The 230686-nt window shown below is 45.4% G+C and carries 186 protein-coding genes, 2 pseudogenes and 1 riboswitch (2 of these 189 only partly in view); of the genes and pseudogenes, 101 read left to right on the top strand and 87 right to left on the bottom strand.

The features are described 5' to 3' along the window. From KO531_RS03305 to rluA, 3 genes are all read right to left on the bottom strand, one after another. Positions 1-1879 carry the 5' portion of a S8 family serine peptidase gene (locus tag KO531_RS03305; protein ID WP_219250377.1) on the bottom strand. 1751 nt of this gene lie to the left of the window's left edge, so 1879 of the gene's 3630 nt are visible here — the first part of the coding sequence; it begins with the start codon at positions 1877-1879; its stop codon lies beyond the left edge, outside the window. A gap of 206 nt (positions 1880-2085) precedes the next feature. Beyond that, the gene (gene asnC, locus KO531_RS03300; protein WP_006080290.1) at positions 2086-2547 is read right to left on the bottom strand and encodes a transcriptional regulator AsnC; all 462 of its coding nucleotides are present in this window, start codon (positions 2545-2547) and stop codon (positions 2086-2088) included. Between the two features lie 95 nt (positions 2548-2642). Continuing rightward, positions 2643-3320, bottom strand: a complete 678-nt coding sequence (rluA, locus tag KO531_RS03295) for a bifunctional tRNA pseudouridine(32) synthase/23S rRNA pseudouridine(746) synthase RluA (RefSeq protein WP_219250376.1) — start codon at positions 3318-3320, stop codon at positions 2643-2645. A gap of 203 nt (positions 3321-3523) precedes the next feature. Here rluA and KO531_RS03290 point away from each other — a divergent pair, with 203 nt between their 5' ends. Beyond that, positions 3524-5440, top strand: a complete 1917-nt coding sequence (locus KO531_RS03290) for a U32 family peptidase (protein WP_219250375.1) — start codon at positions 3524-3526, stop codon at positions 5438-5440. Positions 5441-5640: 200 nt separating this feature from the next. Beyond that, a complete protein-coding gene (locus KO531_RS03285; RefSeq protein ID WP_105250128.1) occupies positions 5641-6015 on the top strand; it encodes a PH domain-containing protein in 375 nt (124 codons plus the stop codon). A gap of 179 nt (positions 6016-6194) precedes the next feature. Here KO531_RS03285 and KO531_RS03280 read toward each other — a convergent pair whose 3' ends face one another. Further along, the gene (locus KO531_RS03280) at positions 6195-8594 is read right to left on the bottom strand and encodes a toxin-antitoxin system YwqK family antitoxin (protein WP_219250374.1); all 2400 of its coding nucleotides are present in this window, start codon (positions 8592-8594) and stop codon (positions 6195-6197) included. Between the two features lie 180 nt (positions 8595-8774). Here KO531_RS03280 and KO531_RS03275 point away from each other — a divergent pair. Together KO531_RS03275 and KO531_RS03270 are read left to right on the top strand one after the other, a co-directional pair. After that, positions 8775-8891: pseudogene (locus tag KO531_RS03275) on the top strand (cupin); the annotation flags it as partial. A gap of 219 nt (positions 8892-9110) precedes the next feature. Then, positions 9111-9353, top strand: a complete 243-nt coding sequence (locus tag KO531_RS03270) for a cupin domain-containing protein (protein ID WP_346345239.1) — start codon at positions 9111-9113, stop codon at positions 9351-9353. A gap of 19 nt (positions 9354-9372) precedes the next feature. On the opposite strand, the gene KO531_RS03265 is transcribed toward KO531_RS03270, so the two are convergent. The 4 genes from KO531_RS03265 to KO531_RS03250 all read right to left on the bottom strand — a co-directional run bounded on the left by KO531_RS03265 (position 9373) and on the right by KO531_RS03250 (position 13837). Further along, complete coding sequence (locus KO531_RS03265) at positions 9373-10545, bottom strand: AAA family ATPase (RefSeq protein WP_219250372.1); 1173 nt, start codon at positions 10543-10545, stop codon at positions 9373-9375. Positions 10546-10628: 83 nt separating this feature from the next. After that, positions 10629-11795: a membrane dipeptidase gene (locus KO531_RS03260; RefSeq protein WP_219250371.1), complete on the bottom strand. Its 1167-nt coding sequence runs from the start codon at positions 11793-11795 to the stop codon at positions 10629-10631. Positions 11796-11971: 176 nt separating this feature from the next. Continuing rightward, positions 11972-12418 (bottom strand): SufE family protein, encoded by a 447-nt coding sequence (locus tag KO531_RS03255; RefSeq protein ID WP_219250370.1) that lies wholly within the window; start codon positions 12416-12418, stop codon positions 11972-11974. Positions 12419-12487: 69 nt separating this feature from the next. Then, a complete protein-coding gene (locus KO531_RS03250) occupies positions 12488-13837 on the bottom strand; it encodes a cysteine desulfurase (RefSeq protein WP_219250369.1) in 1350 nt (449 codons plus the stop codon). 347 nt (positions 13838-14184) lie between these two features. On the opposite strand from KO531_RS03250, the gene KO531_RS03245 reads away from it, so the two are divergent. The 5 genes from KO531_RS03245 to KO531_RS03225 all read left to right on the top strand — a co-directional run bounded on the left by KO531_RS03245 (position 14185) and on the right by KO531_RS03225 (position 19398). Further along, entirely contained in the window at positions 14185-15885 is a 1701-nt protein-coding gene (locus KO531_RS03245; protein ID WP_219250368.1) for a methyl-accepting chemotaxis protein, read from the top strand. A 279-nt stretch (positions 15886-16164) separates the two neighbouring features. Beyond that, entirely contained in the window at positions 16165-17004 is an 840-nt protein-coding gene (locus KO531_RS03240; RefSeq protein WP_028761859.1) for a MipA/OmpV family protein, read from the top strand. Between the two features lie 9 nt (positions 17005-17013). Continuing rightward, a complete protein-coding gene (locus KO531_RS03235) occupies positions 17014-17403 on the top strand; it encodes a DUF3019 domain-containing protein (RefSeq protein WP_219250367.1) in 390 nt (129 codons plus the stop codon). Between the two features lies 1 nt (position 17404). Beyond that, on the top strand, positions 17405-18109 hold the full coding sequence (locus KO531_RS03230; protein ID WP_219250366.1) for a response regulator transcription factor: 705 nt from the start codon (positions 17405-17407) through the stop codon (positions 18107-18109). After that, positions 18106-19398: an ATP-binding protein gene (locus KO531_RS03225; RefSeq protein WP_219250365.1), complete on the top strand. Its 1293-nt coding sequence runs from the start codon at positions 18106-18108 to the stop codon at positions 19396-19398. The genes KO531_RS03230 and KO531_RS03225 overlap by 4 nt, the downstream gene beginning before the upstream one ends. Before the next feature lie 261 nt (positions 19399-19659). On the opposite strand, the gene KO531_RS03220 is transcribed toward KO531_RS03225, so the two are convergent. From KO531_RS03220 to KO531_RS03210, 3 genes are all read right to left on the bottom strand, one after another. After that, entirely contained in the window at positions 19660-20118 is a 459-nt protein-coding gene (locus tag KO531_RS03220) for a hypothetical protein (RefSeq protein ID WP_028761861.1), read from the bottom strand. A gap of 21 nt (positions 20119-20139) precedes the next feature. Then, positions 20140-20913 (bottom strand): outer membrane protein OmpV, encoded by a 774-nt coding sequence (ompV, locus tag KO531_RS03215; RefSeq protein ID WP_173246644.1) that lies wholly within the window; start codon positions 20911-20913, stop codon positions 20140-20142. Positions 20914-21267: 354 nt separating this feature from the next. Beyond that, complete coding sequence (locus KO531_RS03210; RefSeq protein ID WP_219250364.1) at positions 21268-22308, bottom strand: NADP(H)-dependent aldo-keto reductase; 1041 nt, start codon at positions 22306-22308, stop codon at positions 21268-21270. Between the two features lie 454 nt (positions 22309-22762). Here KO531_RS03210 and KO531_RS03205 point away from each other — a divergent pair, with 454 nt between their 5' ends. From KO531_RS03205 to nqrF (KO531_RS03180), 6 genes are all read left to right on the top strand, one after another. After that, complete coding sequence (locus tag KO531_RS03205) at positions 22763-24136, top strand: Na(+)-translocating NADH-quinone reductase subunit A (protein WP_219250363.1); 1374 nt, start codon at positions 22763-22765, stop codon at positions 24134-24136. Beyond that, positions 24136-25368, top strand: coding sequence for an NADH:ubiquinone reductase (Na(+)-transporting) subunit B (locus KO531_RS03200; RefSeq protein WP_219250362.1), 1233 nt, complete (start codon positions 24136-24138; stop codon positions 25366-25368). The genes KO531_RS03205 and KO531_RS03200 overlap by 1 nt, the downstream gene beginning before the upstream one ends. Beyond that, positions 25358-26164 carry a Na(+)-translocating NADH-quinone reductase subunit C gene (locus tag KO531_RS03195; protein WP_105250117.1) on the top strand — a complete coding sequence of 269 codons (807 nt, stop codon included), beginning with the start codon at positions 25358-25360 and terminating at the stop codon, positions 26162-26164. The genes KO531_RS03200 and KO531_RS03195 overlap by 11 nt, the downstream gene beginning before the upstream one ends. Then, complete coding sequence (locus tag KO531_RS03190; protein ID WP_028761892.1) at positions 26161-26781, top strand: NADH:ubiquinone reductase (Na(+)-transporting) subunit D; 621 nt, start codon at positions 26161-26163, stop codon at positions 26779-26781. The genes KO531_RS03195 and KO531_RS03190 overlap by 4 nt, the downstream gene beginning before the upstream one ends. Positions 26782-26790: 9 nt before the next feature. After that, the gene (gene nqrE, locus KO531_RS03185) at positions 26791-27399 is read left to right on the top strand and encodes an NADH:ubiquinone reductase (Na(+)-transporting) subunit E (RefSeq protein WP_105250116.1); all 609 of its coding nucleotides are present in this window, start codon (positions 26791-26793) and stop codon (positions 27397-27399) included. 77 nt (positions 27400-27476) lie between these two features. Continuing rightward, positions 27477-28694: an NADH:ubiquinone reductase (Na(+)-transporting) subunit F gene (gene nqrF, locus KO531_RS03180; protein WP_105250115.1), complete on the top strand. Its 1218-nt coding sequence runs from the start codon at positions 27477-27479 to the stop codon at positions 28692-28694. Positions 28695-28790: 96 nt separating this feature from the next. Here nqrF (KO531_RS03180) and KO531_RS03175 read toward each other — a convergent pair whose 3' ends face one another. Continuing rightward, entirely contained in the window at positions 28791-29186 is a 396-nt protein-coding gene (locus tag KO531_RS03175) for a hypothetical protein (RefSeq protein ID WP_107949014.1), read from the bottom strand. 355 nt (positions 29187-29541) lie between these two features. Here KO531_RS03175 and KO531_RS03170 point away from each other — a divergent pair, with 355 nt between their 5' ends. Next, positions 29542-30744: a serine hydrolase domain-containing protein gene (locus KO531_RS03170; RefSeq protein ID WP_219250361.1), complete on the top strand. Its 1203-nt coding sequence runs from the start codon at positions 29542-29544 to the stop codon at positions 30742-30744. A gap of 118 nt (positions 30745-30862) precedes the next feature. On the opposite strand, the gene KO531_RS03165 is transcribed toward KO531_RS03170, so the two are convergent. The 3 genes from KO531_RS03165 to yjjX form a co-directional block, all read right to left on the bottom strand. Beyond that, positions 30863-33325, bottom strand: coding sequence for an ankyrin repeat domain-containing protein (locus KO531_RS03165; RefSeq protein WP_219250360.1), 2463 nt, complete (start codon positions 33323-33325; stop codon positions 30863-30865). 241 nt (positions 33326-33566) lie between these two features. Beyond that, positions 33567-34616 (bottom strand): bifunctional helix-turn-helix transcriptional regulator/GNAT family N-acetyltransferase, encoded by a 1050-nt coding sequence (locus KO531_RS03160; RefSeq protein ID WP_219250359.1) that lies wholly within the window; start codon positions 34614-34616, stop codon positions 33567-33569. A gap of 1 nt (position 34617) precedes the next feature. Continuing rightward, entirely contained in the window at positions 34618-35181 is a 564-nt protein-coding gene (yjjX, locus tag KO531_RS03155; protein WP_219250358.1) for an inosine/xanthosine triphosphatase, read from the bottom strand. Positions 35182-35439: 258 nt separating this feature from the next. Between yjjX and KO531_RS03150 the strand changes: the two genes are divergently transcribed. After that, complete coding sequence (locus KO531_RS03150) at positions 35440-38004, top strand: acylase (protein ID WP_219250357.1); 2565 nt, start codon at positions 35440-35442, stop codon at positions 38002-38004. Between the two features lie 451 nt (positions 38005-38455). Then, positions 38456-39751, top strand: coding sequence for an aromatic amino acid transport family protein (locus KO531_RS03145; protein WP_219250356.1), 1296 nt, complete (start codon positions 38456-38458; stop codon positions 39749-39751). A 127-nt stretch (positions 39752-39878) separates the two neighbouring features. On the opposite strand, the gene KO531_RS03140 is transcribed toward KO531_RS03145, so the two are convergent. Continuing rightward, on the bottom strand, positions 39879-40322 hold the full coding sequence (locus KO531_RS03140; protein WP_219250355.1) for a GNAT family N-acetyltransferase: 444 nt from the start codon (positions 40320-40322) through the stop codon (positions 39879-39881). A 213-nt stretch (positions 40323-40535) separates the two neighbouring features. Between KO531_RS03140 and KO531_RS03135 the strand changes: the two genes are divergently transcribed. Both KO531_RS03135 and KO531_RS03130 read left to right on the top strand, forming a co-directional pair. Beyond that, on the top strand, positions 40536-40832 hold the full coding sequence (locus tag KO531_RS03135) for a hypothetical protein (RefSeq protein WP_168825074.1): 297 nt from the start codon (positions 40536-40538) through the stop codon (positions 40830-40832). 209 nt (positions 40833-41041) lie between these two features. After that, entirely contained in the window at positions 41042-42376 is a 1335-nt protein-coding gene (locus KO531_RS03130) for a dicarboxylate/amino acid:cation symporter (protein ID WP_219250354.1), read from the top strand. Between the two features lie 72 nt (positions 42377-42448). Here the strand turns inward: KO531_RS03130 and KO531_RS03125 are convergent, their stop codons facing one another. After that, positions 42449-42865, bottom strand: a complete 417-nt coding sequence (locus KO531_RS03125) for an META domain-containing protein (protein ID WP_113939802.1) — start codon at positions 42863-42865, stop codon at positions 42449-42451. 71 nt (positions 42866-42936) lie between these two features. Between KO531_RS03125 and KO531_RS03120 the strand changes: the two genes are divergently transcribed. Beyond that, positions 42937-43167: a hypothetical protein gene (locus tag KO531_RS03120; RefSeq protein ID WP_028759411.1), complete on the top strand. Its 231-nt coding sequence runs from the start codon at positions 42937-42939 to the stop codon at positions 43165-43167. Positions 43168-43203: 36 nt separating this feature from the next. Here the strand turns inward: KO531_RS03120 and KO531_RS03115 are convergent, their stop codons facing one another. Continuing rightward, complete coding sequence (locus KO531_RS03115) at positions 43204-44220, bottom strand: GGDEF domain-containing protein (RefSeq protein ID WP_168824842.1); 1017 nt, start codon at positions 44218-44220, stop codon at positions 43204-43206. 168 nt (positions 44221-44388) lie between these two features. Here KO531_RS03115 and KO531_RS03110 point away from each other — a divergent pair, with 168 nt between their 5' ends. Then, positions 44389-44931, top strand: a complete 543-nt coding sequence (locus tag KO531_RS03110; protein WP_168824844.1) for a GNAT family N-acetyltransferase — start codon at positions 44389-44391, stop codon at positions 44929-44931. An 80-nt stretch (positions 44932-45011) separates the two neighbouring features. Next, on the top strand, positions 45012-45362 hold the full coding sequence (locus KO531_RS03105) for a hypothetical protein (RefSeq protein WP_198572835.1): 351 nt from the start codon (positions 45012-45014) through the stop codon (positions 45360-45362). 38 nt (positions 45363-45400) lie between these two features. Here KO531_RS03105 and KO531_RS03100 read toward each other — a convergent pair whose 3' ends face one another. Next, a complete protein-coding gene (locus tag KO531_RS03100) occupies positions 45401-45805 on the bottom strand; it encodes a GNAT family N-acetyltransferase (RefSeq protein WP_198572834.1) in 405 nt (134 codons plus the stop codon). Between the two features lie 158 nt (positions 45806-45963). Here KO531_RS03100 and KO531_RS03095 point away from each other — a divergent pair, with 158 nt between their 5' ends. Further along, positions 45964-48378, top strand: a complete 2415-nt coding sequence (locus tag KO531_RS03095) for a TonB-dependent receptor (RefSeq protein ID WP_198572833.1) — start codon at positions 45964-45966, stop codon at positions 48376-48378. A gap of 123 nt (positions 48379-48501) precedes the next feature. Here KO531_RS03095 and KO531_RS03090 read toward each other — a convergent pair. The 3 genes and pseudogenes from KO531_RS03090 to metK all read right to left on the bottom strand — a co-directional run. Continuing rightward, positions 48502-48827 (bottom strand): annotated as a pseudogene (locus KO531_RS03090) (transposase); the annotation flags it as partial. 77 nt (positions 48828-48904) lie between these two features. Further along, positions 48905-49390 carry a hypothetical protein gene (locus KO531_RS03085; RefSeq protein ID WP_198572832.1) on the bottom strand — a complete coding sequence of 162 codons (486 nt, stop codon included), beginning with the start codon at positions 49388-49390 and terminating at the stop codon, positions 48905-48907. A gap of 142 nt (positions 49391-49532) precedes the next feature. Then, positions 49533-50684 carry a methionine adenosyltransferase gene (gene metK, locus KO531_RS03080; RefSeq protein WP_028761631.1) on the bottom strand — a complete coding sequence of 384 codons (1152 nt, stop codon included), beginning with the start codon at positions 50682-50684 and terminating at the stop codon, positions 49533-49535. A gap of 445 nt (positions 50685-51129) precedes the next feature. Between metK and tkt the strand changes: the two genes are divergently transcribed. The 6 genes from tkt (at position 51130) to nhaD (ending at position 59501) form a co-directional block, all read left to right on the top strand. Beyond that, the gene (gene tkt, locus KO531_RS03075; protein WP_028761630.1) at positions 51130-53124 is read left to right on the top strand and encodes a transketolase; all 1995 of its coding nucleotides are present in this window, start codon (positions 51130-51132) and stop codon (positions 53122-53124) included. Between the two features lie 116 nt (positions 53125-53240). After that, the gene (gene epd / locus KO531_RS03070; protein WP_105250098.1) at positions 53241-54257 is read left to right on the top strand and encodes an erythrose-4-phosphate dehydrogenase; all 1017 of its coding nucleotides are present in this window, start codon (positions 53241-53243) and stop codon (positions 54255-54257) included. Positions 54258-54391: 134 nt separating this feature from the next. After that, entirely contained in the window at positions 54392-55567 is a 1176-nt protein-coding gene (locus KO531_RS03065) for a phosphoglycerate kinase (protein ID WP_198572831.1), read from the top strand. Between the two features lie 221 nt (positions 55568-55788). After that, the gene (fba, locus tag KO531_RS03060) at positions 55789-56856 is read left to right on the top strand and encodes a class II fructose-bisphosphate aldolase (RefSeq protein WP_028761627.1); all 1068 of its coding nucleotides are present in this window, start codon (positions 55789-55791) and stop codon (positions 56854-56856) included. Positions 56857-57061: 205 nt separating this feature from the next. After that, complete coding sequence (locus KO531_RS03055) at positions 57062-57799, top strand: DUF481 domain-containing protein (RefSeq protein ID WP_028761626.1); 738 nt, start codon at positions 57062-57064, stop codon at positions 57797-57799. A gap of 232 nt (positions 57800-58031) precedes the next feature. After that, positions 58032-59501 carry a sodium:proton antiporter NhaD gene (gene nhaD / locus KO531_RS03050; RefSeq protein WP_105250095.1) on the top strand — a complete coding sequence of 490 codons (1470 nt, stop codon included), beginning with the start codon at positions 58032-58034 and terminating at the stop codon, positions 59499-59501. A 193-nt stretch (positions 59502-59694) separates the two neighbouring features. On the opposite strand, the gene KO531_RS03045 is transcribed toward nhaD, so the two are convergent. Both KO531_RS03045 and KO531_RS03040 read right to left on the bottom strand, forming a co-directional pair. Beyond that, on the bottom strand, positions 59695-60213 hold the full coding sequence (locus tag KO531_RS03045) for a hypothetical protein (RefSeq protein WP_173497322.1): 519 nt from the start codon (positions 60211-60213) through the stop codon (positions 59695-59697). A gap of 10 nt (positions 60214-60223) precedes the next feature. Next, a complete protein-coding gene (locus tag KO531_RS03040; RefSeq protein ID WP_168824862.1) occupies positions 60224-61045 on the bottom strand; it encodes a cytochrome C in 822 nt (273 codons plus the stop codon). Positions 61046-61474: 429 nt separating this feature from the next. Between KO531_RS03040 and KO531_RS03035 the strand changes: the two genes are divergently transcribed. The 3 genes from KO531_RS03035 (at position 61475) to KO531_RS03025 (ending at position 64270) form a co-directional block, all read left to right on the top strand. Next, positions 61475-62224 (top strand): helix-turn-helix domain-containing protein, encoded by a 750-nt coding sequence (locus tag KO531_RS03035; RefSeq protein ID WP_105250092.1) that lies wholly within the window; start codon positions 61475-61477, stop codon positions 62222-62224. Further along, positions 62217-62771, top strand: coding sequence for a hypothetical protein (locus KO531_RS03030; protein ID WP_168824864.1), 555 nt, complete (start codon positions 62217-62219; stop codon positions 62769-62771). The genes KO531_RS03035 and KO531_RS03030 overlap by 8 nt, the downstream gene beginning before the upstream one ends. 95 nt (positions 62772-62866) lie before the next feature. After that, positions 62867-64270: a hypothetical protein gene (locus KO531_RS03025; protein ID WP_028761621.1), complete on the top strand. Its 1404-nt coding sequence runs from the start codon at positions 62867-62869 to the stop codon at positions 64268-64270. On the opposite strand, the gene KO531_RS03020 is transcribed toward KO531_RS03025, so the two are convergent. From KO531_RS03020 to KO531_RS02995, 6 genes are all read right to left on the bottom strand, one after another. Further along, on the bottom strand, positions 64251-66488 hold the full coding sequence (locus KO531_RS03020; RefSeq protein WP_219250353.1) for a PAS domain-containing protein: 2238 nt from the start codon (positions 66486-66488) through the stop codon (positions 64251-64253). The two genes, KO531_RS03025 and KO531_RS03020, sit on opposite strands and share 20 nt — an antisense overlap. Positions 66489-66678: 190 nt before the next feature. Next, positions 66679-67386, bottom strand: coding sequence for a TatD family nuclease-associated radical SAM protein (locus tag KO531_RS03015; protein WP_219250352.1), 708 nt, complete (start codon positions 67384-67386; stop codon positions 66679-66681). A 228-nt stretch (positions 67387-67614) separates the two neighbouring features. Beyond that, the gene (locus KO531_RS03010; RefSeq protein WP_219250351.1) at positions 67615-70806 is read right to left on the bottom strand and encodes an efflux RND transporter permease subunit; all 3192 of its coding nucleotides are present in this window, start codon (positions 70804-70806) and stop codon (positions 67615-67617) included. Continuing rightward, positions 70806-72017, bottom strand: a complete 1212-nt coding sequence (locus KO531_RS03005) for an efflux RND transporter periplasmic adaptor subunit (RefSeq protein WP_219250350.1) — start codon at positions 72015-72017, stop codon at positions 70806-70808. Before KO531_RS03005 ends, KO531_RS03010 begins: the two co-directional genes overlap by 1 nt. Before the next feature lie 362 nt (positions 72018-72379). Further along, the gene (gene srmB, locus KO531_RS03000) at positions 72380-73639 is read right to left on the bottom strand and encodes an ATP-dependent RNA helicase SrmB (protein WP_105250089.1); all 1260 of its coding nucleotides are present in this window, start codon (positions 73637-73639) and stop codon (positions 72380-72382) included. 236 nt (positions 73640-73875) lie between these two features. Then, positions 73876-74592: a methyltransferase gene (locus tag KO531_RS02995; RefSeq protein WP_212599766.1), complete on the bottom strand. Its 717-nt coding sequence runs from the start codon at positions 74590-74592 to the stop codon at positions 73876-73878. 528 nt (positions 74593-75120) lie between these two features. On the opposite strand from KO531_RS02995, the gene brnQ reads away from it, so the two are divergent. From brnQ to KO531_RS02965, 6 genes are all read left to right on the top strand, one after another. Continuing rightward, positions 75121-76533 (top strand): branched-chain amino acid transport system II carrier protein, encoded by a 1413-nt coding sequence (brnQ, locus tag KO531_RS02990; protein WP_212599767.1) that lies wholly within the window; start codon positions 75121-75123, stop codon positions 76531-76533. Between the two features lie 120 nt (positions 76534-76653). Beyond that, entirely contained in the window at positions 76654-77556 is a 903-nt protein-coding gene (gene xerD / locus KO531_RS02985; RefSeq protein ID WP_212599768.1) for a site-specific tyrosine recombinase XerD, read from the top strand. 140 nt (positions 77557-77696) lie between these two features. Continuing rightward, complete coding sequence (gene dsbC / locus KO531_RS02980; protein WP_105250085.1) at positions 77697-78422, top strand: bifunctional protein-disulfide isomerase/oxidoreductase DsbC; 726 nt, start codon at positions 77697-77699, stop codon at positions 78420-78422. A 94-nt stretch (positions 78423-78516) separates the two neighbouring features. Beyond that, a complete protein-coding gene (recJ, locus tag KO531_RS02975) occupies positions 78517-80241 on the top strand; it encodes a single-stranded-DNA-specific exonuclease RecJ (protein ID WP_219250349.1) in 1725 nt (574 codons plus the stop codon). Between the two features lie 17 nt (positions 80242-80258). Then, the gene (locus KO531_RS02970) at positions 80259-80588 is read left to right on the top strand and encodes a hypothetical protein (RefSeq protein ID WP_113939820.1); all 330 of its coding nucleotides are present in this window, start codon (positions 80259-80261) and stop codon (positions 80586-80588) included. 33 nt (positions 80589-80621) lie between these two features. Then, on the top strand, positions 80622-81062 hold the full coding sequence (locus KO531_RS02965) for a GNAT family N-acetyltransferase (RefSeq protein ID WP_212599771.1): 441 nt from the start codon (positions 80622-80624) through the stop codon (positions 81060-81062). Positions 81063-81134: 72 nt separating this feature from the next. Here the strand turns inward: KO531_RS02965 and ahpF are convergent, their stop codons facing one another. The 4 genes from ahpF to KO531_RS02945 form a co-directional block, all read right to left on the bottom strand. Beyond that, entirely contained in the window at positions 81135-82706 is a 1572-nt protein-coding gene (ahpF, locus tag KO531_RS02960; protein WP_219250348.1) for an alkyl hydroperoxide reductase subunit F, read from the bottom strand. Between the two features lie 161 nt (positions 82707-82867). Next, complete coding sequence (gene ahpC, locus KO531_RS02955) at positions 82868-83437, bottom strand: alkyl hydroperoxide reductase subunit C (RefSeq protein WP_105250080.1); 570 nt, start codon at positions 83435-83437, stop codon at positions 82868-82870. 371 nt (positions 83438-83808) lie between these two features. Further along, on the bottom strand, positions 83809-85344 hold the full coding sequence (locus tag KO531_RS02950; RefSeq protein ID WP_198573862.1) for a leucyl aminopeptidase: 1536 nt from the start codon (positions 85342-85344) through the stop codon (positions 83809-83811). Positions 85345-85433: 89 nt separating this feature from the next. Beyond that, positions 85434-86177 (bottom strand): spermidine synthase, encoded by a 744-nt coding sequence (locus KO531_RS02945; RefSeq protein WP_168824883.1) that lies wholly within the window; start codon positions 86175-86177, stop codon positions 85434-85436. Between the two features lie 106 nt (positions 86178-86283). Here KO531_RS02945 and KO531_RS02940 point away from each other — a divergent pair, with 106 nt between their 5' ends. After that, positions 86284-86829 carry a mechanosensitive ion channel family protein gene (locus KO531_RS02940; protein ID WP_106651494.1) on the top strand — a complete coding sequence of 182 codons (546 nt, stop codon included), beginning with the start codon at positions 86284-86286 and terminating at the stop codon, positions 86827-86829. A gap of 153 nt (positions 86830-86982) precedes the next feature. Here the strand turns inward: KO531_RS02940 and KO531_RS02935 are convergent, their stop codons facing one another. From KO531_RS02935 to KO531_RS02925, 3 genes are all read right to left on the bottom strand, one after another. After that, entirely contained in the window at positions 86983-87759 is a 777-nt protein-coding gene (locus KO531_RS02935; protein ID WP_219250347.1) for a PepSY domain-containing protein, read from the bottom strand. Then, positions 87756-88421, bottom strand: a complete 666-nt coding sequence (locus KO531_RS02930) for a peptidase (RefSeq protein ID WP_219250438.1) — start codon at positions 88419-88421, stop codon at positions 87756-87758. The genes KO531_RS02935 and KO531_RS02930 overlap by 4 nt, the downstream gene beginning before the upstream one ends. A 133-nt stretch (positions 88422-88554) precedes the next feature. After that, positions 88555-91269 (bottom strand): TonB-dependent receptor, encoded by a 2715-nt coding sequence (locus KO531_RS02925; RefSeq protein ID WP_219250346.1) that lies wholly within the window; start codon positions 91267-91269, stop codon positions 88555-88557. A gap of 242 nt (positions 91270-91511) precedes the next feature. On the opposite strand from KO531_RS02925, the gene KO531_RS02920 reads away from it, so the two are divergent. After that, the gene (locus KO531_RS02920; protein ID WP_219250345.1) at positions 91512-91916 is read left to right on the top strand and encodes a DUF1801 domain-containing protein; all 405 of its coding nucleotides are present in this window, start codon (positions 91512-91514) and stop codon (positions 91914-91916) included. Between the two features lie 174 nt (positions 91917-92090). Here KO531_RS02920 and KO531_RS02915 read toward each other — a convergent pair whose 3' ends face one another. From KO531_RS02915 to fccA, 3 genes are all read right to left on the bottom strand, one after another. Next, positions 92091-92828 carry a dienelactone hydrolase family protein gene (locus tag KO531_RS02915; protein WP_219250344.1) on the bottom strand — a complete coding sequence of 246 codons (738 nt, stop codon included), beginning with the start codon at positions 92826-92828 and terminating at the stop codon, positions 92091-92093. A gap of 68 nt (positions 92829-92896) precedes the next feature. Next, positions 92897-93886 carry a 2-hydroxyacid dehydrogenase gene (locus KO531_RS02910; RefSeq protein ID WP_219250343.1) on the bottom strand — a complete coding sequence of 330 codons (990 nt, stop codon included), beginning with the start codon at positions 93884-93886 and terminating at the stop codon, positions 92897-92899. Positions 93887-94143: 257 nt separating this feature from the next. Then, the gene (fccA, locus tag KO531_RS02905; protein ID WP_219250342.1) at positions 94144-95937 is read right to left on the bottom strand and encodes a fumarate reductase flavoprotein subunit FccA; all 1794 of its coding nucleotides are present in this window, start codon (positions 95935-95937) and stop codon (positions 94144-94146) included. Positions 95938-96435: 498 nt separating this feature from the next. Here fccA and KO531_RS02900 point away from each other — a divergent pair, with 498 nt between their 5' ends. From KO531_RS02900 to KO531_RS02890, 3 genes are read left to right on the top strand one after another with little or no spacing between them, the layout of a single operon-like run. Then, on the top strand, positions 96436-96846 hold the full coding sequence (locus KO531_RS02900; RefSeq protein ID WP_105250071.1) for a hypothetical protein: 411 nt from the start codon (positions 96436-96438) through the stop codon (positions 96844-96846). 5 nt (positions 96847-96851) lie between these two features. Beyond that, a complete protein-coding gene (locus tag KO531_RS02895; RefSeq protein ID WP_219250341.1) occupies positions 96852-97421 on the top strand; it encodes a methyltransferase domain-containing protein in 570 nt (189 codons plus the stop codon). A gap of 30 nt (positions 97422-97451) precedes the next feature. Then, entirely contained in the window at positions 97452-97742 is a 291-nt protein-coding gene (locus KO531_RS02890) for a hypothetical protein (RefSeq protein ID WP_105250069.1), read from the top strand. An 82-nt stretch (positions 97743-97824) separates the two neighbouring features. On the opposite strand, the gene KO531_RS02885 is transcribed toward KO531_RS02890, so the two are convergent. The 3 genes from KO531_RS02885 to KO531_RS02875 form a co-directional block, all read right to left on the bottom strand. After that, positions 97825-98010 (bottom strand): cytoplasmic protein, encoded by a 186-nt coding sequence (locus KO531_RS02885; protein WP_106651481.1) that lies wholly within the window; start codon positions 98008-98010, stop codon positions 97825-97827. Positions 98011-98096: 86 nt separating this feature from the next. Next, entirely contained in the window at positions 98097-99530 is a 1434-nt protein-coding gene (locus KO531_RS02880) for a cytochrome C biosynthesis protein (RefSeq protein WP_219250340.1), read from the bottom strand. A gap of 275 nt (positions 99531-99805) precedes the next feature. Beyond that, positions 99806-100231, bottom strand: coding sequence for an organic hydroperoxide resistance protein (locus tag KO531_RS02875; RefSeq protein WP_131524696.1), 426 nt, complete (start codon positions 100229-100231; stop codon positions 99806-99808). A gap of 139 nt (positions 100232-100370) precedes the next feature. On the opposite strand from KO531_RS02875, the gene ohrR reads away from it, so the two are divergent. The 5 genes from ohrR to KO531_RS02850 all read left to right on the top strand — a co-directional run bounded on the left by ohrR (position 100371) and on the right by KO531_RS02850 (position 106604). Continuing rightward, positions 100371-100868, top strand: coding sequence for a hydroperoxide resistance transcriptional regulator OhrR (gene ohrR / locus KO531_RS02870; protein ID WP_219250339.1), 498 nt, complete (start codon positions 100371-100373; stop codon positions 100866-100868). Positions 100869-101005: 137 nt separating this feature from the next. Beyond that, positions 101006-102181: an FAD-dependent oxidoreductase gene (locus KO531_RS02865; RefSeq protein ID WP_219250338.1), complete on the top strand. Its 1176-nt coding sequence runs from the start codon at positions 101006-101008 to the stop codon at positions 102179-102181. A 109-nt stretch (positions 102182-102290) separates the two neighbouring features. Further along, positions 102291-103463 carry a 23S rRNA (uracil(747)-C(5))-methyltransferase RlmC gene (rlmC, locus tag KO531_RS02860; RefSeq protein WP_219250337.1) on the top strand — a complete coding sequence of 391 codons (1173 nt, stop codon included), beginning with the start codon at positions 102291-102293 and terminating at the stop codon, positions 103461-103463. A gap of 200 nt (positions 103464-103663) precedes the next feature. Then, positions 103664-104812: a chromate efflux transporter gene (gene chrA, locus KO531_RS02855; protein WP_219250336.1), complete on the top strand. Its 1149-nt coding sequence runs from the start codon at positions 103664-103666 to the stop codon at positions 104810-104812. Between the two features lie 127 nt (positions 104813-104939). Beyond that, positions 104940-106604, top strand: coding sequence for a methyl-accepting chemotaxis protein (locus KO531_RS02850; RefSeq protein WP_219250334.1), 1665 nt, complete (start codon positions 104940-104942; stop codon positions 106602-106604). Positions 106605-106724: 120 nt separating this feature from the next. Here KO531_RS02850 and fdhF read toward each other — a convergent pair whose 3' ends face one another. Beyond that, a complete protein-coding gene (gene fdhF, locus KO531_RS02845; RefSeq protein ID WP_219250333.1) occupies positions 106725-110990 on the bottom strand; it encodes a formate dehydrogenase subunit alpha in 4266 nt (1421 codons plus the stop codon). A 548-nt stretch (positions 110991-111538) separates the two neighbouring features. Between fdhF and prfB the strand changes: the two genes are divergently transcribed. The 6 genes from prfB (at position 111539) to KO531_RS02815 (ending at position 121488) form a co-directional block, all read left to right on the top strand. Further along, positions 111539-112637 (top strand): peptide chain release factor 2 gene (gene prfB, locus KO531_RS02840; protein WP_168824900.1). Its coding sequence is split into 2 segments (ribosomal slippage): positions 111539-111613 and positions 111615-112637, totalling 1098 coding nucleotides; the frame shifts between segments, so codons are not numbered across the junction. A gap of 28 nt (positions 112638-112665) precedes the next feature. After that, on the top strand, positions 112666-114168 hold the full coding sequence (lysS, locus tag KO531_RS02835) for a lysine--tRNA ligase (protein WP_006080389.1): 1503 nt from the start codon (positions 112666-112668) through the stop codon (positions 114166-114168). Between the two features lie 706 nt (positions 114169-114874). Further along, on the top strand, positions 114875-116347 hold the full coding sequence (locus KO531_RS02830) for a carbon starvation CstA family protein (RefSeq protein ID WP_105250058.1): 1473 nt from the start codon (positions 114875-114877) through the stop codon (positions 116345-116347). A gap of 311 nt (positions 116348-116658) precedes the next feature. Further along, positions 116659-118824 carry a catalase/peroxidase HPI gene (katG, locus tag KO531_RS02825; protein WP_219250332.1) on the top strand — a complete coding sequence of 722 codons (2166 nt, stop codon included), beginning with the start codon at positions 116659-116661 and terminating at the stop codon, positions 118822-118824. Positions 118825-118994: 170 nt separating this feature from the next. After that, positions 118995-119429 carry a PaaI family thioesterase gene (locus tag KO531_RS02820; protein WP_028761608.1) on the top strand — a complete coding sequence of 145 codons (435 nt, stop codon included), beginning with the start codon at positions 118995-118997 and terminating at the stop codon, positions 119427-119429. 370 nt (positions 119430-119799) lie between these two features. Beyond that, positions 119800-121488, top strand: coding sequence for a glucan biosynthesis protein D (locus KO531_RS02815; protein WP_219250331.1), 1689 nt, complete (start codon positions 119800-119802; stop codon positions 121486-121488). A gap of 83 nt (positions 121489-121571) precedes the next feature. Here the strand turns inward: KO531_RS02815 and KO531_RS02810 are convergent, their stop codons facing one another. After that, on the bottom strand, positions 121572-122303 hold the full coding sequence (locus KO531_RS02810; RefSeq protein WP_219250330.1) for a type 1 glutamine amidotransferase: 732 nt from the start codon (positions 122301-122303) through the stop codon (positions 121572-121574). An 84-nt stretch (positions 122304-122387) separates the two neighbouring features. Here KO531_RS02810 and KO531_RS02805 point away from each other — a divergent pair, with 84 nt between their 5' ends. The 3 genes from KO531_RS02805 to KO531_RS02795 all read left to right on the top strand — a co-directional run bounded on the left by KO531_RS02805 (position 122388) and on the right by KO531_RS02795 (position 125904). Then, positions 122388-123203 carry a helix-turn-helix transcriptional regulator gene (locus KO531_RS02805; protein ID WP_173248684.1) on the top strand — a complete coding sequence of 272 codons (816 nt, stop codon included), beginning with the start codon at positions 122388-122390 and terminating at the stop codon, positions 123201-123203. 248 nt (positions 123204-123451) lie between these two features. After that, positions 123452-124921, top strand: a complete 1470-nt coding sequence (locus tag KO531_RS02800) for an inorganic phosphate transporter (protein ID WP_219250437.1) — start codon at positions 123452-123454, stop codon at positions 124919-124921. Between the two features lie 134 nt (positions 124922-125055). Continuing rightward, on the top strand, positions 125056-125904 hold the full coding sequence (locus tag KO531_RS02795) for an isocitrate lyase/phosphoenolpyruvate mutase family protein (protein WP_219250329.1): 849 nt from the start codon (positions 125056-125058) through the stop codon (positions 125902-125904). Between the two features lie 386 nt (positions 125905-126290). On the opposite strand, the gene KO531_RS02790 is transcribed toward KO531_RS02795, so the two are convergent. Further along, entirely contained in the window at positions 126291-127244 is a 954-nt protein-coding gene (locus tag KO531_RS02790; protein WP_219250328.1) for a DUF72 domain-containing protein, read from the bottom strand. Between the two features lie 291 nt (positions 127245-127535). Here KO531_RS02790 and KO531_RS02785 point away from each other — a divergent pair, with 291 nt between their 5' ends. Beyond that, positions 127536-128963, top strand: coding sequence for a GGDEF domain-containing protein (locus KO531_RS02785; protein WP_168824905.1), 1428 nt, complete (start codon positions 127536-127538; stop codon positions 128961-128963). Positions 128964-129097: 134 nt separating this feature from the next. Here the strand turns inward: KO531_RS02785 and KO531_RS02780 are convergent, their stop codons facing one another. The 7 genes from KO531_RS02780 to KO531_RS02750 all read right to left on the bottom strand — a co-directional run bounded on the left by KO531_RS02780 (position 129098) and on the right by KO531_RS02750 (position 138244). After that, positions 129098-130990, bottom strand: coding sequence for a methyl-accepting chemotaxis protein (locus tag KO531_RS02780; protein ID WP_219250327.1), 1893 nt, complete (start codon positions 130988-130990; stop codon positions 129098-129100). Positions 130991-131493: 503 nt separating this feature from the next. After that, the gene (gene pepN / locus KO531_RS02775) at positions 131494-134127 is read right to left on the bottom strand and encodes an aminopeptidase N (RefSeq protein ID WP_219250326.1); all 2634 of its coding nucleotides are present in this window, start codon (positions 134125-134127) and stop codon (positions 131494-131496) included. 256 nt (positions 134128-134383) lie between these two features. Further along, the gene (gene lpoB, locus KO531_RS02770; protein WP_173246506.1) at positions 134384-134977 is read right to left on the bottom strand and encodes a penicillin-binding protein activator LpoB; all 594 of its coding nucleotides are present in this window, start codon (positions 134975-134977) and stop codon (positions 134384-134386) included. A gap of 69 nt (positions 134978-135046) precedes the next feature. Then, positions 135047-136450, bottom strand: a complete 1404-nt coding sequence (locus KO531_RS02765; RefSeq protein WP_113939848.1) for a hypothetical protein — start codon at positions 136448-136450, stop codon at positions 135047-135049. Then, positions 136450-137007 carry a peptide deformylase gene (gene def / locus KO531_RS02760; RefSeq protein WP_219250325.1) on the bottom strand — a complete coding sequence of 186 codons (558 nt, stop codon included), beginning with the start codon at positions 137005-137007 and terminating at the stop codon, positions 136450-136452. The genes KO531_RS02765 and def overlap by 1 nt, the downstream gene beginning before the upstream one ends. A gap of 64 nt (positions 137008-137071) precedes the next feature. Then, on the bottom strand, positions 137072-137284 hold the full coding sequence (locus KO531_RS02755) for a SlyX family protein (protein ID WP_006080410.1): 213 nt from the start codon (positions 137282-137284) through the stop codon (positions 137072-137074). Positions 137285-137293: 9 nt separating this feature from the next. Then, positions 137294-138244, bottom strand: a complete 951-nt coding sequence (locus KO531_RS02750; protein ID WP_028761597.1) for a hypothetical protein — start codon at positions 138242-138244, stop codon at positions 137294-137296. Positions 138245-138398: 154 nt separating this feature from the next. On the opposite strand from KO531_RS02750, the gene fkpA reads away from it, so the two are divergent. The 6 genes from fkpA (at position 138399) to katB (ending at position 145634) form a co-directional block, all read left to right on the top strand. Continuing rightward, entirely contained in the window at positions 138399-139166 is a 768-nt protein-coding gene (gene fkpA / locus KO531_RS02745) for an FKBP-type peptidyl-prolyl cis-trans isomerase (protein ID WP_105250047.1), read from the top strand. Between the two features lie 619 nt (positions 139167-139785). Then, positions 139786-142398, top strand: a complete 2613-nt coding sequence (gene exeM, locus KO531_RS02740) for an extracellular exonuclease ExeM (protein ID WP_219250324.1) — start codon at positions 139786-139788, stop codon at positions 142396-142398. A gap of 110 nt (positions 142399-142508) precedes the next feature. Beyond that, positions 142509-142964, top strand: a complete 456-nt coding sequence (locus KO531_RS02735; protein WP_173497347.1) for a hypothetical protein — start codon at positions 142509-142511, stop codon at positions 142962-142964. Between the two features lie 105 nt (positions 142965-143069). Further along, positions 143070-143507 carry a PaaI family thioesterase gene (locus KO531_RS02730; protein ID WP_028761594.1) on the top strand — a complete coding sequence of 146 codons (438 nt, stop codon included), beginning with the start codon at positions 143070-143072 and terminating at the stop codon, positions 143505-143507. Between the two features lie 82 nt (positions 143508-143589). Continuing rightward, positions 143590-143832, top strand: coding sequence for a YgjV family protein (locus KO531_RS02725; RefSeq protein ID WP_028761593.1), 243 nt, complete (start codon positions 143590-143592; stop codon positions 143830-143832). A 326-nt stretch (positions 143833-144158) separates the two neighbouring features. Then, entirely contained in the window at positions 144159-145634 is a 1476-nt protein-coding gene (gene katB / locus KO531_RS02720; protein WP_173246491.1) for a catalase KatB, read from the top strand. Positions 145635-145749: 115 nt separating this feature from the next. On the opposite strand, the gene norW is transcribed toward katB, so the two are convergent. Together norW and norV are read right to left on the bottom strand one after the other, a co-directional pair. Next, positions 145750-146916 carry an NADH:flavorubredoxin reductase NorW gene (norW, locus tag KO531_RS02715; RefSeq protein WP_028761591.1) on the bottom strand — a complete coding sequence of 389 codons (1167 nt, stop codon included), beginning with the start codon at positions 146914-146916 and terminating at the stop codon, positions 145750-145752. Next, positions 146909-148438, bottom strand: a complete 1530-nt coding sequence (gene norV, locus KO531_RS02710) for an anaerobic nitric oxide reductase flavorubredoxin (protein WP_219250323.1) — start codon at positions 148436-148438, stop codon at positions 146909-146911. The genes norW and norV overlap by 8 nt, the downstream gene beginning before the upstream one ends. 226 nt (positions 148439-148664) lie before the next feature. Here norV and norR point away from each other — a divergent pair, with 226 nt between their 5' ends. Further along, positions 148665-150272 (top strand): nitric oxide reductase transcriptional regulator NorR, encoded by a 1608-nt coding sequence (gene norR / locus KO531_RS02705; protein WP_251068822.1) that lies wholly within the window; start codon positions 148665-148667, stop codon positions 150270-150272. A 50-nt stretch (positions 150273-150322) separates the two neighbouring features. On the opposite strand, the gene KO531_RS02700 is transcribed toward norR, so the two are convergent. Continuing rightward, the gene (locus KO531_RS02700) at positions 150323-150877 is read right to left on the bottom strand and encodes a TMEM165/GDT1 family protein (protein WP_131524629.1); all 555 of its coding nucleotides are present in this window, start codon (positions 150875-150877) and stop codon (positions 150323-150325) included. 410 nt (positions 150878-151287) lie between these two features. Next, positions 151288-151387: riboswitch (cyclic di-GMP riboswitch) on the top strand. Positions 151388-151510: 123 nt separating this feature from the next. Here KO531_RS02700 and gbpA point away from each other — a divergent pair. From gbpA to KO531_RS02685, 3 genes are all read left to right on the top strand, one after another. Next, positions 151511-152956 carry an N-acetylglucosamine-binding protein GbpA gene (gbpA, locus tag KO531_RS02695; RefSeq protein WP_219250321.1) on the top strand — a complete coding sequence of 482 codons (1446 nt, stop codon included), beginning with the start codon at positions 151511-151513 and terminating at the stop codon, positions 152954-152956. Between the two features lie 564 nt (positions 152957-153520). Next, positions 153521-154696 carry an aromatic amino acid transport family protein gene (locus KO531_RS02690; RefSeq protein ID WP_198573013.1) on the top strand — a complete coding sequence of 392 codons (1176 nt, stop codon included), beginning with the start codon at positions 153521-153523 and terminating at the stop codon, positions 154694-154696. A 268-nt stretch (positions 154697-154964) separates the two neighbouring features. Further along, positions 154965-157121 carry a S46 family peptidase gene (locus tag KO531_RS02685; protein WP_198572959.1) on the top strand — a complete coding sequence of 719 codons (2157 nt, stop codon included), beginning with the start codon at positions 154965-154967 and terminating at the stop codon, positions 157119-157121. 158 nt (positions 157122-157279) lie between these two features. Here KO531_RS02685 and KO531_RS02680 read toward each other — a convergent pair whose 3' ends face one another. From KO531_RS02680 to KO531_RS02665, 4 genes are all read right to left on the bottom strand, one after another. Beyond that, positions 157280-158878 (bottom strand): methyl-accepting chemotaxis protein, encoded by a 1599-nt coding sequence (locus tag KO531_RS02680; protein WP_219250320.1) that lies wholly within the window; start codon positions 158876-158878, stop codon positions 157280-157282. 73 nt (positions 158879-158951) lie between these two features. After that, entirely contained in the window at positions 158952-160058 is a 1107-nt protein-coding gene (locus KO531_RS02675; protein WP_168824937.1) for a carbohydrate porin, read from the bottom strand. A gap of 275 nt (positions 160059-160333) precedes the next feature. After that, positions 160334-161077: a 23S rRNA pseudouridine(2604) synthase RluF gene (locus KO531_RS02670; protein WP_168824939.1), complete on the bottom strand. Its 744-nt coding sequence runs from the start codon at positions 161075-161077 to the stop codon at positions 160334-160336. 889 nt (positions 161078-161966) lie between these two features. Then, on the bottom strand, positions 161967-163298 hold the full coding sequence (locus KO531_RS02665; RefSeq protein ID WP_105250033.1) for a Na+/H+ antiporter NhaC family protein: 1332 nt from the start codon (positions 163296-163298) through the stop codon (positions 161967-161969). Between the two features lie 723 nt (positions 163299-164021). On the opposite strand from KO531_RS02665, the gene KO531_RS02660 reads away from it, so the two are divergent. Further along, positions 164022-164867 carry an FAD:protein FMN transferase gene (locus KO531_RS02660; RefSeq protein ID WP_219250319.1) on the top strand — a complete coding sequence of 282 codons (846 nt, stop codon included), beginning with the start codon at positions 164022-164024 and terminating at the stop codon, positions 164865-164867. Positions 164868-165153: 286 nt separating this feature from the next. Here KO531_RS02660 and KO531_RS02655 read toward each other — a convergent pair whose 3' ends face one another. Beyond that, positions 165154-166785 carry a methyl-accepting chemotaxis protein gene (locus KO531_RS02655; protein WP_219250318.1) on the bottom strand — a complete coding sequence of 544 codons (1632 nt, stop codon included), beginning with the start codon at positions 166783-166785 and terminating at the stop codon, positions 165154-165156. 153 nt (positions 166786-166938) lie between these two features. Beyond that, positions 166939-167829 carry a DMT family transporter gene (locus KO531_RS02650; protein WP_113939865.1) on the bottom strand — a complete coding sequence of 297 codons (891 nt, stop codon included), beginning with the start codon at positions 167827-167829 and terminating at the stop codon, positions 166939-166941. Positions 167830-168041: 212 nt separating this feature from the next. Here KO531_RS02650 and KO531_RS02645 point away from each other — a divergent pair, with 212 nt between their 5' ends. Further along, positions 168042-168818 carry a helix-turn-helix transcriptional regulator gene (locus KO531_RS02645; RefSeq protein ID WP_028759458.1) on the top strand — a complete coding sequence of 259 codons (777 nt, stop codon included), beginning with the start codon at positions 168042-168044 and terminating at the stop codon, positions 168816-168818. A gap of 775 nt (positions 168819-169593) precedes the next feature. On the opposite strand, the gene KO531_RS02640 is transcribed toward KO531_RS02645, so the two are convergent. The 4 genes from KO531_RS02640 to KO531_RS02625 form a co-directional block, all read right to left on the bottom strand. Further along, positions 169594-169998 carry a GreA/GreB family elongation factor gene (locus KO531_RS02640; RefSeq protein WP_219250317.1) on the bottom strand — a complete coding sequence of 135 codons (405 nt, stop codon included), beginning with the start codon at positions 169996-169998 and terminating at the stop codon, positions 169594-169596. Between the two features lie 622 nt (positions 169999-170620). Then, complete coding sequence (locus KO531_RS02635) at positions 170621-170755, bottom strand: DUF2474 domain-containing protein (RefSeq protein ID WP_105250029.1); 135 nt, start codon at positions 170753-170755, stop codon at positions 170621-170623. 101 nt (positions 170756-170856) lie between these two features. Continuing rightward, positions 170857-171864 carry a cytochrome d ubiquinol oxidase subunit II gene (gene cydB / locus KO531_RS02630; protein WP_219250316.1) on the bottom strand — a complete coding sequence of 336 codons (1008 nt, stop codon included), beginning with the start codon at positions 171862-171864 and terminating at the stop codon, positions 170857-170859. Positions 171865-171914: 50 nt separating this feature from the next. After that, positions 171915-173249 carry a cytochrome ubiquinol oxidase subunit I gene (locus KO531_RS02625; RefSeq protein ID WP_219250315.1) on the bottom strand — a complete coding sequence of 445 codons (1335 nt, stop codon included), beginning with the start codon at positions 173247-173249 and terminating at the stop codon, positions 171915-171917. Positions 173250-173407: 158 nt separating this feature from the next. On the opposite strand from KO531_RS02625, the gene KO531_RS02620 reads away from it, so the two are divergent. Both KO531_RS02620 and KO531_RS02615 read left to right on the top strand, forming a co-directional pair. Then, positions 173408-174847 (top strand): PLP-dependent aminotransferase family protein, encoded by a 1440-nt coding sequence (locus KO531_RS02620; protein WP_131523876.1) that lies wholly within the window; start codon positions 173408-173410, stop codon positions 174845-174847. 123 nt (positions 174848-174970) lie between these two features. Then, positions 174971-176269, top strand: a complete 1299-nt coding sequence (locus KO531_RS02615) for an aminotransferase class I/II-fold pyridoxal phosphate-dependent enzyme (RefSeq protein WP_131523875.1) — start codon at positions 174971-174973, stop codon at positions 176267-176269. A 120-nt stretch (positions 176270-176389) separates the two neighbouring features. Here the strand turns inward: KO531_RS02615 and KO531_RS02610 are convergent, their stop codons facing one another. Next, on the bottom strand, positions 176390-179638 hold the full coding sequence (locus KO531_RS02610) for a DUF2339 domain-containing protein (RefSeq protein WP_131523874.1): 3249 nt from the start codon (positions 179636-179638) through the stop codon (positions 176390-176392). Positions 179639-179850: 212 nt separating this feature from the next. Continuing rightward, positions 179851-180987, bottom strand: coding sequence for a methyltransferase (locus KO531_RS02605; protein WP_219250314.1), 1137 nt, complete (start codon positions 180985-180987; stop codon positions 179851-179853). Positions 180988-181070: 83 nt separating this feature from the next. Between KO531_RS02605 and KO531_RS02600 the strand changes: the two genes are divergently transcribed. The 16 genes from KO531_RS02600 (at position 181071) to dinB (ending at position 196566) form a co-directional block, all read left to right on the top strand. Then, positions 181071-181685 carry an alpha-ketoglutarate-dependent dioxygenase AlkB gene (locus tag KO531_RS02600; protein WP_219250313.1) on the top strand — a complete coding sequence of 205 codons (615 nt, stop codon included), beginning with the start codon at positions 181071-181073 and terminating at the stop codon, positions 181683-181685. A gap of 152 nt (positions 181686-181837) precedes the next feature. After that, on the top strand, positions 181838-182158 hold the full coding sequence (locus tag KO531_RS02595) for a BolA/IbaG family iron-sulfur metabolism protein (RefSeq protein ID WP_028761572.1): 321 nt from the start codon (positions 181838-181840) through the stop codon (positions 182156-182158). 253 nt (positions 182159-182411) lie between these two features. Beyond that, a complete protein-coding gene (gene dctP / locus KO531_RS02590) occupies positions 182412-183530 on the top strand; it encodes a TRAP transporter substrate-binding protein DctP (protein ID WP_219250312.1) in 1119 nt (372 codons plus the stop codon). Positions 183531-183697: 167 nt separating this feature from the next. Next, positions 183698-184207: an S-ribosylhomocysteine lyase gene (luxS, locus tag KO531_RS02585; RefSeq protein ID WP_028761570.1), complete on the top strand. Its 510-nt coding sequence runs from the start codon at positions 183698-183700 to the stop codon at positions 184205-184207. 164 nt (positions 184208-184371) lie between these two features. Next, the gene (locus KO531_RS02580; protein WP_219250311.1) at positions 184372-186426 is read left to right on the top strand and encodes a TonB-dependent receptor; all 2055 of its coding nucleotides are present in this window, start codon (positions 184372-184374) and stop codon (positions 186424-186426) included. Between the two features lie 401 nt (positions 186427-186827). After that, entirely contained in the window at positions 186828-188162 is a 1335-nt protein-coding gene (locus KO531_RS02575; protein ID WP_028761568.1) for a Na(+)-translocating NADH-quinone reductase subunit A, read from the top strand. Next, positions 188162-189361 carry an NADH:ubiquinone reductase (Na(+)-transporting) subunit B gene (locus KO531_RS02570; RefSeq protein WP_105250021.1) on the top strand — a complete coding sequence of 400 codons (1200 nt, stop codon included), beginning with the start codon at positions 188162-188164 and terminating at the stop codon, positions 189359-189361. Before KO531_RS02575 ends, KO531_RS02570 begins: the two co-directional genes overlap by 1 nt. Beyond that, entirely contained in the window at positions 189354-190148 is a 795-nt protein-coding gene (locus tag KO531_RS02565; RefSeq protein WP_219250310.1) for a Na(+)-translocating NADH-quinone reductase subunit C, read from the top strand. Before KO531_RS02570 ends, KO531_RS02565 begins: the two co-directional genes overlap by 8 nt. Further along, positions 190148-190780: an NADH:ubiquinone reductase (Na(+)-transporting) subunit D gene (locus tag KO531_RS02560; protein WP_006080467.1), complete on the top strand. Its 633-nt coding sequence runs from the start codon at positions 190148-190150 to the stop codon at positions 190778-190780. The genes KO531_RS02565 and KO531_RS02560 overlap by 1 nt, the downstream gene beginning before the upstream one ends. 5 nt (positions 190781-190785) lie before the next feature. Further along, positions 190786-191394 carry an NADH:ubiquinone reductase (Na(+)-transporting) subunit E gene (gene nqrE, locus KO531_RS02555; RefSeq protein ID WP_006080469.1) on the top strand — a complete coding sequence of 203 codons (609 nt, stop codon included), beginning with the start codon at positions 190786-190788 and terminating at the stop codon, positions 191392-191394. 46 nt (positions 191395-191440) lie between these two features. Then, positions 191441-192697 carry an NADH:ubiquinone reductase (Na(+)-transporting) subunit F gene (gene nqrF / locus KO531_RS02550; RefSeq protein ID WP_028761565.1) on the top strand — a complete coding sequence of 419 codons (1257 nt, stop codon included), beginning with the start codon at positions 191441-191443 and terminating at the stop codon, positions 192695-192697. Positions 192698-192795: 98 nt separating this feature from the next. Further along, the gene (locus KO531_RS02545; protein WP_131523870.1) at positions 192796-193842 is read left to right on the top strand and encodes an FAD:protein FMN transferase; all 1047 of its coding nucleotides are present in this window, start codon (positions 192796-192798) and stop codon (positions 193840-193842) included. A gap of 15 nt (positions 193843-193857) precedes the next feature. Then, positions 193858-194082, top strand: a complete 225-nt coding sequence (nqrM, locus tag KO531_RS02540) for a (Na+)-NQR maturation NqrM (protein WP_105250019.1) — start codon at positions 193858-193860, stop codon at positions 194080-194082. A gap of 253 nt (positions 194083-194335) precedes the next feature. After that, a complete protein-coding gene (gene bfr / locus KO531_RS02535; protein WP_006080475.1) occupies positions 194336-194809 on the top strand; it encodes a bacterioferritin in 474 nt (157 codons plus the stop codon). A 9-nt stretch (positions 194810-194818) separates the two neighbouring features. Beyond that, positions 194819-195286 (top strand): bacterioferritin, encoded by a 468-nt coding sequence (gene bfr / locus KO531_RS02530; RefSeq protein ID WP_011918791.1) that lies wholly within the window; start codon positions 194819-194821, stop codon positions 195284-195286. A gap of 203 nt (positions 195287-195489) precedes the next feature. Beyond that, positions 195490-196566, top strand: a complete 1077-nt coding sequence (gene dinB / locus KO531_RS02525; protein ID WP_198572969.1) for a DNA polymerase IV — start codon at positions 195490-195492, stop codon at positions 196564-196566. A gap of 44 nt (positions 196567-196610) precedes the next feature. Here the strand turns inward: dinB and KO531_RS02520 are convergent, their stop codons facing one another. Next, entirely contained in the window at positions 196611-197510 is a 900-nt protein-coding gene (locus tag KO531_RS02520; protein ID WP_028761561.1) for a LysR family transcriptional regulator, read from the bottom strand. Between the two features lie 92 nt (positions 197511-197602). Here KO531_RS02520 and KO531_RS02515 point away from each other — a divergent pair, with 92 nt between their 5' ends. Continuing rightward, complete coding sequence (locus KO531_RS02515) at positions 197603-198535, top strand: DMT family transporter (protein ID WP_212600395.1); 933 nt, start codon at positions 197603-197605, stop codon at positions 198533-198535. A 152-nt stretch (positions 198536-198687) separates the two neighbouring features. Here the strand turns inward: KO531_RS02515 and KO531_RS02510 are convergent, their stop codons facing one another. The 4 genes from KO531_RS02510 to KO531_RS02495 all read right to left on the bottom strand — a co-directional run bounded on the left by KO531_RS02510 (position 198688) and on the right by KO531_RS02495 (position 202918). Next, the gene (locus KO531_RS02510) at positions 198688-200334 is read right to left on the bottom strand and encodes a methyl-accepting chemotaxis protein (protein ID WP_219250309.1); all 1647 of its coding nucleotides are present in this window, start codon (positions 200332-200334) and stop codon (positions 198688-198690) included. A gap of 95 nt (positions 200335-200429) precedes the next feature. Continuing rightward, complete coding sequence (locus KO531_RS02505; RefSeq protein WP_219250308.1) at positions 200430-200984, bottom strand: cache domain-containing protein; 555 nt, start codon at positions 200982-200984, stop codon at positions 200430-200432. Positions 200985-201229: 245 nt separating this feature from the next. After that, positions 201230-202690 (bottom strand): aminoacyl-histidine dipeptidase, encoded by a 1461-nt coding sequence (locus tag KO531_RS02500; RefSeq protein ID WP_028761557.1) that lies wholly within the window; start codon positions 202688-202690, stop codon positions 201230-201232. 51 nt (positions 202691-202741) lie between these two features. Beyond that, complete coding sequence (locus KO531_RS02495) at positions 202742-202918, bottom strand: hypothetical protein (protein ID WP_219250307.1); 177 nt, start codon at positions 202916-202918, stop codon at positions 202742-202744. On the opposite strand from KO531_RS02495, the gene KO531_RS02490 reads away from it, so the two are divergent. Continuing rightward, positions 202910-204448 carry a leucyl aminopeptidase family protein gene (locus KO531_RS02490; RefSeq protein WP_219250306.1) on the top strand — a complete coding sequence of 513 codons (1539 nt, stop codon included), beginning with the start codon at positions 202910-202912 and terminating at the stop codon, positions 204446-204448. The two genes, KO531_RS02495 and KO531_RS02490, sit on opposite strands and share 9 nt — an antisense overlap. An 813-nt stretch (positions 204449-205261) precedes the next feature. After that, positions 205262-205582: a hypothetical protein gene (locus KO531_RS02485; RefSeq protein WP_105252983.1), complete on the top strand. Its 321-nt coding sequence runs from the start codon at positions 205262-205264 to the stop codon at positions 205580-205582. A gap of 52 nt (positions 205583-205634) precedes the next feature. Here KO531_RS02485 and KO531_RS02480 read toward each other — a convergent pair whose 3' ends face one another. The 7 genes from KO531_RS02480 to KO531_RS02450 form a co-directional block, all read right to left on the bottom strand. After that, positions 205635-205973: a DUF2956 domain-containing protein gene (locus tag KO531_RS02480; protein ID WP_219250305.1), complete on the bottom strand. Its 339-nt coding sequence runs from the start codon at positions 205971-205973 to the stop codon at positions 205635-205637. 114 nt (positions 205974-206087) lie between these two features. Then, complete coding sequence (locus tag KO531_RS02475; protein WP_251068820.1) at positions 206088-206927, bottom strand: heme ABC transporter ATP-binding protein; 840 nt, start codon at positions 206925-206927, stop codon at positions 206088-206090. A gap of 10 nt (positions 206928-206937) precedes the next feature. Next, entirely contained in the window at positions 206938-207954 is a 1017-nt protein-coding gene (locus KO531_RS02470; RefSeq protein WP_219250304.1) for an iron ABC transporter permease, read from the bottom strand. 65 nt (positions 207955-208019) lie between these two features. After that, on the bottom strand, positions 208020-208991 hold the full coding sequence (locus KO531_RS02465) for a hemin ABC transporter substrate-binding protein (protein WP_219250303.1): 972 nt from the start codon (positions 208989-208991) through the stop codon (positions 208020-208022). A gap of 97 nt (positions 208992-209088) precedes the next feature. After that, positions 209089-209526 (bottom strand): biopolymer transporter ExbD, encoded by a 438-nt coding sequence (locus KO531_RS02460; protein WP_131523860.1) that lies wholly within the window; start codon positions 209524-209526, stop codon positions 209089-209091. Beyond that, positions 209523-210278: a MotA/TolQ/ExbB proton channel family protein gene (locus KO531_RS02455; protein ID WP_219250302.1), complete on the bottom strand. Its 756-nt coding sequence runs from the start codon at positions 210276-210278 to the stop codon at positions 209523-209525. The genes KO531_RS02460 and KO531_RS02455 overlap by 4 nt, the downstream gene beginning before the upstream one ends. Before the next feature lie 121 nt (positions 210279-210399). Further along, a complete protein-coding gene (locus KO531_RS02450; protein WP_219250301.1) occupies positions 210400-211272 on the bottom strand; it encodes an energy transducer TonB in 873 nt (290 codons plus the stop codon). A 336-nt stretch (positions 211273-211608) separates the two neighbouring features. Here KO531_RS02450 and KO531_RS02445 point away from each other — a divergent pair, with 336 nt between their 5' ends. The 4 genes from KO531_RS02445 (at position 211609) to KO531_RS02430 (ending at position 217033) form a co-directional block, all read left to right on the top strand. Beyond that, positions 211609-213699: a TonB-dependent hemoglobin/transferrin/lactoferrin family receptor gene (locus KO531_RS02445; protein WP_219250300.1), complete on the top strand. Its 2091-nt coding sequence runs from the start codon at positions 211609-211611 to the stop codon at positions 213697-213699. Between the two features lie 35 nt (positions 213700-213734). Continuing rightward, positions 213735-214316: a heme utilization cystosolic carrier protein HutX gene (hutX, locus tag KO531_RS02440; RefSeq protein ID WP_219250299.1), complete on the top strand. Its 582-nt coding sequence runs from the start codon at positions 213735-213737 to the stop codon at positions 214314-214316. Between the two features lie 36 nt (positions 214317-214352). Further along, positions 214353-214910: a heme utilization protein HutZ gene (gene hutZ, locus KO531_RS02435; protein WP_219250298.1), complete on the top strand. Its 558-nt coding sequence runs from the start codon at positions 214353-214355 to the stop codon at positions 214908-214910. Between the two features lie 218 nt (positions 214911-215128). Then, a complete protein-coding gene (locus tag KO531_RS02430; RefSeq protein WP_219250297.1) occupies positions 215129-217033 on the top strand; it encodes an ABC transporter transmembrane domain-containing protein in 1905 nt (634 codons plus the stop codon). 97 nt (positions 217034-217130) lie between these two features. On the opposite strand, the gene KO531_RS02425 is transcribed toward KO531_RS02430, so the two are convergent. The 3 genes from KO531_RS02425 to KO531_RS02415 form a co-directional block, all read right to left on the bottom strand. After that, positions 217131-218732 carry an AMP-binding protein gene (locus KO531_RS02425; RefSeq protein ID WP_219250296.1) on the bottom strand — a complete coding sequence of 534 codons (1602 nt, stop codon included), beginning with the start codon at positions 218730-218732 and terminating at the stop codon, positions 217131-217133. A 519-nt stretch (positions 218733-219251) separates the two neighbouring features. After that, positions 219252-220724 (bottom strand): cytochrome c oxidase accessory protein CcoG, encoded by a 1473-nt coding sequence (ccoG, locus tag KO531_RS02420; protein WP_181800849.1) that lies wholly within the window; start codon positions 220722-220724, stop codon positions 219252-219254. 172 nt (positions 220725-220896) lie between these two features. After that, entirely contained in the window at positions 220897-222357 is a 1461-nt protein-coding gene (locus KO531_RS02415) for a sigma 54-interacting transcriptional regulator (RefSeq protein WP_105250005.1), read from the bottom strand. Between the two features lie 369 nt (positions 222358-222726). Between KO531_RS02415 and KO531_RS02410 the strand changes: the two genes are divergently transcribed. Beyond that, positions 222727-225303, top strand: a complete 2577-nt coding sequence (locus tag KO531_RS02410; protein ID WP_219250435.1) for a TonB-dependent receptor — start codon at positions 222727-222729, stop codon at positions 225301-225303. Positions 225304-225444: 141 nt separating this feature from the next. Here the strand turns inward: KO531_RS02410 and KO531_RS02405 are convergent, their stop codons facing one another. Beyond that, entirely contained in the window at positions 225445-225996 is a 552-nt protein-coding gene (locus KO531_RS02405) for a thioredoxin family protein (RefSeq protein ID WP_113939891.1), read from the bottom strand. A 277-nt stretch (positions 225997-226273) separates the two neighbouring features. Between KO531_RS02405 and KO531_RS02400 the strand changes: the two genes are divergently transcribed. Further along, positions 226274-226888 (top strand): LysE family translocator, encoded by a 615-nt coding sequence (locus KO531_RS02400; RefSeq protein ID WP_212600381.1) that lies wholly within the window; start codon positions 226274-226276, stop codon positions 226886-226888. 92 nt (positions 226889-226980) lie between these two features. Here KO531_RS02400 and KO531_RS02395 read toward each other — a convergent pair whose 3' ends face one another. After that, positions 226981-227301, bottom strand: a complete 321-nt coding sequence (locus KO531_RS02395) for a DUF3144 domain-containing protein (protein ID WP_105250001.1) — start codon at positions 227299-227301, stop codon at positions 226981-226983. Positions 227302-227375: 74 nt separating this feature from the next. Continuing rightward, positions 227376-227939: a prepilin-type N-terminal cleavage/methylation domain-containing protein gene (locus KO531_RS02390; RefSeq protein WP_198572984.1), complete on the bottom strand. Its 564-nt coding sequence runs from the start codon at positions 227937-227939 to the stop codon at positions 227376-227378. Positions 227940-228126: 187 nt separating this feature from the next. Between KO531_RS02390 and ung the strand changes: the two genes are divergently transcribed. Continuing rightward, positions 228127-228792 (top strand): uracil-DNA glycosylase, encoded by a 666-nt coding sequence (gene ung, locus KO531_RS02385; protein WP_168825006.1) that lies wholly within the window; start codon positions 228127-228129, stop codon positions 228790-228792. Between the two features lie 81 nt (positions 228793-228873). Here the strand turns inward: ung and ispB are convergent, their stop codons facing one another. Continuing rightward, on the bottom strand, positions 228874-229845 hold the full coding sequence (gene ispB, locus KO531_RS02380) for an octaprenyl diphosphate synthase (protein WP_219250434.1): 972 nt from the start codon (positions 229843-229845) through the stop codon (positions 228874-228876). Positions 229846-230117: 272 nt separating this feature from the next. On the opposite strand from ispB, the gene rplU reads away from it, so the two are divergent. Further along, a complete protein-coding gene (gene rplU, locus KO531_RS02375; RefSeq protein WP_006080526.1) occupies positions 230118-230429 on the top strand; it encodes a 50S ribosomal protein L21 in 312 nt (103 codons plus the stop codon). A gap of 14 nt (positions 230430-230443) precedes the next feature. Continuing rightward, positions 230444-230686: the 5' portion of a 50S ribosomal protein L27 gene (rpmA, locus tag KO531_RS02370; RefSeq protein WP_006080527.1), read on the top strand. Its footprint extends 12 nt past the window's final position; only the first 243 of its 255 coding nucleotides appear in the window; the start codon lies at positions 230444-230446; its stop codon lies beyond the right edge, outside the window.

Genomic DNA, 230686 nt, shown 5'->3' with positions numbered 1-230686 from the left:
TTTTATTGAGAGCCAATAAGCCAAATGCTAAAGCGGCTTGTTTAGTCTCTTTATTCCAGGCAGCAACAGGAAGGTTAATGGCTTTTTCTACATTGACCAATCCAGAACCAATATAACTGATTGGTGCCAACTCAGTGTCTGGGTTTATTTCTTTTGGCTCTAGCGTTACGTCTAAGTTTGCCGCGTTCATAATTGTGGCTTTAATTTCAAACGCGTTGCGTTGTGGTAATGCCTCACGAATGATACTAATTGCACCAGCTGTGATTGGACTTGAGAATGAGGTACCGCTTATTGGAGTTAATCCTTCTCCTAAACCTGGGTGAGCAGTTAATATGTCAGTACCAGGAGCGGTAATCTCCGGCTTTAAAGTGCCTGCAATTGAAGGACCACGTGAAGTAAAGGTTGCAATTGCTCCTGCCGTCGTGACTTCAGTAGATGACACGCTGAACGCTACGTTACCTGCCGCGAGCGCCGTTTTAATTGCATCACCATCTTCCTTTGAAATCATCACAGATGGAATTGTTATGCTGTTGTCCTCACCTCCCATAACAATTGGAGCTGTGTTGGCCGCGTTGTTTGCCACTATGACAAATGAAGCACCTTTTAACTGCGCATTTAGAACTTTAACAGCGAAGCCACAAACTCCACGATCAATCAGTACCGTTTTACCAGTTAAGTCTTCAGTGTAAGCAACACAACCATTTTTGTTAGTTGCAGGGTAAATTATGGGGGCAGTTGCATTCGTGAAGCTGTATGTATTTGATTTATTAAACCCTGCACCAATAGCAGTAATTGACTCTCCAACTAGCATTGCATCAATTTTGCCAGCTTTAGTTGTTGGGTGTGTCATAGCGCCTACTGATAAAGCGCTATTAGTGGTACTTGGGCCGCCAACCACGAAAGGTGTTGAGCCATCATTACCTGCAGAGATAACCAAGTTTACCCCAAGTTTTACCATTTCATCAATTAAGACTTGAACTGCGCCACCATCGGTATCACCAAAGTCACCGCCTAATGACATGTTAACAGTGTCAACACGGTCAGTGATATCACCATCATCATTAGGATCCATTGATGCTTCTAATGCATTTAACTGGGCGATACCCGAACAGCCTGAGTTACATACTGAGTACACGAGTAGTTCTACATCAGGCGCCGTGCCAACTACTGAATGACTCACATGGGTTCCGTGGTTCGTTGTGACATCAATTGGATTTGGATCGTTGTTAACGAAGTCCCAACCACCAATTACTTTGCCCTGAGGCCAGTTTGGTGTTTCACTTTTGGCAGCAACAGCTGCTTTATAGTCAGCAACTAAGCCTGAACCACCTAGAGCTTTGTGAGTGTAATCGACGCCAGTGTCAAGTACAGCAACACGCTGACCTTTACCAGAGGCTACACCAGCTTCGATAATAGCTTTTGCTTTGATGTACTCCGCACTTGCTGCAACATCGAGTTTATAGTCGTATATAGGTAAAATGTCGGCAACTTCAGCATTTTTCAGTAAAGCAGCGAGTTTTTTATGATCACCTTGAACGACAATGGAATTAACTAATTTTGAGGTGGTTGCGACAATCTTAATATCAGCATCCATGTTCTGAATAGCATTTTTAACTTTTGATTGTGAACTTTCGATATTGCTCATGACCGATTGTCGATTAAAACCCTTTAATTGGCTTTGTTGAGCAACAGAAGGAGCTTTAAGTTTTATCATCCAGGCAACAGCTTGTTTTTGCTCATTACTTCCATTTTTTGTAACACTGATGCCAGCGTACTGATCTGTCGCTTGGTTAGTCGTGTTGTACTTGGTTGCAGTGTCAGCAATAGCTGCGCTTGAGAGTAGTGCAGCAGAGATAGCGATCGATAGTTTTGTCTTCACAACTTCTTCCTTGTCAATTAATGCCTTCAGCACTTTACTAAATGTGCTTGTAGCTGAATTGTTATAGTTTTTGCTGCGCTCTTTGGCGATAGCAATGAAGTTGTAACACAAATATATCGTATGGTTAACACTTTTACAGTAAAAAAGATGTTAATCACACTTTGAGGTTTGTTATGTTGTTTGCAAGTATTTGCTGTTTTTCCTGTTTAAGGCTTAACCGCTCTGACGATTGGGTTTTGTAGGCTGATCAAGGTTTCCGTTGACTGGATTTCATCGATAGATTGAATGCGATTGATGAGTACGTGCTGTAAACCATCGATGGATTGGCACATTACCTTTACGAAAATACTGTAGTTGCCTGTGGTGTAATAGGCTTCGACGACTTCTTCGAGAGCGTTGAGTTTGGCGATAGCGGCGGGGTAATCGCCAGCGCTTTTAAGGTTGATACCGATAAAACAGCAAACGTCATAGCCTAGGGCTTTAGGGTTTACCGTGATTTGCGCACCTGTAATGATCCCCGCTTGCTTCATTTTTTCTACCCGAACATGGATAGTGCCGGCGCTAACGCTAAAGCGTTTAGCGAGTTCGGCAAAGGGTGTGCGGGCATCCTGCATTAGGGCTTCGAGGATATGATTATCGAGTTGATCGCGCTGAAATGCGGTATCCATAAATAAACTCTCTATAACGTAGTGAATTGTCATAAAGTTACGTTTTTTTATGGGGAATTGCTACCGATTTTGCCCGTATTATTTGATTTTAGTGATCATTGCTCGCCCAAAGGCTCACAAAAAGGCACTTCTGCGCTAAAAGTCATACAGACACCCGAGTATGGATGTTTGATGGTGAGCTCTGCTGCATGTAGTAATAGTCGAGGCGCTAAGGATTTTGCCAGTGAGTCGGCATAAAAACCATCGCCTAAGATCGGATGTCCTAGCGCCATCATATGCACCCGTAATTGGTGTGAGCGGCCTGTGATTGGCATCAGTTTAACCAGCGTTGAGCGTTTGGCGCGGCTCATTACTTGGTAGTGAGTCAAAGACGGTTTGCCAACAAGATGATCGACTTTCTGTTTAGGGCGATTTGGCCAGTCGCAGATCAGTGGATAATCAACGCTGCCAGTGTCATTTTTGACATGGCCTGCGACCCTTGCATAATAGGTCTTGCTGGTTTCTCTATCGTGGAACTGACGTTTTAATTCCCGCTCTGCGCTACGAATAAGGGCGACAACTATCACGCCTGAGGTCGCCATATCGAGGCGATGGACGATTTGGCAATGGGGATGCTCAGCTTTTACTCGAGCATAGACACTGTCGTAATGGGCTGGGTCGCGACCGGGCACAGACAACAATCCTGAAGGTTTGTTGATGACGATAATGTCTTTATCTTGATAAAGAATATCGAGCCAAGGAGTGGTCGGTGGTTGGTAAATAAAATCAGTCATAAATAGTGCCTATTCGTCAATGCGGGGCAAAGATACTCTGCTCGGCTTGAGGGCGCAAGTGTGAGGCCTAAAGATCGGCTGTGCCATTATCCTTGCTGACAAAAGTAAAGCGGATTAGTTGATGATTTGCTGATAGAGCTGTATTTGAGTTTTTGTTATACTCCCGTCCTTTTCGTTAATGATCATTTTGAGCCTTTGAAGCCATGAGCCAGCCAGAGATATACACTCCCGAGAATCTTTCTCATGTCCATAACCGTCTTGAGTTATTGGCACCTGCAAAAAATGCTGACTACGGTATCGAAGCCATACGCCATGGTGCCGATGCGGTATACATAGGTGGTCCTGCATTTGGTGCGCGGGCAACGGCGGGTAACAGTGTTGAAGATATCGCGCGCCTGTGTACTTATGCTCATCAATACCATGCTCAGGTATTCGTCGCCCTCAATACCATTTTGATGGATAACGAACTGGCCGACGCCGAAAAACTCATTTGGCAATTGTACGAAGCGGGTGCCGATGCGCTGATTGTGCAGGACATGGGCGTATTACAGCTCAATTTGCCGCCGATTGCCCTGCATGCCAGTACCCAAATGGATAACCGCAGTCCAGAAAAAGTGGCGTTTTTAGAGCAAGTTGGTTTTTCTCAGGTGGTGCTTGCCCGTGAATTGGGCTTAAGCCAAATCCGTGATGTCGCCGCGCATACTAATATGCAGCTCGAATTCTTTATCCACGGTGCTTTGTGTGTGGCTTACAGTGGCTTATGTAATTTGAGCCATTCCTTTAGTAACCGCAGTGCTAACCGCGGTGAATGCTCGCAAATGTGCCGCCTGCCGGGTAATCTTAAAACCCGTCAAGGGGATGTATTAGCGCAGAATGAACACTTATTGTCTTTAAAAGACAATAACCAAACCGAAAACCTTGAGGCGCTAATCGATGCGGGCATTCGCTCGTTTAAGATTGAAGGTCGCTTAAAGGATTTAAGTTACGTTAAAAACGTCACCGCGCATTATCGCCAAAAGCTGGATGCGATTATGGCGCGTCGCCCTGAGTTTAAGGCTTCATCCCACGGCCGCTGCGAACATAGTTTTACCCCTGATCCTGAAAAGACCTTTAACCGTGGCAGTACAGATTACTTTGTTAACGAACGTAGCCAAGGAATTAAAGATTTTCGCTCGCCCAAATACATAGGCGAAGAAGTCGGTAAAGTGGTCAGCATAGGTAAAGACTTTATCCAAGTGAGCTCTAGCCATGAGTTTAATAACGGCGATGGCTTAGCGTTTTTCCCCGCGAATTTTGCTATGGCAAAACAATCAGATGACAAGCTGCAAGGCCTGCGGGTTAACCGCGCCGAAGGGTTAAAACTGCATATATTGCAGGTGCCAAAGGGTTTAAAAGTCGGCATGATTTTGTACCGTAACCATAACCAAGCCTTCGAAGCCCTGTTATCTAAAGAATCTTCTAAGCGGATTATCGGCGTCGATTTACGGTTGAGCGACACCCAAGATGGACTGGCGCTGAACTTGACGGATATCTATGGCCTTACAGCCACAGTGAATTTAGTGGTCGAGAAGACGCCTGCGACTGATGTCGATAAGACCTTACAAAATACTCGCACTCAGTTGGGTAAGCTCGGCAGTACCGACTTTGTTGCCCGTAGCATCAGTATCGATACGGCCCAAGCTTGGTTCTTGCCTGCGTCTGTGCTCAATGGTCTGCGCCGTGATGGTGTGGCCGCCTTAGAGGCTGCCCGTGTGCAAGGTTATGTGCGTCCACTGCCGTGGAAGCATAATCAAGATGCAGTCTATCCCGTCAAGCATTTGAGTTACTTAGGCAACGTTGCCAACGAAAAGGCCAAGGATTTTTATCAACGCCATGGCGTGATTGAAATCCAAGATACCTATGAGAAAAATGGCGTCACCGAAGATGTGCCATTGATGATCACTAAGCATTGCCTACGCTTTAACTTCAATCTGTGTCCGAAAGAAGTACCAGGCATCAAGGCCGATCCTATGGTGCTTGAAATCGGCAATGATGTGCTCAAGTTGGTATTCGACTGCCCTAAATGCGAAATGATGGTGGTTGGTGAAAACCGTCAAGTGCGAGGCCAGAAGCACCTTTAATATTTGTCATTAGGAGCATTGCCCGAGTGCAATGCTCCTAGCACCTATTCAGCTACATCCACGCACCTACACCAGCCTACCTCTCATTGATGTCGCTCTCACCAGCGTCACTCTCATATTTTCATCAAAGCCCTATATTGCACATGCGGTAATGAGCAGATATCTTATTGAAAATAATATCAATAATAAGGGATGTTAAAATGGGATTGTTAGACGGTTTACTCGGTAATGCTGCTGAGGTTGATTTACAGGAATTAGCCGAGGAATTAAGGCCTATCATGGGCATTCAAGAAGAATTAAAACTCGCCTATAAAGTGATCCGTGATTTGTTTATTTTCACCAATAAACGCCTGATCTTAATTGATAAGCAGGGACTTACAGGTAAGAAGGTTACTTACCATTCAATACCTTATAAATCTATTACCCATTTTGAAGTGGAAACGACAGGGCATTTTGATATGGATGCCGAGCTTAAAATTTGGATCTCAGGTCAGAGTGAACCTTTAGTCAAAGAACTCAAGCGTGGCACGGATGTTGTGGGTATTCAAAAGACTATTGCCACTTTTGCACTTTAGTTTTTTTGGACTTTAGTTTTAGTGCCGTGGCCTAAGTTTTAGTGCTGCGACTTAGATTCATTTAGTGCTATCAAGCTTGGAATTGTTATCGCAAGCAGACGGTTAATGTGAGTAAGGTAAGCCAAGTTTTATCTGGGCTTACCTATCCTCGCTATCGAGTGTGATTCAAATCTGCTTGATTAATTTAACACTATCCTACTTGTGCTAGTGGAGTGCTCTATCGGTTCGCCCGCCATAGTATAGGTTTCGGAAAGCTTGAGTTTGCCTTGCTCATCGTATTGATTGTGGATGCCGACCCAGAATTGCTCCTGTCCCTGAATTTGTAAATTACCTTCTTCGGCAATCTGGCGATTGGGGTGATAGCGTTTCATTGCATAAAGCTTGCTTTCATCATCAAATTTTAAGTGATAAGCCAATATGGGTTCTTTGGTGTGAGCGGCGACATCTACTGCTATTGTTTTATCTTCATGCTGTTTTGTCGTGGTATTGCCATTGGGTGCGTGATACTTCTGACGAGATAAATATGCGTTATTGCTACTATTGCTAGCATGATGTTCGCTGTCATCCGAACGATTATTTGGTCCGTTACTTTGCCCATCAGCATCGTCTTCATCATAGCCATAACTAGGATTTTCTGGGCTATCCCATTCAGGTTCTTCATCTTCCTGAGTAGCTATATTTTCATGAAAATCAAAGTAGTGGCGGCTTTCTATCAGTTGGCCTTGTTCATCTAGCCAGGCTTCGCGGTACACTTGTCCTTGGGGCGTAAAACGTTGCCAATGGCCGATATCGAGGTAACGACCATTAGTAATTTGGATTGTGCCAGTTTCTAAAATTAAACCTTGAGGGGATAAGGATTTAGAGCTAAATAAATCCCCTTGCGTACGGGTGAGTAACCAGCGAATGGCGCCATCTTCATAGTATTCGATGCGAGTATCGGCAATACCTTCTTGATAGTATTCCCTTTGATTATTATCAAGATTATAGCCGCAGCGGGTATTCGAGTGACTCTGGTAGGATTCGAGGATCCCTTTGTTATTATAAAAGCTGGACTCTTTGAGGTAGCCTTGGCCATCACGAACTTCATATTCAGAAATTGTACGTATCGTGCCATCTTCATAAAACCAGCGAGCAGTGCCATCACGGTTGCCCCGTGTGTGCGGTAAGTACATCTGAATTTGCTGGTTTTCGTGGTATTCAATAAAAGGGGCTACCGAGAGGTTATTTTTATATTGGCCTTCGGCCGAAAGCACGCCACTTTTATAATAGCTTCTAAATAGACCTTCCCTGAGTCCCTTTTCAAGATAGATCTCAAGGGCGAGTTGACCATTGTCATGATACCAAAGGGCCATGCCTTGTTCTTTACCATCCTCAAAATAGATTTTTTCTTCAATTTGACCATTGGGATACCATTTTACATGTTCGCCATGTAATTGGCCTTCGGTATTGAAGGGTTCACGCCATGCAGGCTTACCTGAGTCGTAAAATTCTTCAATGACTTTGCCCGTCACATCGTTAAACACTTTTTGTTTAATCGCTCCATTGGGATGATACCAAACGGCTTCATATTCATAGCCTTGGTTGTAATATCTTTCAGCTTCTAGTGAACCATCAGGGTAATATTGTTTTTCAATTCCGTGGATAACATCTTGCACTAAGGGCCGGATCAGCTGTATTTGTCCAGATTCATAGTAGCGAGTTAACGTATTGATATAATAGCCATTGCTATCTTGTTCGGCGGTTTCTTTAAGCTGACCATTGCCATAAAAGTATTGAATAAATTGACCTTGGGGATGGCGATCTTCTATTTGATTGATCTTGCCCTCATGGTCGTACCACGTTTGTGTTCCAAGTTGCTGATCATTAATAAAGTTGCCTTCAAATAACAGGGTACCTAGGGCATTGAATTGGCGGGTCACACCATTACGTTCGCCAAAATAGTTTGAATCGACGGCTTGGGTAAGCCCTGGGCTTTGGGTGATGATTCTAAGTATACCCGCACCATCTTCAGTATTGAGTTGGTGAAAAGTGCGGTGCAGTTGGTCTGTTAGGCTGGCGTAATCTTGAATATCGCCTTGCACTATATTGTCTGCATCTAGGGTAAAGTGGCTTATCAATAATGTATCGAGATTGTTAAGTTCAACTTGCCACAACGCCTTTATTTGGCTGTTCTTTTTTGGGGTGATACTGCACACTTTTACCTTGTCGAGCCAAAAGTGCTGCTCGGGGAAAGGGAATTGATTGCTGATTTCGAGGCGGTCGAATTCGGTATGGTGGAAGTCGCAGCATTCATTGGCGTTTTCCCAGCCTAAGAGTTCTATGACTTGGGGCGTATCGTAGTGATAGAGAGTTAAGCCGTGGTCGGCATTTTCTTCGCAAGAAGTCGCGTCTGCCTTTGTCGCATGAATTTTTAAGCTGAAATGACGCTGGAATAGCGGCGCAGCGACTGACGGCTCCTGCGTTAAATCTTGTTCTTGGCAGAGTGTTTGTGATTCAGTTTGAAGATGAATGTCTTTTGGAACGCGGCTAGTTTGGTTTGAGGGAAATAACTTGGCTTTGAGTGCGCGAAACAACGACATTGGGGGAAATCTCCATATCCATATGTAAAACGATAAGCTTATCTGAGGGATACTCATGGCAATTGAGTATTTCTGTGCGCATATCATAGCGGTTTATGGATTCGTTTCTCAATGCTTGATTGCTCCAAATACCGTTTAATCAGAGTGGCACATTAATAAAAGCAGAGGAATAAAGACAAAATGCTTGATAACTTTTTTACAAAATTACCCACAGATTTATCGGCCGAAGTGTTTGAAAAACTGGCGGGCAATAACACTGTGACCATTGAGCGCATCGTTTCCAATGGGCAATATACCCAAGCTACCTGAAGATACGAGTTTCAGAGCGCTTAGGGTGCTTCAATTCAAGGCGCATCAATGACAGAATGTCGGCCACCTTCTGAATTGATGCAACACGGAAGTGGAGTGCCCTAAGCGCTCCGTCCCGGCGGGTTTTAACGCACTCTATGCCGTGTTGGCTATTTTTAACTTAGTCCACTAGGTCTGCAAATAGCCGCCTTGCCTAAAGTGCGTTAAATTCCCGCTGAATCCTGCATCTTCAGGTGGTTTGGGTATCTACCCGAAGCTCAATGGTACGATCAAACTCAACATGAATGGGTGATGCTGCTCAAAGGCGAGGCGACGCTTGAATTTGAACAAGGTGAACCCGTTAGGCTAACCCCTGGAGATTACTTAACGATTCCGCCCCATCAAAAACATCGAGTCGCTTCGACTTCTATAAGTTCAGAAACCCTATGGCTCGCGGTATTTTACGATTGATTAGGGTTAAGGCTACAGGTTAACGATTCTGCCATAGCCAACTGGGCGTATTGAGTAAGTCTTGGCCTTGGATCTGCGTTTGGCCTAAGGTTTTGTCTAAGGCTAAGGTATTGCAGTGTTCAAATTGACTTAAGGCATTAATAAGCCGATTAGCATGGGAAACCACCCACAACTGGCACTCTTCCGACACCTTAGCGATTAAGCGTGCAAGCGCAGGTAATAAGTCGGGATGTAGGCTAGTTTCTGGCTCGTTTAGCACCATAAGCTCTGGCGGCCTTGGGGTGAGTAGGGCGGCAATTAATAGCAAATAACGCAAGGTGCCATCCGACAATTCACTGGCATTGAGTGGCCTTAATAAGCCATTTTGATGAAATGCGAGTACTAAAATACCGCCTGCTTGGGGTTCAATGCGAACTTTAGCACCGGGAAACGCATCGCTCACCGCATGATCAAAAGCCGCTTTATCACCTATCTCAAAAATGGTTTGAATTGCTGATGCAAGGTCGCGCCCATCGTGGTGCAATACTGGCGTGGCTGTACCTAATTGTGGACGACGGGCTGGCGCTTCTGCATCGGTTCTGAAGTGATCGTAAAAACGCCATGCGCGGATACTATCGCGAAGCTTTAGCACTTCAGGGCTGCGCTCTGGATCGGCAAGTTCGGTAAAAATACTGTCGCCGGTTTGCAGGTGTGCGCCTAAGGTTATCCAGCCTTGTCCGTCAGCAGTGCGACTCTTCACCATAGGACCACGGCGCTCAACTAATACCGTTGAGGGTCGATACTTAGGGCCGTTCCAAATGGCTTCACGCTTGATTTGTGGATCTAAGCCAAACAGCGTGGTGGCGTCGGGTTTGGGTAAACCGAGTTCAATAAGATAGCTAAAATCTTCGCCAGCAAATCCAAGCTTTAGGCGTTTTGGCGCTTGCCTGACGGTGGCTTCAATGGCGGTGTCGCCCGCTAGCATACTTTGGGTGGGGTTTTCTGGTCCCGCCCAAAAGCTGGAGTCGAGTCCGCCTTCTTGGGCTAAAGCATTGACAACGCCGCCTTGCGCCGTTTGTGCGAGTAAACGTAGTGCCTTGTATAGATTCGATTTACCACTGCCATTCGCCCCAGTGATCAAATTGAGTTGTCCTAGGGGTAAGACGATTTCACGCAGAGAGCGATAATTGAAAATAGCGAGTGTGGTCAGCATAGAATATCCAAGACTGAAACAAGCTGATAAGCCAGTAAATTTATCGACAAAGTAAATTAAACATGACGATAAAACAATGGCATTTACAGTAGCACTTTGTTGAGTACTCTTTGCCAGTTACCCCCCATAAAACGGTCGCGGTCAGTAGATTTAAAGCGCGCCTTGGCTAAGGCATCGTCGATACGGCTCATGCGATCGATATGATTCAGCTCGGGGATTACTACATGCCTTGGCTCTGCATCAAAACCTAGCACGCCTTTCGCCCTCAGGCTGTACCACCATTCTTGATATTCTTTAATGCCTTTGGCGTTGTCATTGCCGAGTGCCAGTAGGTTTTCTTGGCCTCGGAGCGGGAAGTCATTAGCGATTGCCACGCAGTCCACTCCACCAACACGCATAACGTATTCCAGTTGTCGAATATAATCATCAATCGTGGGCACGGCATTATTGGTAAGCCAGAAACTCATCATAAATACGCCGAATACGCCGCCGCTATCGCCGATGGCGCGGATCACTTCATCGGGGGAACAACGGGCATGGTTTACTATGCCGCGCGCCGCGCCGTGGCTTTGCACTATGGGTGATTTAGTAATTTTTGCGACATCTAAAGCGGTTTGAGCGCTGGAGTGACTCACATCGATCAAGATATTGGCGTGATTGAGTTTGGCGATAAGTTCGTGCCCGTGGGCCGTGAGTGGTTTATTGAGTCCGCCACTGGCATCATTATCTAAGGCGCCGCCGGCAAAGGTATTGCCGTAATGGTGGGTGAGTTGCAATACGCGTAGCCCTTGTTGATGAAACTCATCTACCCGCGCCCACTGGTTAGCTTCGCTGTCTTCTTCGACACAATCTGCGCCTTGTATTTGAAAGTATACCGCAGTGCGCTGGCTGTCGCGGGCACGTTGAATATCTCGCCCCCTCAGACCTTGCAGTAAAATATCGGGATGATCACTTACCCGTTTAGCGGCCTGCTTAATGCTTTCCATGCAAGCTTTATAAGTGCGTTTGTAGTTTTGAGTGCCATCGACTTGTTCTATGGCCTCAATAGCCGAAATATCGCAAAGATAGGCATCGAGTTTAGCGGCGGTTACATCACTTAAGTCATCGGGTAGGAAGGATAAACCATCGACATATATCCGCCTTTGTGCGGCGGCAAAGCTAGGTAAACTGGCGAGTGGACTTAACAGAGTTGCTGCGCCAAGACCTTTAAGGAGTGTACGACGGTAGTGATTGACTGCCTTGATGGGCATGCTCGGTTCCTATCAATAACGCAAATGTAACTTCTTTATACCTTTTTAGGGCGTAGAAGTCTTTGATTAAATCCCTTTTTTGGCCTTTGCCCCTGAGCTAGAGTTGTGATTATTTGTTGTTGCCGAGTGGTTTCAATTATCGCTTGTCATAGTAAATGAAAACCCTCGGGTTATGATTATCGAGTGGCTTCAACCATTGCTTTTGCCAGTGAGTTAAGGCCGTTAGTGCGCGATGGGCTGAGCTGACCTTCTAGGCCCAATTGTTTGAAGTAAGCTGTAGGATCAAATGCTTGGATTTCAGTGCGGCTTTTGCCATGGCAGGCACCAAGCAATAATCCGATCAATCCCTTAACGATGCGGGCATCGCTGTCGGCTAAATAATAGTGTTTGCCAGCCTGTTCTAGATGGTAAAGCCACGCATCACTCTCGCAGCCTTTTACTTGAGCGGCCTCGATGCGAAGCTCAGGGCTTAAGCTTGGTAAGTCTTTCCCTAACAACATAATTTGGCGATATCTTTCCTGCCAGTTAGGGGCATTGGTAAAACGCGCCAGTAAGGTTTCGGCATCTTGCACTAAATAGTGAAAATCGGCCTCATTTGGCATAGGCATGATTGAATCTGTCATAGGGCTAAATCCTGTCTAACTTATTTTGAGCATCGTATGAGTTGGGTAGAGCAGTGGCTAAATGCTGGATTACAGCAGCAAGTCTTTTACCGAGGCTAACGCGGCAATAAAGCGGTCGATATCGTCTTTATTGGTGTAGATACCGATAGAGGCACGGCAACAGCCCTTAAGATTCAGGCTCTGCATTAATGGCATGGCACAATGATGGCCACAGCGAACGGCAACCCCTTGTTGGTCCAGCAAAATTCCTACATCTTGGTGATGTTCACCGGCAAGATTAAACGCGACTACGCCGATATTGTCATCAAAGGCGCCGTATAAATGCACTTCACCGAGTGCGCGCAATTGGCTTTGTAAATAGTTAACTAGTTCAGCTTCATAAGCTTGAACCTGCGGCATGAGCTCGGTTTGTAAAAATGTAATGGCCGCGCCCAAACCTATGACTTCAGCAATCGGCGGTGTGCCCGCTTCTAAGCGATTCGGCAGGTTGCCAAATTCTGTCGCCTCAAAACTCACGCGTTTAATCATCTCGCCGCCAGTTAATAGTGGCGCGAGATTATCTAACGCGTCGAAACGGCCGTAAAGCACGCCAACACCAGTGGGACCATACATTTTATGCCCCGAGAAGACGTAAAAATCACAATCGATTTCAGTCACATCCAGCGTTAAATGCGCCACTGCCTGCGCACCATCAACTAAGGTGATAGCACCTTGTTTTTTCGCTAACTGCACTAGCTGAGCCACGGGATTGACTGTACCTAGGGCGTTGGAAACATGGCACAGGGCGACGATTTTAGGCTTTAACTCGAGCAAGGTTTTATAGGCGTTGATATCTAAGCGGCAATCCTGACAGAGCGGGATTGGTTTAATGATTGCCCCTGTGCGTTTCGCCAGTTCCTGCCAAGGCACTATATTGGCGTGGTGAGCGGCGGCGTCGATTAATATCACATCGCCAGCGCTTAATTGGGTAGTCAGCCCAAAGGCGACTAAGTTGATTGATTCTGTGGTGCCGTGGGTAAAAATGATTTCTTCGCGGCGTTTTGCCTTCAAAAATTGTTGCAACTGATCGCGCACGTTTTCATAGCTTAAGGTCGAACGCGCTGATAACTGATGTGCAGCACGGTGTACATTCGCATTGTCATTAGCGTAAAACTGCGCCATCGCATCTAACACCATTTGCGGCTTCTGGCTGGTGGCTGCTGTGTCGAGATAACATAGGGGATAACCATCAAGCATTTGATTTAACGCTGGGAATTGCGACCGGATCTGAGCATTTAGCTGATATGCCTCTGATGAGCAAAGTGTCACTGTGGTATCAGGCATAGCACTCGCCGAGGCATGGGATGTTTCAATGTCTGCCATTGTATTCGTCGCTGTGTTAGTCACAGTATTTGGCGTAGGCGATGCAGGTTGAGTCATGGGTGAGGCTAAGGGCAATGAAAAAGGCCAAGGGATCTTCTGTGATTTGCCATGTGAATGCAAGTTTTAGCGGTTTGTTGAGGCGTTGGTATCGGACAGTGTTATTGAACGCCTAATTTCACCAAGGTCTGTTCAAACTGTTGCCTAATAGATGATTTTGCACGCCTTAAACGGTTTTTGACTCTAACGTATCATTGAGCTTAGCTATGATGCGATTTTTCTAATGTTTAAGTTTCTCTTTTAAATTCAGCTAATACTTTACGCTTAATTCATCCACCTAAAGTTAAAACTCCGACTATCCTAAATTGGACGTCCTTCGTTATGAGTGTTTGCTGGAGAGTAGTTTTATGGTGAAGTTTTTAAAAGACTTACGGATTAAACATAAGATGATCGCCCTCGTTGGGGTGATGTTAGTGCTGATCTTGATTTTGTCTGGATTTAGTCTGTTGAAGATGCAGCGTGTATCGGAGGAAATTCATGGCATTGCAGAAGAGAATATTCCATTAGTCAGGCTATCGACTGACATCACCATTAAGCAGCTTGAAAGCTCTGTCATTCTAGAAAAAGCGTTTCGTGCCGCGGACATTGAAACCGCATCGAGCCAGCAAATTTTAGTGGCTTTTATTGCGGATGTTATCAAGCACAATGAAGACATTAGCAAGGAGTTACTCTCGACTCAGTCTATGCTCAATGAGGCATTAAAAGAGGCTGTAAATCCGCAATTACATGAAAAAACTCAGCAGTTAAATCAAGAGATTGGCACTATTATTCAACGTTTTGGTAATTATGAAGCCCTGCTTGCCACTGTGATTACTGGAATACAGCAAAAAGAAGAACCTGCAGCCTTGGCTAAGCGGGTTGAATCTTTAGAGATTGCGCAAAACGAGTTTAATACTGAGCTGAGGCAATTCGTTGAGCGTTTAGAGCAAATGACCCAAACTGCGGTTTCTGTAACAGAGGAAGAAGAACTCAGGGCGATTTATGGCTTAACGATTATTTCGATAGTGTCTTTAGTCATAGGATTATTGATTGGTATTGCTTGCAGTCAATACATGGTCAAATCTATCAATCGGTTACGTAATTCTGCCGCCATGATGGAAAAGGGCAACTTTAACCAAGAGTTACGTGTCGATTCCAAGGATGAATTAGGTGAACTTACCGTCAGTATGAATCAAATGGCGTGGACCTTAAGTAAAACTGTTGGCCAAGTGATTGCTCGAAGTGAAGAAATTGCCTCTATGGTGACTGAGCTTAATGCGGTGGCCGAGAATAATCGTGAGGCTATGTTGAGGCAGCAGGATAACACTGACCAAGTCGCCGCCTCTATGACCCAAATGGCAGCAACGATCACTGAAGTGGCGAGTAGTGCAGAAACCGCTTCTTATTCAGCGGGACAAGCCGAGCATAAAGTGAAAGAAAGTTGTGAGGTTGTCGATGCGAGCGAAAAAATCTCGAAGCAGTTGGTTGCCAGCGCCCAGTATTCGAATCAACTTATTCAACAGGTTCAGGCGAGTACCGGAAAAATCCTCAACTTTGTTTCTGTGGTCGATGCGATAGCTGGGCAGACGAACTTATTAGCTTTGAATGCATCGATTGAAGCGGCGCGGGCGGGAGATCAAGGTCGTGGGTTTGCTGTGGTCGCCGAAGAAGTGCGGGCATTGGCAACGCGCAGTCAAACGGCCACGCAGGAGATCAGCGATCTTATCCAAACACTCGTGAAAGATGCTAAGTCTTCAGTTGAATCCTTCGCCAATAACGATAAGCAAATCAGTGAATCGTCACTGCTCGTTAATCAAGCCAAGCAGCACCTATTTGAGATTTTAGATGCCTTAACTGAACTGACTCAGGCTAATACTCAAGTCGCGACCGCTAGTGAGGAGCAAGCCGTGACCGCCGAAGATATTAGTGAGCGCATTAATGCGATTCGTGATTCGGGTGAGTTGGTTCTCTGCAGCGCTAACGAAACCGCGAAAGCCAGTGAGTCACTGTCTAAGCAGGCTAATTCATTGAGGGAAACGATGCAGCAGTTTAAGGTGCGAGTTGTTTAAATGTATTAGCCCATAATTCAGTGTGCTAACGACGACAGCGGTTAACTTAACTGCGCCACTTCATCTTAGCTTGAGCCTCATTTGTGCCTTAACTCAATGTGAGGTGAGTATATCCTCAAACAATTTGAAGATGCAGGATTCAAGTTGTTTGGGATATAGGTCTATCTTGTTATCCGACACACAATTGCCGTAAAAATGATACTGGTTGTGCAGTGACTTGCAACAAACTGTTGTAATATGTAGCGCTAAATAACGACTAAAAATGTGAATTAAATGGGCATGCGTATTCTTTGGCTTCTTGTGTTAACGCTGAGCATTCTTCCTAGAACCGCTGCAGCATCAGATATTGCGAGCAGTGTTACTGGAGGAACTAATCGCCTTGCTGACGGCGGTGATTTTGAGCTGGGCATGAGTGTTTACGGGATTAATCAAGTCGATGTTCGGCAAACGGATTCTGGTTCTGCACAGTTGTCGCTGTTAGTCAGTGGCATGTACCAGTACAAAGGGCTGTTTGTTGAGATGATCCATCAATCTCAAGATGGCATTAATCTGGGATTTAATCTTTGGAGCTCAGAGGATTGGTCATTAGAACTGCTATTGGCTAACTTGCAAGGTTCATGGTCCCGTCCTGATGTGGATCCCAGTACGCTGGATGAAGCTGGCCGCAATGCTTATCTACTATCGGAAGATTCTCTCTATGTTGGTGCAGGTTTTCGTGCCACACGTTATTGGGGCGATAACTATGTTTTTCAGTATAGGTTAGTATCTGATTATTATGATGATCAAGGTATTCAAAGTTCTGCCAGATTGGGTAAGTCCTGGCAGGTTCGTAATTGGAATTTTCACGTATTGGGGAGCGTAGGTTACTCATCTGCCACCTTGAATCGCTATCTTTTTGGGATCAGTAAGGAAGAAGCCACTGAACGCTTTCCTGAGTATCGGCCGGATAGCTCTTTCAGTTACGGCATGGAGCTAGGGGTTGCCTATCCGCTGAGTGAAAATTTTGTCTTTCGGGCCATGTATCGCTTCAATGTGTTATCCCAAGAAGTGACCGACAGTCCCTTCAATCAAGCGAGTTATACATCGTATTTTAATGCTTCTCTTAGCTATGTGTTTTAGGAGGAGGGCATGAACCGATTTTATCAATTGTTAGCGGTAGTGATGCTGAGCGCGCCTTTTTGGGCTTGGAGTCAGGATGATGCCGTTATTTTTACCGCAACCCCAGAACGCTGCATTGCACTGCATAAAGGGCAAACTTGCTATCAGGAAGTATTGTTTCGATGGCAGACACCCGCGAGCGGCGAGTACTGCCTCATACTGACTGACCGCCAGCACCAGTTAACCTGCTGGACTGGCAAAGCTATGCAAGAATATCAATATAGTTTTGAAGGGGATAAAACGGCGACTTTTAGTCTTATCCGTAATGATGATGTACAACCGCTCGCGCAAGTTAAAGTGGTCGTGACATGGGTTTATAAGGCCCCTAAACAGAGTCAGTCCGGTTGGAGGTTATTCTAATATGTCAGTTGCAAAGCATATCTTAGTCGTAGAGGACGATACCTCACTGGCAGAGTGGATCAGTGATTATTTACTGGATCACGGTTACGGAGTCACAGTGGCTAGCCAAGGTGATTTTGCCTTAGAGATGATAGCCGATGAGATGCCTGACTTAGTGCTACTCGACGTGATGATGCCCGTTAAGAATGGCTTCGATGTGTGTAAGGAGGCCAGGGCATTTTATACTGGGCCCATTTTATTTATGACGGCTTGCGTTGAGGACGGCGATGAAATCCGCGGGTTAGATGCCGGTGCTGATGATTACCTCACTAAGCCGATTCGACCACAGGTGCTGTTAGCGCGGATAAAAGCTCTGTTACGCCGAGTGAGTGATGAGGAGCAAAAGCAGCAATTAGTGTTTGATTCTTTAGTGTTAAATGCGACGGCAAAATCAGTCACTATTGATAAACAGCCGCTGGATTTGAATGCCAATGAGTTTGATGTCTTGTGGCTGCTGGCATTGAAGGCGGGCACGATAGTGAGTCGCAATGAATTGGTGGCCCAACTGCGGGGCATTGAATACGATGGCCTAGACCGCTCGGTGGATATTCGCATATCGCGCTTACGCAAGAAGTTGCAGGAAGCGTTGAGTCAGCCCTATAAAGTAAAAACCATTCGTGGCAAGGGATATTTGTTTTGCAGCGATGAGGCCGAGCAAGCTTTATGAAGAAGTTAATGACTTCTCTGGTGCTGGTCGTGCTGGTGGCCATTGCCAGCCTAGGCTGGTCGATAAGTGAGTTTGCAACACTTATTGATCCTGATAATGAAACGCCTAGCCCAGCAACTCACCTCGCGGCATTAAAACTGCTGGGCGGCTCACTGGCGCAAACGTTAGATAACGATCCCGCCCCAAATAATGCGTTTATAGACAACTGGAATCAGCGAAATGCAGATCAATTGTCTTTGGTGAATGAAGCGGATTTTGTCTTACCCTCAGCCCTAAAGACAGAGTTTTATTCAGGGGAATCATTATTGCTGGAGTCCGATGACGGCATCTCTTTGCACTATTTATTGCCTAAAACGGGTCAGGTGCTGAATATCAATACCCAGATAGTGACGCCAGCCGATGTGAGTTTTAACGCGAATAAGCTGTATACCATGCTTTTTTATGGCGGTGTGGTGGTGATTTTGTTGGTGTGGGTGTCTCCTTTAATCCGCCAACTGGTTAATCTCAGTAAGGTGACTCAAGCATTTGGTATGGGAGAATTACAGCAGCGAATTGTGGTCAGTAAAGCGTCCTACATAGGCACAATAGAAAGCGAATTCAACCGTATGGCAGATCGCATCCAGCAATTAATCGATGACAATAAATTGCTTAGTCGGGCAGTTTCCCATGATTTAAAAACTCCGATTGCGCGGCTGCGATTTGGTATTGCGGCGTTAGAAGAAACCCAAAGCGAACAACTTAGGGTGAAGTATTTTCAGCGATTGAACCGCGATCTGGATACTATGGAAGAGTTGGTCATGACACTGCTCAGCTATGCCCGCCTCGATGAGGCGAATATCCAGCCCGATTGGCAGTCGATTGAGCTCAATGCTTGGTTACTCGAAAAGTATCAAGGTCAAGTGTACCCCGATTTTTCAGTTGAACTGGTTCCCTATCCCACAGCGCTCAAGATCAAGACAGATCCCAAGTACTTATCAATGCAGGTGAATAATTTGCTCAATAATGCGCTGCGTTTTGGTAAGGCAAAGATTCGGCTGACGTTGGCATCGGAAGATGGGATTGCGTGGTTACACGTTGACGATGATGGCCCTGGCATAGATGAACAGGAATCTACTCAAGTGATTAAACCTTTTGTGCGTGGTCAGCACAGCCGGGGAAATTCCGGTCATGGCATGGGTCTGGCGATTGTCGATAGAATTGGTTGTTGGATGGGGTCCCCATTACGTATTGGCCGTGCTCCTGACTTAGGTGGGGCTCGCATGTCACTAAAATTCAAGGCTGAAGTTTAAAGTTGGGGTTTAATACGATTGGTATAATGCGAGGTTTGAGCCGTTTTTGTCTGTTTCTTTAACATGAGCTGAAGCGAGCAATGCGGCTAGGCCTACGTAATCTAATCTGCTGAGTTGATTTAGAGATAGAGGCAGAATGACTCAACTCACTATACGAATGAGTGCCTAACGAATTGGTGCTGAACAGGGGGGGGTTATAAATAAAACGCACCAGCCTTGATACCTAACGAGAATCTAGACTGGTGCATTTTTGATGAGCAATTAACTTTTCACATTGACATTGTTAAGTATGTAATCTGTTTCATAGATGCGGGAACTCGCATTTTCTGGCTTGCTATGTAAACCTGTGACTTCGACCATGACAGAGGTTTCTTGATTCATCGTCGAACTCCCCCACAAGATATCCTTACTCGCGCTCGCTCCTACTCCAAACTGGCCAATTGCATCACGATCGGTTTGTTCGTGAGTAAAAGTGAAGTAGTTATAACCCGCTTGTTTGCATAACTCTGCTGACTTACGCATGACGTACTTTCGGGCCAATGCGCGGTCAGTGTTGGTATTGCCAACAAAGCTTATCTGCCAGCTATCGGGTGCAATCTGTGCGGTTTCAAATCCTTTACCGAAAGACCAAAATTGCTTTTCGGTATCGTAGGAAGTGGCACAAGCTGAAAGCATCAGAGCTAATCCAGCACATAAAAACGTTTTTCTGATAAGTGTCATGGTCTTGTCTCGTCAGGTTGTTTAGAAGCTATAGTTCACGCCAAGGGTAGTAACCCACTGGTTGTTACTGTCTATTAGCGGAGAGTCAGCCATGTTGGCACCTATGTGCGAGTAACCAGTGGCTTGAGTAATATCTAAATGCTTAGTGACTGGAATAACCAAAGCGTAGCCTAGCTTATAGGCAAAGGTGCCGTCGGCTTGATAGGCAGGACGCTGCGCCGTAGCTTCAGATGGTGTCACACCTGTGTAGTAGTTTGCGAAGTCTTTACTGAAGTAGTGCACACCCGCATAAGGCACCAGATCACCGAAGCCTACATTTATTGGATGGTAATAGGTGATATCAGCCTGAAAACCATCATAAATATTGGTGACATCGTGTTGGAATTTGGTTGATAGCGTGCCATTTCCTAAATGAATGTCGGCGTTTAAACCCAGATCACCACTGAATTTGCGATCCTTCATGCCCGTTAAAATATCCGCATCATCGGCATCAAAGCCGGGATTGGCAACGGCAAAGATACTGAAATTAACGGCACTATCGTTCGTGCCTAAAAAGCGGTAGTTGATGCCGGACAGATCGGCGTTGAAGTCTTCACCGTGGTAGCCGCCATTGAGATAGGCACCTGTCTGGTGATCTTGACCCTTATAAAATTGACTACCAGTAGCAACACCTGCGCCAGCAAAGAACTGATCTTGATGACTATAGATATTACCGTTACGAATGTAGGTATTGCTTTCAGCAAGAGCGTGGCTTGACATCAAAACACTTGTGATTACAAAGCAAAGTTTTTTCATTTTTTTATCCTTAAGACATCTGTCTAGTGACTGTGATGCCACTATATTTCACTTCTTAAAAGGACTCTGTATCCGAATGTAACCTAGACCATGTATTGCAGCCTTCTCGCATAGCCTGGCGCTGGTGAGCTCGTGGAGCTGAAGACGATGACCTTTTGCTAAGCCGGAGGGATAAGATAAAGAAGACTAAGTAATAGGTAGCTTTTGATTGAATGGAGGAGAGAGCGCATTGATGAGGTGATATAAAGGTAAAAAGTTATGCCTCTAAAGCTATTTGAAATCAATAGCATCAGGGGGATTTGACCCGATGCTATTGGTCAGTCATTCAAACAACTCGCCGACTAAGCCTAGGGGCTAAGGGCAAGGTAATCTAAATTGATCGGACAGTTGGTTTAATCGTACTAATAGCTCTGGCGATAAGGTGACTTTTAAACTGTCGATGTTTTCTTTCAGTTGATATAAGTCGGTGGCACCTATGATATTGGAGCCGACAAACTTACGTGAGTTAACAAAAGCTAACGCCATTTGTGAGGGCGTGAGTTTGAACTCGCGGGCCAAATCGACATAGGCTTTTGTAGCCTCCAGAGCCATTTGCGAACCTGTATAGCGGGCGAAACGCTTAAACAAGGTCAGGCGCGCGCCTTCAGGCCATTGGTCGTTGCAATATTTTCCCGTCAAGGCGCCAAAGGCCAGTGGCGAATAGGCCAGTAATGGCAAGTTTTCGCGGTGACTGATTTCGCTCATGCCGACTTCGAAACTGCGATTAAGCAAGTTATAGGGGTTTTGCACACTCACAATACGCGGCAAACCATGTTTTTCGGCGAGTTGCAGGTATTTCATCAAGCCCCAAGGCGTTTCGTTCGACACACCGATATAGCGCACTTTACCTTGGCGGATCACTTCGGCGAGCGCTTCTAGGGTTTCAAGTATCGGTGTTTGATGTTCATGTTCTTGTTGATCGTAAAACAGTTCACCAAAGAAATTGGTATTACGGTCAGGCCAATGGATTTGATAAAGGTCGATAGTGTCTATTTGGAGGTGTGCTAAAGACGCATCGACCGCTTGGTGGATGTTGTTCCAGTCCAGCGCCATATTTTTGCGAATGTAATCACTTTTACCCCTCGGTGCGGCAATTTTAGTGGCGATCACTAAGTCGTCTCGGTTACCGCGGGCCTTAATATATTGCCCTAGGATACGCTCGGTTTCCCCTTGGGTCTCCGGCTTAGGTGGTACGGGATACATTTCCGCCGTATCGATAAAGTTGATGCCATTGCCTATGGCGTAGTCCAGCTGTGCAAACGCTTCGGCTTGGGTATTTTGTTCGCCCCAAGTCATAGTGCCCAAACAAATTTTACTGACCTCAAGATTAGAATGCGGTATGCGTCTGTATTCCATCTATTTCTCCTACGGAAACTCTCTTAGTTTGAGGCTACCAAGCTTTTGCTGTAAAGCAAAGGTTAAACCATAGGTTGAAATGTTAGTGCGCTAAAAATAGCCAGCAATTTTAGCCATCCTGTCCCATTTTGAGGCATGCCATTGGTTGAAGTTTGTTCGCTGAGTTGCTCTTTTAACGGTTTTAGCGCTTTACTGCTCTGAAATGGAGATTTTTGCTTATTTTTGTAAACCTTAGGTACTACTAAATCAGTAATGACGTATTTATGAATAAATTGTTATAAAACTACATTTGCAGATTACAGTAAGTAAGGATGTGAATCTGTGTCACAAAATTGCGTAAATTTACGTATCTAACTTACGAATTTGCAGCGGAATGTGACGCCAATATCGGAATCTGCGTTAACAAATCTCTACCCTAAATTTATCTAAAAATTTTTCATGGTTGATATTTGTGATGGCAGATTTTTCAAACCAAATTGTAACGATCAAAAAAGGCCTCGACTTGCCGATTGTTGGTGAGCCGCGACAGGTCATTGAACTCGGTGCTAAGCCATCCCAAGTGGCTGTTCTGGGAGAAGAGTTCGTTGGGCTTAAGCCGACGATGTTGGTCGAAGAGGGTGATTTTGTTCAAAAGGGCCAAGCCCTATTTGAAGACAAAAAAACGCCTGGAGTCTTGTTCACTGCACCCGCTAGTGGCCAAGTCGTAGCGATTAACCGCGGCGAGCGTCGAATTCTACAATCAGTCGTCATTCGTTGTGATGACGGTGAAAACCGCGATGGGCAGATTTCCTTCGATATCCATCAAGACATCGCCGCTTTAGCAAGGTCAACCGTTCAGGCGCAATTAGTGAAAAGCGGTCTATGGACTGCCCTGCGTACTCGGCCTTTCTCGCGCGTGCCTGCGCTCGATAGCATGCCAGCAGGTATTTTCGTCACCGCTATCGATACTAATCCACTGGCCGCAGATCCCCGTTTGATTATCGCCGAGCAAACCGAGGCTTTTAAAGCTGGCTTGCTGGTGTTGAGCCGCTTAACCGAAGGCAAGGTTTACCTGTGCCAGGATAAGGGCGAAGCGATTGTTAAAGAAGCATTACCACAACTTGAGGTGCGCCGCTTTGATGGTGTTCATCCTGCGGGTTTAGTGGGCACTCATATTCACTTTACTTTGCCAGTGAGTTTAGAACGTCAGGTATGGCATATCGGTTATCAAGATGTGATTGCCTACGGCAAGTTATTCCAAACCGGTGAGTTGTATACCGACCGCATCGTCGCCTTAGGTGGCCCGAGCGTGCTGAACCCGCGTTTACTGCGCACTCAATTGGGCGCTGAGTTAAGTGCCTTAGTGAGTGATGAAATCAAACCTGGCCATAACCGCGTGGTATCGGGATCTGTGTTATCTGGCCATACCGCGGCGGGCGTACATGACTTTTTAGGCCGATTTCACAACCAAGTGTCAGTGTTGAGCGAAGATTCGCAGCACCATGTTCTCCCTTGGGTGCGTGGTGGTTCTGATAAATTCTCCATCACTCGTGCCGTAACATCACGTCTGTTTGGTGCGACTAAATTGTTCGAGTTTACGACTCATCAGGGCGGTTCTGCTCGCGCCATGATGGCTTTTGGTCAGTTAGATCGCGTGATGCCACTGGATATTTTACCCACCTTACTCGTTCGAGATTTAGTGGTGCGTGATACCGATGAGGCGCAGGCCTTAGGTGCATTGGAGTTAGATGAAGAAGATCTGGCGCTGTGTACCTTCGTATGTCCCGGCAAATATGACTTTGGTAAAGAATTACGTGCCTGTCTAGATGTTATTGAGAGGGAAGGTTAATGACCAAACAAGTGAAAAAACCTGATTTACAGGACGCCTCTGATTTACAACAAGAGTACTACGCAACGGGTAAGTCGATGAAGGGCTTTTTGCGCTCACTCGTCATTGCCAATGGTCGTAGCACTAAGGGCCAAGTGCATGTGCGTGACGCGATTGACGTGAAACGTACCATGACGCTAGTCGGTTTGTGTTTACTGCCCACCATTTTATTCGGTCTATATAACATTGGCCTACAGGCACAGCTTGCGCTCGCGGGCGGATTATCGACGCCAGATATTTGGAAGTTAGAAATCTTTAATACCCTGTTTGGCAGCCTTAGCCAAGACACTGGGATATTAGGTTTATTCCTCTATGGTCTTAGTTTTTATCTGCCGATTTACCTGACAGCACTGCTCACCAGTTTGTTCTGGGAAGTGGTGTTTGCGCGGGTTCGTGGTCAAGAGTTGCACGAAGGCTTCTTCGTGACGGCCCTGCTGTTTACCTTAATCTTGCCAGTATCGACACCGTTGTGGCTGGTGGCCATGGGGATTTCCTTTGGTGTGGTTGTGGCTAAAGAGCTGTTTGGCGGCATGGGATATAACTTCCTTAACCCTGCGCTGGCGGGCTTGGCTTTTATCTACTTCGCCTATCCATCTGAAGTTTCAACCATTAAACAGCTCGTTGCCGTTGATGGTTTCTCTGGTGCAACGGCGCTGGCACAAACCGCAGCGGGCAAGTTGAGTTTTGCTGATTACTCTTGGTTTAGCGCCTTTAGCGATCCTAACTGGTGGAACAACTTTTTTGGCTTTACCGTGGGCGCGATTGGCGAAACCAGTACCTTAGCAATTTTGATCGGCGGTTCATTATTGCTGATCAGCCGCTTAGCGGATTGGCGCATTGTGCTCGGTGTATTGCTGGGCATGATAGCGACAGCAACGCTGTGTAATTACATCGGTTCTAGCAGCAATCAAATGATGGCAATGCCGTGGACTTGGCATCTTGTCACTGGCGGTTTTGCGCTGGCGATGATGTTTATGGCCACCGATCCTGTAACCACTTCGTACACTCGCCAAGGCAAGTTTGCCTACGGTGCTTTGATTGGTTTTATGACTGTGCTTATCCGTGTAGCTAACCCCAAAATGCCTGAGGGCGTGATGTTAGCCATTCTGTTCGCCAACCTTTGGGCGCCGCTGTTCGATTATCTGGTGGCCCGCGCCAACATCAAACGGAGATTAAAACGTCATGGTATTTAAGAAAGATACTGTGGTGGGGACCATGATCTTCACCATCACGCTCTGCCTCCTGTGCTCTTTTATGATCACAGGCACTGCAGGCATATTGAAAGAACGTAAAGTCGCCAAAAAACGTGACGAAGTGCAGCGCTATGTGTTGATGGCCGCCGATGTGAACTTAGGTCAGGGCAATGAGTTTAGAGAGATTTTCGCTAAATCCGTTAAGCCATTATTGATCAACTTAGACACAGGTAAGGTGGACTCAGACGCTAACGTCCTCGATTTCGATGAGCGTATGGCGGCAATAAATCCTGAGACTTCAAGTGCGCCGAAAAAAGATATAGCCAAGATTAAAACCCGTGCGAACGATGCCCGCGTGTTTAAAGTGCTTGATGCCAACGGCAAGTTAGACAGCGTAGTTGTGCCTTTCTATGGCAAAGGTCTGTGGTCGATGATCTACGGTTATGTGGCGGTTGAACCCGATTTCAACACCATTAAAGGGCTAGTCGTGTACGAACACGGTGAAACCCCTGGTATCGGCGATTTTTTAACTGATCCTAAGTGGGTGTCACTATGGAAGGGTAAGCAATTGTTTGATGAAAAAGGCAAGTTTTCGATACGTCTTGTGAAAGGCGGCGCTAAAGAAGGCGATATTCATGGTGTCGATGCGGTGAGTGGCGCGACCATGACGGGCCGCGGCGTGCAGCGCGCAATGGAGTTTTGGTTTGGCGTTGAGGGCTTTCAAACCTTCTTCAATCAGCTGAAAGCGACGGCCACGCAGGGTGAATTGCAAGGTGAGTTGGGAGAGGCAAAATGAGCAACACTTTATCCATGCGTGACATGTTAACGGGGCCAGTGTTTGCCAATAACCCCGTCGCGATGCAAGTGCTGGGCGTATGTTCGGCACTGGCGGTCAGTAACTCAATGCAAACCGCTGTGGTGATGACACTGGCAGTGACCTTTGTGTTGGTGTTTTCTAACCTGATTATCTCTGCCATCCGTAACTTTATCCCGACCAGTGTGCGGATTATCGCGCAGATGACGGTTATCGCCTCCTTGGTGATTATCGTCGACATGGTTCTGCAGGATGTAGCCTATGAGTTATCTAAGCAACTTTCTGTATTCGTTGGGTTAATTATCACTAACTGTATCATCATGGGCCGTGCAGAAGCTTTCGCCATGAAGTATCCACCGCATTTAGCGGTCGTCGATGCGCTCGGTAATGCGACAGGCTATGGTTTGATTTTGATCAGTGTCGCCTTTGTACGCGAGCTGTTAGGGACGGGTAATTTATTCGGTCACCCTGTGTTCACCACCATCGAAAATGGTGGCTGGTACTTGCCAAATGAGATGTTCAAGTTACCACCGAGCGCCTTCTTCCTGATTGGTGTGTTGATCTGGACTATCAATGTGATCCAGCGGAAACGGGGTTAAGGAGCAGATATGGAACACTATATAAATCTATTTTTGCAGGCCACTTTTATCGACAACATGGCGCTGTCGTTCTTCTTGGGCATGTGTACTTTCTTGGCCGTGTCTAAAAAGGTGTCAACTGCCTTTGGTCTAGGTGTTGCCGTGATTGTGGTGATGACCTTAGCCGTGCCGTTAAACCAGCTGATTTACGTCAAAGTGCTCGCACCTGGCGCACTGTCTTGGGCGGGATTACCCGGTATCGATTTAAGTTACCTGCAACTGATCACTTTCATTGGTGTGATTGCGGCGTTAGTGCAAATCCTTGAAATGTTTTTGGATAAGTACATTCCTAGCCTGTATGACTCCCTTGGGATCTTTTTACCTTTGCTCACAGTGAACTGCGCGATTTTTGCCGGGGTGATCTTTATGGCGAACCGTGATTACAACTTCGGTGAGTCAGTGGTGTTTGCGATGGGCTCGGGTCTTGGTTGGGCGGTGGCGATTGTACTGCTGGCGGGACTGCGCGAAAGAATGAAATTCAACGCGATTCCTGAAGGCTTACAAGGTATTGGTATCACCTTTATTACTACAGGCTTGATGGCGCTGGGCTTTATGTCTTTCTCAGGGATCTCGCTGTAACGCTACAGTAGGCGAGCCAAGAATTGAGAAAGTGAAACCAGATTCTTTTTAGAAAAGAGCTAGAAAAGGGTAATACGATGGAAATGGCAATTGGCATAGGCATGTTCACGCTAGTGGTCTGTCTATTGGTGATAGTGATTCTAATCGCCAAAAAGAAATTAGTGGCTACGGGTGAAGTGACGATCAGCATCAACGAAGATGCCGAAAAAAGCATTCAAGTTGCCGCGGGTGATAAGTTACTCGGCGCTTTGGCGAGTCAGAGTATTTTTATTCCGTCTGCCTGTGGTGGCGGTGGAACCTGTGGTCAGTGCCGAGTGAAAATTAAATCGGGCGGCGGTGACATTCTGCCGACTGAAATGGGCCATATCACTAAGAAAGAGGCTAAAGAAGGTTGTCGTCTCGCCTGCCAAGTCTCAGTGAAAACCGATATGGAACTTGAGCTCGACGAAGAAATCTTTGGGGTGAAGAAGTGGCAATGTCAGGTGATCTCTAATGATAACAAGGCGACTTTTATCAAGGAGTTATTGCTTGAGTTACCCGAAGGTGAAGATGTTCGCTTTAAAGCGGGGGGTTATATTCAAATTGAAGCGCCAGCCCATGTGGTGAAATACGCTGACTTTGATATTCCTGAAAAATACCGTGGCGATTGGGACAAATACGGTCTGTTTGACATTGTCTCTACCGTTAATGAAGAAGTGTTGCGCGCTTACTCTATGGCCAACTATCCCGATGAAAAGGGTCGCATTATGCTGAACGTGCGGATTGCGACGCCGCCATCGGCCAATGTGCCAGCGGGCAAGATGTCATCTTACATCTTCAACTTGAAAGCGGGCGATACAGTGACGATTTCTGGGCCATTCGGAGAGTTCTTTGTGAAGGAAACCGATGCGGAAATGGTGTTCATCGGCGGCGGTGCGGGCATGGCACCTATGCGTTCACACATTTTCGATCAGCTTAAGAGTAAGAAAACCACACGTAAAATGAGCTTCTGGTACGGCGCCCGTTCAACCCGTGAAGTGTTTTACCAAGCGGATTTTGATGCCCTAGCGGCCGAGAATGACAACTTCGTTTGGCATGTGGCGTTATCTGAGCCATTGCCCGAGGATAATTGGACTGGCTACACTGGCTTTATTCATAATGTGATTTATGAGAATTATCTTAAAAATCATAAGGCACCAGAAGACTGCGAGTACTACATGTGTGGTCCTCCAATCATGAACTCTTCAGTGATTAAGATGCTTGAAAGCCTAGGCGTTGAGCCAGAAAACATCCTACTCGATGACTTTGGTGATTAGCCGTTAAACTTAAGCTAGAGCTTAATCAGAGCTTCAATTAGCGGTTAAAGCTTGAAACTAAAAACTCGCGTTAAGGCAACTTAACGCGAGTTTTGTTTATTGCTTGTTAGCGTTTTTAAGTTCAAAGCCTCTAACAATGACATATGCAATAAGGGCAAATATGAATACGATAAGGTACATCCATGCGATACTTTGCAAAGTTTCAATAATTGTTCGATATATCTCAATAGTCCAACGTTCTAGAGTTAGCTGTAGAATTTCAACATCTTTATGTCGAGCGGTAATGTAGCGTTCTAAATCATAAATTCTAACTCCACCAGAAATACCCACAACGTATGTGGCAAAAATAATATATTTTTGCCAAGCGGCACTGATTGAATCTTGAATTATTCGAGAAAATATTTCTCCTAGTGGTCTTTTGAAAATCGAAACAACCAGAAATGAAACGGTTATAGATAGTGCAAATGTAATAAGCAGTAATGTAAAGAACATGCTCTCTCCTTAGAACAGATAATCAAATCGACAATTTTACCAGTCATTTAAAATCAACAACATAATCTGCTTTCGGCTTACGTTCAAGTGAATAGTGATTGAGATCGCTTTAAGGATAGGTGCCGAGTGGGTGTCAATATTTGTGAATGACTTTGCATTTAAAAACAATCAAACGAAGTTTGAAAAGCATAAAGTCGCCTCCTAGTTATCAGTCTGTACTGGTCAACTCCATTCACTTTTAAAGGCTCAGTCCAGACTGTCATTCCAAATTTCAAACACAGCAACACTAAAAAAACTTGTGATATGCTTGCCGCTTTCAAATCTGGCCATTGGCCAATTACGTTAAGGATAACCCATGCGTTTGAGTGTTATCAGTACCCTGTTGACTGGTTTTTTATTATTCCTAAGTGCCAATAGTTTTGGTCTGTTATTAGAAACAGGTGCTGAACAAGAGCAAATTGGGCAAGGCAGTAACTCGATTGCCGTTGAAAGCCAAACCGCATCTTCAGTATCGAGGGTGGCGGAGATTAAGACCTTAACCCAAACCGCGATAAAGGATTCGCCGCAGCCATATAGTGGCAGTGTTATCCTGCTTGAGCAGGGCAAGCCGCAGCTTGAACTGCAAAAGGGCGAAGGTATTAGTCAAGATTCGCGCTTTGTGATGGCATCGCTCTCTAAACAAATCACCGCAACCTTGATATTGCAGGCACTCGATGCGGGGAAACTCGACTTAAACCTATCGCTTAATCATTATCTTTTTGGTGATGCAGAAGGGAATAATAAGGCGCTAAAAGGCACTGTGGCGGGTACAAATTCAAGTGCAAACGCTTTAAATCCCAGTCGTTATGACGCGCGGATTACGCTGCACCAACTGCTGACTCATACATCGGGTGTCGATAAACTGGGTAAGGCTAATCGATTCGAGCCGGGTAGCCAATTTGAATACTCCAACTTCGGTTATTCACTTTTAGGGCAAGTGCTTGAGAAGGTCAATCACCAATCCTTTGCCGAGCAAGTGGCGCAGTTTGCAACGCGATACCAGCTTAATGGCTTGAGCGCTGAGCTTGGCAGTATTGAGGCGATTCACGCCAAAGTGCCTTCACTCGCCGTAGGTTTACAGGAAAGCGAGGTGATTGCCCCTGCTGACTTAGTGCTTGATGAAGCTTTGTTACCTGCCGGGGGATTGATTGCTTCAGTGCCAGCTTATGCCGCCTTTCAGCATCTATTACACTCTGGCAAGTTGATGAGTGCAAAGAGTTATCAACGGATGACAACGGCGTATACCGAGATCCAATTCTTATGGCCGAATATGCGCTATGGCTATGGGGTGAGGATCAATAAGGACGATGGTCTCGTCGAATACAGTCATACGGGCTATTTATCTGGCTATATGTCGATGACACTTCATTATCCTGAATTTAATTTGGATCTGGTGATGCTGGAAAATCTATCGCTAAATCTTAATGATCGCGCTCGAGTATTTGAACTGCATAATCAGATACGTCAAATCATTCGTAGCCAGTTACTGCTTGTTAAAACGTCTAATGTTAAGCCTTAAGTCTCTCCATTATGTTGGCTAATAGGCGGCTAAGTCAGATGGTGTGAGTCTCGAAAGCATAAAGCCCCAAAGTTAGGGCTTTATGCTTGGTACTCGTTGGCAGTTAAGGTGCTAATCGTTACCAAAAGCGCTTTCTAAGTGCGGTCTCGATATCAATCTCAACCCTAAAGTACTGCAAAATCGTCCAAACTGAATCGACTAAGGCTTCGGTAAGCGCTGGATAATCATCCTCGATAATTTCGTTAATTTCTTCGACGGTTTCATCGATATATTCCTGAACACCTTCCTCAAATTCGGCCTTTGTCGCTTGATTGCGGAAAAAGCTAAAGTTGTCGAGCTTTTCTATCAATTGATCAATAAGGACTCTCACCGAATTGAGTTGTTCAACTGTGATCGTCGGATCGGTGGCGATCAGTTTAAAAAAGCTCTGCACTTTGGTTTTGAGATCGAATAGCGTTGGGATTTGATCTCGATTTGCCGCCGCATTACTCACCTCTAATTTGGTTTGCTTGACGGGCGCAGGTGTCACATTCACCTCAGATGCTTGCGGATTGGCCGTCATAGGATCGGCATTGCTCGAAGCTGTTGCTGGTATTGCGCGATTGTGGGCTATGGTTGTGGGGGCTGGCGGTATCTCGCGCCCCAGTGTTTGTAGCAGGCGGCGCTGGAAATAGCTTTGCGGCAGGGCTTTGCTGAGTGCTTGCTCAAGCTGAGTTTCACTGTAGGAGGCTATCTGCAGCAGCGCTTCGAAGATCTCTTTATATTCTTGCTCAATAGCCGCTATTAGCGGGCTATTGCCTAAGCTATTGGTCACGGTTAAGTCGGCGCCATATTGCTGCAAAAGTCTTAAGATCCGCACAGCTGTTGATTCAAAGCGGGGGAACTCGATTGAACTGCCACCTATCACAGCGCAAAGGGCAGGAGTGGTGTCTTCGGCATTGATGGCATTGGGGTTGGCGCCATGTTCGAGCAGCGCTTCTACGCAGGACTGTGCGCCGTAGTAACTGGCGCACATTAATGGCGTAAATTGCTCATCTACTGAGAATTCTTCTAACTTTGCTCCATGGCGCAGTAAGAGTTCTACGGTTTTTCGCCGCATAGGGCCGGTAATTTCATCCCACCAGTAGGTCGAAATCGCCTTGTGTAGAATGGGTGAGTTATCGTGACCGCAATGGGTAAAAATATCCCCGCCTTGGTGAATGAGCCATTCAAGTAGTTGGCTTCGACAGGAGATAGCCGCCGCAGACACATAGTTAGTGTTGTAGATATTGGTGAGGCTTAAATCCAGCCCCTTGGTGAGCAGATATTCCATCACTTGGATAAGTGTTGCTTGATCTTCTTTCCCTGAACCACGCTGGCAGATAGTGAGTAAGGTTGGTTCATCCACCGCCCCAAATTTTTTATTGATATCCATACCATATTGCAGGAACAGATCGAAAAACTCGGGCAGAAAGGTTTTCTTTTCGACCATTGGATAAACCAGTAGTCGTAAATTCGACCAGACTAACATCTCATAGGGTTTACCCGTATTCACAAATTCGGCATTTGGATTAGCGCCATATTTGAGCAACAGTTCAAGGGCTTGGTAGATGTAGCTCCGTTTATTCGGATCGGTAAATTGGGCATTATTAATATATTGGTTGAGCAAGGGTGAATGGTCGGCATCAGGCGGTGTCATCCTATAGATGCGATTGATATCGACGGTGGCCTTAATCAGTTTTTCGATAATCCTAAGGTCAAATTCTGAGGTCAATGCCGCATAGACCAAACTTTTGGCGTGAGAATCGGCTTTGAGCTGCGGATAATGGTCTAACAGGTATTCAGTGTAGTCTTGCGCTTTAGCGTAAACGCATAGTTCGAGTAAATTAGCATCATCCCAGAAGCTGCTATCGTTGGCCATAATATAGCGTGACTTTTTAAATGCAGGGAAGCGTTTAACTAAGGGAGAAAATGTTTCTACTCCCCAAAATTCGCTCGAAGAAATAATGTTTTCAATTAGGCTTAATTTGCCAATGTCTAATGGGATATCTTTATTAATGATATGCAGGAACAGATCTTTATTGCGTTCATCATATAATATTTCTAGTGGGTGATTTAATTCACCATTAGTCCAAAAGCTCACCGGTTTATTGATATCTAAGTTAGCTGCAAGTAGAAGGTCGATCATGTCTCTACGTTGATGGTCTTGATAGATATATTGCGGATTAGGATGAAATAGATAGTTGAGCCAGCAATTACTATATTGATTTTGAAAGTAAAGATTGGCACTAGAGTCTAGGTATAGGGTAACGAGTTCTGAGTTGTTATATTCAATAGCCGAATGCAAGGCACTGAAACCATTACATTCAATTTTAGCGCCTTTGCTGAGCAAGTATTTTATAAGCACTAAATCGGACTGAGGACTGCAAGATAGTGGAACTAATATATTGCAGGGCGAAACATTGAGATCAATAAAGTTGAGATCTCCACTATCGGCAAGAAATTGATCAACTTTCTTTATTTTAGCCGAGGTCGAAAGCGTGTTATCTAGGCATATTTCCCGAAGTGTGAGTTTCTTATCACTAAAAATCCAACTGAGCATAATGTTCCCTATTTAATGCCGTTAACAAAATGGTATCAAACGCCTTTCAATTTATTAAAAATTGAGTGAGGTAAAATTGCCATATATTAATGCATTTAAGTTAAGAAAAACTATGCCCTAAGACTGATAATTAAAATGATCCTGTTTGAATAACATTTTGTGATACAAATTGATAATGCCAAACAAGTTGCATGATGACATGTTTGGCATTGTTACTTTGATTGGAATTCTGCTTCATATCCTATTGATTAAGATCTAGCAGCATCGGCATTTCGCAGGCGTCGTGGCCTGTGTTCCCTAGGGGAGCCGACAGATGTACAAAGCCTAATTTCTCATAGAGTTTTACGGCTTCATTTAGTACAGCGGTGGTTTCTAAATAGCAGCTTTGATAACCCGTTTCGCGGGCGAAATCGAGTGCCATTAACGCTACGCGTTTTGCGAGTCCTTTGCCGCGGATTTCTGGCATAAAGTACATTTTTTGCAGTTCGCAGACGCCATCATTGTTAGCTAAAGGCGCAATACCGGCGCCGCCTAGAATGCGGCCCTCTAATTCAATAATCCAATAGTTGGCGCCCGCTTGGGAGTAGATCTGGCTTAGGCAATCTAAGGTCGGGTCCGCCACGCTATAGCCTTTATCCGCGGTTAAGCCGTATTCGGCCGAAACATCGCGGATGACTTTGGCAATTGCGGCATCATCTTGGGCTGTGGCTTGGCGAATGTGACAACTACTTTGCTGCTTGGCGTTATGTACGGCTTGGTTATATAACACGAGGGCCTCTTCGATTTGTGAAGTTTGCAATGGAGTCAGTTGGGCTAAGATCCCTTGGAATAATTGATTCTGCTGAGTATCCAATTTAACGAGTAATTTCTTACCCGCAGGTGTCAGTTGCACAACTAAGCAGCGACTGTCCCGTGGGTGCACCTGACTCTGGGCAAGATGTTTATCGATCAAATGCTTGATAGCGCGGCTCGCATTGGACTTATCTATGCTGAGTTTGCTTGCAAGCTCTTTGATGGTCAGGGGCTGCTTGCCTATCTCAAACAGGGCATGGGCTTGCACGGGCGAAAGGGGTAAATCCCCAAAGGCGGCGTTGAGCATACCTAAATTTCTCACCAGATAGCGAGACAAATGCCTGAGTTGGGCGGATGAGCCTGACTCAGTCGTTTGCTTAGTTTGAGTCACAGGCTTCGCGGGATCTTGAGCCAATGGTGCGTCTGTTTGAGCCATAGTCGAATAGGTTTGGTTGCATGTCACAACTAAGTTAGCGGGCTTTAATTCCTCTTGCAACATATTACCAACAATCTACTGTGTAAATATCAGGATTCAATAATGGCGCCATGGCGAGAATAATCGCCTGGGTGTAATTACTTTCACGGGTCGCATGGCCGTGTGTCAGTAAACCTATAGCACCGCCTTTTTGCTTAATATTGATTGTATTGAACAATCTATCCATGACATCCCCGAGTTCTTCCCCCGCTTCTAATGCCCGATAAACTTGCATTGGTAAAGGTAAAATCGCACTGCGGCCAATGGCAAGCTGGTCTTTATGGCCAATCGCGATATAGGCGAATGTGGCAGGACCAAAGTCAAAACAATCGACACCGCCTTCCATCGCAAAATAGTAGTCGGCTTTAGTCTCTTGCGGGTCCTGCTGTTGACAATAGCGCACCCGATTGATCGCCCCTTGGCGAGTGTCGAGATCTGTCATTGGCTGCGCCGCAACACCAGAAGGGGCATCCATACTGCTGGCTTCTATGATGCTCTCAGGGAACAGCTGTGCCATGGCGTTAGTTGCCGCGTTGATTTTTACTGGGTTTTTAGAACCCACTTTTATCTTAATAATGTTTTGTTGCATATAAGTTATTTATTTTGGATTTTAATGTGGACGCTCGTTTGAATCATTGCTTAAATGGTCTGAGGTGTCTAAGTGTTTGGGTTTTCTATTCTGCCACAGTCGTCGGCGAAGCTCAGTAAAAAAGCCAACAGTAGGGGAGGCAATAGCCAGCCTTAGGGACTAGGAAGCGACATGCAACTATTGCTCCTTCAGTAATTTGGGCTGGAATAGGCAGTAAGGCTATGTCATTGAAGGAACCAAAACCAAGAGATAATAATAATGAAATTCAACAAACTCGTGATTGCTATGGGAATGGCCTGCGGTTTAATACTGACCGGCTGTAATGATAGCGAAGATAGCACTACGCCTACCGAACCTGAAACTCAACTGCAAACTTTTGCCCCCAATGGTTTACTCAAAGCCAGTATTCGCCGTACTACCTATGGCGTGCCGCATATCCAAGCCGACAACTTAGAAAGTTTAGGTTTTGGTAGCGGTTATGCGCAGGCACAGGACAACTTATGTGTATTAGCCGATGGTTTTATCAAGGCGAACTCACAGCGTTCTATGTACTTTGGTCCCCATGCGTCGATTGACTTCACTACGGGTCAACCTACGGCGGAAGATAACGGTAACCTTATCTCAGATTTTGCCTATAAAGCGTTAAAGATCAGAGCGCAAGCCGAAGAAAAATGGCCGAAATTTAGTGAAAACTCTCGGGCACTTATCCAAGGTTTTGCCTCTGGTTATAACCAATATCTTGCTGATGTCGAAGCGGGAACACAAACGGCAGAACCTTTCTGTGGCGGTCAGCCTTGGGTGAAACCCATAGTGCCAGAAGATGTGGTGACTTATTTGTTTTCTATCGCCTTATTACCGGGCGCAGCTAACTTTCTCGATCTGATTTTTTACGCTAACCCAGGAGATGCACAGGAATACATGCCGCGTATCGTTGGGCCCGCGCCTAGCCAAGACCAAACTGCGTTTGTGGCCGATATGCAGTCTAAGTTGATTGCCCGCGCGGCTCGTATCACGACACCAGAAACCAATCCCCGCGATTTAGGTTCAAATGGTTGGGGTTTAGGCAAGGATAAAACCGAAAATGGTAAGGGCATGGTGCTAGGTAATCCGCATTTCCCGCATACGGGTAACCTGCGTTTTTGGCAATCCCATATTACGATCCCAGGGCATTTAGATATGATGGGCGGCTCGTTAGTGGGTATGCCTGGACCGATTAATATTGGTTTCAATAAAGATCTCGCTTGGACTCATACCTTCTCTACCGCTGAGCATTTTGTGATGTTTAACCTTGAGTTAGTCTCGGGTGATCGGATGCAGTATTTGTTTGATGGTAAACCTATGCCGATCACCAAAGAGACGGTATCGGTTCTAGTGAATGCAGGTCCTGCGGGCATGCTGGTCGCCGAGAAAGATATTTATACTACGGCCAAAGGCCCTATGGTCGAAGCTCCTCCCGCTTTAGCGCCTTTTGGTTGGGATGATGGCAGTGCCTTTATGATCCAAGATGCCAATATGGGGACTATGGACCCTGTTGACCATTGGTTAGCCATGAACATGGCGACGAACAAAGAAGAGTTCCAACAGGCATTTAAGGACTACGATGGTGTCATCTTTAATAACACTATGTACGCCGATAAAGAGGGCAATGCTTTCTATATCGACGACTCAACTGTGCCAGGATTATCCGAATCTGCAGTCGTGTTGTTAAAAACCTCACCGGATATTAAAGCGGCTAAGGCAAAAGCCGGATTTACGATTTTACCCGGTAACACTTCGTTGTTTAGCTTCGATGGTCCTACGCCCTATGAACGTGCGCCCAAGCTTGAGCGCAGCGACTTTGTGCAAAACTCCAATGACTCCTTTTGGTCGACTAACTTGAATGAACCACTGACTTACTTCTCGCCTATGTACGGCGCAGAGGCTGGACAGCTATCACTGCGGACACGGATGGGTTTGAGTTTAATGCAGGACGCCGCGGGGGCTGATGGCAAGTTCAGCTTGGAAGAACTCGAAGCGGCTGTGCTGTCGAATCGCAGTTATCTCGCCGAGTTAGTGCTGCCTGACTTGATTGCCCAGTGTGATGCCCAAGGCAGTACACCTGTGGTGGTGTCGGCGAGTTTATCTAAGGATGTCTCTTCGGCTTGTGCGGCATTAAAGGCGTGGAACGGTAAGCAAGATAACGACAGTAAAGGTGGTGCTTTACTACGTGAATTTGCCCATCTATTCAGCCAAACAACTATGTTGACCCAAGGATTCGATCCCACAAATGCGGCAACGACACCTAAAACCTTGACTACGGATGGTAGTGCCTTAAAGGCCTTGGCGCACAGTGCGCTTAACCTTGAGGCCGCAGGCTTTGCCATAGATGCGCCATTGGGGGATGTGCAATTTGTGGAGAAATCGCTGCCAGATGGAACGCCAAGCGGGTCGCGTTTACCTTGGCCGGGTAGTCATAATGCTGAAGGTGGATTCAACGTGTTTTCAACCAGTTTGTCGGGTGATGACACTTTGATCCCGCAGCACAAATACGCTGCTGTGATGGATGTGGTCACTGGCAAGGCGATGAGTTCTGGCTTAACGGCGAAAGGATACCAAGTGCGTTACGGGTCGAGTTGGATGATGGCGGTGAACTTTACCGATGAGGGGCCTGTGGCGCGGGGGATTTTAACTTACTCTGAGTCGAGTAATATCTTAACGCCTGCGTTTGCTGATCAAAGTATCTTGTACTCGAGTGCTAAAAGCTTCCGTCCTTTGTTGTTCAAAGAGGCTGACATAGCACCTGCTGTAGTGTCGACGACTGAGCTGACACTACAAAAACCATAAGTCAGATTTTGCGCTTTAATCGTTAGCGGCTCACTTCGGAGTTGAATCTGGATGAGCCGTTTTTTATGCGTGTTTGCGACTGATAGCGATTTGTAAAAATTTAACATTAACGACTGTGATCTCGATCTACCTTAGGTGTGAGTATGCGGCGGCTAGTCTCGTTTTGTTGGTTTTTGTGACATATGCCCGGTTAGCTGTTTTTCTCGGCGCTTATGCAATGTCACTGGATTTCGCTTGAGGTGAATACCTTGTGTTTTTAAGTGGCTTTTTATGTATATGTTTTGATGCTGTATTGAAAACTTATTACATTAAATCAGCGATCTAGATCTCAATATCAGTTTATTATGAAATTCCCTTACATAAAGCCGTGTCAGATCAACTTTTATGGGCTTTTTTTGGTTATCCTTAGCGCGAATTTATTATGCTAGTCACACCGTAAGGTAACTTTTATATGCAAAAAGATGCGACCAGTGTTCTTGGAACACCTCAAAGCACACAGAATCTAGATTCAACGAAACACTTACCTTGGACTCGCCAAGACACGACTTGGATGTTGAGTTTGTTCGGCACTGCCGTTGGCGCTGGAATTTTATTTTTACCTATCAATGCGGGCATGGGCGGCTTTTGGCCTCTTGTGTTAATGGCAGTGATCATCGGTCCTATGACCTATCTTGCCCACCGTGGTTTATCTCGTTTTGTTTGTTCATCAAGCATTCCAGGTAGCGACATTACTCAAGTAGTTGAAGAGCATTTTGGTGTTGGCGCGGGTAAAGCCATTACCGTACTGTATTTCTTTGCTATCTACCCGATTGTATTAATTTACGGTGTGGGTATTACCAACACGGTTGATAGCTTTATCGTCAATCAGTTAGGCATGGCATCGCCACCACGCTTCATTCTATCGGGTGTATTGATCCTCGGTATGATGGCTGTAATGGTCGCAGGTGAGAAATTCATGCTCAAAGTGACACAATTGCTGGTGTATCCGCTGGTGGGTATTTTGGCCTTTATGTCTATCTACCTGATCCCTGAATGGAAAATGGATGCTTTACTCGTCGTACCAGAAGCGGGTGCATTTTTAGGCACAGTTTGGTTAACGATTCCAGTTTTAGTGTTTGCCTTTAACCATTCTCCAGCGATTTCACAGTTTTCTGTGTCATTGAAACGTGACCATGGCGCGAATGCTTCTCGCAAAGCTGATGTTATTTTACGTAATACTTCCATGATGTTAGTGGGCTTTGTGATGTTGTTTGTGTTCTCTTGTGTGTTGTCATTATCGCCAGCCCAATTGGCAGAAGCGAAAGCGCAGAACCTACCGATTCTGTCTTACCTAGCCAACGTGCATTCAAGTGGTTTTGTGAGCTACTTTGGTCCGTTAATCGCCTTTATCGCGATTGTGTCCTCTTTCTTCGGCCATTACATGGGCGCAACAGAAGGCATGAAAGGCGTAATCGTTAAGCAGTTACGCTCAAGCGGCAAATCAGTCACGGATGCTAAGATCAACAAGTTCATCCTAGGCTTTATGTTTGTCACTATCTGGGCTGTGGCTGTGATCAACCCAAGTATCTTAGGCATGATTGAAGCATTAGGCGGCCCAATTATCGCGGCTATCCTGTACTTGATGCCTATGTATGCCGTGTATAAAGTGCCAGCGTTAAAAGCGTATCGTGGCCGTATCAGCAATATCTTCGTGATCATTGCAGGTTTACTGGCGATGACGGCGATTCTGTTTGGTTTCTTCCGTTAAGTTTTACGAGTGCAGTGAAGCTTAACGAGGAGTTAGCGTTAGGCTTTTAATCTGAATCGTGACTCGTAAAAAAAGGATCGTGCCATTGGCCCGATCCTTTTTTATTGCGAATAAGCAATTGAGGGACTTATTTTTCTTCGTACATTAAGTAGTAACTCTGCTTCATCCCTAATGCTTGATAGGTCTGCTGGGCGGCGAGGTTTTCTTGCTCTACATATAAACGGAAGCTGGCAGCGCCACCATTGGCTTCGGCCAGTTGTTTGACTTCACTGTAGAGCTTGCCATAAATGCCTTGGCGACGATTTTGCGGGCGAATATACACACTCTGGATCCAGTAATAATCCTTGGCGCGCCAATCGCTCCATTCAAATGTCACCATGAGTGAGCCGACGAGCTCACCTGCGATTTCAGCGACCAGGTAAAACCCTTTTTGCGGGCTCTCAAGTAGCGTGCCCACACCTCGAGTCAGTGTCGCTTCATCTAAGGCTAGGCCTTCTGTTTCTTGTGCCATGGCCTGATTAAACTGCACTAAAGCGATTAGGTCTTGAGCCTTAGCTTTACGAATCAACATACTACAACTCCTAGGCGGTTATTTGGCAATACCGCTCTTGTTTAGTAAACAACATTTTGTGATTCACTTTATCATGGAACGACAAGGGATAACGAGTTTGGCAGTGGCAGGTTAGGCACTGATATTATTTATTACTGTGGATATTTGTACGACTAAAGTCTTATCTGCTAGGCTTATCTTTAGTGTCCTTTCGCTGAACTAAGTGAGTTAATGATGGGATTTATTAAGTCTACTCGCCGCTATAAACTTAAGATTTTACCTGTCTATGATATTGCTGCTGATGAACAGATAAATCATCTTCTGCATTTTATTTTAACGCTGTTGAGCTTCGGTTTATGGGGTTTAGTTTGGTGGTGGTTGGTCTTAAAAGCTAACGGTAAGTCCGACTTTATTTTCAGTGGTTTTGATGAAGATTATTGGAGTTATTTGATTGAGCGTGAGCAACCGCCTGCGTCGCTTTATCGTCAGCAAATAGCACCAAAAAAAATCACAGAATATTTTGATGCTTAAGCAGGAAAACTAACATCTCAGCGGCCAATTTAACAAAGTTGGTTTGGTTAATATTACTGATTTTAAGGCGGTTTAGCTCAACGTGACCCAGATCATCCCTCGATTAAAACCCCTCTGCTAGACTCGGCGATTGCCCCATTTAGACTGAGAAACTAGCGCGCTAGTTTTGGTCTTTGCCCCATCATAGTTTCGAATTCAAGGTTATCAATATGACAAAACAAAAGTCGTCAGCATTAGGCCGTGTTTGGTCTCGCTGGATGTCAGTGCCGCTGTGGCTGCAAATTGTTATCGGTATGGTGCTAGGTATTTTAGTAGGCATCATCTTCGGCGAGCAAGCGACTCACTTAAAACCGATAGGCACCTTGTTTGTTAATTCCATTAAGATGCTGATTGTGCCATTGGTATTTTGCTCACTGATTGTGGGCGTTACTTCGATGCAAGATACGAACAAGATGGGGCGTATTGGTTTTAAATCTTTTGCGTTTTATCTCTTTACCACGGCTATCGCGATCACTATCGGTTTGATTGTCGGTTATGTTCTTCAACCCGGTGCAGGTTTAGGTTTGTCATTGGCAGATGGCACGGCTGAAACTGCCAAAGAAATACCTTCTTTAGTCGATACTTTGATCGACATAGTACCGACGAATCCTATTGCGGCTTTAGCAAGCGGGCAAATTTTGCAAGTTATAGTATTTGCGATTGTTTTAGGTATCGCCTTAGTGCTGATTGGCGAGCATGGAAAACCTGCAATTAAAGTGTTCGAAAGTTTAGCTGAGGCCATGTATAAAATGGCCGACATGGTGATGAAGCTCGCACCCTACGGTGTATTTGGTCTAATGGCTTGGGTAGCGGGGGAGTATGGGATTGATATGCTCTGGCCACTGATCAAAGTCATTATTGCTGTGTACCTTGGCTGTATTATTCATGTGATTGGATTCTATAGTTTGTTACTGCGCGGATTTGCGAAGTTAAGCCCGCTGCAGTTTTTTAAAGGGATTAGCAATGCCATGTTAGTGGCGTTTACCACGTCGAGCTCTGCGGGCACGCTTCCTGTGAGTATGAAGTGTGCGAGTGAAAATTTGGGAGTTCATAAGAAGATCTCTAGCTTCGTGTTACCGCTAGGCACCACAATCAATATGGATGGCACAGCGTTATACCAAGGTGTCACAGTGCTGTTTGTGGCACAAGCGTTTGGTATCGACCTGACTGTCGTCGATTATCTCACCATTATTTTAACGGCGACGTTGGCCTCTATTGGTACTGCGGGAGTGCCCGGTGCGGGTTTAGTGATGTTGACTTTAGTACTTACAACCGTAGGGCTTCCCTTAGAAGGGGTGGCATTGATTGCGGGAATTGACCGTATTTTAGATATGGTGCGTACTGTGGTAAACGTCTCCGGTGACTTAGTGGCGACGACTGTTATTGCAAAGTCTGAAGATGAGCTGGATATGGCGCATTATAATGCCGACATAGATCAAAGCGCCGTAATAGCCGAACAGAATATCGCCCTCGAAATTGCAGCGGCTAAGAGTGTCAAAGCATAGGGACCTTTTATTGCTGGTTCGTTAACTAAAAAACCGCCATTGGCGGTTTTTTTATGCTGACAAGTTTTATGGTTACTTCATTTGGCTTAACACTAACACTGGCTTGTCGTCGCTGTTAAGTAAGGTAAGTCGGCCTTGCACTAATTTTGCTTTGGTAACTAATGGCATAGCTTGCATCACTTTGTGCTCTTGCTGCATTAGGGCATCCACACAGGCTTTCATTGTGCTACCGGCAGGAGATAGCTTAAGCTCTTCGCCTTGCTGAGTATATTGACCGAAAAAGTTATTGCAGCTGTTGTTGCCATGTAATTTACCTTCGGCCTCAAAGGTGATTTGCGCTGGGCTGTAATCGATAGTCGGTTGGCCTTGGACCATTTCAATGTGCCAGCGGCCTTCTAATGGAATGGTATCATTTGGGGCTATATCGGCACTTTGGCAGGCGGTGATGCCTAAGAGTAATGCACCTAAGATGAATGTTTGTTTTAACATCGTTGCGGTTCCTTTTTCCATGATTATGGCCATAGTGTGACAAGTTTTTCGTAAGATCTAAAGGGGTTTATATGACAGGCTCATTTAAAAGTACTCTGAATTTGTTGAAGTTTTTACATTGGTTAGGTGTATTGATGCTAGTTTGTGGACTTGGGTTTTATATGTTGACGCAATGGAGTCTAGAGATAAGCGGCATGTTATTGATCTCAAGTCTGATTGGTTTAGGGTTGGTCTTAATGTCGCCCTATCCTGTGGTGCTGTTTATACAATGGGCGAAGCGCCAAGATGAGCATTCCAAGTAATTTTGTACTGCCTAATTAAGCTTAAATTTCATTAAATCAAAGCTCTGCCGAATCTGCGGCGGGATTATCGTATAAGCTTGAGTCAATGGCGGGTTCTACTGGCGTGTCTGCGGCTTGTGGTACAGGTGGGCGCATTGAATCAAGTTTACCCCGTGCTAGTTCCATCATAGGTGCAAGTTTGGCGCTGGATTCTGGGGTAAAAAAACTGTAACTCACATCGAGTTTTAGCTGATGGTTTTGTTGTTCTAGCTGTTTTTCCACCCGCTTCATAATATGTAGAACATCCCGTTCACCATCCACAAAAGCAAGTACCACAAATTGAGTGCTGTTGTAATGGGCGGCAACGTCAGCGGTTCTTATCGTATCTTGGATTAACTTGCCTAACAGTCTGTGGTGATTATTTTCGAGTGGTATTGGTGTGTTATCCGTGCTCAGTAATTCAAAGAAGATGATACCTGCATGGGCGCCAAAGCGGCGGCCTAAATTGAGCTGTCTTGGCGCCATCATCAAGAAGCCGTAATGGTTGAGCATGCCCGTTTCTTGATCGCGCATCGAAAGGGATTCAATTCTATGGTTCTGACACAGAAGGGATAATTCCTGTTGCAGTAAAATCTGAAATGGTTCGAGCATAGCGGCATTGACCAGTGGCTCTGTTATATGCGGGTTGAGTACACACAGGGCACCAAATTGGCTACCATCCGGCCAAGCGATAGGGCGCGAGAGAATGTGCTGAATGCCATCAAAATCCCTTGGTAAATCCTCTAACATAAAGCTGCCGAGGTTTTGATATAAACCATCAGGTTGGCTGTTTTGTATCTGTTTGAAGAGTTCGAGTGCTGGTGGATATAAAGTGCCTGCGGTAAATTGCGGTGTTTCAGTGATTGAACTGACAATGATCTCAAACCCTGCACTGATTTTTTGGAATATGAAAACCGTGTTGGCGTTGTAATAGCTTTTGATGAGCTCACATTGGTGCATCCAGCGTGTCAGATTCACTTGTTGATTATCGGTATCAAGTAAACTCAAGTTGGGATTAATGGTTTCTGGCAACATACAAACGCCTAACTATGGCTAAATATCCATTAAGTTTGGGAAATAAAAGGATATTTAGCAAATCAAAGCCCTAAATATTGCCTTGTTCTTGCTGTGCCTATTAACCCAACCGAGTATACTGGCGGGCTGAAATTGGGCCCAAAGCCGAAATAATGCTGTGAGAACACTGTGAAAATTAGACTAGCCTTACCTCAAGATGTTGATTTATTAGCGATGCTAGAGAAAAAACATCTTAATGATGAATTAGCTTCCGCCAGTATGGGGTTACAAGGGCAAGCTTTTTCCCACAGTGAATTGAGCGAATTAGTGCAGCACCATTGGGTCGTGGTGGCGCAGGTTGAGCAGCAGATCGTCGGTTACGTGATTGCAGGCCGTTGGGGATTTTTCGAACATTGGCCCATTTACCGCACTTTGTTGAATCGTTTGGGGCAACTCGATTGGGATGGACCTAAATTAACTAAGGTCAATTCTTGCCAATACGGGCCGATATGGGTGCAGCAAGCCTACCGTGGGCAAGGGATTTTCGAGGCATTAGTCCGTGAAATTCGTCGCCAAGTTGCTCCGCATTTTAGCTATATGTTGACCTTTATTGCTGAAGATAATGAACGTTCCTTTGCCGCTCACTCGGGTAAAGCGCACATGCAGGTTGTGGATTTTTTCACCGTTTCTGCAAGGGATTATTATTTAATGGCGGCAAAGACCCAAGCTTAGTTGTTCGATGATAGAAATTAAGGATTCAATCTCTACTGTGTAAATAACCCGAGTTCAGGTTAAATAACGGAGATAAATACATGAATGTACAATTTGTTGAGTCATTATTAGCGACTTATGCCAAGGTCAATTTATCGGCTTGGGACAGCTTGAGGTTAGTCTTATCTGAATGCGCTCACTATGAGTATGAGGCGAGGGGATTTGAAGTCGAGTTTTTATCTGACTTAGGTGCATTGCAACATTATTGGGTACAAGTGGGAGATATTTGGCTCGATTGTGGCCGAATCAATGCCTATTCGGCGACGATAACGCAACTGAGCGATGCGCAAGTCAGCCGCGCGAATACAAAAAAGGCGTTGGAGTGCGCCATTTTATCCCAAGAGCAGATCGGTCTACTCTGCATGCAAAATGCCCATTTCGATCATTGCTGAGTGTGTTAATTCAGTCCGTTTCTCAATCGCTTTTTTGATCAATACTTCTTCATCAGAAAGATGCGCTGAGGGTCAGTGGTGACAGTGCCTATGATCTCAAACCCTTGTTTTTCATAAAACACAGGTGCTTGAATCGATAAGGTATCCACTTGAGCTACCAAGCAACCCCGCTGTTTCGCCTCAGCTTCGGCAAGTGCCATCAGTTTATGCCCAAGCCCAGTGCCTCTGGTTTGGTCATCAACCCAGACAACATTGATTAAGAAGTTTTTATAGATAGTCCGGCCACTCACACCACCAATCAACTTGCCAGCTTCATCACGTGCAATGACAGTCAAAGGTACTGATTTCTCGGGTCCTAAGAGCCCAGCATTATATTGCCGAACGCCGTCTACCAGCGCATCCACAATCGCGGTATTTTCTTCACTAATAACTTCAAAGTTCATGTCAAAAACTCTTTCTTGAATGTGATTACTTTATAAACGTAAATGTTATTTCTGTTGCATTCAACTTTTGATTGATCTCACTAATGTTAATCATTATCATTCGCGAAATCATTTATGGGTTACATTTGTAAACTAAGTTTACTAAACAGGAGAGGTTTATGTTATTTCGTCAAACTTGCTTGGCAGTTGCCATTACCGCTGTATTTGCGGGTAATTTTGTCCAAGCCGAAGAGGCTCCCGACAGAAAAATGGAAGTTATGGTTGTTACTGCCTCTGGATATGAACAGAAATTGGTTGATGCACCTGCCAGTATTTCTGTTATCACCCAAGAAGATTTGATGATAAAACCTTATACCACTCTCCTAGATGCAGTGCGTGACTTGGAAGGGGTTGATATTGGTGAAACCCGTGATAAAACAGGGCAAGGTACCATCAGTCTACGCGGTATGGGATCTGACTATACCTTAATCCTTGTCGATGGTAAGCGTCAGAATAACCATGGTGATATTTATCCAAACAGTTTTGGTGGCAATCAATTTGGTCATGTACCACCACTTGATGCTATTGATCGAATTGAAGTTATTCGTGGGCCAGCATCAACGTTATACGGTGCAGATGCTCTAGGTGGTGTGGTGAACATCATCACTAAAAAAGTGGGCGACGAATGGTCTGGCTCTATCACTCACAGCCGAACTCATCAAACCAATGATGCCTATGGCGAAGATATCACTACCGATTTCAGCGTGATGGGTCCCCTCATTAAAGGCGTTCTTGGGTTATCTATTCATGGCAGTATTTATGATCGAATGGGGTCTACACCAGAGTATGCACCAGTAGATTATCCCAATGGAGAAGTACGCACTCGTTCACTCGGTTTTGGTGGTGGCGGTAAAACCGTCGATAACGAAAATCATATGTTAGGTGGGAGTTTAAGTTGGACACTAAATGAACATCACAAAATTTGGTTTGATTTAGATTCCTCATCTCAAGATTATGATAATACGCCACTGATCAATGATAACGGTGAACGAGAGTATCCGCTTGGTACTGTTGATAATATCGATAGTCTCTGGATTGCCAGTAACTTCTGCAAAGGCGGCGTAGGTTCCCGTGAGGCTGCTTGTCTAGCCAGTGGTGGTGAATGGGCAAGACGCTCAAATCCACGAGCGGGTTACAGCGAGACTCAAAAATTTACCCGTGATGCTTGGGCGTTAACCCATGAAGGTGCTTGGGATTTTGGTACAAGCTTTGTGTCACTATCCTATGTCGACACACAAAATAATGGCCGCACACTGCCATTTACCACTGCTGAGCGAGTATTACTACTGCAGATGATTGATGGTAAAGGGGATTACACCGGCATGACTGAAGCCGAACGTAAAGCGATTGCTGAATCCACTTTCTTGCCTAGACCTAAACGCGAAATGGCAAGTAATCAATATACGCTTGATATGAAACTCGATATTCCATTTGAAGCTGCTGGAAATCATGTCGCAGTGACGGGCGCACAGGTGATTCGTGGTGAGTTGAAAGACGGTGTATTTGGTATGGAAGAAGGTACGCCGGGTGCAGTACAAGAACATAATATGTGGTCTGTTTTTGCTGAAGATACATGGAGCATGACTTCTGATTTATCTGTTACTGCGGGTTTACGTCATGATGATCATGAAATATTTGGCAACCAACTCAGCCCACGTCTATACGGTGTTTACACCATTAATAATGAGTGGACAGTAAAAGGTGGGGTGAGCACAGGTTTTAAAACACCTAAAACCACACAATTGTATGATGGTGTCGTTGGCTTTGGTGGCCAAGGAACCTCACCGCAATTTGGTAACCCAGATCTCGAAGCTGAAACCAGTGTGTCCAGCGAAGTCGCCCTGTATTGGTCTCATCCCGATGGCCATAATTTTAACGCCACTATCTTTAAAAATGACTTTGACGATAAGATTGCTTCACAACCCTGTGGTAAAGGTACGAGCATAGAATGTTCCGATGCGGGTGAATATGCTGATTTAGGTTATGCAGTCAGTAGCAAAACAGTCAACATAGATAAAGTTACTATTCAAGGTGCTGAGCTCGCGGGACGTTGGGAAATTCTAGATGCCTTAACGTTAAATGCTAATTATACCTACACAGATAGCGAGCAGAAAAGCGGTGCAGAGCAAGGCCGTCCACTCGGCAACAGTGCCAAGCATATGGCAAACGCGACATTAAAATGGGAGTTGACCGACTCATTTAACGTATTCTTGACCTCAGAATACCGTGCTAAACGTTATCGCTCTTGGGATATCATTAATGATGCTGCACTCTACTATAAGGGTTATAACGTGTTCCATCTTGGTGGTTCTTATCAGGCGAGTGAGTTTGTCACCTTCAACATGCGAGTAAATAACTTGTTTGATAAAGATTTTACTTCATACGATATTGTCTTCACCGAATGTAGTGACACTAGCACAACTTGTGTCTCTGACGATAATGGCCAAAACGGATACACAGCATCTTACGTTGATGATTTCAATAACAAAGATAAGGCCCGTAACTTCTGGGTTGGTATGAATGTACGTTTCTAAACTAATACTCTGTGCATTAGTTATTATTTGATATTCATGGGCGATAGATAAAAATGAGAGTTACCCGTTTGATAAAAGTATCCACTACCAATTAAACAATAGGGTAACTCTCATTACTCATTACTCATTACTCAGTGCACCTGCACTGTGCTGGTGAGTCCGCACTATCGAGCCATCAATAAAGACCCATTCCGTGTCGGCCATTTTCGCTAAAGCTTTGAATAAATAGGCCTGAATGTCTTTTTAGACCATAAATAAAACCGTCTAAAGACCGTACTCCAATGGCTCAACTCTTTTGGTAAATCTTGCCAAGGGATACCTGTTAGAAGGTGGTAAAGAATGCCTTCGAATGTTTGTCTATGTTCAGGTTTATCATAAACACGGCCTGTGCTTTTCATTAAATTAAATAGTGTTTCCCAGCGTGCATTGGGTAGCATCAGTATTGGCATGCTGCCTAAAAATCATCCTCGAAAGCTCAATAGACCCTAGATGAAGTCAGAAAAATTAAAGGTGCTAGCGTATAAGGCTACAGAATGAGCCATTGTCCGTTTGGATAAGTACCAATATAACCAAAGGGTATTCTTCCACAGAGATACCAAGATAGGCGTTCATTCGTAAAGGCTGAAAGTTTAACGTCAGCTAGGAGCAGTGTTGCGAGCGTATTAGCGTCATCGGATGTCAGCGCGCATATTTCTGCAACGGGAATAATTTTCCAAGTGGAGAGGTAAGCTGACTTAGAAATTTCATCGACTTCGCTGTCAGAAATCCAAGCATGTACATCATTTACTACTGCCTTTGTTTTTAACGAATTTGCCAAGTCATGATCAGTTACACACAGGCTTTCATATTGGATTTCGTAAGGTGTTTCAAAAAAGGCTTCAGGATCGGATTCAAGAAAAGCGGCGATCTCCTCTAATGTACCGTATGTCTTTGCTGTTTCCTCTGGCAGACCTACGTTGGCTGCCCATGCACAAGATTGAAGTTGCTGTAATAAGATGGCGTTATCGGTCATGGGGTCTGTGCACTCTAATGGTCTGTGTATATGCTGCTTTTATTTTGCCATATTTGTAATCTAACTAAATGTCAGACATAAAAAAACCGCTGGGTAGCGGTTTTTCATGGGTCTTAAGTGTAAAAATTGAAATGAATTAAGACTATAGACCCGCGTCAGCGCGCAATATTTCGGCTTTATCAGTCGCTTCCCATGGGAATTCGCTGCGACCAAAGTGGCCATAAGCGGCGGTCGCTTGATAAATTGGACGTGCTAAATCTAGCATGGCCGTTAAACCGTATGGGCGCAGTTCAAAGTGTTGACGTACTAACTTGATCAGCACTTCTTCAGACACCTTACCTGTACCGAAGGTCTCGATGCTGATAGAGGTAGGCTCTGCCACACCAATAGCGTAAGACACTTGGATTTCACAGCGATCAGCAAGACCTGCTGCAACTATGTTTTTTGCTACATAACGGGCAGCATATGCCGCGCTACGATCCACTTTTGATGGATCTTTACCAGAGAATGCGCCACCACCATGACGGGCCATGCCGCCGTAAGTGTCAACGATGATCTTACGACCCGTTAAGCCACAATCACCTACTGGACCACCGATAACAAAACGGCCAGTTGGGTTGATAAAGAACTTAGTATCTTTGTTTAACCATTGAGCTGGTAATACTGGCTTGATGATGGTTTCCATCACACCTTCAATTAAGTCGGCTTGTGAAACGTCATCTCTGTGTTGAGTCGATAACACAACTGCATCGATACCGACAATTTTGCCATCATCATAGGCAAAAGTGACTTGGCTTTTCGCATCTGGGCGTAACCAAGGTAGCGTGCCATTTTTACGGACTTCAGACTGACGTTTCACTAATGCGTGGGCATAGGTGATAGGTGCAGGCATCAGAATGTCGGTTTCGTTGTTGGCATAGCCAAACATTAACCCTTGATCGCCAGCACCTTGCTCTGCAGGGTCTGCGCGGTCTACACCTTGATTAATGTCGGGTGATTGCTTACCAATGGCGTTTAATACTGCGCACGAGTCTGCATCAAACCCCATATCTGAATGGGTATAACCAATTTCACGCACCGTTTTACGGGTGATTTCTTCAATATCAACCCAGGCAGAGGTAGTGACTTCACCACCTACTAATACCATGCCGGTTTTGACATAAGTTTCACACGCTACGCGTGCTTTTGGATCTTGAGCCAGAATTGCATCTAGCACAGCATCAGAAATCTGATCTGCAATCTTATCGGGATGACCTTCTGAGACCGACTCAGAAGTAAACAAGTGCTTTGCCATAGTAGGAAAATCTCGTCGTTAGCATTCAAACGTGTAGAAGCATCTACATCTAGACGGCTATTTTAGTTTAAATCCGATTGCCGATCACCCCCGATAATAAAAAATCCTCTCAGATTGTGACCTGAAAACGACTACGCTCAGTCATAAATAGGTTATTTTTCTTATATTTCATAGTATTAAGTTTGCTATGTTTTTGAGAAATTTATTTCTCCATTACAAGTGATCCTTGCTATGTCCTCTCAAGTAAACGCCAGCAAAGTGACAGGGTTGTTTCTGCGACTTATATACTCAAGCTACCTGAATCCTGCATCTTCAGGTTGTTTGGGTACATATTCGGCCATCTTTTGCTGAGTGAATGGCAATTTTAGTTTGCGTCACACTGGCATGTAGGGGAAAATATGCATCCAAATTGCCCGCTAGACCCCACAAACAAGCAGGAGAGAGCATGTCTTCCCGTAAAGTACTCGCAAACGCAATCCGTGCGTTAAGTATGGATGCAGTTCAAAAAGCAAATTCAGGCCATCCCGGCGCCCCAATGGGTATGGCAGATATTGCTGAAGTGCTGTGGAATGATTTCCTTAAGCACAACCCGAACAATCCGAAATGGGTAGATAGAGATCGTTTTATCCTCTCTAACGGTCACGGTTCAATGCTGATCTACTCTTTACTTCACCTGACTGGTTATGAATTACCAATTGAAGAGCTAAAACAGTTCCGTCAATTGCATTCTAAAACACCGGGTCACCCAGAATACGGTTACACCCCAGGTGTTGAAACCACAACGGGTCCACTCGGTGCGGGCATCAGCAACGCTGTCGGTATGGCGATTGCTGAGAAAACCTTAGCGGCACAGTTTAACCGTGATGGTCACGATATCGTTGATCACTATACTTACTGCTTCCTCGGCGATGGCTGTTTGATGGAAGGTATTTCCCACGAAGCCTGTTCATTAGCCGGTACTTTAGGTTTAGGTAAACTGGTCGCATTTTGGGATGACAACGGTATTTCTATCGATGGCCATGTTGAAGGCTGGTTCACCGATGATACGCCAAAGCGTTTTGAAGCTTACGGCTGGCATGTGATTGCCGGTGTTGATGGTCACGATAGCGCGGCAATCCGTGCTGCTATCGAAGCGGCGAAAGCGGTGACTGATAAACCAACCATGATTTGCTGCAAAACCATTATCGGTTTTGGTTCACCTAACAAATCAGGCAGCCACGATTGCCACGGCGCACCACTAGGCGATGCGGAAATCGCAGCAGCCCGTGAATTCCTTGGCTGGCCACATGCACCATTTGAAATCCCTGCTGACGTTTATGCGGGTTGGGATGCCAAAGAAGCCGGTGCTGCCCGTGAAGCAGCGTGGAACGAGAAGTTTGCAGCTTATCGCGCAGCTCACCCAGAACTGGCTGCTGAATATGAGCGTCGCGTTCTGAAAGGTGAATTACCGGCTGATTTCGAAGAAAAAGCGCAGGCATTCGTGCAAGCATCACAGGACAAAGCCGAAGGTATTGCGAGCCGTAAAGCCTCACAAAATGCCATCGGTGCATTTGGCGCTATGTTGCCTGAACTGTTAGGCGGCTCTGCTGACTTAGCGGGTTCTAACTTGACACTGTGGTCAGGTTCTAAAGGTATTCAAGACGATCCAGCTGGTAACTACATTTACTACGGCGTGCGTGAATTCGGCATGAGCGGCATTATGAACGGTGCTTCGCTGCATGGTGGTTTCATCAACTACGGCGCAACTTTCATGATGTTCATGGAATATGCTCGTAACGCAGTGCGTATGTCGGCGCTGATGGGTATTCAAAACATCTTCGTTTATACCCATGACTCTATCGGTCAAGGTGAAGATGGCCCAACGCATCAACCAGTTGAGCAATTAGCTAACCTGCGTATGACGCCAAATATGGCCGTATGGCGTCCATGTGATGCGGCAGAAACGGCAGTTTCTTGGAAAGCTGCGATTGAGCGCCGTAATGCACCTACGTCACTGATCTTCAGCCGTCAAAACCTGAAAGCTCAAGCGCGTACCGCTGAGCAATTAGCTAATGTGGCTAAAGGTGCTTATGTACTGCAAGACTGTGCGGGTACACCAGAACTGATCCTGATCGCAACTGGTAGCGAAGTACAATTGGCAATGGATGCAGCCGCTGCACTGACTGAGCAAGGTAAACACGTTCGCGTAGTTTCTATGCCATCGACGACTGAGTTCGATAAGCAAGATGCTGCTTATAAAGAATCTGTATTACCACGTGCTGTGACTAAACGTGTGGCTATTGAAGCGGCGCATACCGATTTCTGGTACAAGTACGTCGGGTTTGAAGGCACAGTTGTTGGCATGACCACTTTTGGTGAGTCAGCGCCGGGTAACGTGCTATTGAATCACTTCGGTTTCACCGTTGAAAATGTGCTGAATGCTGCAAAATCATTGGGCTAATCGCTCAAGGGATTAGATTCAATACAAAAGGTTAAACTTTTTAAGTGTTAATCTGTATAATGCGGCCTGCAATCGTTTGCAGGCCGTTTTTGTATTAAGAGGAAATTGAGACCTCAATGATCCGAGTCGCTATCAATGGTTATGGCCGTATCGGCCGCTCTATTCTCCGAGCTTTATATGAGTCTGGAAAACGGCAGCAAATGCAGATTGTCGCGATTAATGAATTAGCTAAACCTGAAGCCATTATTCATCTGACCCAGTACGACACAACCCACGGTCGGTTTGCGCATAAAGTGAAGCTCGTCGATGATCACATGCTGATTGGCGACGATGCGATAAAAATTCTCCACGAGCCCGATCCGGCAAAACTCCCTTGGCACGAGATGGACATAGATATTGTCTATGAAGCCACAGGCGTATTAGTCGATCGTCAAAGCTGCGAAGCCCATATTCACGCCGGCGCTAAACAAGTGCTGATAAGTCATCCATCCTCAGCCGATGTCGATGGCACGATTGTCTATGGTGTAAACCACGATTTACTCCGCGCCGAACACACAGTCGTTTCCAACGCTTCTTGCACCACTAACTGTATCGTGCCTGTGATCGATGTGCTCGATCGCCACTTTGGCGTTAAAAGCGGTGCCATTACCACTATCCATTCGGCGATGAACGATCAGCAAGTGATTGATGCTTACCATGATGATTTGCGTCGAACCCGCGCTGCTGGTCAATCGATTATTCCTGTCGACACTAAGCTTGCCCGCGGTATTGAGCGGATCTTGCCGCACATGAAAAATAAGTTTGAAGCGATTTCGGTGCGCGTGCCCACCATCAACGTGACCGCCATCGATTTGTCCGTGACCTTAGAAAAAACCGTCGATATTGCCACAGTCAATCAGGTGCTTGAATCAGCCGCCAATGGGCGATTTAACGGCATCTTAGGCTATACTGATGAGCCCTTAGTCTCATGTGATTTCAACCATGATCCGCGCTCCAGTATTGTTGACGGTACCCAGACCCGCGTGAGCGCCGGTCAGTTGGTTAAGTTACTCCTGTGGTGCGATAACGAGTGGGGTTTTGCCAATCGTATGTTAGATACGAGTTTGGCGATGATCGCGGCCAAGCGAGGCTGATAAAAGTAGATTATTCACTTGTGGGTCACTGAATTTATGCCAATTCGACGGGATGTCGAGCGCCGAGCGGCAGTCAATTCATACCGGCTATGTGTGAAACAGTTTGTTTTTTGATTATAAAAGGAAGCGTTACCATGGCAATTATCAATATGTCAGATCTGGATCTACAAGGTAAGCGCGTGCTTATCCGCGAAGATCTCAATGTCCCTGTCAGCAATGGCGTCGTCACCAGTGATGCACGTCTGCGCGCCTCTCTACCAACTATCGAGTTGGCCCTTGAAAAAGGTGCGGCTGTGATGGTGATGTCGCATTTAGGTCGTCCGAGCGAAGGCGAATACAATGCTGAATATTCTATGCAACCTGTGGTCGATTATTTGGCAAAGGCCCTGTCTTGTCCTGTGCGTCTAGCGACCGACTATTTAGATGGCGTTGACGTTGCCGTGGGTGAAGTGGTTGTGTTCGAAAACGTGCGTTTCAACGTGGGTGAAGGTAAGAACAACGAAGCCTTATCGAAAAAAATGGCGGCGCTGTGTGATGTCTATGTGATGGACGCCTTCGGTACTGCACATCGTGCCCAAGCATCGACTCATGGCGTGGGCATGTTTGCCCCAATCGCTTGTGCCGGTCCATTACTGGCACAAGAATTAGATGCCTTAGGCAAGGCATTAGATAATCCTGCGCGTCCTATGGTGGCGATTGTCGGTGGCTCTAAAGTGTCGACTAAGCTGACCGTGCTAGAAAGTCTTTCAGGCATAGTCGATCAGTTAGTGGTTGGCGGCGGTATTGCCAATACTTTCATTGCGGCGGCGGGCTACAATGTCGGTAAATCGCTGTATGAAGCGGATTTGATCGACGAAGCTAAGCGTTTAGTGGCTAATGCTAAGAGCCGTGGCGCCGATATTCCTGTGCCGACCGATGTGGTCGTTGCGGGCGAGTTTAGCCCAACAGCAGCGGCAACTTTAAAATCGGTTAGCGAAGTCGCTGATGGCGAAATGATTTTCGATATTGGTCCAGATAGCGCTGAAGCACTGGCTAAAATCATCGAATCTGCTGGCACTATCGTGTGGAACGGCCCTGTGGGCGTGTTCGAATTCGACCAATTCGGTGAAGGTACTAAGCGTATCGCCCAAGCGATTGCTGATTCAAAAGCGTTCTCTATCGCAGGCGGTGGTGACACTTTGGCTGCGGTTGATAAGTACGGTATTGCCGATAAAGTGTCTTACATTTCGACTGGCGGCGGTGCTTTCCTCGAGTTCCTCGAAGGTAAAGAATTACCGGCTGTGGCTATGTTAGAAAAGCGCGGCGCTTAATATTAAGTTTTAAAAAACGCGGCGCATAAGACGCCGCGATAAGCTCTGATAACATCAAAGCTTTGATAAAAGTAAAAAATTATAAAAAAACCGCCCGTATTCATCTAAGGTACTTAATTTAAGTTGTTTATTTAAGGTACAGAGTTGAATGCGGGTATAAAAATCCATCCAAACGATAGCGACCTCGGTGATAGATATCACCCTATTATTGGAGTTAAAAAATGGCGTTAATTTCCCTACGACAACTACTTGATCACGCAGCAGAACATGGATACGGTGTGCCTGCGTTTAACGTTAACAACTTAGAGCAGATGCGTGCCATCATGCAGGCCGCTGAAGCAACAGACAGCCCTGTGATAGTGCAAGCTTCTGCTGGCGCGCGTAAATACGCTCGCCCACAGTTCTTAAAATATTTGATGGCAGCGGCTCTTGAGCAGTACCCAGATATTCCAGTGTGTATTCACCAAGACCACGGTACCGATCCTGATATTTGTCAGCGTTCTATCCAATTAGGCATGTCATCCGTCATGATGGACGGCTCTTTGATGGCTGACGGCAAAACGCCTGCATCGTACGAGTACAACGTTGATGTTACCCGTCGTACAGTGGCATTTGCCCATGCGTGTGGTGTGTCAGTTGAAGGTGAAATCGGCTGTTTAGGCAGCTTAGAAACTGGCCAAGCTGGCGAAGAAGATGGTGTTGGTGCATCAGGTATTTTAAGTCACGATCAAATGCTGACTAGCCCTGAAGAAGCGGCGCGTTTCGTTGCCGATACTCATGTTGATGCACTCGCGATTGCTATCGGTACTAGCCATGGTGCATATAAGTTCAGTCGTAAACCGACGGGCGATGTACTGCGTATCGACCGCATCAAAGAAATTCATGCGCGTATTCCTAACACTCACTTAGTGATGCACGGTTCATCTTCTGTGCCACAAGAGTGGCTAAAGATCATCAACCAATATGGTGGTCAGATCCCAGAAACCTACGGTGTGCCATTAGAAGAAATCGTAGAAGGTATCAAACACGGTGTACGTAAAGTCAACATTGATACCGACTTACGTTTAGCATCAACGGGTGCTGTTCGTAAATTCTTAGCTGAACACCCAAGTGAATTTGATCCACGTAAATTCCTGAAAGCATCAATGGAAGCCATGGCCGATATCTGTACGGTTCGCTATGAAGCTTTCGGCTGTGCAGGTCAAGCATCTAAGATTAAGCCATTGTCTTTACAAGCAATGTATAAAGCGTATCAGTCTGGCGCGTTAGATCCTAAGATCAATATGTAAGCGTTATCGCTGAGATAAAAACCCGCTAAAGCGGGTTTTTTTATACTTAAAATAGCTGCAATTTTCATTTTTTAATCGTAAATGTTAATATCGCGCAGATTTTTAGGGGAAAATACTAACCCTTATTAATATGTGCTTATTCAGCATCGCTGGGACGAACAGATATTTATAGGGATTGGATTTAACGGAACAGGAACGGATAAACATGAAGAAAGTACTGACCGCAGCACTATTAATGACTGCACCTTTTATGGCGACAGCTGGGGCCGATTTTGTAAAAGGCGATGAGACATTCGCAGGTGAAGCTGAGCTTGGTGCAACCTTAACCACAGGTAACACTGAAACCTCATCATTCAAAGGACGTTTAAATCTTAAGCATGAGCTTGGCGATTGGGAGAATCAGTACTTACTCGAAGGTTTATATAAAGAGGATACAGGTTCTGTTACCGCTAAACGCTATTTAGCGGGCGCACAAGGTAACTACAAGATGACAGATCGTAGCTACTTGTTTGCTAATGGTAATTATGAAGTTGATCCGTTCACAGGTTATGATTACACGCTATCTGGCGCAGCGGGTTATGGTTATAGATTCTATGATACTAGTAAGACCTTTTTAGATGTCGAAGTCGGTCCAGGTTATATCTATCAGCGTCTTGATACAGAACAAGCACTTATCGAAGGCCATGACACCAATGACAGCGTCGTTGCTCACGGTGTGATCAACTTTGAAACCGAAATCACTGATACCTCTAAATTCCAACAACGTTTCGTTGCCGATTACGGTGATAAGCTCGATGCCCGTTCTGAAACTTCGTTAACGGCGAATATTATCGGCGCATTAGCAATGAAGTTTGCCATTATTGTGCGCTACAACAGCGAGCCGTTGGATAATAAGAAAAGTACAGATACAGAAACCAATATGACCTTGTTATATTCTTTCTAATGCTGTGACACTGATTTAGAAACTAAAAAGCACCTTTGAGGTGCTTTTTTATTGGCTCTTTTTAGACTAAGTTAAATGTTTCTTTATTAGTTATCGCTGTAGTTATACAAAAATTAATGTTTTAAACGCCTTTGGTTATAGGGTAATGCATAGAAAGTTGCGTTTTATCAACATTTACTATGCCGAAGCTATGGTAATTTTCGACTAATTTCCTACGTAGAGACGAACTTTAATGAAATTACAGCGGTTGTTTAAAGGCAGTGGAATGGCGTTCTGGAGTCTATTCTGCGTTGCAATATTGAGCGGATTCTCACCTGCAGCATGGGCTATGACAGAAGGGATAGAACGGCTTAATTTAACCGCCTCGAGTGTGGGTTATGTTGCCGTCTTTGTGTTTGTACTTGCATACATAATGGTGATGGCTGAGGAATCGTTACATTTACGCAAGTCGAAACCTGTGCTGGTCGCGGCAGGGATTATCTGGGGCATGATAGGTTTTGTGTATGTACAAAATGGTATGTCTGAAGTGTCGGAAGCGGCATTCAAACATAACTTGCTTGAATATGCAGAGCTTTTACTCTTCTTACTCGTGGCAATGACTTATATCAATGCTATGGAAGAGCGAAATTTGTTTGATGCCATTCGTGGTTGGCTTGTTGGCCGTGGGTTTAGTCTAAGAACCGTATTTTGGTTGACGGGGTTTATGGCGTTCTTTATCTCACCCGTGGCAGATAATTTAACGACTGCACTATTGATGTGTGCCGTGGTGATGAAAGTGGGGGCAGGGCAACGCAAGTTTATCACCCTAGCCTGTATCAACATTGTTGTTGCGGCTAATGCGGGTGGCGCGTTTAGCCCGTTTGGTGATATCACGACCTTAATGGTGTGGCAAAAAGGATTAGTGCACTTTAGCGATTTCTTCCATCTGTTTATTCCTGCTTTAGTGAACTTTGCATTACCCGCTGCCATTATGAGTGTGTTTATTCCACATTTCGTGCCAGAGCCAGAAAAAGAGCATGTTTATACTAAGCCGGGTGCTAAGCGAATTGTTGCGTTGTTTTTACTCACAATCGCTACGGCAGTGTGTGCTCATTCCTTCTTAGGTATGCCGCCTGTATTGGGTATGATGACGGGATTAGGTTTCTTACAATTCTTTGGTTTTTATCTGCGTAAAACCTTCAATCGTTCCGTTGCCCGCGAACGTGCAAAGGCTGAATTGCGTCAGGACGAGCAGCGTCTGCAGCAACTTGGTAGTGTGGTGCCATTTGATGTATTCAGTCGGATCTCCCGCGCTGAATGGGATACCCTGTTGTTCTTTTATGGCGTAGTGCTATGTGTGGGTGGCCTTGGCTTTATGGGGTACTTGAGCTTAGTATCTGAGGCTTTGTATTCCAATTGGGATACGACCTATGCCAACGTGGCTATCGGTCTGTTGTCTTCGGTTGTTGATAATATTCCGGTGATGTTTGCTGTGTTGACGATGAACCCTGAGATGGCCTTAGGCCAATGGTTACTGGTAACGTTAACCGCAGGAGTTGGGGGCAGTTTATTGTCAATTGGCAGTGCTGCAGGGGTCGCGTTAATGGGACAAGCTAGGGGGATTTACACCTTTGGTGCCCATTTGCGTTGGACACCTGTCATTGCGCTGGGTTATATCGCGAGCATTTTAGTACATATGTGGCTCAATGCTGCGATGTTCTAAATAAAAGTACTGCTCATTCACCTTTTGGACTGTATTGACGTTTGTGAGTCGTTTTGTAGCGGATAATATCGCGAATTATTTAGCGAACAACATTGATCTAACAAAATTCAATCGCATAACGTCTAGATATCAATGAATAAAATAGAGGCATCCGATGGATGCCTCTATTTGTTTGGATATGTCATTGGAAGGATTATTGCGGTAGCACTTGAATTAAATCCAGCTCGTTATTGGCTTTTGCGCCGTAGATCTGAATCGCGACTTTAATTTGTGCCACTGAACCACTTGGATCCTGCTGAGCCCAATCTAAGCCTGCTATCTCAAATTGGTATTGACCGCTTGTGACTTCGGTTAATTTACCGCTGCATTCTCCAAGACTTTGGCAACGATAATTTTGGGTAACATGCCAGTGTTTCCATGCCTTCGGATTCGAGGATTCCTTGGCTTTGTCGGGGAACCCAAAATAGTAAATATCATAGGTTTTCGCTGCAGTGATCGCTTCTTGTTGCGCATTCGTCAGTGAAAATTGAATTGTCCCTGTACTCGAGTCAAATTGCTCAAGCTTGAGATTTATTTGCGTTGCTTCATCAATGTTTACTGCATTTTCGACGGGAGGTGGCTGCGGCGTTTCAGGCTCAGTGTTATTGCTGTCACTGCCACATCCTACGAGCATTAATGTCGCGAGGGTCAATGTGAGTAATGGGTATTTCATCACAGTCTCCTTAATTGAAATGCCCTGTATGGCAAGTGGTGCATTCCATGTCTGTTTTTACACTTGCCGCTGAGCCTAATGTGCTAGTACTACCGTGACAAGTTTGGCAATCTTGTGCATCTGGTGTTGGCTTACTACCAACAAGGGCGCCGATATTCTCCCCTTGATAGGCACGATTCAATACATCGACTAAGTAATAAGCCATAGACGCGGATAAGCGGTAACAGCGTTCACCTTTTTTCGCGAATGGTAAGCCAGAAGCCTTTGACCAGTTACTGATAGATGAGTGACATAACACGCTCTTAGCTTTTGATGAACTGCCCACAAGAGCCGTTTTTTCTGCTGTCGAGCCAATACCAGTAACAAATTCAGGTGAAGATAAAGGGAGCGTTGTATTTTCGTAGTAGCGGAAGGTATTAGCTATCACGGCGTTATTGTGACCATTAATGTCATCTAAAATATTCACTAACATGCCTATCGCATTAAGATTACCGCAGAGCGTGCCTTGACCCGTTACCCCTGCAAAACCATAGGCGGCTAATGCCGTTGGGATTGTTTTGAACTTGTCTGCATCGGCACTATTAGATTGGGCTAGCATAGTCACAACGGCATGAAAAACTTGGTGCATACAACCACCACCCGTTTCATAGGCTAGTTTTGCTGTTGCCATTGCATCAAGTGGAACGTATTTAAGTTTCTCTCCTATCGCTAATTGATATTGACCATCGGCATTCGTTGCCGCGAGAACCGATGTTCCCATGAGTGTTGCACCTGCCGCAGCGGTGCTAATACCAATAATACGGGTTAATGCTTGACGTCTATTTATGCTCATTATGTATTTCCTCTATGTAGGATTACTTCTATTTATCAAATGCTAAAGATAAATTGATGGCGTAAATTCTAAGCATGCTTGAGATAAATATTGTGATTTACGCCGGAGGATATTTGCCTTTTACATGAGCGGTAAATAGCGTCACTACAATAGAATTAACCGACTTAAATTCTGTATTTTAATTAACTAAACAGATTGCAAGGTGCTCATCGTCCCGATATTTATTATATTTATGTAAATTTATGCCGAATTTCCCATGTGCTAAATGGCATTTATTCCTGTGAGTTAACGCATGTTTTTGCCTAATAGCGCTGAACTTGGGGGGCGTCTCACGAAAATTAACTATTTGCTGACTTGGGTTAGCAAGATCACATTAATCATTAGTTAGTTTGCATAGACTTAACTTTGTGTTTTTATGGAGTTGAGTGGATGTTGATGCAATTGGGAGACTGCAGGTTTGATCGGGAACGAGGCATACTGATTGAGTTGTCTCGCGATGAATCTTGGCATCTTCCTCGAGCCGAGTTACAAGTACTTAATTTGCTTGTTGAGCATCAAGGTAAGTTGGTTTCTAAGCACATGCTGAAGACGGGTGATGGAAAACATCCGCCGCTAACTGATACCTCTGTGGCCCGTGCTGTCTTTATGCTTCGCAGCTTTCTTGGACCTCAATATGAGGGCTTGATTGAAACCGTGAAAGGCCAAGGTTATTTACTCCAGCCATCTAATGGGACTGAGTTTAGAGGTGTTAATTACCTCAGATTGCACACAGTGCCTTTGTGGAGTGCCTTAGTGTTATTCGGGTTTATGTTAGCGTTTTCGGTGTTTTATTTGAATCATACGGATCACAGTAAGCCAACCCAAGCACTTATGACCTCAATATTGCCTTTGGCTTCTGGCCAGCAAGTACGATTACACTTATTTGCTGATTCCAATACTAATAACACTTTACTCTTCGAATTAGGTGAGCGCTTAAGTGCAGGATTAATCGCCTGCGGTCAAAGTGATTGGGCTGATGTCTATGCTTCTTTGTCCCATGATAAACAAGTGCTTAATATTACTTTTCGAGGCGAAAAACTCGGTCAGTCAGTGATCCGTAATATTAAAATCAGTGATTTCACTCGACCGAAAACCTTCATCGATGCTGCTTGGCTGCAGGAGGTTAATATCTGTGGCTAAATGGCTAAAGTGGACGATTAATATTGTTATCTTGTCGGCATTGATTATGGCCTGCGGTGTGATATACAAACAGTCGGCTACCAATCAGACGATGATTTTAAATTGCAGCTCTGAATTATTCGACCGCCATTCTAGTGCCAATCCTAGCAGCAGCTCGAGTGTTAGCAGTGACGGTAAATTTTACCTACTCGTGGATGTTTTGATTGCCGCTGACAATACGCAGATCAATTATCGTTACTTTAATATTGACGGTACGAGTGCGGGCAATATTTTAATGCAAGGCAAAGTCGACAGTATTGAGGCCAATAGCATGACCTATAAAGTTACCGTTAAAACGAAAACGGAATCTGAAATTGAAAAGCAAAAAAATTGGCCAGAACATATGAAATATCTATCCTATATCAGCAGCTTACATTTTAATGACTCAGAAATGCACAATCTCAGTATCGAGGTGTTAGATATGGATGACACCAAAGATTATGCCGTGGTCCTTTTTCAGCCTAGCAATACCATTTGTGGATGCAGAATCGTAAATAGTCGAATTTAATCAGTGAATTTGAGTTTATTTCAGTTAAGATTAGTGCTCATTGATTTGTGATTACTGTGGTGAATCTCCTGTGAGGGATTCATGAAAAGGGTGTTGTGTCTAAGATACGTGTAAAGCAAGAAGAATCCCTGTCGATTAAGTTCAGCCATCAGATGGAAAAGGGCGATAATCGGCAGCTCGATCTCTATTTCTTTTTACCTAAGGAAATGGGCATAGGCTCGCGCACGCTCAATGAAGAAGAGTACTACTACAGCTCAATAGTTGGACGTCGCTCATACTATTCAGAAGGCTTGCACTTACCTCTGGTGCAGGGGCGTTTTGCCAGTTTAAATCGCCGTACTGTTGAAGAATTCAGATTGTACCTAAATCTCTTCGCCTATCAGTTTGCGGTTGCGGTTGAAAACGATGTTAAAGAACTCAATCAAATCACAGATGTAACCCATTTTTATTTTGCCCTCGACGAATTACGCGAACAAATTGCCCAGTTGCTGAAAAAGTTTCGTCGTAACGAACCAGGTGATCCTAAATGGAAATCTTACTTTGAAAATGCTGATAACTACTTGTCTTGGTTTTGTGAGCAGCAGTTACTCAAAGTGCTCGCTTATGCCACTCGTACCAGTGATTTCAACGATATTTTAGAGCGGGTACTCACGCTATGTCGTAATGAATGTGCCTATCGTGATGAGCATAAGTACAACTCTGCGCAAACTAAGCAAGATCCTAACCGTATCTCTAACAAGATGTTGTTGTTGCGCCGTTTAATCCAACAAGGTGTGGTACTCAAAGAAGAGTTAAAGCCTTTAGGAATTGGCCTTAAAAAGTTTACGACAGGACTGGCGACCGCATTAGTGATGTTGGTCGTGTCTGCGTTGATAATTCAAGCGCAGGGCGCCTTTAGTGGTTTTACTATTGCACTAGTGCTGACTTTGGCTGTGATCTATGGTTTCAGGGAAATCTTTAAGGACGATGTGCGTAACGCCATGTGGCGATTTATTCAGCGTGGCAGACCACGCTGGAGCCGCATTTTACGGGATACTACGAGTCAGGCGGTTATCGCTAAGCAGTTGGTATGGCTTGAGTTTATGCGTCAGCAAGATCTACCCGAAAAAGTCAGTGACATTCTAAAGCACAGACATAGTCAAAATAAGGTCGATGCGGAAATTCTGCACTATAAAATCGCCACTAAGGTGAATCAGAGTGAATTCCAAGCGGGATATTCGACTATTCAAGAGCAAGTGAGCTTTAGCTTAGTGCCTTTCGCCCGTTATTTAGAACGGGGTAAAGCGAAGATTTATAAGGAAGTTGAAGGCAAAATTAGTTATGAATCGGTTGAGCGGCGCTATCAAGTCAATCTGATTTTAGTGTTGCGTGATGGGCGCGAAGCCCCGCAGTATATCCGCTATAAAATCACCATGAACCGCTCGGCAATCATAGAAATTACCCAGAGTCAGTTGCCTGACTCCGTTAATGCACCCGAATCTACGATTGATGACGAGTAAAGGCCTGACCGATATTCTGATCGTTATTTTGCTTCGCCCGTTTTAGGGCGATTTCGGCATTATTCAGATATTGCTCTAATGTCTGGCCTTCTTGATAACCCGCAATACCAATACTAATACCTTCCCCTAAGCCATTACCATTGAGCTTTTCCATCATATTGAGGGCAAAGTTGTGCGCATGGGTGGCGTCTGTGTCAGGTAACATCACAATGAGCTTCCCTAGCTGCCAATGCAGAATTTGATAATTAGCTGGAATTTCAAGCAATAATTGCACTTCTATTTCTTGCTGACGATTTGCCAGTTGGTCGATATCACTCATGTGGCTTAGCATGCCCTCTGGATTGATATCCATTAACAGTAAGCTTGAGCTGAGACGGCTTGGTGGCGGCAGAGAGTTAAAGTAACGTTCTAAATCTGCCAAATTTAGCAGAATAGTACTGCGATGGGGCACAAGGTTACGCTTCTCTGTGCCTCGACCACGCTCGGCGGCTTGCTCTAAAGTGCAGACGATATAATCAATCTCACCATCGGCGGCCACATGGCCCTTCAAGGTGGCTTGCAAACAATTGGAATGCGCCTGTTTAGGTGAGCATAGAATTTGTCCTTGCCACTGACCTTGCATGGCAATTTGGGCGCTGATCCTCTGCCATTGATTGCCCAAATCATTCGCGAGTAATGACGCTAAATCTTGATTTAAATCGCCATTGAGTTGCATTAGCGCATCGAATACTGGATTGATTTTAATCAGTTTACCGTTAGCATCTGTGAGGGCTGTCGCGACTGTGTTATCGCATAAAAGCTCACTGAGAAAAGCATTTTGTTTGCTGCTGATTAACTCACTGATGTCCTCAAGGGTGATTAATAGATGTGGTGAGCCTCGGCTCGCCCTTGGTGCTTGGCGGATATGAACCCGCAGCGTGGGGCCCTCGATACTGTCTAGACTGATTTCACCAGACCATTGACCTGTTTTATGTACCTGCTCCATTAACTCCGTGTAGGTTTTATCATCGAGGCATAAGGTACGCTGTAGGCTTCGGTCTGTCAGTTCATCTAATGGGACTAAGGTCGCTTGTGCCGCTTTAGTATTGGCACTGATGACTCTGGCATTTTCGTTTACCATCATAAAACCGATGTCACTATTAAATAAGCCATTAGCAACATCAATACTGTATTGGCGTGAACGCTGTTGTAAGCGATACATGTGGCTGAGTAGTACAACCCAAGCGGCTAAAACCGTTAATATTAACGATGCCACAATGACAATGTTTTGCCATTGTGAGAAACGAGCAGCTATGTCTGAGTTGCGCACATAGGAGAGTAAAAAATATTCTCTGTGGGTCTCAGGTTGGGCTGTGAGTTCGATTTTAAGGTAAACATAAGTGGCTTCTTCACCGTGGAATTGTCCAAAGTTGCTCATGGACATATCGCGCCACAGGGCCGGATAGCTCTGTCTTAAACTTGCTCCTAAGGTCTCTGGCATATTGCTTAGAGGGGCGAGATCGCTCGCGCCCGCATAGAGTAATCCTTGAGTATCAAGCACTAACATAGGGGACTTATTGCTTGAAAAGGCTGGTTTTATGGCCTCCAGCATTTTTACCATAGAGTTGTACGTCACCAGATAACCGATAGAACTCTGATCGGGCTTCTCGAGCCACGCCATTTGATACATATAAGGTTCAAGCATGCCGTCTATCGGAACAAATTCCAGTGGCGAGGTATAGACCTCCTTGCCACCCATGCTCCGACTCGCTCCAAGTAAGGTCGGTGGTAAGGCATCTTTATTGAAATTAGGGGGAGTTGAGAATTTATAGTTACCTTGGGGATCGTACAGTGCAATGCCGAGTAACTCAGGAATATGTTTTACTAGATCTTGCCAGTTTTCCTGCAATTTAAGTTGTTGCTTGGCGGTAGGATTGCTTAAGTATTGTTTTAGCAGTTCCCCATTAGCGAAAATTTGGGTTCGAAATTGCTGAAAAGACACTTTATCTGCGATCAATGAGCCTATGGTTTGCAGTTCACTGTATCTTTGCGTTGCCCACTCTTCTTGCAGGCGTCTTTCACCTAACGTAATGATTAAGTGAGTTAAAATAATCATGCCAATCACCAGCATAGAAAGCTGGCTTGCAATAGCGAGTAAGCGTTGATGCGACCAATAGATCCCTTGGGTTAAAGAGAGCAGTGGCGCAGCGGGATACGTGCTTGGGTTATTCTTCAGCATGAACCGATTATGAGTGGGTGAACTGTTAATTTCGCTATGTTAACACGAAAGAATTGTTACGACAGTGCCAAGTTACTCAGCAAGATTCCTTGAGTAAAAGTTAAGACGATTCACACATGTACCACTCAGGTAATCGACAGTGTTATCTGCTTGGGTATTTCAGTCGATTTTGGTTGTATTAGAATGCCGTTTAGCCTAAGGCGCCTAATATGCGATGCTTGAATTCGCAGCCGTAGGACTCAACTTGTTCACGACAGATGTCGATATCAACACCCGCTAATCCTTCGATGGCTGAAACTTGTACCGTTTCAATATAGTGTGGCGCTAATGCGATGAAAGCATGTACGGCGACATAAGAACCGGCGAGTTTGGGGCGACAATGTTCCATATAGGCGGCTTCATTATCCGCATTAAGGGAAATGGATAAACTATCAACGCAGTTGGCCAGTTCCGGCAAAATATTGCGCCTATGGACTAAATTACCTAAACCATCGGTATTAATACGTACTCGTCCGCCTCTTTGCTTAATTTCTTTCGCCACCGCCAGCAAGGTTGGAAGATTTAAGGTCGGTTCGCCATAGCCACAAAACACATATTCTTCGAAGTCTTTAACATCGCCAAGCAGTGGAATAATTTCTTCGGGCTTAGGTTGGTGACACAGTGCCAGTTGATATTCGTGGATCTGTTTACTGCCATTATGTTTTGGACAAAACGCGCAGCGCAGGGTGCAGCGACCCGTAATATTAAGGTAGCGACTGCGACGAATATCATAGACAAGCGTTTCAGTCGCACAGGTTTCATTTGTGCAAACTTCATCTGTTATGTGACCGTTCGCTAGGGTTTCTGTGGTGACAACTTGTGGTTTATCAATATTTTGCTTGTGCAGATGCTCAGACATAATGATGGGTTTCATTTTAACGATAGCTGACGACTTAAACACAGTGTAGCGAAAGCCTGATGCGATAACTGTCAACTAGATCGCAACTTGAAAGCTCAAGCCACTCGCGGCAGATTCAAAATGACATAGATGATTAAGAGGTTATTGACTCGCACAGAGGATTAAAAAGAGAGCCTAAGCTCTCTTTTTAAGGTTCAAGATATTGATTAACTGCTTCTAGTTAACTTCCTATAGATAGTCTTTTTTATAGTCAGTGGGGACTGGCGGCTCTAAATGCTCAGGTGTAAAGTCCACTTCATGGTCTTTTTTAGGCTGCCACCACCAATGGAAGAAGCGGCTGCTAGTGCGCTTAACGTCGTCGAGTATGATGTACAGCAAGGGCACTAAAATTAGCGTCACAAGGGTCGAGAACAGGATGCCGAAGGCGAGGGATGTCGCCATAGGGATCACTATTTGCGCCTGCAAACTACGCTCGAGAATAATAGGTACTAAGCCGACGAAGGTGGTGAGTGACGTCAGGATGATCGCCCTAAAACGATAACAGCCTGAATCGACCGCCGCCTGCCTGACCGATTGCCCTTGCTCCCGCGCACGGTTCACAAAGTCCACCAAAATCAAGGAGTCGTTCACCACCACACCTGCTAATGCCACTATGCCGCAGAGACTTAACACGCTCATCGCGAGTCCCTGAATTAAGTGACCAAACAGAGCGCCGATAATCCCGAAGGGGATCACAGACATGATGATTAACGGCTGACTGTAGGATTTAAGTGGCACGGCCATCAAAGCATAAATGGTGAACAGCGCAAAGAAGAAGCCTTGCATCAAACCGACCATGGCATTCTGTTCATCCAAACTGCCACCGTCCAGTGCAGTTTGGATTTTAGGGTACTTGGCCTGCAATTGTGGCAGGTAATCTTTTTGGATTTCTTGTACTACTTTTGAAGGTTCAACGATGTTTTTGTTGGCATTTGCCGTGATGGTAATCGCTCGCTTGCCGTCAACACGGGTAATTGAGGCGTAGGATTCACCTTTTTCAATTTGTGCCACGGTCGAGAAGGGAACCGAAGTGCCTGTTGGCGTGCGGATCAGCATATTTTCAAGATAACCTACAGTACGACGTTGTTCTAATGGGTAGCGCACCATCACCTTGATTTCTTCTTTATTACGCAAAATCCGTTGGGCTTCGTAACCGTAGAAACCATAACGTACTTGGCGGGCTAAATCGGAAAGCGTGAGGCCAAGGGCTTCTGCTTCTGGGCGTATCTTGAGGCGAATTTCATGGCTGCCCGATGAAAAGTTGTCGGCAATATCGTACACGCCTTCATAGCTGGCGAGTTTTTGCTTTAACTCTTTAGAGGCTGCGGACAGCTCATCGAGGTCACTCGAGGTCAATCTGAAGGAAATATCGCCGCCGGCATCGTTGGTGCTCGCGTTAAAGCTGAGTTTTTTGACCGACAAAAGCTCGGGCAATTGTTCACGCCATGCGGCAGCAATCGTCACTCCATCGACTTCACGGTCTTCACCTTTCGTCAGTTCGGCAAAAATGAAGGCAGAGGTACGGGAGCTCATATTGATAAAGCTGTGCTTCACCACTTGATAACCGTTATCTTTCTCCATTTTTTCGTTCATCTTGTACAGGGCTTCTTCTATGCTCTGTACCACTTTTAAGGTGTTACCTTCGGAGCTGCCTTCATCCATTTCAAGCTCAACTTGAATAAAGTCTGAGGGAATGTCTGGGAAAAATACCCAGCGCACTTTGCCACTGGCGACTAAGGCAATCGACAGAATCAATACACCGATAAAGGCCGCGACCACGTTGTATCTGTGTTTGATACAGCGCTCGAGGAAGTTGCGATAGCTGTGGTGAATAAAGTATTGCACTCTGTCGTTAAAATTGGCTTTTAGGTGGCCAAAGAATCCCTTTGGTGCGCCAGGTTTTTTAAACTTCATGTGCGCTAAATGCGCTGGCAGAATGAACTTAGACTCTACCAGTGAGAAGGCTAAACAGAGGATGACCACCATACCGATGGATTTCCAGATAATCCCCATAGGGCCAGAAACCATTAACATGGGAATAAATGCCGCAATTGTAGTTAAGACCCCGAAGGTCGCGGGCATCGCCACTTTTTGCGCGCCGCGGATCACGTTCTCAACCGAGTGACCGTGGCGTTCGACCTCTGTGTAGGCACTCTCGCCGATGACAATAGCATCATCCACCACTATTCCGAGCACCAAGATAAAAGCGAATAGGGTCAACATGTTGATCGTCATGGAGAAAGGTTCGAGCGGCATGACCAACATAGTGCCGAGGAAACACACGGGTATCCCCATCATGACCCAAAATGCTAACTTCAGATCGAGGAACATGGCTAAGATGATAAACACCAACAAGGCACCGTAAAACATGTTCGACATCATCATGTCTAAGCGGCCCTGGAGATAGTGGGTCATATCACCCCAAGTATCGAGTTGAGCGTTAGCTGGCAGTGTGGCGCGGCGCTGTTCTACGTACTGTTTAACTTGGTCTGCAATGTCTAAGGCGTTTTGATCATCAATGCTGGTAACTTCAATAATCGCAGCGGGTTTGCCGTTAAAGCGGGTATATTCCAAACGTTCTTCGAAATCATCTTTGATGGTAGCTACTTGTGGCAGCATCACACGGCTACCGTCTGCGCGAGTTGTGACGACTATATTGGCAAAGTCATCGCCCGTGTAGGCTTGGCCTTTGGTGCGCAATAGAATATCGCCATCTTGAGCACGAATAGAGCCACCTGGTAAGTCTAAGGAGGAGTTTTGCACTGCTAATGCAACTTGTGAGAAGGTCAAGCCGTACTCTCGTAACTTATTCTCAGAAACTTCAATACCGATTTCATAATCGCGCACCCCTGTGACTTTCGCACGGGTTACCGCGGGGAGTTGGGTTAAATCGTCACGAACCGACTTAGCTAATTCTTTCATATCGTGGAGTGTCATATCGCCATAAACAGACACCCAAATGACGTTATTCTCTGGTTTGATTTGAGAGATATTCGGTTTTTCGATGTTCACTGGGAAGGTTGAAATTGCATCTAACCGCAGTTTGGCTTCATCGAGAATAGTCTGCACTTCATAACCGTCTTCAACTTCAACGGTAATCGAGCCAACGCCTTCGCTAGCCACAGAAGTCACTTTCTTGATGCCGTTGATATCTTGGATGGCTTCTTCAATCTTGATATTGATGCCTTCTTCGATTTCCTGTGGCGCCGCACCTGGATAGGCGACGGAAATATTTAATAAATTGAGTTCGAAAGAAGGAAAAACCTCTTTATTAATCAAAATACTGCTGAACAGGCCGCCGATGAGCAAAACACACATTAATAAGTTCGCGGCCACACTGTTGCGGGCGAACCAAGCTAAGATCCCTTTTTGAGTGTCCATTATTTGACTCCAGCGGCCGCAAGACTCGATTCAGGAGTCTTTTCTTTTGGTGTCTCAGTGGGCAATGCCGCTTCACCTAAGATTTTAACCATTTGCCCATTTGCCATACTGTTGAAGTGGGTCGTAGCGACGCGTTCGCCCGTTTTTAGACTGTCTTTGATGAACACATTCTCTAAATCACTACGAACCACATTTACTTGGCGCATTTCAATGATATTTTTGTCGTTGACTAGGGCGACTTGGTCGTTACGAACCACATGGCGGGGCAATTTGACTATGCCATCGACAGTGCGGCCCTTGATGACTGCATTGACGAAGCTGCCGTATTTAAGCGGTAAGCTACCTGGCTCTTTATTCGCGCGCAGATAGGGATCTTTGATTTCTGCGACTAAATACACCATGCGATTTTCGGCATCGATAACACCTTCACTGCGGATAATATTGCCTTCCCAAGTATTTTCTTTGCCCGCCAAAGAGGCGCTAAGCGTGACTTGGGTATCGGGATTATCGACGGACTCTAGATAGGCTAAATCATCATTAGAAATGGGTAAGCGGATTTCGGCAACGCGAGTGTCGTAGAGCTCACCTAGATTAGTGCCTAAGCTAACGTATTGACCTAAATCGACATTTCTAACTTTGATTATGCCATCAAAGGGCGCGCGAATAACCGTGCGCTCAAGGTTACGTTGGGCTCGCGCCAGTGCTGCCTGCGCATATTTTACGTTAGCTTGTTCTTTTTTGAGTTGCGGGATACGTAGACCTAACTCAGGGGGCAAGCCCTTGTCGTAGCCTTTGAATTCGATTTTAGCGACTTCACCACGGGCTATTTCTTCGTTCAGTGCGGCGGTGGCTTGGGCCAGCGTCGCTTCGGCTTGCATTAAGTCAGCCTCGTAATCTGAGGGCTCGATTTGTGCTAATTGGTCGCCTTTCTTGACTATGCCACCTGCAACAAAATGAGGGGAGATAGTGAGCATTCTGCCTTGAACTTCGGTCACGAGTTGGGTTTTATACTTTGGGGTAACCACGCCGTAGGAAGGTAAGTTTAGCGATACTGTTTGCTGAGTCACTTGCGTGACATCAACGATAGGAATGGGCATCTCTTCAGGTTTTTGTTCTGGCGCCTCCTTCGTTTGCATTAATAAGGCTGCGCCAAAGACAAACAGCAGCAGAATAAGAAAAGGAGACAGTCTCCTCAGTAGGGTCTTCATCATATAATGGTTAAATCCATGCTAATCGCGTAATGGGGTTAAAGTAGCAGAGTCGGCCACGCCAATAAATTTATTTTTGTAAATTAAATGTTTCTAAAAGTGATGCCGTGACAGATATGCGCATCGTGCATCGATATTTGGGCGAAAATTAGAGCAGAAAGGTGATGAAAGGTTCAGTTAGGTGATTGGAATATATTGAAATAAGAATGAATACGCATTGGGGTTAACCGCTCTAAATCCGCCGCATTTCATTCTATATAATTAAGCGTAACATGATATTTTTAGTAAAATCACCCACGTAAGTTATATTTTGGTAATAAAAAAGCCGCATATAGCGGCTTTAGTTTGGTGAATTTAAGCGGGTGTTACTTTTTCTTACGGGCGATTTTACTCGCTTTCTTTGCCGCTTCTTTCTTGCTCGTTTTCTTCGCAGCTTCTTTCGCTTTCACTTTGGCTTTTTTCTTACCCGGTGTGCGCGCTTCTTTATTCTTTGGACGCAGCTCTTCGATCACGCGGCGTTTCAACGGTTGCTCGATATAACGCTCGATTTTACCGACGATACGCATGTCGTGGGCTTCGGCAAGCGAAATCGCGGTACCTTTTGCGCCAGCGCGGCCAGTACGGCCAATGCGGTGGATATAAGTGTCAGCAGAACGTGGCATATCGAAGTTGATCACATGAGTGATATCGTCGATATCGATACCGCGTGCAGCCACATCGGTCGCTAACAAGACATTGACTTCACCTTTAGTAAAGCGACTCAAGGCTTGGAAGCGTTTCTTCTGTTCCATATCACCACGCATAAAGGCGCAGGGAATACCGACTTTAAGTAACTGGCCTTCTAGGCTAGAAACGATGTCGCGGGTTTTCACAAATACGATAGTCCGTTTGACATCTTCTTGGCGTAGCAAATGGCACAACAGCGCAAATTTATGCTCTTTATCATCGGCTAAGTGAATCCATTGGTGGATCTTGGCTTTTTCACTGCGAGGGGCTTCAACATCGATTTCAATCGGGTCGTTTAACACTTCACGGGCAAAACGTTGTACACCGCCGCCTTCTAAGGTGGCAGAGAACAGCATGTTCTGTTTGCGGCCTTGGGCCTCAATAGCAATGGCTTGCACCACAGAAGAGAAGCCCATGTCTAACATGCGATCGGCTTCGTCGATAATTAAGATATCGACTTCTTGGGCGTTGAAATTGCCTTTGTCTAAATATTCCATTAGGCGGCCTGGGGTCGCGACCAGAATATCGACGTTGCCTGCTAAGGCCTCTTCCTGTGGTCCATAAGGAACACCACCAGTAACGATAGCAATATCTAAACCTTGGCCCGTGGCTAGGTGACTCGCATAACGGTGGATTTGGCTGGCTAACTCACGGGTTGGCGTGAGGATTAGCACCCTTGCTTGACCAGCAAAACGACGGGGAAAGTCGATCAAATGCTGTAGCGATGGCAGTAAAAAGCTTGCTGTTTTACCTGTTCCTGTCGGGGCGCGCGCAAGAATATCTCTTTGCTCTAGGGCGTAAGGAATCGTTTCTTGCTGAATCGTAGTGGGTGAATGATGCCCCATGGCATTAAGCGACTCTAATAAGCTAGGGTCAAGCTGGAAATCTTCAAATTGCATGCGCAGCGTCTCGACGGATAATAGCGAAGCATTATAAAGGTTATGGCGGTTAACTTAAATAACTTATCTAGATCTCCTGTGTTTATCTTCTGTGTCAGTAAAGTTTTATGGTAATCGACATAAGTTAATTACTTTTAGGTCAATGTATTAGCATTTAATTTGTGGGAAATTGGACCTTTCGTTAAATTTGCCAAACTTAGCTAGCTTTACTTAAGGTGTCAGGATTGGACTCAATATCAGTATTTAAGGTAAAAATCTCGGATCAATTGCACCATGGTTTGTGTGTATTGGCCTGAACTTTCACGAATAGCGATATCACTGAGCTTTGGAGCCATTTGTGGATGAGTCTTGTGGGCGAGCACGCAGAGTACTCGATTAGCGCTTTTCCCTACAATGCTGATAAGGTTGGTTATTTCAATCAAATTGAGCTGAGAGTGCGTTAGTATTTCGTCGAAACGCGCCATACTCTGCATTGGTAATATGAGGCTTGCTTTTCCTTGTGGTGCTAGGCACACATGAATGGCATCGAGTAGTGCGGTAAAGCTTAAGCTATCTGTGTGGCGGGCCATAGCGCGCTGGGATTGTATCGCTTGCGTGCCTTGCTCAAAATAGGGGGGATTACAAATTATGTGATCAAAATACTCTTGATACTCAGTTTGTTGGCAAAAGTCTTGGATGCTGCAATTAACTAAGGTCAGTCGATTAGCCCAAGGACTATTGTGGAAGTTATGTTGGCAAGCATGGGCGGCATTGGTGTCTAATTCGACACTGGTGATATGTGCTTGACTGCGCTGAGCTGCCATTAAACTGAGTAAGCCGCTGCCTGCGCCTATATCTAAGATTGATTTCGCGGTGGTCAGTTGTGCCCATGCCCCAAGGACGACGCTGTCTGTGCCTACGGCCATGCCGCAATTCATGTCATCGATATGAAATTGTTTAAAAGTGAATGCCATGGGGAGTTAATTTTGCCGTTCTAAAGTGATTTAGGCCCAATATTGGGCGCGCAATATTCTAATTCTAGCCCTCGTTTTTAGCTAATGTTTTTAAACAGTCGCATCTGTCCTAGCTGTATGAATTTGTGTCGCCAAATCATTTACTATTTTACGTGGTAATACTAATTTCACTTAATTAACGCTTTAATTTATTGCCTTAGAAACCTTTTATTAGCAGTTAATTAGCATTATTTAGCTTTTTTTGCCTGAACGGACTTGTTGTCTTGTATTGATGCTTTAAGTCTGGTATTAGTTTCGCCCCCATTTTTAATCACTTTTAAGATTAACGGATAGGTAAACGAGTTTGTTGGTGAATTAGTCGTCAGTTAGGCTACATAAACGTTCGCCATCGTTTATAAACTCGGCAGATATCGAACATATTTACCACGGAATTGTGTAAACATAGATTTGCACTCCGGATGGGCTTTGTTTTAGCTATGGCTAATCGACACATAATCACTTAAGTTTGTAAAAAAACAATAAGACAAGATGGGGCTTCCAGTGCAAGACAATCAGATGAGTATCGGAGATACATTAGGCTTAGGTTTTATGACCTTTGCGTTCTTTTTAGGTGCGGGAAACCTAATTTTTCCACCATTCGCGGGTATGTTAGCGGGCGAAAATATGCCCCTCGCCATGTTGGGTTTTTTGATTACCGCCGTAGGTTTACCTTTAGTTGGACTGATTGCTGTCGCTAAGGCTCAAGGTAAGGTTATGGCTATGCTGCCAGTATTTGCAGCAACGACATTGGCCGTCGCGATTTACATTATTATCGGCCCTGCTTTTGCTGCGCCGCGTACGGGATTAGTGGCTTACGAGATTGGCGCTAAGCCATTTATCGATGACACTACGGCAACGTTTTTGCTGGGCAGTTTGGAATTAAACCTGACGCAACTGCTATACACATTAGGTTTCTTCGCTGTCACTATGTTGCTGGCGCTTTTCCCTGGTAAGTTGCTCGATAGCGTAGGTAAAGTATTAACGCCTATTTTATTGATTTTGTTGGTCGGATTAGCCGTTTCAGTGCTGTTTTTACCTGCATCCGAAGTGGGCCAAGCAGTGGGGGATTACCAACAGCATCCGCTGACCAAAGGTATTTTGGAAGGCTATAACACTATGGATACGTTAGCATCCTTGATGTTTGGTATGTTGATTATTGATATCCTGCGTAAAAAGGGCATTGACCAACCCAGTGATCAAACTAAGTATCTAATCCGTGCAGCCTTTATTGCCGCCGCTGGTTTAACTTTTGTGTATGTGTCCTTGTTCTTTTTAGGTGCAACCGCTGGCGATATCGCTATCGGCACTAAAAATGGTGGCGAAATATTAACAAATTACGTGACCCGCGAGTTTGGTGAACTAGGCTCAGTCTTGTTGTCATCAGTCGTGACTTTAGCTTGTTTGACCACTGCGGTTGGGCTAGTGAGTGCGTGTTCTGAGTTCTTTAATGAGCTGATGCCTAAACTGTCTTACCGTTTCCTCGTGGTCTTTTTAAGCTTGATATGCGCTGTGATTGCGAACGTGGGCCTAAGTCAGTTGATTGCTATTAGTATTCCCGTATTAATGACGATTTATCCTGTGGCTATTGCTCTTGTGGTTGTGACTTTCCTGACCGCTTATTTTGCGAATCCACAGTTTGCACATCGTGCAGTACTGAGCGTGGCACTGTTTTTCGGCATCTTCGATGGTCTTAAAGTGGCAGCGAAAAGTTTGACTGACGCTGATGGTCAAGCCATTAATGGCTTAGCACAGGTTTTTATCCATATAGTGAATGTTATGTCTCCAGTGTTATCTAAGCTGCCACTCTATGAAGAAGGTATGGCTTGGTTATTGCCGACCATTGCGACGATTGCACTGTGTTTAGTATTCGGTCGTGGCCGTGGTCAAACGGCTGCAGCCTAGGCTTTGCATTCGAGTTCTCGTCTTTATGCTTAACTCAGTTAAGCTTATGCAGGCTTAGACATATTTAAATTAATATCAACGGCGTATCATTTGATTACGCCGTTTTTTTATGGAGTATTTGTGCCTAAAACCTATATGCCAGATCCACTTATCGATGCTTTTCTTGATGATCTTTGGTCAAGCAAGGGACTGAGTGATAACACGCTATCGGCCTATCGTACCGATCTACGCCATTTTGATCGTTATCAAGGTCAGCAAGGAGTGACGTTACTTGCGGTTTCTCAGGCCGATGTTAGGGCATATCTGGCCTTTAGAGTTGAGCAGAATTTTGCGCGTACCAGTAGCGCTCGACTGCTCAGCAGTTTACGGCGTTTTTATACTTATTTGGTGCAGATCAAGCAGATTTCAGCCGATCCTATGGCCTTAGTCGAGTCGCCTAAGTTAACGCGTCATTTGCCGGATTCTCTGAGTGAGTCGCAGGTTGACCGTTTACTGTCTGAGCCCAATGTGGATGATGCCGTCGAATGCCGTGACAAGGCAATGCTAGAGCTTTTGTATGCAACTGGCCTCAGGGTGAGTGAACTTGTCGGCTTGACCATGGAGCAAATGAGTTTGCGCCAAGGCTTAGTACGTATTGTGGGCAAGGGTGGCAAAGAGCGTCTTGTGCCGCTGGGGGAATTGGCTATTACCGAAGTGGAGGGCTACATGAAATTTGCTCGCCAAGAGTTGCTCGGTAATAAACAATCCGATGTGGTATTTCCGTCGAAACGCGGGCAGATGATGACGCGGCAAACTTTTTGGCATCGGATTAAACTTTATGCTCTGCGTGCGGGGATTGAAACTGCATTATCACCGCACACTTTACGCCATGCTTTTGCCACTCATTTGCTCAATCACGGTGCCGATCTGCGGGTTGTCCAACTGTTATTAGGTCACAGCGACTTATCGACGACACAGATTTATACCCATGTAGCACGGGCAAGATTGCAGGAATTGCATCAACAGCATCATCCTAGAGGCTAAAAAAGGATTTAGTTACAGCATAAATTTGCTTTCCGCGCGGCTTGTCTGTAACTTTTTGCCCCTATACAGGGTCTATTGAATATCTCGAGTTAGAACGGCCCCAATATCTCGTTGTAGTGACACAATTTATAGGATGTCCCATGAAGTTGACCCCAGCATTATCCTTAGTTTTTGCCCTCCTAGTTGCACCACTTGCCAGCGCTGCCACTGCGACGTCTCCCGATACCGCTGCGATTAAGCAAAAACTCGGTGAGATGTTAGATGTTGAAGTCATTTCTATGCAGGACTCACCAATTGAAGGCTTGTATCAAGCCATGACCAACCGCGGCGTGCTCTATATTAGCCGTGATGGTTCAAAACTATTCCACGGTAGTGTGTATGATATCGATAAGGGCATGAAAAACTTAACCGAAGCCGCATTAGCGGGTCCGCGTTTAGAAATGATGAAGCCGCTTGAAGAGAATATGCTTGTCTATAAAGCGAAAAACGAAAAACATGTGGTCACTGTATTTACCGATGTTAGCTGTGGTTATTGCCGTAAACTGCATAGCCAAATGTCTGACTACAATAAACTTGGTATTACAGTGCGTTACTTAGCTTTCCCGCGCGCGGGTGTGCCGTCAGCTAATGCCGACGAGATGCAAGCTATCTGGTGTGCTAAAGATCCATTAAAAGCCATGACTGATGCTAAAGCGGGCAGCAAAGTTGCTGCGGCAACATGTGACGCTAAAATTGCCGAGCAATATGCTTTAGGCACAACCTTTGGTGTCAATGGTACGCCTGCAATCGTATTAGAAGATGGCAATATGATCCCTGGTTATCAACCGCCTGAAGACTTATTACGCACCTTAGAGGCACGTCAGTAACAGCCTAAAATGTAAAATTTTTCCCACGAAAGGTGAGCTTAAGGCTCACCTTTTTGTTATCTTATTGCCACGATTTCATGAGAGTTTGAGTCCCTTGATCCATAAGATAGTCCGTCGCCCAACCGTTGATGATAGCCATTTACCCGCTCATCTTTCGCCGCTATTGAAACAGCTTTACGCTCGTCGTGGTGCGCTAACCCACGAATGCGAGCTTGTCCTTAAGGGTCTATTAAGACCTGAAACTATGAAAGGGTTGCCCGAAGCCGCGGTGCTTATCGCCGATGCCATGCAGGCGAATAAGTCGATTCTGATCGTGGGTGACTTTGACGCCGACGGCGCCACATCGACCAGTGTGTGTATGTTGGCGCTGCGGATGATGGGCGCGGTGAAAGTGGATTATTTGATCCCCAATCGCTTCGATTACGGCTACGGCTTAAGCCCTGAAATTGTTGCAGTTGCGGCCTCCAAACAGGCTGAGCTACTCATCACAGTTGATAATGGCATTTCATCAATTGACGGTGTTGCGGCGGCCAAAGCCTTTGGTATGCAAGTGGTGATTACCGACCATCATTTACCCGGCCATGAGTTACCCGCTGCCGATGCGATAGTGAACCCTAACCAACCGGGCTGTCCATTTGCCAGTAAATCGATAGCGGGTGTCGGCGTGGCCTTTTATTTGATGACCGCATTAAGGGCTGAATTACGGACGCGAAACTGGTATCAAACCCATGGTATTTCTGAGCCTAATTTAGGCACATTACTCGATATCGTTGCCCTTGGCACCGTTGCCGATGTGGTGTCACTCGATGCCAATAATCGTATTTTGGTTGAAGCAGGCTTGCAGCGCGTGCGAGCCGGGCGTTGCCGTGTGGGGATTACTGCGTTGCTTGAAGTGGCGAAGCGAAATCCGGCGCGCATTGTCGCATCTGACTTTGGTTTTGCCGTGGGCCCTAGACTGAATGCCGCAGGGCGACTAGATGAAATGGCACTTGGGGTTGAAACCTTACTCTGCGAAGACATGATGTATGCACGGCGCATGGCGGCAGAGCTTGACGGATTGAATCAAGAACGTCGTGAGCTGGAAGTCGGCATGCAGCAGGAAGCCTTAAAAAGCCTAGAGCACTTAAAGCTTAACGAAGCCGAGTTACCTTGGGGGATTGCTTTATTTCAAGAGGATTGGCATCAAGGCGTGATCGGGATTTTGGCCTCGCGCATTAAAGACAAATACCATAGACCCGTGATTGCCTTTGCCGATGCGGGCAATGGTGAAATTAAAGGTTCTGCGCGTTCGATCAAAGGCTTGCATATGCGCGACTTATTGGAGTTAGTGAACACTCGCCATCCGGGACTGATTATCAAATTTGGTGGTCATGCAATGGCGGCGGGTTTATCGCTCAAAGCGGGCAGTTTTGCGACATTTGCTAAAGCCTATGATGATGCGGTGCGTGAGCAGCTTAAACCTGAGTTGTTAACGGGCGAGCTTTGGTCCGATGGCGAACTCACTCCCGCAGAGTTGAATCTTGAAATGGCTCAGTTACTGCGTAATGCGGGGCCTTGGGGACAAGCTTTCGAAGAGCCGTTATTCGATGGTTACTTTACGATAGTGCAACAACGTCTTGTCGGTGAGCGCCACCTTAAGCTCGTACTCGAAACCCAATGCGGCACTGTGATGCTCGATGCCATTGCCTTTAATGTGGATTTGCACACTTGGCCAGATGCGACGATTAATCATGCTCGTGTTGTGTATAAACTCGATGTGAATGAGTATCGCGGCAATTTTTCGCTGCAACTTATGGTTGAGCAAATCGAAGCTATGTAAGATGACAAGGAGTGAAGTTGAAGTCATTATCCGATAAAAAAATCCGCCAGTTACTTAAGCGTTTTGCTTGGATATATGTTGTCTGCTTAAGCATACCGTTTATCTCAACCTTACTCACCACTAAGGCTCAGGGGCAAATGCTACTTATGGGGATTTGGCCCGCAGCCTCCTTGTTTTACTTTCTCGCTTACCGTTATTTAGCTAAATCCTTTAAGTATGAAATCAATCGCCACTTAGCCTTTAGTTATCATGGCGGTGGCACTTTAGCGGGGGCTTTGTATTCGTTAGCTAAAGTGGTGTTATTAGCGATGGCATTTATGATATTTATGAGTGCCAATAACACCTGAACTGACGTTAACGGAAAATTTCGGAGAAAGGAAATGCAGCAGGAAACAGGATACAGAGTCAGTACAGATCAGGCTGAAATGAACCTTGAGGTTATCCATGGCTTTATTAGTAATAGTTATTGGGCGCAGGGCATGCCAAAGGCGCTGCTACAAAAAGCGTTAGCCAATAGCCTGTGTTTTGGGGTATTTGATAAGGACAATCAACAAGTGGCTTTTGGCCGCTTAATCACAGATAAAGCCACTTTTGCCTATCTTGCCGATGTGTTTGTACTTGAGTCGCACCGCGGCTTAGGTTTAAGCAAGTTGATGATAACAGCGATTCTTGAACATCCTGAATTACAAGGTTTAAGACGGATAATGTTAGCCACCCGCGATGCCCATGGACTCTACGCGCAGTTTGGATTTAAAGCGGTCGACACCCCTGAAATGCTAATGCAAATTAGGCCTGCTAAGCCTTATCAATGGCTTAGTTAACATCAAAAAAATAGCCAGCAAATGCTGGCTATTTTTTTGCGTTAGCTTTGATGTCTGTTGACGAGTTAAGCCTTAAGCGGCTTTGGTCGCGGCGGTTTCTTCATCGCTGTGGCGAATTAAGTAATCAAATGCGCCCAGTGATGCGGTCGCGCCGCTGCCCATGGCAATGATAATTTGCTTGAAAGGTGAGTTAGTGACATCACCTGCGGCAAAAATACCTGGGACTGAGGTTTGTCCGCGCTCATCGACTATGATCTCGCCCCTTGGGGTTAAATCGATAGTGCCCTTTAACCATTCCGCATTCGGTACTAGCCCAATCTGCACGAAGATACCTGCAAGTGCGACATGGTGACTCTCGCCAGTGGCTCTGTCTGTGTAGTTCAGGCCATTAACCCGAGTACCATCGCCAGTCACTTCAGTGGTCATGGCTTGGGTAATGATTTTAATGTTACCCATAGAAGCCGCTTTACGTTGCAGTACATCGTCAGCGCGCAGGGTTTTATCAAATTCCAGCACAGTCACATGTTCTACTATGTTGGCAAGATCGATAGCCGCTTCGATACCTGAGTTACCGCCGCCGATCACCGCCACACGCTTGCCCTTAAATAACGGGCCATCACAATGTGGGCAGTATGCGACGCCTTTGCCGCGGTATTCTTTCTCGCCCGGGACGTTCATCTCACGCCAGCGGGCACCTGTGGCTAACAATACGGTACGGCTACGTAATTTAGCGCCGCTTGCCAGTTCAAGCTCGAACAAGCCATCTGTTGATAACGACACTGCCTTTTGGTTGTCCATGATGTCGACTTCGTAGTCTCGTACATGGGCTTCAAGGTTTGCCACTAGTTTTGGACCTTCGGTCGCTTTGACCGAAATAAAGTTCTCGATACCGATGGTTTCAGCCACTTGTCCGCCAAACTTGTCGGCAACAATACCGGTGCGAAGTCCTTTACGTGCTGCATAAATAGCGGCCGCTGCGCCGGCTGGGCCGCCGCCAACGACTAAGACTTCGAATGGCGCTTTTTCATTAATTTCATCGGCCTTACGGCTTGCTGCATTGGTATCCAGTTTATTGAGGATCTCGCCAATGCTGATACGGCCTGCTGCAAACACTTCGCCATTTAAGTAGACAGAAGGCACCGCCATAATGTTTTTGCTGGTTACTTCTTCTTGGAACAGGGCACCGTCGATCATCACGTTGGTGATATTCGGGTTAATGGCCGCCATCATGTTCAGTGCCTGTACTACGTCTGGGCAGTTTTGGCACGTCAGTGAGACGTAAGTTTCAAAGGCATATTTGCCTGGCAGATTGCGGATCTGCTCAATAATGTCATCGCTGAGTTTGATTGGGTGTCCACCCGTGTGCAGTAATGCCAGCACGAGTGAGGTAAATTCGTGACCCATAGGCAGACCAGCAAAGCTGATTTGCGTATTAAGCTCTGGGTTAATCACTGTCATTGCCGGGGTGCGTTCGCCCTGAACTTCTTTCAGGCTCACCAGAGAAGATAGGCTGACAATGTCTTGCGCTAAGCTTTTTAATTCTTGAGACTTTCTACTCTCATCTGCAGACACGACAAGTTCAACTGGTCTCTTGAGGTTTTGCAGGTAGGTTTGCAGTTGATTTTTTAAATTCGCATCTAACATTTGATGACTCCAAAATAGCTTAAAAGGGAGAAAAGGGGGCCAGTCTAGGCCCTTGCAGGGGCGGGCTTAATCCTTTGCTGCGTGGCGCTACAACTGTGTTGGCTGTAACGCCAATCAGCTTGGGATGCTAGACTGGCGGGGTTGACGCTTTGCAGGCTAAATTAGATTTTGCCAACGAGGTCTAAAGACGGTGCTAATGTTTCGTCACCTGGTTGCCATTTAGCTGGGCAAACTTCGCCATCGTGAGTAGCAACATATTGAGCAGCTTGAATTTTACGAACTAGCTCTTGAGCGCTACGGCCGATGCCTAAATCGTGAACTTCGCTGACCTTGATTTGGCCTTCTGGGTTAATCACAAAAGTACCACGCAGTGCTAAACCGTCTTCTTCAATCATCACGCCGAAGTTACGGCTGATAGTGCCTGTTGGGTCAGCCAGCATTGGGAAGTTGATCTTCTTGATGGTGTCTGACGTGTCATGCCATGCTTTGTGAGTGAAGTGAGTGTCAGTTGATACTGAGTAAACTTCAACACCCATTCCTTGCAGTTTTTCGTAGTGATCAGCCATGTCGCCTAATTCAGTTGGGCAAACAAAGGTAAAATCTGCTGGGTAGAAGAAGACAACAGACCATTTACCTAACAGGTCTTGTTCAGTTACAGGAACGAACTCACCATTGTGGAATGCAGTGGCTTTGAATGGTTTGATTGTGCTGTTGATAATTGATTGAGTCATTTTATGCTTCCATTTAGTTGATGATGGCTTAAGTTCATAACGAGGACATTTGCTTGCGTCCTGTCGATGTGAAGCATATTACCGACTCGATTAAAATTAAGATAACGGATAAAAACTATTATCCTAATCGGTTTAGTCGAATGTTGATGCGATTAGGTCGGACTCAATCGGTTTTTCTGCGACGGCTGCGGGTTTGGCGTGATTGGGTGTAGTCTGGGTTTAGTCGGCTGGTTTTTGTTGATTGAGATAAGATAAATTTCGAGCATAAAAAAGGGATATCAATGATATCCCTTAAAGTGTAAATACAATTAAAACAAGATACTGAGGTTCTAGGTTCTAGGTTCTAGGTTCTAGGTTCTAGGTTCTAGGTTCTAGTTCTGTGCTTTGGGTTGAGTTAACCAAGTGCTGAGTAAGCGCACGCCGTAACCTGTTGCACCCGCAGGCACAACGGCGGTATCGGTGGCGGTTAAGGCATTGCCCGCGATATCGATATGTGCCCAAGGCTGTTCGCCCGCAAAGCGTTTTAAGAACATGGCCGCAGAGGAAGCGCCTGCGCTGCCTTCTTTACCTGTGTTTGTGAGATCCGCGATAGTGGATTTAAGCTCATCCGCATAGGCTTGATCTAACGGTAAGCGCCAGACCTTTTCGCCAACCTGTTGACCTGCATAAGTTAGCTGCTGCACTAAAGGCTCAGAATCGGTAAACAAGCCTGCGTAAACATTGCCTAACGCACTCACTTTTGAGCCAGTCAGTGTCGCAACATCGATAATCACAGATGGCTTATAATTTTCTCTGGCATACCAGAGGCCATCGGCCAGCACTAGGCGACCTTCGGCGTCGGTGTTGAGCACTTCAACGGTGAGACCTTGGGCGGTTTTAATCACATCACCTGGGATCATTGCATGACCTGATACCATGTTCTCCGCCATTGGCATAATTGCTACTACGTTGACTGGCGCTTTTTGAATCGCCATGGCTTTAATAGTGCCAAGCACAGTGGCTGCACCCGCCATATCTGACTTCATCCGCGCGATTGAAGTACCTGTCGCCTTAATATTGTAACCACCCGAGTCGAAGGTGATGCCTTTACCGACCAGTGCGATTGGCGCGTCTTTGCTACCAGGCCAATGGGCGACCACTAACTTAGGTGGGCGCTCGCTGCCTTTACCTACAGCAGCTAAGGCGCCCAGTTGTAGACGTTCGATATCTTTGGCTTCTAATACCGTGACTTTAACGCCGAGGGATTTAAGTTTTCTGGCTTCGTTAGCAAAGCTGTCGGGATACATAATGTCTGCAGGTGCGTTTGTCAGATCGCGCGCTAAAAACACACCCGCTTCAACCGCTTGCAGATTTTTATGGTGTTTTTGGTTGCGACTTAAATCATCGACAGCGATTTGGTAATTCTTCTCGGCTCGGGGGCTCGCTTTGAACTGAGTATAACGATAACTGCGTAGTTCAATTCCGTGGGCAAGCTCAGAGGCAAATAGCGGCGCGGCAGTTAAGCCTTGGGTGAGTACACGCACTGTGGCTTGGGGAACCGTATCGAGTTTGGCCGCAACATTGCCACCGATGGTATTAATGTCGCCGGGCGTTAAGTTTTTTGCATCGCCAATGCCGACCAGTAAGACCCGTTTAGCATCAATTTCGCTGGGTACCAAAATCTCGAGGATTTCCCCCCGTTTGCCGGAAAAAATATTATCCGCCGTTGCTAGGTTTAATTGGTCTTGGGTCGACTGAGGTAAAAAGTCGATCCCATAGGTAGTGGAGTCAGCACTTTGGAATAGCACTAATGTATCTGAATTCAGTGAGCTACGAGTGTCAAAACTAAAACTTTCGGCGTTAGCATTGAGAGAGTTAAGGCACGCCAGAGCCATAACGCTTAACATCAATTTATTATTATTTTTCATGGTGACAGCTCATATCATGGAAGTGTGAGAAGAATATCAAAGCTCAGCCTTAGGGTTAACTAATTTACGCTATTTTGCTGATATTAGTATTAAATCCAAGGCCCAAAGCGTGTCAATGATCGATCAAGGGCAAAACCCAATTGTTGCGATAAAGATTGAGCACTACTTTTAAGGGCCGACGTGCCTAAAAGCTGCGGCGATTGGCTCGCAAAAATCACCCAATTACCGCCGCCTGTGAGGCAAGCGTTCACATGGGCAAAGTGTTGTTGTAAGTCGGCTAACAACTCGCGATTTTGGCTATGCTCTTTCCAGCAGTTCAGCACTAAATACCCGTTGGGTTTGATGAGGTTAGTGCACTGCTCAAGGAATATTGGCGAAAGCTGCCCTGTTTCAACGCCTTTGGCTGTGTAAATATCGGCAAAAATTACATCCACTTTTTTATGATCGCCAGCAGCTAAAAAAGCAATAGCATCATCATTGATAAGATTGAGCTTTTTACCTATCGGCAGCTGAAAATAGCGCTTAGCTAACTCAATCACCGCGGGGCGTAATTCCACCGCTGTTAACTTTATTGCCGCGTCGAAATTGCGCAGTGAGTGAATAATCGAGCCACCGCCTAAACCTAAAACAATAGCGCTCTTAGGCTTACAAAACAGTAAAACCAACAACATGGCTTGCACATAAGTGTGCTGGGGAATATAGGGCGCCGCCTTGAGGATCTTACTCTGCTCATCGTTATCCCCAAAGGACAAGATCCGTGAGTCGTCGTAATCGATTACACGAATCGGGCCTAGTGCGTCTTGGGTTTCATGTAAGAGGGTCGAATCGGCCATATTGGATTAATTACTCGGTTTAGCTGTTTGGCTTGTTTGCACGGGCTATAACTGCTCGCGCAAAAAAGTTAGAATTCAGACAGTTTTAGTTAATTGAGCCGCTATTATGACAAATCAAATCCTGCTTGCCTGTATTTATCTTGCAGTGTTTATCTTTTTACAGCGCGCCTTAACCCATTGGGTTAGAAAACTCGCGCAAATGAAGCAAGTTAGTGTTGCACGGACCAGTTTAGTGACCCGTTTTATTTCCTATGTGATGTTTTTTATTACTCTGTCCTTGATGGCGGTCTCGCTCGGACTGGGCTATCAGGATGTGTCGCTATTTGTGTCATCCGCCTTTGCAGTAATGGGCGTAGCATTGGTTGCTCAATGGTCGATATTGAGTAATTTAACCGCTGGCGTGCTGATCTTTTTCGTGTTTCCTTACCGTATCGGCGAGCGCATTCGAGTGGTTGATAAGGATGAAGATATTAGCGGAGTGATCATCGAAATCGCTTTATTCCATGTGCTTATTCACCGCGACAATGGCGATACCATTACTTATCCCAATAACCTCATGCTGCAAAAGGCAGTGTTAAAGCTCGCCGATCAGACTCCCTTAGCCGAACGTCAGGCCTTACTCGAAGGCAAAAAGAAGTTTGATCCTGAGTAGTTTGGATTGTTGCGCAGCGCTACATTGATTATCAAACTGTGCTGTGCTGAGCGTTCGTGGGCGTGTCTGAGTCGTTTGGCAGGCTTATAGGGTCTATTAACCAATCGCGGCGCACGATGAGATGAATGAAATAGCTCTTGCCGTTCTAGCCATTCAACTCAGACTTAACCGATAGCGCTTGAGTACCAGATTCTCAACAACCCAATACAGGCCTGATAGGGATAACAACAAGGTCAGTATGCCAAACAGCCAGCTAAAGGGATTGTTGAAGCTGCCTTGATTGAGGTAATCCATAAAGTGCAATTTAAACATCAAGTCGGCGATGTCTGTGTGGTCATTTTTATGGCCAACTAATTCACCATTAACCGCATTGATGTAAATCCGCGTCGACAGGTCATCATCCATATCTATTTGCCAAAGTGAATTGCACTGGGTTGGCCACTCGCTAATGGGGGCTGATATTTGCTTAACTTGGGTAATTTTCCCAGGCCCGGTATAACTTTCAAGCGCCAGTTGTTGCACGCTTTGTTTATTAATGAGTAAGGTATTTCCCGTATAGGCATCAATCAAGGTTTGCTGTTGGCACTGGTGTGCATAGCGCTGCACCTTAGCATCGAGTACATAAACAGGCTTACCCGCGAGTGCTATTAATGTCAGGCTTTCTACCTGAGTATGTTTAGCCAGTAAGGGAGCGATATCCACGAGCTTTTGTGGATCAAACTCTTGCCTTTGCGGCTCAGGACTATGGCTAAGTTGGTACTCCATTCCCTTGAGTTCATCATGGGGCGTTAAATTGAAATAGACCCCAGTAACAAGCCAAAGTAGCAGTTGAATGCTAACTATGGCACCGAGCCAATAGTGGGCTATTTTGACCCAGCGTTTGAAGTGTTTACTTTGAGGCTTAGGCTTAAGTTTAAGATTCGGCATCATCTCAGATACCTCCTTCTTCGCTGCCACAGTAAGACGAAGCCAGCTAACACAGCCACAATGGAGACTAGAGCCGTGCTCAGCAGTAGAAGATTGTCGATGGCTTCACCCTCGTCGTAATCCATAATGTGCCATTTCCAAAAGAGATCGAACAAACGCCAATAGTCATGTCTGCGCGTGACTAACTCTCCCGTTGTTGCTGATAGGTAAAGGCTTGTGGCTGCACTATCGTTAAAATCCATTCTCCAAACTGGTAGGTATTGCGGCGCTAGTTCAGCTGGGGCGATATCGGTGAGCAGAGTTGCACTAACAAGCTTAGCCTCTGAGGGTAAAGACCCGTTATGCTGATAGTTTGAAGCTATCATTCGGGCTTGTTTCTCCGTTATCGAAGGCAATAATTCACCCGAATCTGCGTCCACTAGAATGGACTTATCGTTCAGTTTAATCCGGTAATAGAGAGTATCAGTGATTGAGGTTAACGCGATTGCTTGAGCCTTAGGGAAACGCGCATAAACCGCTGCGATTGAGTAATGGATCTGGCTGGGATCAATATGCTGGGTGTCTTGCACTTTAATATGATCGCCACGGATAAACCCAAGATCCATTAAGACGAAATAGCTGCCGGTGACTGACCAGATCCCAATCGGCAGTACCAGCAATAGCATCAACCATCGGTGCAGAAAGTGCGCCGATGAGACTCGTTTTAGTGTGTTAACCCGCTTCAAGTTGATGACTCACCTTTTATTTAATTAATTTAGCCTGCTTGCTTAAGGGGATTGCCCCCTTAAGCCCAAAGCATTACAGAGCCCATTTCATTCCGACATAGTAACGACGTCCCATTAGGTCGTACGTCATAGTGTTAGTATTACCATCGGTAAAGCTTTGATGATATGGCGCTGGTTTATCGAACAGGTTATCGATACCTGCCGTTAAGGCTATATTGTTGTCCATTTGATAATGAACCTGTGCGTTATGGTAAGTGACCGCATCAACGGAGTCACCTATATCTCCGGCATTGGCATATTGATCATCCGCCGCGCCGATATATTGAATGTTGTAGCTAAAGCGCCAATTGTTATTCGTGATATCAAAATAGAGGTTTGAGCGCCATTTGGTGTAGCTACCATCATAACCAATGGTGCCAGCTCGTGATTCAACGGGGGCGCCAGCGTAGGTTTGTAGATCGTATTGATCTAAATAGCTCAGCTCCCAAGTCGTATTCGTCACAACGCTGCCCATCTCTTTCTGGTAAAACATCGCCATATCAACACCTGAAACCACTTCGTTGGCGGCGTTGCCCAGTTGTGTCTGTAAGTAGGTGATGTTGCCTGTCATCGCGTCTCGCACAAAGTGCTCGTCGCTACAGAAAGGATGCGTCATCCCTTTACTGTCGTAACAGGCGGCTAATTTGCTCGAACCATTGACTGAGTTAATGGCGTTATTAATCTCTATTTTGTAGTAATCGAGCGTGATATTGAGCCCTTCAATAAATCCCAGATCCCAAACAATACCGGCAGTAAAGGTATTGGCCTCTTCTGGTTCTAGCTCGGCATTGCCGCCACGGTCGGTTAAAATTGTGCCTTCTTGCTTATAATTCGTTGGCACGTTTGATGCCATACAATTAGCGTATCGATTCGATCTAGGGTCGAGCTTAGCCCACTCGCTACAAGGATCCGTGGTATTCATGGAACCTTGATCTATGCCGCCAAACAACTCAGGAATATTCGGTACTCTGAATGCCGTGGATTGTGTGGCTCGCAGCGTCACTGTGTCATTGACGACCCACAGTAGCCCCATTTTATAATTGGTATCGCCACCGAAGGTATCAAAATAGGAATATCGCAACGCCGCAGTTAATTCGACCGACTTGGCAAAGGGCAGGCCGCTTAAAATAGGTAATAAGGTTTCAAGATAGATTTCGTCAGCAGTGTAACTACCATCAATCGGTTCTTGCTGGGCAGTGTTTGCTTCACCACTGATTTTAAGTGGGTCAGGATCATTCCATCCTTTCTCGTTTCTGTGCTCTAGTCCTGCGGCAAAACTCATCATGCCCGCGGGTAACTGCCATAGATCGCCTGTGATATTCGTTGTGAGGCTAAACTGCTCATTACCGCCGCTATCACGCATGTTAAACAGAAAATAGTCCAGCATTGCAGGTGTGAGTGAGCCAGCTCCCCAAAAGTTTGCGCAAGGTACATTGGGATCAATATTACAATTGCTATAGTCTGTCGCGTCGGCAAGACGAACCTTATTAATGACATTGGTCACTTCATAGGAACCACGATTACTGCCGAAGTTAACGGCAGCATCCCATTGCCAACCGTTGTCTAAATCCCCTTTAAAACCTGTCACTAAGCGCCAAGTATCCGCTTGAATATTAAATTGTCGGGGAGCTTCTGCCAGTCTGCGACTCTGGAGAAGGAAGTCTGCATCGGTCGGATTTGATTCATGCCAAGCAGGGATCACGATACCTGACACCGATTGCGGAGTAGCGGGTAATTGTGAGCTACGGTGAGTGTACATAGCTTCAGCAAACACTTGGCTGCTTGCCGTTAAGTCATATTCGCCGTAGACAAAAAGATTGACTCGCTCGTTAGGTTGAACCGCATTAAAGTACTGATAAGTATTGTCTTTATGGCTAATTGTGTAAGGGGCGCTTCCTGTTGGTAAAAGCATTAACGGATCGCCGATTGGATTGCCATTGGTATCAATGAAATGGCCTCTGCCTCCCGGCAGCGCCGAGCTACCGCCACACACTAGCTCACCATTAACTTCCTCAAGCGGACAAGGTGCGCGACTCAGCATATCGATGGCTTGGGTTTTATCGTAACTCATCGCCATATATCCACTGCCACGCTCACCGATATGACCGAGGGCAAGGTCGAGCTTGTACTGTTCACCATCGTTTTGCTCGGTTATGCCTGTTCGCGCTTGAAACTCAACCCCTTCGATTTGTTGCCGAGTGATGATATTGACCACGCCAGCAACCGCGTCGGCACCATAAATGGCGGATGCACCATCTTTTAATACCTCGATTCGTTCAACCACGCTAATGGGAATAGTATTAAGATCAACGGAGGAGTTTGCCCCAGTGCCACTGTTCACCATACGTCGACCATTGAGCAGTACGAGTGTGCGATTTACCCCTAATCCACGCAGATTAACTTGGGTTGAACCATAGCCACCTTCAGTCCAATAGGCATTCGTTTGATTACCCGCAAACCCCGCAGAGGCTGTCATTCTTTGCAGCAATACTTCAACTGAAGTGGCACCGGTTTTCTCGATATCTTGCGCGGTAAAGACGGTCATAGGCGCAGTGGATGCCATCTCTTCCCTTTGAATTCGGCTCCCTGTAATGGCAATCCTTTCGATAGCCGTGGGAGTCGATACTTGAGCTTTAATTGCAGATGCTGGCAACATTGCTTCAGTTTCGGCTTCGGCTGCTATCCCTGAAAACGTGGCCATGCTGGCTAGGGATATCGCCATTGAAGTCATTACTGCGGAGCGGGTCATAATAAGCCTATGAAAGGTTTGTTTAAATAATGGTATGTTTTATATAGGATTAAGTGGGTATCTCAATAAAAACTCAACGACCTGCGACACTGTGTCACACCCCTAATGCGCTGTTTATAATAAAGTGCTGATATAATCACCGTTCACTAAGGGTTTGGAAGTTCAACCATGTGGGCCCGCAGCGTGGTTTTTTGTTTTACATATATGATGATTCGGCATGGTGTAAATGGGAGGATAAGAGCATGCAAGCGCAAGTGCAGAACAAGTTTGAACGCTATCCTGAGCATATAACGCCCTTGCTATTACGGATCCGAACCTTGGTTTTTGCGATTGCCGAAGCGCAGGATTTAGGTGCGGTGGAAGAGAGCTTAAAATGGGGCGAGCCGAGTTATTCAGTTAAAAATGGCAGCACAGTAAGATTTGACTGGAAGCCTAAATATCCCGAACAATATTGCCTATTCTTTAATTGTAAAACTCAGCTGGTTGATACATTTCGAGAGCTGCATTCCGATGTGCTGCAGTTTGAAGGGAATCGAGCCATAGTGTTGAATATCTATGATCCTCTGCCAGAATTCGCAATTTCCCAATGTATTGAATTATCGTTGAAATACAAAAGTATCAAACATCTAACTTTACTAGGTGCTTAGTTTCATTAAATAAAAAGGTGATGAATCACTAAAACTTTAACGCGAGTTAAGGTTTTAGTCTGTTTCATTAAGCGTGAATTTTGCTAGTTAAGTGTGTTTTGGACAACCTGCAGTACTATTTGAACTATGCAATAAAGGCTTCTAACTTGTGGCGGTAGGATTCTTCAAAGATAATTATCGTAGCACCCTGTGAAAAAATGCCGTCGCTTGTAAGTACATTTGCAGCGCTAAAGCCGGATCATATCTATCGCCTTCATCACGCATAAAGGCGTGTTGGGCGTTGACTTCAAGCCAAGTGAAGTTACGGTTCAGCGCCATTAATTGCTGGTGAATTAGTACTCGGCCTTCCGCGGATACGTGGGGATCTTGCTTGCCGAACACTAACACTAATTCCCCTTGAATATCACCGCTGCGGCTCAATGAGTCATTGCCGTAAGCGCAGGGTAGGGTGTTGGAATGAATGTCGGTAGGATAGAGGCAAAATGCACCTAAAATAGCGGGGTTGAGTGCGGCGCGGTAGGCTAAGTGGCCGCCGATACACACGCCCATAGAGCCAACTTTGCCATTGCAGTAAGTTTGTTGAGTGGCAAAATCGATCAGTGCGTGGGTATCGCTATCGTGGTGTTCTAGGGGTTTGGCAAATTTATCGGCGTTACCTTTATCTTTACCTGATTCATCATAGGCCAGCACAGTGCCTAAAGGATTCAGTTCATGGAACACTTCGGGTACTAACACCACAAAACCGTGGCCAGCAAGAATAGTGGCGGTGCGGGCGATGGGCGCAGTTTGCTGAAATATCTCGGAATAAAAGATGATACTTGGGAATATTCCCTGTGCTTCTGGGCGATAGATATAGGTGCGCATTAGCCCTGAAGGCGTGGAGATATCCTGAATTTCCTGAGTCACTAACATATTTATATTCCTCTATGAGGCTTCAAACGTTGAAGCCTCACTTTAGCAGTCAGGATTTTATCTGTCAGTTAAAACAATTCGTTACCTGAGAGTTCACCGGCACATAGTGCTTTTATATTGCTCAAGGTCGTTTTGGCAATGGCGCCTAGGGCTTCTTCGGTGAGGAAGGCTTGGTGACCCGTGAAAATCACGTTATGGCAGGCTGATAAACGACGGAATACATCGTCTTGAATAATTTCATTCGATTTGTCTTCGAAGAACAGGCCCTTTTCGTTTTCATATACATCGAGCCCAAGCGAGCCGATTTGCCCCAGTTTTAATGCTTCCATTGCGTCGAAAGCATTGAGTAAACCACCGCGACTGGTGTTGATCACCATGACACCGGGTTTCATCTTGGCGAAGCTGGCTTGGTTTAGTAAGTGACGGTTATCCGCGGTCAACGGGCAATGCAAGCTGATGATATCGCTGTTGGCATAAATAGAGTCGAGATCTTGATATTCAACATTCAGCGCGATGACAGCCGGATTGATAAAGGGATCGAAGGCAATGACTTTACAGCCAAAACCGAGCAATACCTTGATGGTTGCTACGCCGATTTTACCTGTACCAATCACGCCGACGGTTTTGCCGAACATGTTAAAGCCGACTAAGCCTTCGAGGGAGAAGTTGGCATCGCGGGTGCGTTGGTAAGCTTTGTGGATTTTTCGATTCAGTGTCAACATCAGTGCGACTGTATGTTCGGCCACGGATTCAGGAGAATAAGCTGGTACGTTAACGACTTGCATGCCTAAGCGTTTAGCGGCAACTAAATCGACGTTGTTAAATCCAGCGCAGCGCATGGCGATAATTCTTGTGCCACCCTTAGCGAGTTCGACCAGAACTTCTTCACAGAGTGAATCGTTGACGAAGGCGCAGACAATTTCAAAACCTTCGGCAAGCTTCACTGTTTGCATGCAGAGGCGATAATCGAAGTACTCAATTTGTGCACCAAACGCAGCATTTGTGCGGTTAAAGTGCTGCATGTCGTAATGTTTCGCGCTAAAAAATCCAATTCTCATTTCAGTCACCTAACGGGTTTGCTGATGTAATTATCTGGCAAAGAGTGTAAGTGAGTTAGGGCTTTTTGTCCTTAGCCTTAGAAAATTCCCCTTTAAAAGAGTGAGCTTTATCATCAATTGGGAATAAAAAAGCGAGCCCCTGACGGCTCGCTTATTGATTGACTGCTTTTACTTGAAGTGTTCAAGCTAGAGCTCTCATATTGAAAGTCGTACTATATGAGCTGAGGGCTAGTCCTTTAACCCTCCGTTATTGCATTTTACTTTTTGTCTTTAGCGTATTTAGCTGCAGATGCACCCGCGATACGGCCATAAGTAACGATATCGGAGATAGCATTACCACCTAAGCGGTTAGCACCGTGAACGCCACCTGTGACTTCACCTGCTGCATATAAACCATCAATAGGTTTGCCTGTTTTTTCACTCTTCACTTCGGCTTTAGTATCGATCACAACACCACCCATAGTGTGGTGAACTGCTGGCGCGATTTCGAGAGCGTAGAAAGGTGCAACAACTAATTCACGTGGTAAATCAGGACGTTCAAATTGAGCATCTTTACCTGATTTAACAAAGCCATTATAAGCTTTCACTGTTTTAGCGAGTTCGGCCGCTGGAATATCTAACTGTTTAGCCAGATCTTCAATTGTTTTGCCTTCTTTAACAATGTTCAGGTGCACATAGCCTTCGATAGCTTTTAAGCTCTTACGGATAGAGTCATCGAATACCAAATAAGCACTTTCGCCTTTTTGTTGCAGAATCGCGGCAGACGCTTTGTCACGGGTGGTGATTTCGTTCATAAAGCGGTTACCTTCACGGTTAACCACGATCGCACCGTTACCACGTACCGCTTCGGTGATCATTACACCACCAGCAGGTGAGTAAGTTGGGTGAGCTTGAATAAACTCTAAGTCGCGAGTTGCCGCGCCAGCTTGTAATGCCACGTCTAAGCCATCACCTGTAGCACCTGGGTGGTTAGTCGCTTTAAAGCCTTTTAACTTAGGATCGTACTTAGCTACACGATCGTTATTTTTCGCAAAACCACCCGCTGCGATAACGACAGCGTCAGCTTTGACAACGTAATAACCTGTGTATTCACCCTTCACTAATACGCCGGTAATTTTACCGCTCGCATCTTCAAGAATACGTACTACACGGCTGTTTAAGCGGATGTCAGTACCACGTTTCACTGCATTGTCCCATAGAACTTGTGCTACGTGTGCACCCACGCCAGCGCCGCCTGTTGGACGGTGACTACGGTTAACACTTGCACCACCCATACGACCTACGTCAGTCATATCGGCACCCATAGAGGTTAACCAATCGATAGAGTCTGATGAGTTGTTGGCTAAGGTTTTGACCAGTTCAGGATCGTTAATATTGCGACCACCTTTCATGGTGTCGTCGATCATGATTTGTTTCTTGTCTGCGATACCTAGTTTAGCCTGTGGCTTAGTTTCTGCGGCGTTCATACCGCCAGCAGCAAGTTTAGTGTTTCCGCCTGGGATAGGTTCTTTTTCAAGCAGGATAACTTTAGCGCCTGCATCACGGGCTGAAACGGCTGCAGCAAGACCTGCACCACCTGAACCTATGATCACGACATCAGTGGTTTCTTTTGCGCCAGCGGCAATGGCTTTATCTTGAGCAGCTTTGTCTGCATCAACAGGCACAAACTTACGTTCCCACTTGCCACCGTAAGGCATATCGAAGCCGAAGCTGTGACAAGCATCGCAATAGGTGACTGATTTTTCATGACCTTTATGGCAGCTAGTACAAGCAATTTCGCCAATTAGGTGAGATTTATGGGGTGATACTTTATCTTTAGGTGCAGCGGCGGCCAGTTCTTTTAAATCACCGTGGCAGCTAACACACTGAGCATTTTCATGGGTAAGGTTGTCGTTGGTGACACCACCTTTGTCTGATACGTGGCAGCTGTCGCAGCTACCCATTTCACCGTGAAAATCGGCTAGCACTTCTGGTGCTGCATTGGCAGTACCTGCCATAGCGCCAGAGATCAGCATGGCTAGTGCTGTTTTTTGAATCTTTCTTGTGAACATGATAGTTCCTCCGCCGTACATTCATCTACTTAATAAGGGTTATTCATCGTGGCGTGATATTTATTTTTTACGCAGCTCACGCACTGTTAGAGCATTCTCCATTTGCAAATTTAGCACTATCTAAAGAGGTATATGTGTGTTCAGATCACATAACCTTTGTTACAGCGAAAATAACATATTTAAAATGTGCAATCGGATGGGAAATATTAATGAAGTTGAGACTAATCACTGCTTCAATACGGTATAACATGCGTGAGTTAACATATTGAATGGATTGATTTTAACTTTATAAAATAAAAATGGCATAAATTATGGCTTTGGTGGTGTATTTTATCTATTTGTATTTTATAGATATTATAATTTAATCTTGTATATTGAGGAGATGGCTTATTTATTTTTATATATTCTATAAATAATGTTATTTCAAAAGCCTTTATTGTATAAAATTATATTATCATTTTAATTAAATGTTACGCAATTGATTCTTAAGGGGTTGTAATGCACAAACAAGGCATATCAGAAAAACGTTTTTGGTTTCAACGTTTGAGTAAAACCAGTTTAAGGGCATTACATATTTTAGGGATCGTGGGTGTCGGTGGTGGCATTTTATTAGATGTAAATAAAGTGCAATGGTTGAGTTATTGGTATCTCGCGATGACGACGGGCAGCATATTAATGTTGTGGGAAATCGCACGGGATTGGCGCTGGCTGATCCAGCTTAAGGGAGTGTTAACTTTAGTAAAAATAGGCTTGCTTGGCCTGTTTGTGCCGCTGGCTCATTACAAACCTGAGCTGTTAATCGTGATACTTTTTTTGTCAGTTATCGTGTCCCATGGTCCTGCAGGGCTCAGGCATTATTCTATTGTGCATCGTCGGCAAATTGACTCGAAAAAAGAAATTAAGGGCTAATTGATATGTCTGTAACCCATACGTCAACTTTAACGCCTGCTGCGTTAATCACAGAGTTCGCTTGGCCTAATCCATTTGTGTCTAACTTAGCCTTGAGTTGTTTTGATGGACTTAAGGTGCTCGATCTCGCTTGCGGTTCTGGGCGTAATGGTTTGTGGTTTTTAGCGCGAGGGGCTGAAGTGACTTTTATCGATCGAGATTTGTCAGCCATGTCACACATTGATCAGGCTAATGCTTACAAATTACAAAGGGATTTAGAAGCTGAGGTAGGACCATTATTGCCGGTTGAAGAGTACGATATTGTCTTAGTATTTAATTATCTGTATCGCCCATTACTGCCACAAATTGCTAAGACGGTTAAGAGCACAGGCCTTATTGTCTATGAAACCTTTACAGCGCAACAGGCGCAGATAGGTCGGCCACGCAACCCAGATTTCTTACTTACTGAAAATGAACTCAAATCAGTGTTTGCTAACTGGCAATCTTTACATTACTTTGAAGGTCGATTATGTGATCCGCAGTCCACTCAAAGCAGTTATAAAGCCCAGTTGATTGCGCGAAAACCTACAACGTAAATTTATTGATTGAGACTCAGAGGTCGTAGGATGTTTCCCTATCCAGAGCAATATCGCATTGCAACGCCGCCGTTGACGACCGCCTTTATGGTGGCGTGGGCTTTATTCAGTCACAGCTTATTTTCCGATGCAAATCCTGTCGCACTCTATCCGTTGTTAGCGCTATTTCCTTTGGTGATTGGATTACACTTATATTTGATTTTGTTAGCAAAAGGAATGGGGCGACTCGATCAGTGTTTCTATGCCTTAGTGCATATCCCACTGGCGTTTGTGGTGTGGACATTCACTATTATGCACGTGAATGGTAACGCTTTTTCTTAAATTCGTCTGACGTTTTAGAGAAAATAACAAAAAAAGCGCCCTGATAATCAGAGCGCTTTTTTTGATTTTGTATTGCTAACAATTAGGCCGTAGTGTTGATGTTGTGGCCTGCATTGCCTACGGGTTTTGGCGCCGCAGCTGCAATTAAATCTACCGCGATTTGACCTTCGGCTTTTTGCTGCTCTTTTGCTAACTGAGCAACCTTAACGCCAATTGCACCATTTTCTAGATTCGGTGCGATAGCTTGGGTATTCAGTGAAATTGACATAACTAACCTCGATTGTAAGCTGGATCCCTTTATCGGCAAACCCACGGTTAACTTTAGTCGTTACACATGAATTTGCCAATTTGCAATTATTTTGCCTTGGCCGTGAGCAGTTTGCGGCCGATAACAATTATTGCTGTAACGCCTAGTGAGCCTAAGATCAATCCGAGTGCCAGGCTCACATTTTGCAGTGCTGTTGGGTCAATAACCAGTGCGATACCCATGCCTAACATCATCACGCCTGACATAAGTTTCAGGGTTTGGCCTTCTTTTTCGGTCAACTTACGTTTGCCTAAGGTCGCACTGAAAACGATAACAATAATAGCCAGCGGGATCACATATACAATATTGTATAAAACCAAATACATATAGCGTTCAATGTCTGGCAGATTGTGCATAGATAGCACACTGGTGTAGATCATTGGGAAGCCTGCGGTGCAAAGTAATTCATAGGCGTTGGCAAGGATCGCTAATACGGTAGAACCTATGAGTAACGCGCCTAAGTTACTGGAATTGGATAGTTTCCCCATGCGTTTTATCAGACTCGTACGATTTTCTGCCGACATTGATAGTGTCACTTCTCCCTTAGTAAAGAAGTAATCTTTGATATTGATGGCTCCTGCGATCAAAGCTAAACAACCCGCCGCTAAAATGATCATACCGCCATCACTGCCTGCCCCCAGCAGTTGGAAGATGTTTAGCCATGCCGTCATAAACAGGAAATATATAAAGCCGGAGAAGAATACGAAAATCCCGCCGACGAGTAACATGCGGCTGCGACTCTTGGCATTAACCATTATCGACAGTAAAAATAGCAACACAAAGAAGGCGCAAGGGTTAAAAGCATCGACACCTGCGAGCACTAAGGTGAGTAACGGCAGAGACATAGTCTCGGGTGTCACTACTCCCACTAAAGGTAATTCAACGGGTTGAACTTCTGGCTCTGCAACGGGCTCGCTTAAGCTGGTGGCATCACAGGTGCCTTCGCCAGTATCTGTGCCACAAGTGCCAAAGAGCGGAGCATCTGTTTGAGCGCTTGTGGTTGTGCTGGTGGTTCCTTTGGTGGGGAGGTCAGCGTCGCTCAGTTTACCGCCAAGGGATAAATAACAATTCTTCAGTCGATTGACTAAAAACTCACCCGTTACCGCTTCACTTGAATATCCCACAATGGCCTTTTCACAACTTGCCATATAGGGTACTGAGCGTGCTTCAGTACTGGTTTTGGAGGCGATATTTTGCCAAATATCCTGCACGCCGGGATCTGACACCCTATGGGATTCGAGTTCTATCCAAGGGTATTTTTGCGGTAATGAATCAATGAACGGATGGGCCTCTGCACAGTGCGGACAGGTTTTTGACCAAAAGAAATACAGCTTAATTTTGAGTTCACCCTGAGCATTCACATAATGCCACGTTCGATCCGCTGAGCTTGAGGGTGTTGTCTCGGCCCAGCTTGGGATAGAAAAGGCAAAGAGGAATAATAGCGAGCAAAAGAGAGATAATTTCGGTAGATATTTTGTCATAGCGCCTCCCACAGAGAGTGGGTTTAAGTATCGTCAAACGGTTCGATTATCTCTTACTCTACTTAAATCAATCATTTTGATTAAATTAGATATTAAGAAGTGTTAGTTAACTCGCGAATAATAATTTTTTGGGAACTGAAACCAGTTTATCTCCCTGTGAAATGGTGTGATGCACACTCACTTTCAGCTTGAGTCGTTATTGGCTAATAAAGAATAAAGCACCCGAGGGTGCTCTATTTCTGACGTTATCAACAGGTGTCGATGATGGGTTATGGTTAGCCTAGCGTTACGCCATTTACGCTAAGTTTCACGTCGATATTATTGCGCGTGGCGTTCGAGTACGGACAAACTTGATGTGCATGACGCACTAGGGCTTCTGCGGCTTCTTGCGGTAAATCTAAGCTGACTTCTAAGGCAACCGCTAATGCAAAACCACCGGCGTCATTGGCACCAATCCCAACAACCGCACTGACAGGTGCTTCGGTAATATCCACTTTGCCGATTTTAGCGACGTGCAAAACGGCGTTTGAGAAACAGGCGGCATAACCTGCGGCAAACAGTTGTTCAGGATTCGTGGCGAGACCGCTACCGCCCATGGCTTTTGGATAGGCTAAAGCGACATCCAGTAAACCATCATCAGTGCTGACTTGACCTTGACGACCCGCTTTTGCTGTGGCACGTGTTTCATAAAGTGTTTTCATAGTATTAGACCTTCTGAGGTTAAGGATTAAGTAAATCGATTTAAATTGTGCACAATTCAATTGTGATAAACTATAATTCGATCTTTGGTGTGAATGCAAGTATATTGTGCGCAATATATTTAATTTGTCGGATCTTCCTATGGCAACAACTCAACCCAACACCCGTGTTAATCCTGTCGATATGGCAGAAAATACCAGCACAGAGAATGCCTTATGTCTTGAGAATCAAGTGTGCTTCTCACTTTATAGTGCTGCAAATGCTATGGTGCGTGCCTATCGGCCTTTGTTGGACAAATTAGATCTAACCTATCCGCAGTACTTAGTCATGCTAGTGCTATGGGAAGAGCAGGGGATTAGTGTCAAAACCTTAGGCGATAAACTTTTCCTCGATTCAGGCACGTTAACGCCATTGCTGAAGCGGCTAGAATCTAAAGGATTAGTGACTCGCGGGCGTAGCGAGCAGGATGAACGCGTGAGAGTGCTGGCCTTAACGCCAGCGGGGCTTGCCCTCAAAACACAGGCAAGTGAAATTCCCCATTTGATGCGTTGCAAAGTCGGCGGCGAGGCGAGCGAACTAAAAGCCTTAAAGACTATGTGCGATCAAGCACTTAAGCAATTACATGCCAGTATTGATTAAACTCTTATCGTCGAGATTTGATCTAAGATTAACTTATTGACATATTAACGCTTATTAGCGGTTCGACTGAGTGCAATGGGTTGTATGCTTGAAGCTCAGCGGGTCAGTCGTCTATTGAAGGTTAGCGAGAGTAAGTTATGGCCTGTTTCGATGTAGCCATTATTGGCGGTGGGATCAGCGGTGTCGGCATTGCCCAATATGCGGCAGCAGCGGGCTATTCCACCTTGCTGATTGAAAAGGGCGAAATTGGCGGCCAAACCTCAGCGAATTCCAGCAAGCTTATCCACGGTGGTTTACGCTATTTAGAAACCGGACAAATTAATTTAGTCCGTAAGTCATTGCTTGAAAGGCGACATTTACTCAATCTTGCGCCATCACTTGTTAAAGCTGTGCCCTTTTATATTCCCGTGTACGACAACAGTCAGCGCAGTCCTTGGACCATTCGCGCAGGACTGAGTATGTATGCACTGCTGAGTGAATTTGATCCTTTAGGCCAATTTGTGTCGGTACCTGCTGTGCATTGGCATCGTTTCAAGGGATTAAAACTCTCTGGATTAAAAGCCGTATTTCAGTACTGGGATGCGCAGACCGACGATAAATTGCTCACTCAAGCGGTGGCGCGCAGCGCGCAGGCACTGGGCGCGGAAGTCTATGCCGAGGCTGAATTTCTTGAGTTGGAACACAAGCGCGAGACCTGTGAGCTGAGTTTTAGCCACAGGTGCGAGGCCCATAGTGCCGAGGCGCGTCTAGTTATCAATGCCGCTGGTCCTTGGGTGAATGAGGTGTTGAGTAAAGTGTTGCCCCCACTTGCGGGTGTTGAACTCGATTGGGTGCAAGGCGCCCATGTGTTACTGGATATTCCTGCGCCCGATGGCATCTTGTACTTAGAGTCATGCTTCGATAAACGAGTAATATTTGTGATGCCTTGGTATGGTCAAACCTTAATCGGCACCACAGAAACTGAATTAACTTCTTTAGATAGGCCGCCTGAGGCGACCGAATCTGAAATTAATTATCTGCTGGGGATCTACAAACATTATTTCCCACTAACGCCGGATATTGATGAGCTCAAGGCGCTAATAACCAAAACTTTCTGTGGTATTCGGGTCTTGCCTAAGCAAAATAGCCAAGCCTTTGAGCGACCGCGAGATACCTTAATGCAAACATCGATTTCCCATCCGCGAATACTCAGTTTATATGGCGGTAAGTTAACGACGTTTCGCAGTACCTCGGCCGAAGTGCTTGAATGGATTGAAAAGGCCATAGGTAAGCGGCAGTCTATTGCTGATGTTGATAAACTCACCCTATCTTGAGTGCGCCGTGAATTATGCACTTGATGCTGATTTGAATATGCTTCAAGGTGATTTTTACCTGTAAAACCGCTACAGTGTGGCGCTTTTTTACTGATATCTAGGATCTGCCGTGAATGCTGCTATTGTAAATACCGCCAAGCAATGTGGTTATTTTAACCAAGGTCAGTGCCTTTCTTGCCGGCATATACAACAGCCTATGGTGCAGCAAGTGGCGGCTAAGACTCAAATTTTACAGCAACTACTCGCGCCTTTTATCCCAGCTAATTTGCCCGATATTTTTCAGCCGCCGGTAATTGGCGAGGACAGCGGCTTTCGTAATAAAGCTAAAATGGTGGCCTTAGGCGCCGCCCATGCGCCTGTGTTGGGGATTGTGAGCCCAAGTGGCGAGGCGGTAGATCTTTGCGACTGCCTTTTATATCCATCTGATATGCAAGATTTATTACATCGCTTAGCACGCTTTGTGCAGCAGGCTGGACTTCCTCCTTATCGGGTAGATAGAGCCAAGGGTGAACTTAAATTTATTCTGCTGACCCGCAGCCAAGTGCGTGGTGAATATCTACTGCGGTTTGTACTGCGGTCCACCAATAGTATCGAACGTATCGAACGTGAATTACCTGCATTATTAGCTGAATATCCGCAAATAAAAGTGGTGTCAGTCAATATCCAACCGGTTCATATGGCAATACTTGAGGGGGATGAAGAGATTTTCTTAACTGAGAATACTAGGCTTGAAGAACGTTTTAATCATGTGCCTTTGTTCATTCGGCCTAAAAGCTTTTTCCAAACTAATCCACACGTTGCGGCTCAGTTATATCAAACGGCCCGTGAATGGGTTGCCGAGTTTTCACCTCATTCGTTATGGGATCTCTTCTGTGGTGTAGGCGGTTTCGGACTGCACTGCGCATCCAATGACATTACACTCACAGGGATTGAAATTGAAGCTGAAGCGATTGCCTGCGCGCAAATGTCAGCGCAGATGATGGGGCTCGAAAACGTGCAATTTATGGCGCTCGATTCCACCGACTTTGCTAAGGGTAAAAGCGCTGCCGATAAGCCGGATTTGATCATAGTTAATCCGCCGAGGCGCGGTATTGGCGAGGCGCTATGTCAGTCTTTAAGCGAGTTTGCCCCTAAGGCGATTCTCTATTCAAGCTGTAATCCCAAAACCTTAGCGAAAGATCTCGAACATATTCAAGGTTATCACTTAACCAAAGTGCAGCTATTTGATTTATTCCCCCACACGGATCACTTCGAAGTACTAGTCATGTTGGTGAAGGATTAATTTTTTAGCTCATCAATTTATCACTAAGCATTTGTGTTCACTCGCTTTACGACTCTTGAAGTCCGCTCAAACAATCATAAGGACTCTACCATGTAGAGTCTTTGCAATACTTTTATCTGCGCTGCTCGCGTGAAACTTCATCAAAGTGTCTTTTTAGTGGCATAATCTTCAGCACTTTATGCATTGATGGGCGGCGATTTATGCTACAGATTTTCCTACGCTTTTTTACCTTGGGCTTGATGAGTTTTGGCGGGCCTGCGGCGCACATTGGTTATTTTCGCCAGACCTTCGTAAATGAACTCGGTTGGCTCGATGATAAGCGTTACGCCAGTCTGGTTGCCTTAAGCCAATTTATGCCGGGGCCAGGGTCGAGCCAAGTGGGCTTTGCCATTGGTTATCAAAGAGGCGGGCTTGTTGGCGCGCTTGCTGCTTTTGCCGGTTTTACACTACCTTCCTTTATTTTGATGTACTTACTGGCGGTAACAACGTCGGCATGGCTCGCCAATCATTATGTTCAAGGGATGATTTATGGGCTTAAATTAATGGCCGTCGTTGTGGTTGCCGATGCCGTTCTCGCCATGTTTAAACAGTTCTGCCAACGCAAATCCGCACGTCTATTAATGTTAGTCAGTGCCGCGGCAATTTTGATTGCGCCATTTATGTGGACGCAAATCCTGCTGTTACTCGGCGCTGCGACTATCGGTATATATAAATTGAGTGCGATCCAAGATGACACAGTACCGCTTGCACCTATCAAATTGAATTATAAATATTTACTGCTCTTTTTCGTGTTGCTCATCGGCAGTTTTTTTATCGTGGATTTAGGATCTGAAGCTTGGATCTTCGGTGAGTTTTATCGTGTAGGGAGCTTAGTATTTGGTGGTGGTCATGTTGTACTACCTCTGCTAGAAACTGCGGTGGGTGATACCATAGGTGGCGATCGTTTTCTGACAGGTTATGCCTTTGCCCAAGCAGTGCCAGGACCTATGTTTACCTTTGCGACCTTTTTAGGCGCTGAAGTGATGTTAGATAATCCCTTCATGGGGGCTTGCATGGCAACCGCAGCCATTTTCTTACCTGGTTTTTTACTCATGCTGGTGGGGTTGAAGAGTTGGCATGCGATTGCCGCAAGACCAAAAATTGCTGGCGCGATAGCGGGCGTCAATGCCTGTGTTGTTGGCTTACTTGCCGCAGCACTTTATCAACCCGTGTTTTCTCAGGCGGTATTTTCAGGTAAAGATATGGCCTTGGTATTGCTCGGTTTTGGTGCATTAAAGTTATTTAAACCACCTATGCTACAACTGGTATTAGGCTTTAGTGTATGTGGTGTGCTGCTTAATATGCTTTGAACTGAGTCGTTATTAATCGAATGTTTATTGAGCAAGATTAAGATTTTGTTACTTTAAGCGCATAGAAATACAACAATCTTAGCTATACTCCGAAGATACAAGTTGTAATCCTTTGGAGCATTCAAGTATGTCTAAGTTGAGTTTGCGCAATAAATTATTATTGCTATCGCTGTTTCCTTTGATCCTCGCATTATTGGTGTTGATGTCGGTTTCTTATTATGTCGAGAAAAATGCGCTTGCCGATGAGGTGGTTACCTTTAGATCTAAGCTCGTCGGTGAACGTAAACAACAAATTAAAGAAGCTACCGAAATTGCCGCTGGTATAGTGAATTACCAATTATCGTTAAAAGAACAAGGGAATGTGAATCAAGCGCTAAGAGACATACGTTTTGGCAGTGCGGGTTATTTCTTCATGTATGACTCTCAAGGGAAAAATATTTTCCATGCCCTAATACCGAGTTTAGAAGGGCAAAATAAAATGGATATGACAGATCCTCGCGGCACTAAAATTATCGTCGGTCTGCTCGATGCCGCTAAACGTGGCGATGGTAGTTTTTCCTATTACTATCAAAAACCTAATACTAATGAACAGATTGAAAAAATCAGTTACGCCATGATGATCCCAGGTACTGACTGGATGTTAGGTACTGGGGCATATATCGATGATATTGAAGCTGTTGTTGAAGATTATCGTGAGACAGTGACTGAGCAAATGGCAGAAAAATCCTTCGCGATTTTGCTGATAGCGCTTTTCCTTACGGGTATTACTGGCTTTATCATTATGATTGCCGCCCACCGTATGGTCGTGCCAATCAAGAATATGGCCGATAACTTAAATGATATTGCTAAGGGCGAAGGGGATTTAACCAAACGACTCACCGTAAAAGGTGAAGACGAAATTGCCCAACTTGGGCGCTCCTTTAACCTCTTTGTCGATAAACTTCAGCATATTATCGGCGATGTCGCGACCGCGACGGCTAAAGTAAAAACGGCAGCCAATGCGATTCATGATCAAACTAAAGTCATGTCGAGCCAGTTGGTGAGTCATAACAATGAAACCGATCAGGTGGTGACTGCAATCACTGAGATGTCCTCCACTGCGAACGAAGTGGCTAAGAATACCACTCAAGTAGCCGAAGCGACTCACGCTGCTACTGGTGATGTGGCGAATGCCCAGCGCTGTGTTGATGCTTCGCTTGAGGAGATTGCGTCTTTAATGTCGCAAATCAACAATGCGGCAGGCAGTATAAAATCACTCAGCGAGCAATCACAGAAGATCAACAGCGTGCTTTCTGTCATTGGCGGTATTGCCGAGCAAACTAATCTATTGGCATTGAACGCCGCCATCGAAGCGGCCCGTGCTGGTGAACAGGGTCGTGGATTTGCTGTGGTCGCCGACGAGGTGCGTAATTTAGCCAGTCGAACTCAAGCCAGCACGTTAGAAATCAACGAGATGTTATCGGCACTGCATAAGCTAGTGACCCAAGCCGTGAAAGCCATGGAAGAGAGTCAGCAAAGCTGTGTACGTTCGGTGGATTCTTCTCGCACGATTTCCGATAGTTTAGGTTCAGTCACTTCAGCGGTAACGGCGATTAATGATATGAGTACCCAAATTGCGGCCGCGGCGACAGAGCAAAGCTCAGTAACCGAAGAAATTAACCGTAACGTGTATGCCATCCAAGAGATTGTAAACGAGCTGCTTCATTCCAGCGAAGATGCCGCTAGGATCAGTATGACAGTCTCGGAAGAAGGCATTAACTTGGGCAAGTTAGTGGGCCAGTTTAAGATTTAATTGCAGCAATCTTGATTAAAAACGGGAGACTTAAAGTCTCCCGTTTTTATTTGGCTTATTTACCTTTTTGAAGAGCACTTAATCCATCTACTTTAGTCAATCCAGCCTAGTCAGTTCATTCTAATCAATTTTCTCGGCAACCCGCTCAACCCTTACCGAGCAGACCTTATATTCTGGGATAAAAGCGACAGGATCGAGTGCATTGATGGTGAGTTTATTCGCCGCAGCTTCCACAAAGTGGAAGGGCAGGAATAGTACGCCAGCTTGGGCTCTTTTCGTCACAAAGGCGTCGATTTCAATTTCGCCGCGACGGGTAGTAAGTTTGATTTTATCGCCATTGCCTATGCCGAGTTGCTCGGCGTCATAGACTGAAATCATTACCTTAGGCGAGCCGAGTAAGTCGAGTCCAGCCGTTTTACGGGTTAAGGTGCCTGTGTGGAACTGTTCCAGTAAACGTCCGGTCGACAGAGTGAGCGGGTACTCACTGCAGGGCATTTCTGCGGGTAAGCGATAACTCACTGGCGTAAACTTACCTAAGCCGCGGGTGAATTGACCTTGGTGCATGATGGGCGTTCCCGGATGGGTTTCATCTGGGCAAGGCCATTGAATACCTTGGGGAATTTTACCGTCAACTCCAGTGCTTAATCGTTGCCAAGTAATGCCGCGATATTGTGGTGTCAGCTCATTGATTTCCTGCCAAATCGCTTCTTCATTAGGGTAATCCCAAGCGGCACCCATCGCATTGGCAATGGCTTGGACAATTTGCCAATCGGGCAGGGCTTCACCTGGCGGTAGCAGGGCTTGTTCGAGTCGCTGCACTCGTCGTTCAGTATTAGTGAAATGACCGCGTTTTTCGACAAAGGCTGCGGCGGGCAGAACCACATCGGCAAGCTCGGCGGTTTCGGTGAGGAAGATGTCCTGCACCACTAAAAAGTCGATTGCATTAAGCGCCCTAAGCACATGGGCTTGATCTGGGTCGCTTAATACGGGGTTTTCGCCCATCACATACAACGCCTTGATTTTCCCTTTGGAAATATCATGCATCATATGGGTGGCGGTTACGCCAATTTCTCCCGATAACGGCGTTTGCCAATGTGCCTCGAAACGCATTCTGGCGTGAATGTCGGTGACTTTTTGATAACCACTGAAGAAGTTAGGCAGTGCGCCCATGTCACAGGCACCTTGCACATTACTTTGTCCCCGCAGTGGATTAATCCCCGCTCCTTCAACCCCAATATTGCCGCACAGAAGTTGTAGATTAGATATGGCGGTAACATTGTCGTGTCCCGTCGTGTGCTGGGTAATGCCCATGGCATAGTAGACTGCGGTTTTGTCGGCAGTGCCTATGGTTTGGGCGATGCGGGCGATATCTTCGGCTTTAACACCTGTTATCAAGGCTGCGTTTTCTAGGCTGTAATCTACTTTTTTGAGTTCAGCATAGAGAGCATCCACGCCTTCGGTGCGCGCGGCAATGTAGCTTTTATCCTGCCAGTCGTTGCGGATAATTTCCGCCATAATCGCATTGAGTAGCATGACGTCAGTGCCGGGTCTGTGGGCGACATAAAGCTGTGCACTGTCGGCAATGGCGACACGTTTAGGATCGGCCACCATTAATCTTGCGCCATGCAAAGCCACGGCTTGCTTAATTTTCGAGGCGATGATCGGGTGAGCACTGCTGGTGTCTGAGCCTATGATAAAAATCACATCCGATGCTTGAATGCTCGGAATGTCATTGGTCATGGCGCCACTGCCGATACTTTGCTGTAGCCCAGTGACTGTAGATGAATGACACAGACGGGCACAATGGTCGATGTTATTGGTGCCGAGTATGCTTCTGACAAATTTTTGTAGGAGGAAGTTTTCTTCATTGGTGGCTTTTGCCGAGGCCAAGCTTGCCAGTGTATTGCTGCCATGTTGCTGTTTTATTTGCTGTAAATGTTTGGCCACATAGGCGATGGCTTCAGGCCAACTACTTGGCGTGAGCTGGCCATTTTTACGAATGAGTGGCGTGGTGAGGCGTTTTTCACTGTGAATAAAATCGAAACCAAATCGTCCTTTGACGCAGAGCATGCCTTGGTTTACTAGCGAGTCTGGATTGCCCTCGATATGACGGATCTGATTCGTGCTGGTATCGATTTTAAGGTCAAGCCGACAGCCTACGCCGCAATAGGTACAAATCGTTGAGGCGGTTTTGAGTGGCGTTTCATCGCCTTGGCGTTTATCCCGCGCATCGACGAGTGCACCCGTTGGGCAAACCTGCACACAGTTGCCGCATTGCACACATTTGCTGTCGGCCATGCTAGCGCTAAAGCCGACTCTCAGTGCTCGGCGCGTGGCGGTTTCACTTATGTCTTGCGGCAGCGCTTGATAGGAATCATGGGCAAATTGAATCGCACAATGGCCACTCTGCAACTGGCACACATCGACGCACTTACCGCAGCTAATACAACGATTTGCATCAAATTGAATGAACGGACTCGATTTATCGACCGAAAACTTACGCACGCTTTGAGTGCTGAGTGACTTAGGTTCGACATGGTAGTCGGTCGCATAGTCCCTTAATTTACAATCCGTATTGGCTTGGCAGGCGCATTCGAGGCAGCGCGCAGCTTCTTGCATGGCGGCATCGGGAGCAAAGCCTAGCTCGACTTCGCCGTAATTGAGTAAACGTTGCACCGCGTTCAATTCGGGCATGGTTAAACGGGCTTTACGTGCGACAGAGGGGTAGAGCTCGGTAGTTGGCAAGCCTTGTTTTATTGTGTTACCGACAGCTTTTGATGAATTAAATTCAGTGGCATGCAGCTCACAGCTTAGGCCTTGTTTGAGCAATTTATCTATGGCAATTGCGGCTTTATGGCCATCGCCTATCGCGGCGACTGCGGTAGCAGGGCCGCGGCGTGCATCCCCCACCACAAAGAGTTTTTCAACCCCGGACGACATGGTGTGCTCGCAGCCAATAAAGGTATTCCAGCGGCTGAGAGCGAGTTCACCATTGCTTAAGTGGCTCGCGGGATCTTGCATAAAACTCATGTCGGGAGTTTGTGATACTGCGGCTATCACAGTATCGAAATCTTGGGTAAAGATTTCACCGGTATCAACGGGAGCGCGTCTGCCAGAGGCATCGGCTTCGCCGAGTGCCATCTTAGCGAAGGTGACTGAATGGACTCTACCTTGCGCATCGCTATGGTTTTCAAGCGGATTGGTTAAAAAATGAAACTTCACCCCTTCGACTTCGGCCTCATGTACCTCGTAAGCTTCGGCGGGCATTTCTGCGCGGGTGCGACGGTAAATTAGGGTGACATCGCAACCTTCACGCACTGCTGTGCGGGCGCAATCAATAGCGGTATTGCCACCACCAATGACGGCGACTTTCTTACCTAAAACAAGAGTCTTTTCGAGACAATGATCTTTTAAGTAATCGACACCTAAGTAGCAACCCGCGAGTGTGCTGCCGGGATAATCCATAGGCACAGCTTTTTGGGCGCCAATGGCGAGACAGACGGCATCAAAATCTTCAACTAATTGATTTAAATGTATCTCGTGACCGAGACGTGTTTCTGTGTGTATGGTTAACCCGTTATGGCACAAGAGTTCGATTTCTTTATCGAGTATCGCCTTAGGTAAACGATACTCAGGAATACCATAACGTAGCCAACCACCCGCCTGTGGCATAGATTCGAATACCTCTACGCTATGGCCTTGGTTTGATAAGTAATATCCGGCACTTAACCCAGCTGGACCCGCACCGATAATGGCAACTTTTTTGCCTGTGTCGGTTTGGCGTGGCGGCACATAACTCATGCCCCCATTTTCACCATCAGCTAAATCGAGATCGGCGGCGTGACGTTTTAATTGACGTATGGCAATGGGCTCATCGACGAGTCCGCGGCGACATTGTGCTTCACAAAAAGCAGGGCAGACACGGCCAATGGAGAGTGGCAGTGGCAAAGTTTGTTTAATGACTTTAACGGCTTCAGTATGGTTGCCTTGGGCGATGTGATACAGGTAACTCTGCACATCCACGCCCGCAGGGCATGCTTGTTGGCAGGGGGCTTCGCAATCGGCAAAATGATCGCTCAAGATTTCAGTCAGCGCTTGTTTGCGTTTTTGACTTAAGAATTCAGACTGAGTTATGACTCGCATGCCGACGGTGGCGGACGTTTCACAGGCGCGTACGCAGCGCAAACTCGCGTCGGAATTCTCAATTTGGACGACACACAAATTGCATGCTTGCTTGTCTGCATGTTCGTGAATGCCTAATTGCTGCGAGGCTGCGCTGGGATCACATAAGCTGGGTATTGCTATGCCAGCAGCATGCGCCACTTGCAGTAGGTTATCGGTCGGATTAACCGACAACACTTGGTCATCAATTCGAAGTTCTATCATCCCATGGCCTTTTTATATGTAGGGTGCTTAGCTGCTATAGCGCGGGGCTGCAGGCTTAGGTTGTTTCGAGTATACCTAGACAGCTTTAGAAGACGCTTATGGGCGAGTGAAGTTTGCTGCAAAATTGCAGCTTGAATCACAAACCAGCCCAGACTGTGCGCTGGTGAATGTTTGTTCTAATTTAGTCGTGATGGGGTTGGCGTTATCAGGCCTTTTTATTTGTGTTTCCTTTGATATTATGGGGATTTTTTAGGCAGGAGAGCGCTTGTGTGTCAGCCATTGGCCTCGCGCATAGCACTATCTTGGCTAATTCTTGGCTAAATTTAAGTAAGATCACAGTCTTAACTCATTGCTTTTTGTTAGTCTCGGCGTTAGTGCTGTGGTCTTTTAGCTTGGAAAATAATCCTTGTTATCCCATTTAATGAACAGTGCACCCCTAGGTTTACCAGTCTGGTTAGGTTAAAATGCGCGGTTGCAAATACTGTTAATCACCGCCCCTTTTAGTGGAAGATCAATTAAAGCGGCCAAATAAAGAAAGTTGAAAACTCATGTTTGAAGTTAATCCAGTAAAATTCAAAATTAAGGAGCTTGCCGAGCGCACGGAGCTTCTTAGGGGGTATCTTTGACTACGATGCCAAAAATGAGCGTCTAGAAGAAGTTACCCGTGAGCTTGAAAGTTCAGAAGTGTGGAACGACCCAGAGCGCGCCCAAGCCTTAGGCAAAGAGCGCGCCAGCCTAGAAGCTGTGGTCAAAACCATAGACGATATGGACTCAGGTCTTGAAGATGTTGAAGGCTTACTCGAGTTGGCTATTGAAGAGGAAGACGAAGACACGTTCAACGAAACCAGTAAAGAGCTGGATTATCTCGAAAGCCGCCTTGCCGATCTCGAATTCCGCCGTATGTTCTCCGGCCCGCAAGATGCGTCAAACTGTTATTTAGACATTCAGTCTGGCAGTGGTGGTACCGAAGCCCAAGATTGGGCCAACATGGTGCTGCGTATGTACCTACGTTGGGGCGAAGCCCATGGCTTTAGCCCTGAGTTGATGGAAGTAACCGATGGTGACGTGGCCGGTATTAAAGGCGCGACCATTAAGTTTACTGGCGAATATGCGTTCGGTTGGTTACGCACTGAGACTGGCGTGCACCGTTTAGTACGTAAGTCGCCATTCGATTCATCGGGTCGTCGTCATACGTCATTCTGCTCTGTGTTCGTTTATCCAGAAATCGATGACGATATCACGATTGATATCAACCCATCGGATCTACGTATTGACACTTATCGCGCATCGGGCGCGGGTGGTCAGCACGTTAACAAAACGGAATCGGCGATTCGTATTACCCACTTACCGACGAATACTGTCGTGCAGTGCCAGAACGACCGTTCACAGCATAAAAATAAAGATGCTGCGATGAAGCAGCTGAAAGCAAAACTGTTTGAGTTAGAAATGCTCAAGCAAAATGCCGACAAACAGGCCGCAGAAGACGCTAAGTCTGATATCGGCTGGGGCAGTCAAATTCGCTCTTATGTATTAGACGATGCCCGCATTAAAGACTTACGCACAGGCGTTGAAACCCGCAATACTCAAGCGGTACTCGATGGCGATCTGGATAAGTTTATCGAAGCCAGTTTGAAATCTGGGCTGTAATTAATTCAAGGTATAGACGAGAAATAAGATGACTGAACAAGTAATTGATGAGAACAAACTGATCGCCGAGCGCCGTGCCAAGCTAGAAAGCATCCGCCCAAACTGTAGTGCTAATGCGCATCCAAATACCTTCCGTCGCACCCATAAAGCGGCTGAACTGCAAGCACAGTATGGTCAAAACACTAAAGAAGAACTCGAAGCCTTAGGTTTTAAGACCAGCATTGCTGGCCGCATCATGGCAAAACGTGGTCCTTTCTTAGTGATCCAAGACGTGTCTGGCCGTATTCAAGCTTACGCTGAAAAAAGCGTACAAGCTGATTTGAAAGAGCGTTTTCAAGGTCTGGATATCGGTGACATCATAGGTGTAACCGGTCAGCTGCATTTGTCTGGCAAAGGCGACTTATACGTCAACATGGAACAGTACGAGTTACTGACCAAGGCGCTGCGTCCATTGCCTGCGGATTATTATGGTCTAGCCGATCAAGAAATGCGCTACCGTCAACGTTACGTGGATCTGATCGTTAACGAAGATTCGCGCAATGCCTTTATCATGCGTTCTAAAGTGGTTTCTGCAATCCGTAACTTCATGATCAAAAAAGAGTTCATGGAAGTTGAAACCCCTATGATGCACGTGATCCCAGGTGGTGCTTCGGCCCGTCCTTTCATCACTCATCACAACGCCTTAGACATGCCAATGTACCTGCGTATCGCGCCAGAATTATATCTGAAGCGTCTAGTGGTAGGTGGTTTTGAGCGTGTGTTCGAAATCAACCGTAACTTCCGTAACGAAGGTCTGTCGCCACGTCATAACCCAGAATTCACTATGATGGAATTCTATATGGCTTATGCAGACTACAAAGATCTGATGGACCTTACCGAAGAAATGCTCAGCTCGATTGCTATCGAACTGCTTGGCAGTGCGCAAATGCCCTACGGTGAGCACACAGTCGATTTCGGTGGCCCATACGCACGTTTAAGCATGTTAGAAGCGATTCAGAAGTACAATCCTGATAACGCCACTATCCAAGCTATGACCTATGAGCAAGTGAAAGATGTTGAATTCATGCGCGATTTAGCGAAAAGCTTAGGCATGAAGATTGAGAAGTTCTGGACCTGTGGTCAGCTGCTTGAAGAAATCTTCGGTGAAACTGCTGAATGGCAATTGATGCAACCAACGTTCATCACTGGCTACCCAGCGGACATTTCACCATTGGCACGTCGTAATGATGACAACCATTTCATCACTGACCGTTTCGAATTCTTCATCGGTGGCCGCGAAGTGGCTAACGGCTTTAGCGAGCTGAACGATGCTGAAGATCAAGACAACCGCTTTAAAGCACAGGTTGACGCGAAAGATGCAGGTGACGATGAAGCTATGTTCTACGATGCAGACTATATCACTGCACTGGAACACGGTTTGCCACCAACGGCAGGTCAAGGTATTGGTATCGACCGTTTAGTGATGTTGTTCACTAACACTCATACTATCCGTGACGTGATCCTGTTCCCTGCTATGCGCCCACAGGCGTAATGCAGTCGAACAAGGTATTTCGTTGGTACATTTCGTTGGTACATTTTGTTGTATTAGTTTAGCCACTCGACTTTTAGTAAGTCGCAATAGCTTAAGTTTACAGTGATTGATTTAGGTATGACCTGAGCATCGCTACGATGAAATACCCCCTAAAAAACCAGCCATTTGGCTGGTTTTTTGTTTTCTAAAATAGCTAAAAATAATGAGTGATAAAGTCGAACTGTTAGTAACCTAAAAATGGGCTAGATGAGCATCATTAAGTGGCACGTTAGCTTTAGGTTGTGGCTATCGATCGTAGTGTAGATTGCGGGTTTAGCTTGTGAGTGTAGATAGTGTTTTTAACTTGGGGTTGTATATTGGGATGTCACGAAACACTCGTCTATGCTGCTAGCATCTCGCCGCCAGTCACATGCGATATTGTCTGTGTTCATTTCATTTTCGATAGCGATGGTTTGCAGGAATACCTAGGGCGAGGAGTTCAAGAAGAGGCAATTGAGAAACATCAAAATAGTTGGTTGTATTACTGAGTGCATAAATACTTCATAGGGATTATTTTTAAACGCGTTTGTTCATCTATACCCACTCGTACGGCTGTTTCAGATAATCAACCCGACATTAGTCTAATAGTGTGTTGCTTGACCTCAGTCACTAACTCAATGAAACTCTCCATTAAATCACCTCCTACTAAAGTATGGATAATTAAATAATGTTAATTTTCTTTATTTGTATCGCACTCTTAGTGCTTGCATACAAGTTCTATAGTCCCTTTGTTGAGCGGCAAGCGGGTATAGATCCTAAAGCGATTACACCACAGGCGAGATTCGAAGATGGCGTCGATTACGTTCCGGTTCATCCGGCTAAAGCGTTTTTGATCCAGTTCCTCAATGTCGCTGGTGTGGGGCCGATATTTGGCCCGATCCTCGGTGCACTTTACGGCCCAATAGCCTTAGTGTGGATTGTACTGGGGAATATTATTGGCGGCGCAGTACATGATTATTTTTCTGGCGTGCTCAGCATAAAAGAAGACGGTAAGAGTCTGCCAGAGATTGCGGGCCACTACTTTAATATTTACTTTAAAGGCGTGATGTTGCTGTTTACGGCTATGCTGCTGTTTTTTGTGGGCGTGGTCTTCATCATGAGCCCCGCAGGTTTACTGAGTAATCTCGATTATTTTAAAGACACCATCTTTGGCAATAATACCTTCTGGGTGTTAGTGATTTTAGTCTATTACTTTTTAGCGACTATGCTGCCGATTGATAAAATCATCACTAAATTATATCCCGCATTTGGTTTGTTGATGATAGTCATGACAGTTTCTATCGCCGTTGCTCTAATGATCAATGCGCCGCAGTTACCTGAAATGGGGGATGTGTTTGCCTATTTCGACCACAGCCATTACAACAATGAGTTACTCGAACCAAACCCTGATGGACTACCTGTTTGGCCACTGTTATTTGTGACTATTACCTGTGGTGCGATTAGCGGTTTCCATTCAACTCAAGCGCCTATCATGGCTCGTTGCTTGACGAATGAGAAGTATGTTCGCCCTGTGTATTATGGCGCTATGGTTGCTGAAGGTATCGTTGCTTGTGTATGGGCAACGGCGGGTATTGCAGCTTTCCCTGGCGGTTATGTTGAGCTTAAGAGTTTGCTCGACCAAGGTGGCCCAGGTTTAGTGGTTAATCAAGTGGCTACTACGTATTTAGGTGTTGCGGGCGGTATTATGGCGATTGTGGCCGTAGCTATCTTCCCTATCACCTCTGGTGATACCGCGTTCCGTTCGCTTCGACTGACGATTATCGACGCCTTCCATATTCCGCAAAGTATGCGTAATCGTTTATTGGTTGCTGTGCCTATTCTGACCATTGCGTACTTTATGACGAAGATCGATTTCTCTTTGATTTGGCGTTACTTTGCTTTCTCAAATATGCTGCTATCAACCAGTGTATTGTGGTTAGCGACTAAGTATTTGTTCGATCGTGGGACCTTCCATTGGATTGTTAGCTTACCAGCAATTGGCGGCACCAGCGTTACTGTGTCTTATATTATGACTGCGGGTATTGGCCTAGGTTTACCGCAACCTTTGAGCCAGCCAGTGGGTATCGCTGTCGGGGTTATCTGTTTAGTTGCTCTGATCATTGCGCACAATAGACGCAAACCTGTGGCAGAAGTTAAATAGTCAGTTATCCCATAGTTTTACCCAATAAAAAACAAGGGCTGCATTTTGCAGCCCTTGTTTTTTATGATTAGTATCATTCTACTATCCTTTAATGGCTTATTTTAGAAAGGGTAATTTTTGCTGAATATTTTTTAATGAGCGGATTCATCGCGTTTCATCTAGAGGTAAGGTAAGGTCGTTAGACTGGTTTTTATTTCTCTATTGAAACGATTAGTCTGTGGTAGAGAGCGTTAAGCAGTACAAACTTGCGGCAAAAGTCATTTAGATTTTATTTACTTGAATATTTTTTGCGAACAGAAGGAGAGCACGTTATGTCTGAGAACAAATGTCCTATGCACCATTCTGCTGGTGGCACCTCGAATCGAGATTGGTGGCCTAAACAGCTCCGGCTCGATATTCTGCACCAACACTCTTCCTTATCTAATCCTTTGGGTGATGACTTCAATTATGCTGAAGCCTTTAAATCCCTCAATTTAGCTGCTGTAAAGCAAGATCTCCTCGCATTAATGACGGATTCACAGGACTGGTGGCCTGCAGATTTTGGCCACTATGGGCCGCTATTTATTCGTATGGCATGGCACAGTGCCGGCACCTATCGTACCGGTGATGGACGTGGCGGAGCGGGGAGCGGTAATCAACGTTTTGCACCGTTAAACAGCTGGCCAGATAACGTAAACCTCGATAAAGCACGCCGGCTCCTTTGGCCGATTAAACAAAAATATGGCAATAAAATCTCTTGGGCCGATTTGATGATCCTCACGGGTAATGTCGCGCTGGAATCTATGGGATTCAAAACCTTAGGTTTCGCTGGTGGGCGAGTCGATATTTGGGAACCCGAAGCTGATATTTACTGGGGTGCGGAAAATAAATGGTTAGACGATAAGCGTTACTCGGGAGAGCGAGACCTTGAAGATCCCCTCGCCGCAGTCCAAATGGGGTTGATTTATGTTAACCCTGAGGGACCCAATGGCGACCCTGATCCTTTCGCTGCCGCCGTAGATATCCGCGAAACCTTTGCCCGCATGGCGATGAATGATGAAGAAACCGTAGCCTTGATTGCTGGGGGTCATACTTTTGGTAAAACCCATGGTGCAGGTGACGCAGCATTAGTCGGACCTGAGCCAGAAGCCGCAGGTATTGAGCAGCAAGGCCTAGGCTGGCAGAGTCGCTATAAAAGCGGTAAAGGTGGCGATACTATTTCCAGTGGCCTCGAAGTGACTTGGACCTCAACACCAACCCAATGGAGTAACAATTTTTTTGAAAATCTATTCGGATATGAATGGGAACTGACTAAGAGCCCTGCGGGTGCCCATCAGTGGATACCTAAAAATGGCGCGGGTAAAGGGGTGATCCCCGATGCGCATGATGCTTCAAAACGTCATGTGCCAACCATGTTGACCACCGACCTTGCACTGATCTTCGACCCTGATTACGAGAAAATATCACGTCGATTCTTTGAAAATCCTGATGAGTTTGCCGATGTATTTGCAAAAGCCTGGTACAAGCTGACACACAGAGATATGGGGCCATGCACACGCTATTTGGGTCCTGAAGTGCCTGCAGAAACGTTTCTTTGGCAAGACCCAATTCCAGCGGTTGATCATCCTCTGGTTAATGAGCAGGATGTTACTGATCTTAAACTGAAGATTATCGGTTCTGGATTAACGATTTCAGAAGTCGTTGCCACTGCTTGGGCCTCGGCGTCGACCTATCGCGGTTCTGATATGCGCGGTGGTGCGAACGGTGCGCGAATTCGACTCGCGCCGCAAAAAGATTGGCCAGTGAATCAGCCTGAGCAACTCGCTAAGGTGCTCAAAGTGCTTGAGAGTATTCAGTCTGAGTTCAATCAAGGAGGTAAGACAATCTCCCTTGCTGACTTGATTGTGCTGGCAGGCTGTGTCGGTATTGATCAAGCGGCTAGAAATGCGGGGGTTGAAGTGACGATTCCATTTACGCCAGGTCGTATGGATGCCACGCAAGCACAAACTGATGTGGAATCTTTTGCGGTACTTGAACCTGTCGCAGATGGCTTTAGAAATTATCATCCCACTCCGTTTTCTGTTTCGGCGGAGGAGTTATTGGTCGATAGGGCACAATTGCTGACCTTAACTGCGCCGGAAATGACAGTGCTTATTGGCGGTCTGCGGGTGTTAGATACGAACTCTGATCAGTCAAAAACGGGTGTCTTGACTGCGCGTCCTGAGTTTTTGACCAATGACTTTTTTGTTAACTTGCTCGATATGGGGACGACGTGGAAACCCACTTCTAAAGCGGAGGATATGTTTGTGGGTGTTGATCGCGTCAGTGGTCAGCAAAAGTGGACTGCAAGTCGTGTTGATTTGATCTTTGGCTCTAATTCGCAGCTGCGTGCACTCGCAGAAGTGTACGCGAGCAGTGATGCACAGCTGCGATTTGTCGATGATTTTATCGACGCTTGGACTAAGGTGATGAACTTAGACAGGTTTGATCTGCGCTGAGCTTTTATTTATTAGTCTTTTTAGTGGTATATGGACCCAATTTAGACGCCGCTGGAGTTAATGCAGACTGAGCGTTTAAGTGGATTTTCAGTTAAATGATCGCCTAATCCAAAGTGGTTAAGCGGTCATTTTTATTCATGTGCTTTGACGCTCATCAATTTAGGTGGAATATGAATATTCAGCAAATGTCGGGTTTAGCCATTTTACAGGCAATGGCAAGGGGTGAATTACCTGCACCTTCTATCTCTCTCACTATGCCAATGTCGCTGGTTCAAGCCGACGAAGGAACGGTGACATTCCATGCGACTGCCGATGATAAGCACCTCAACCCATTGGGCGGTGTTCATGGTGGTTTTGCCGCGACTGTACTGGATTCGGTTACTGGTTGCGCCGTGCATACATTGCTTGAAGCGGGTGTCGGTTACGGCACTATCGATTTGAATATTAAAATGATTCGACCTGTGCCTAAACATCAAGTGTTAGTGGCTGAGGGCAAGGTGATCAATTTATCTAAGTCTTTAGGCATTTCGGAAGGTACGCTAAAAACGCAGGATGGAAAACTGCTCGCCACCGCTACGGCGACTTGTATGATTTTAAGGCCATAAACCGATTTTGCGGGCTAGCGATATTATCTCTTCGAGTTAACACGCTGAGCAGATAATTAACCTATGCCGAAGGTGCACTTTATCTTCGGGTATTAAGTCAACGGCCTTCTTGCTGGCAGTGAGGTTTTTATGGGCGTAAATTCAGTTAATAACGGAATTTTTTAATCATATTTTCATAAATAGGCCTCAAGATTGAAAATAGCTAGCATGCCATATTCCATTCGACAGAAAGTATGCTAGATTCTGGCGAATTGTTGCTGATCGCTGTATTGTTACCTCTGTCATCAACAGTTCTCCACAGGGCCATCGCTGCAATTGAGTCAGATTTGCAGGGAAGTGTCAGGAAGTTACACCAATTCAGAGTCTGCTTATGCAACCCAATTTATTTCCCGAACAAAGAAACGTTTATCAAGAATCGAGGGTGACACTACCCTCGATTGAAGCCCAATCTTCCTCTCGTCGCGGCCGTTTGCAGCGTATGGTTGGCGGCATATTGTTAACCTGTAGCGTATTGCTGAGTCTTTCAGCATGTGCGGCAGGTAAGCAGGCGTCACCACAAGAAGGTGAAGAGTTTAGTTACGCTTGGCTTAAGGGTTATGCCCGTACTATGGCGGCACAACCCTATGAGAGTCATAAAGGCGAATTACCTAAAAGCCTTCAGGGCATGAGTTGGGATGATTACCAACAATTCCACTTCAAGAAGAAAGCCGCACTATGGCGTGATCAAGATTCGGAGTTTCGTGCCGAACTGTTCCATCTTGGGCTGTTTTTCGATACCCCTATTCATATTTATGAGCTAAATGAGGGGAAGGCTAAGTTAATCGAATATTCACCTTCAATGTTCGATTACGGCAAGTCAAAGGTCAAAGGTAGTCAGTTGCCTAAGGATCTTGGTTTTGCTGGTTTCCGTATGCAATTTAATACCGATTGGCAGCGTGACATTGTTGCCTTCCTTGGCGCTAGTTATTTCCGCGCCGTGGGTCAAGAAATGCAGTATGGTTTGTCGGCTCGTGGCTTAGCGGTTGATACTGCACTGCCAAAACCCGAAGAGTTTCCAATGTTCACCAATTTCTGGTTAGAAAAACCTAAACCAGGATCGAATATCACCACTGTGTATGCCTTGTTAGATTCTCCGAGTGTCACGGGGGCTTATCGTTTTGATATCGAACCGGGTGAACGTTTAAAAATGAAGGTGGATGTGGCTGTTTATCCACGTAAAGCGATTGAACGTTTAGGCGTTGCGCCACTGACCAGTATGTTTATGGTGGGTGAGAACGATCGCCGTACCGGTTATGACTGGCGTCCAGAAATCCATGATACCGATGGTTTAGCCATGCACACGGGGAATGGTGAATGGATTTGGCGTCCGCTAGGTAACCCTGAAAACCTGCGATTCAATGCCTATAGCGATGAAAATCCAAAAGGTTTTGGCTTACTGCAACGTGATCGTAACTTCGATCATTATCAGGACGACGGCGTGTTTTATGATAAACGCCCAAGCCTATGGATTGAACCAACCAGCAGTTGGGGTAAAGGTTCAGTGCAGTTGGTTGAAATTCCAACACTGGATGAAACCTTTGATAACATAGTGGCTTTCTGGAATCCTGCTGAGCCGATTGTTCCTGGTCAAGAGCTGCTATACAGCTACAACATGTACTGGGGTGGCATTCCACCGGTTCAATCACCCCGTGCTCGGGTTGTCGATACCTTCACCGGGATTGGCGGCGTAGTTGGCCAGAAACGCAAATACTACAGTAAGCGTTTTGTGGTGGATTTCGCGGGCGGAACTTTACCTATGATAGGTAAAGACACTCAAGTTAAAGCCGTGATCACAGCATCTGAAGGTAAAGTGGAAATTGAATCAGCCCGTCCTTTAGCCTCGATTAATGGTTACCGCGCTATGTTTGACGTAGTGCCCCCAGGAGACGGTACTGAGCCGATTAACCTGAGAGTCTATTTGGAGGTCGATGGTCAGCCATTGTCTGAGACTTGGATGTATCAGTGGAATCCGCCTGCAAAGGATGATCGTGAATTGCACAATGCAGGTCATCTGCAATAAGCGATTTGTGAGTCATTAATCTAAAACGCCAGCTAACTTAGCTGGCGTTTTTGTTTTGGCTTAGCCCGCAGAATCCTGCAGCTTCAGGTTGTTTGGGTATATACGGCTTGATAGGTTAGGACTAGATTATCTAAAAAATGCCCCAGCAACTGATTCATTCGAGTCGTTGGTTGTCCAAGAATGAACTCAGGGCTTTGAATATATGGTATTTTCGGTGTGCTAGAAAAAGCATTTTCTTGAGCAATTAATGGCGCTAATTGGCTACTGATAAATTCAAGATGGCATTGAAATCCAAAAACTAAATGTGTGTAACGTACAATTTGCCGCGGGCAAGCTTCACTTGTGGCGAGCACTTCGCAATCGGGAGTGAGGCCTGGCATATCGTTATGCCAGTGGCCAACCACTTCAGTTGTCGAAAATGTCGTAAGGTTAACATCACTTTTTCCTGCCGCAGTCAGTTCAATGGGGAAGTAACCAATCTCGGTATGCGGGCTCTTTTGATAACGGGCACCTAATGCCTCTCCGATTAACTGTGCCCCAAGACAAACCCCCACAACGGCTTTATTTTTTTGGATAGCTTGTCTGATAAACCTTTGTTCTGCTTGGCTATCAAAATATGGACAATCGTTTTGGCATGTCGCGGGAGATTGAGGGCCACCGAGGATAATTAATAGATCAAAACCATCACTATTGTCGGGTAAAGCTTCATCTAGATAGATTCTGCTAAAGTTCATACTGTAGTTTTTGCTTGCAGCCCAATCGCTAAAATAGCCTGGACTTTCATAGCTTTCATGGATAATGCAATGAATGCGCATCGAGTTTTCCTGTGTCTTTTATGGGATAACGCTATGCTACAATCCTTTTTATTTGGCTGAATAACGTTATATGGACAAGTAATGATGCTAAGTCGCCAACTCGATTCGATTAACGCCATTATTGAGCAAGCGCCTAATATGCCTTCTTTTGTCAAAACGATTGAGATGCAGAAGGGTTATGTGGATGTTTTACACCAGCACTGTTGGCATCAGCTTATTTTTCCGCTTCAAGGCCTGTTACAGACAGAGGCAAATGAGGCACTTTTTTTGGTCCCCCATACCACAGCGCTTTTTGTGCCTGCAGGTGTCATGCATGAGTCTGTTGCGATTACAGATACCTGCTTTATTGGTGTCTATTTGAATCCTATGTATGGTCGAGATTATGGTGCCATGGTTAAGCCCGTCGCTATGAGTGCTTTTATAAGGGAGTTAGTGTTAACGCTCCGAAAACAATGTGCTTTTAATACCCCAACGAATGTTGATCCAATGGTTCAGGCGCCAATACTGCGTTTGCTTGAGGTGTTATATGATCAAATTAATAGTGCGGAAGGACAGACTTTCAAGTTACTGATACCGCAAGATAGGCGCCTAAAATTGATTTTTGAGCATTTAACCCAAACGCCAGCTTTAGATTTCTCTTTAGTGAAATGGGGTGAGATGGTTGGGGCATCGGAACGAACATTGTCGAGGCTATTTGTGAGGGAGTTTGGTTCTTCATTCGTATTATGGCGTCAACATTTACGGCTGATCTATTCGCTGTCGTTATTGGCCACTGACCTATCAATACAAAATGTGGCCCACCAAATTGGTTATCAAAATGATTCATCCTATATCAAAGCCTTCAAGGAGCGTTTTGGGATGACGCCACAGCGATTTCGGTTAGGCGATCATGGGATATAACCCTGTTACGGCGTATGGTTATGAACACTATTTTTAGTTGGCTTATTTAATATTGAATCAATATATTGCACCTTTTCGCGGCACAAATATTCATTTGGCCGAATAAAATCAAGCCAGTGTTAATTGCAAGCATGCTACTGAGTTATTGGGGGCTAATTCACTTTTTGACAATCTAAACAATTTTTCACTGTAAAAGACCCCAAACTTGGGCGTAATCTGTGGGCGTTCTCGCCATGGGTAAGTATTTTATGTTTGAAATGTTCACAACGTTAGGCTTTGCGTGGTCGGTGGGTTTAGTCCTTGCCGTACTTTTTGTACTGGCATACGAATTTATTAATGGCTTCCACGACACGGCAAATGCGGTGGCGACGGTGATCTATACCAAGGCAATGCCGGCAAATTTGGCGGTCGTTACCTCCGCACTATTTAATTTTGCGGGTGTGCTGTTAGGGGGGTTAGGGGTGGCCTATGCGATAGTGCATTTATTACCCGTAGACTCCTTGCTCGGTATGGACTCAATCCAAGGCTTGTTGATGGTGTTTTCCCTGCTATTTTCGGCAATTATCTGGAACTTAGGTACTTGGTATTTTGGTATTCCGGCATCGAGTTCCCATACCTTGATTGGTTCGATAATGGGCGTGGGTGGCGCGTTCGCTTGGATAAATCATCAGCCTATCCTACAGGGCATTAATGTCTCTAAAGCAACGCAGATCATGCTGTCCTTGATTATTTCGCCGACCTTAGGGTTTGTGATGGCAGGGATTTTTTTGCTCATCATGAAATACGTTTGGCAGAAACATAAAATTCACCGTACCCCAGATGAGCAGATGCAGATTAATGGTAAAAAACACCCTCCATTTTGGGCAAGGGCGAGTTTAATTATCTCTGCTATGGGGGTGAGTTTCGCCCATGGTTCTAACGATGGACAGAAGGGGATAGGTTTAGTGATGCTAGTGCTGATTTGTATGGCACCGGCTTATTTTGCCTTGGACATGGGCAGTCAACCCTATGATTTAGAAAGAACTCAAGATGCTAATCGTCGCATTATGGCGATTTATGACCGTAACCAAGCCGTTATCGCGGATGTTATCGACTTTAAAGCCTTAGTCAACGTTCCCGAATATATGCTGGCCCATTGCTCATCTGCCAATGTATTACCGGCGATGTCGTTGCTTGACCGTCGCTTAGCAAAAGTCTCAACTTACAAAGATATGGATGTAGAAGAGCGACGCGAGGTGCGACGTTTATTGTTGTGCATCGATGATACTGCTCGCCAAGTGGCTAAATTGGATCTTCCTGCTAAGGATTTGAGTTCATTGGCTAAATGGCGAAAAGATCTCACTAGAACTACTGAGTATGCGCCCATTTGGGTGATTATTGCCATTGCTACTGCGCTGGGTTGCGGCACGTTGGTGGGGTGGCGGCGGATTGTATATACCGTGGGGGAAAAAATTGGTTCATCGTGTATGACTTACAGCCAAGGTATTGCTGCGCAGGTCACCGCTGCCGTCTCTATTGGGATTGCCAGTATGACAGGGATGCCGGTATCGACGACTCATATTTTGTCTTCCGCTGTTGCGGGTACTATGGTGGCTAATCGTTCAGGGCTTCAGATCCAAACCATTAAGCAAATCATGCTCGCTTGGCTGCTGACACTACCTATTACTATGTTGCTCTCCGCGAGTGTGTTTATCCTCGCCAATGCACTTTGGGGTTAGCCAAGAATACTCAAGTTGAATGCTCACATAGCCAAGCCTTGAGGGCTTGGCTTTTCGGTTCAGTGCCGTTTCCCGCGATAATTACCTAAGCCATCTTGTTAGAGTTGAGCCTTCAACACCAACAAGGACATAAGATGGCTGAGCAATCTAGAATATTTTTCAAAGCACTACATCAACAATCAGAGCCGCTGATATTAACTAACGCTTGGGATGCCGCCAGTGCGGCCATCATCCAAGCATCGGGCGCCCGTGCGATTGCGACCAGTAGCGCGGCATTGGCTTGGTCGCTCGGTTATCCCGATGGCCAAGCGTTACCTAAAGTGGCTTTATTGGACGTAGTGAACAATATCCTACGGCTGAGCCGAGTGCCCGTGACGATAGATATTGAATCTGGTTATAGCCAAGATCCCTATGAGGTTGCTGCTTTTGTTGCGCAGCTCGCTGAGCTTGGCGTAGCAGGAATTAATATTGAGGATGGCAGTGCAAGTGTTGCTGAGATGGTGGCAAAAATTAAAGCTATTCGCGCCCATCCTCGTTGCCAAGGATTATTTATTAATGCGCGAACTGATGTGTATTTACTGGGTTTAGCCAGTGGTGAGGCCGCTGTTGTTATGACTATCGATAGGTTAACTCAATATCAGGCTGCGGGTGCGGATGGCGGTTTTATCCCTGGCGCGAATCAGGTCGAGACCGCTAAGCGCTTGTTTGCCGCTGTGGATATGCCACTGAATTTTATGCTATTGAATGAGCAGATGGATATCGGCGAGTTATTTGCCGCAGGTGTGCAGCGTTTTTCTACTGGCCCAGCTTCATTTTTACAGGCCTATAGCACTTTGCTTAATCCAATTTTGTTAAATTCAATTAAGGCAAAACCGTTTCAGCGAGAGTCAAATGATGCGGTTATTGCCGTTGATAAGGATTCAATACCTAAAGCCATTTCCCTTGGTTTTGAGCAAATGAATAACTTATTTATCCCGAGTTAAAGCTGTTTTTCATCTATACCCAAGCTACCTGAATATACGAGTTTCAGAGCGCCCAGGGTGCTTCAATTCAAGGCGCATTAATGACAGAATGTCGGCCACCTTTTGAATTGATGCAACACGGAAGTGGAGTGCCCTGGGCGCTCCGTCCCGGCGGGTTTTAACGCACTTTATGCTGCGTTGGTTATTTTTAACTTAGCCCGCTAGGCCTGCAAATAACCGCAATCGCCATGGATGGCGTGAATGCCATTTATGCAGGAGCAATAAATGGCCTTGCCTAAAGTGCGTTAAATTCCCGCTGAATCCTGCATCTTCAGGTTGTTTGGGTATATACCCACGGCGAGTTTGCCGTGGGTTTCTTCTTACGTCCATTTTACTTAGCGACCTTTTTACCAAGAAAGTCCCATCTGCGTGCTTGTCTCCTCAGGTTTCTTATCAAGTAGTCTTAGCTCGGTGAGGTGAATGTGCGCTGCAATTTGGCTGCGCAATTTTTGATAGAGACGGATGGCTAGTTCAGGCGCGGCTTCATTGTCGGGAGTATGGATAAACAGATAGGGTTCTCGACCTTCTGCGAGCCACTGCGGGAGTTGGGTGAGCCAATTATCAAAAAAGGTATCGTTATCCTTAGGTAAAACAGCAACGCCTTGCTGTGCGAGTTGTGCGATGGCATCGTCTGGTTGGCCGATAAAGCGCACCACTGGATTATTGGCGGTGGCAATTGCATGCACTGGCACTCGAGGTTTTTTCTTGTGAGCGTCGATAATCGCGACATTGCAGGGCGGCAGTGCAAACAAGGGCCTGCTGTCCATGATGATGCGATTCACTTTTTTATCGATGAGTAATCGATTAAGCGCACGCTCGGCATCTCCCTTAGCAAAAAACGCAGCATGCCTGACTTCGACGCCATAGGTTAACCCTTGGGGGATTTGATCTAGAAATTGCGCTAACGCAGGCAAGCTTTCTGGGCCGAAATGGGCGGGCAGTTGAATTTTCCAGATCCCTGTTTTATCGATTAATGGTGCCATTATCTGGAAAAAATCTTTCAATTCTTGGCCGCAGTGTTGCAATAATTTTTGGTGAGTGATGGTTTGCGGTAGTTTGAAGGTAAAACGAAAGCTATCGGGCGTGGCACTGTGCCAATTCATTACCGTTTGCTGTGCAGGCGTTGCGTAGAAGCTGGTGTTCCCTTCGACAGTATTGAATATTGTCGCGTAACGGGCGAGTCGCTCTGCTTGTTTAGTTCCGTGACCATGCACACTTTCTTGCCAATTAGAGTGCGACCACATGGCAAGCCCAAGGCGAAAATGGTTGGGTTGATGTAACGGAGAGCACAATCGGTCCAAAAATAAATTCCTTTAATGCGATTTGCGCGTACCAAAGCAGCGCCCTGATGTTGACCAACATTTTAGGGCATTGTGCCGATATCTGTCGTCCATAGTCAAATAGTGCCACCGATGGCCTTAAGTATTGTGTTTGATTTTGTTTGAATTTAACTCTGTAAAAGTCGGACTTAACTTAGCCAACTCTGGAATGACATTGAAAATTAACCTACTCTAATAGTGCGTTATTATTATTTTTATGCTTATGATCAAACTTAGGACTTAGCCAAAGACGGACGTTTATTGGAGAATTACGTGAATAATGATGGCTACACTTCCTTAAGCAATTTTATCGACCTTCTCTTGGATGCTATTTGTGTCGTCGATAAAGCGGGGAGGTTTGAATTTGTCAGTGCAGGGGCAGAACGTATTTTTGGCTATACCCCAGAAGAAATGATGGGTATGCAGATGCTAGATCTTGTCATTCCAGAGGATAGGGAACGCACTCTCGCAACGGCCAATGAAATTATGGCAGGTCGCTTTAAAGTCGATTTTGAAAACCGTTATGTGCGTAAAGATGGTGTTATTGTCGATATTCTTTGGTCTGCACGTTGGTCCGATGCTTATCAACAGCGTGTCGCAGTCGCTAGAGATATTTCTAAGAGCAAAAATGCCGAACGTAGACAAGCAGCCTTATATGAGATTTCAGAGGCTGTGCATGTCGCTGAGGACTTGCTAGCCCTATATCGTCGAATTCATGAAATTATTGCTAAATTATTGCCTGCAGTAAACTTTGCTATTGCATTGTACGATCAAGATTTAAATGAATTAAGTTTTCCTTATAAAGCCGCTACTGGCAAGGATTCACTTATCGATATTGCAAGTTTCAGTGTGTTCACTGACCAAGTGATCCGCAGTGCTGAGTCTTTACTCCTGTGTCCCGTGACCTTAACTGATTATCCCCAAGCGATTCGTGAAGATTTGGGTAATGGCAGTTTAAGTTGGCTGGGTGTGCCGCTGAAGCTACAGAAAGGTGTTATCGGCGCTTTGATTATGCATAGCTTGCCCACTTCGGCTTCATATACACACCAAGACCGTGAGTTATTGGAGTTTGTTTCTACGCAAATAGCTTTTGCGATTGAGCGTCGACAAATGCTCGCGCGATTAGAGCATATTGCACTTTATGATCAGTTAACCTTGTTACCCAATCGTGAGCTTTTTTACGATAGATTTCAAAAGGCGCTATCTCGAGCCCATAGGGAATCAAGTTATTTCTCTTTGCTTTATTTAGACTTAGATAAATTTAAGTGGGTTAACGATACTTTTGGTCATAGCGTGGGCGATTTATTACTGCAAGTGACTGCACAGCGAATAGTCAGTTGTGTGAGGGGCTCAGATACCGTTGCGCGTTTTGGGGGGGATGAGTTTGTCATCTTACTTGAACGAGTCGATTCAGCACATAATACCCTGCTGGCCGCGCAAAAAATATTGCAAGTATTCGAGCAACCCTTCGAGCTTGCCGAACAGCAGATCCATATTCTGCCGAGTATCGGTATTGCTCTGTATCCAGAGCACGGTGAAGATGAGAAACAGCTTATTTCCTGTGCCGATACTGCTATGTATAAAGCTAAAAAGAATGGCGGAAATCGAATTGAAATGGGTTACCAAGGATTAAGAAACTTACATGCTGAGCTTCGGCCTGAGGCCAATATTCCTGAAAATAAAGCGATGAAGATCATTTAAGCTTGCTTTAGGTAAGCCATTGTAAGTCTTTGAAGAAATAATATGTAAAGAAATGCCCGCAAATGTCACTGACACTTGCGGGCATTATTGTATGGAACTGTTGATGTAATCTTTATATAAAATAAGGCTTTTGATTACAGTTTGAAGCGATTAACTTCCTGCTGCAATGATGCGGCTAAATGGGCGAGCTCTTGAGCTTGGACCATAGACGTTTGTGCCTCAATCGAGAGATTCTCTGACACTTCACGAATCGACTCTGTATTGCGGTTGATTTCGCTGGTGACTGAGGTTTGCTCCTCGGCTGCTGTGGCAATTTGGCTCGCCATATCTGAAATATCATTAATGGCTTTGCTGATTTGCAACAGACTTTCGCTGGCTGAATTAGCATCGGCCACACTGGTTTCTGCCATTTCATGACTTTGAGTCATAGACTTAACGGCTTTGCCTGCGGTTTGTTGTAGGGTTTCGATCATCGCTTGAATTTCTTGTGTCGATGAATGCGTACGTTGTGACAGTACACGCACCTCATCAGCAACTACAGCGAAGCCACGACCTTGTTCTCCTGCACGTGCCGCCTCAATGGCTGCATTGAGTGCAAGTAAGTTGGTTTGCTCTGCGATGCCACTAATGGTCAACAAAATGCTGTTGATCTTTTGTGAGTGCTCGTTCAGTTCACCGATAATTCGCCCTGCAGTTTCGACTTCACTGGCTAAATTACGGATAGATTGCTGGCTTTGCATTACCTGTTTATGGCCATGGTTTGAAAGTCCGACCGCATTTTGAGCGGTCTGCGCTGTATGCTCAGCATTACTGGCAATTTCCTCGGTGGCGCTGGCCATTTCGGTCACCGCAGTGGCAACCATAGTCACTTCATCTTGCTGTACTTCAATGCGCTGACTGTTATCCGTTGCCGACGCACTACTTCCTTTGGCTTGATATTCCAATTGACCGGCAATCTTGTGCATGCGGGAAATCATACCGTGTAGACGTTCTACAAAGCGGTTAAAACCCGAAGCTAACATACCAATTTCATCGTGACTGTTGGCAGTATGAATGCGCACAGTGAGATCGCCATCGCCCTCGGCAATATCATTGAGTGCTTGGGCAACGCGTTCGAGATCTTTAAATTGGATTTTAAAGATGGCGATTAAAATCAAACCAAACAGCACCAATAGTGCAACACCTACGGCAGACATCCACCAAGCAAGATCGGTTGCCTGTGACATGATTTCTTGCTTATCCATCACGAAAATCAGTGCCCAGTCAGTTGATGGAATTGCCGAAACGTAAACTAATTTAGTGGCACCATCGAGGTTTCGCTCTTCCATCGTATTGGCATTAGTGCGCTGTGATAACCAGTTATTACTAAAATTACTATCGATTTTAGTGAGTTGTTGAGTATTTAGCTGGCTATTGGGATGACTAATAATGAGCCCTGCATTATCGACCATCAGAGTGTAACCTTTGCCAGGTACTTGGAGGCGCTGCACTGCATCTGTTAACTGATCTATGGTTAAGTTTGCAGCCGCTACGCCTATGAGCTGGCCTGAGCTCATCACAGGTTCTGCTATAGTTACGACTTGTTTTTTCAATGTGGCGCTGACGTAGGGCGCCGTCATGATCATTTTACCCGCCGTTTTAGCATCCATATACCAAGGGCGAACGCGGGGATCATAATTTGCGGTATTCAGCGACGGATCTTGACGATACATGTTGCCTTGCTCGTCACCATAGTAGGTGAGGGCAAAGTCAACCGCAGTATGCGCTTGCAACAAATGAGGGGTAACGTTGGTACTAGGATCGGCTTCAATGGTTTGCTTTAGGCTCGTAATGGCCATTTTTCTGTCTTGGATCCACTGACCTATGCCGGATGAAAAGGTATTCGCCAGTTGGTCAATTTCATGTTGGGTGTTTTCTAACGCATTATTTCTAATGAAATAACTAGAGATACTCACGAGTACAGCAATAGTGATCAGTACAGCGGAAAGACTGCTAAACAGCAGCCGCGTTTTGAGTGTCGATCGCATAATCTATATCCTTTATATTCCGTTAGCTCTCTAACGTTGTTTTAGTATAGCGGCAGTACGTGGCAAAACATTAAATCATTGAAGAATTATAGTAATAAATTTAGAAGTGACGCCCATAATTTATGAATTTAATAATTACATGATTTTTATATCAATAACGATTGCGTCAGCGGTTGTTTATTTGATGAACGGATGGAACTTAGCAGACTAAACTGAAGAGATGAATAATATTTTACAGGTGATAAATAACATTAGTTATCGTCAGTAAGCCGTTAAAATACATAAGCTCAAGCTAACAATTTAATTAAATATGTCTCTGGTTGTGAGTGTGATTAATTCATTATTCAGAATGCTGGCTTGTTTATATCAAAGGTTAGTGAGCTTAATTTCGCGCAGGTAGCATCTTGTGTGCTGGTTCAAGTTTAAGACTCATCTGTAACAGAACATAAAAAAGGGACTCCTAGGAGCCCCTTGTTAATTTTAAAATGACCTAAATATTAGTATTAGTGAGTCATTTTATTTTTGATCAGCACACAACGCTGTTCTATTTGACGGGTTTCCAGTAGATTACGGCGGGTAAGGTTAGATAGCCCAGTTTGGCGATCAAGTACTTTGTCCAATGCCGCTATGCTAGTGTAATTACAATCGGTTGGGATGAGGAAATGGCTATAATTACGCATAAATACTGGCCCTTTTTTGTCCATATCCATTAAGCTCGTCAGACGCTCTTCCGCTGTAGCTGCGCTTAATAGTTTTTGCTCAGCAGGATAAAGATTTTGCATAATAATCCGCTGTTTGGAGAAAGGCAGGCTGTCTAGATGGACTTTACTTAACCAACGACGTTTTGCGGCCGCTTCAGGGCGGATCACTTGTGCCGCAAGTGCCGCTTTTTCACCAGAGTCTGAATTATCCTTGGCAGCTTCTTTGGTTAAGCGCTGCAGCGCGTTAGGAAAATCATAGCGATTAAGCTGGGTGATGATTGCCCATCGTAAATCTTGATCTAAGGTTAATCCCTTGATTTTTGTTTCACCGTCAATGAGTTGTGCTAAATGACGCAGTGAATCTCTATCGCTTGCTAAACTGACATAGGCATTGAACCAGATCCGTTGGAAGTCATTATCGCCTTTATTTTCCATTGCTTTTCTCAGACTCATTTGGCTTAAGCCTTTAATTGCATTTTCAGCGTAGTTTTGCTGAATAGGGGCGATCTGAGCGAGATATTCCTTCGAGCGCAACATGCTATCGATGATCTGACCAACAATTGTGTAGTCCGTCTCAGCAGGCGCGTTAACAAACACTGTACTTAGGTATTGATCTAAGCTCAATTTACCTTCGCGGACGCTGTCCCATAGACTTTGCCACAGCATAGATCGCAGTAGTGGATCGGAAATATTACTCAGTTGTTGTTTTGCGGTATTAAATGACTTGTCATCAAGCTCGACTTTCACAAAGCCCCAATCATCAAAGTTTGGATAGACTAGGTCTGGGCAGCGCTCACCAATCAGTTGTTTAACTTCAGTACGCTCGCCTTTGTAAGTCACTGGCACTGTAATGTCATTTCGCAGATCAAAGCGACCTTGGGTAAATAGAGCCACTTGGACTTTTTGTTCACGTAATGTGGGTAGCTCTGCGCTTGCAGGGAGCTGTCGTAGGCTAAATTCGCTGATTCGGTTGCCCTCACAACGATATTCCGCCTTGATGGTGTTAACGCCCGCGCTGTAGAGCCATTCTTGAGTCCATGCACTTAAATCGCGGCCAGCGGCTTTCCCTAGGCTATTGATAAAATCGTCTAACTCAGCGTTTTGATAACTGTATTGTTTTAAATAGTTACTGACGCCACGACGAAACACCATGTCGCCGAGTAAATGGCGTAATTGTTTCAGCGTTGATGCACCTTTTTGGTAAGTGATAGCATCGATATTGTCGAAGGCGTTCTGGGTTGTTGCTACGGGTACTTCAATGGGGTGCGTGGTGACTAAGCTGTCCTGCTCATAGGCTTTTTGCTTGCCTTTAGCGTAGAAGGTACGCCAAGCATTAGTGAACTCTGTGGCTTCTTGAGTCGCAAGTGTGCCCATAAATGAAGCAAAACTTTCATTTAACCACAAGCCGTTCCACCATTTCATGGTGACGAGATCGCCAAACCACTGGTGCGCCATTTCGTGCATGATCACGCCCGCAAGATTTTGCTTCTGATCTGCTGTCATCGCCGCTTTATGAAGGAAGATATCTTCGGAAAAGGTTACTGCGCCTGCGTTTTCCATCGCGCCATAAAGGAAGTCTGGCACTAGAATTTGATCGTATTTCTTAAAGGGATAAGGAATACCAAAGTAATTATCGAAAAAAGTTAACCCTTGTTTTGTATAGGTAAACCAATCTTGCTCCGTGACTTGATTAGCAACGGATTGACGGGCGAACAGGCGCATAGGATAGCGGCCTGAGTTGTCTTGCCACATGTGATAAGGGCCCGCGTGCATTGAAAAGTTATATGGGCTTAGCTTAGGGGTTTGTGGGAAAGTCCAACGATTGTAAGCACCCGCTGGGGTGATTTGGCTTTCACGCATCGAGCTAATGACTTGCCAGTCTTTGGGCGCTGTTACCGTAATTTGATAGTTAGCCTTGAGATCCGGTTGGTCGAATACTGCGAACATCTGCTGAGCAGCAGCGGGTTCAAAATGAGAGTAGAGGTAGACCTTGCCATCGATTGGATCTTTAAAACGGTGTAAACCTTCACCATTGGTGCTGTGGGCACGGCTAAATTGCACTTCAATGGTATTTTCACCTGAGGTGAGCAAACGCGTATTTAAGCTGATGTAAGCGCCATTGTAATTGGGGTATACGGCGGTACCGTTGATGATAAAGCGTTTTATCTGCGCCTTGTTTAAATCTAAGCTCAGTTGTTTTGGCACTTCACTTAATTGAAATGTCACTTTGGAGGTGGCTGAAAACTCGGCGTCCCCTGTGAGCTGAAAATCCAAGTCATAGTGAATATCGGAGATGACCTGCGAGCGAAGCGCAGCCTGATATTGGCTAATATAAGCGCTAGCATCACGTGGACCCGTATTGAGTGTACTTTGGGTTGCACACGACATTAATGTGCCGCAGGTAAGGGCAACGAGACTGGCTTTAAACAAGTTCACAACTTAAATCCTTCAACGATTTGTTTTGTTTTCTGCTTGGATGTTTGCATTCAATATCGTGTGTGTAGGTTTGCCTTTGTGGCAAATTATCCCTCGCGCCAGCGCCAATTTTGAGCATCATCATCGCAGTGTATTTTGGCCGAGTACACTACCTTATTTACCTTGGATTACCAATGTTAAAAATGTAAAAAAAAGCCAGCGTTAACGCTGGCTTCTTGAGATTACTGTTTGGCAGAATTAAGTGCCAATAGGACAATTACATGCCTAAGAAAGACTTAGACTTCATCTTACGGATTTCTTTTTCATCAGACCATTCGATAAGGCCTGTTTCTAAATCCATTAAACGCATTGTCATCTTATAGTAGACGTCTTTAGTGCTACCGTCTTGCTTCACTATGCTAGATAAATTGCCATATAACATGTATTGAGCGCCAATTTGACGACCAAACTTGATGGCGGTTGATGGGTCAACCATGCCAGTGTTGTTTTGGTAATCCAGTTGTTTACGGACTGAATCTACTTTAGTCATGTCGATAAAACGGAACTTGCCTGAGCGCAATAATTTGTTACTGATAGAGTCAGTGACAGACTCAGTGTCGATATGTTCTGAGGTTTTGTTTTTGATGCTATCAACAAATAAAATCGGGCGGTCATTGGCTGTTATTGCCACGATAGGAGGGAAAGTCATCATGCTATCCACCATCTTGGCTGCAATAGCTTGTAGATCCGTCGAGCCAAAGTTCTCATTGACGGTTTCAACTTCTGTGGCATCGCCATATTCGACTTTAGATTGACATGCAGCTAGACCCATAACGGCAGCCAGTACAAAAATCAGTTTAAATTGTTTCATAGTCAGTTCCATTTTGTGATTGTATAAACTTAATGACACACGTCTTATTCAAATACCACAACCGCTAGGCTAAATGATTATTGAATAAATTCGGGTGTAATTACCAGTATCAATTGCCCAGACTAAGGTGGTTTTGCCTGCTGCAACATCAATTTTAGCCGGTGGCGCTTTGTCTAACTGCAAAGTGTATTCACCTGCACTCAAATAACGCCGCCCGATCTGTGCTTGTTTAGGGAGCGTCAGCCAACTACGACGATCCGCTTGTTCTGTTACTACGTTAAAAATCTGCATCGCTATACTGCCAATATCGGCAGCATTGTTCCCTGGTTTACCACTCTTCTCAATCTGATAGGCCATCTCAGATTTAGCATAGACCCTAGCGACTTGGCGAACTAGCGTCGCGGGCAGATCTTCCTTGAGTGCTGTGATGGCTAAGGCATCGATATTGGCAATAGGTTCAGTTTTCAGCACTGTACCTAAACCTTGCACTTGCGTCTCTGGCACAAAAGTATTGTTTGGCATGTAGGTAGCGAGTGACACTGTCTGCCAGTTACCATGGATAGTAAAAGGTACAGTGAGAGCTTGTTTTGCAGGCACAAAGCCGCGCTCGACCATCAAAATTACTTGGCCATCTTTGGGATTGGGCAACTTAGCATCGCCCCAACGGCGCTTAAACTCATCATATTGTGGCATGCCGAGTTGCTTGGCGAGGCGGACCAGATCTTGCTGTAAATAGGTGTTATCTGGAGTGATTTGTGCTGCTTTACGATAATCGATATAGGCATCGTTCGGCTCACCCAGCACTTCGTGCAGTACACCAGTCGTGTAATAACTGTAAGCGTTTAAGAAAGAACTGGTGACTGTGCCCGCGGCTTGTCCTAGTTTATTAACCTCGGCATCTATGGTGCCGTTTGCCATGGCTTGAACTGACTTTTGTGATTTTTGATAGCGTTCTTGCTCGCTGCTCTGTAGTTCGTTACTGCGACGAACTTCGACTAAAGCCCCCTGATAGTCGCCACTAAACAAATAGTTAAGAGCTTGGTATTGGTGCAGCATAATGCGTTCATACCCAGGGCCTCGGTATGGAATCGCATTGTCGTTTAACACTAAGCTGCTGGCTGTTGCGCCAATGTCACTAACGCTGACTTTGGCCTTATCATCAAAGGCGGTATAAGCATCTACTGCTTGCTGATAATATTTTTTACTGGCAGCGAAATCGCCGGCGACTTGAGCAATTCGTCCCGCTTCTTGGGCATAGAGTAAGCCGTCATTGCCATTGATATTACTGGCAAGTTTGTCGATATCGGCCATGGGAGTCGCACTATTAAGCTCTTGTTTGAGTGGTTCGATCTGCGCAGGATAATTAATGAAAATACTGTTATAAGCGCAGCCCGATAAGTTTAAAACCAATCCCATTGCCAAGGTTGGTGCAATAAATGCGCGAGAAAAAGGTGTAACGAAGGACAGTTTCATTATTGCGCTTCACCTTTTTTGATGGATTGGGCTGAAATCGCCTGAGTCTGTTCTGGCATAAGTGAACGCTCGAGTAATGTGATCCCTTGAAGGTGATCAAATTCATGTTGAAAAATCCGTGCAATAAAGCCCGTTAATTCGGTTTGTTGCCACTCGCCTTGTAAATTTTGATAGCGTACTTCAATGGCTTGATGTCTTTGTATCGTAAATCTTTGCCCCGGTACAGATAAGCAGCCTTCTTCTCCGCTGACCAACTCGCTTGATGCATTAATGATTTGCGGACTAACCACGACCACAGGCGCCATATTAGGCGCGTCGGGATAACGCTCATTAGGGCGAGAAGCCATAATAAATAAGGCTAAAGGGCTGTGAACTTGGGGGGCTGCGATACCAACGCCATTGGCAGCGTCCATGCTGGCAGACATTTGCTCGGCAAGATGCACGAGCTCGGCATCGAAATGGTGCACTGTGATTGCAGTCTGCCTTAGAATGGGTTCACCCACTAACGCTATGGGTAATAGAGTTGGGGTTTCTTTTGGCATTAAATGTTTAAACATCGCATTCCCTGGATATTTTGCAGTAACTGTTTTTTAATCAAAGTTAACATCTAAAGCGTCAGTGTTAATAATGTGGTGGTGGCGTTTCTTCAGCCTGAGTCGCCATATTACTCGGTTCCATATCCTGCAACTTACCAATTAACATGTGAATTTGGTGTTGCTGGTGAGCCACCAGTCGATTCAATTTGATGACTTCTTGGTTTAATTCTTCGACTGTGAGCTCTTGAAAAGCCAATTTGGTTTCTAGATCTTCAATCTGTGCTTGTACGCCTTGCATGGCTAACCTCTATTTCTGCCAAGTTTCAACTAAGCCTTGGCTACTGATACTAACGACTTTATTGGTATCTCGAATTGCCACAGAGTATACAACGGCTCCTCGATTTTGGCTGTTTTTAGTGAGTGCAACCTGCCATTTTTCAATTTGTTTACCCGAGTCACGTTGCCAGAGTATAACCTCCCGCGCTGGCGTACCTGTTAATATCTGGCTGTCTTGTTTGATAAACCTCACCGCTGAAAAGTTCATTTGACGACGGGTAATATCCAGCTTGTTTAATAGCTTACCGCTTGTGTTATCCCAGATTTTTGCTTCATCTGTGCTGCCATTGGTAAAACTTAAACTACCACTGTCGTTGAGTGCCACTTTGGTTATACGGCTGCCGAGTGTCCACGTATGAAGCGGTTGGCCAGTTTGTGCCTGCCAGAGAATCGCCTGCATATCATTTGACCCCGTTAATGCTAATCGGCCATCAGCAGAGAGGGCAACACTATTGACGCGCTCTTTATGTCCAAGAAATTTGATTAAGGCAGATTTTTCGGCATTAAGCGACATGACTGAACCATCATTTAAACCAATAAGTAGTGCGCCATTATCGGCTACCGCGACACTTTCACCGGATGAAGGTAAGGACCACCAGCCCAAAGGCTTACCGTCGGCTATTTTCCACATAGCAACTGAATCTCGGCTTAACGATGCTGCAAATATCCCGTTGGGAGAAATCGCTGTACCTGTGACGCCAGTATTAATATCGCCATGTATCCATTGGTATTTGAGGGTGTGGGTACTGAGATCCCAGCATTGAACTCCACTACTTTGAGTGGCAACTAAGGCGAATTGCCCATTACTTGATAGGCTCGCGCTATAGCTGGGCTCTGTTGTGAGAACACTGATATCTTCTGCTTTGGGGTGGCAAGCGATTAGAAAAACTGTGCAAATTACCAGCAGTAGATTTTTCTTCATGAACTTGCTCCCTAAGTTGTTGTCTTTAGACTTGATCAAGTGACATTAATCACTGTTAACCCATAAAGAATCTAGTTGGTATAACCGAGATAACTAGTATAAAGTTGTCACGCTTAGGTTATTGTAACCGCTTGAGGATGCTGAGGAAGCTTTAATGAAATCGATTTATAAATTATCGTTAGTTGCATTGGCTATTATTGGCCTATCTGCTTGTAATCAAGAAGAAAAAGCAGCTACGAGTACAAATGTTGAATTAACGACTGAAGCTCAAAAAGAAGCTTACAGTGTAGGCGCTTCAATCGGTCGTTATATGTCTGGCCATATCAAAGAGCAAGAAGAATTAGGCCTGCCAGTTGATCGCACTTTGATCGTCACTGGTTTCACTAATGGTCTGAATGACCAATTAAGTTTAACCGAAGAAGAAATGCAAACCATTCTTCAAGGTCTAGATAAAAAGTTAAACGATAAACGTCAGGAACAAGCAACAGCGATTTCTGCGAAAAATATCGAAGATGGTAAAAAATTCCTTGAAGAAAACAAGGTTAAGCCTGGTGTAGTGACAACTGAGTCTGGCTTACAATATGAAGTATTAACTCCAGGCACGGGTGAAAAGCCTGCCGCAGAAGACACTGTAGAAGTGGATTATGTCGGTACTTTACTTGATGGTACTGAGTTTGATAGTTCTTATAAACGCGGCGAAGCGGCTAAGTTCCCTTTGAATCGCGTTATTCCAGGTTGGACTGAAGGCGTGCAATTAATGCCTGTTGGCGCTAAGTACAAGTTTGTGATCCCATCGGAATTAGCCTATGGCGTACGTGATACTGGTACTATTCCACCAAACTCTACGTTGATTTTCGAAGTTGAGTTGAAATCAATCGAGAAAGCTTCTGCGGCGCCAGTAGCTGAACCTGCTAAAAAGTAATTGATTAGCTGCGATGTGTAATACGCCGCAATTGAAAATACCGCTCCTAAATGAGCGGTATTTTTTTGTCTGTAAAATTCACATTATTGTTTTAATATTTAGCTCACTATCTTACAGCCGTTGGTTCTCAGACTGGCTCTATGTTTCATTTTTATACCCATCATCAACATTAATCTGCTGCAATAACCAAGGGTATAAATCATCCATTCTAGCAGTTTGACTGTTATGTTTATTTCAAAATAATGAATGCTAAATTAAGTTTTAATTATATCCATTACCTTTTAAGGACCAGTGTTCCTTATATTTTTATTGGGTATTGCATACCGAATAATATCATCAAAATATCACATTAAAATATTGATTATTATTTAAGCATGGCACTAAGTGCTTTGAGCTTATGTGTATTGCTCTTACTGTTTGTTTTTACATGGCTAATACTTTTGATTTACCATCCTGTTCTGTTAGGTGAACAGTGAGGTGTCTATAATTAGTTACTCATCAATGTGTTACATTGGCAATGTGCGATCTTGCCCTCTTTTTTTACGCATTCAACTCTGAAATAATCCGCTCGCACGTTAATAGAAGTTAGCGGCAATATTATAATAATGGGGTTGATGATATGGATAATGTTAATAAATTAACGGCTATTTCTTTAGCTGTTGCAGCGGCTTTGCCTATGATGGCAAGCGCAGATGTGATGATCACCGAATATGTTGAAGGTAGCTCAAATAATAAAGCGATTGAACTGTATAACAGCGGCGATACGGCAATTGATCTCGCGGGTTATAAACTGGTTCGTTATAAAGATGGTGCTACTGTTGCGTCGGATATGGTGGCTTTAGGTGGTCAAACTATTGCGGCAAAATCGACAAAAGTTATTTTAAATACTAGCGGTACTATTACTGTTGCTCAAGGAGTTGATAGTTACTCTGGTAGTTTAAGTTTTAATGGCGGTGATGCGGTTGCCTTAATGAAAGATGATGCCGTCATCGATATTATTGGTGATGTGCCGACGCCAACGGGTTGGGGATTAGACGTTACCTTAAAACGTAAATTAGATGCGTTAGTGGCGAATACTGTATTTAATGCCGCCCAGTGGGAACAATTACCTAAAGATACCTTCTCTGGTTTAGGTTCACTAGAAACGCCTGCTGAGCCAGAAGTGCCGCTCTTTAGCTGTACTGGCGCTAAAATTGTGCCTATTTATCAAGTACAAGGTGCGGGCGAGTCGAGCCCATTTGTACCAGCAGGGGCATTCGAATCTGAAGCCGAAGTGACTGTGCGTGGCGTAGTGACTTCCCGTGGTGAAAGCTTGTTTAAAGGTTTTTACTTACAAGAAGTTAAGGGTGATAACTCACCGTATACCTCTGATGGTGTATTTGTATTCTTAGGTGAAGCTGCACCTGAAGCGATTCAACCAGGGGTTGAAGTGTGTGTGCAGGGTAAAGTGAAAGAATACTTTGGCCTAACTCAAATCGATATTAAAGCCGATAAGAAATTTGATGTTGGTGCTAAGGGTGAAGTCCCTGTTGCCGCACCTTTCTATGTGGCCGATGGCGAAACCTTAGCGCAAGCATTAGAGCGCTATGAAGGCATGAATGTGGCCTTAGATGCGGGCAGCGATCTTAAAATCAGCCGCACCTTCAGCTTCGACTATGCGGGTAGTCGCAATAACATGCTAGTGTCATATCAAGCACCTTTGATGAAGCCTACACAGCTGTATCCAGCGCTTTCTGCTGAAGCAACGGCATTAGTTAAATCTAACCGCGAAAACCAACTCTTTATCGAATCCGATTACAAGCCTGCCAATGGTGTTATTCCATACTTCCCTGATTTCAATGTGGAAACGGGTTACATCCGTGTTGGCGATCAACTGACTAACCTGCAAGGTGTGATTGGTTACAGCTACGGCGCTTATCGTTTAGTGGCGACTAATACTATTACAGCGGGTGATTTTATCCGTGGTGACGATAGAACCGAAGCCCCAAGTGTTGCAACTAAGGGAGATCTGCGCGTGGCTAGCTTTAACGTGCTGAACTTCTTTAACGATGTTGATGGTGGCGATACCAATCCATCAGGCAGTAACCGTGGCGCCCTAACGCTGGAAGAAATGGTGCTACAACGTACTAAAATCGTTAGCGCTATTACCGCCATGAACGCCGATATCGTCGGTTTGATGGAAATTGCTAACAACGGTTTTGGTGAGAAGAGTGCGATTAAGGATTTAGTCGATGCACTAAATGACAAGCAGACGCCTGAAAACGCCTATAGCTTTGTTGAAATCACCGATGCTGATAAGTATGACGGCAAGTACTTTGGCACAGATGCGATTACTGTCGGCATGTTATACCGTGGTGGTAAAGTGGCTTTAGCGGGGGCAGCACAAGTTATCGGTACTCCAGAACAGCACGCCAGTGCTGGCAGCGTGACTCGCACAAAAGATGGCAAAACTGAGACTAACCCTGGCAATGATGCTTATCAACGTCACAGCTTAGCGCAAACCTTTAAAATCCATGATGAGTCTCTGACCGTAGTCGTTAACCATTTGAAATCTAAAGGCTCAGGCTGTTTAGAAGATTGGGCTAACTTCGAAGAGTCAGTTGATCCTGCCGATCAACAGGGCAAGTGTAATGCTTTCCGCGTATCTGCAGCCAAAGTCTTGGGTGAAACGCTAAAAGACGTGAAAGGCGACTTACTGATCATCGGTGATATGAATGCCTATGGTATGGAGGATCCTATCCGTGTACTAACCGACTTCGATGCGAGCAAGTCAGAGCGTGACATCCTGACCGCTTCGTGGACGACGCTCGACGGCAAAGTGTTTGAGCGCCAAGGCAGCAAGATTGAAAAAGGTTATGGCTTTATCAACTTGAACACGAAAGCCCACGGTGCAAGCACTTTCTCTTATAGCTATAACGGCGAGTTAGGTAACTTAGATCATGCTTTAGCCAATGCTAGCTTAGCCAAACGTTTAGTGGATATTGAAGATTGGCATATCAACTCAGTGGAATCTAGCTTGTTTGAATACGGTAAGAAGTTCTCTGGTGATCTGGCTAAATCTGAAAATGCTTTTTCTGCATCGGATCATGATCCTGTGATTGTTGCTTTAAGTTATCCTGCGCCAGTAGTGCCGCCAAAACCTGAGCCAAAGCCTAAAGATGATGGCGGTGCTTTAGGTTATTTAGGTTTAGCACTGATGTCCTTGTTTGGTTTGCAGCGTCGTCGCCGTTAACCTGTATATGGGGTTAACTCACAAGTGCAATTTGTGAGCTAGACTGAAACAAAGGGATGGTTAACCATCCCTTTTTTATCTCTTTTTTTCAGTTTTTATTAGGAGTGAGTATGGATACCACCTCAAATCCGCTGAAAACCATGAATATCAAGGCGCCACTGTGGTTTTACTTTGTCGCAACGCTCAGTTTGTTGTGGAATATCATGGGGCTGATGGCTTTTGTTATGCAAATGACTATGACGCCAGATGCACTGGCACAGATGAGCCCAGATCAAATTACACTCTATGAAACAACGCCAATTTGGGTTGATGCTGTGTTTGGCTTTGCCGTAGTTTCAGGGGTTCTAGGATGTCTATTATTGTTATTCAGAAAATTAATTGCTTATAAAGTGTTGGTCGCCTCGCTTATCGCTATTTTGTTGCAAATGACCTATGTATTTTGCATTCAGCAAGCGGCTGTGGTGCTAGGAGCCGACGCGTTAATTATGCCAAGTGTAGTCGTGGTGTGGGGATTATTTCTTGTCTGGTTTAGTCAGCTAAGTACCACTAAATCTTGGTTAGTTTGAGCCTTATTTTTGCCGATATAGATGTGACCAGCTGAGAGTAAACTAGTTGAACTTCATCCACTTCACAGTAAACTGCTGATTGGTTTTATTGACTAGGAAGTTGCAATGAGTATTTGGTTTAGAGCTGTAACGTTAGAGGATTGCGCGCGTTTAGACGCCGGTATGGGTGGCAAAGGCACCTTGATGCAGACTTTAGGAATTGAGATCAGTGAGATTGGCGACGATTACATGAAGGCCACTATGCCAGCCAGTCCGGCGGTGCATAACCCTTTGGGCATAGTGCATGGTGGCGCGAATGTCGCGCTTGCTGAAACCGTTGCTAGCTATGCGGCAAATTTCGCGGTGGATTTTGAGCAGTACTATTGTGTCGGTCAAGAAATTAACGCTAACCACTTACGGGCTTCCCGTAATGGGGTATTAACCGCCACGGCTAAGCCTATCCACTTAGGGAAGCGCAGCTCTGTATGGGAGATTTTAATCCACAACAGTGCGGGTGAACTGACTTGTATTTCACGGATGACGGCGGCTGTCGTTAAACGCTAAATGCAATGAGCCAGCTTATTACCTGTGGTGTGATTGGCGTATCAATCGTTTGATTTAAATAATATATAGATAAGGATTGGATATGGATAACGCTACAATTTGGGAATGGGTTGGTTATTTAGCTTCAGTGGTCGTTGCAATATCACTGATGATGTCAAACATTAAGAAACTGCGCTGGTGGAATCTCATTGGTGCGGCTTTATTTGTGGCCTACGGTGTGGCAATTGGGGCTTATCCTGTTGCCTTAGTTAACTTTTTTATCGTGCTGATTGACACTTATTACTTGGTTAAGCTTTATCGTGAAGCCGACTTATCCAGCAGTTAATGGCAGTGTATCAGCTTAACTCCGCTTTCTCGCACCGCACTTCGCTCCATTGTCCTGAGCAGCTATTTGGTTTTTCAACAGCATCTTAAGTGATGTGAGCGGACCATTGGCTGTGAGTCCGTGTAATTCATTAACTGTCTTGCCAAATCCATTCTTAATCTTTTTTTTAGATTATGAAAATCTAGTTTAATCGCTTTATTCTAAAGTGGTAATTCTCTATTCTTGCTCCATCGACAACACGTCGCAGCCAAGGAGATAAACCATGGCCACCATTTACGATTTAATTGAAACCTGGTTAACCAGCAATCAAGACTAAGGAGCAGGGCATGAGTCAACAACATCAAACAAGTCAGTACTTAACGAGCCAAAACGGTGCCCCAGTGGCCGATGATCAAAACTCACTGTCGGCGGGTGAACGTGGTCCTTTGCTATTACAAGATTGGCATTTAATTGAAAAGTTAGCCCATTTCAACCGTGAGCGTATTCCTGAACGTATCGTGCATGCCAAAGGTACAGGGGTTTACGGCACATTTACGCTGACTAAAGATTTAAGCGATTACACCATTGCTGACCATTTCAATGGTGTTGGTAAGCAAACCGAAACCTTTATTCGTTTCTCAACCGTAGGTGGAGAAATGGGTTCTGCCGACGCAGAGCGCGATCCACGTGGCTTTGGTTTACGTTTTTATACTGCCCGTGGTAATCACGATATCGTGGGTAACAATACGCCGACCTTTTTCTTGCGAGATGGGATTAAGTTTCCAGACTTTATTCATACGCAAAAGCGTAATCCTAAGACAAACTTAAAAGATCCGCAGGCTATGTGGGACTTTTGGTCATTGAATCCTGAAGCTATGCATCAAGTAACCATTTTGATGTCGGATCGTGGTATTCCGGCGAACTACCGTCAAATGCATGGTTATGGTTCACACACTTTCTCGCTGTGGAATGCCAAGGGCGAGCGTTTCTGGGTGAAGTTCCACTTTAAATCGCAGCAAGGCGTGGTCAACTTAACTAATGAACAGGCTGATAAATTAAAAGGGATTGATCCCGATTCATCACAGCGCGATATGGTGGTTGCTATTACTGATGGAAACTTCCCGCGTTGGACGGTTAATGTGCAGATTATGCCTGAGGCAGATGCCAATACTTACCATATCAATCCATTTGATTTAACTAAGGTTTGGCCGCATAGCGACTATCCATTACTTGAGATTGGTGTATTAGAACTGAATCGTCTGCCACAAAACTACTTTGCTGAAGTTGAGCAAGTGGCATTGGCACCTAGTAATTTGGTCCCAGGCGTCGGGGCTTCACCAGACAAGATGTTACAAGCGCGTTTATTTGCCTACGCCGATGCGCAGCGTTACCGCATTGGTGCTAACTACAACCAATTGCCAGTGAATTGCCCGCATGCCGCTAAGGCAAATCACCATCAACGTGCAGGTGCGATGGCGGGTACACAATGTCCTTATCATGGCAGTCAAACTGGTGGCGACGCTTCGGCAAACTATGGCCCGAACAGCACTGCTGATGCCTTGGTTGAGCCAGTAAACTTTAGCGAACCACCATTGCGTTTAGAAGGTGAAGCGGCGCGTTACAGTCGTTATAACCAAGACGATTATACCCAAGCGGGTAATTTGTATCGCATCTTCTCTGAAGCTGAGAAAGCGCGCCTAGTGGCAACAATTTCGGGTTCATTAAGTCAAGCGAGTTTAGATGTGCAGCAACGTATGGTGGCGCATTTTACTCAAGCCGATGCGGATTACGGACAACGTATTAAACTGGCATTAGGTCTTTAAACTATTGCTGTTGCGAATGTTTGAATAATAGTAGAAACGATAAAACTGAGTAGAAAGCCTCTACTCAGTTTTTATTATCAGCGACAATAATATTAACATTCTCGTTAATGTGCTCTTAGGCCGCGATGAGTGCCGCGTTAGGGCTATTTAGCTGCTTTAACAATCCAAATGCTTGCTGCATTTTATCCTCGGTTACGATAAATCCTATAAATGTTTCATCCACGTCGAATGCTTTAATACTGCTTCCTTGAGCATCAATATCGACTTGCCAGCGATGGACGCCATTCACTGTTATACCGCTGAGTTGCATAGGTAACAGTGGCGTTTTCACTTTAATGAGCATGGCGGGAAAATTCACTGCTGTCGGTTGGTTCAGTAATGTGTTCGCCAGCGCATTGGCGCTCAGTAACGCAGGTTGCAAATAGGCCCTATTTTGGCCGTTGATTTGGGCGCAATCACCTAGCGCATAAATATGGGCATCGTTGGTTTGTAAGTATTCGTTAACGACGATACCTTTATTGACCTCTAGCCCCGCATGCTGGGCAAGTTGGCTGTTAGGGAGAAGTCCCGCTGCACAGATAACCGCATCACAAATAAACCGCTGGTCATTATCTAGGCACACAGAGATACTGCCATCTTGGTGTTGCAGTTGGCTGACTCGGGTTTGCAATTGCACTGTGACGTTATGCTGCGTTAGTACAGCGGTCAGTTTGTGGCTTAACATTTCGGGTAGCATATTCGGCATTAAGCTCGCTTGTGGATCGACCAAAAATACTTGCTTACCTGCAGTTGCTAAGTCCATTGCCAGTTCAACTCCGACCAAACCAGCACCGATAACCAGTACTCTCCTCGCACCATGGATGTCTGCTTCGCAGGCCTGATACTCCATTAAGCTGTTAACTGTATGGATGATATCGACGCCATCCCCCTCTATAGGTGGAATAAAGGGCCGTGCACCTGTGGCAAGCACTAATTTTTTGTACGCAATTTCGCGTCCTTGATGGCAACATACTACCTGACGAACTTTATCTATTTTTATGACTTCACAGTGATTTATCACATCAATTTGTTGCTCATGTGCAAATTCAGTCGCGGTCAATTTTATGAGGTCTGACGCCATTTTTTTAAGGCTAAACACATGGCTTAAATCTGGTTTATGGTATTCGTCACCAGAGTCGGCTGTGATAACTGTAATCGGTTGTTCGCGGTTTAAACGTCGCAGTGTTTTGACTAGCTGATATGCCGCGAATCCACTGCCGATAATGACGATTGGCTTAGGCATTAGTCACCTCATTTTTTATGACAGCGAAAACGCTTTTACCTAGGCCACATTCGGGACAGAGGAAGTCTTCGGCCACTTGAGTCCAAGGTGTGCCAGCAATGATATCTTGATTAGGTTCTCCTTTTTCAGGGTCGTAAACCCATTGGCAAACGGTGCAAATCATTGATTGTGTATCATTTAATTCGCACGCTTTTGTTGCAATCGGTGCAGTCATAGGGACGTTATTAGTAGCAGTATTTTCAGCTGTTTGACTGGCTGTGGTGGCTTGGCTAGGTTTTGACATGACTTGATTAATGATAGAGCGACTATTCGCGCTATCGAGGGGCCGCAATGCCCATTCTCGCGCGATTCTCTGGCCGTGCTGACGGCATTCTTGCATCGCATCTCGATCGGGACGCCATTTGACTTTTAATCCCACTGAGGTTTCAAAACCAGCATCCATCAAACGAGTGTGAATTCTATCGACTGCGCCGCCATTCCAGCCATAACTACCAAAAGCTGCCGCCTTTTTATTGCGAAAACGCAGGCCCGTGATTTCTTCAAGCATGGCAGCAATTTTAGGCATCATCACATTATTCATGGTGGATGAGCCGACTAAAATACCTTTTGACCTAAATGCCTGTGCAAGGATTTCGTTTTTATCATGACGTGAGACGTTATACACTTTTACCGCTACATTGGGGTCAACATCATGGATACCTTGAGCAATACCGTCGGCCATCATGCGAGTATTATTGGACATAGAGTCGTAGAAAATAGTGATACGGTCTTCTTGATAAGCGTCGGCCCAAGCTAAATATTGGTGAATAATTTGGGCTGGATTATCACGCCACACAATGCCGTGTGAAGTTGCGATCATATCTACAGGTAAATTAAAGCTTAATACTTCGTGAATTTTAGCCGTCACTAGGCTGCTAAAGGGCGTTAAAATGTTTGAGTAGTACCGTAGGCATTGCTCCATTAATTCATTTTGATCAACCTCATCATTGAATAAATGTTCGTCGCAATAGTGTTGGCCAAAGGCATCGTTACTGAATAAAACCGCATCTTCGGAGAGGTATGTCATCATGCTATCTGGCCAATGCAACATAGGTGCTTCGATAAATATCAGTTGCTTACCATTGCCTATCGCTAAACTATCCCCTGTCTTTACGGTAATGAAATTCCATTCTGGGTGGTGGTGATGTCCTACAATGGAGTCAACCGCATTTTCACTGCAGTAAATTGGAGTGTTAGGAATTTTGGCCATTAATGCAGTCAGGGCGCCTGAGTGGTCTTCCTCTGCATGGTTCATCACAATATAGTCTATGTCGGTTAAATTAATTTCAGCTTCAAGATTTTGTAAGAATTGCTGGCTAAACCGATGATCAACTGTATCAATTAACACGGTTTTTTCTTCACGGATAAGGTAGCTATTGTAGCTTGTGCCTTTAGTTATCTTGTACTCAGTACCATGAAAATCTTGCACTTCCCAATCGCGTTGGCCCACCCAGTGGATATTGTTTTTTACATGAATAGTCATAAATACACCTGTGATAATTAATAATGAATGCGCTACGTAAATCTTGCTTATTTAGTTAAATCTCTTATTGCACTCACTATGCCAACATTCTAATGCATTGATTTTTATTGGTATTAACGTGTTTCAACATTTAAAATTACTTGATGGTGTCATAATGACAATTTGATATTGGTCAAATTGACATTACACTGTTGTCAATATGACTTTATTTGACTGTGGATGTGCTATGAGTGCCCATGCTGATTTAACTCAGTTAGCCTTAGATTTAACTGTCGGCGTGTCGACGCAAGACAGATTTGAGCGTTTGTTGGCAGTGGTCAGGCGGCGTGTCAATTGTGATGCTGCGGCATTATTGGCATTTCGGGAGCAGCAATTTGTCCCCTTGGCGATAGATGGGCTCTTTGCCGAAGTGTTAGGGCGGCGCTTTCAAATTAGTGAACATCCGAGATTAGAGGCTATCGCCCGTGCTGGCGATGTGGTTCGTTTCCCAGCCGACAGTGAACTTCCCGATCCGTATGATGGTTTAATTCCACATCATAGTGCGAACTTACATGTACATGCTTGCATTGGTTTACCACTAATCGCGAACGATCGCTTAATTGGGGCGCTCACCATTGATGGTTTCAACCCTCATCAGTTTGATGGTTTTAGTGACAGCGAGTTGCGTGTGATCAGCGCACTGGCCGCAGCCAGTCTTAATACTGCGTTATTGATGCAACAGCTAGAATCCCAAGTTGTTGAAGTTTCCAATGGCACTGAGGTGCTCAATCGTCCTGCTAGTCAGCAGGAGATCATAGGGCAATCCACACAGATCCAATCGCTAAAGCAGCAGATAAGTGCCGTGGCAGGCACTGACTTATCGGTATTAATTACTGGCGAAACTGGCGTGGGTAAGGAGTTAGTGGCCGCGGCGATACATAATCAATCGACCAGAGCCGATAAATCACTTATCTATTTGAACTGCGCTGCATTGCCGGAGTCCGTCGCCGAAAGCGAGTTATTTGGACATGTAAAAGGGGCATTTACGGGGGCAATCAGTCATAGGCAAGGCAAGTTTGAACTCGCTGACAAGGGGACCTTGTTTTTAGATGAAATCGGGGAGCTTCCCTTGGGGCTGCAAGCTAAGTTATTGAGGGTTTTACAATACGGTGAATTACAGCGAGTGGGCAGTGATAAGAGCCTAAAAGTTAATACTCGGATTATTGCCGCCACTAATCGAATTTTGCACCAAGAGGCAACGGAAGGGCGCTTTCGTTTCGATCTTTACCATAGGTTGAGCGTATTTCCTATCCACGTAGCACCATTAAGAGAGCGTGGGCAAGATATTGTTATGCTGACAGGTTTTTTTCTTGAACGTTGTAAAGCGAAGTTAGGACTCACCCATATCAATATCACACCCGCAGCGCAGCAGTTATTAGAGCAATACACATGGCCGGGTAATGTGCGTGAGCTAGAGCATGCGATACACAGGGCTGCGGTGTTGGCGAAAGCCGAGCTAAAAACGGCTTATATCAGCTTAAGTGATAAACATTTTCAGCTCGATTCTTTGATGAATCAAGCACACAGAACAGTCGACGAAGATAGACCATCAGATGCCGCAACGCCAGCCAGTGAATTAGCATTTAGGTCTGAGTCGGCCTGTCGTGAGGGACAATCGCAAGATAATTCCAGTGTTATGCTGGGGCTTAAGGCTGCGACTGAGAGATATCAGCGTCAACTTATTCGTCAAGTTTTAGCCGCGAATCAACAAAATTGGGCTGCGTGTGCAAGAATATTGCAAATCGATACAGGTAATTTGCACCGACTTGCAAAACGGTTAGGTTTAAAAGAATAAAATATTGCGTGAAGAGATTTTATTCTGCAGCAAAACCCCAGCCTCGATTCTTAGAAGAACAGTGTTGCTACGCCTAAGAGTGCGAACAATACGGCGCAGCCACGGTGTATCCACAACATAGGTAATTTTTCGGCGCTGAAGTGGCCTGCGATTACTACGGGTACGTTAGCAAGCAGCATGCCTAAGGTTGTGCCTGCAACCACCATAGTTAATGAATCGTATTTTGCGGCTAATACCACAGTTGCGATTTGTGTTTTATCCCCCATTTCGGCGATAAAAAACAGGATAAAGGTGGCGAGAAAGGGGCCCATTTTATAGAAACGGCTCTCTTCTGCATCGACTTTATCGGGGATTAACACCCAAAGAGCGATTGCAAAGAAGGACGCAGCCACTAAATAACGTGCCAGATCTGGGCTTACCCAGTTAATCGCCCATTGGCCAATCCAAGCTGCGGCAAAATGGTTAAATAATGTCGACAGCAAAATACCTAGAATAATGGCGGTTTTATTTTTAAATCTTGCTGCGAGGATTAGTGCAAGTAATTGAGTTTTATCACCAATTTCGGCGATAGCAACCGTAAAGGTTGAGGCAAGTAGGGCTTCCAAGTGTGATCCTTTAGGGGTGGTTATGACATAAGCACAATAAACCGTCCACCCCTAGGTGCGGTCATTGTGCTCAGGTCTTGCTGGGCAAATCTATGATTTGCTGTGAACACCATGGCATGTTGCCAAGTATGTTGATGTTCACCCTAGATGACGATGGCTCGAAATCCAGTTAGCTACTCCCCCGAAGCGAGGTGGGCATTATACCTAGGTAAGATTTAGTTTCAAGCACGAGTTTATAACAGTAGGTGCTGATAAATCTTTGACAGGTGTCAGAAAAATACCGATTCACATTCTGTAACTCAATGAATATAAATGAATTATTTTTTGACAACGTTGTCTTTTGTTGCTAATTTAGCCAAGTCATTTCTACTTAGTTACATACTGTTAACTCGTAGTGACTCAATGATAACGACTGTATTTGGCAAACTAATTGAAAAGTTAGGACGCAAAGCTTCCGGTCTAAGGTTGTAAATGGATTTTTTAGTGAACTAAGATAGCGGAGTTGCCGCAGAATTCGATTTCTGTGAAAGATAAACGACTGCTGTTTAATGCTGTTGTTTGCCCAAATACCACTTTTATATCTAAGCCTATCATTATGTTTAGGATGATAGGCAATCAATGGAGTGCATTAAAGTGGCAAATTCTACTGTTTTTTCCCCTATTTCTAAATTGAGTTTATTGGCCGCGGCAGTAATGGCGACGAATGCGTTTGTGAGTATCTCTGCGCAGGCGCACGGTTATGTTGTGGCACCTGAATCGCGTTCATATGCCTGTAAAACAGGTAAAAATGCCAATTGTGGCGCGGTGCAATGGGAGCCGCAAAGTGTTGAGGGGCCATCGGGTTTTCCTGAATCAGGTCCTGCTGATGGCAAGCTGGCGAGTGCTGGCAATGGTGCTTTTTCACCTTTGGATGAACAAAGTCCGAGCCGTTGGGCAAAGACGGATATTAAAGCGGGCTGGAATAAGTTCAGTTGGCAGTTCACAGCAAATCATGTCACCCGTAATTGGCGTTACTATTTAACTCGCCAAGATTGGAACCCAAACCAAGCTTTGAGCCGAGCGAGCTTTGACTTAGCACCCTTTTGCGTCGTTGATGGTGGTATGGAACAGCCGCCTAAGTTAGTGACCCATGACTGCTACGTGCCAGAAGGTCGCAGTGGTTATCAAGTGATCTTGGCCGTGTGGGAAGTGGGAGATACGACGAATAGTTTCTACAATGCTATCGATGTGAACTTGGGCTCGGGTCCTATTGTGCCGAGTGAATGGCAAGATGTGGGGGATATCAATCCGTCACTCGATCTAAAAGCAGGCGATAAAGTGATGACCCGGGTGTTTGACGCCAATGGTGAGCAAGCGGCTAAGCAAACAGTCATTACCATTAGCGATGCGACTCAAGGTGATAAACAAAATTGGCCTTTCCTATTAGCGAGCGCGATTAATGCCCAGCAGTCCCAGTTAAAAGCGGGACAAAAAAATGCATCGGGTGTGATTGAGCCTGTGTATGGCAAAAACGACATTTTTACAGCGAAAAACTCAGGTATTGAGCGTGTCGAAGTGGGATTTGATTTAGCTCCTGCTCCGGGCAACAGCTTAGAGGTCACTTCACTTGCCGACGATTATCAAATTATCGACGGTGCGGCGCAGGTTCGTTTTGACGTCACCAGCAACGCTGAAATGTTAGTGTCAGCGTATTTGTTTAACCACGATGGCACGGCAGCCGGTTTTGTCAGTCAAACCGTTAACAATACCAGCGCGAGCTTAGTGTTAGACGTGGTTGCACCTAAAGCTGGGCATTATCACTTACAGGTTAAAGCTGAGCCTAAACAAGGTGATGTTATTCAGCAGAATTTTGATCTCTTCTTAAAGGATCAAGCACCAACGCCGGAAGCGGATTTTGTCTTCCCTGAAGGGGTGAAAGGTTACGTTGCAGGCACCACAGTGTTACAGCCTAAAAATGGCAAAGTGTATCAATGTAAGCCATTCCCTTATAGCGGCTATTGTGTGCAGTGGTCGGCTTCTGCCACAGGATTTGAGCCAGGTGTTGGCGCTTCTTGGGCTATGGCGTGGACTGAGCTGTAAATTAACATTCTGAGTTAATTAATTCTCAACATGATGTGGTTGGGCTTAAACATATTTGCTGTGTTTAAGCCCATATTTTGCACGCTCTCGATGGTGAAAGATGTGCTTTACCTCGGTTTAAGCTCAATGCTGCATCCCATATATTTTCAACAAAGGTAGCGGTTTTGTTTGCTTGTTTATTTTCGTTTATCACAGCGCTATTAAGTTGTTACCGTATCGTTTGCTACCCTTTTTTGTTCACAACTGGCTTGCCCACTGGGTTTGGCTCTGTTAATGTCCCAAACTATCTATTTAATCGATGCTTATATCGGTACATTAATTTGGGCTATCACAATTGAAAGTCATGCCATTTTTTAATAATCGATTTAGTTAGCCTCAATGGCTACTGGGTTGAAACATTCAAAAGCTATTGGGGCCAATTGATCTGCTAGGTCGAGATCTGATTGGATGCTTTAAGTGATGTGTCGCTTATTTCGATTTAAGACGCAAGGCTTTATCGGTTCAAATCTTACTCAAATAAAATAATAATTAATTATTGAACAGGACTATTGTGTGAATTCAAAAATGTTAGGCTCGATCGCCATCGTTGCCGGGACGGCCATTGGCGCAGGTATGTTAGCGTTACCTTTAGCCACAGCGGCTTTAGGTATTATCCCTGCTTTAGTGTTACTCGTCGTTATTTGGGGCGTGTCCGCCTATACCTCATTACTTATGCTCGAAATTAACTTACGCACTGGCGTGGGGGATAACGTGCATGCTATTACGGGTAAGTTACTGGGTAAAAAAGGTCAAATAATTCAAGGTGCTTCTTTCCTGAGTTTATTATTTGCCTTGACCGCTGCTTATCTCACCGGCGGCTCTTCGTTATTAGTGCTTAAAGCGAAGAACATGTTCGATATCGTGCTCGATAATCAAGTCGCAGTGTTGTTATTTACACTGGTGCTCGGTGGCTTTGCGGCGCTAGGTGTTGCTTGGGTCGATAAAGTTTCACGTTTCCTATTTTCGTTAATGATTCTATTGCTCGTGGTGGTGGTATTATTTTTATTGCCCGAAGTCAGTATTGCTAGCATGGCAACTGGCGCGATTGCCGAGTCGATGGCCAGCAATTGGATGGCGGCAATTCCCGTGGTGTTTACTTCGTTTGGTTTCCACGTCTGTATCGCCACTTTAGTGCGTTATCTCGATGGCGATGCGGTATCACTGCGTAAGGTGTTGTTAATCGGCTCGACTATCCCACTCGCTTGTTATGTGCTTTGGTTATTGGTGACTTTGGGCACAGTCGGCGGATATGAGGTGAATAGTTTTGAAGGTTCACTACCTTCACTCGTCACGGCATTACAGGATATTGCTCATACGCCTTGGATCAGCAAATGTATTTCATTATTCGCTGACTTAGCCTTAGTGACCTCATTCCTCGGTGTGACCTTAAGTTTATATGACTTTATCGCCGAATTAACTCGTGCCAAAGAAACGTTTGCCGGCCGTATTCAAACTTGGTTACTGACCTTTATTCCGCCTGTCTTGTGTGCCTTGTATTTGCCCGAAGGCTTTGTGGCGGTACTGGGATTTGCGGCCGTACCATTGGTCGTGATGATTATCTTCTTGCCCATTGTTATGGCACTGCGTCAACGTCAGTCGCAGCTTGGGGGTTATCAAGTGTCTGGCGGATCTGTTGCGTTAGTCATTGCAGGTTTGTTAGGTGCCGTGATTGTGGGTGCTCAGCTATTTGTTGGGATCTAATTCATTGCGATAGGTGAGGCCTTTTAGCGAAAGCGTCCGGGTAACTTTGATTAAATGTATTTGCTTTGTAAGCGAGTTTTTCAGAGTCTGTTATAGAGAGTGTCGCATGTGATAAAGTCAGGCCCCGGCCTGACTTTTTGCTTTTTAGGTTTTAAAGCGAGTGATGCTGGTTTTTAGCACAGTTATTTAAAATTAAAACAACGCTATTAAAACGAGAAAATGGCCCAGCTTGCGCGTGGCTTCATTCACATAAAACGGACTTAACACAATGAAAAAATGGTTACTCACAGTTGCCGTGGCCGCTAGTTTTGGCGCACAGGCTGACGAAGGTATGTGGCAGCCCCATCAACTGCCTGCAATGGCTGATGAGCTAAAAGCAAAAGGCCTTGAAATTGATGCAAAATCGATTTCTAAACTCACCGAATTCCCGATGAATGCCGTGATAAGCCTTGGCGGTTGCACTGCATCATTTGTATCGCCAAAGGGCCTAGTCGTGACTAACCATCACTGTGCCTATGGGGCGATTCAATACAACTCCACTCCTGAGAAAAATCTGCTGCAGGATGGTTTTTTAGCTAAGACCTTCGCCGATGAATTACCTGCGACCCCAGGCTCACGTGTCTATGTGACTGAAGATGTCACTAATGTCACTGAGCGAGTTAAAAACGGGCTTGAAGGTAAAGTGGGTAGCGCCTTCTATCAAGGCGTTGAAAGCCAAGAGAAAGCCTTAGTTGCTGAATGTGAAAAAGAAGATGGTTACCGTTGCCAAGTGTATAGCTTTCACGGTGGTCTCGAATATTATCTGGTTAAACAACTGGAAATCCGTGATGTGCGTTTAGTCTATAACCCAGCCGCGAGCGTGGGTAAATACGGCGGCGACGTAGACAACTGGATGTGGCCACGTCACACAGGCGATTTTTCTTTCTACCGTGCTTATGTATCTAAAGCGGGTAAACCCGCAGAATTTAGTGCTGACAACGTGCCTTATGAGCCAAAAAGTTTCTTAAAAGTATCGGCTAAAGGCGTGAGTGAGGGGGATTTTGTGATGGTGGCAGGCTACCCAGGTCGCACCAACAGATATCGCACAGCCACTGAAGTTCAAAATGAGTTTGAGTGGGCTTATCCCGAAGGCAAAATGCTGCGTGAACGCTTTATAGAGATCATTAAAGAAACCGCGCCAGAGGGCAGCGACGAGCGTATTAAGTACGAGAGTCAAATCGCAGGTCTGGCAAATTACGCGAAAAACTTCACTTCTATGATCGAGTTTTACGGCAAATCAACCATGTTGGCCGACCGTAAAGCCCTCGAAGCTAAGCTGGCGGCGTGGATAGCCAAAGACAGCAGTCGTGAAGCGAAATACGGTAAAACCTTAGCGGAATTAGATGCCTTGATTGCCAAAGGCAAGACGCATCAAGAGCGTGACATGATCTTAAGCTACATAGGCAGCACGACTATGTTGCCGACGGCGCGCAGCTTATATCGCCTCGCGAACGAGAAACAACTGCCAGATATGCAGCGTGAACCGGGCTTCCAAGATCGTGATATGACACGTCTAAAAGCCAGCATGGAGCGTATTGACCGTCGTTATGCGCCAAGCGTTGATAAAGCGGTATTGCTCGACATGCTAAAACGCTACGCCGCACTGCCAGAAGACCAGCGCCTACCCGCATTGGATAAAGCCTTTGGTATCGATAAAAAGTTTAGTGAAGCTAAGCTTTCGAAAACCTTAGATAAAATGTACGCCAAAACTGAGTTAGGTAAGAAAGATGTTCGTCTGGCGTGGATGGATAAATCCGTTGCCGATTTTAAAGCCTCTAAAGATCCTTTCATTCAATTCGCTGTCGCTATGTATGACACAGATATGGCTGAAGAAAAGAAAGAAAAAGAACTAGCGGGTGAACTAATGAAGGTGCGTCCGCAATATATGGATGCCATTATTGCTTACAACCTAGAGCAAGGTAAGCCAGTGTATGCCGATGCTAACTCAAGCTTACGTGTCACGGTTGGTCATGTGAAAGGCTACTCGCCAAAAGACGGTTTAGTGGCTGTGCCATTCACTCGCCTTGAAGGCATAGTGCAAAAGGACACAGGTGTTGACCCATTCGATGCACCAAAGAAAGAGTTAGAGCTGATTAAGCAGAAGCAATATGGTGATTTCTATATGAAATCAATAGATTCTGTACCAGTAAACTTTTTATCAACTTTAGATACTACTGGCGGAAATTCTGGCTCACCGACCTTAAACGGCCGCGCTGAACTCGTCGGCCTATTGTTCGACGGTGTGTATGAAAGCATTATCGGCGGTTGGGCATTTGATAACGAGATTAACCGTTCTATTCATGTCGACAGCCGTTATATGCTGTGGGTAATGAAGTATTTAGATCATGCCGACAATTTATTAGCTGAGATGGAAATCGTTAAGTAATCCATTGCCGCATCTTGAATACTGTGGCTTAGGACGATTTAGATGAGCTGCATTTAAGCGTGTTTTTGTTCGATTAGCACGCAGGAATTACAAGACAATAAAATAGCGATAGACTCATAATGTTTATCGCTATTTTTTATTCCTAGAGCGCAGTAACTTTAGGTTCTAAATTGCTTTAGTAACCCCTCAATAATCTCCACTTGTTCTTCCAGATGTTGCTGTGATGTTTGTGCTAACTCTCCCGCTTGCTGATTTATTTTGGCTTGTTTTAGAATATTTGAAATGCTGTAAGTTATATGTGCCATCTCTTGTTTTTCATCTTCTGAAGCGCGGGCAATATCTCCATTCATGATTTTTATTTGATCAACAACGCGGATGATATCTGCAAACGCATCAGAAGTTTCTCCGATCCGTTCTTTTATCATTAACGCTTGCTTCTGTGCACTATTCATTACATCTACAGCTTTAGCTGAACCGGAAGATAAATTCGTGATGATGATTTCAATGGATTTGGTGGATTCCTGTGTCCTCGATGCAAGGTTGCGAACTTCGTCCGCGACTACGGCAAAACCGCGCCCAGTTTCTCCTGCACGCGCGGCTTCAATAGCTGCATTGAGTGCTAGCAAGTTGGTTTGCTCTGCGATACTTCGAATAACATCTAACATGGCGCTGATATTTTGACTGTCGGCAACCAAACTTGAAATGACTTGTGAGGCTTTATCTACCTCACTGGCAACGAGAGCGACTCCTTGTTGAGCCAAAACGACAATCTGATTACCTGTATAAGTGCTTGAGACTGCTTGTTCAGAGGCTTTATTTGCACCCTCAGCGGAGTCACCTACTTGATTGAGGGAGTGAGAAATTTTTTCTACTGCATCTGCAACTTGAGTTATTTCTTGTAACTGTGCGCCAGCAACCTGTGAACTTGTGGTAATGGACTGGCTTATTTGCGTGCTAGCGGTGATGAGAGAGTGATTACTGAGTTGGACTTTACTAATCAAGGCTTGTAATTTTTGTATAAACCCATTAAATGCGTCAGCTAAGCGTCCAACTTCAGTTTCTGCATTGGCATTGGGTAATCGCACTGTTAAATCGCCAGACCCTATGCTTAAATCAGCCAACTTATCCGTTACTACCGCTATCGGGGTCAATATTAATTTGATCGCCATGAAATACACAAATACAGCGACAAGCACTGAGGCGATAAAACCTAATATTAACTTTGTGTTTGCACTGGTAACAATGGAATCAATTTGGCTAGATTCCCCCTCTACCTTACTATCAGCAGCTTCCTCTAAACTGGTTATAAATGCTAACAGTTCACTTATTTGTTGATTAAATTGTTTAATATCATTTTCTGGTACATCTCCGCTTTGCAAGGCTGAAAATATGACTTCGCGGATATGATTAAAACTCTCTAAACGATGGTTTAATGAGTTAACTTGCTGAGGCTCTATCAAGTTTTGTGATTTCATTCGCCCTAAGGCTTCTTCTGCGGCTTCAATGGCGGCATCCATTTCAGTTCGAGCTGCGGCTGGATCAATTTGTTTTTGTTGTAAACGGTTAATAACAATAATTTGTTTTTCAAGCTCTATCTGCCCCTCCATGGCACCATCGGCCGTATTCCAAGCCGGACCTGTGATGTAGGTTAGCATGTTTGACATTTGTACTGTCGCTGAGTAACCCACATAGGTATTAATACCGATAGATATTAAAAATGCCACTAAACCCGCGATAATTGATTGTTTAATATTCATATGCTGTCCCTAAAATCCTTAATAGATCCACAAACTTTAATTTTACAGCGTCATCTACGATTAATTTATTAGCTCAAAATTCAATATAAGCTCGCACTCCAAATGCTAATGCGTTATCTAGCACTGATGACATACTTGGATTATCAATACCGTACAAACTGGCTTGCATACTCACTGAAGATGTGACTGGACATAAATAACTCAGCTCTAAAATATTCTCATTGAAGAGTAAATCAGTATTTACGCGTAAGAATGGCGAACTATTTTGAGTAGAAGCATAGGCTAAACCAATGGTATCTTCTTCAAACCAAATATTATTTAGAGTGAACCCGATACCTAGATAGGATGCTAATTGATTTTTACTGGCATCAGCTCGTCCATATTGGAAAAAAGCGGTCAATCTATCGTTAATATTCTTTTCGCCAATTAAATAAAAACCGCTATTTGAATCACTGATATTCTCGTCAACGGGATTTTCTATTTCTGCAGAATGGTGCCATGCACCGATGGCAAATTTATAGGAATGTTCATTTTTTATTCCCCATTCAATGGCATTGAATAAACCATCAGATTGTTTAAATTTAATGTGAGTACCATGCGGATGCTCAGGATCGCCGGGAATGCCATCGTATGTCGCAAGTAAGAGATATTGATGTTCACCAACAAGTGTTAGTTGAACTCCTACCGCGGTTGTCGCAAAAATGGAAGGGCCTACTTGAGCGACTTCTGGACCAATACCAAAAGATGACGTTGTGAATAGTCCCGCAGATTCAAGTGTGTAAAAGGTTGAGTTGTAATCATGCAGGCCTGCCAATAAATTTACCGCGCCATTTGCAAAACTATGCTCATACCACAATTCATAGAGTTTAAGATGATTATCGGTTTGAATATTCGAAATGGTTTGTAAGTCGCCAGTCAAATCAGAGGGCGCCTTTCCATAATTACCTAAGACATAAATAAAGATGTTGCCATTATTCGACCAATTGGCAGCTTGCGTATCGATCGCTAAGGTTAAATCCAAATTTGCGAGATTGCGTGTTCCCTCTGCGATCCCTCCTTTAAGATTGGTGACAGACTCCAGTGTAAGGGCATTCGACCAGGTATACGGGGAGTTTTCTTCCGCCATCGCATTCACAATCGTCAACTGCAACATTATGGTAAAAAAGCACTTTTTCAGCATAAGGCAAATCCATTCGCTTCATATGAATTAAAAGTATAGGTAGGATTGTAAAATATGCAGAGAAATGAGACGGATGTGATTCTAGCAATGAAAGAGTTGTCTACCTCTTATCGCCAAATACGTCTTATCACCAAAATAGTGCGACACTTGGTAATGCTCCCTCTTTTTAAGAACAGTAAGGCACATCGTACGAAGTGGCTACAGTGATACTAAAGACTGATGTGAAAAGAGCGCAAGACTTCTCTGAGTGCCGCTAGGGTGAGGCATACAACCGCCTATATTATTGCCAGCGCGGCTTTTAGCGTTGCAATTTCATCTAGTGTGAGTGGTCGCATTTCTCCCTCTGCTAATGCTGCTTCAGTACAAGAGTCTTCCGCCTCTATCGCTAACCTTAGCGTCATTAGCTCGACGCGTTGTAAGTCGATAACCTTATAGCGTAAGGCGCTGGCCATACGCCGAATTTGCCTATTTAAGCCTTGCGTCAGCACGATTTCAAAGCTGTCCGAACTGAGGCGGCGAACTTGGCAGGGCAGGGTTTGCACATCTTTATAATTCACTCCATTGGCCATTTGCTCAACAAAATCATCTGCGAATGGCCTATCGAGACGCACATGGTAGGTTTTGCTGTGGGCAAAACTGGGGTGCATCAGTTTATGAGTCAGCTCACCATCGTTAGTTAACAGCAACAGGCCGCGGGAGTCTTTATCGAGTCTGCCGACGGGGTAGAGTCTTGGCGCTTTGGGAAGTAGGTGTATAAGGCTCGTTTCATCCTGCTCAAGCAGACGGCAATCTGTGCCCACAGCTTTGTTAAATACCCAATAGGCGAGTGTTTCGGCTTTAGTGATAGGTTTGCCATCAAACTCAATACGGTCGAGGCAGTTTAATGACTCGTCTAAACAGATGGGATCTGTGTGGCGGGCGATACCGCCATTGAGTGTGATGCGCCCAGCCTCAATCAAACGGCAGGCTTCACGGCGTGAGCCTATGCCACACTGGGCGAGGTATTTTGCTAAGCGCATGGATTACCCTAAAGTATTTGGCGTTCTTGGGCGCGATGATACAGTATTTTTGATAGGCGCTGCATTGCAAAGGCTAGGCTTAAACACCAAATAATACTCAAGTTAGTTTGGAGCCACATATTGGCTGAAACAGTACAAAAGTGTGTTTGGGGCACACAGGGAGGGAAATCCAATATTGTCCAATCTAATTGCAGGGTTAAACTCACTGCACTACAAAAGCTGATCAGGCTCAAATAGAACAGTGGCTTTGGGCAAATAAACCGAGGCACTATCCCCGCTATAATCACAAGGCTGTGTAAGATGAGGGTGCTTAATAGATAACTCGTTGAAACTATTCTGTGTATGCTCAAAAAATTAATGGGGAATATTCCCATCAAAATCACAGAGACTCCTACCCAAGCACCTGTAAGTGCTATGCATTGGCTGAACGTATCCAGTTTTAGTAAGTAGAGCCCGGTCATTGAAATGAGTATGCAGAGCCCTGCAGCCAATAAGCTTAAATTAAACACATAAGCGAGGGGTGAGTTGATATAGTTACCTAAAAAATCAGCTCGTATTTGTAAGACTTGAACTCCAACGTTTTGATATTCAGCATAAATAGCAATTAAAACTCCAGAAGCGCTAATAAAGGCTGCGCCTACAATCAACCATGTAATAAGACGATGTAGATCGTAATAACTTGGTTCTTGGTGATAAAGAGGATTCATGGGGGACTAAAAATATACTGACGGGATATGACCACATTGAATGCGGTAACTTGCCTGAATTGTTTAATGAAGGCAAGCGAGTTGATGCTTTTTCGTCAAAAGAGGGCTTTAAAATGACAAGGAGCGCATAGTGCGTTCCTTGTCATAAACGTTAGATTTTACTCATGCGATTCAAATATCATTTAGTGTCGTTTGCGGAAAATTACAATCGCAACAGCCACTACGGCTAAAATCATACAGTACCAAGCGTGTGATACCGCTGCTAATGGCGTGATGCTAAAGGTCGAAGCAATCAAGAGTGCCTGTGCACCATACGGGATTAAACCTTGGATAATACAGGCGAAAATATCGAGTATGCTGGCGGCACGTTTTGGACTCACGCCATGCTTCTCTGCTAAGTCTTTTGCAATATCACCCGTCACCACGATAGAAACCGTGTTGTTAGCCACACAAGAGTTAGTCACTGCTACTATACCTGCCATACCTAGCTCAGCAGCACGGCATGAAGCTTCACCTTGCGCCTTGGAGAAACGAGTGATCAGCTTTTCAATCTGTTTACTCACAAAGGCAAGACCACCTTGCTGCTGCATGAGTGCGGCTAAACCACCCACTAGCATAGACAGAATGAAAATCTCCTGCATATTGCTAAAGCCAGCATAAATATCTTTACCGAATTGGATCACGCCGTAATCCATAGTAAACAGGCCGGTTGCGCCCGCTAATAAGATACCTAAGGTCAAGACCACAAATACGTTCAGACCCGCCACGGCTAAGATCAAAATGGTCAGATAAGGAATGACCTTAATAAGATCGATATTCTGCGTTGCTAATTCTGCTTGGCCTTGTCCGGCAAATACAAAGGCGATTAAGGTTAGCAGTGATGCGGGGATAGCGAAAATCAAATTTTCACGAAATTTATCTTTCATATCACAGCCTTGGGTGCGCGTAGCTGCAATTGTGGTATCGGAAATAATCGACAAGTTGTCACCAAATAGGGCGCCAGACATCACGGCTCCCGCCATCAGTGCATAGTCGATTTGCGCTTGGTCGGCTACGCCTAGGGCGATGGGAGCGACAGCCGCGATTGTCCCCATAGAGGTTCCCATGGCCGTTGCGATAAAAGCGGCAATCACGAAGAAACCAGGTAGTAACAGGTTCGATGGTATTAACGATAAACCAAGAGCAACAGTAGCATCGACGCCGCCAGTGGCTTTAGCGACTGCAGCGAAGGCGCCTGCAAGTAAGTAAATTAAACACATAGCAATAATATTGCTGTGACCAATACCGCCAATAAAGGTATCAATCGATTGATTTAATTTCTGTTTTGATAAAATCAACGCCAGAATGATTGCAGGTAAAATAGCGATAACGCTGGGTAATTGATAGAAGGCAAAGTCGACACCTTGGCTTTGGAAATACACACCCGCGCCAATGAAAAGACCAAGGAAAACAAATAATGGCAACAGGGCAATAAAAGATGCCGGGCTGTGCTGTGCTGCTGTTGGATTGCTCAAATGTTATCTCTCTTTCGCTTAGGGTTTTTCCGCAGGATCCTTGGCAGTCAAACTCGCTTAAATTCAGTGTTGCCTCGGCATCGTATCCTAGCAACTTGAGGCAAAGCATATTTGATCCCTGATAACCTGTCAATTTAGACGTCTAGATGTTTTTACTTCCGTTGTGATCACTAGGTTATTAATAGGTTGTATAAGATGAAAATTAGTCTTTATTTTAATTACTAATCAATAATTTACCTGTTTTCATTTAGATTGAGTTAGAGGGTTTATATCTGATTTAGCGTGTATTTCAACTGAATGGAATAGCGTAAAATTTAAGCGGATGACTGGTGTGATGGAGTAAGCCGGCTATTTATTGCTCCATTTAGTTTGAGTTGTTGGTGGGTAAGACAGCATAAATAGCGTAAATGATGAGTGGCATTAATCAATAGGGCTCATTTGGGGACGTATTGACTTAGTTCGCTTGTGCAGCGTTGTGATAGCAATGATAAGTCAAATAACTTTAATAAAACCTTAATAAGCAATCTATTGTTTTTAAATATAAAACAGTTTCAAGCATCTAAAATCCCCATAAAAACTAATGGCAACAATTTGTATTGAAGTAGAGACTTTAATAGAATCCGCACAAATTATGTTAATTACTCTTAGTGCTTTGTTTAAATTTAACTGGATGAAGCGTTTATTGCTGATCCCTCAGATCTTCCTACTACAGTGGGTATTATCATGATACGTCGCGCTAAGCCATTACTCGGAACGCTGGTGGAAATCGCTGCCGAGTCACTGCCAAATCAAAGCGGTGAGGTACTACTTAAAGATAAAGCATTGGAAGCGGCTATTAGCGCGGCTTTTTCGCGTGTGACCCATATTGGGCGGTTGCTGAGCTTCCATCAACAGGACAGCGAGTTAAATCAGTTAAATCGGCAGCCGGGAATTTGGGTAACGTTAAGCCAAGATAGTTTACGAGTGCTCAAGTTGGCTAAGGGGCTGGGTAAGGCGAGCAACAACTTATTCAATTGTACCGTTGGCGGCGAAATGATGTCTCGCGGCGCTTTGCCTGCTTACCTTGGTATGCCATTGTTATTGCAAGGTGACTGGCAAGATATTGAAATAAAAGGTAATCAAGCGCGATTAGCTAGACCGCTAATTTTAACCTTAGATGGTATAGCTAAAGGTTATGCGGTTGATATGGCGGTGAGTGAGCTGCGTCGCGCTGGCGTGAGCGGAGGTTGGGTCAATGCGGGTGGCGATTTAAAAGTTTTTGGCAGTGCATCTTTAAATGTAGTGTGCCGCGGTCCATTAGGATCGAGCCAAAAGCTCTGCATTAGCAATATGGCGCTCGCCAGCTCACGGGTCTCACAAACCTTAAGTCATGATTATCCTGCACTATTACTGCCAACTGGCAATGTTGCCGATACGAACGTCGATGCTGAAAGCGAGCGTATTGTTAGTGTGAGAGCCTCTTTTGCTTGGCGCGCCGATGCGTTAACGAAAGTCGCAGGCTATCTTAATCCCGACTTGGCCGCTGAAAAAATTGCTCACTTGGGTGGTCAATTAGTCAGTTTTGATTGATGTATCTTTTGGTTGTTTTACAGCTTTTGCAGATGATTGAATTAGAAATTCAATCATTACTGTGAGTTAACATTAAACAGTTAGTACTGTTATTCGCACTTTAACGGGTGAATCGATACAACTTGGGTTCAGTATCGTTACCGTTATTTGCAACTTGCATACGGTTGTTGGCTTTTATTGTCTTCAAGCTTTTCTTGGTATTATTTCCATTAAAAAGAGTGCCCATATTGGGCACTCTTTTCGTTTCAATAGCTAATCGCTCACCATGTGTCGTTAGTCATTTATCTTAAGCGACTTTAAATCGCGAAACTTCTTTTTGTAGGTTGCTGCAAATGGCTTTAGTGTTGACGACTATTTGCTGCGTTTCTTGGATCACTAAGTTGCAGTATCTTGTTTTATCGGATAATTCGGTCAAGTTACGATTAATTTCTTCGGTCACATGGGTTTGCTCTTCGGTCGCAGTCGCCGTTTGAGTGGACATCTCACTGACCTTAGAGGTGGAGTTTAGAATTTCATCTAGTGCATCTTGGGTTTGGCTGGCGAGGGTCACGGTTGATGTGGTCAAGCTAGCTCCCGATTCAATGCTTTTAACCGCATCATTTACTCCGCGTTGTAACTCTTCAATCATGCGCTGAATATCTTGGGTTGAGGTTTCGGTACGACTCGCCAGTGTACGCACTTCGTCGGCGACCACGGCAAAGCCGCGGCCCTGTTCGCCAGCGCGCGCCGCTTCAATGGCCGCGTTAAGTGCAAGGAGATTAGTTTGCTCAGCGATTGAGCGGATCACATCAAGCACTGAGGCAATATTGGCAGAATTGACTGAAAGTTTTTCAATAACAGTCACGGCATTTTTAACTGATTCAGACAGTTGCTGAATATGATTAACGGACTGGGCGAGGATATTCTTACCCTCTACTGTTTGGTCATTCACCTTAGTGATTTCGGTGGCTGTATGAAGAGCGTTACTGGCGACTTCTCTTACGGCTGCACTCATTTCATTCACTGCTGTGACAATGGTATCGACAAACTGCTCTTGTTCATGGCTGATGTTGATTGTGGTGGCTGACTTAGTTGCAAGGCTTTCAACGGTTTGGCTCACATCTTTAGTTTGACCAATAATCGAGATGACCATTTGCTGTAGCTGCTCTACAAATAAGTTAAATGCATGGGCGAGCTCGCCGATTTCATCCTGACGTGTGATAGGGATCCTTTGGGTTAAGTTACCGTCACCATCGACAATGTCATTGATCCTGCTAGTGATATCTTCAATTGCATTGACTATGATTTTAGGGCCGAAGTAAGCAATCAACAGCGCCACAATGGCGACTAAGCTTGCTATCGTTAATGATATTTGGGTTTGGGTGGTTGCCTGTTCCGTTGCTTGTAAATCTAGCTCTTTTACTCTGTTATCGGCGGCTTCGCCCGCGGCATTGTAGATATCTCTTAATGCCTTAAATTCTTGCTTGGATTTGGTTTCGTGGAGTTGTTTCGCGCGTTCAAAATCATTACTTTTAACGGCATTAATGACCTCTGATGAGGCTTGATACCAGAGCGAAAACTGCGCCTCAAAGCCATTGGTTGATTGCAGTACTTGCAGGTGATCTGTAAGGATTTTTTTAAATTCTCCCATTCTGTCACGGGCTTGATCGACATTCTCTTGCCAGTTATCAATCTCACTTTTGCGATTATCGGCAGATAATTCTTCCCTGAGTAACACTTCTTCACTTAGCTGCGCTTGATAAAGGTCGCGATCTGCATTGAGAATTGCCGAAATTGCGGGATTAAATAACTGACTAAATTCCTGCATCTGTTTCACAGTAGCACGGCTTTGCATAGCATCGGTGACTGCCATGACAATGAGGGCTGTCGCCATAATGGCAAACATCAGTGAAAACTTAACGCGAATACTGTTAAACATAGGACGATCTCCATTAATAACTTAATAAATAGCTTAGCCGTTATTTATAGAATTGCCTTTGCATGCAGCAGATTGCGATGGGATTTTGTACGCATTGAAATAAGTGAAACCGCCTTGGTCACTGTTACCAAGGCGTTGACGCATTACTTTGGATTATTCAGGACAAGCTAGGGTAGGGATGACTTTAGGCTTAGGTTTTATCTGCACTAGCATGACGCCAATAATGACCATAGAACCGCCAATATAATGATAAATGGCCAAGGTTTCATCTAGGATGATGGCCGCCAGTATCGCCGCAATAATAGGCATTAAATTAAAGAATACGCTGGTGCGATCGGCGCCGAGTTTGCTTATGCCATTGATCCAAGCCCACGGCGCTAAAAGTGAGGCAGCGATAGCAGCGTAAAGTATCAGTGGTGCTGATTGGGCACTGATCGCTATGCTGGGACTCGTAAACAGCAGTGGCGTTAGCATGAATACGGCTATGAGTCCTTGAATATAAACCGATTCCCAAGTCGGTAGTGGCAGTTGCCAGCGTTTCAGTAATACGCCATAGAGCGCATACACAAAGGCGCTAAAGAGCAACAGTAAATCACCTTGGGTCACGCCGATGGCAAGGTTCATCATATCGCCGTGACTGAGCATAAAAATCAATCCAAATAGCGAGATTAAGGTGCCACCAAAGGCTAACGGTGATAATTTTTGCTTGAGTAATGGCACGGCTAAAAACAGACTGATCATAGGCACGAGAGAGGTGATTAATGCCATATTTGTTGCCGTGGTGGTTGCCGCCGCAAAATAGGCCAGACTTTGGTTAAGCACCATACCTAACAAAGCCAAAGTAGCAAACTTAGGTAACAAAGGTAGTATCACTTGGCGTTTTTGCCAGACGCGACTTGCGACAAAGGGGGTTAACAATAACATAGCGAAAAACCAACGGTAAAACGCTATGGCTTCAGGATCGATAATCCCAAATGAGAGCTTGTTGACTATCGAATTGCCTGCCCAAATTAATACGGCCAACAGGGGAAACAAATACAGCATGGTCTTGCCTTTAGGTACTGGCTAAAGTGACTGGCCATAGCTTATGACTTATCACTTAAGCATCCAGATAATAGATTAGTGGCTATTATCCATGGTCGGTTATGATATAAATATCGCTTATCAGACAAGGTCAGTTCCTCTACGGACAAGCGTAATCTGGGTTAGCGATTTTGTTTGAGTTTTTGGACCACCATAGCTTTGAGGGCATCAAAATGCGCACGGTTTACCATCCGCTCACGGCAGAGCAAGAGCCTGCTGCAGATATCTTCTTCAACTATGAAGCTTTCCTACCAAATACGGTAACGCCAAAACATCAACATGTTTGGGGGCAACTGCAGTTAATCAGCGGTGGAATTATGGAGTTACATGCTGCAGGGCAACGGTTTTTATCGCCGTCACAATATGCGATTTGGGTTCCTGCGGGGATAGAACATGAAAGTTACACTCGGCGCAGTATTCATTATTGCTCGATGAATATAGTTGCCGAGCGAGCTGCGGCTTTTCCCATAGAGACTTGTCTTTTAGCCGTAACATCCATTGCCCAATCGATCGTTAACGATCTGCGAGAACGGCAAGTCACTGTGGCAGAAACTGCGGCGGATAAGCGACTGGTTGAGGTTTTGCTCGATCAGCTGACCTTGGGTAAAGCTCTACCGCAATTTTTGCCCACCGTTTCAGATAAACTGTTACAGCCGTTGTTGCTGGCACTTGAAGCCGACCCTGCGAGTTCGAAAACCTTTAAATCTTGGGCCAGTGAATTACATACCACAGAGCGTACCTTAGCTCGTCGCTGCCAAGAGGTTCTGGGGATGAGTTTTACTGAGCTAAGACAAAGGCATAAGTTTATCTATTCCTTACAACTATTACGTCAGGGACTTGCGATCAAAGAAGTGGCATTGACGCTCGGCTATAACCAAACTTCGCCTTATATCGTGATGTTTAAAAAATATGCTCAGTGCTCACCTGAGCAGTATCGCCGCCGATTGTGATTGAGTGGCTGATGGAGCAAGGCTTAATAAAGGCGAGATAATGAGATCCTATGCGAAAGTCGCGCTAGATGATGCACTAAAAATATTGGGGGAAAACTGTGAAATAAGATAGGGTGCTAAAGTATTAACACCCTATTTTCGGCCTATTTAAAGAGAGGATTTAAGGTTTTTTACAGAGTTAGATAAGTTAGTCGGAAGCCTTTTGGCGGTTCCGTTTATCTTGACGCTTCTCTTTTAAGGTTTTCATTGGCGGTTTTTTGTTTTTTTCTTTACTCATAGATATAAACTCCAAAGTGAAGGTTACTATCCGAACCCGCGCCGCAAATCGGTTTCGATAGTTGGGCTCAATTTTTTATTTCAAGCTTTAATTGAGACGGTTTATTTATAAAGAGTATAAAAATAAATTTAACGATTGAGGCGCCGTGCTAAACCTCTTAACCCCTTTGCTGTTTTACTCTAAAGCGCTGCCATGACTTATACGTAAATAGTTGCAAAGAGTCGTTAATTGCAGTGTTAAACTTATCTAAAGTGTCTCTTTAATAAATATCGCGGCCAGTTAATGACTTCAAAATAACATTCCCTCTTATTATATTATGTTGAAAATGCCGCTATAAGCCGCCGCTAATAGCGAGTTCAAAGCATGTTGCCACTGAATTGAACATGCTTTATTTTAAAATGCTTACAATCTAATAATCATATCTTTAAAATTTATGAAATTTTATCAAGTAGCAATACTCAATAGCCATTTACAAAAAGTATGCCCAAATGATTTTTTCTATACAGACTTTTTAGGTTGTTTTTTCGTTAAACTGACATCTTTAATCATAAACAGAACTGGTTTGCCTAAAATGCTCACCTCTGCCAGTTCGCCCTTTGATAACCCAAGTAAGCTGACACCTAAATCTGATATGACAGAGAAACGTCTTGCACTGGGTTTATGCCTTGGTGGATACACGAGTTCAATTTGGTACTCTTGCTGATCCTGCAGATTAACTAAGTGAATTTCCCGTCCCACAGTCACTTTATCACTCGTCGTATCATGCTTTAGCTGCTCAAGCTTACTAATCACGCCTGCCAAAGCCGTTGGGCGTAGAGAGGCATTAAAACTGTTTTGTAAATAATAGGTTTCAGTTTTTAGAATAAAATTATGGAAAAGACCACTAAAAAAAGAATATGCCATTGCCGCCTCTGAAATAACAAATTTAAAATATAAGCATAGAAATTAAAATGAGTATTACTCTGTGCTTATTTCACAAGAAGTTATAATTCTGCCGAGCGCGAGTGACGCTCGGCTTAGACTGGGAATTTGAGCGAGAGGCGGATTGAGCTTACTGAACTAGATGTGTTAGCTAACACATGGGAAAATAGTGATGAAAATGCAGTGCTAAACATAGTGTTACATCTCCAGTCAAAAGTTGATATTCGATTGATTATTTATTTTTGTATATCGATTTAGTATATCGGCCTTGCTGTTAACTAAATCTCGCCATTAACTAAATAAGTAATTGCTTGGCTGATACCATAGGTCAAGTAAAAATATAAAGCAAGCCTAACTAAGCTAATCTTGCTGAATATACTGATAACAGTAAAGCTGGATTTAACATAGTTTTAACTTTGCTACATTGGGGCTAGTCTTCGTCAATTTAATGCTAGCACTCGTAAAGTAAACTGAGCACTTGTTAATTTGGCGGAACTGAAAGCCAAATTAATTCAACCATTGAATGTTCTAGTGCATTGTCGCTAGATGCTATGGGCACTAACTGAATTAAGCCTTAATATAAGCTTCTAAAGTCAATATTTACTTAGGTTGTTAAGCCCGCACCTTTTAAAAGTATTTTGATACACATAGAGACGAGGAACAGACAGCTTACGCTTGTACACCAAATCAGCACTAACCAGCCGAGTCGATAGGCGAGGGATTTCGTTTGGGTCGTCATGTTGATCTCCTGCATATGTAAAGTCATCTAAGGTGAATCAGCGACCTAAGCCAAGTTGGCTTCAGTCGCGTTTTGGGAAGCCTCTTTTACCTGAGTCATGGCTAGTGATAGCCTGCATCCTTGGTTACTTTGCCGCGGAACACGTAGTAGCTCCAAAAGGTATAAACCAAAATCAGCGGGATGATCATCAGGGCGCCGACGAGCATAAAGCTTAGACTGCTGTCGGGGGCTGCTGCCTGCCAAAGGCTGATGTTGGGTGGAATAATGTGCGGCCAGATGCTGATCCCTAAGCCACTAAATCCTAAGAAAATCAGCCCTAGAGTGAGTAGAAATGGCTGATAGTTATCATCACGATTTAGGGATTTTATCAAGGCCCAACTGCAGGCTAATACCAGTATTGGCACTGGGGCGAAGTAGAATAAATTCGGTAAACTAAACCAGCGCAGGGCAATATTGGGTTGCACAAAAGGCGTCCATAAACTGACTAAACCTATGGTCATAAGCAGGCATAAGGTCAGTGCTCTACCGAGTTGTTGCATGGCCGTTTTAAGCTCGCCTTGGCATTTTTTCACCAGCCAAGTCGCGCCGAGCAGAGCATAGGCCAGCATAAGGCCAAATCCACAGAAAAGTGAGAAGGGCGTTAACCAATCGAAACTACCGCCGCTAAATTGTTGGTTACTCACCGAAATGCCGGAGATAAACGCCCCCAGCACTACGCCCTGTGAAAAGGTGGCCGTGATAGAACCGAACATAAACGCTTTATCCCAGAATGGTTTAGCTTCTGCACCCGACTTAAATCTAAACTCAAATGCCACGCCGCGAAAAATCAATGCCAGCAGCATGATGAGCAGCGGTATGGTTAGTGCTTCGAGCACTATGGCATAGGCGAGGGGAAAGGCACCGAGCAGACTAGCGCCGCCGAGCACTAACCAAGTTTCGTTACCATCCCAAACGGGGGCGACGGTATTAACCATAATATCCCTGTCGTCTTCGTCGTGAATAAAGGGAAACAGTATGCCGATGCCGAGATCAAAGCCATCCATCACGATATACATCAAGGTGGCAAAAATGATGATCCCGAACCAAATCAAGGGTAGATCGAATTCCATGGTGAGCCCTTAAATATGCTTAAGATTGAATAAGTAAAACTAGATTAAAATTAATGGCTTGTTGCTGCGCTATCTGGCCCTTTGCGGATGAGTCGCATCATATAGCGATAACCAATGCCAAAGATGCCGCAGTAACTGACGATGAAAATCCCTAGGCTGATACTCAGGTGGGTAACGCTGTGGGAAGACACCGCATCCTGAGTGCGCATCAATCCTTGGATCACCCAAGGTTGACGGCCAAGCTCGGTGGTAAACCAACCCGCTAGTGTCGCGAGCAATCCGGCGGGGCCGAGCACCAATACAAATCGCAGAAAGTGTTTGTTGCTGTAGAGGCTGCTTTTGCACCTGAGATAAGCACTCCACAGTCCAGCAAAAATCATCAATAAGCCTAAGCCAACCATGAGCCTAAAACTCCAGAACACTAAAAACACATTGGGTCTGTCCTCGGCGGGATACTCAGTCAAGGCTGGCACTTGTTTGCTTAAATCATGCTGTAAGATCAGGCTCGCGAGCCCTGGGATTTCGAGACTGAAGTGGTTTTTCTCTGCGTCCATATCGGGAATCGCAAACAAGATAAGCGGTGTGGGTTTGTCACCCTCATTACGCCAATGACCTTCCATCGCCGCGACTTTTACAGGTTGATATTCAAGGGTATTTAAGCCGTGAAAATCACCAATTACAGCTTGCAGCGGCGCGACAATTAACGCCATCCACATCGCCATAGACAACATCTTACGGATCGCGGGTGTATCGTTACCTTTGAGTAAATGCCAAGCCGCCGATGCACCCACAAAGAAAGCCGATGAAATAAAGGCCGCCACTGTCATATGGGCTAAACGATAGGGAAATGAAGGGTTAAACACTATCTGAAACCAATCCACAGGAATGACGCGATTGTTCACAATTTCAAAACCTTGGGGCGTCTGCATCCAGCTGTTTGAAGCTAAGATCCAGAAAGTTGAGATAATAGTGCCCGTGGCGACCATACAAGTGGCGAAGAAATGCAGGTTTTTGCCTACCTTCTGCTGACCAAATAGCATGACCCCCAGAAAACCCGCTTCGAGGAAGAAGGCGGTGAGGACTTCATAGGTGAGTAGCGGCCCAGTTACGCTGCCCGCGAAGGCGGAAAAAGCACTCCAATGGGTACCAAATTGATAGGCCATCACTATGCCTGAGACCACGCCCATGCCAAAGTTTATGGCAAAAATCTTCGACCAAAATTGATAGAGTTGTTGGTAAACCTCATTCGCTGTTTTCAGCCATAAGCCTTCTAATACTGCTAGATAGGTGGCGAGGCCGATAGTGATGGCAGGGAAAATAATGTGAAAAGAGATGGTAAAAGCAAATTGGATCCTAGCGAGTACTGTGGCATCAAAATCAAACATAATTTCCTCGAGCGATAGGCATTTCTCGTTACAAAGGCATTGTTCTAGTCGCGTTCATTGAGCCCTATATAGGCTCGACGGCGAACGCTTGTGTGCTATTAGACCATGGGATATGCTGGCTATAACAGACACAGAATATCTTGACTTGGCTATAACAGATGACGAAGTACGAGCAGTTAGCGCAGGAATTAAAGACACGAATAGCCCAAGGTGTTTGGCAGGCGGGGGACAAGTTGCCGTCGCTGCGTCAAACTGTGGCCGATTCAGGCTTGAGTCTGATGACAGTGCTCAATGCCTATCAGCTATTGGAAAGCCAAGGCGTGATCTCGGCGCAGGCTAAGTCTGGCTATTTAGTGGCGCCAAAGCCGGAATTAATCGCGCGGCAGGGAGAAGCCTTTCGTTATCCCGAGCGACAAAAGCCGATTTATCTTTCCGATAGCGTGGATATTAATGAGTTTGTATTCAATGTGCTGCAGGCTTCAAAGCAGGCGGACATAGTGCCCTTTGGCTCAGGATTTCCCGATCCTAGTTTATTCCCGCAACAAGCACTGGCGCGATCTTTGGTTAAGGTGACTCGGCACATGTCACCTTCTTTTGCCGCCGATAATTTACCGCCAGGAAATTCGGGATTGCGTAAGGCTATCTCCCAACGTTATGCCAAATTGGGCATGAGCATTTCGCCCGACGAAATCATCATTACCTCGGGTGCCATGGAGGCGCTCAATTTAAGTTTAGCGACCCTGACTCAAGCGGGGGATTGGGTTGTCATTGAATCACCGACCTTTTATGGCGCGATGCAAGCCATTGAACGACTTAAACTCAGGGCGATTGCGGTCGCGACCGACCCACAACAGGGGATTGATCTCGAGGCGCTGGCCGAAGTGTTAAAAACCTATCCAGTGAAAGCCTGCTGGTTGATGAGCCAACATCAAAATCCCTTAGGTTGCAGCTTATCGGATGCTAAAAAACAGGCGCTTTATCAGTTACTAAACGAGCATAAGGTCAGTCTGATTGAGGATGATGTTTATCAAGAACTCTATGTCGACTCCAGCGCGCCAAGGCCAGTAAAAGCCTTCGATACCGAAGGACGGGTGTTGCACTGTGGCTCATTTTCTAAGTCTTTGATTGCTGGTTATCGTGTCGGCTGGGTGGCGGCGGGATGCCATGCACCGCAGTTACAACGCTTACAAGTCATGTCGACGTTATCGACCAGTGCGCCGATGCAGCTCGCCATCGCCGATTTTATTCAGTCGGCGCAATATGAACGGCATTTGAAACAGTTACGTAAAAAGTTAGCCAGCCGTAAATTGGCCATGTATCAATTATTGTGCGCGCATCTGCCCGAATCTGTGGGGGTCAACTTCGCGCAGGGCGGCTATTTTCTCTGGTTAGCGCTGCCATCACACATGGACGCTACACAAATTTATTATCAGGCGATTGAGCGTGGGATCAGTATTGCACCCGGAAATCTCTTTAGTAATCAGGTCGAATTCCGCCATTTTATGCGTTTGAATGCCTCATACGAGTGCTCGCCAGAGATAGTCTCAGCCGTCGTGGTGCTGGCCGAACTTATCCGCAACAATTTGCGCCGAAGTTAAAGGCTGTGGTCAAAAAGTTTTAGACTTCTAGATGTCTATCTGTTAGCTTGTTGAACATGCACAAATCTTGTGCAATTCTCAATGTCGATTGAATACTGGGCTGCTACGGATAAGGAAGGGAAAATGAAATTAGAGTCACTGGCATTACACCATGGTTATGAGTCAGAAGCGACCACGAAGGCGGCCGCAGTACCTATCTATCAAACGACCTCTTATACCTTCGATGATACCCAGCATGGTGCTGATTTATTTGACTTAAAAGTCGCTGGCAATATTTATACTCGGATAATGAATCCTACCACTAGCGTGCTAGAGCAACGTCTGGCGGCCATTGAAGGCGGCATAGGTGCGCTGGCCGTAGCATCGGGTATGGCGGCGATTACCTATGCGATTCAAGCCCTGACTCAAGTTGGTGATAACATCGTCAGCACCAGTCAGCTCTATGGCGGCACTTACAATCTGTTTGCCCATACATTGCCGCGCCAAGGCGTTGAAGTGCGTATGGCGGCTTTCGATGATTTTGAAGGCCTCGATGAGCTGATCGATGACAAAACTAAGGCCTTATTCTGCGAATCGATTGGTAATCCAGCGGGCAATATTGTCGATTTACAACGTTTAGCCGAGATTGCCCATAAGCATGGCGTGCCTTTAATTGTCGATAATACGGTCGCGACTCCAGTGTTATGTCGCCCCTTTGAGCATGGCGCCGATATCGTTATTCATTCTTTAACTAAATACATTGGTGGCCATGGCACGACGATTGGCGGCGTGATTATCGATTCTGGCAAGTTCGATTGGGTGGCGAATAAGGAAAGATTTGCCTTACTTAATCAAGCCGATCCTTCCTACCACGGCGTGGTTTACACCGAAGCCTTTGGTCCTGCGGCATTTATTGGTCGTTGCCGTGTGGTACCGCTGCGTAATACCGGCGCTGCACTGTCACCGCACAGTGCATTTTTACTGTTGCAAGGCCTTGAAACCTTAAGCCTTCGAATGGAGCGCCATTGCTCGAATGCCTTGGCATTAGCGGAATATCTGGTGCTGCATCCGGCGGTCAGTTGGGTGAACTACGGCGCCTTGCCGAGCAGCCCTTATCAGGATAATTGCCACAAGATCACTGGCGGAAAAGCTTCTGGGATCATCAGCTTTGGGATTAAAGCGGCCACAGCTGAAGAGGGTAAGCTTGCTGGCGGACGTTTTATCGATGCACTGCAGATGATCCTGCGTTTAGTGAACATTGGGGATGCGAAATCCTTGGCCTGCCACCCTGCGAGCACTACGCACAGACAGCTCGATGCCGATGAACTGGCAAGGGCGGGCGTGTCTGAGGATCTTATCCGTATCTCGGTTGGGATTGAGCATATCGACGACATCATTAACGATGTGGCGCAGGCGCTCGATAAGGCACTGGCGAGCAAATAGCTCGTATCGAATAGTCCATATTAAATAGCCGATACCTCATCGCTTTATTAAATTGTTAACAGTAAAAAGCCGCCATCGATTCAATTTGATGGCGGCTTTTTTAGTGCTTTAAAAACGATGTTAATCTTGCTGTAGTCGATTTCTCGCCTTTTGATAGAAGTAAGAAACGGTCAGCAAAATGACCCCTATCAGCATAAAGGCAATCACCTTTTGCACTAGCTCGAAGGACGCCATATCCAGTAATAGCACCTTGAGCGTCGATAAGGTAAATAGCCCAGCAGCGAGGCGGATCATATCGGCATTTTGTGGTTTTAAGCTGATAAACATCAACACACTGCCATGGATAACCAATAAAATCGCGCTGAGCGGTGCGGCAATCATGTTATCGAAGCTATAACTCCACATGAAGTAACTTAAGGCGAGTAACAGATGCCAACCCCACTTAAGTCCTTGTAAAGGTAAGATGCGTCTATGCAAGCGTATTGCTGCACCGTGCTGCAAGATAAGCCTTGCTAGGAGTGCCAGTGATAAAAACTCGATTAACACAAACGAGGCATTATCACGATTAAGCCCGAGTGTTAGCTCAAAATGCAACATGATGGGCAACAGGGCTAAGCCTAAAGTGAGGCCATAGGCGAGATGGTAGCTTTCCTTTATTGCGGCTTGGATTTCGGCTGCGAGGGGGAATTTTGCGCTATATGAGGATTGGCCTACAGATCTCTGACTTACACCTCTCAGGCTTAAACCTCTTTGGATCAGCAAGGCAAAATAACCACTTAAGGCTAATGCTGTCATGGCTATTCCTACTAGCTCAGAATGATTAAAACCATAAACGATCACGGCCAATACCAGTGCAAAGTAATAAGGGCTCAATTGCCATTGTAGTTGCAGCAAGGGGCGCCAATGCTCGGGTAACTGGCGGTAGCGGAGCAGGGTGAAGCCCATAAACAGGGCGCCAACGGCCAGCGCCGCGAGTCCTTGCCAAGCGTGAATAAGGCATAGCGAGGCTGTCATCAGAACCGCTAGCCAAGTGAGGATTTTGGCCTCTATGTTCAAACTCTTATGTTTAACAAAGTAGGCTAAACCTAGGCTCATAAAGGTGCTCAGCCAGAGTGCGATAGCGGTATATTCCCAATGGTTGCGGATGATTTTGGGCAGCAGAATAAGCGGCAGCAGCAAATAGCAGAAGATTTGCATCGTATAAGCGGCTTTGGCAAATAAGGCATCTTTATAGTGGCGACGATACCAATAATGGGCCAAGAGTAAGGCGGTAAATAACTCAAACCGTGCCAGTTTTGCTATAAGCGGTTGGGCACTAAAGCTAAAACTGCCTGTGAGCGTTACGCCTTCAACAACCTTAAACAGCAGCGGCAATAGTAAGAGCCAAGCAGCAAACTCGCTGATAACGAGTCTGTCCTTTGCGCTCAAATACAGCAGTAATAGGCTGACCAGTGGCAAGATGGCGAGGTAGTAATCGCTGCTCAAAAGGTAAGCCGCGAGGATAATTGTCCCCACATAAAAACCGCTTAATAGCTCTTTTAACACTCTGTTTAGCTGACTTTCTAGGGTCGAAAGTAACGTATGATGGAGTGTTAATAGCCGAATCACTAAGACTAAGGCGGCGCAACTTAAAGCCAGTGCCAACAGTGGAAAGCCAAAAGCTGACAAGGGAGAAATTGGCGCCCCATCGATAAAGCTTGATGCTAAAAGGCTCATGCCCGTCAGTACACTAGACGCATTGAGCCCTAATCCCATCAGCAGCAATACATAGGCTTCGGCGCGAACGGAAATCAGTTCTTCTTTGGTGCCAATCCACAAGAGTAATAAGGCTTCGAGCAGTAATACTAATCCAAGGAAATCGTTGCTGAGTAAATACAGTGCGGCAAATCCCGCAAAACTGCCTGCAAAGACTAACAATAAGCCACTACGGGCTTTTTCTAGGTTGCCTGTGCGCTTCCAATAGAGAGTCAGTTTCCAATAGAGAGCTGCGCAAATCAGTGCGTTGGCCGCAAAGATTTCCCCTGCGAACTCAGTAAATTGCGTCAACTCTAATAACACAAAGGCGAGCAATACTATCGGTAGGGCGAGTATGCGATGGCTCAGTGCATTATGTTTTTCATCATGATGGGTAAACTGCTTGGTAAATAGTAGGCTGGTGATGCCGTAGAGATAAAAGAACGCATTAATACTGATAAGCGCGAGCAGACTGACGCCGCCAACGTCGCTGAGTGGCAATTCAATGAAATGGCTAAAAGCTTCGATGCAGCCTATGTGCAACAGGGCGCTGATTTCCAGTAGCAGCGGCCACTTAAGTTTGCGACTCTGGGCAAGGGCGCCCGCACCAATAAGCACTAAATAAGGCAGATACAATAGCGGCGCATAGCTTTGGGATAACAGCATCATAGGCGCGGTCGAGCCACCGACTAAGGCGATCACGGCGATCACTTTGGCATCTAAGCGCATCGACAGGCCATAACCCGCCAAAGTGATCAATAACAGTAAGATAAAACTCGCGCTATTGGGAATTAACTCAAAATACGGCCCAATAAAGTACGCGCAGAGATAATTAAGTATGAGTCCGAGTCCGACAATACCTGAGCCAAAATCCGCCATGCCGGCGCGTTTTTGGCGAATAAAAATCCCGCCGGCTATGATAGCGTTCGCGCTGGCAAACCCGAGTAGCGCTTTGCCAAGTTCTGAAAACCAATGGTTGATTGAATATTGCAGTAAATAACCAAAGCCTAAGGTCAGGGTGATGATCCCTGCGACAGTCATTAAAAAGACAGGTCCTAATCCCTTAGCCTGATAATGATGGTAGAAAGATTTGACTTGCTCGTTGACTGCCGCAAAGGGTGCCATGACGGCCGCGAGTCCTTGGGATAACAACTCATCAAATTGACTCGCTGCTTGCACGCTTGCCTGCAATTTGACTTCATCACTCAGCTGTTGATTTTGCGCTTGAGAAAGGTGTTCGGTTTTAGTGGCTTGTTCCGTCGGGGTATTTTTCGTTTTTCTTTGCCAAGGGTCTTCTTGCCAAGATTCTGCTGGTATAGGGCCTTGCTGCCATGGGTTGGGTTCTGCTGGGGCTGGTTCTACGGAAGCTGGCTCAAGTGTTGGTGTTTGTGCCGCATAGGTTAATGTAGGCGCGTTATCGGCGGCGGTGAGCACAGATGCAATCGATGAAGCACTCGCTGCCATATTCAGAGTGGTTTCAGCGGCGTCTTCAGCCGCAATTTGCTGACTTAAGGTCTCGAGCTTAGTGGAGAATTCTGCTAATTGACGACCGAGCGAAGATTGCTGCGATAAATGCAGCGATTGTAACTGTGCCAGCTCAGCTTTTAGTTGGGCAACGTCATCCTTTAACGGCATATCTCATTCCTAAGTGTTTAAGTGCTTAACTCATAAACCTTTGTCGGCAAGAAGTGTACTTGTATGTGTATTTTTCGGCTAGTTGTTGTTGATTTTTAGGAAATCTCCGACTGCTGCTTTTCCAACATGTCATTGCTCAGCATAAAAAGAGCCCTGTATAAAAAAGAGCCAAACATTGCTGGCTCTCATTTAACGTGTCAATTTCGATGAGGTTATTTTTTCTGTGCCTGCAGGATCACAAATTTACCGTTGGAGGCGACTGTGGTGCAGTTCTTAAATAAGCGCTGTAATTTTACATGGTAAGCCAGATGACGGTTACCGACGATATGTAAGATCCCCCCCTCTTTCAAGCGACGGCGAGCATCTAAAAACATCTGCCAGGCGATATGATCGGTAATGGCTTCACCTTGATGAAACGGCGGATTACACAGCACCAGATCCGGTTGAACATCATCGGGCAGATGCGTCATGCAATCGTCCCAATAGAAGTGGCCTTTGTCTGCGGATAATTGATTGCGTGCCCAGTTTGCCTTGGCTGATGCGACTGCCATTTCAGAATCGTCGATAAAGTGAATGTCAGCCTCTGGGAATAACTGGGCGGTGCGTAACCCCAGCACGCCATTGCCACAGCCGAGATCAACAATCGACTTAAAATCCCCTTTGGGCAGATTCTCTAGCATGATGCGTGCGCCAATATCGAGTTTGTTGGCGGCAAACACATTACTTAAATTGCTGATCTCAAGTTGATATTCGGGTACGGCCCAAGTCACTTCTTTGGCTAATGGTCTTGGTTTGCCATCACTGACACAGGTGATCACTCGCGTGTTTTTCCACGCTAAACTGGCGCTTGCGAGGCCTAAATGCTTAGCAAAGATGTCGAGTAAGGCGCCATTAATCGATTTGGATTTGGCGGCCACTAATACACGAGTGCCTGCAGGTAACACTTGCGACAAGCGCGTTAGCTGGTGGGCAAAGTAGCTTAAGTTCTTAGGCAACTTCATCAATACTAATGCTAAGTTTTCCGGCAAGGTATCGCGGCTGGTAAACCATTGCAGATTATCCATTGGCAACTGATTGCGGCCATGGTTTTGTTCTGTGCCTAAAAAGCTGGTTCTGGCATCGGTTTCAACAAATAGCGGCCAACTTGGATGTAATTTAGATAAACCGCAGCTTAAGGCGCCGAAATTGTCGTTGATAATGGCGGTTGGCACGGCGGCTTGCTCTGACTCAATAAGGCTTTTGAGTAAGTGTTCATCGGCGGCATCCCAAGCTTGAAGATTAGATTCCTGCTGAGCTGGATACCGTAAGAGTTCGAGTTCAACACCCGCTACTGAAAATTGTGTTGTCATGTGCCACACTGCGCCAATAAATTTAAGGCGCAGATTATCGCAGATTTCATGGCGCAGTGCGACGGCTCACATGGAGGACGTCAATGCAGCAAGGTAAGTTAGGGTTTGATACAGAGGGTGATGCTCAAATTAAACCGCCCATCACCTTAGTGCGGGGTTATCTTAATGCTGAGCAGCAAGCGGCGCTAATGAAAGAAGCGCTGACCTATCCCTTAAATCGCCCTGAAATCCAAGTCTTTGGTCAGTTTCACGCGATTCCTCGCCAGCAAGTGTGGTTTGGCGATTTGGGCTGCGACTATTTATATTCAGGACTGTTTATCCGCGCCTTACCTTGGCCTAAATATGCTCACAAGTTGAGGGATAAGTTAGCGCGGGATTATGGTTTGGAGAGCAATGGGGTATTAGTGAATCGCTACGCCGATGGTAAAGATTGTATGGGCGCCCACAGTGATGATGAACCTGAAATTACTCAGGGGAGTCATATTGCTTCTATTACCTTAGGGGCCACGCGGGATTTTGTGCTTAAGCATAAGCACAGCCAAACCAAGTACAGCATAAGTTTGCACAGTGGCGATCTACTGATCATGCACTGGCCTATGCAAAGTGATTGGTTACACAGTTTACCTAAACGTTTGAAAGTAAAAGAGCCGCGTTGGAACTATACCTTTAGACAACTCATCGTTAATTTCCATGGTTAATTGCCTCCCGCTAACTGCCTATGGTGAAGCACTGCGAAATATGGCTGGATATAAAGTGGTAGGGCATCAACAAATTGAAAGCGTGAATTTGATCTTTTCAATTTGAAGCAGTACTCTGCGGCAACTGGATTTTCCCATTCTGAGACTCGAATATGTCCAATACTCATGTGCAGGGCACTGTGGCTAACACTATTTCGCAGAAATTAACCGAATGCTTCTCGCCGACCCATTTAGAAGTGATTAACGAAAGTAATCGTCACCATGTACCACCGAATTCAGAAACCCACTTTAAAGTTGTGCTGGTGAGCGAGCAGTTTGATGGCTTACGTTTATTAGCTCGTCATCGATTGGTCAACACTCACTTAGCCCATGAGTTAGCCAATGGCGTGCATGCTTTGTCTATTCATACTTTCACTCAAAATGAGTGGGATGCGAATGCACAAGTACCTAATACGCCAAATTGTCGTGGTTAATTAATCGCTCAGTAATACTGTTTAGCTTAGATTTCAAGGCCACTCTTCATAGAGTGGCTTTTTGTTTTAGGCCAACTTAAGACTATTTTTGAGTTTGCCGACCTTAGTTTCTAGTTTCCCTACCTTAGTTTCTGTGTTAACAATATGTTTTATTTTAAGAGGTTGGGTGGTGTGATTGTCGATACCCATCCTGAGTGCATTTCCATGTCAGTTGGATCCATGTACTCGTTTGACATCAGAGAGAGTATTAAAAATGCGTAAGTTAGGGAGTTTGTTTATCTCAGTGCTGCTGATGGGACTGAGCGGTTGTAACCCCGTCTCCAGTGATGCGCAAAGCGTAGCCGCTTCCCACGCCGCAACTGATGTTCCCCATGCTTTACCTGCCATTGAATGGCGTCTTGCGACCTCTTGGCCGAAAAACTTCCCCGGTTTAGGCATGGCTCCTGAGCGTTTTGCGCATTTAGTCGATGAAATGTCTAACGGTCGGTTAAAAATTAGCGTTTATGGTGCGGGTGAGTTGATGCCCGCTTTTGCCGTATTTGATAGTGTGAGTCAGGGTAAAATTCAAATGGCCCACTCAGCCTCTTACTACTGGAGAGGAAAAGCGCCCGCAGCGCAGTTTTTTTCATCGATCCCCTTTGGTATGACCGCACAGGAAATGAATGGCTGGCTTCACTATGGCGGTGGTATGGAGCTGTGGACTGAAGTGTATCAACCCTTTGGTATTATTCCCCTCGCGGGAGGCAATACTGGGATGCAAATGGGTGGCTGGTTTAATAAACCCATCAATACTATTGCTGATTTTAAGGGATTGAAGGTCCGCATGCCGGGCTTAGGTGGTGAAGTGTTGAAACGCGTTGGTGCTGTACCTGTAAATATGGCGGGGCGTGAACTTTATGGTGCACTGCAAACGGGAGCGATTGATGCCGCAGAATGGGTAGGGCCAGTGAATGATCTTGCCTTCGGTTTACATAAAGTGGCTAAGTACTACTATTACCCTGGTTGGCATGAGCCAGGTTCAAATATGGAATTCTTGATTAATACTGCTGCCTTTGAGAGTTTACCTGAGGATTTACAGGCCATAGTCAGAGTTGCTGCGAGAGCCATTAACCAAGATATGCTCGATGAATACACGACCCGTAACGTGACCGCCCTTGAAACGTTAGTGAAGGACGAAGGTGTGGAACTTAAAGCGTTTCCACCGAACGTGTTGTTGGAGCTTGAGAAAATCTCCAAACAAGTGATTGAAGATCAAGCGAATCAAGATCCCTTAATGCGAAAGGTGTACGATGCCTATCACACGTATGAGCAAGGTGTGCGCCAGTACCATAAAATATCTGAGGATGCTTACAGTCAACAGCGTCAACACTAAATGATGGTTTTTTTACTGCAAACTGTCACATTAGCATCTGATTTATATGAGATGATTTCATCTTAGATTATCTTGTTATCGGCGTAATTCATTTGGTGTTATGCTTGCAAGCTATAAATAGACAGTTACAGTGGCGTTGATGTCGCCCTGAGAATTTGGAGATCCCTATGCCATTACTTGATAGCTTTACCGTCGACCATACTCGGATGAATGCCCCTGCGGTTCGTATCGCTAAGCATATGAGCACGCCAAAGGGCGATGCCATTACTGTATTTGATTTACGTTTTTGCGCACCGAATAAAGAGATCCTCAGTGAGCGTGGTATTCATACTCTAGAGCATTTATTCGCGGGTTTTATGCGTGACCATTTAAATGGCAGCGATGTTGAGATCATTGATATTTCGCCAATGGGATGTCGTACCGGTTTTTATATGAGTTTGATTGGTGAACCCACAGAGCGCCAAGTGGCCGATGCGTGGTTAGCCGCGATGGAAGATGTGCTTAAAGTGGTTGAGCAGTCTGAAATCCCTGAGCTGAACGAATACCAATGTGGTACGTATGAGATGCATTCATTAGAGCAAGCACAAGATATCGCCCGTAATATTATTGCTGCAGGCGTAAGTGTTAATCGTAATGACGATCTAAAATTAAGCGATGAAATTCTAGGTAACCTGTAATTGTTCGCACTCTTATAGTATGAGAGTGCTTCTTTAGTAAATTCAGTTTCCTGAAGTAAATAAGAGAAAGCGACGAGAGTCGCTTTTTTTTTCAAGCAAACTCAGCTATTTTACAAGTTAATAACAAAAACACCGTACGCTAACAAAGTTTTTGGGAGCTTGGTATGCCTAGTCGTTACTTCACTGTATCACTTTGTGCAATTTCTGTATCTCTTGCCTGTTCTAGCACAACGTTCGCCGATGATCTTCACAGTCAAATGCTTGAATTGAACAAGCTCAATGGCACATTTCATTCAACGTCTAATCGTTTAGCGTTAGGTCAATTGACGGCTTTGACGGTTTTGCCTGCGGATCTGAGTGGAAATCCCGCGAGCATCAGCATGCGCAGCGCGACTCAAGGTATTGCGGTATTACAAGATAGAGTGTATTTCTCCCCTGCGCCGTATTCGGCACCGCAATTACAACTCTTACCTAATCTGCTGCAACAACAGAGTGTTACTGCCACCCCGATGGCAAATATGGCTGTCGGTGGGCAAGGTGCGTTTGGGGTGGTGAGTTATCAAACCTTACCTGTTGCTGAGCAGACCGAGAATAGTAAGGCGACTCTCGAGGGCAATACCGATTCAGACTACAGTGTCGATATGAATTGGGGAGTGAAGCAAAAAGAGTATGGCATGATACTCGCGGTTAATTATGCAAATAATAGCGGCGCCGATCACTTGCTCAATGGTCAAGACACAGACCACCAAACGACAGACATCTTATTTAAAATCAACGCCGCGAGTTTACTCGGCGCCAGAAGTCCACAGGTGACTGAGTTTACTTACCAGTTTCTCGATGATGATAGTTATCGCTCTCAGCTTGGGTTAACACAGGCCGATTGGCAACAAGATCCTATGAGTTTGTATTCGGCCACTGCGGCGGATAAACATCAGGGGCGACATCATAAGTACCAACTGTCTCACCAAGTTACGCTCAATGGTGGGCATAAGGTCACCACAGACTTTTACTACCAGTCCTATTCGCAGCAATTAAATCAACTCAATCAATTTGATGGGCAAATGCTCGATGCCCAGAGTCTTGCTGCGTTGGCCGCATTTGAACGTCAGCCGACAGTCGATGGCGTCTCACTGGCTTCTTTACAACAAGACAATGATTTCAGCTCCTTTGGGGCACAAACTGAATCAGTGAATCAGTATGGTGCCCATCAAATTATCTATAGCGCCCGTTATCATACGGATAAAGCCGAGATGCACTTTGGCGAAAAACAGAGTCTATGGCAGCAGGACTTGAGTTTAGTGAGTGATGCACAAAATGCGTTATTGGCCTATACCGACGATGCAACTGCATTTACTTCGGCAATCGATTCCTTGTTTAATTGGGACGAATTACAGATAAAGCTCGCGCTTGCCTATGAACAAGTGAGCGTCAATCGCAAGGTCGATTTAGCTTATGTAGGACTGGATGCGGCTGATTTCTCCGACAGCGATTGGATGCCACAACTCGGTGTTTTATATGATGCTGGAGATTGGCGCTTTAGTACGGATATTCGCCGCTCATGGACCGCCGCGAGTGCAGGTAATCTTGAGCAAGAGGCGCAAGTATCGCTGCAATATCAAGTCAGCGCCCAATATGCCAGTGAGCATTTTAGTGCTGACATCAAAACCTACGTTCAAGATTTTGATAACCTGCATGTCAATTGCGATGCGTATACCCAATGCGCCGACAGTCGTTTGTGGGTTCAAGGCAATGTCGTGGATGTACTGACCAAAGGAGTTGAGCTGAGTCTTGGCTACCAGTGGGATATCGGTAGTGTACAGTTACCATTAGTCTTAAATTATCAATATTCGAATTCTGAGTATCAAACCAATAGCTGTAACGAAATCCAAGGTTGCGTTGTGGCTGGTGATAGAGTGGCTTGGTTACCTGAGCAGCAATTGCATTTTAGTGCTGGAATGAAATATGCCGAATATGAATTGAATGCAAATGTCTTTTATCAATCCGAGCGGGAAATGGGCCAATTTGGCACTGAATTACAGCCTATCGCAGTACAATGGCGGGTAGATTTAGCGGCGAATTATCATTTTAACCGTCACCATGAGATTTATTTTAGAGTAGAAAATCTCTTAGATGAGTCATTAGTTACGACAGCATCAAATAGCGGAATTCGATCGGAAAATGGACGTATTAGCTATTTAGGTTATCAATGGCGCTTTTAAATTGAGTTTTATTTTGTTTGAATTTAAATCAATTGAAACAAATAAGATCGATTTCGGCTGCGTTTAGTGGACGTTTCGACTTTTTGCTAAATTAAATCTTTAATTATTAATGCTATAGTACCCAGTGGCCGTAATATTCTCTCTTTCTGATCAGTCACTAGGTCGGAAGGTGAACGCCGTAGCGCATGATTCTTTTCAATCCGTATTTTAGGTTTGAAATCACCTATAATTTTCGTGGCGATGCCAAGTCAATTGGGGTAAAATGCGCGCGACCAGCGTGATTGCGATCGCATTTCTGTGATAAATCTGCGCTAGCTCAATGCAGTAGGTTTTGTTTAAAACCTAAGTATTTAGCAGGAACGCGGCGCATTGTCTTTCCTTCAAACGTAGTGCTTGTGGATATGATTACAATTAAGAAAGGATTGGAACTGCCTATAGCAGGCGGACCAGAGCAAGTTATCCATAATGGCCCAGCCATTAAACATGTAGCTACTTTGGGTGAAGAGTATATTGGCTTACGTCCAACGATGAAGATCAAAGTGGGCGATAAAGTACAAAAAGGCCAAGTTCTTTTTGAAGATAAGAAGAATTTAGGCGTTAAATATACGGCTTTAGCCAGTGGTACTATATTAGACATTAACCGGGGCGCCCAGCGTGTTCTGCAGTCTGTTGTCATTGAAGTGGAAGGAAACGACAGCGTTGCCTTTGCTAAATATGATGCCACTGCACTCGATACGCTCGACTCGCAGTTAGTCCGTGACAATCTGATTGAATCAGGTTTATGGACTGCTTTGCGTACTCGTCCTTTTAGCAAAGTTCCTGCTGTAGACTCTTCTGCTGCTGGTATTTTTGTAACCGCAATAGATACTCAACCTCTTGCCGCTGATCCCGTTGTGGTGATCCGTGAGCATAAAGAAGATTTTGCTAATGGTCTTAAGGTCTTAGCAAGACTTACTGACGGTAAAGTTTACCTTTGTAAAGCGCCTGGCGCTGATATTCCTGCCGCAAACGCCCAAGTTGAAGAATTTGCCGGTGTGCACCCTGCAGGATTAGTCGGTACTCACATTCACTTCTTATTGTCTGCCTCTGCAAAACGTACCGTTTGGCATATTGGTTACCAAGATGTAATAGCAATTGGTCAGCTATTTACGACGGGTGAACTCAATACCGAACGTGTTATTGCAATCGCAGGCCCTAAAGCGGCTAAGCCAAGACTCGTACGCACTGTTGTGGGCGCGAGCATGACTGAATTAACCGCTGGTGAAGCCTTAGATGGCAATGTTCGTCTGATTTCAGGCTCTGTTCTGAATGGTCGTACAGCCGTTGGCCCACAAGGGTATTTAGGTCGTTACCATGTTCAAGTAAGTCTGTTAGAAGAAGGTACAGAGAAAGAATTTTTAGGCTGGGTATTACCAGGCTCAGACAAATATTCTATCACTCGTGCATTCTTAGGACATCTTGCTCCTTCTCGTCTGTTCAGCATGACGACCAGTACAGGTGGTTCAGACCGCGCTATGGTGCCAATTGGTAACTATGAGCGTGTAATGCCATTGGACATTCTTCCTACTATGTTGTTGCGTGACTTGATTTCAGGTGACTTTGACGGTGCTGCTACTTTAGGCGCGTTAGAGTTAGATGAAGAAGATCTCGCACTGTGTACGTTCGTATGTCCAGGCAAGTATGACTACGGTTCATATCTGCGTGACTGTCTAGATACGATCGAGAGGGAAGGCTAATGAGCTTGAAAGATTTTTTCGAACGTATTGAACCCGACTTTGAAAAAGGCGGTAAATACGAAAAGTTTTATGCCCTATTCGAAGCGGCATACACGATTTTTTATACCCCAGGTAAAGTGAACAAGGGCAAAACCCATGTTCGCGATAACCTCGACCTAAAACGTATGATGATTACGGTTTGGGCTTGTGCTTTCCCCGCGATGTTCGTGGGTATGTACAACGTAGGTTTACAAGCTCAATTAGCTTTAGTGGCTGGTTTTGCTACTCCTGACGTATGGCAAGTGAGCTTGTTCAGCATGTTCGGTACCGAACTGACGGCAAACTCTGGCTGGCCTGCGCTGATGTGGTATGGCGCCTGTTTCTTCCTACCTATCTACGCGGTGACCTTTGCCGTCGGTGGTATCTGGGAAGTGCTGTTTGCCTCTATCCGTGGTCATGAAGTCAACGAAGGTTTCTTCGTTACCTCTATCCTGTTTGCTTTAACGCTGCCAGCAACTATCCCATTATGGATGGTGGCGCTGGGTATCACCTTCGGTGTGGTCGTGGCGAAAGAAGTGTTCGGTGGTACAGGGCGTAACTTCTTAAACCCAGCACTAGCGGGTCGTGCCTTCTTGTTCTTCGCTTATCCGTTGAATATGTCAGGTGATACCTCATGGGTTGTGGCTGACGGTTACTCAGGTGCAACTGCACTGAGCCAAGCGGCGTCTGGCACTTTAGATTACGCAATTAACCAAAACTGGTGGGATGCGTTCTTCGGTTTCATTCCAGGTTCAGTGGGTGAAGTGTCTACATTAGCGATTCTGTTAGGTGGTTTGGTCATCATCTACACGCGTATCGCTTCATGGCGTATCGTTGGCGGTGTAATGGTGGGCATGATTGCCATTTCTACGCTGCTTAACGTTGTCGGTAGTGACACTAATCCAATGTTTGCAATGCCTTGGTACTGGCACTTAGTGTTAGGTGGTTTTGCGTTTGGCATGATGTTCATGGCGACAGACCCAGTGTCAGCGTCATTTACTAACCAAGCTAAATGGGCATACGGTATCTTGATCGGTGCAATGGCTGTGTTTATCCGCGTGATTAACCCTGCATTCCCTGAAGGCATGATGTTGGCAATTTTGTTTGCTAACTTGTTCGCGCCATTGTTCGACCACTTCGTGGTTCAGGCAAATATCAAGCGGAGGATTGCCCGTGGCTAGTAATAAAGATTCGTTCGGCAGAACCTTATTTATCGTCGTTGGCCTGTGTCTAATTTGTGCGATATTTGTGTCTACTGCAGCAGTGTTACTGAGACCGACTCAAGCAGAAAATAAACTGCTTGATAAGCAAAAGTACATTCTGGAAGCCGCTGGTCTTATCGATACTAAAGCGGGCAAAGTGACCAAAGCGCAAATTCTGGATACATACGGCAAACACATCGAAGCTAAACTGGTCGATTTGAAAACGGGTGCTTGGGTTGAGGGTGTGGGTGTTGATGCTGACACTTATGATCAACGTAAAGCGTCTCGTGATGTGAAAACCTCATTTGTACCTGAGAATGACATCGCTTCAGTGAAACGTGTTGCTGATAAGGCTGTGGTTTATCTTGTTCGTGACGGCCAAGGTAAATTAACCAGTGTCATTCTGCCAATCCATGGTTATGGCCTATGGTCTACTATGTATGCCTTCCTTGCTATGGATGCTGACCTAAACACAGTGCAAAGCTTAGTCTACTACGAGCACGGCGAAACGCCGGGCTTAGGTGGCGAAGTGCAAAATGCTCAGTGGAAAGCGAAATGGCATGGCAAAAAGTTATTTGATGAGCAAGGTAAACTCGCTATCAGCGTAACGAAAAACCCAACTGTTGCTAGCACTGAGTACGGTGTAGATGCATTATCTGGCGCAACCTTAACGAGTAACGGTGTACAACATTCACTGACATTCTGGTTGGGTAAAGAAGGTTTTGCGAGTTTCATTGAAAAAGCACGCAATGGAGGTCTCAACTAATGTCTGACGCTAAAGAACTGAAACAGGTTCTGACCGGACCTATAGTCAACAACAACCCGATTGCTTTACAAGTACTTGGTGTATGTAGTGCATTAGCGGTAACGAGCAAGCTCGAAACTGCACTGGTAATGGCGTTGGCGTTAACTGCGGTAACTGCGTTTTCGAACCTGTTTATCTCAATGATCCGTAATCATATTCCAAGCAGTGTGCGTATTATCGTACAGATGACCATTATTGCCTCTTTGGTAATCGTGGTTGACCAATTGCTGCAGGCTTATGCTTATCAGATCTCTAAGCAGCTGTCGGTATTCGTCGGTCTGATTATTACGAACTGTATCGTAATGGGTCGTGCCGAAGCTTACGCGATGAAAACACCGCCAATGATGAGCTTTATGGATGGTATCGGTAACGGTTTAGGTTACGGTGCGATTCTGTTAGCTGTTGGCTTCGTACGTGAACTGTTTGGTAACGGTTCTCTGTTCGGTGTTGAAATCCTGCACAAGATCTCTGATGGCGGCTGGTACCAACCAAACGGTCTGCTACTACTGCCTCCGAGTGCGTTCTTCCTGATCGGTGTTTTGATTTGGATTATTCGTACCTATAAGCCAGAGCAAGTTGAAGCAAAAGGGTAAGTGCGATGGAACATTATATTAGCCTGTTAATTCGCTCTGTTTTCATTGAAAACATGGCACTGGCCTTCTTCCTAGGTATGTGTACTTTCTTGGCTGTGTCTAAGAAAGTCACTACAGCCATGGGCCTAGGGATTGCGGTAGTTGTAGTGTTAACTATCTCTGTCCCAGCAAACCAAGTTATCTATCAAGGGCTGCTAGCTCCTGGTGCACTTGCTTGGGCTGGCGCACCTGAAGCTGACTTAAGCTTCTTGAAATTCATTACCTTTATCGGTGTGATTGCGGCTTTGGTTCAAATTCTGGAAATGGCACTGGACAAGTACTTTCCACCTTTGTACAACGCATTAGGTATTTTCTTACCTTTGATCACAGTGAACTGCGCGATTTTCGGTGCGGTATCATTCATGGTTGAGCGTGACTACAAGCTAGGCGAGAGTGTGGTGTTTGGTTTCGGCTCAGGAGTGGGTTGGGCATTAGCTATCGTATTGATGGCCGGTATCCGTGAGAAGCTGAAGTATGCCGACGTGCCTAACGGCCTACGTGGTTTAGGGATTACCTTTATCACCGCTGGTTTGATGGCCTTAGGTTTCATGTCGTTTTCAGGTGTGTCTCTGTAAGAGACACATAACGGCTTCTTGAATTGGACCTTCTAAGGATAAGTTAATGGATATTCTTGGTATTTTTAAATCTACTCCGCTCGAGGTTTACCTCGGTGTGAGTATGTTTACTGCTATCGTCCTCATCTTGGTATTAGTGATTTTATTCGCTAAGTCTAAGTTAGTGGCTAGTGGTGACATCACGATCGGCATTAATGACGATCCTGAAAAAGCGATTACAACCGGTGCGGGCGGTAAGTTGTTAGGCGTTTTGGCTAACAGCGGTATCTTCGTATCGAGTGCGTGTGGTGGCGGTGGCTCATGTGGCCAATGTCGCGTGGTGATTAAGTCTGGCGGCGGCGATATTTTGCCAACGGAACTTGACCACATCAGCAAAGGTGATGCCCGTAAAGGTTGTCGTCTTTCTTGTCAGGTTAACGTTAAGAACGATATGGAAATCGAGCTTGACGAAGAAATCTTCGGTATCAAGAAATGGGAATGTGAAGTTATCTCTAACGATAACAAAGCCACTTTCATTAAAGAACTGAAGCTGCAAATTCCTGATGGCGAGTCTGTACCATTCCGTGCTGGCGGTTATATTCAAATCGAAGCACCAGCTCATCATATTAAATATGCAGATTTTGATGTGCCTGCACAATACCGTGGCGACTGGGAACACTTCGGTTTCTTCAATCTTGAATCTAAGGTTGATGAAGAAACTATCCGTGCATACTCAATGGCTAACTACCCAGAAGAGTTCGGCATTATTATGCTGAACGTGCGTATTGCTACGCCTCCACCACGTAACTTGACTCTGCCTTGCGGTAAGATGTCATCTTACATTTGGAGCTTAAAAGCTGGCGATAAAGTGACAATTTCTGGCCCATTCGGTGAATTCTTCGCGAAAGATACCGATGCAGAAATGGTGTTTATCGGCGGTGGTGCGGGTATGGCGCCAATGCGTTCACATATCTTCGATCAACTGAAGCGTCTTCAGTCTAAACGTAAGATGAGCTTCTGGTACGGTGCACGTTCTAAGCGTGAAATGTTCTACGTAGAAGATTTCGACGGCCTAGCGGCTGAGAATGATAACTTCGTATGGCATGTGGCACTTTCAGATCCTCAACCAGAGGACAACTGGGATGGTTACACAGGTTTTATTCATAACGTATTGTATGAAAACTATCTGAAAAACCATGATGCTCCAGAAGATTGTGAGTTCTACATGTGTGGACCTCCAATGATGAACGCTGCCGTCATTGGTATGTTGAAAAATCTTGGTGTCGAAGACGAAAACATCCTGTTGGATGACTTCGGCGGCTAATGTTCATTAGTCCTAGATAGAAAAGTTGCAGATGTTGAGGTTAACCTTTCATCTGCAACTTTTGCATTTAAGGGCCCAAATAAGAGTAGTAGGTCACTATGTTTCAGACCTTAAAGATCAATACCTCAGCACTAAAGCATTCATTTAACTGGCTAGTCCTCGTGGGACTGGCCTTTTTTGTTTCAGCCTGTTCAAAGCAAAACGAAGTCATTTCGTTGGCCGGCAGCACTATGGGCACGACTTATCACATTAAAGTCGTCCCGAATGAGCAGATGCCGACGGCGCAGTTACTTCAAGCGGAGATTGATTTAGCCCTTGAGCTAGTCAATGACCAGATGTCGACGTATCGGCCTAATTCAGAATTATCCCGTTTCAACCAATTGCCATTGGAGCAAAGCGTTGAAGTCTCACCGGATACCATAAAAGTGGTGCAAGAGGGAATACGTTTATATCAAGTGACTGATAAGGCACTTGATATTACCTTAGGTCCTTTAGTTAATCTGTGGGGTTTTGGACCTGATAAGCGTCCAACGAAAGTTCCGACACAGGCTGATATTGATGCGGCTAAAGCCAAAACAGGGATTAGTGAACTTTCCATTGAAGGCAACCGTCTAAGTAAGCACAACACCCATTTATATGTAGATTTATCATCAATCGCGAAGGGATTTGGGGTTGATAAGATCGCTTCCATTCTTGATAAATACCACGCGACAGGGTATTTAGTTGAAATCGGTGGCGAACTGAGTATCAAAGGTGCCAAAGGTGATGGAAGCTCTTGGCGTGTTGCTATAGAGCAACCGACCAATGATGGCTCTGAAGCCGTACAGCAGGTTATTGCACCTGGTACTATGGCGATGGCGACCTCTGGTGATTATCGTAATTATTATGAAGAAGACGGCCAACGTTTTACGCATATAATCGATCCGCGTACTGGTTTACCGATAAATCATAAGTTAGCATCCGTGACGGTATTGCATCAAAATTGTATGACGGCCGACGGTTTTGCGACGGCCATGATGGTTTTGGGCACAGAAGCATCATTGGAGCTTGCCAAGAAGGAACACTTGGCGATAATGCTAATCGAAAAGCAAGGCGACGGATTTAAGGTCTATTACAGCGACGCCTTCAAGCCTTTCCTTATTTAGTTTTTGGAGTAAACCATGACCTCTTTTATCGCGGCATTTGTGATCTTGTTAGTCTTCTTTTTGCTCATGTCGATTGGTTATCTTATCAAGCGCAAAGCCGTTGAAGGAAGTTGTGGCGGTTTAGGTGTTCTAGGGATTGAAAAAGCGTGTGATTGTGATGACCCTTGTGACAAACGTAAACGTCGTATGGCCGCTGAAGAAGCGCGTCGTGAGAAGTTAACGAAAGACCGCATTATCTAAATAGTCTTGATTCGATCATAGCCTCCAATTTAGGGGGCTATTTTTTTGCCTCGTATTTTCTTACACGGGTTAATCATTTGAGATTTATCCTTGGGATTAGAGTGGGATAGCAAGTTAATCTAAGCAGGAATGAGAATGCTTTTCATCATTAAGTGAGTGAAATATAAAGATAATTTGAGTTGGTCGATAAATTGTACTAGGCTAGAAGCTTGATTTAGATCAATCTTTTCACGCTTACCAAGGATAGTAACTTATGAAAGGTCATCCTAAAGTGGTTGGGCAACTGAATCGGGTGCTTACCTGTGAGTTGACCGCAATCAATCAATATTTCCTCCATGCCCGCATGTTTAAACATTGGGGCTTAGAGAAGTTAAACCACGTCGAATACAAAAAATCCATCCAAGATATGAAGCACGCCGATAAGCTCATCGAGCGAGTGCTGTTTTTGGAAGGTCTACCTAATCTGCAACAACTCGAAAAACTTCGCATTGGTGAACATAGCCAAGAGATGCTCGACTGCGATCTGGCCATGGTGCAAGAGCAGCTTACATTGCTGCGTGATGCGATCAGCTTGTGTGAAGCCGAACAGGACTATGTGAGCCGCGATCTGCTGGAAGATATTCTCGAAGACGAAGAAGAGCACTTAGATTGGCTCGAGTCGCAGCAAGAGCTCATTACGCTAACCGGTATTCAAAATTATCTACAATCGCAAATTAGCGACCAATAGGAGCAAGATATGAAAGGCGATAAAGACGTTATCGATGCGTTAAATCGACTCCTAACGGGAGAACTCTCGGCAATGGATCAGTATTTTGTCCATGCCCATATGTATGAAGATTGGGGCCTGAATGAACTCTATGAGCGTATCGCCCATGAGTCAGATGATGAGAAAGCCCATGCTGCCAAATTAGTGCAGCGCATTTTATTCCTCGAAGGTACACCCAATGTTGCCGCCCGTGAGGCATTGAACATAGGTAAAGATGTAGAAGAGATGCTACGTAATGATCTCGCCTACGAATACAAGGTCGCGGACGATTTGCGCAAAGTGATTGCACTGTGTGAGCAGAAGCAAGATTACCAGACACGTGAAATCCTTGAAGTATTACTTGACGATACAGAGTCTGACCATATGTATTGGCTCGAAAAACAACTTGGGCTTATTGACCGTGTTGGATTGCAAAACTACCTGCAAACTAAGATGTGAGCCTTAGATTGTTAGGTTGAGTAAATACCTAGGCCACTGAGTGTAATGGCCTAGGAAACTCAGTTATTAAGCATGTCTGTTGTTCCTCACACTTGTCTTGTTCTCTTTTCCAGCGCTAGGCTACATCTTATTGGCCCCAAATCTATCAGGAATACTTGATTACTGTTTTTATATACAGTATTTTGGCGTTGGAGGAATTCAACGTGCGAAAAATTATTCATATCGATATGGACTGCTATTTTGCTGCAGTGGAAATGCGCGACTTTCCTGAGTACCGTGGCAAGCCTTTAGCCGTAGGCGGCAGTAGCGACCGTCGCGGTGTTATCAGTACTTGCAGTTACGAGGCACGTAAATTCGGTGTACGTTCAGCAATGGCAACGGCTTATGCCTTTAAGTTGTGCCCTGAGCTGATTTTAGTTCCGGGTCGGATGCAAGTTTACAAAGAAGTGTCGCTACAAATTCGTGAAATATTTTCCCGCTATACCCAATTAATTGAGCCGCTTTCCTTAGATGAAGCTTATTTGGATGTGAGTGAGTGCCAACAATATAAGGGCTCTGCGACCTTGATTGCCCAAGCGATTCGTCGCGATATCTTAACCGAAACGGGTTTAACCGCATCGGCGGGTATCGCGCCAGTAAAATTTTTAGCTAAGGTCGCCTCGGATCTGAACAAGCCAAACGGCCAATATGTCATTACACCAGAGACGCTTTCTGAGTTTGTTAAGACCTTATCGCTGCGTAAAATTCCCGGTGTTGGTAAAGTCACCGCCGAAAAGCTCTCTTCGCTCGGGCTCAATACCTGTGGTGATGTGCAAGCTTATTCTAAACCTGAGCTCTTAGCGCGATTCGGTAAGTTTGGTGGTGTGTTGATTGAGCGTTCCCAAGGCATAGATGAACGGGGTATTTCTGCCGACAGAGAGCGCAAATCAGTGGGTGTTGAAACCACGTTAGCAAAGGATATTTATAGCTTAGAGCAGTGCCAGCAGGTGATGCCTAGTTTGATCCAAGAACTGTCCTTGCGTTTAAGTCGCAGTGCTAAGGAACGCAAAATACATAAACAGGTGGTCAAACTTAAGTTTAACGATTTCAAGCAGACTACAATTGAGCACCGGAGCGATGAAGTCTCGATTGTAATGTTCTATGAGCTACTCGCACAGGCTATGGAAAGGCAAGAAGGCCGCGGCATTCGTCTATTGGGGATTTCAGTTGGCCTTACTGATTCTACTCTTGTCGTCGCCACAAGCTTAAACGGCCAGACTCAGCTGGATTTAGCACTCTAGCCGTTTATTGAGTCGATAAGCCGCAGACTCATGCCTGCATTGGCTCAATAAGCCTCGGGTGGATTCGCCAACATAAAATCAATTAACAGTCTGACTCGTAAGGGCAGGTTGTCTCGATCGCGATACATCAAGTAGGCGGTACGCGGAATACCTTGCCACTCGGGCAGTATTTGAATGAGTTTGCCACTTCGTATCTGTTCACTCGCCATGCTGATGGGTATGAGTCCAATCCCAAGCCCCGCCACCACGGCCTGACAGGCAATCGCCATATCATCGACGGCTAGTTTGATATTCCCCCTTGGTTCAAACTCGACATTTTGCCCTGTGCTATTGTGCTGTAAACGCCACGTTTTTGTGGGCTTGGCGATGATAACCGGATGCTGATCCAGCTCTTCAATGGATTGCAGCGCATGCCACTGCGTTGCCGATGTGCTGGTGCAAAGTACAAAGCTAATCGTGGTAAGTGGCCTTGCAATCCAATCGGGATCTTTAGGTTCGCCCACTCGAAAGGCGATATCGATGGCGTTTTCACTGACATCGATATTCATGTTCGACAGACTTAAATCGATATCAATATTGGGATAATGCCGTTGGAAGGCGTTGAGTGATTCACCCAGCCAGCGATAGGTTGTATTGATGGGCGCCGAGATCCGCAATTTGCCAACCGCTTGATGTTTATCCGCATGCAACTCACCAGATACCTGGTTTAACTCGATAAATAGCGGGCCGCAGCGTTCGAGATACCGCTGACCTGTGGCGGTAAGGTTGACTCTATGGGCGTCTCTGTGCAGTAAACGCAGACCTAAGGATTGTTCTAACAGATTGATTCGACGGCTTAAGGTTGAAGGTGGAATGCCTAAGTGCTGCGCCGCGAGCTTAAAACTCCCTTGCTGTGCCACCACCCAAAATAAGCGCATATCGTCTAAGGAATAATTAAGTTTCATATTTGGAATTTAAGCTCTCAATATTGTTTGTTTTAATAATATATGAAACTTATAAACTAAGCTCAATCCCAATTACCTCCCTAGAGGTCGATATGAAATCCCATACACCTTACATGACATTCGTTTGTCTACTGATTTGCGTTTTTAGCTGGGGCAGTGTGTTTCCGATTGCTAAGCGAGTGCTGGAGGAGATGTCAGGAGAGTCCCTCGTCTTCTGGCGTTTTACCATTGCGGCTGTGACTCTAGCGTTATATATCGTTTTTACTCGTCAGGCTTGGCCCAAATTGAGTTTGGTGCAATATATTGTCATAGCGTTAGTGGGTGTGATTGGTGTGGGCGGCTTAAATCTGGCGTTATTTAATGGCCTGCAGCATACCTCTGCTGCCAATGGTGCCTTGATTATGGCGCTCAGCCCGCTGGTGACTTCAATCGTCAATGCGCTATTACAGCGTGAATGGCTCAGCAGACAACAAGTGTTTAGCTTAGTGGGTGGATTGGCGGGCGTACTGCTAGTGATCACCAACGGTAGTGTGCAGCAGTTGCTCAACTTTAGTTTTAACCAAGGTGATGTGATGATTGCCGCCGGCATGTTGGCGTGGAGTGGTTATACCATTTGTTCGCAACGGGTCGGCCATTGGTTGCCTGTGTTGCCCTTTACCTTGCTGAGTATGATAGCTGCCAGTGTGTCTATGTCCGTGGTTGGGCTTGGCCGAGGTGAATTTCACCCTTGGCTGGAGTTGATGGAACTGTCGGCAACGGCTTTTTCTAGCGTGCTCTACATAGGTTTGTTCGCCACTGTGCTCGGTTATCTGTTTTGGATTAACGGTGTTAAGGCGCTTGGCCCCGCTAAGGCATCGATTTTTTTTAATCTCGTGCCCGTTTTTGCAGCATTAACGGCGTTAGCCATGGGGCAGGCGGTGACGGAAATTCAATTGGTAGGGATGCTGATAGTGATCCTTGCGTTGATGTTACCTATGTTAGTCAACTTACGCGCGGCAAGAGGCTTAGTGGTTAAGCGCTGCTAATCAGTGCTAGCTTTGCTGTTTAAATATAAGGGAGCACCTGAATTCAGATAATCACTGCGACAGGTTTATGCTCCCTTATTCGTTAGAGGGGACTTTTCAAACATCACTGATTTACAAAAGGTAACTTATATAAAAGCTTTCACCCTCAAAAATTACAGTTTAAAGCGGCTGACCAGCGCCGTGAGATTACTCGCCATTGACGAGAGTTGTACGCTTGCTGCGTAGATTTCATCAGTGGTTCGTAGACTTTCCTCCGACTGTTCGGCAATGTGTTGAATATTTTGATGACTCTCGTTGGCCATAGTGGTTTGCGCTTTAGCCGCGAGGGCGATTTGATTGTTCATCTCACTAATTTGGCTGACCATTTCTGCAATATGCGCTAAGGCTTCACCGGCATTACTGGCGGCTTCTACGCTTGAGATAGCCTTTTCATTACCGATATTAATCGCTGCCACAGCGCTTTGAGTGCCATTTTGCACATTGGCGATCATCAATTTAATTTCTTCGGTGGATTGGTGAGTCTTAGAGGCAAGGGATCGCACTTCATCGGCAACCACTGCAAACCCGCGTCCTTGTTCGCCTGCTCGCGCCGCTTCAATTGCGGCGTTAAGGGCTAATAGATTCGTCTGTTCGGCAATGGCTTGAATCACCTCAAGCACGCGGCCGATATGTTGGCCTTCCTGTTCGAGTTTATTGATCTGCATTTCTGCCGTGCCTACATCTCCCGCAAGTTCACGAATCACATTGATGGTTTTTTTCACTCTTGCCTGACCGTCGGCGGTAAATACGTCGGCTTGTTTAGCGGCATCGGCGGCATGACTGGCACTGACTGATACTTCTTGCACTGATGCGGCAATATGATCGCTGGCATCGGCGATTCTGTGGGTTGCAGCTTGTTGATCCATCAAGGTATGTTTTGCTGATGCGCTGGTTTTGGCTAGACCTTCGGCAGCGGTGTTGAGCTCTGATGTAGACTGTTTAAATTGCGAGATAATACCGTGTAAGTTATCGAGAAAATGATTGAATGCCTTGGCGAGATCACCAAGCTCGTCTTTAGAGGTTAAGTGGACTCGTTCGGTCAAATCGCCATCACCATCGGTAATGTCGTGGATTTTTGCGAGTAAAACCGCCAGCGGTTTGCTGATGAGTTTAGGCAGTGCAACGATAAAGAGTATACAGATCAAGAGACTGATGGCTAAGGCAATTAACTGCATCTGTTGTCCATGATTGGCATCATCATCTACTTGGGCTATCGCTGCGGTAGTATTACTATTTAAATCATTGATTAAATGATTAATGTTCTGGTGTAGTTGCTCGAATTGCGTTGCTGCTTGACCGAAACTAAGATCAATCGCCGTCGTTCTACCGTTACGGCCATTTTGGGTGCGTTGATTACTGATTTCTGTGGTTGTCGCTCGCCAAGTATCGAAACTGTGATTCAATTCATTGAGCTTATCTTTAGCTAGGGGACTTGTGGTCACATCGGCAAACTTATCAATATGTTCTTTAACCAGAGAGATACTATTAGTGTGCTGCTTTAAAAGGTCGTTGTAAGAGTCTGTGCCCACGTTAACAAACATCAGGCTGCGCTCGGCCACTTGAGCTTGATAAAGCGCTTTATCGGCCTGTAGGAGTTCAGATTGGCTAGGTAAGTATTCAAGCGCGAGTGTATTCGCGCTGTGATTTAAGGCTTTGAGTCCTAAAATACCAGTTGAAGAGGCGAAGATGACTACGCCAGCGAGTAGCAGACTCGGATAAGTCAGTTTCTGATTAACGGATAGATCTTTATACCATTCCATAGTCACGCCCTCCTTGATTGATACACTGAAAAGGTGAGAGCCGCAATAACCTCTGTGGTAAGAGGATGCAGCCCATCACTGGCGTTCTCTGGTAATTAGAGTCCAAATTGATCTAGGTTGATCCCAATCGTGATAGCACCAATTGCAGCATCGCCATCCATCACTGGAATAGAAATTTGTACTAGATAGGCTTGGGAGCTCTCGTCAAACTTGACCGGACCTATGTGTTTATCGCCTTTGCCATTGGCGAAGGATTTTTGCCATTTATCCTCATCACCCTGCCAATAATCTGAAGTTTTACTGATCATGGCGACGTTCGCGCCTTGATTGTCCATGAGGAAAATTTCTTGGTAGTAAGGTTTGCTGGCTTCGAAGGTCGTGAGAAACTTAGCCGCTTCGTTGTTCATCAGGGATGACATAAAGTCATCAATACCTGCGGTGGCAATCCATTTTTCATCTAATGTTTTGATTGAATCTAAGCTTTTGCCTTGGGCATTTTGCGCTTTAACGGCATTCACCAGTACCACTTCTCTGCCTAATGGCATCAGTGAATCGGCTAGGTCGATAACGGCTTTGGGGACTTCTTCGGCGAAACTGAGGTTACTGCTGAGCAGTAGTGTGGCGGCTGACAAGATTTTACCAAATTTCATGATCTCTATTCCTTAAGGTCACAGTATTGAAGGGGGAAAGCGGTTATCTCTAAAAGCGCGATAAGCAAAAATACGTTAGGGTCAGACAGAACAACTATAGTAGAAAATTCAAGTTATTCAGTTCTTTCATAAAAATTTTATCGATGGCATTTCTACACAAATAGAATCCGCGGTAAAAAATAAGGCCACATCTGACTTGAGCAGATGTGGCCTTGAATTGAGTGAGCTAGGGTAAGGTTAGAGCATTAAGCCTTGACTGGAATGCGCTCGAGTACGGCTAATAATAATGTCCAATATTGGCCGACTGTGGTGATGTTTACCATTTCGTCTGGACCGTGTGGATAGCGAATGGTGGGACCAATCGAGACCATGTCCATGTCTGGATAGGGTTTCTTGAATAGGCCGCACTCGAGACCCGCATGGATCACCATGATCACTGGCTCTTTGTGGTAAATGTCTTGATAGGTTTCGCGCACTATCGCCATTACAGGTGAGCTGTTATCTGGCTTCCAGCCTGGGTAAGCACCGCTTAAATCGATATCGGCTCCGGCTAAGTTGGTCAGCGCAGTTAACATGCCTTCGACTTGAGTACGGCCAGAATCGATCAGCGAGCGGATAAGGCACAGGATAGTGACTTCTTCATCGTTAGTGCTGATCACGCCAACGTTGAGCGAGGTTTCAGTCACACCTTCGACTTCATCACTCATGCGGATCACGCCGTTCGGGCACACATGCAGCAAATCGATCAGGGTATTTTGGCTGTTTTCGCTCATCACACGTTTTGGTGTTGGGATAGTGTTTAACACTAAACGCATATCGGGATCGGCAATGGCGAGTTCGGTGCGGATAAGCGCTTCAAACTCAGCGACTTTTTCGTTTAAGGCGCTGACGTTTTCTTCTGGCAACATAAAGCTGATGTTGGCTTCCCGTGGAATCGCATTACGCAGTGAACCGCCGCTAAATTGGGTCAACTCTAACGCTAAATCATCTGCGTTTTCAAAGAGGAAACGCGCCAATAGCTTGTTGGCATTGCCACGACCTAAGTGAATGTTCACTCCAGAGTGACCCCCTTTTAAGCCTGATAAGTGCAGGCTAAAGGCTGAGTAACTTTGCTCAGACGCTTGCCACACCATAGGCAGGGTGATTTGAGCATCGACACCGCCGGCGCAGCCCATGTAGATTTCACCTTCTTGCTCTGAGTCGGTATTGATCAGAATGTCAGCGTCTAACATGCCCGCCTGTAAACCGAAGGCGCCTGTCATGCCCGCTTCTTCATCTATCGTCAGCAGCACTTCTAATGGGCCGTGCTTGATATCATCAGAGCCTAAAATGGCTAAAGCCGATGCCATGCCAATACCGTTATCTGAACCTAAGGTTGTACCCTTGGCTTTAACCCAATCGCCATCGACATAAGCTTCGATAGGATCTTTAGTAAAATCATGCACTTTATCGGCATTTTTTTGTGGCACCATATCTATATGGGCTTGAATAACCACGATTTTACGATCTTCCATACCCGGCGTCGCAGGTTTACGGATGATCAAGTTGCCAACGGCATCCTCAACGACGGCAAGTTGTTTGCTTTTAGCCCACGCTTGAATGTGCTGGCTTAAGGCTTGCTCATGCTTAGATGGATGGGGAATCGCACAAATTTGTTCGAACCATTGCCATAATGGCTGCGGGTATAACTGACTTAAGGCTGTCACTTGAGTGTCCCTCATAAGGTCTTGTGGGTATAGGGCAAATTTGCGGCCATTCTACCACATTCTGTGCAGCCAAATAATCTCAGTGTCACAGGCTTTTGGTGAGCTGGCAGCCAAAGTTTCCAGTTCGATTTTTTCTGGGAGTGTCGGTAGCACTTTTAGATTGGTAATTAAGCGATAGAGCGGGAATAATGCAGGCACAATAATGAAAAAGGATGGGTCATGTTTCAAGTTAACTTCGTTGATGTAAAAGCAGAAAATGCCATTTTTGATGGTGAAGGCTGGGATGCGGTTGTGGTGGTGACGCCCGATCTGGATTCTATCGGTTTTGATGAGATAGGTTTATTGGCTCAGCACGGTGCCCACGTGGATAAGCGCGTGGGTAAGAGCCCGACATTACTGTTTGCCCCAGGGCTTGCGGGAGGGCGTTTGATCATTGCCCCTGTCACCCAAGTGAATGACGAGTATGTGGACGTGCGAGTCTATGCCAATGCTGCAAGGGCTGCGATTGCCATTGCAAAAGACGCAGGCGCAAAACGTCCATTGTTATATGTAGTGCCATCGAAGGACTCACGTTTTAGTTTTGCCTCTGAAGTCGCAGCATTAGCCTGCGGTCAAGAACTGTGGCAAACCTTAGAGCTGCGTGAAGCGACTGGCTTAACGCCTGCATTTGAGGCCATAGGGTTATTATCTTCATCAACCCATAACAGCAATTTGCTCAATGCCTTAGAAGCTGGCCGCCTATTAGCGCGGGATTTGTGTGGTACTGAACCTGAGCGCATGTCGGCTAAAGCCTTTGCCGATTATTGTCTGCAATCCTTAGCGGGCAGCGTGATCAAAACCGCAGTGGTAGAAGATAGAGATATTTTAGAGCGTGATTATCCGCTACTCAGCGCCGTGGCGCGTTCTTCTTTTGCCGTCGGTCGTCATCAGCCTCGCGTGGTGAAACTAGAGTATCTGCCGGAGGGTCAAGTGACTCGCACTTTCCTGTTTGCGGGTAAGGGCGTGATTTACGATACCGGCGGCGCCGATCTGAAAGTCGGCGGCGCTATGGCGGGTATGAGTCGTGATAAAGGCGGCGCTTCTGCCGTGGCGGGTTTATTTAAAACTCTGTCAATGCTAAAGCCTAAAGGTATTCGAGTGATTGCCGAGTTAGGTTTAGTGCGTAACAGCATAGGCAGCGAAGCCTTCGTGACCGATGAAATTATTACGAGCCATGCGGGTGTGCGGGTACGAATTGGTAATACGGATGCTGAAGGGCGCTTAGTGCTGGCGGATTTACTGAGCCATTTACGCATCAAAGCCGTGTCGGCAGTGAAGCCTGAGATGTTTTCGGTAGCAACACTCACAGGTCATGTCGTGCGTTGTTATGGCAGCTATCCCGCGGCGGTGGAAAACTCAGTGGCGAGTTCACAGCAATGCGCTGTCACTTTACAACAGCAGGCGACTCAATGGGGCGAACCCTTTGAAGTGTCTACATTACGCCCTGAAGACTTCGCTAAGATCCGCGATGTGTCAGGCGCTGCTGAAATATTATCTTCCAATAATGCGCCATCATCGATTACCGCCCGTGGACATCAATATCCCGCGGCGTTTTTACTGAAAGCGTCGGGGCTATTTGACCATGGTGTAACAGCCCCTATTCCATTGGCTTACATACACTTAGATATCGCAGGCAGTGCAACAGAAGGTGATCCGCTCTACGGCAAACCTACAGCGAGTCCGCTGGTGGGCTTGTATCAATATCTGATCAATCGCTAACGATTTGTGGTAACAAATAGAAATAATTCTGTAATATCTTATTTATTAGATATTTACAGGGTTATTTCTGTTTTTCTGTGAAGCAGGTCGCCATTAACCTCACTATAATTGTGTAATTTAATTACATTAAAAAGCCTTAATCAAAAAAAATACAAATAAAGGTTGTAATAAAACTACAAATCCATATAATTACTTTCGTGGATTAGGCACTACGCCTTTCCTCTCTAGTCTATCCAGGATGGATATTTTTCTCCAAGGACCTGAGTGACAAGTCGTCTCAACGGATATGAGAATCTCTAGTTCCAAGGAACCGAGCCAAGCTTCACTAGAGTACTTAATCACAACTAATTTAGGAGTATTGACTATGTCTTATACAGGCAACAACCATATTTATTGGCAAAACACTTGGTTTAACACTGATGTTTTGCGTGGCGGTTTATTCGCCATGAGCTTTAAGGCCTAACCCTCCTTAAAGTTTGAGTTTCCATCATCCATCAACCTTTGTATCGCCTTTTTTGGCGTGTTTAGACTCAAGTAGCATATTGATGTTTTTGCATGAATATGCCAGGTTTTTCCCGCTAGCGCGGTAATGTACTTCCCCGAAAGGGACGCTTGAAATATGTCTTTGCCTGCTCATTGAGCAGGCTTTTTTTTGTCTTTTTTTCGCTTAAGCGTTTAACGGTTTTGCCTGATAGCAATGAGCGTAAACGGTTCGTGTTAGAAGTGATGCGGTATGGACAACAAATGGATATGGGGTTCAATATATAAGCTATCGGCCTATCGCTTGTGATACTTGTTACTCAGGGACTGTTTATGGACACTAAGCTGTTTTTTCAAAATGGTAAGTTAACACTGGATATCAACCCCAGTGAGATGCGAATGTCGCATTGGGTTTATGCGCCAGTGTTAATCAATACTGAAACGGCGGAAGTGCTTTTTGATTTATCAGGGAAGGGCTGGGATTTTCGGTCTGCAGAAGAAAATGGTGATGACATCATTTTAAAGCTTGCCCGTTATCCTGATGCGAACAACGTATTTAGGCTCGTTCTGAATATATCAAAAGACCGAGCAAGCCTTAACGGTAATATTTTTTCAATTAATGATGTGTGTAAGGTATTAGAGGATATTGCCTAACAAGTGATATATGGACATCTTGATTTTTATTTATAAATCATAGCTTTAAATCTTAAAGGATATATGCGGCAAACCCTACCCAACTTAATAGTAAAAGCGCTATGGCAATCCAAGTCGCGATGGTGAACTGACGTTGAGATTCGAATAACTCGTCTGAATCCTCTAGTTCATCAGTGTCATTAATTGTACGAGATTTTGCTCTCAACTGTTGTTTACGTGCTTTATCCCGTTCGCGAGCTTTGGCTTTTTGCAGCTTTTTATATTCAGCTATGCCTTTTTCTATCCCTTGGGCAATGAGTTTAGTTTGCTCTTTGGTTTGTCCCGGCTTTTGGGTGGCTTTGGCTGCGACTAGTGCTTCTTGTTGAGTTTCTGTCGAGATAGTGGGTTTCATCTGGGCTCTGCCTAAATTAATGCGGCTGTGGCTAAAAGGTGATAGCTAAAGTGTAAACGCAGCGATTATACCCACATTAGACCTCAAAAACGTAAGATGAATATCTTCTTTCCATTAAAAAATCAGTGGATGTCCACCCTGTGGGGCGGGGATATATACGGGCTCGTAGTCCCATACTTCCCTAATGGTATCAACCGACAGAGCATCGGATGGCGTGCCTTCACTGACGATTCGCCCTTGTTTTAACACAATTAATTGATCGCTATAGCGTGCGGCTTGGTTTAAGTCATGCAGTACTACTATTACAGTGTAGCCTTGTTGGTGAGCTAAGTTTTGGGCTAATTCAAGTACTCTGTGCTGCTGGGCAAGATCTAACGCCGATGTAGGTTCATCCAGTAATAGTACGGGCGGAAACGGCGATTGCCTGAGTTGAGTTAAGACTCTGGCGAGTTGGACTCGCTGTTTCTCGCCGCCAGAGAGGGTTGGATAGCTGCGCTTAGCCAGATGGGTTAAGCCCACTTGCGCCAGTTGCTCTGCAACTAACGCATCACCTTCTATCTTACTGATGGTTAAGGGATATAGGCCCATTGCTACGACTTCTGACACAGTGAAGGGAAAGGTGAGGCTGGCGTGTTGCGGTAGTACAGCTAAGGATTTTGCCAGCTCTCTCCTAGGCCAATCCGCCAGCTGGCTATGGCCTAGCCGTATACTTTGCCTTGGTGTGCTGATTTCTTGGCAAAGGGCTTTAAGCAGGGTGGATTTACCCGCACCATTTGGGCCGAGTAGGGCGGTTACTGCACCCGATTGAAACTGTACATTAATATCACTGAGCACGGTTTTTGGACCGATGTTGACATTGAGCTGACAAATGCTGAGCTCGGTGCGATCAAATTGCGCCTTGGCTGAATAAGTTGTCGATTGTAATGGTTGATTTGCAAAGGATGTTGCAGCCATAAAAACTCGCTTAGATTAGCTTACTGCGTTGTTGCAGTAGTAAAAAAATGAAGAAAGGCGCACCGATGAGCGCGGTGACGAGCCCAACGGGTAACTCGGCAGGCGGTAAAAAAGCGCGCGCGCCGATATCGGCCAATGCCAATAGGGCTGCACCTAAAAGTGCGCTGATGGGCAGCAGTTGGCGATGATCTGGCCCTAACATCATGCGCACTAAATGCGGCACGACGAGGCCGATAAAGCCGATAATTCCTGTTGCAGCTACACTTACGCCAACCCCTAAGGCGCAAAGCAAAATAAGCCTAAGTTTGAGCCTATCGACATCTATCCCTAAGTGGCGTGCTTCGGATTCGCCAAGCAGCAAGGCATTGAGTGCCGCCGCATCTTGGTGGAATCGCCAACTCAGTAGCGCTAAGGTCACAAGACACAGACTGACATATAGCCACTGCGCACCTGCAATCGATCCCATTTGCCATAGGGTTAAGTCACGTAGCGCCATGTCGTTGGCAAGATATGTGAGAACACCTATTCCTGCGCCTGCCAGCGCAGCTATGGCAACACCCGACAAAAGTAATAATACGACCGATGTACCTGTTGGGTTGCTGGCGAGTCGGTAGACGATAAGGGTGGTCACTAATCCCGATGCAAACGCACTGATGGGGATCATCAACGGATTCGCGTTGGGTAGCAGCACGATACAGATGGCTGCGCCAAGTGCTGCGCCGGATGACACTCCGATAATACCGGGATCCGCTAAGGGATTGCGAAAAAGCCCCTGCATTACCGCGCCGCACTGTGCGAGCGTAGCGCCTACTGCTAACGCCAGTAATGTCCGTGGTAAGCGTACATTGTTGATTACCAGTTGCTCGTGGGGCGCAATATTGCCGATATTTTGCTGGGTAGCCCAATTGAACACTGCATTTAGGGCGTCGACAAAGCTGATGCTAACGGGGCCAGTGCTGACCGAGAGTAAGCCGCTTAGGGCTAACAGTGTGACTAGACTCGGCCAGAGCCAGCGGTTGAGGAACATCTCAAATATCCTTTCTATTTTTATCTGGGGTTAATTAGTGCTAACTGTACTCATCGCTGCGTTTGTTAATGGTTTTGCTTGAGCAATGTGCTGGCGAGCGTATCCGCGGCGCTTATGGCACTGATGCCTAAACCACCGAGAAGGGCTTGCGGTGCTAGTGTTTGAATATGGCCGTTTTCACCTGCTGGGGTATGGGCGAGTAGTGGCATCTCTTTCAACAGTTCTTGAGCAATTTGTGCATTAGTTTGATCTGTGGGTTTATCGCTACGCTTTGACAGCAAAATAATGTCGGGCTGCAAGGACAGAATCCCTTCTTGAGACATGCTTTTGTAGCCATCAAACTCGGCGATATTTTGTGCCCCAGACAGCTCGATAATAGTATCTGCGGCTGTGCCTTTACCGCCAACCCGTGCACCGCGGCCTTCTTGTAACAGCATGAAGAGAATTTTTGGCTGAGAGCCCGCATCGCGCACTTGTTGTTTTTTACCCGCTAAGCTTTGCAGTTGTTGATGTAAATCTTGTTTTAATTTAACCGCATGTTCTTGGCGATTGAGTAAGTGACCTAAGGTATCCACATTGTTCATCAGTTGTGGTTCATCATTTGTTGCGGGTAATTGCACGACTTGGATATTCGCCTGTTTTAATACCTTAAGTGTGGTTTCGGGTCCCATCACATCTGAACCGACAACCAGCGTTGGGGAGAGGGCAATAATGCCTTCGGCGGAGAGCATTCTGTGATAACCAAGCTTAGCCACATGGCTCAAACTTTCAGGCACATAGCTGGTGGAGTCGATGGCGACTAGCTCATTGCCTGCGTCGAGGGCGAGCACGAGCTCTGTGACTCCTGTACCCGCACTCACGAGTCTTATCTTTGGCTCGGCACTCAGTTCAGCGCTAAAAACGCTTGAGGATAGTAAGGCCGTAAGTGCTGATGTGAAAAACATCAATTTTTTTAATGTCTTATATGTGCGCTTATGTTGATAACGCTGAACTCTGGAACCTTTTTTTACTGGTATTTTAGTTGCTTGAAACAACATGGTTAAACTCCTAATACAACTTGTTCGTGACAGGCTTAGATGCCGTTTTTTGATATCAGACTTTTGCTTTCTCATTTAAATGGCTGGTTCGGATACGCTAATGCTCCATCAAAATTTGTGTCTGACTGATGGACTGCGTCTGTAACAGTGCAAGCAGTTGCATCAAAGGTTCCACTGGCGCGGCTTTGTCGGCGGCAATGACAACTGTCGCCTTCGGCATAGTCTGAAAATGTGCAGTAAATGCAGTGGTAAAAGTGGCTAAGTCATCAAACTCTTTGCCATCAATAGCCCAATAAGGCGCTGTTGCCATGATATTGATGGCAATTGTTTGTTTGTTGTCGATTGCCGTGATAGCTGAGCTTGGGCTTTGTGGCACATCTACCGGCAAACTCAATAATTGGCTATTTGCCGTCAGTAGTAAAAACACCAGCACGATAAAAATAATGTCGATTAACGCGGTTAAATCTAGGCTCGGAAGTTGCTCAGGCGAAGCAATGCCAGCCTGCGATAAGAATGATTTATCTGCACTTATCATGTCTGTGGCTCAATTTGAGAATGGGGCTTGGATGCCAATTTTTGCTCGACGCTGGTTTTACTGACTCGGGTGAATGCATGGTAATGATTGGCATCAATTGAAATATCTTCGATACCCGCTAACCAGAGATTGAGTTGATTGAGTACATGCCCTGCGCGCAGGCATTGGCCTTGAGCCCAGATCCCAAAAAGATGGGCGGCGGTAATGGCGGGCACGGCGATCATGAGTCCGGCAGCTGTGGTGTTCATCGCAAGGCCCAGTCCAGCACTGAGTTGTGCTGGAGTGACGGGGCCTTGTGATTGCCCGAGTTGGGCAAACATTTCGATGAGTCCTAATACTGTGCCGAGTAAACCGAGTAGTGGACTAATGATGCCAATCACTTGTAAAACCTTGAGTCCGGCTTGCAAGTCGCGTTGTTGCTTATTGAGCCACAGACTGAGTAATTCTTCCCTTAGCACTTTTGGCTGGTGGACTTGTTTGAGTAACAAGGTCGCGCCACGGGCGAGTAAATCTTGCTGTGCGCTGGTTTGCGCTAGCAGCGCGCTGACGTTTTCAGTGGTCGCCGCTGATCTTGATTGACGCAATGCTTTTACCCAGGCCTGTTTTTTGGGCCAGATTGACAGCAAAGTTTGATGCAAAAACAAGGCGCTACGTTCAAGGCAGATCATCAAAGCTAAAAAAGCACATAACAACAAGGGCCAAGTCAGCACGCCGAGTTGAGTCTGTAGGGTTGAAAAATCAGTTACGGGCATTAAGCCTCTCCAATCTATTGAAAAAGTAGTTTTATATGTAAGTTAGTAAAACAAAAATCAGGCTAGCTGTGCGGTGGCTAACTCTCCACGGGCTAACTTTTCAGTGGCAACATTGGGCCTGTTAGTTGAGCGCGAAGCGAATAGGCACTCTGACCTTATAATGACTCGCTAGCCTTTGCGCTGGCGCCGCAAATTGCCAGTTTTCAACTGCATCTAACGCGGCTTGATCTAACAGACTGAACCCTGAGCTTTTTACTAACGTCAGTGCAAGTTGCTCACCAAGTTCGTTAAACATCACTTCTATGGTTGCAGTTCCTTCTAGCCCTTTTTTACGCGCTATCTTTGGATAAGTCGGTTGCGGTGGCGCTGCAGCGAACAGCGGTTTTGCTAATTCCACTATGTTAGTTTGGGCGCTGTCAGCTGTTGCACTGGCCACATTTGGGGTTGCTTTTGCATCAACTTTGGCTGCGTTAGCGATTAAATCCATTTGTGCAGTTTTGGGTTCTGTTTGTTGTTCAACTTGTTCGAGTCGCTTATGTGCTAAAACGCTTGGATTTAAAGCACTTGGTTCTAAAGCGTTCGTCACTAAAGGGTCCGTATTCGGATGATTGTTAGCCGTGGGTTTTGTTGCTGAAGATTTTTTTGCGAGTTGGCTGTCAATTCGTTGATCAGCTTTAGTTTTCGGTATAACCGCCTTATCGACAGATTCTGCTGTTGATACTTTTTGCGCTGTACTGTTTTTTTGCACTGTACTGTTCACAGTGGCTACTTTGGCGTCTGTTTGCTTGATGGGCTCTGCACTCGTGTTGCTTGTAGCGCTAGTTGCGGTAGAAAAATTAAGGGTGACAGTATTCGCGCTGGGAGTGAGTGATGTTTGATTTACGCTCGATGTTTGGGCGCTTTGCTGCATAGTCATAGCGGGTTGGGAGGCGATAACACCCGTCTGGATGGCAACCGTTAACGCGCCAAAGGCAAGATATCGTTTTGGTGTCACAGCAACCTCTTTTTTCCAATGAAAGCCATTTTCCTAATTAAGATATCTCAATATAAACAAGATCGCAAATGATAATGATTTGCATTTGATCTATTTTATTATCTCAGGTAGAGTGCCTGCAATAGCTCGAATGAGCGCTTAAAAAAGCAGCTAAACCGACAATTTATCCTACTTTATGGGTACTGATTGCCTTGGGTTCGATCTGGAAGAGGCTCAATCTCGAAAGGGCCAAATCTGGAACAGACACAATCTCGAAAGGATTGGCGTCTGGAAAGAGAGCCTAGGCTCAGTATTAAATTGCACGGAAACAGCTGAATATCACTTGAGGATGAAGAGATGAAAAAAAAGCCGTTAGTGATCGCCATGGCGATAGCACTGAGTGGTACGGCCCTAAGTTTTACGTTAGCGGCAGAGGAAAGTGTTAAGCCTGTTGTTCAACAGGATGCGAATAAAAAACTAGTCACAACAGAGTTTGATGAAGTATTGGTGAGTGCAACACGCATCAGTGAAAAAGCCTCCGAAACCAGCCGTAGCGTGGCAGTGGTGGATGAAGAGCAACTTACGGTCGCCCAAGCATCATCAGTTGCCAATGCCCTTAAAAATGAGGCTAATATTACGCTGACCAATGGCCCAAGAGCGTCATCTCAAGGGGTTGAAATACGTGGTTTAAGTGGCGATCGTGTGTTGCAAACAATTGACGGCGCAAGACAAAATACCAGCTCTGGTCACAGAGGTACCTACTTTATGGACCCAGAGTTGCTCAAATCTATCGAAGTGCTGCGCGGCCCTGCCAGTAGCTTGTGGGGCAGTGGTGCCCTCGGTGGTGTCGTAGCGCAGAATACTAAGTCGGCACAAGATTTTTTAGCACCAGACGAGACCTTTGGTGGCTATTTCAAACAAGGTTATGAGACCAATGGCTCCCGGACTAAAACCAGTGGCGCTATCTATGGTCAACAAGACAGCATCGATTGGTTACTCAATGGTTCCTATTACGATTCAAACAATATAAAAACCGGTAATGACGAAACTCTAAACAACAGTGCATCCCAAGGCAGCAGTGGTTTAGCTAAATTCGGTTGGCAAGCCGACGAGGCATCACGGTTAGAGTTATCTGCAAGAGCCAGCAAAAACAATGAATTAGTACCGAGCAATCCTTCTGCTGCTGTGAGTAGTTCAGTGCCTTTGGTGCGTCGAAAAACTGACGATCAAAACCTCACCCTAAACTACAGTCTCAATCCTGCTAATAACCCGTATCTGGATACTAAGATGCAAGTGTATTGGAACAGTACCGACTACGATGAAGACCGTATTACGAAAGGTCAGCAAGACAGTACTGAGTTCCGCACTGTGGGGATTAACCTTAATAACAGTTCGCGGTTAGGTAATACTCTGTTGACCTACGGGGTCGATGGTTTTCGCGATACCATAGAAACGACGCGTGATGATTCGGGCCAAGTGGGCCAGCGTCCAGAGAATATCGATGGCGAAACCACAGTATGGGGCGCTTTTACGCGGGCAGATATTGAGTTGACTAAGACGTTAAATCTTGATGCGGGTCTGCGTTATGACAGCTTTAAAAATGACAGCCATAATCTCAACTTATCCTCAGATGACAATGAGTTATCACCATCGCTTGGCTTGGTGTGGCAGACTCAGCCTTGGTTGACCTTAAGTGCCCGTTACGATCAAGCCTTCCGCGCACCTACGGTAGAGGAAATGTTCTCCAGCGGCACCCATTATTGTATCCCGCCAATCCCCGGATTTTTACCCCAAGGTTTATGTAACACCTTCGCGGTGAATTCGGATCTAAAAGCAGAGACTGCGCGCAATAAAGAAATCAAAGCGGACTTACGTTTCAGTGAGTTAGCGGGTGATGATGAACTGGCGCTAACGTTTAACGTTTTCCGTAACGATGTGGATGATTTTATCGTGCAGCAAGTGTCTAATCCTTGGCGTGGCATTCCTGGATTCGAGCAAACGACCTCATGGAATAACGTTGAAGATGCACGTTTAACAGGTTTTGAAATTAGCGGTCGTTACCGTATTGGCCAAACTCGCTTAGCGATGAATTACGGCCAAACCCATGGCGAAGATCGTCAAACGGGCGATGATATAGAAAATATACCTGCCAATAAGTTCAATGTCGATTTATCCCAAGGCATTATGGAAGGCGACATGAAACTGGGCACTCGCGTCACTTATGTGGCGACTCAGTCGAATACGCCTGACGGCTTTAAAGTGGCGAAATACGACGATTACACCCTATGGGATGTGTATGTAGCGTGGGAGCCGACTATGGGCGCGATGGCGGGTGTGAGAGTGGATTTCGCAATCGAAAATATCGGTGATGAGAAGTATCAACAAGCGTGGCAAACCTTGTATCAACCGGGTCGTAATATGAAGTTATCGGCGCGCTATATGTTCTAAGCCACTCAATAGTCACTACCGCTGGAGACAGTAAAATGAAGATGACACTCGATACCGAGCTCGATGTCGCGCCAGATTTAAGCTCTGAGCAACGTCAGCTAAGTGAGCTACAGGCGCAATTGCGACAACGATTTGAACAACAAGCTGATTTAATGCCAGCACAGCTCGCCAGTGAATTAGGCATTGCCGAGCTTGAAGTGGTTGCAGCGCTGCCGCCCGAACAAGTGGTGTTTGTTCCGTTAACTCAGCTCGATACCTTACTGCAAGCCTTACCCAAATGGGGAAAGTTAACCACTATTGTGATGTTATCTGGCAGCGTATTTGAATTTAAAGGGGATTTCCCCGAGGGAAAATACGCCCACGGTTATTACAACCTCTACAGCAAGGGGGACGGTTTGCATGGTCATCTCAAATTAGATGCCATGAGTGGTATCGCCTTGATCAGCAGACCTTTTAGAGGCAGCGAGAGCCATTCGATTAACTTTTTCGGCAGTGAAGGTGAGGTAGTGTTCAAAGTGTATTTAGGCCGTGATAAACAAAGAGCACTGTTTCCTGAGCAAGTTCGCCAATTTAAAGCGCTCGCGACTGCCTTTGCCTCGGTGCAATCACACCTCTGAATTGAGCATTAACAAAAGTATTAAGGAAAACAGTAAATGAAGTCTGAAATTACCGAACAAGAACAGCGTTTAAGAGACAAACTCTTACCCGAAATCGAAGCCTTTAAACAGCAGCGCGAAACTCTGCAACTGGCCACCATTGGTACAGATGGCCAGCCGAATGCGAGCTATGCGCCCTTCGCTCTGGCTGATGATGGTTTTTATATTTTGGTGAGTGACTTAGCCCGTCACGGTCATAATTTAAAGCACTCATCTAAGGTTTCTGTGATGTTAGTTGAAGACGAAACTGCGGCCAAATCGGTTTTTGCCCGCAAGCGTTTAACCTTCGATGCGATTGCCGAGGCAGTGCCCCGCGATACGCCCGCCTTCAGCAAAGGTGTTGGTGTGTTATCGGCACGTTTTGGCGAAATGTCCGATAACCTTGCGGCGTTAACCGATTTCAACTTATATAAGCTCGCGCCCCATCAGGGTCTTTACGTCAAAGGTTTTGGCCAAGCATTTAGCCTGAACGGCGCAGAGTTGTTAGATGTGGATTGGAAGCGCGATGGCCACCACGGCACGCCAAAAACGCCGGAAAACAAGCAAGTCGCTTAAGCCGCGTCAAGCTATTGCAATAAAACAAACCCGCACTCGCTGCGGGTTTGTTTTATGCTTTTCTTTTGAGTAAAACCACACAGCCCTTGAATTCCACTGCAAGAGGTAGCATCTCACTTATATGCTTTAAGTCATGCTGCGCGGTTAACGGCTGCAGATGATCCCATTCATGCTGATGTTATATTTGAATTGCCTTACCTACCTCAAGGATGCCACCCGTGACTGAGCCGACACACGAACTCGCCAAATCTTCCGAACCCATTAAAGCGGGGGCTGAGCCATTGCCCGAAAAGTTAATTCCAGTCACGCCTACAACAAGCGCTGATGCATCAAAGGCTAAATGGACCTCGGCGCAGCAAAGATCGGTATTGCCTTGGATTATGGGTTTTCTTAAACCCTACAAACTGAAAGTTGTCGCGGCGATTATCTGCTTGATGATAGGGTCGCTCGCTTGGTTATCATTGGGCCAAGGTGTGCGCTTGATGGTCGATGAAGGCTTTGTAAGGGATAATGCGCAGCGGCTGAATGAAATCATACTGTTAGTGCTCGGAATTACCGCCGTCAGTGGCACAGCGGTGTTTTGCCGCTTCTACTTGATGACTTGGCTTGGCGAGCGGGTCAGCGCCGATATTCGTCTAACGGTTTACAATCAACTGCTTAAACTCTCTCCCGCCTTTTACGCTAAGGTGCGCACCGGTGAAGTGATCTCCCGTTTTACCGCCGATTCTACTTTGTTACAAACTGTGGTGGGTTCGAGTCTTTCCATGGCGCTGCGCTCTAGCGTAACTGTGCTTGGTGGTTTAGTCATGATGGGTATCACTAGCGTTAAGATGACATTGCTGGTGTTGTTGGCTGTGCCCTTAGTACTGGGGCCGGTGATCTTTTTCGGCCGTAAAGTCCGTACGCTGGCGCGAGAAAGCCAAGATAGGGTTGCGGATCTCGGCGCTTATGTGGATGAAACGCTTCATGAAATCCATACGGTGCAAGCCTATGGGCATGAAGATAAAGACCGTAGCTTGTTCAATAGCCGCGTCGAAGGTGTCATGTCTGCGGCCAGTGGCCGGATCCGTTACCGTGCCTTATTGATCTCAACCGTGATGTTTTTAAGTATCGCCGCAATTGCTATGGTGACTTGGGTCGGTGCCCACGATGTGATGGCGGGTAAGATGACGGGCGGTGAGTTATCTGCCTTTATGTTTTACGCTGTGATGGTCGCGGGCGCAGTAGCGACGATTAGCGAAGTGATAGGCGAAATTCAGCGGGCTTCTGGCGCCGCCGAACGTTTAATCGAACTGGCTGAAACACAAGTTGATATTCCCGTTGCAACTCATCCTGTGAGTTTGCCCGCCAAGGTCAGTGGCGAGTTAATGATTGAAGGACTCAATTTTGCCTATCCAGAGCATGATGCCTTAGTGCTAAAACAGCTCAATATGGCTATTGCCGCGGGTGAGCGGGTTGCCTTAGTGGGGCCAAGTGGCGCAGGTAAAAGTACCTTGTTCCAGTTGTTGCAACGCTTTTATGTGCCTAGCGCTGGCAGTATTCGACTGGAAGGTATTGATATTGCCAATCTTCTGCCACAGGAGTTGCGGTCGCAGTTTGCTCTAGTGCCGCAGGACTCGGTGATTTTTGCGACTAGCGTACTTGAAAACGTGCGTTATGGTCGAGTCGATGCCACCGAGCAAGAAGTGATAGATGCCTGTATTGCAGCCCGTGCCCACGAGTTTATTAGCGAGTTTACTGAAGGTTATCAAACCTATTTAGGTGAGCGTGGTGTGCGGCTTTCTGGTGGACAAAAACAACGTATTGCCATTGCGCGGGCGATTTTAGCTAACAGACCGATATTGTTACTCGATGAAGCGACCAGCGCCTTAGATGCGGTGAGCGAGCAGAAAGTCAAGCAAGCGCTGGATGTATTGATGGCGGGTAAAACGACTTTGATTATTGCTCACCGTCTATCGACAGTAATCAATGCCGATAGGATTTTTGTGTTTGATAAGGGCGAGATTGTCGCCTGCGGTCGCCACCAAGAGTTGATGCAATCTAATGCGTTATATCGTGAATTTGCCAGTCTGCAATTGTTAACCGAAGAGGCCAATGCCAGCGCCTTGAATGAGACCGTGTAGGTAAAATAAAACCCAGTCGCTAGCTAAAACGCTTAAGCTAGCTCACTGGGTCTTTTATTGTGTTTTTGTTTCTTAGCTTTGCCTTTAAATGCGTTTTTTAAGCTTTATCTTTTAGCTCGCGGCGCAGAATTTTACCTACGGTACTTTTAGGTAATTGCGCCATAAATTCAATGATTTTTGGCAATTTATAGGCAGTTAACTGCTCGCGGCAATAGGTTAGAATAGCCTCTTTAGCCTGTTGATGATCTTGGCTATCATCCTTAAGCACGATAAAGGCTTTAACCGCTTCGCCCGAGTGTTCATCTTTTACTCCCACCACGGCGCATTCGATCACATTAGGGTGGCTCGCAAGGACGTTTTCCACTTCGTTGGGATAGACATTAAAACCTGAGACTATGATCATATCTTTTTTACGATCAACTATTTGGTGGAAACCTTCCGCTGTTGCTATGGCAATATCCCCAGTTTTGAAGAAGCCATCTTGAGTCATAGCATTGGCGGTTTCCTGCGGATTATTCCAATATCCCCGCATGACTTGTGGGCCGCGTGCGGCTAATTCTCCGGCCGTACCTAAGGGCACTTCAATGTCGTTTTCATCTAAGAGTTTAACCTCAGTGCCAATAACAGGTTTACCAATAGTGCCTAGTTTTTGATAACCGGGTGCATTGAGTGAAATCACCGGCGAAGTTTCAGATAGCCCATAACCTTCACTGATCATGTTGCCTGTCGTCTGTTGCCAAATGTTGGCCGCGGCGGCCGTCAGTGCTGTGCCGCCAGAGATGGTGATTTTTAAATGGCTAAAATCGAGTGCTTTAAACTCGGGTTGATGGCATAGGGCGACAAACAGAGTATTGAGTCCTGCAAATCCAGTGAAGGGATATTTGGCGAGTGTCTTAATTAAGCCGCTAATATCCCGTGGATTTGGAATTAATACCGAGCAGCCGCCACACTCGAAATACAGCACTAAGTTCACCATAAACGCATAAATATGGTAAATCGGTAGCGGTGCAACGAAGATATCTTCCCCTTCGGTGATCACGCTCGCGATGCGGGATTTTACCTGCGCCGCATTAGCGAGCATATTGCCGTGGGTCAACATGGCACCTTTAGATAATCCAGTGGTGCCGCCCGTATATTGCAACGCCGAGAGGTCGTCGAGATTTGAGATAAATCGGCTAAAGGGGAGTTCTGCCCCTTGTTTTAAAATTTGGCAAAACTCCACATTCTTCAGGCCTGTCTTAGGCTGTACGTGCGGATCGATCAAATCTAAAGGGTGGGTTGAAATGACGTATTCTATTTTGGTGCTGTCGATGACTTTGGCTAAGGTCGGTAATAGATCGGATAACACCACGATCGCTTTGGCACCAGAATCATTGAACTGATGGATGAGCTCACGCTCGGTATATAGGGGATTAGTGTTAACTAAGATAAGCCCAGCCCTGATTGCGCCGTAGGCCGCGATGACAAATTGGGTGATATTAGGTAATTGAATGGCGATGCGATCGCCCGGTTTGAGTGTGGTCTTATTTTGTAAATAGGCGGCAAAGTAACGAGAATCGCGTTCTATCTCGTTAAAACTGCTGGTTTTACCGAGACAGGCATAGGCGGGTTTATCACCGTAACGCAGGCTGGTTTTCTCGATCAGATCGACCAGTGATGAGTAGTTTAGTTTGAGTTGAGAGTCTTGATCGTATGCCATGCTGAACTACCTCAAAGATGATGTTTAGTTGTTATTATTTTGGAGTTAAACAGGTGTTTAGATTAGAGGGTGTTAGCACTAGAGGTCAATGCTTATCGCGAAAAACATCTTTATGCCAATAACGGTATCTTTATGTAACAAATAGTATTTTTACTCTAAAGCTGAGTGCTTAACTATAGCTTAGTTATCTTAGAATCTTAGTTATCTAATGAACCACAAAACCTAAATAAGAGTTGAAGGAAAGATAATTTAAAATTTGTAACCGTTATGTTTCTAAGGATTGAGATTGAATGTGCTCAATTTGCTTTGTCTATGCGCCGTTTAACGGGGAAATTTTCAGCTTTGTAGGTGTTTGAGGTTTGATTCCGATGTATGAGACGTTAAAGATCAGGTTGTCATTTGGGGATGAATTTCTGCCTTTAAATGGCGCTTGAGTTGATTCCTCAAGCGCCGATTGGGTAGTTAATTTGATGATGACCAATGTTACGGTAACTCATATTAAGCGCTAAAAGCCCAGTGCTAGGGACTGAAGAATCCGGTTTCTTGGCTTACTTGTTGTGTTGGCTGTTTAACATCCGTCACCGAGAATTGGATAATTTTGCGCCCCGAGGGGATGGCATCCTTATCGGCTAATACAGTGACGGGATAGTCCACTTGTTCACCTGCTGCCAAGGTAATAATAGGATCGGCAATCAAGCTAAAGGGCATTTCACTGTCGACGGCGAGTTGATACTGCTTAGTATCTTGCGTCTTGTTGCGGATCTTCAACTGATAGGTATTTTCAACTTTATTATCCGAGGTTTCACGGTACAAGCTTTGACGATCACGGATCACGTTAAGCTGGATCTCGCTGCGGCTATTTAAGTCTAACCCTATGACGATAAACATGATAATGACCGCTGCACCGTAGCCTAAGAAACGCGGCGAGCGCCAATAGGAGTAATTCACTCCCTTAAGATCATTTTCACTCATATAGCCGATAAGATTCTGCTTGTAATCGAACTTCAACATAGTCTCATTACAGGCATCGACACAGGCGCCGCAGTTGATGCACTCATATTGCAAGCCGTTACGAATATCTATCCCTGTTGGGCACACTTCGACACACAAATTACAGTCAACACAGTCACCTAAAGTATGGTCATCTTGATTGTTCTCTTGTTTACGTTTGCGAGGGCCACGGGCTTCACCGCGCTGTGCATCATAGGTCACGGTTTTAGTGTTGGCATCGAACATCACAGCTTGGAAACGTGAATAGGGGCAGCAATGTAAGCACATTTGCTCGCGCATCCAGCCCGCATTGAGATAAGTACAAATGGCGAAAAACCACACCCAGCTTGTCACCCAGAAGCTGGCATTGCCCGTCAAGATGTCCACATAAAGTTCGCGGGCGGGAATAAAATAACCGATAAAACCACAGCCAGTGAGCAGAGCTGTTAGACCCCAAAGTAAGTGTTTTGCACTTCTTTTACCGATTTTACTGCTAGTCCAAGGGGCTTTGTCGAGCTGCTTACGTTTATTACTGCTGCCTTCGATGCGCGTTTCTATCCACACATAGATAAAGGTCCACGCCGTTTGTGGGCAAAGGTAACCGCACCAAACACGGCCCCAAAATACGGTAATGAAAAACAGACCGAAGGCGGCGGCGATAAAAATCCATGCCAGCAAGGTAAAGTCCTGTGGCCAGAGCGTGATACCAAAGAAGAAAAACTGTTGTTGGCTGATATCTAACAGTATTGCTTGGCGGCCATCAATAGAGATAAACGGCAGGGCGAAAAACATCACGATCAATAGGCTATTCATCATGGTTCGCAGGCGCTGAAAATCACCTTTTTGCTCACGGAAATGGATATTGCCAGAGGGGAGACGACTCTTTGCTGCGGTTTCAGTAGAGAGATTTTTAACCGGAATGTGTAGCTCTACTGAGGCAGGTTTCGCGCCCACACTCTTATTTACACTTGGAGAATTTGGGGTAACTTCGCTCTTGGGCATAAAGGGTCCTAACGGCTTAAATAAGATTCGCCTCCCTATAGCAAGCGCTAGGCCAAGTTTTAATTGGCTCAACATCATGATATTTATGATTATTTTGTGATTGGAACTAGATGCGGATCACGATATATCACACATTGGTGATATATCGCGTTTTTAGTGTGCTCGTTTTGAATTAGATTTCACTCGATTGACGCTGGATCCCCAGTTTTTTCATTCGTGATCTCAGTGTACTTGCGGGCACACCGAGGACATTCGCTGCGCCGAGTGGGCCGGATATGCGCCAGTTTAAGCGCTTAAGGGTTTGTTCTATATGCAGCGCTTCCGCTTCCGCTAAGGTTTGCCCTTGGGTTTGAGCTAAGGGATTATTGCTTGGCATAGCGTGGATCTGCAGAATATCTCCTTGGGATAGAATGGCTTCGCGTTCGAGGATATTTTGCAGTTCGCGCACATTGCCCGGCCAAGTATAAGCCATGAGTTTTTGTAGCCCTTTTTGGCTCACTCCACGGATTTTTTTACCTAGCTTACGATTCAAGTTGTGCAGAATATGGCTGACGAGTTCGGGAATATCTTCGATTCTTGCGCGCAGTGGTGGTACTTGAATAGGGAATACATTCAAACGGTAATAGAGATCCATCCTAAATAATCCCTGTTCGACTCGCTTGAGTAAATCGTGGTGACTGGCGGCGACTAAGCGAATATCCACTTGAATGGTTTCGCTGCCACCGAGACGTTCGAAGGATTGTTCTTGGATGACTCGTAGTAGTTTTGATTGGGCTTCTAAACTGAGTTCAGCGACTTCGTCGAGGAACAGTGTGCCTTGATGAGCAAGTTCGAAGCGACCTTTACGGCGGCTTGTGGCGCCAGTAAATGCCCCCTTCTCATGACCAAAGAGTTCACTTTCTAGTAAAGATGCCGAAAACGCGGCACAGTTGACACTGATCATGGGTTTATCTTTGCGGCGACTGAGCTGATGTAAGTTACGGGCAACGAGTTCTTTTCCTGTGCCATTTTCACCACAAATGAGCACAGTACTGTCGGTATTGGCCACCATGTGCAATTGCTGGATCATATGGCGGATCACTGTACTGGCTCCCGAAATATCCACATCACCCGTTTTATCTGCCAACTCTGCCTGTAGATAATGATTTTCAGAGGCGAGTCGCTCCGACAGTGCTTGTACTTGGGCTAGGGCTTGGCGTAATGACTGCTCTGTTTGTTTTTGAATACTAATGTCGCGAAATATCGCGACTACGCCAATCAGTTGATTGTCACGGTAAACAGGGGTGGAACTGTAATGAACGGGGAAGCTACTGCCATCTTTACGCCAAAATACATCGTGGGTTATTTCTCGGGTGATCCCATCCTTTAAGGTGTTGTAAATTGGACAATCCTCTTGGGGATAATGACTGCCATCTGCATGACTGTGATGATGGCAGTTATGGATGTTTTTACCGAGTAGCTCTTCATTCTTCCAACCCGTCATGCGTTCGGCTGCCGGATTGATAAACACCGCATTACCGCTTAAATCAAATCCATAAATACCTTCGCCGACAGCGTTGAGCAGTAACTGGTTTTCCGGTAAGAAATGCTTATCTATCGATTTTTCATTATTGACTGAAATCTTATTGGTCATCTGTCTTACTCTGGTTTTGGCGGTATTTTCTGAGTATACCTTAAGTACTGTGACGCGATATATCGTGTTTTTGATTATGCCCTTTAAGCATTTTTTCTTTGGTAATTTTTCTGCTCACACTTTTTGCCGTTCGAGTACATTTTACTTGATGCCATCCTATAAAAAATATTTTCATCTAAGAAATTGATATAAAAGATAAATGACTAATATTCATTCAAAAGTCTGATTTAATATTGGATATTGTTTAATTTATGTTATAAAAATGTTTTTGTAATGTGATTTTGCGTTGGCCGTGGTAGCAAGGTTTAGGGAAGAGAATCGCACAAAGCAGGTCAGGTATTCTAAAAATAATAAGCAGTTGGGATGAATATGATGACCTCAAAGAAGCAGAAGTTTGGATTAAGTGCAGTGAGTCTGGCGATTACTCTAGCCTTGTCTGGTAGTTTAATCAGTCCGCAGGCAATAGCAGAAGAAGATGAGACGGCTGTTAAAAATGAGAACGTTGAAAAAATTGCAGTTGTAGGGTCCCGTGCTGCGCCACGCTCAATCGGCGATTCCCCCGTTCCTATTGATATTATTAGTAGTGACGACCTTAAAAAGAATGGTTCGACTGACATGATTGATATGTTAGTGACTTCGGTGCCATCGTTTAACTCACGCGCTCAACCCATTAGTGATGCAGCAACCTTAGTTCGTCCCGTTAATTTACGGGGTTTGCCATCAGACAGTACGCTAGTGCTAGTCAACGGTAAGCGTCGTCACCGTGCATCTGTGATTGCGTTTCAAGGTGGTGGTATTAACGATGGCGCTCAAGGTCCTGATATCTCAGTTATTCCTGGTTCTGCATTAAAGCAAGTTGAAGTGTTACGCGACGGCGCTGCGGCGCAGTATGGGTCGGATGCGATTGCCGGAGTCATGAACTTTGTTTTAAAAGATAATTCCGAGGGTGGTTCCATCACTGTGACCCAAGGAGAATATTACGAGGGTGATGGTGCTACAACTACGGTCGAAGGTGATGTCGGTTTACCTGTGACTGAAAATGGCTTCGTCAATTTAAGCTTCCAGTATAAAAATGCTGACTCCACTAACCGTAGTGTGCAGCGTCCTGATGCGGCTAACTTAGCCGAGCAGGGTAATACCGCGATCAATGACCCCGCTCAAGTGTGGGGTAATCCTGAAATTAATGATGACTATTCAGTGTTCATCAACTCAGGCTTAGACATTAATGCCAACATGCATGCCTATGCCTTTGGTAATCTGTCTTCCCGCGATGCCGTGGGAGGCTTCTATTATCGTTACCCGCAAAATCGTAGCAATGTGTATTCCAATGATGGTGGTCAGAATTTACTTGTGGGCGCTGTAAATGGTGATTCATCAACATGTGGACTCGTACCTATCCCTAAAAATGCTGATGGAAGTGACGGCAACGTACTCGACACTGATGCATACAAGGCGATGGTTGCCGACCCAAATTGCTTTGCTATGAACCAGATATTTCCAGGTGGCTATACGCCACAGTTCACCGGCACCATTGAAGATATGTCCTTCTTCGCAGGTGTAAAAGGCGATATCGGTGAATGGAATTATGATTTCAGTGCTGGTACGGGGGCGAACAAAGCCAGTTTTGGTCTTAAAAATTCGTTGAATCCATCACTGGGATTAGATACCCCGACGGATTTCGATACGGGAGCTTATGAGCAAGTTGAAACCACAGTTAACTTAGATTTCTCGCGCTTCATAACCTTAGGAGGCATTGAAGACATTAGTTTTGCTTCTGGTTTTGAATGGCGAAATGAGTCGTTTGAGATTTCTCAAGGTGATGAAGCCTCGTGGATTGCAGGCCCTTATGCTAGCCAAGGTTTCAACATTGGTGCGCACGGTTTTAAAGGCTTTGGCCCAGAGTCTGCGGGTAAAAACTCACGTCATAACATAGGTATTTATACTGATTTAGAAGCTTATTTAAGTGATGACTGGTTACTCGGTTTAGCACTGCGCTACGAAGACTTTTCAACCTTTGGTGATACGTTAAATTACAAATTGACGTTGCAGTATTCTGCAACGGATGAATTGTCGTTCCGCGCCTCACACAGCACCGGCTTTCGTGCTCCAACGGTTGGCCAAGAAAACGTGGTGAATACCCAGACATCGATCATCGATGGTGAATTGATCCAGACCTTTATTGCCCCCCCAACCGATCCGCTTGCGGCATTTTATGGTGGTGAAGTATTAAAGCCAGAAGAGTCGATTAGTTATGCGATTGGGGCTGTATATGAGTACGAAAGCTTCTTCTTAACGGTCGATTACTACAACATTGGCGTAGAGGGCCGTATTGCACAGTCGAGTAAGATTGATGTTGAGGCTAAAGATTATGATGCCTTACGTGCCGCTGGGGTTGAGTTCCCTGAGTTAATCCAAGGTGTGAGCTATTACACCAATGACTTTGATACTACGACTCAAGGTATCGATATCGTCGCCTCCTATGATGCGGAAATTCTATCGGGTAATGCTAAGTTCAGTCTTGCCTATGGTTGGACCGATACCAGCGTTGATAAGTTTGATCTTAAAACGACCGATGCGGGTAAAGTTCGTCGATTAGAAGATGGTATCCCCGCACATCGTGCCACCTTAACTTGGGCACAGTCATGGGACAAGTTAACCCTGTCACTGCGTGGTAACTATTTTGGTGAGTACTATGCGACTCATGCTGACGATACCTCTGATTGGGGCTCTGAAATGGCTGATGCTGCGGTGACCGTCGATCTTGAAATGAGCTATCAATTACTTGATGGCTTAACGCTGGCTGTGGGGGCTAATAATCTATTTGATCAAGAAGCGCAAAAGCTGAAAGAAGGGACCTTGGGTGAACTCGGTGGCGTTTATTATGAAAGTGGGCCATTCGATTACAACGGCGGTTTCTACTATGGTCGAGTGAATTACCGTTTTTAATGAGTAAGCCAATTTATAGAAGCGATTTCTAACCCACCTTTCAAGAAATTTGGCTTTTATAAATAGAAGTGAAGTAAGCAAAAAGGCTGCAATGCAGCCTTTTTTATTCGTATTTGACTCGTCCTAAATATGGTTTAGTGCTTAGTTACGATTCGTTTGCGCGGCAACTAAACCATTTAACACATCACTCATACTGAGTTTTGACGGCAAGAGAATTCCATTGGGGGCGCTTGGACCATAAATTTTATTGTAGGGCGTGCCGGGCACTCCTTCGTGGCGCATATAGGTTTCAATCGTTTTATTCGCCTCACTCCAGTTACCTTGCATCAGAATGATATTGTCGGCCATCAAGGCATTTACAATTTGCTCCCTGTGGGTGACTTCCGCTTTATTCGTTTGGCAGATGGTGCACCAATCAGAGGTAATATCGACAAAGACGGTATAGCCTTGGGCAACCAGAGGCGCGATTTTCTCTGGGGCTAAGGTGTGCCATTGTAGTTTTTGATAGGCTTGGTAATCCTCGCTTTTGTGCACAAATCCAATAATAGCACTGAGCCCTAAGGCGAAAAATCCCAGCACAAAAATCACCGTCAGCGGTATGGTTTTACCTTTTTGTCTTTGCCAAAGCAGTAATAAGATCGCACCTATTAATAGGCAAAGAATAAAAATACTGATCAGCGTTATAGTGTTCATAAAATTTCCTGATTGAGAATCGCCTTTGTGATAATAGCGATGAAGGCTTAGGTATTAAGGTTTGGCTATAAAGACTTAGGTTAGCGCTAATCTTAGCGGTTAACGGCTTAAATCAGTGTGAATTTATGGGATTATCGCATTTGGGGTTCTCTTAAATGACTGTTCATTTATTGAAAATGGATTTATTAGCGTTAACGCCTTGATGACGCGATGTTAGAATAGCAAGCAAGTTTAAGGCCCAGCAGTGGGCTTTTTTATTCGGCGAAAGGTGTCATCAATGAGTTGGAGTACTTGGTTAGGTTTATTGGCTATTTGTTGTTTGGGGGCTATGTCGCCGGGCCCAAGTTTGACTATGGTAGTACGTCATACTTTAGGTGGTGGGCGGGGGAAGGGTATCGTCTGTGCTTGGGCACACTCGATAGGGATTGGGATCTATGCGCTGGTGACGTTACTAGGCTTAGCCGTAGTGCTTAAAAAGGCGCCCTTAATCTTTAATGGCATTGCGATTCTCGGTGCCTTATACCTTGCTTGGATGGGAGTTCAAGCGCTGCGTTCCAATGGCGGTATGCAAGCTAAATTGGCTGCAGGGGAGGCGACAGATACCTTAACTGCAGCCCGTGATGGTATCGCTATTTCTTTATTCAACCCTAAGATAATGCTATTTTTTCTTGCGTTATTCAGCCAATTTGTGATGGTCGCCGATAGCATGACGGCTAAAGCATTAATTGTTTTTACACCGTTAGTAGTCGATGGTCTTTGGTACACTTTGATAGCCTTATTGCTATCCCACTCGAGTGTGTTGCCTAAGTTGAGAGAAAAAGCGGGGTTAATTGATAAGTTGTCCGGCGTAGTATTGATATTGCTGGCGATCCGTGTGGTGTACACGCTTTAGCGATCTATCTAAAATCATTGGTTTTAAATAACAAACACGCCATCAATCGATGGCGTGTTTGTTGATGGCTATGCATTTAAATCAAGGCGTGATTAGCCTTTAAACATTTGCACAGAATTATCAGCTTCTTCTGCCACACTTTCTTGGATAATGGGTGGATTGGCAATGTGGTCGTCTAAGTTGTCACTCAGCATTTCTTTGAATTCACTGCTAAACCATTCTAATGCGCTCTCTTTTTCTGCACCGAGATCCGCTGATTTAATCGCGGCTTCGAAGGCATTAAAACGTGCTGCGGCAAAACGGAGTGCTGTGCCAACTTTACCTACATCTGCTTCTTGTTGGCTTAGCTGATTGGCTAAGGCAATAAACTGATCGGCAAGTTCGTAAATGGTGGTGCTGCTCGTGTCGGTCATGGCGTTCACTCTAAAAAAGTAACAGATTAAAGTTCGATTCTAACTTAATTGGTGTAAGAAGGAATCGTCAGGCATTAACTATTGGGATCTGTGTCGGTAATGACGACTCCTGTATGGGAGTCATAATTAATCGACAGTTTATCGTTTGTTCGATACAAATAAGTGCACTGGCCAGGATCGGTATAACTGGCTTTATAGTCGGTTTCAGTCGCATCAATATTCAAGCGCGAGACACTCGGCTGGGTATTTTGAAATAATACTTCCCATACCGATATACAGTCTTCGACATTATCGAGTGCCGGAGAGGCCTCATTGCCATGGATATAGTGTTGTGCTGGCCAACCGAAGGCGTTGAAATCTATTTGTTCGGATTGTGCCGTACCAAATACGGGTAAATCCTCTTTTGGACCTGAGCCCACTTTTACAGCCCATACGGAACGTGCCAGATTGATGGCTGATTTAAAGCCTCCACCTGCTGCTTTAACTGTTGCAATTTGCGCATCTTGTTGCACATTGATAAATTTTGGCAGGGCCACAACGGCTAAAATACCGAGCACTATGATGACCACCACAAGTTCAATTAAGGTGAAACCCGTTTGATGTCTTTGAATTGATTTATCAGAATGTTGGATCATCATTACGTATCAGAGTGTGCGAGAATGGGCGCACTATATCACTTAATTTCGAATGTTTTAAATTGAAAGTCTTAACGTGAGACCTAGCAGGTTTAGTGGTATTACTTAGCGGCAGGTAAGGTCTGCAAACTTGCCATACCACTACAGGACTTTTAAGCTAACCTGACTATAGAATTGAGGAAGTAAAATAGTGACTCAGGCGACATGGCAAACATTTATCGATGAGCAAAGAGCTTTGCCTTATTTTCAGCAACTAAGCGCATTTGTTGATAATGAACGCAGGGCTGGGAAAGTGGTTTATCCCCCCGAAGTTGATGTTTTCAATGCTTTTAGTATGACGCCCCTTGAACAAGTCAGAGTGGTTTTGATTGGCCAAGATCCCTATCACGGCCCAGATCAAGCCCATGGTTTATGTTTTTCGGTTAAACGCGGGATAAAACCACCGCCATCTTTAGCCAATATGTACAAAGAATTAGCGACGGATATTGAAGGTTTTGTTGTGCCATCCCATGGTGATTTATCTGCATGGGCGGAGCAGGGGATACTGATGCTCAATACTGTGCTGACAGTTGAGCAAGGCAAGGCGCATTCCCATGCCAAAGCCGGGTGGGAAGTCTTTACGACTGCGGTGCTGGAATTATTAAATCGGCAGACTCAGCCGATTATTTTCGTGCTTTGGGGCAGTCATGCCATTAAAAAGGGTCAAGTCGTTAACGCACCGCAACATCAAGTGCTCACAGGACCACATCCTTCACCTTTATCGGCTTATCGCGGTTTTTTTGGTTGTGGGCATTTCTCTCAAGTGAATCAATTATTGCTTGAGCGAGGCGAAACGCCGATCCTTTGGCAGGTTTGATTTTAGGATTGCGGTTAAAGCAATAAAAAAGGTCTTACTGAGTAAGACCTTTTTTTGGGGCGAAACTACATTAGTTAGCAATCAGTGGTTTCTGTCGACCGAAATCTTAGCTAGCGTTACTAAGGCTTGCTTATAGTCGCTATCGGGTAAAGCAGATAATGCCGCGATGGCTTTCTCTGATTCTTCAATTGCTTTTTGTTGGGTGTAGTTTAACGCGCCGCAATGGTGCAGTGCTGCTACGATTTTATCTATGGCCTGAGTACCATCACCTTGTTCAATTGCTTGACGTATGAGCTGTTTCTCTTCGTCTGTGCCATGGGCAATGGCATAGATGAGTGGCAGAGTCGGTTTACCTTCGGCAAGGTCATCACCGATATTCTTACCTAGCTCGTCACTGTCGGCGGTATAGTCGAGTAAGTCGTCGGTAAGCTGAAAGGCGGTGCCGAGATACTTACCATAGTTGCCTAAGGCGGTTTCTTGCTCAGGCGTTGCACCTGCTAGCACGCCCGCGAGTAGCGTAGCTGCTTCAAATAACTTGGCAGTTTTGCAATAAATGACCCGCATATAGCTTTCTTCAGTGGTGTTTGGGTCATTGCAATTCATCAGCTGTAAGACTTCACCCTCGGCCAACACGTTAGTCGTATCAGCTAACACTCTGAGCACTTTCATGTTGTCAAGTTCGGTCATCATCTGGAATGAGCGGGTATAAAGGAAATCCCCGACTAGCACACTGGCACTATTGCCAAACAGTGCATTGGCTGTTTCTCGTCCGCGGCGTAACGTCGATTCATCAACGACATCATCGTGGAGCAATGAGGCTGTATGGATAAACTCAATAATCGCCGCTAGCTTAAGATGTGCTTCGCCTTCGTAGCTCACTGCACGTGCGGCTAAAACCGACAGCAGAGGACGAAGACGTTTACCACCACCATTAATAATGTAAAAACCTAATTGATTAATTAGGGCGACATCTGATTCAAGCTGTTTATATATCAGCTGATTGACTGCTTGCATATCAGTGTCAGCCAGTTGACGAATAGCGTTTAAATCCATAATAGACTCTGGTTGTGGGGTCATTACGTACCCGGCCCCTGTTTAGGCTCACGTGTTATAATGAAATGAATTTTACCTAAAATTCTGACATATGACAGCACTAGCTCAACTAATGTGAGAGTTAATCCGGTCTTTTTTTATTCTTTCCTAATTAGGGCTTGCCAGAGTTAGATTCTTCGCGTAAACTCCGCGCCCATTGTCAATAAAGTTTTTGTAGCACCCTGCCTCATCCAAGAATGAGCCCGCGTGTTAGGAATTGGAGTAAAATAGCTATGTACGCTGTTTTTCAAAGTGGTGGTAAACAACACCGTGTAGCTGAAGGCCACACAGTACGTTTAGAAAAGTTAGAAGTTGCAACTGGCGAAACTATCGAGTTCGATCAAGTTCTTTTGATCGCTGATGGCGAAACCGTGCATGTTGGTGCTCCTTTAGTAGCTGGCGGTAAAGTCGTTGCTGAAGTTGTAAGTCACGGTCGTGGCGATAAAGTTACTATCGTTAAGTTCCGTCGTCGTAAGCACCACGACAAGAAAATGGGCCACCGTCAGTGGTTCACTGAAGTTAAAATTACTGCTATCAACGCATAATAGGAGTCTAACTCATGGCACATAAAAAAGCTGGCGGTTCTACTCGTAACGGCCGCGATTCAGAAAGTAAACGTCTAGGTGTTAAGCGCTTTGGCGGTGAATCAGTTCTAGCTGGTAACATTATTGTTCGTCAACGTGGTACTAAATTCCACGCTGGTGTAAACGTAGGTATTGGTCGTGACCATACTCTGTTTGCTCTGACTGATGGTAAAGTTAAATTCGAAGTTAAAGGCGCTAATAACCGTAAGTTTATTAGC

The organism is Shewanella sp. NKUCC06_TVS (assembly GCF_019345515.1).
In the GTDB taxonomy this organism is placed as follows: domain Bacteria; phylum Pseudomonadota; class Gammaproteobacteria; order Enterobacterales; family Shewanellaceae; genus Shewanella; species Shewanella oncorhynchi.
Note: the sequence above shows the minus strand (reverse complement) of the source record. Positions and strands in the feature narration are given on the sequence as shown.

Bases quoted from the DNA above. Each gene is read 5' to 3' on its own strand.
- KO531_RS02645 (WP_028759458.1), top strand. From the start codon at position 168,042: ATGCGCACGGTTTACCATCCGCTCACGGCAGAGCAAGAGCCTGCTGCA.
- KO531_RS02580 (WP_219250311.1), top strand. From the start codon at position 184,372: ATGCCTAGTCGTTACTTCACTGTATCACTTTGTGCAATTTCTGTATCT.
- KO531_RS03225 (WP_219250365.1), top strand. From the start codon at position 18,106: ATGAAGAAGTTAATGACTTCTCTGGTGCTGGTCGTGCTGGTGGCCATT.
- KO531_RS03280 (WP_219250374.1), bottom strand. From the start codon at position 8,594: ATGTCGTTGTTTCGCGCACTCAAAGCCAAGTTATTTCCCTCAAACCAA.
- KO531_RS02690 (WP_198573013.1), top strand. From the start codon at position 153,521: ATGTTAGGCTCGATCGCCATCGTTGCCGGGACGGCCATTGGCGCAGGT.
- KO531_RS03205 (WP_219250363.1), top strand. From the start codon at position 22,763: ATGGCAGATTTTTCAAACCAAATTGTAACGATCAAAAAAGGCCTCGAC.
- KO531_RS02490 (WP_219250306.1), top strand. From the start codon at position 202,910: ATGTTTCAAGTTAACTTCGTTGATGTAAAAGCAGAAAATGCCATTTTT.
- nqrE (WP_105250116.1), top strand. From the start codon at position 26,791: ATGGAACACTATATAAATCTATTTTTGCAGGCCACTTTTATCGACAAC.
- KO531_RS02600 (WP_219250313.1), top strand. From the start codon at position 181,071: ATGCAGCAAGGTAAGTTAGGGTTTGATACAGAGGGTGATGCTCAAATT.
- KO531_RS02650 (WP_113939865.1), bottom strand. From the start codon at position 167,829: ATGCTGTATTTGTTTCCCCTGTTGGCCGTATTAATTTGGGCAGGCAAT.
- ahpC (WP_105250080.1), bottom strand. From the start codon at position 83,437: ATGACTCAATCAATTATCAACAGCACAATCAAACCATTCAAAGCCACT.
- epd (WP_105250098.1), top strand. From the start codon at position 53,241: ATGATCCGAGTCGCTATCAATGGTTATGGCCGTATCGGCCGCTCTATT.
- KO531_RS02875 (WP_131524696.1), bottom strand. From the start codon at position 100,231: ATGAAAACACTTTATGAAACACGTGCCACAGCAAAAGCGGGTCGTCAA.
- KO531_RS02965 (WP_212599771.1), top strand. From the start codon at position 80,622: ATGCAGCAGGAAACAGGATACAGAGTCAGTACAGATCAGGCTGAAATG.
- KO531_RS02920 (WP_219250345.1), top strand. From the start codon at position 91,512: ATGCAAGCGCAAGTGCAGAACAAGTTTGAACGCTATCCTGAGCATATA.
- KO531_RS02795 (WP_219250329.1), top strand. From the start codon at position 125,056: ATGGCTGAGCAATCTAGAATATTTTTCAAAGCACTACATCAACAATCA.
- norW (WP_028761591.1), bottom strand. From the start codon at position 146,916: ATGCCTAAGCCAATCGTCATTATCGGCAGTGGATTCGCGGCATATCAG.
- KO531_RS02395 (WP_105250001.1), bottom strand. From the start codon at position 227,301: ATGACCGACACGAGCAGCACCACCATTTACGAACTTGCCGATCAGTTT.
- chrA (WP_219250336.1), top strand. From the start codon at position 103,664: ATGCTACAGATTTTCCTACGCTTTTTTACCTTGGGCTTGATGAGTTTT.
- fkpA (WP_105250047.1), top strand. From the start codon at position 138,399: ATGAAATCGATTTATAAATTATCGTTAGTTGCATTGGCTATTATTGGC.
- ispB (WP_219250434.1), bottom strand. From the start codon at position 229,845: ATGGATTTAAACGCTATTCGTCAACTGGCTGACACTGATATGCAAGCA.
- KO531_RS03255 (WP_219250370.1), bottom strand. From the start codon at position 12,418: ATGACAGATTCAATCATGCCTATGCCAAATGAGGCCGATTTTCACTAT.
- KO531_RS03130 (WP_219250354.1), top strand. From the start codon at position 41,042: ATGACAAAACAAAAGTCGTCAGCATTAGGCCGTGTTTGGTCTCGCTGG.
- KO531_RS02940 (WP_106651494.1), top strand. From the start codon at position 86,284: ATGACAAATCAAATCCTGCTTGCCTGTATTTATCTTGCAGTGTTTATC.
- fba (WP_028761627.1), top strand. From the start codon at position 55,789: ATGGCGTTAATTTCCCTACGACAACTACTTGATCACGCAGCAGAACAT.
- KO531_RS02885 (WP_106651481.1), bottom strand. From the start codon at position 98,010: ATGTCAATTTCACTGAATACCCAAGCTATCGCACCGAATCTAGAAAAT.
- KO531_RS02485 (WP_105252983.1), top strand. From the start codon at position 205,262: ATGGACACTAAGCTGTTTTTTCAAAATGGTAAGTTAACACTGGATATC.
- KO531_RS03015 (WP_219250352.1), bottom strand. From the start codon at position 67,386: ATGTCTGAGCATCTGCACAAGCAAAATATTGATAAACCACAAGTTGTC.
- KO531_RS03250 (WP_219250369.1), bottom strand. From the start codon at position 13,837: ATGACTCAACCTGCATCGCCTACGCCAAATACTGTGACTAACACAGCG.
- KO531_RS03220 (WP_028761861.1), bottom strand. From the start codon at position 20,118: ATGACACTTATCAGAAAAACGTTTTTATGTGCTGGATTAGCTCTGATG.
- KO531_RS03005 (WP_219250350.1), bottom strand. From the start codon at position 72,017: ATGATGAAGACCCTACTGAGGAGACTGTCTCCTTTTCTTATTCTGCTG.
- KO531_RS03085 (WP_198572832.1), bottom strand. From the start codon at position 49,390: ATGACCGATAACGCCATCTTATTACAGCAACTTCAATCTTGTGCATGG.
- nhaD (WP_105250095.1), top strand. From the start codon at position 58,032: ATGAAATTACAGCGGTTGTTTAAAGGCAGTGGAATGGCGTTCTGGAGT.
- norV (WP_219250323.1), bottom strand. From the start codon at position 148,438: ATGACTATTCATGTAAAAAACAATATCCACTGGGTGGGCCAACGCGAT.
- ccoG (WP_181800849.1), bottom strand. From the start codon at position 220,724: ATGCCCAAGAGCGAAGTTACCCCAAATTCTCCAAGTGTAAATAAGAGT.
- yjjX (WP_219250358.1), bottom strand. From the start codon at position 35,181: ATGCAACAAAACATTATTAAGATAAAAGTGGGTTCTAAAAACCCAGTA.
- KO531_RS03160 (WP_219250359.1), bottom strand. From the start codon at position 34,616: ATGTTGCAAGAGGAATTAAAGCCCGCTAACTTAGTTGTGACATGCAAC.
- KO531_RS02850 (WP_219250334.1), top strand. From the start codon at position 104,940: ATGTCTAAGTTGAGTTTGCGCAATAAATTATTATTGCTATCGCTGTTT.
- KO531_RS03100 (WP_198572834.1), bottom strand. From the start codon at position 45,805: ATGAACTTTGAAGTTATTAGTGAAGAAAATACCGCGATTGTGGATGCG.
- KO531_RS03120 (WP_028759411.1), top strand. From the start codon at position 42,937: ATGACAGGCTCATTTAAAAGTACTCTGAATTTGTTGAAGTTTTTACAT.
- KO531_RS02460 (WP_131523860.1), bottom strand. From the start codon at position 209,526: ATGATAAGTGCAGATAAATCATTCTTATCGCAGGCTGGCATTGCTTCG.
- KO531_RS02570 (WP_105250021.1), top strand. From the start codon at position 188,162: ATGAGCTTGAAAGATTTTTTCGAACGTATTGAACCCGACTTTGAAAAA.
- KO531_RS02765 (WP_113939848.1), bottom strand. From the start codon at position 136,450: ATGAAACTGTCCTTCGTTACACCTTTTTCTCGCGCATTTATTGCACCA.
- bfr (WP_006080475.1), top strand. From the start codon at position 194,336: ATGAAAGGTCATCCTAAAGTGGTTGGGCAACTGAATCGGGTGCTTACC.
- KO531_RS02915 (WP_219250344.1), bottom strand. From the start codon at position 92,828: ATGTTAGTGACTCAGGAAATTCAGGATATCTCCACGCCTTCAGGGCTA.
- KO531_RS03140 (WP_219250355.1), bottom strand. From the start codon at position 40,322: ATGTTGATTCGTAAAGCTAAGGCTCAAGACCTAATCGCTTTAGTGCAG.
- tkt (WP_028761630.1), top strand. From the start codon at position 51,130: ATGTCTTCCCGTAAAGTACTCGCAAACGCAATCCGTGCGTTAAGTATG.
- KO531_RS02780 (WP_219250327.1), bottom strand. From the start codon at position 130,990: ATGCGATCGACACTCAAAACGCGGCTGCTGTTTAGCAGTCTTTCCGCT.
- nqrF (WP_028761565.1), top strand. From the start codon at position 191,441: ATGGATATTCTTGGTATTTTTAAATCTACTCCGCTCGAGGTTTACCTC.
- KO531_RS02680 (WP_219250320.1), bottom strand. From the start codon at position 158,878: ATGAATATTAAACAATCAATTATCGCGGGTTTAGTGGCATTTTTAATA.
- KO531_RS02750 (WP_028761597.1), bottom strand. From the start codon at position 138,244: ATGAAGAAAAATCTACTGCTGGTAATTTGCACAGTTTTTCTAATCGCT.
- KO531_RS02660 (WP_219250319.1), top strand. From the start codon at position 164,022: ATGATACGTCGCGCTAAGCCATTACTCGGAACGCTGGTGGAAATCGCT.
- KO531_RS03260 (WP_219250371.1), bottom strand. From the start codon at position 11,795: ATGCCCATCAAGGCAGTCAATCACTACCGTCGTACACTCCTTAAAGGT.
- KO531_RS02405 (WP_113939891.1), bottom strand. From the start codon at position 225,996: ATGAACACTATAACGCTGATCAGTATTTTTATTCTTTGCCTATTAATA.
- KO531_RS02815 (WP_219250331.1), top strand. From the start codon at position 119,800: ATGCAACCCAATTTATTTCCCGAACAAAGAAACGTTTATCAAGAATCG.
- exeM (WP_219250324.1), top strand. From the start codon at position 139,786: ATGGATAATGTTAATAAATTAACGGCTATTTCTTTAGCTGTTGCAGCG.
- metK (WP_028761631.1), bottom strand. From the start codon at position 50,684: ATGGCAAAGCACTTGTTTACTTCTGAGTCGGTCTCAGAAGGTCATCCC.
- KO531_RS03035 (WP_105250092.1), top strand. From the start codon at position 61,475: ATGTTGATGCAATTGGGAGACTGCAGGTTTGATCGGGAACGAGGCATA.
- KO531_RS02400 (WP_212600381.1), top strand. From the start codon at position 226,274: ATGAGTTGGAGTACTTGGTTAGGTTTATTGGCTATTTGTTGTTTGGGG.
- KO531_RS02520 (WP_028761561.1), bottom strand. From the start codon at position 197,510: ATGAAACTTAATTATTCCTTAGACGATATGCGCTTATTTTGGGTGGTG.
- KO531_RS02730 (WP_028761594.1), top strand. From the start codon at position 143,070: ATGAGTATTTGGTTTAGAGCTGTAACGTTAGAGGATTGCGCGCGTTTA.
- KO531_RS02675 (WP_168824937.1), bottom strand. From the start codon at position 160,058: ATGCTGAAAAAGTGCTTTTTTACCATAATGTTGCAGTTGACGATTGTG.
- KO531_RS03265 (WP_219250372.1), bottom strand. From the start codon at position 10,545: ATGCTGACCACACTCGCTATTTTCAATTATCGCTCTCTGCGTGAAATC.
- KO531_RS02925 (WP_219250346.1), bottom strand. From the start codon at position 91,269: ATGACCCGCTCCGCAGTAATGACTTCAATGGCGATATCCCTAGCCAGC.
- KO531_RS02685 (WP_198572959.1), top strand. From the start codon at position 154,965: ATGAAAAAATGGTTACTCACAGTTGCCGTGGCCGCTAGTTTTGGCGCA.
- KO531_RS03125 (WP_113939802.1), bottom strand. From the start codon at position 42,865: ATGTTAAAACAAACATTCATCTTAGGTGCATTACTCTTAGGCATCACC.
- KO531_RS02945 (WP_168824883.1), bottom strand. From the start codon at position 86,177: ATGGCCGATTCGACCCTCTTACATGAAACCCAAGACGCACTAGGCCCG.
- KO531_RS02900 (WP_105250071.1), top strand. From the start codon at position 96,436: ATGCACAAACAAGGCATATCAGAAAAACGTTTTTGGTTTCAACGTTTG.
- KO531_RS02410 (WP_219250435.1), top strand. From the start codon at position 222,727: ATGATGACCTCAAAGAAGCAGAAGTTTGGATTAAGTGCAGTGAGTCTG.
- KO531_RS02605 (WP_219250314.1), bottom strand. From the start codon at position 180,987: ATGACAACACAATTTTCAGTAGCGGGTGTTGAACTCGAACTCTTACGG.
- KO531_RS02805 (WP_173248684.1), top strand. From the start codon at position 122,388: ATGCTAAGTCGCCAACTCGATTCGATTAACGCCATTATTGAGCAAGCG.
- KO531_RS03095 (WP_198572833.1), top strand. From the start codon at position 45,964: ATGTTATTTCGTCAAACTTGCTTGGCAGTTGCCATTACCGCTGTATTT.
- KO531_RS03040 (WP_168824862.1), bottom strand. From the start codon at position 61,045: ATGAGCATAAATAGACGTCAAGCATTAACCCGTATTATTGGTATTAGC.
- KO531_RS02455 (WP_219250302.1), bottom strand. From the start codon at position 210,278: ATGCCCGTAACTGATTTTTCAACCCTACAGACTCAACTCGGCGTGCTG.
- KO531_RS02865 (WP_219250338.1), top strand. From the start codon at position 101,006: ATGGCCTGTTTCGATGTAGCCATTATTGGCGGTGGGATCAGCGGTGTC.
- KO531_RS02950 (WP_198573862.1), bottom strand. From the start codon at position 85,344: ATGAAAAATAATAATAAATTGATGTTAAGCGTTATGGCTCTGGCGTGC.
- KO531_RS03190 (WP_028761892.1), top strand. From the start codon at position 26,161: ATGAGCAACACTTTATCCATGCGTGACATGTTAACGGGGCCAGTGTTT.
- KO531_RS03200 (WP_219250362.1), top strand. From the start codon at position 24,136: ATGACCAAACAAGTGAAAAAACCTGATTTACAGGACGCCTCTGATTTA.
- KO531_RS03150 (WP_219250357.1), top strand. From the start codon at position 35,440: ATGAAATTCAACAAACTCGTGATTGCTATGGGAATGGCCTGCGGTTTA.
- KO531_RS03165 (WP_219250360.1), bottom strand. From the start codon at position 33,325: ATGCTCAGTTGGATTTTTAGTGATAAGAAACTCACACTTCGGGAAATA.
- KO531_RS03105 (WP_198572835.1), top strand. From the start codon at position 45,012: ATGAATGTACAATTTGTTGAGTCATTATTAGCGACTTATGCCAAGGTC.
- KO531_RS02625 (WP_219250315.1), bottom strand. From the start codon at position 173,249: ATGTTTGATTTTGATGCCACAGTACTCGCTAGGATCCAATTTGCTTTT.
- ahpF (WP_219250348.1), bottom strand. From the start codon at position 82,706: ATGTTAGATGCGAATTTAAAAAATCAACTGCAAACCTACCTGCAAAAC.
- dsbC (WP_105250085.1), top strand. From the start codon at position 77,697: ATGAAGTTGACCCCAGCATTATCCTTAGTTTTTGCCCTCCTAGTTGCA.
- KO531_RS02655 (WP_219250318.1), bottom strand. From the start codon at position 166,785: ATGTTTAACAGTATTCGCGTTAAGTTTTCACTGATGTTTGCCATTATG.
- KO531_RS02910 (WP_219250343.1), bottom strand. From the start codon at position 93,886: ATGAGAATTGGATTTTTTAGCGCGAAACATTACGACATGCAGCACTTT.
- rluA (WP_219250376.1), bottom strand. From the start codon at position 3,320: ATGACTGATTTTATTTACCAACCACCGACCACTCCTTGGCTCGATATT.
- KO531_RS02890 (WP_105250069.1), top strand. From the start codon at position 97,452: ATGTTTCCCTATCCAGAGCAATATCGCATTGCAACGCCGCCGTTGACG.
- luxS (WP_028761570.1), top strand. From the start codon at position 183,698: ATGCCATTACTTGATAGCTTTACCGTCGACCATACTCGGATGAATGCC.
- KO531_RS02935 (WP_219250347.1), bottom strand. From the start codon at position 87,759: ATGATGCCGAATCTTAAACTTAAGCCTAAGCCTCAAAGTAAACACTTC.
- KO531_RS02670 (WP_168824939.1), bottom strand. From the start codon at position 161,077: ATGCGCTTAGCAAAATACCTCGCCCAGTGTGGCATAGGCTCACGCCGT.
- brnQ (WP_212599767.1), top strand. From the start codon at position 75,121: ATGGGGCTTCCAGTGCAAGACAATCAGATGAGTATCGGAGATACATTA.
- KO531_RS02475 (WP_251068820.1), bottom strand. From the start codon at position 206,927: ATGGCTGCAACATCCTTTGCAAATCAACCATTACAATCGACAACTTAT.
- def (WP_219250325.1), bottom strand. From the start codon at position 137,007: ATGTTTAAACATTTAATGCCAAAAGAAACCCCAACTCTATTACCCATA.
- hutX (WP_219250299.1), top strand. From the start codon at position 213,735: ATGAAGATGACACTCGATACCGAGCTCGATGTCGCGCCAGATTTAAGC.
- lpoB (WP_173246506.1), bottom strand. From the start codon at position 134,977: ATGAAACAATTTAAACTGATTTTTGTACTGGCTGCCGTTATGGGTCTA.
- KO531_RS02635 (WP_105250029.1), bottom strand. From the start codon at position 170,755: ATGACGACCCAAACGAAATCCCTCGCCTATCGACTCGGCTGGTTAGTG.
- KO531_RS02465 (WP_219250303.1), bottom strand. From the start codon at position 208,991: ATGTTGTTTCAAGCAACTAAAATACCAGTAAAAAAAGGTTCCAGAGTT.
- KO531_RS03045 (WP_173497322.1), bottom strand. From the start codon at position 60,213: ATGAAATACCCATTACTCACATTGACCCTCGCGACATTAATGCTCGTA.
- KO531_RS03195 (WP_105250117.1), top strand. From the start codon at position 25,358: ATGGTATTTAAGAAAGATACTGTGGTGGGGACCATGATCTTCACCATC.
- KO531_RS02470 (WP_219250304.1), bottom strand. From the start codon at position 207,954: ATGTTCCTCAACCGCTGGCTCTGGCCGAGTCTAGTCACACTGTTAGCC.
- KO531_RS03285 (WP_105250128.1), top strand. From the start codon at position 5,641: ATGGGATTGTTAGACGGTTTACTCGGTAATGCTGCTGAGGTTGATTTA.
- KO531_RS03245 (WP_219250368.1), top strand. From the start codon at position 14,185: ATGGTGAAGTTTTTAAAAGACTTACGGATTAAACATAAGATGATCGCC.
- KO531_RS02620 (WP_131523876.1), top strand. From the start codon at position 173,408: ATGACGAAGTACGAGCAGTTAGCGCAGGAATTAAAGACACGAATAGCC.
- KO531_RS03020 (WP_219250353.1), bottom strand. From the start codon at position 66,488: ATGCTGAAGAATAACCCAAGCACGTATCCCGCTGCGCCACTGCTCTCT.
- fccA (WP_219250342.1), bottom strand. From the start codon at position 95,937: ATGTTCACAAGAAAGATTCAAAAAACAGCACTAGCCATGCTGATCTCT.
- KO531_RS02545 (WP_131523870.1), top strand. From the start codon at position 192,796: ATGTTTCAGACCTTAAAGATCAATACCTCAGCACTAAAGCATTCATTT.
- KO531_RS02445 (WP_219250300.1), top strand. From the start codon at position 211,609: ATGAAAAAAAAGCCGTTAGTGATCGCCATGGCGATAGCACTGAGTGGT.
- KO531_RS02800 (WP_219250437.1), top strand. From the start codon at position 123,452: ATGTTTGAAATGTTCACAACGTTAGGCTTTGCGTGGTCGGTGGGTTTA.
- fdhF (WP_219250333.1), bottom strand. From the start codon at position 110,990: ATGATAGAACTTCGAATTGATGACCAAGTGTTGTCGGTTAATCCGACC.
- KO531_RS02515 (WP_212600395.1), top strand. From the start codon at position 197,603: ATGAAATCCCATACACCTTACATGACATTCGTTTGTCTACTGATTTGC.
- KO531_RS02560 (WP_006080467.1), top strand. From the start codon at position 190,148: ATGTCTGACGCTAAAGAACTGAAACAGGTTCTGACCGGACCTATAGTC.
- bfr (WP_011918791.1), top strand. From the start codon at position 194,819: ATGAAAGGCGATAAAGACGTTATCGATGCGTTAAATCGACTCCTAACG.
- katB (WP_173246491.1), top strand. From the start codon at position 144,159: ATGAGTCAACAACATCAAACAAGTCAGTACTTAACGAGCCAAAACGGT.
- KO531_RS02425 (WP_219250296.1), bottom strand. From the start codon at position 218,732: ATGGCATACGATCAAGACTCTCAACTCAAACTAAACTACTCATCACTG.
- KO531_RS03210 (WP_219250364.1), bottom strand. From the start codon at position 22,308: ATGGAATACAGACGCATACCGCATTCTAATCTTGAGGTCAGTAAAATT.
- KO531_RS03170 (WP_219250361.1), top strand. From the start codon at position 29,542: ATGCGTTTGAGTGTTATCAGTACCCTGTTGACTGGTTTTTTATTATTC.
- KO531_RS03290 (WP_219250375.1), top strand. From the start codon at position 3,524: ATGAGCCAGCCAGAGATATACACTCCCGAGAATCTTTCTCATGTCCAT.
- KO531_RS02610 (WP_131523874.1), bottom strand. From the start codon at position 179,638: ATGCCGTTAAAGGATGACGTTGCCCAACTAAAAGCTGAGCTGGCACAG.
- KO531_RS02390 (WP_198572984.1), bottom strand. From the start codon at position 227,939: ATGATGATCCAACATTCTGATAAATCAATTCAAAGACATCAAACGGGT.
- KO531_RS02505 (WP_219250308.1), bottom strand. From the start codon at position 200,984: ATGAAATTTGGTAAAATCTTGTCAGCCGCCACACTACTGCTCAGCAGT.
- KO531_RS02615 (WP_131523875.1), top strand. From the start codon at position 174,971: ATGAAATTAGAGTCACTGGCATTACACCATGGTTATGAGTCAGAAGCG.
- srmB (WP_105250089.1), bottom strand. From the start codon at position 73,639: ATGCAATTTGAAGATTTCCAGCTTGACCCTAGCTTATTAGAGTCGCTT.
- KO531_RS03115 (WP_168824842.1), bottom strand. From the start codon at position 44,220: ATGTTGCCAGAAACCATTAATCCCAACTTGAGTTTACTTGATACCGAT.
- KO531_RS02995 (WP_212599766.1), bottom strand. From the start codon at position 74,592: ATGGCATTCACTTTTAAACAATTTCATATCGATGACATGAATTGCGGC.
- KO531_RS03055 (WP_028761626.1), top strand. From the start codon at position 57,062: ATGAAGAAAGTACTGACCGCAGCACTATTAATGACTGCACCTTTTATG.
- KO531_RS02930 (WP_219250438.1), bottom strand. From the start codon at position 88,421: ATGCTATTGCTGGTACTGCCGATTGGGATCTGGTCAGTCACCGGCAGC.
- asnC (WP_006080290.1), bottom strand. From the start codon at position 2,547: ATGGATACCGCATTTCAGCGCGATCAACTCGATAATCATATCCTCGAA.
- KO531_RS02810 (WP_219250330.1), bottom strand. From the start codon at position 122,303: ATGCGCATTCATTGCATTATCCATGAAAGCTATGAAAGTCCAGGCTAT.
- katG (WP_219250332.1), top strand. From the start codon at position 116,659: ATGTCTGAGAACAAATGTCCTATGCACCATTCTGCTGGTGGCACCTCG.
- rplU (WP_006080526.1), top strand. From the start codon at position 230,118: ATGTACGCTGTTTTTCAAAGTGGTGGTAAACAACACCGTGTAGCTGAA.
- KO531_RS02820 (WP_028761608.1), top strand. From the start codon at position 118,995: ATGAATATTCAGCAAATGTCGGGTTTAGCCATTTTACAGGCAATGGCA.
- ompV (WP_173246644.1), bottom strand. From the start codon at position 20,913: ATGAAAAAACTTTGCTTTGTAATCACAAGTGTTTTGATGTCAAGCCAC.
- KO531_RS03135 (WP_168825074.1), top strand. From the start codon at position 40,536: ATGGGATTTATTAAGTCTACTCGCCGCTATAAACTTAAGATTTTACCT.
- norR (WP_251068822.1), top strand. From the start codon at position 148,665: ATGAGTGCCCATGCTGATTTAACTCAGTTAGCCTTAGATTTAACTGTC.
- KO531_RS02755 (WP_006080410.1), bottom strand. From the start codon at position 137,284: ATGCAAGGCGTACAAGCACAGATTGAAGATCTAGAAACCAAATTGGCT.
- nqrE (WP_006080469.1), top strand. From the start codon at position 190,786: ATGGAACATTATATTAGCCTGTTAATTCGCTCTGTTTTCATTGAAAAC.
- KO531_RS02640 (WP_219250317.1), bottom strand. From the start codon at position 169,998: ATGGCATATTCTTTTTTTAGTGGTCTTTTCCATAATTTTATTCTAAAA.
- KO531_RS03230 (WP_219250366.1), top strand. From the start codon at position 17,405: ATGTCAGTTGCAAAGCATATCTTAGTCGTAGAGGACGATACCTCACTG.
- KO531_RS02595 (WP_028761572.1), top strand. From the start codon at position 181,838: ATGTCCAATACTCATGTGCAGGGCACTGTGGCTAACACTATTTCGCAG.
- hutZ (WP_219250298.1), top strand. From the start codon at position 214,353: ATGAAGTCTGAAATTACCGAACAAGAACAGCGTTTAAGAGACAAACTC.
- nqrM (WP_105250019.1), top strand. From the start codon at position 193,858: ATGACCTCTTTTATCGCGGCATTTGTGATCTTGTTAGTCTTCTTTTTG.
- KO531_RS02415 (WP_105250005.1), bottom strand. From the start codon at position 222,357: ATGACCAATAAGATTTCAGTCAATAATGAAAAATCGATAGATAAGCAT.
- KO531_RS03240 (WP_028761859.1), top strand. From the start codon at position 16,165: ATGCGTATTCTTTGGCTTCTTGTGTTAACGCTGAGCATTCTTCCTAGA.
- dctP (WP_219250312.1), top strand. From the start codon at position 182,412: ATGCGTAAGTTAGGGAGTTTGTTTATCTCAGTGCTGCTGATGGGACTG.
- nqrF (WP_105250115.1), top strand. From the start codon at position 27,477: ATGGAAATGGCAATTGGCATAGGCATGTTCACGCTAGTGGTCTGTCTA.
- KO531_RS02510 (WP_219250309.1), bottom strand. From the start codon at position 200,334: ATGGAATGGTATAAAGATCTATCCGTTAATCAGAAACTGACTTATCCG.
- ohrR (WP_219250339.1), top strand. From the start codon at position 100,371: ATGGCAACAACTCAACCCAACACCCGTGTTAATCCTGTCGATATGGCA.
- KO531_RS02480 (WP_219250305.1), bottom strand. From the start codon at position 205,973: ATGAAACCCACTATCTCGACAGAAACTCAACAAGAAGCACTAGTCGCA.
- KO531_RS02880 (WP_219250340.1), bottom strand. From the start codon at position 99,530: ATGACAAAATATCTACCGAAATTATCTCTCTTTTGCTCGCTATTATTC.
- KO531_RS03065 (WP_198572831.1), top strand. From the start codon at position 54,392: ATGGCAATTATCAATATGTCAGATCTGGATCTACAAGGTAAGCGCGTG.
- KO531_RS03010 (WP_219250351.1), bottom strand. From the start codon at position 70,806: ATGGACACTCAAAAAGGGATCTTAGCTTGGTTCGCCCGCAACAGTGTG.
- KO531_RS02575 (WP_028761568.1), top strand. From the start codon at position 186,828: ATGATTACAATTAAGAAAGGATTGGAACTGCCTATAGCAGGCGGACCA.
- KO531_RS02830 (WP_105250058.1), top strand. From the start codon at position 114,875: ATGTTAATTTTCTTTATTTGTATCGCACTCTTAGTGCTTGCATACAAG.
- KO531_RS03235 (WP_219250367.1), top strand. From the start codon at position 17,014: ATGAACCGATTTTATCAATTGTTAGCGGTAGTGATGCTGAGCGCGCCT.
- KO531_RS03145 (WP_219250356.1), top strand. From the start codon at position 38,456: ATGCAAAAAGATGCGACCAGTGTTCTTGGAACACCTCAAAGCACACAG.
- KO531_RS02895 (WP_219250341.1), top strand. From the start codon at position 96,852: ATGTCTGTAACCCATACGTCAACTTTAACGCCTGCTGCGTTAATCACA.
- cydB (WP_219250316.1), bottom strand. From the start codon at position 171,864: ATGGAATTCGATCTACCCTTGATTTGGTTCGGGATCATCATTTTTGCC.
- KO531_RS02735 (WP_173497347.1), top strand. From the start codon at position 142,509: ATGGATACCACCTCAAATCCGCTGAAAACCATGAATATCAAGGCGCCA.
- lysS (WP_006080389.1), top strand. From the start codon at position 112,666: ATGACTGAACAAGTAATTGATGAGAACAAACTGATCGCCGAGCGCCGT.
- KO531_RS02725 (WP_028761593.1), top strand. From the start codon at position 143,590: ATGGATAACGCTACAATTTGGGAATGGGTTGGTTATTTAGCTTCAGTG.
- KO531_RS03175 (WP_107949014.1), bottom strand. From the start codon at position 29,186: ATGTTCTTTACATTACTGCTTATTACATTTGCACTATCTATAACCGTT.